Source organism: Candidatus Sungiibacteriota bacterium, assembly GCA_016432465.1.
Taxonomy (GTDB): domain Bacteria; phylum Patescibacteriota; class Minisyncoccia; order Sungbacterales; family HO2-52-23.
On record CP066690.1, the window covers coordinates 630,463 to 861,148 of the forward strand.

At 45.6% G+C, this 230,686-nt stretch carries 231 protein-coding genes, 4 tRNA genes, 1 rRNA gene and 1 other RNA gene (2 of these 237 running past the window's edge); 195 read left to right on the forward strand and 42 right to left on the reverse strand.

From position 1 onward, the window contains the following. The 18 genes from rpsQ to tpiA all read left to right on the forward strand — a co-directional run. Positions 1-69, forward strand: partial view of a 30S ribosomal protein S17 gene (gene rpsQ / locus HYW89_03450; GenBank protein QQG45032.1) — the 3' end only. The gene continues 204 nt to the left of window position 1, outside the view; only the last 69 of its 273 coding nucleotides appear in the window; its start codon lies beyond the left edge, outside the window; it ends in the stop codon at positions 67-69. Beyond that, entirely contained in the window at positions 66-431 is a 366-nt protein-coding gene (gene rplN, locus HYW89_03455; protein QQG45033.1) for a 50S ribosomal protein L14, read from the forward strand. Before rpsQ ends, rplN begins: the two co-directional genes overlap by 4 nt. Next, entirely contained in the window at positions 431-739 is a 309-nt protein-coding gene (locus tag HYW89_03460; GenBank protein QQG45768.1) for a 50S ribosomal protein L24, read from the forward strand. Before rplN ends, HYW89_03460 begins: the two co-directional genes overlap by 1 nt. Position 740: 1 nt before the next feature. Further along, positions 741-1,277, forward strand: coding sequence for a 50S ribosomal protein L5 (rplE, locus tag HYW89_03465; GenBank protein ID QQG45034.1), 537 nt, complete (start codon positions 741-743; stop codon positions 1,275-1,277). A gap of 210 nt (positions 1,278-1,487) precedes the next feature. Continuing rightward, positions 1,488-1,673 (forward strand): type Z 30S ribosomal protein S14, encoded by a 186-nt coding sequence (locus tag HYW89_03470; GenBank protein ID QQG45035.1) that lies wholly within the window; start codon positions 1,488-1,490, stop codon positions 1,671-1,673. 111 nt (positions 1,674-1,784) lie between these two features. After that, positions 1,785-2,168 (forward strand): 30S ribosomal protein S8, encoded by a 384-nt coding sequence (rpsH, locus tag HYW89_03475; GenBank protein QQG45036.1) that lies wholly within the window; start codon positions 1,785-1,787, stop codon positions 2,166-2,168. Positions 2,169-2,170: 2 nt separating this feature from the next. Then, positions 2,171-2,713, forward strand: a complete 543-nt coding sequence (gene rplF, locus HYW89_03480; protein ID QQG45037.1) for a 50S ribosomal protein L6 — start codon at positions 2,171-2,173, stop codon at positions 2,711-2,713. A gap of 4 nt (positions 2,714-2,717) precedes the next feature. Beyond that, the gene (locus tag HYW89_03485) at positions 2,718-3,071 is read left to right on the forward strand and encodes a 50S ribosomal protein L18 (GenBank protein ID QQG45038.1); all 354 of its coding nucleotides are present in this window, start codon (positions 2,718-2,720) and stop codon (positions 3,069-3,071) included. Between the two features lie 2 nt (positions 3,072-3,073). Further along, on the forward strand, positions 3,074-3,601 hold the full coding sequence (locus HYW89_03490) for a 30S ribosomal protein S5 (protein QQG45039.1): 528 nt from the start codon (positions 3,074-3,076) through the stop codon (positions 3,599-3,601). Then, on the forward strand, positions 3,570-3,977 hold the full coding sequence (locus tag HYW89_03495) for an uL15 family ribosomal protein (protein ID QQG45040.1): 408 nt from the start codon (positions 3,570-3,572) through the stop codon (positions 3,975-3,977). Before HYW89_03490 ends, HYW89_03495 begins: the two co-directional genes overlap by 32 nt. A 5-nt stretch (positions 3,978-3,982) precedes the next feature. After that, positions 3,983-5,254, forward strand: a complete 1,272-nt coding sequence (gene secY, locus HYW89_03500) for a preprotein translocase subunit SecY (GenBank protein ID QQG45041.1) — start codon at positions 3,983-3,985, stop codon at positions 5,252-5,254. A 73-nt stretch (positions 5,255-5,327) separates the two neighbouring features. After that, entirely contained in the window at positions 5,328-5,945 is a 618-nt protein-coding gene (locus HYW89_03505; protein ID QQG45042.1) for a nucleoside monophosphate kinase, read from the forward strand. After that, positions 5,942-6,721, forward strand: a complete 780-nt coding sequence (map, locus tag HYW89_03510) for a type I methionyl aminopeptidase (protein ID QQG45043.1) — start codon at positions 5,942-5,944, stop codon at positions 6,719-6,721. Before HYW89_03505 ends, map begins: the two co-directional genes overlap by 4 nt. A gap of 33 nt (positions 6,722-6,754) precedes the next feature. Next, positions 6,755-7,177: a hypothetical protein gene (locus tag HYW89_03515; GenBank protein QQG45044.1), complete on the forward strand. Its 423-nt coding sequence runs from the start codon at positions 6,755-6,757 to the stop codon at positions 7,175-7,177. A gap of 133 nt (positions 7,178-7,310) precedes the next feature. Continuing rightward, positions 7,311-7,700: a Holliday junction resolvase RuvX gene (gene ruvX / locus HYW89_03520; protein QQG45045.1), complete on the forward strand. Its 390-nt coding sequence runs from the start codon at positions 7,311-7,313 to the stop codon at positions 7,698-7,700. Continuing rightward, positions 7,700-8,431, forward strand: a complete 732-nt coding sequence (locus HYW89_03525; GenBank protein QQG45046.1) for a glycosyltransferase — start codon at positions 7,700-7,702, stop codon at positions 8,429-8,431. The genes ruvX and HYW89_03525 overlap by 1 nt, the downstream gene beginning before the upstream one ends. Further along, entirely contained in the window at positions 8,428-9,429 is a 1,002-nt protein-coding gene (locus HYW89_03530; protein ID QQG45047.1) for a DUF4921 family protein, read from the forward strand. The genes HYW89_03525 and HYW89_03530 overlap by 4 nt, the downstream gene beginning before the upstream one ends. Continuing rightward, positions 9,426-10,181, forward strand: coding sequence for a triose-phosphate isomerase (tpiA, locus tag HYW89_03535; GenBank protein QQG45048.1), 756 nt, complete (start codon positions 9,426-9,428; stop codon positions 10,179-10,181). The genes HYW89_03530 and tpiA overlap by 4 nt, the downstream gene beginning before the upstream one ends. On the opposite strand, the gene HYW89_03540 is transcribed toward tpiA, so the two are convergent. Further along, positions 10,171-11,406, reverse strand: coding sequence for an NAD(P)/FAD-dependent oxidoreductase (locus HYW89_03540; GenBank protein QQG45049.1), 1,236 nt, complete (start codon positions 11,404-11,406; stop codon positions 10,171-10,173). The two genes, tpiA and HYW89_03540, sit on opposite strands and share 11 nt — an antisense overlap. A 37-nt stretch (positions 11,407-11,443) precedes the next feature. On the opposite strand from HYW89_03540, the gene HYW89_03545 reads away from it, so the two are divergent. The 4 genes from HYW89_03545 (at position 11,444) to rnpB (ending at position 13,927) form a co-directional block, all read left to right on the forward strand. Next, on the forward strand, positions 11,444-12,232 hold the full coding sequence (locus tag HYW89_03545) for a hypothetical protein (GenBank protein ID QQG45050.1): 789 nt from the start codon (positions 11,444-11,446) through the stop codon (positions 12,230-12,232). After that, positions 12,198-12,671 (forward strand): ribonuclease HI family protein, encoded by a 474-nt coding sequence (locus HYW89_03550; protein QQG45051.1) that lies wholly within the window; start codon positions 12,198-12,200, stop codon positions 12,669-12,671. Before HYW89_03545 ends, HYW89_03550 begins: the two co-directional genes overlap by 35 nt. Before the next feature lie 51 nt (positions 12,672-12,722). Then, entirely contained in the window at positions 12,723-13,337 is a 615-nt protein-coding gene (locus tag HYW89_03555; GenBank protein QQG45052.1) for a hypothetical protein, read from the forward strand. Between the two features lie 85 nt (positions 13,338-13,422). Continuing rightward, positions 13,423-13,927: RNase P RNA component class A (gene rnpB / locus HYW89_03560), an RNA gene on the forward strand. Between the two features lie 55 nt (positions 13,928-13,982). Here the strand turns inward: rnpB and HYW89_03565 are convergent. Further along, entirely contained in the window at positions 13,983-14,204 is a 222-nt protein-coding gene (locus HYW89_03565) for a MerR family DNA-binding transcriptional regulator (protein QQG45053.1), read from the reverse strand. Between the two features lie 216 nt (positions 14,205-14,420). On the opposite strand from HYW89_03565, the gene HYW89_03570 reads away from it, so the two are divergent. The 4 genes from HYW89_03570 to lepA all read left to right on the forward strand — a co-directional run bounded on the left by HYW89_03570 (position 14,421) and on the right by lepA (position 20,756). Next, the gene (locus HYW89_03570) at positions 14,421-14,669 is read left to right on the forward strand and encodes a hypothetical protein (protein ID QQG45054.1); all 249 of its coding nucleotides are present in this window, start codon (positions 14,421-14,423) and stop codon (positions 14,667-14,669) included. A gap of 64 nt (positions 14,670-14,733) precedes the next feature. Continuing rightward, entirely contained in the window at positions 14,734-17,124 is a 2,391-nt protein-coding gene (locus HYW89_03575) for a tetratricopeptide repeat protein (GenBank protein QQG45055.1), read from the forward strand. Positions 17,125-17,168: 44 nt separating this feature from the next. Next, complete coding sequence (gene murJ / locus HYW89_03580) at positions 17,169-18,848, forward strand: murein biosynthesis integral membrane protein MurJ (protein ID QQG45056.1); 1,680 nt, start codon at positions 17,169-17,171, stop codon at positions 18,846-18,848. Positions 18,849-18,989: 141 nt separating this feature from the next. After that, the gene (gene lepA / locus HYW89_03585; protein QQG45057.1) at positions 18,990-20,756 is read left to right on the forward strand and encodes an elongation factor 4; all 1,767 of its coding nucleotides are present in this window, start codon (positions 18,990-18,992) and stop codon (positions 20,754-20,756) included. Between the two features lie 37 nt (positions 20,757-20,793). Here the strand turns inward: lepA and HYW89_03590 are convergent, their stop codons facing one another. Beyond that, complete coding sequence (locus HYW89_03590; protein QQG45058.1) at positions 20,794-22,089, reverse strand: Glu/Leu/Phe/Val dehydrogenase; 1,296 nt, start codon at positions 22,087-22,089, stop codon at positions 20,794-20,796. Between the two features lie 315 nt (positions 22,090-22,404). On the opposite strand from HYW89_03590, the gene HYW89_03595 reads away from it, so the two are divergent. Together HYW89_03595 and HYW89_03600 are read left to right on the forward strand one after the other, a co-directional pair. After that, on the forward strand, positions 22,405-22,770 hold the full coding sequence (locus tag HYW89_03595; GenBank protein ID QQG45059.1) for a septum formation initiator family protein: 366 nt from the start codon (positions 22,405-22,407) through the stop codon (positions 22,768-22,770). Next, positions 22,767-23,330 carry a hypothetical protein gene (locus HYW89_03600; protein ID QQG45060.1) on the forward strand — a complete coding sequence of 188 codons (564 nt, stop codon included), beginning with the start codon at positions 22,767-22,769 and terminating at the stop codon, positions 23,328-23,330. Before HYW89_03595 ends, HYW89_03600 begins: the two co-directional genes overlap by 4 nt. On the opposite strand, the gene miaA is transcribed toward HYW89_03600, so the two are convergent. After that, positions 23,234-24,160 (reverse strand): tRNA (adenosine(37)-N6)-dimethylallyltransferase MiaA, encoded by a 927-nt coding sequence (gene miaA, locus HYW89_03605; protein QQG45061.1) that lies wholly within the window; start codon positions 24,158-24,160, stop codon positions 23,234-23,236. The two genes, HYW89_03600 and miaA, sit on opposite strands and share 97 nt — an antisense overlap. 57 nt (positions 24,161-24,217) lie before the next feature. On the opposite strand from miaA, the gene HYW89_03610 reads away from it, so the two are divergent. Beyond that, on the forward strand, positions 24,218-24,385 hold the full coding sequence (locus HYW89_03610; protein ID QQG45062.1) for a hypothetical protein: 168 nt from the start codon (positions 24,218-24,220) through the stop codon (positions 24,383-24,385). A gap of 185 nt (positions 24,386-24,570) precedes the next feature. Here the strand turns inward: HYW89_03610 and HYW89_03615 are convergent, their stop codons facing one another. The 4 genes from HYW89_03615 to HYW89_03630 form a co-directional block, all read right to left on the reverse strand. Beyond that, entirely contained in the window at positions 24,571-25,389 is an 819-nt protein-coding gene (locus HYW89_03615; GenBank protein ID QQG45769.1) for a hypothetical protein, read from the reverse strand. Between the two features lie 593 nt (positions 25,390-25,982). Next, a complete protein-coding gene (thrS, locus tag HYW89_03620; protein QQG45063.1) occupies positions 25,983-27,182 on the reverse strand; it encodes a threonine--tRNA ligase in 1,200 nt (399 codons plus the stop codon). A 20-nt stretch (positions 27,183-27,202) separates the two neighbouring features. Next, positions 27,203-30,421, reverse strand: coding sequence for a DNA polymerase III subunit alpha (locus HYW89_03625; GenBank protein QQG45064.1), 3,219 nt, complete (start codon positions 30,419-30,421; stop codon positions 27,203-27,205). A 58-nt stretch (positions 30,422-30,479) separates the two neighbouring features. After that, positions 30,480-31,283, reverse strand: coding sequence for a trypsin-like peptidase domain-containing protein (locus HYW89_03630; protein QQG45065.1), 804 nt, complete (start codon positions 31,281-31,283; stop codon positions 30,480-30,482). 56 nt (positions 31,284-31,339) lie between these two features. On the opposite strand from HYW89_03630, the gene HYW89_03635 reads away from it, so the two are divergent. The 5 genes from HYW89_03635 (at position 31,340) to HYW89_03655 (ending at position 34,210) form a co-directional block, all read left to right on the forward strand. Then, a complete protein-coding gene (locus HYW89_03635) occupies positions 31,340-32,005 on the forward strand; it encodes a ribonuclease HII (protein QQG45066.1) in 666 nt (221 codons plus the stop codon). Positions 32,006-32,075: 70 nt separating this feature from the next. Next, positions 32,076-32,360 (forward strand): 50S ribosomal protein L32, encoded by a 285-nt coding sequence (rpmF, locus tag HYW89_03640; GenBank protein ID QQG45770.1) that lies wholly within the window; start codon positions 32,076-32,078, stop codon positions 32,358-32,360. A gap of 77 nt (positions 32,361-32,437) precedes the next feature. Then, positions 32,438-32,995: a transcription antitermination factor NusB gene (gene nusB, locus HYW89_03645; GenBank protein ID QQG45067.1), complete on the forward strand. Its 558-nt coding sequence runs from the start codon at positions 32,438-32,440 to the stop codon at positions 32,993-32,995. Positions 32,996-33,073: 78 nt separating this feature from the next. Further along, on the forward strand, positions 33,074-33,766 hold the full coding sequence (gene rnc, locus HYW89_03650; GenBank protein ID QQG45068.1) for a ribonuclease III: 693 nt from the start codon (positions 33,074-33,076) through the stop codon (positions 33,764-33,766). A gap of 129 nt (positions 33,767-33,895) precedes the next feature. Continuing rightward, positions 33,896-34,210 carry a divalent-cation tolerance protein CutA gene (locus HYW89_03655; GenBank protein QQG45069.1) on the forward strand — a complete coding sequence of 105 codons (315 nt, stop codon included), beginning with the start codon at positions 33,896-33,898 and terminating at the stop codon, positions 34,208-34,210. A gap of 385 nt (positions 34,211-34,595) precedes the next feature. Here HYW89_03655 and HYW89_03660 read toward each other — a convergent pair whose 3' ends face one another. After that, on the reverse strand, positions 34,596-34,793 hold the full coding sequence (locus tag HYW89_03660) for a hypothetical protein (protein QQG45070.1): 198 nt from the start codon (positions 34,791-34,793) through the stop codon (positions 34,596-34,598). A 377-nt stretch (positions 34,794-35,170) separates the two neighbouring features. Here HYW89_03660 and HYW89_03665 point away from each other — a divergent pair, with 377 nt between their 5' ends. From HYW89_03665 to HYW89_03685, 5 genes are all read left to right on the forward strand, one after another. After that, a complete protein-coding gene (locus HYW89_03665; protein ID QQG45071.1) occupies positions 35,171-37,375 on the forward strand; it encodes an AAA family ATPase in 2,205 nt (734 codons plus the stop codon). Between the two features lie 7 nt (positions 37,376-37,382). Beyond that, positions 37,383-38,291 carry a patatin-like phospholipase family protein gene (locus HYW89_03670; GenBank protein ID QQG45072.1) on the forward strand — a complete coding sequence of 303 codons (909 nt, stop codon included), beginning with the start codon at positions 37,383-37,385 and terminating at the stop codon, positions 38,289-38,291. Positions 38,292-38,350: 59 nt separating this feature from the next. Next, the gene (locus HYW89_03675; protein QQG45073.1) at positions 38,351-38,761 is read left to right on the forward strand and encodes a DMT family transporter; all 411 of its coding nucleotides are present in this window, start codon (positions 38,351-38,353) and stop codon (positions 38,759-38,761) included. A gap of 62 nt (positions 38,762-38,823) precedes the next feature. Beyond that, the gene (rpsP, locus tag HYW89_03680) at positions 38,824-39,201 is read left to right on the forward strand and encodes a 30S ribosomal protein S16 (GenBank protein QQG45074.1); all 378 of its coding nucleotides are present in this window, start codon (positions 38,824-38,826) and stop codon (positions 39,199-39,201) included. A 217-nt stretch (positions 39,202-39,418) separates the two neighbouring features. Beyond that, positions 39,419-39,745 carry a KH domain-containing protein gene (locus HYW89_03685; GenBank protein ID QQG45075.1) on the forward strand — a complete coding sequence of 109 codons (327 nt, stop codon included), beginning with the start codon at positions 39,419-39,421 and terminating at the stop codon, positions 39,743-39,745. A gap of 122 nt (positions 39,746-39,867) precedes the next feature. On the opposite strand, the gene HYW89_03690 is transcribed toward HYW89_03685, so the two are convergent. After that, entirely contained in the window at positions 39,868-40,137 is a 270-nt protein-coding gene (locus tag HYW89_03690) for a hypothetical protein (GenBank protein QQG45076.1), read from the reverse strand. Positions 40,138-40,206: 69 nt separating this feature from the next. Here HYW89_03690 and trmD point away from each other — a divergent pair, with 69 nt between their 5' ends. From trmD to HYW89_03730, 8 genes are all read left to right on the forward strand, one after another. After that, positions 40,207-40,875 (forward strand): tRNA (guanosine(37)-N1)-methyltransferase TrmD, encoded by a 669-nt coding sequence (gene trmD / locus HYW89_03695; protein QQG45077.1) that lies wholly within the window; start codon positions 40,207-40,209, stop codon positions 40,873-40,875. Positions 40,876-41,018: 143 nt separating this feature from the next. Next, complete coding sequence (locus HYW89_03700; protein ID QQG45078.1) at positions 41,019-41,294, forward strand: winged helix-turn-helix transcriptional regulator; 276 nt, start codon at positions 41,019-41,021, stop codon at positions 41,292-41,294. A 10-nt stretch (positions 41,295-41,304) separates the two neighbouring features. Further along, entirely contained in the window at positions 41,305-42,612 is a 1,308-nt protein-coding gene (locus HYW89_03705) for a glycoside hydrolase family 1 protein (GenBank protein ID QQG45079.1), read from the forward strand. Beyond that, positions 42,609-44,432: a DMT family transporter gene (locus tag HYW89_03710; GenBank protein QQG45080.1), complete on the forward strand. Its 1,824-nt coding sequence runs from the start codon at positions 42,609-42,611 to the stop codon at positions 44,430-44,432. The genes HYW89_03705 and HYW89_03710 overlap by 4 nt, the downstream gene beginning before the upstream one ends. Before the next feature lie 108 nt (positions 44,433-44,540). Next, the gene (locus HYW89_03715) at positions 44,541-44,813 is read left to right on the forward strand and encodes a hypothetical protein (protein QQG45081.1); all 273 of its coding nucleotides are present in this window, start codon (positions 44,541-44,543) and stop codon (positions 44,811-44,813) included. Positions 44,814-44,895: 82 nt separating this feature from the next. Next, positions 44,896-45,675 (forward strand): ROK family protein, encoded by a 780-nt coding sequence (locus tag HYW89_03720; GenBank protein QQG45082.1) that lies wholly within the window; start codon positions 44,896-44,898, stop codon positions 45,673-45,675. Between the two features lie 1,616 nt (positions 45,676-47,291). Next, positions 47,292-50,150, forward strand: a 16S ribosomal RNA gene (locus HYW89_03725). A gap of 330 nt (positions 50,151-50,480) precedes the next feature. Further along, on the forward strand, positions 50,481-51,020 hold the full coding sequence (locus tag HYW89_03730) for an LAGLIDADG family homing endonuclease (GenBank protein QQG45083.1): 540 nt from the start codon (positions 50,481-50,483) through the stop codon (positions 51,018-51,020). A 383-nt stretch (positions 51,021-51,403) separates the two neighbouring features. Here the strand turns inward: HYW89_03730 and HYW89_03735 are convergent, their stop codons facing one another. Beyond that, positions 51,404-51,598 carry a hypothetical protein gene (locus HYW89_03735; protein ID QQG45084.1) on the reverse strand — a complete coding sequence of 65 codons (195 nt, stop codon included), beginning with the start codon at positions 51,596-51,598 and terminating at the stop codon, positions 51,404-51,406. A gap of 652 nt (positions 51,599-52,250) precedes the next feature. Beyond that, the gene (gene pyrB, locus HYW89_03740) at positions 52,251-53,186 is read right to left on the reverse strand and encodes an aspartate carbamoyltransferase (protein QQG45085.1); all 936 of its coding nucleotides are present in this window, start codon (positions 53,184-53,186) and stop codon (positions 52,251-52,253) included. A gap of 280 nt (positions 53,187-53,466) precedes the next feature. Here pyrB and HYW89_03745 point away from each other — a divergent pair. From HYW89_03745 to HYW89_03760, 4 genes are all read left to right on the forward strand, one after another. Continuing rightward, positions 53,467-53,538: transfer RNA gene (locus HYW89_03745), tRNA-Ile, on the forward strand. Positions 53,539-53,816: 278 nt separating this feature from the next. Further along, positions 53,817-54,377 (forward strand): hypothetical protein, encoded by a 561-nt coding sequence (locus HYW89_03750; GenBank protein ID QQG45086.1) that lies wholly within the window; start codon positions 53,817-53,819, stop codon positions 54,375-54,377. Positions 54,378-54,602: 225 nt separating this feature from the next. Beyond that, positions 54,603-54,878, forward strand: coding sequence for a PQ-loop repeat-containing protein (locus HYW89_03755; protein QQG45087.1), 276 nt, complete (start codon positions 54,603-54,605; stop codon positions 54,876-54,878). Between the two features lie 156 nt (positions 54,879-55,034). Further along, the gene (locus HYW89_03760) at positions 55,035-55,319 is read left to right on the forward strand and encodes a hypothetical protein (GenBank protein ID QQG45779.1); all 285 of its coding nucleotides are present in this window, start codon (positions 55,035-55,037) and stop codon (positions 55,317-55,319) included. 233 nt (positions 55,320-55,552) lie between these two features. Here HYW89_03760 and HYW89_03765 read toward each other — a convergent pair whose 3' ends face one another. Then, positions 55,553-56,242, reverse strand: coding sequence for a hypothetical protein (locus HYW89_03765; protein QQG45088.1), 690 nt, complete (start codon positions 56,240-56,242; stop codon positions 55,553-55,555). A gap of 86 nt (positions 56,243-56,328) precedes the next feature. On the opposite strand from HYW89_03765, the gene mnmA reads away from it, so the two are divergent. From mnmA to HYW89_03835, 14 genes are all read left to right on the forward strand, one after another. Further along, positions 56,329-57,456 carry a tRNA 2-thiouridine(34) synthase MnmA gene (gene mnmA, locus HYW89_03770; GenBank protein ID QQG45089.1) on the forward strand — a complete coding sequence of 376 codons (1,128 nt, stop codon included), beginning with the start codon at positions 56,329-56,331 and terminating at the stop codon, positions 57,454-57,456. Positions 57,457-57,638: 182 nt separating this feature from the next. After that, positions 57,639-58,892 (forward strand): sigma-70 family RNA polymerase sigma factor, encoded by a 1,254-nt coding sequence (locus HYW89_03775; GenBank protein ID QQG45090.1) that lies wholly within the window; start codon positions 57,639-57,641, stop codon positions 58,890-58,892. Between the two features lie 266 nt (positions 58,893-59,158). Next, positions 59,159-59,536 (forward strand): hypothetical protein, encoded by a 378-nt coding sequence (locus HYW89_03780; protein ID QQG45091.1) that lies wholly within the window; start codon positions 59,159-59,161, stop codon positions 59,534-59,536. Positions 59,537-59,698: 162 nt separating this feature from the next. Then, a complete protein-coding gene (locus tag HYW89_03785) occupies positions 59,699-61,420 on the forward strand; it encodes an alanine--tRNA ligase (GenBank protein ID QQG45771.1) in 1,722 nt (573 codons plus the stop codon). 71 nt (positions 61,421-61,491) lie between these two features. After that, positions 61,492-62,124 (forward strand): hypothetical protein, encoded by a 633-nt coding sequence (locus tag HYW89_03790; protein QQG45092.1) that lies wholly within the window; start codon positions 61,492-61,494, stop codon positions 62,122-62,124. Between the two features lie 184 nt (positions 62,125-62,308). After that, positions 62,309-63,451 carry a hypothetical protein gene (locus HYW89_03795; protein QQG45093.1) on the forward strand — a complete coding sequence of 381 codons (1,143 nt, stop codon included), beginning with the start codon at positions 62,309-62,311 and terminating at the stop codon, positions 63,449-63,451. Further along, on the forward strand, positions 63,435-64,847 hold the full coding sequence (locus tag HYW89_03800; GenBank protein QQG45094.1) for a hypothetical protein: 1,413 nt from the start codon (positions 63,435-63,437) through the stop codon (positions 64,845-64,847). The genes HYW89_03795 and HYW89_03800 overlap by 17 nt, the downstream gene beginning before the upstream one ends. Before the next feature lie 119 nt (positions 64,848-64,966). Then, a complete protein-coding gene (locus HYW89_03805) occupies positions 64,967-66,103 on the forward strand; it encodes an ABC transporter substrate-binding protein (protein QQG45095.1) in 1,137 nt (378 codons plus the stop codon). 90 nt (positions 66,104-66,193) lie between these two features. Continuing rightward, positions 66,194-67,060 carry a branched-chain amino acid ABC transporter permease gene (locus HYW89_03810; GenBank protein QQG45096.1) on the forward strand — a complete coding sequence of 289 codons (867 nt, stop codon included), beginning with the start codon at positions 66,194-66,196 and terminating at the stop codon, positions 67,058-67,060. 24 nt (positions 67,061-67,084) lie between these two features. Next, positions 67,085-67,468, forward strand: coding sequence for a four helix bundle protein (locus HYW89_03815; GenBank protein ID QQG45097.1), 384 nt, complete (start codon positions 67,085-67,087; stop codon positions 67,466-67,468). A gap of 58 nt (positions 67,469-67,526) precedes the next feature. Further along, positions 67,527-68,393 (forward strand): branched-chain amino acid ABC transporter permease, encoded by an 867-nt coding sequence (locus HYW89_03820; protein QQG45098.1) that lies wholly within the window; start codon positions 67,527-67,529, stop codon positions 68,391-68,393. Then, entirely contained in the window at positions 68,390-69,121 is a 732-nt protein-coding gene (locus HYW89_03825) for an ABC transporter ATP-binding protein (protein ID QQG45772.1), read from the forward strand. The genes HYW89_03820 and HYW89_03825 overlap by 4 nt, the downstream gene beginning before the upstream one ends. Positions 69,122-69,190: 69 nt before the next feature. Beyond that, a complete protein-coding gene (locus HYW89_03830) occupies positions 69,191-70,261 on the forward strand; it encodes an ABC transporter substrate-binding protein (protein ID QQG45099.1) in 1,071 nt (356 codons plus the stop codon). A gap of 5 nt (positions 70,262-70,266) precedes the next feature. Continuing rightward, positions 70,267-70,992: an ABC transporter ATP-binding protein gene (locus HYW89_03835; protein ID QQG45100.1), complete on the forward strand. Its 726-nt coding sequence runs from the start codon at positions 70,267-70,269 to the stop codon at positions 70,990-70,992. A gap of 157 nt (positions 70,993-71,149) precedes the next feature. Here HYW89_03835 and HYW89_03840 read toward each other — a convergent pair whose 3' ends face one another. After that, on the reverse strand, positions 71,150-71,575 hold the full coding sequence (locus HYW89_03840) for a hypothetical protein (protein QQG45101.1): 426 nt from the start codon (positions 71,573-71,575) through the stop codon (positions 71,150-71,152). 146 nt (positions 71,576-71,721) lie between these two features. On the opposite strand from HYW89_03840, the gene infA reads away from it, so the two are divergent. The 10 genes from infA to rpsI all read left to right on the forward strand — a co-directional run bounded on the left by infA (position 71,722) and on the right by rpsI (position 76,329). Further along, positions 71,722-71,937 carry a translation initiation factor IF-1 gene (gene infA, locus HYW89_03845; GenBank protein ID QQG45102.1) on the forward strand — a complete coding sequence of 72 codons (216 nt, stop codon included), beginning with the start codon at positions 71,722-71,724 and terminating at the stop codon, positions 71,935-71,937. Between the two features lie 94 nt (positions 71,938-72,031). After that, positions 72,032-72,145, forward strand: coding sequence for a 50S ribosomal protein L36 (rpmJ, locus tag HYW89_03850; GenBank protein ID QQG45103.1), 114 nt, complete (start codon positions 72,032-72,034; stop codon positions 72,143-72,145). After that, the gene (gene rpsM, locus HYW89_03855) at positions 72,142-72,528 is read left to right on the forward strand and encodes a 30S ribosomal protein S13 (GenBank protein QQG45104.1); all 387 of its coding nucleotides are present in this window, start codon (positions 72,142-72,144) and stop codon (positions 72,526-72,528) included. The genes rpmJ and rpsM overlap by 4 nt, the downstream gene beginning before the upstream one ends. 24 nt (positions 72,529-72,552) lie before the next feature. Next, positions 72,553-72,990: a 30S ribosomal protein S11 gene (gene rpsK / locus HYW89_03860; GenBank protein QQG45105.1), complete on the forward strand. Its 438-nt coding sequence runs from the start codon at positions 72,553-72,555 to the stop codon at positions 72,988-72,990. A 37-nt stretch (positions 72,991-73,027) separates the two neighbouring features. Continuing rightward, positions 73,028-73,654, forward strand: a complete 627-nt coding sequence (gene rpsD / locus HYW89_03865; protein QQG45106.1) for a 30S ribosomal protein S4 — start codon at positions 73,028-73,030, stop codon at positions 73,652-73,654. Positions 73,655-73,700: 46 nt separating this feature from the next. Further along, positions 73,701-74,672 (forward strand): DNA-directed RNA polymerase subunit alpha, encoded by a 972-nt coding sequence (locus HYW89_03870; GenBank protein QQG45107.1) that lies wholly within the window; start codon positions 73,701-73,703, stop codon positions 74,670-74,672. A 104-nt stretch (positions 74,673-74,776) separates the two neighbouring features. Continuing rightward, the gene (gene rplQ, locus HYW89_03875; protein QQG45108.1) at positions 74,777-75,124 is read left to right on the forward strand and encodes a 50S ribosomal protein L17; all 348 of its coding nucleotides are present in this window, start codon (positions 74,777-74,779) and stop codon (positions 75,122-75,124) included. Further along, positions 75,124-75,396, forward strand: coding sequence for a GIY-YIG nuclease family protein (locus HYW89_03880; GenBank protein ID QQG45109.1), 273 nt, complete (start codon positions 75,124-75,126; stop codon positions 75,394-75,396). The genes rplQ and HYW89_03880 overlap by 1 nt, the downstream gene beginning before the upstream one ends. A gap of 22 nt (positions 75,397-75,418) precedes the next feature. After that, positions 75,419-75,772 (forward strand): 50S ribosomal protein L13, encoded by a 354-nt coding sequence (gene rplM, locus HYW89_03885; GenBank protein ID QQG45110.1) that lies wholly within the window; start codon positions 75,419-75,421, stop codon positions 75,770-75,772. Positions 75,773-75,774: 2 nt separating this feature from the next. Then, a complete protein-coding gene (gene rpsI / locus HYW89_03890; protein ID QQG45111.1) occupies positions 75,775-76,329 on the forward strand; it encodes a 30S ribosomal protein S9 in 555 nt (184 codons plus the stop codon). 173 nt (positions 76,330-76,502) lie between these two features. Here the strand turns inward: rpsI and HYW89_03895 are convergent, their stop codons facing one another. Next, the gene (locus tag HYW89_03895) at positions 76,503-77,588 is read right to left on the reverse strand and encodes a hypothetical protein (protein ID QQG45112.1); all 1,086 of its coding nucleotides are present in this window, start codon (positions 77,586-77,588) and stop codon (positions 76,503-76,505) included. Between the two features lie 65 nt (positions 77,589-77,653). On the opposite strand from HYW89_03895, the gene murA reads away from it, so the two are divergent. The 31 genes from murA (at position 77,654) to HYW89_04050 (ending at position 102,343) form a co-directional block, all read left to right on the forward strand. Beyond that, on the forward strand, positions 77,654-78,949 hold the full coding sequence (gene murA, locus HYW89_03900) for a UDP-N-acetylglucosamine 1-carboxyvinyltransferase (GenBank protein ID QQG45113.1): 1,296 nt from the start codon (positions 77,654-77,656) through the stop codon (positions 78,947-78,949). A gap of 184 nt (positions 78,950-79,133) precedes the next feature. After that, entirely contained in the window at positions 79,134-80,153 is a 1,020-nt protein-coding gene (locus HYW89_03905; protein ID QQG45114.1) for a rod shape-determining protein, read from the forward strand. A 7-nt stretch (positions 80,154-80,160) separates the two neighbouring features. After that, positions 80,161-80,865, forward strand: coding sequence for a nucleotidyltransferase domain-containing protein (locus HYW89_03910; GenBank protein ID QQG45115.1), 705 nt, complete (start codon positions 80,161-80,163; stop codon positions 80,863-80,865). 27 nt (positions 80,866-80,892) lie between these two features. Next, positions 80,893-81,792: an AAA family ATPase gene (locus tag HYW89_03915; GenBank protein QQG45116.1), complete on the forward strand. Its 900-nt coding sequence runs from the start codon at positions 80,893-80,895 to the stop codon at positions 81,790-81,792. Between the two features lies 1 nt (position 81,793). Next, a complete protein-coding gene (locus HYW89_03920; GenBank protein QQG45117.1) occupies positions 81,794-82,942 on the forward strand; it encodes a hypothetical protein in 1,149 nt (382 codons plus the stop codon). Further along, positions 82,943-83,491 carry a ribosome recycling factor gene (gene frr, locus HYW89_03925; GenBank protein QQG45773.1) on the forward strand — a complete coding sequence of 183 codons (549 nt, stop codon included), beginning with the start codon at positions 82,943-82,945 and terminating at the stop codon, positions 83,489-83,491. Next, positions 83,488-84,213, forward strand: a complete 726-nt coding sequence (locus HYW89_03930) for a TlyA family RNA methyltransferase (protein QQG45118.1) — start codon at positions 83,488-83,490, stop codon at positions 84,211-84,213. The genes frr and HYW89_03930 overlap by 4 nt, the downstream gene beginning before the upstream one ends. After that, positions 84,195-85,262: an RIP metalloprotease RseP gene (gene rseP, locus HYW89_03935; GenBank protein QQG45119.1), complete on the forward strand. Its 1,068-nt coding sequence runs from the start codon at positions 84,195-84,197 to the stop codon at positions 85,260-85,262. The genes HYW89_03930 and rseP overlap by 19 nt, the downstream gene beginning before the upstream one ends. A gap of 74 nt (positions 85,263-85,336) precedes the next feature. After that, positions 85,337-85,756: an ASCH domain-containing protein gene (locus HYW89_03940; GenBank protein ID QQG45120.1), complete on the forward strand. Its 420-nt coding sequence runs from the start codon at positions 85,337-85,339 to the stop codon at positions 85,754-85,756. A gap of 493 nt (positions 85,757-86,249) precedes the next feature. Continuing rightward, entirely contained in the window at positions 86,250-86,447 is a 198-nt protein-coding gene (locus tag HYW89_03945) for a hypothetical protein (GenBank protein ID QQG45121.1), read from the forward strand. A 316-nt stretch (positions 86,448-86,763) separates the two neighbouring features. Continuing rightward, complete coding sequence (locus HYW89_03950; GenBank protein QQG45122.1) at positions 86,764-88,014, forward strand: FAD-dependent oxidoreductase; 1,251 nt, start codon at positions 86,764-86,766, stop codon at positions 88,012-88,014. A gap of 10 nt (positions 88,015-88,024) precedes the next feature. After that, the gene (locus HYW89_03955; GenBank protein ID QQG45123.1) at positions 88,025-88,777 is read left to right on the forward strand and encodes a DsbA family protein; all 753 of its coding nucleotides are present in this window, start codon (positions 88,025-88,027) and stop codon (positions 88,775-88,777) included. 71 nt (positions 88,778-88,848) lie between these two features. Beyond that, on the forward strand, positions 88,849-89,154 hold the full coding sequence (locus HYW89_03960; protein ID QQG45124.1) for a winged helix-turn-helix transcriptional regulator: 306 nt from the start codon (positions 88,849-88,851) through the stop codon (positions 89,152-89,154). 53 nt (positions 89,155-89,207) lie between these two features. Then, positions 89,208-89,441, forward strand: a complete 234-nt coding sequence (locus HYW89_03965) for a glutaredoxin family protein (GenBank protein QQG45125.1) — start codon at positions 89,208-89,210, stop codon at positions 89,439-89,441. Continuing rightward, on the forward strand, positions 89,441-90,460 hold the full coding sequence (locus tag HYW89_03970; GenBank protein ID QQG45126.1) for a DUF3179 domain-containing protein: 1,020 nt from the start codon (positions 89,441-89,443) through the stop codon (positions 90,458-90,460). The genes HYW89_03965 and HYW89_03970 overlap by 1 nt, the downstream gene beginning before the upstream one ends. Positions 90,461-90,500: 40 nt before the next feature. Further along, entirely contained in the window at positions 90,501-90,677 is a 177-nt protein-coding gene (locus tag HYW89_03975) for a hypothetical protein (GenBank protein ID QQG45127.1), read from the forward strand. 23 nt (positions 90,678-90,700) lie between these two features. Further along, entirely contained in the window at positions 90,701-91,228 is a 528-nt protein-coding gene (locus tag HYW89_03980; protein ID QQG45128.1) for a TlpA family protein disulfide reductase, read from the forward strand. 8 nt (positions 91,229-91,236) lie between these two features. Next, positions 91,237-92,070, forward strand: a complete 834-nt coding sequence (locus tag HYW89_03985) for a hypothetical protein (protein QQG45129.1) — start codon at positions 91,237-91,239, stop codon at positions 92,068-92,070. A 60-nt stretch (positions 92,071-92,130) separates the two neighbouring features. Next, positions 92,131-92,721, forward strand: coding sequence for a redoxin domain-containing protein (locus HYW89_03990; protein QQG45130.1), 591 nt, complete (start codon positions 92,131-92,133; stop codon positions 92,719-92,721). A 16-nt stretch (positions 92,722-92,737) separates the two neighbouring features. Continuing rightward, on the forward strand, positions 92,738-93,127 hold the full coding sequence (locus HYW89_03995) for a hypothetical protein (protein ID QQG45131.1): 390 nt from the start codon (positions 92,738-92,740) through the stop codon (positions 93,125-93,127). Further along, positions 93,124-94,593 carry a mercury(II) reductase gene (gene merA / locus HYW89_04000; GenBank protein ID QQG45132.1) on the forward strand — a complete coding sequence of 490 codons (1,470 nt, stop codon included), beginning with the start codon at positions 93,124-93,126 and terminating at the stop codon, positions 94,591-94,593. Before HYW89_03995 ends, merA begins: the two co-directional genes overlap by 4 nt. Positions 94,594-94,677: 84 nt before the next feature. Continuing rightward, a complete protein-coding gene (locus HYW89_04005) occupies positions 94,678-95,157 on the forward strand; it encodes a redoxin domain-containing protein (protein ID QQG45133.1) in 480 nt (159 codons plus the stop codon). A gap of 4 nt (positions 95,158-95,161) precedes the next feature. Next, complete coding sequence (locus tag HYW89_04010; GenBank protein QQG45134.1) at positions 95,162-95,410, forward strand: hypothetical protein; 249 nt, start codon at positions 95,162-95,164, stop codon at positions 95,408-95,410. Between the two features lie 46 nt (positions 95,411-95,456). Continuing rightward, positions 95,457-96,071, forward strand: a complete 615-nt coding sequence (locus tag HYW89_04015; GenBank protein QQG45135.1) for an SIS domain-containing protein — start codon at positions 95,457-95,459, stop codon at positions 96,069-96,071. A gap of 81 nt (positions 96,072-96,152) precedes the next feature. Then, complete coding sequence (locus HYW89_04020) at positions 96,153-97,634, forward strand: hypothetical protein (GenBank protein QQG45136.1); 1,482 nt, start codon at positions 96,153-96,155, stop codon at positions 97,632-97,634. Positions 97,635-97,734: 100 nt separating this feature from the next. Then, the gene (locus HYW89_04025) at positions 97,735-98,706 is read left to right on the forward strand and encodes a bifunctional phosphoglucose/phosphomannose isomerase (protein QQG45137.1); all 972 of its coding nucleotides are present in this window, start codon (positions 97,735-97,737) and stop codon (positions 98,704-98,706) included. Continuing rightward, the gene (locus tag HYW89_04030; GenBank protein ID QQG45138.1) at positions 98,703-99,023 is read left to right on the forward strand and encodes a DUF2703 domain-containing protein; all 321 of its coding nucleotides are present in this window, start codon (positions 98,703-98,705) and stop codon (positions 99,021-99,023) included. Before HYW89_04025 ends, HYW89_04030 begins: the two co-directional genes overlap by 4 nt. 636 nt (positions 99,024-99,659) lie before the next feature. After that, a complete protein-coding gene (locus HYW89_04035) occupies positions 99,660-100,163 on the forward strand; it encodes a hypothetical protein (GenBank protein ID QQG45139.1) in 504 nt (167 codons plus the stop codon). Positions 100,164-100,275: 112 nt separating this feature from the next. After that, positions 100,276-100,755, forward strand: coding sequence for a dual specificity protein phosphatase family protein (locus tag HYW89_04040; protein QQG45140.1), 480 nt, complete (start codon positions 100,276-100,278; stop codon positions 100,753-100,755). Continuing rightward, a complete protein-coding gene (locus tag HYW89_04045; protein QQG45141.1) occupies positions 100,752-101,336 on the forward strand; it encodes a DUF3105 domain-containing protein in 585 nt (194 codons plus the stop codon). Before HYW89_04040 ends, HYW89_04045 begins: the two co-directional genes overlap by 4 nt. 32 nt (positions 101,337-101,368) lie before the next feature. Further along, a complete protein-coding gene (locus tag HYW89_04050; protein ID QQG45142.1) occupies positions 101,369-102,343 on the forward strand; it encodes an FAD-dependent oxidoreductase in 975 nt (324 codons plus the stop codon). A gap of 37 nt (positions 102,344-102,380) precedes the next feature. Here HYW89_04050 and HYW89_04055 read toward each other — a convergent pair whose 3' ends face one another. Then, positions 102,381-102,587: a hypothetical protein gene (locus HYW89_04055; protein QQG45143.1), complete on the reverse strand. Its 207-nt coding sequence runs from the start codon at positions 102,585-102,587 to the stop codon at positions 102,381-102,383. Positions 102,588-102,762: 175 nt separating this feature from the next. On the opposite strand from HYW89_04055, the gene HYW89_04060 reads away from it, so the two are divergent. The 3 genes from HYW89_04060 to HYW89_04070 all read left to right on the forward strand — a co-directional run bounded on the left by HYW89_04060 (position 102,763) and on the right by HYW89_04070 (position 106,370). Further along, the gene (locus HYW89_04060; GenBank protein QQG45144.1) at positions 102,763-104,010 is read left to right on the forward strand and encodes a Glu/Leu/Phe/Val dehydrogenase; all 1,248 of its coding nucleotides are present in this window, start codon (positions 102,763-102,765) and stop codon (positions 104,008-104,010) included. 15 nt (positions 104,011-104,025) lie between these two features. Next, a complete protein-coding gene (gap, locus tag HYW89_04065; GenBank protein QQG45145.1) occupies positions 104,026-105,036 on the forward strand; it encodes a type I glyceraldehyde-3-phosphate dehydrogenase in 1,011 nt (336 codons plus the stop codon). A gap of 77 nt (positions 105,037-105,113) precedes the next feature. Then, a complete protein-coding gene (locus HYW89_04070) occupies positions 105,114-106,370 on the forward strand; it encodes a hypothetical protein (GenBank protein ID QQG45146.1) in 1,257 nt (418 codons plus the stop codon). 11 nt (positions 106,371-106,381) lie between these two features. On the opposite strand, the gene HYW89_04075 is transcribed toward HYW89_04070, so the two are convergent. Further along, entirely contained in the window at positions 106,382-106,705 is a 324-nt protein-coding gene (locus tag HYW89_04075) for a hypothetical protein (protein ID QQG45147.1), read from the reverse strand. Between HYW89_04075 and HYW89_04080 the strand changes: the two genes are divergently transcribed. The 9 genes from HYW89_04080 (at position 106,682) to HYW89_04120 (ending at position 116,384) form a co-directional block, all read left to right on the forward strand. Continuing rightward, positions 106,682-107,734: a rod shape-determining protein gene (locus tag HYW89_04080; GenBank protein ID QQG45148.1), complete on the forward strand. Its 1,053-nt coding sequence runs from the start codon at positions 106,682-106,684 to the stop codon at positions 107,732-107,734. The genes HYW89_04075 and HYW89_04080 overlap by 24 nt on opposite strands. A 1-nt stretch (position 107,735) precedes the next feature. Further along, on the forward strand, positions 107,736-108,494 hold the full coding sequence (locus HYW89_04085) for a rod shape-determining protein MreC (GenBank protein ID QQG45149.1): 759 nt from the start codon (positions 107,736-107,738) through the stop codon (positions 108,492-108,494). Between the two features lie 213 nt (positions 108,495-108,707). Beyond that, positions 108,708-108,998 (forward strand): hypothetical protein, encoded by a 291-nt coding sequence (locus HYW89_04090; GenBank protein QQG45150.1) that lies wholly within the window; start codon positions 108,708-108,710, stop codon positions 108,996-108,998. Beyond that, on the forward strand, positions 108,999-110,945 hold the full coding sequence (mrdA, locus tag HYW89_04095) for a penicillin-binding protein 2 (protein QQG45151.1): 1,947 nt from the start codon (positions 108,999-109,001) through the stop codon (positions 110,943-110,945). 34 nt (positions 110,946-110,979) lie between these two features. Continuing rightward, positions 110,980-111,432, forward strand: coding sequence for a transcription elongation factor GreA (greA, locus tag HYW89_04100; GenBank protein QQG45152.1), 453 nt, complete (start codon positions 110,980-110,982; stop codon positions 111,430-111,432). A 69-nt stretch (positions 111,433-111,501) separates the two neighbouring features. Continuing rightward, positions 111,502-113,025: a lysine--tRNA ligase gene (lysS, locus tag HYW89_04105; GenBank protein QQG45153.1), complete on the forward strand. Its 1,524-nt coding sequence runs from the start codon at positions 111,502-111,504 to the stop codon at positions 113,023-113,025. 15 nt (positions 113,026-113,040) lie between these two features. Then, positions 113,041-114,357: a serine--tRNA ligase gene (gene serS / locus HYW89_04110; GenBank protein ID QQG45154.1), complete on the forward strand. Its 1,317-nt coding sequence runs from the start codon at positions 113,041-113,043 to the stop codon at positions 114,355-114,357. Between the two features lie 3 nt (positions 114,358-114,360). Further along, positions 114,361-115,554: an alanine racemase gene (locus tag HYW89_04115; GenBank protein QQG45155.1), complete on the forward strand. Its 1,194-nt coding sequence runs from the start codon at positions 114,361-114,363 to the stop codon at positions 115,552-115,554. Next, positions 115,551-116,384 (forward strand): FtsQ-type POTRA domain-containing protein, encoded by an 834-nt coding sequence (locus HYW89_04120; protein QQG45156.1) that lies wholly within the window; start codon positions 115,551-115,553, stop codon positions 116,382-116,384. The genes HYW89_04115 and HYW89_04120 overlap by 4 nt, the downstream gene beginning before the upstream one ends. Positions 116,385-117,378: 994 nt before the next feature. On the opposite strand, the gene HYW89_04125 is transcribed toward HYW89_04120, so the two are convergent. Further along, a complete protein-coding gene (locus HYW89_04125; protein QQG45157.1) occupies positions 117,379-119,184 on the reverse strand; it encodes a glycosyltransferase family 39 protein in 1,806 nt (601 codons plus the stop codon). Positions 119,185-119,280: 96 nt separating this feature from the next. Here HYW89_04125 and HYW89_04130 point away from each other — a divergent pair, with 96 nt between their 5' ends. Further along, on the forward strand, positions 119,281-119,496 hold the full coding sequence (locus HYW89_04130) for a hypothetical protein (protein ID QQG45158.1): 216 nt from the start codon (positions 119,281-119,283) through the stop codon (positions 119,494-119,496). 57 nt (positions 119,497-119,553) lie between these two features. On the opposite strand, the gene HYW89_04135 is transcribed toward HYW89_04130, so the two are convergent. Beyond that, positions 119,554-121,191 (reverse strand): hypothetical protein, encoded by a 1,638-nt coding sequence (locus HYW89_04135; protein QQG45159.1) that lies wholly within the window; start codon positions 121,189-121,191, stop codon positions 119,554-119,556. Positions 121,192-121,218: 27 nt separating this feature from the next. Between HYW89_04135 and HYW89_04140 the strand changes: the two genes are divergently transcribed. The 12 genes from HYW89_04140 to HYW89_04195 all read left to right on the forward strand — a co-directional run bounded on the left by HYW89_04140 (position 121,219) and on the right by HYW89_04195 (position 134,143). Next, positions 121,219-121,650: a hypothetical protein gene (locus HYW89_04140; GenBank protein ID QQG45160.1), complete on the forward strand. Its 432-nt coding sequence runs from the start codon at positions 121,219-121,221 to the stop codon at positions 121,648-121,650. Positions 121,651-121,661: 11 nt separating this feature from the next. Then, positions 121,662-124,103 (forward strand): type IV secretion system DNA-binding domain-containing protein, encoded by a 2,442-nt coding sequence (locus HYW89_04145; GenBank protein QQG45161.1) that lies wholly within the window; start codon positions 121,662-121,664, stop codon positions 124,101-124,103. A gap of 15 nt (positions 124,104-124,118) precedes the next feature. Then, on the forward strand, positions 124,119-124,727 hold the full coding sequence (locus HYW89_04150) for a GtrA family protein (protein QQG45162.1): 609 nt from the start codon (positions 124,119-124,121) through the stop codon (positions 124,725-124,727). A gap of 301 nt (positions 124,728-125,028) precedes the next feature. Next, positions 125,029-125,637, forward strand: coding sequence for a hypothetical protein (locus HYW89_04155; protein QQG45163.1), 609 nt, complete (start codon positions 125,029-125,031; stop codon positions 125,635-125,637). 65 nt (positions 125,638-125,702) lie between these two features. Beyond that, positions 125,703-126,812 (forward strand): DNA polymerase III subunit gamma/tau, encoded by a 1,110-nt coding sequence (gene dnaX, locus HYW89_04160; GenBank protein QQG45164.1) that lies wholly within the window; start codon positions 125,703-125,705, stop codon positions 126,810-126,812. A gap of 41 nt (positions 126,813-126,853) precedes the next feature. After that, positions 126,854-127,048: a hypothetical protein gene (locus tag HYW89_04165; protein QQG45165.1), complete on the forward strand. Its 195-nt coding sequence runs from the start codon at positions 126,854-126,856 to the stop codon at positions 127,046-127,048. A gap of 1 nt (position 127,049) precedes the next feature. Continuing rightward, entirely contained in the window at positions 127,050-127,325 is a 276-nt protein-coding gene (locus tag HYW89_04170; GenBank protein ID QQG45166.1) for a type II toxin-antitoxin system RelE/ParE family toxin, read from the forward strand. A gap of 4 nt (positions 127,326-127,329) precedes the next feature. Next, positions 127,330-127,402, forward strand: a tRNA-Gln gene (locus HYW89_04175). 99 nt (positions 127,403-127,501) lie between these two features. Further along, positions 127,502-128,404, forward strand: a complete 903-nt coding sequence (locus HYW89_04180; protein ID QQG45167.1) for a hypothetical protein — start codon at positions 127,502-127,504, stop codon at positions 128,402-128,404. Positions 128,405-128,589: 185 nt separating this feature from the next. Further along, on the forward strand, positions 128,590-129,072 hold the full coding sequence (locus HYW89_04185; protein ID QQG45168.1) for a hypothetical protein: 483 nt from the start codon (positions 128,590-128,592) through the stop codon (positions 129,070-129,072). A gap of 603 nt (positions 129,073-129,675) precedes the next feature. After that, a complete protein-coding gene (locus HYW89_04190; GenBank protein QQG45169.1) occupies positions 129,676-130,254 on the forward strand; it encodes a hypothetical protein in 579 nt (192 codons plus the stop codon). After that, entirely contained in the window at positions 130,217-134,143 is a 3,927-nt protein-coding gene (locus HYW89_04195; protein QQG45170.1) for a hypothetical protein, read from the forward strand. Before HYW89_04190 ends, HYW89_04195 begins: the two co-directional genes overlap by 38 nt. Before the next feature lie 256 nt (positions 134,144-134,399). Here HYW89_04195 and HYW89_04200 read toward each other — a convergent pair whose 3' ends face one another. Then, a complete protein-coding gene (locus HYW89_04200; protein ID QQG45171.1) occupies positions 134,400-135,374 on the reverse strand; it encodes a transporter in 975 nt (324 codons plus the stop codon). A gap of 295 nt (positions 135,375-135,669) precedes the next feature. Between HYW89_04200 and HYW89_04205 the strand changes: the two genes are divergently transcribed. Both HYW89_04205 and HYW89_04210 read left to right on the forward strand, forming a co-directional pair. Continuing rightward, the gene (locus tag HYW89_04205) at positions 135,670-136,287 is read left to right on the forward strand and encodes a hypothetical protein (protein QQG45172.1); all 618 of its coding nucleotides are present in this window, start codon (positions 135,670-135,672) and stop codon (positions 136,285-136,287) included. A 120-nt stretch (positions 136,288-136,407) separates the two neighbouring features. Continuing rightward, complete coding sequence (locus tag HYW89_04210; protein ID QQG45173.1) at positions 136,408-136,761, forward strand: hypothetical protein; 354 nt, start codon at positions 136,408-136,410, stop codon at positions 136,759-136,761. A gap of 43 nt (positions 136,762-136,804) precedes the next feature. Here the strand turns inward: HYW89_04210 and HYW89_04215 are convergent, their stop codons facing one another. Then, a complete protein-coding gene (locus HYW89_04215; GenBank protein ID QQG45174.1) occupies positions 136,805-137,191 on the reverse strand; it encodes a hypothetical protein in 387 nt (128 codons plus the stop codon). A gap of 159 nt (positions 137,192-137,350) precedes the next feature. Between HYW89_04215 and HYW89_04220 the strand changes: the two genes are divergently transcribed. From HYW89_04220 to HYW89_04230, 3 genes are all read left to right on the forward strand, one after another. Next, positions 137,351-137,581, forward strand: a complete 231-nt coding sequence (locus HYW89_04220) for a hypothetical protein (GenBank protein QQG45175.1) — start codon at positions 137,351-137,353, stop codon at positions 137,579-137,581. Positions 137,582-137,812: 231 nt separating this feature from the next. Continuing rightward, the gene (locus tag HYW89_04225; GenBank protein ID QQG45176.1) at positions 137,813-140,638 is read left to right on the forward strand and encodes a LamG domain-containing protein; all 2,826 of its coding nucleotides are present in this window, start codon (positions 137,813-137,815) and stop codon (positions 140,636-140,638) included. 130 nt (positions 140,639-140,768) lie between these two features. After that, entirely contained in the window at positions 140,769-140,984 is a 216-nt protein-coding gene (locus HYW89_04230) for a DUF167 domain-containing protein (protein ID QQG45177.1), read from the forward strand. Between the two features lie 146 nt (positions 140,985-141,130). On the opposite strand, the gene HYW89_04235 is transcribed toward HYW89_04230, so the two are convergent. Next, the gene (locus HYW89_04235; protein QQG45178.1) at positions 141,131-142,630 is read right to left on the reverse strand and encodes a hypothetical protein; all 1,500 of its coding nucleotides are present in this window, start codon (positions 142,628-142,630) and stop codon (positions 141,131-141,133) included. 157 nt (positions 142,631-142,787) lie between these two features. Between HYW89_04235 and HYW89_04240 the strand changes: the two genes are divergently transcribed. From HYW89_04240 to HYW89_04255, 4 genes are all read left to right on the forward strand, one after another. Beyond that, positions 142,788-143,846, forward strand: coding sequence for a hypothetical protein (locus HYW89_04240; GenBank protein QQG45179.1), 1,059 nt, complete (start codon positions 142,788-142,790; stop codon positions 143,844-143,846). A gap of 158 nt (positions 143,847-144,004) precedes the next feature. Further along, positions 144,005-146,068, forward strand: a complete 2,064-nt coding sequence (locus tag HYW89_04245; GenBank protein QQG45774.1) for a heavy metal translocating P-type ATPase — start codon at positions 144,005-144,007, stop codon at positions 146,066-146,068. Further along, entirely contained in the window at positions 146,065-146,445 is a 381-nt protein-coding gene (locus HYW89_04250) for a hypothetical protein (GenBank protein ID QQG45180.1), read from the forward strand. Before HYW89_04245 ends, HYW89_04250 begins: the two co-directional genes overlap by 4 nt. Positions 146,446-146,685: 240 nt before the next feature. Beyond that, the gene (locus HYW89_04255) at positions 146,686-149,802 is read left to right on the forward strand and encodes a peptidoglycan-binding protein (GenBank protein QQG45181.1); all 3,117 of its coding nucleotides are present in this window, start codon (positions 146,686-146,688) and stop codon (positions 149,800-149,802) included. Between the two features lie 122 nt (positions 149,803-149,924). On the opposite strand, the gene HYW89_04260 is transcribed toward HYW89_04255, so the two are convergent. Further along, on the reverse strand, positions 149,925-151,073 hold the full coding sequence (locus HYW89_04260; GenBank protein QQG45182.1) for a Rieske 2Fe-2S domain-containing protein: 1,149 nt from the start codon (positions 151,071-151,073) through the stop codon (positions 149,925-149,927). A 120-nt stretch (positions 151,074-151,193) separates the two neighbouring features. Here HYW89_04260 and HYW89_04265 point away from each other — a divergent pair, with 120 nt between their 5' ends. From HYW89_04265 to HYW89_04275, 3 genes are all read left to right on the forward strand, one after another. Beyond that, a complete protein-coding gene (locus HYW89_04265) occupies positions 151,194-151,637 on the forward strand; it encodes a hypothetical protein (protein ID QQG45183.1) in 444 nt (147 codons plus the stop codon). A 99-nt stretch (positions 151,638-151,736) separates the two neighbouring features. Next, positions 151,737-152,768: a hypothetical protein gene (locus HYW89_04270; GenBank protein ID QQG45184.1), complete on the forward strand. Its 1,032-nt coding sequence runs from the start codon at positions 151,737-151,739 to the stop codon at positions 152,766-152,768. Positions 152,769-152,797: 29 nt separating this feature from the next. After that, positions 152,798-156,931, forward strand: a complete 4,134-nt coding sequence (locus tag HYW89_04275; GenBank protein QQG45185.1) for an Ig-like domain-containing protein — start codon at positions 152,798-152,800, stop codon at positions 156,929-156,931. A 64-nt stretch (positions 156,932-156,995) separates the two neighbouring features. Here the strand turns inward: HYW89_04275 and HYW89_04280 are convergent, their stop codons facing one another. Then, a complete protein-coding gene (locus HYW89_04280; GenBank protein ID QQG45186.1) occupies positions 156,996-157,709 on the reverse strand; it encodes a hypothetical protein in 714 nt (237 codons plus the stop codon). Positions 157,710-157,899: 190 nt separating this feature from the next. Between HYW89_04280 and HYW89_04285 the strand changes: the two genes are divergently transcribed. The 7 genes from HYW89_04285 to HYW89_04315 all read left to right on the forward strand — a co-directional run bounded on the left by HYW89_04285 (position 157,900) and on the right by HYW89_04315 (position 164,121). Then, positions 157,900-158,283 carry a hypothetical protein gene (locus tag HYW89_04285; protein ID QQG45187.1) on the forward strand — a complete coding sequence of 128 codons (384 nt, stop codon included), beginning with the start codon at positions 157,900-157,902 and terminating at the stop codon, positions 158,281-158,283. Positions 158,284-158,294: 11 nt separating this feature from the next. Continuing rightward, on the forward strand, positions 158,295-158,594 hold the full coding sequence (locus HYW89_04290) for a hypothetical protein (protein ID QQG45188.1): 300 nt from the start codon (positions 158,295-158,297) through the stop codon (positions 158,592-158,594). A gap of 35 nt (positions 158,595-158,629) precedes the next feature. Beyond that, positions 158,630-159,220 (forward strand): bifunctional (p)ppGpp synthetase/guanosine-3',5'-bis(diphosphate) 3'-pyrophosphohydrolase, encoded by a 591-nt coding sequence (locus HYW89_04295; protein QQG45189.1) that lies wholly within the window; start codon positions 158,630-158,632, stop codon positions 159,218-159,220. Between the two features lie 154 nt (positions 159,221-159,374). Next, positions 159,375-160,520, forward strand: coding sequence for a hypothetical protein (locus HYW89_04300; GenBank protein QQG45190.1), 1,146 nt, complete (start codon positions 159,375-159,377; stop codon positions 160,518-160,520). A gap of 264 nt (positions 160,521-160,784) precedes the next feature. Beyond that, entirely contained in the window at positions 160,785-161,369 is a 585-nt protein-coding gene (gene nadD, locus HYW89_04305; GenBank protein ID QQG45191.1) for a nicotinate (nicotinamide) nucleotide adenylyltransferase, read from the forward strand. Next, entirely contained in the window at positions 161,366-162,049 is a 684-nt protein-coding gene (locus HYW89_04310; GenBank protein ID QQG45192.1) for an NUDIX hydrolase, read from the forward strand. Before nadD ends, HYW89_04310 begins: the two co-directional genes overlap by 4 nt. Before the next feature lie 14 nt (positions 162,050-162,063). Then, positions 162,064-164,121: an NAD(+) synthase gene (locus HYW89_04315; protein QQG45193.1), complete on the forward strand. Its 2,058-nt coding sequence runs from the start codon at positions 162,064-162,066 to the stop codon at positions 164,119-164,121. A gap of 457 nt (positions 164,122-164,578) precedes the next feature. Here the strand turns inward: HYW89_04315 and HYW89_04320 are convergent, their stop codons facing one another. Continuing rightward, a complete protein-coding gene (locus HYW89_04320; protein QQG45194.1) occupies positions 164,579-164,851 on the reverse strand; it encodes a hypothetical protein in 273 nt (90 codons plus the stop codon). A 152-nt stretch (positions 164,852-165,003) separates the two neighbouring features. Here HYW89_04320 and HYW89_04325 point away from each other — a divergent pair, with 152 nt between their 5' ends. Together HYW89_04325 and HYW89_04330 are read left to right on the forward strand one after the other, a co-directional pair. Next, entirely contained in the window at positions 165,004-165,597 is a 594-nt protein-coding gene (locus tag HYW89_04325) for a nicotinamidase (protein ID QQG45195.1), read from the forward strand. 149 nt (positions 165,598-165,746) lie between these two features. Further along, on the forward strand, positions 165,747-167,216 hold the full coding sequence (locus HYW89_04330) for a hypothetical protein (GenBank protein QQG45196.1): 1,470 nt from the start codon (positions 165,747-165,749) through the stop codon (positions 167,214-167,216). A 92-nt stretch (positions 167,217-167,308) separates the two neighbouring features. Here the strand turns inward: HYW89_04330 and HYW89_04335 are convergent, their stop codons facing one another. The 4 genes from HYW89_04335 to HYW89_04350 form a co-directional block, all read right to left on the reverse strand. Next, positions 167,309-168,133 (reverse strand): histidine phosphatase family protein, encoded by an 825-nt coding sequence (locus HYW89_04335; protein ID QQG45197.1) that lies wholly within the window; start codon positions 168,131-168,133, stop codon positions 167,309-167,311. An 85-nt stretch (positions 168,134-168,218) separates the two neighbouring features. Beyond that, the gene (locus HYW89_04340; protein ID QQG45198.1) at positions 168,219-169,406 is read right to left on the reverse strand and encodes a hypothetical protein; all 1,188 of its coding nucleotides are present in this window, start codon (positions 169,404-169,406) and stop codon (positions 168,219-168,221) included. 115 nt (positions 169,407-169,521) lie between these two features. Continuing rightward, the gene (locus tag HYW89_04345) at positions 169,522-170,403 is read right to left on the reverse strand and encodes a hypothetical protein (protein QQG45199.1); all 882 of its coding nucleotides are present in this window, start codon (positions 170,401-170,403) and stop codon (positions 169,522-169,524) included. Positions 170,404-170,594: 191 nt separating this feature from the next. Further along, positions 170,595-171,467, reverse strand: coding sequence for an NAD(+)/NADH kinase (locus HYW89_04350; protein ID QQG45200.1), 873 nt, complete (start codon positions 171,465-171,467; stop codon positions 170,595-170,597). A 135-nt stretch (positions 171,468-171,602) separates the two neighbouring features. Here HYW89_04350 and HYW89_04355 point away from each other — a divergent pair, with 135 nt between their 5' ends. The 11 genes from HYW89_04355 to HYW89_04405 all read left to right on the forward strand — a co-directional run bounded on the left by HYW89_04355 (position 171,603) and on the right by HYW89_04405 (position 181,941). Beyond that, complete coding sequence (locus HYW89_04355; protein QQG45201.1) at positions 171,603-172,064, forward strand: hypothetical protein; 462 nt, start codon at positions 171,603-171,605, stop codon at positions 172,062-172,064. A gap of 108 nt (positions 172,065-172,172) precedes the next feature. Next, entirely contained in the window at positions 172,173-172,979 is an 807-nt protein-coding gene (locus HYW89_04360; protein QQG45202.1) for an NUDIX domain-containing protein, read from the forward strand. A gap of 115 nt (positions 172,980-173,094) precedes the next feature. After that, positions 173,095-174,429, forward strand: coding sequence for an FAD-dependent oxidoreductase (locus HYW89_04365; protein QQG45203.1), 1,335 nt, complete (start codon positions 173,095-173,097; stop codon positions 174,427-174,429). Between the two features lie 196 nt (positions 174,430-174,625). After that, complete coding sequence (locus HYW89_04370; protein QQG45204.1) at positions 174,626-175,735, forward strand: quinolinate synthase NadA; 1,110 nt, start codon at positions 174,626-174,628, stop codon at positions 175,733-175,735. Positions 175,736-175,746: 11 nt separating this feature from the next. Further along, positions 175,747-176,583, forward strand: coding sequence for a nicotinate-nucleotide diphosphorylase (locus HYW89_04375; protein QQG45205.1), 837 nt, complete (start codon positions 175,747-175,749; stop codon positions 176,581-176,583). A gap of 59 nt (positions 176,584-176,642) precedes the next feature. After that, a complete protein-coding gene (locus HYW89_04380; GenBank protein QQG45206.1) occupies positions 176,643-178,934 on the forward strand; it encodes an amino acid permease in 2,292 nt (763 codons plus the stop codon). 77 nt (positions 178,935-179,011) lie between these two features. Then, positions 179,012-179,962: a hypothetical protein gene (locus tag HYW89_04385; GenBank protein ID QQG45207.1), complete on the forward strand. Its 951-nt coding sequence runs from the start codon at positions 179,012-179,014 to the stop codon at positions 179,960-179,962. Between the two features lie 120 nt (positions 179,963-180,082). Continuing rightward, a complete protein-coding gene (locus HYW89_04390) occupies positions 180,083-180,949 on the forward strand; it encodes a M48 family metalloprotease (protein ID QQG45775.1) in 867 nt (288 codons plus the stop codon). 3 nt (positions 180,950-180,952) lie between these two features. Continuing rightward, positions 180,953-181,546: a non-canonical purine NTP pyrophosphatase gene (locus HYW89_04395; GenBank protein QQG45208.1), complete on the forward strand. Its 594-nt coding sequence runs from the start codon at positions 180,953-180,955 to the stop codon at positions 181,544-181,546. Positions 181,547-181,550: 4 nt separating this feature from the next. Then, positions 181,551-181,823, forward strand: coding sequence for a hypothetical protein (locus HYW89_04400; protein ID QQG45209.1), 273 nt, complete (start codon positions 181,551-181,553; stop codon positions 181,821-181,823). A gap of 34 nt (positions 181,824-181,857) precedes the next feature. Next, positions 181,858-181,941: transfer RNA gene (locus HYW89_04405), tRNA-Ser, on the forward strand. A 108-nt stretch (positions 181,942-182,049) separates the two neighbouring features. Here the strand turns inward: HYW89_04405 and HYW89_04410 are convergent. Further along, positions 182,050-182,244: a hypothetical protein gene (locus HYW89_04410; GenBank protein QQG45210.1), complete on the reverse strand. Its 195-nt coding sequence runs from the start codon at positions 182,242-182,244 to the stop codon at positions 182,050-182,052. Positions 182,245-182,405: 161 nt separating this feature from the next. Here HYW89_04410 and HYW89_04415 point away from each other — a divergent pair, with 161 nt between their 5' ends. Then, positions 182,406-183,491 (forward strand): hypothetical protein, encoded by a 1,086-nt coding sequence (locus tag HYW89_04415; GenBank protein ID QQG45211.1) that lies wholly within the window; start codon positions 182,406-182,408, stop codon positions 183,489-183,491. Positions 183,492-183,542: 51 nt separating this feature from the next. Here the strand turns inward: HYW89_04415 and HYW89_04420 are convergent, their stop codons facing one another. After that, positions 183,543-184,715 carry a sodium:calcium antiporter gene (locus tag HYW89_04420; GenBank protein QQG45212.1) on the reverse strand — a complete coding sequence of 391 codons (1,173 nt, stop codon included), beginning with the start codon at positions 184,713-184,715 and terminating at the stop codon, positions 183,543-183,545. Positions 184,716-184,870: 155 nt separating this feature from the next. Here HYW89_04420 and HYW89_04425 point away from each other — a divergent pair, with 155 nt between their 5' ends. The 3 genes from HYW89_04425 to HYW89_04435 all read left to right on the forward strand — a co-directional run bounded on the left by HYW89_04425 (position 184,871) and on the right by HYW89_04435 (position 188,160). Continuing rightward, positions 184,871-186,631, forward strand: coding sequence for a DNA primase (locus HYW89_04425; protein ID QQG45213.1), 1,761 nt, complete (start codon positions 184,871-184,873; stop codon positions 186,629-186,631). 5 nt (positions 186,632-186,636) lie between these two features. Continuing rightward, complete coding sequence (locus HYW89_04430) at positions 186,637-187,860, forward strand: sigma-70 family RNA polymerase sigma factor (protein QQG45214.1); 1,224 nt, start codon at positions 186,637-186,639, stop codon at positions 187,858-187,860. Positions 187,861-188,088: 228 nt separating this feature from the next. Then, positions 188,089-188,160, forward strand: a tRNA-Asn gene (locus HYW89_04435). 407 nt (positions 188,161-188,567) lie between these two features. Here the strand turns inward: HYW89_04435 and HYW89_04440 are convergent. Then, complete coding sequence (locus tag HYW89_04440; protein QQG45215.1) at positions 188,568-189,089, reverse strand: hypothetical protein; 522 nt, start codon at positions 189,087-189,089, stop codon at positions 188,568-188,570. A 5-nt stretch (positions 189,090-189,094) separates the two neighbouring features. Beyond that, on the reverse strand, positions 189,095-190,048 hold the full coding sequence (locus HYW89_04445) for a site-specific DNA-methyltransferase (GenBank protein ID QQG45776.1): 954 nt from the start codon (positions 190,046-190,048) through the stop codon (positions 189,095-189,097). A gap of 615 nt (positions 190,049-190,663) precedes the next feature. Between HYW89_04445 and HYW89_04450 the strand changes: the two genes are divergently transcribed. The 6 genes from HYW89_04450 (at position 190,664) to HYW89_04475 (ending at position 196,407) form a co-directional block, all read left to right on the forward strand. Continuing rightward, a complete protein-coding gene (locus HYW89_04450) occupies positions 190,664-191,608 on the forward strand; it encodes a DUF4238 domain-containing protein (protein ID QQG45216.1) in 945 nt (314 codons plus the stop codon). Next, positions 191,601-193,343 (forward strand): hypothetical protein, encoded by a 1,743-nt coding sequence (locus HYW89_04455; protein QQG45217.1) that lies wholly within the window; start codon positions 191,601-191,603, stop codon positions 193,341-193,343. Before HYW89_04450 ends, HYW89_04455 begins: the two co-directional genes overlap by 8 nt. Before the next feature lie 48 nt (positions 193,344-193,391). Beyond that, positions 193,392-193,850 (forward strand): hypothetical protein, encoded by a 459-nt coding sequence (locus HYW89_04460; protein ID QQG45218.1) that lies wholly within the window; start codon positions 193,392-193,394, stop codon positions 193,848-193,850. Between the two features lie 278 nt (positions 193,851-194,128). Continuing rightward, the gene (locus tag HYW89_04465; protein ID QQG45219.1) at positions 194,129-195,361 is read left to right on the forward strand and encodes a hypothetical protein; all 1,233 of its coding nucleotides are present in this window, start codon (positions 194,129-194,131) and stop codon (positions 195,359-195,361) included. Positions 195,362-195,455: 94 nt separating this feature from the next. Continuing rightward, positions 195,456-195,836 (forward strand): hypothetical protein, encoded by a 381-nt coding sequence (locus HYW89_04470; GenBank protein ID QQG45220.1) that lies wholly within the window; start codon positions 195,456-195,458, stop codon positions 195,834-195,836. A gap of 223 nt (positions 195,837-196,059) precedes the next feature. Beyond that, entirely contained in the window at positions 196,060-196,407 is a 348-nt protein-coding gene (locus tag HYW89_04475) for a DUF3147 family protein (protein ID QQG45221.1), read from the forward strand. Positions 196,408-196,585: 178 nt separating this feature from the next. Here the strand turns inward: HYW89_04475 and HYW89_04480 are convergent, their stop codons facing one another. After that, on the reverse strand, positions 196,586-197,701 hold the full coding sequence (locus HYW89_04480) for a hypothetical protein (protein QQG45222.1): 1,116 nt from the start codon (positions 197,699-197,701) through the stop codon (positions 196,586-196,588). 10 nt (positions 197,702-197,711) lie between these two features. Further along, on the reverse strand, positions 197,712-198,677 hold the full coding sequence (locus HYW89_04485) for a hypothetical protein (GenBank protein ID QQG45223.1): 966 nt from the start codon (positions 198,675-198,677) through the stop codon (positions 197,712-197,714). Between the two features lie 164 nt (positions 198,678-198,841). On the opposite strand from HYW89_04485, the gene HYW89_04490 reads away from it, so the two are divergent. After that, complete coding sequence (locus tag HYW89_04490) at positions 198,842-199,897, forward strand: protein kinase (protein QQG45224.1); 1,056 nt, start codon at positions 198,842-198,844, stop codon at positions 199,895-199,897. A 646-nt stretch (positions 199,898-200,543) separates the two neighbouring features. Here the strand turns inward: HYW89_04490 and HYW89_04495 are convergent. Together HYW89_04495 and HYW89_04500 are read right to left on the reverse strand one after the other, a co-directional pair. Beyond that, on the reverse strand, positions 200,544-201,980 hold the full coding sequence (locus tag HYW89_04495) for a glycosyltransferase family 39 protein (GenBank protein QQG45225.1): 1,437 nt from the start codon (positions 201,978-201,980) through the stop codon (positions 200,544-200,546). Then, a complete protein-coding gene (locus HYW89_04500) occupies positions 201,977-202,603 on the reverse strand; it encodes a class I SAM-dependent methyltransferase (protein QQG45226.1) in 627 nt (208 codons plus the stop codon). Before HYW89_04500 ends, HYW89_04495 begins: the two co-directional genes overlap by 4 nt. Positions 202,604-202,676: 73 nt before the next feature. On the opposite strand from HYW89_04500, the gene HYW89_04505 reads away from it, so the two are divergent. The 8 genes from HYW89_04505 (at position 202,677) to HYW89_04540 (ending at position 212,681) form a co-directional block, all read left to right on the forward strand. Next, the gene (locus HYW89_04505) at positions 202,677-203,858 is read left to right on the forward strand and encodes a DegT/DnrJ/EryC1/StrS family aminotransferase (GenBank protein QQG45227.1); all 1,182 of its coding nucleotides are present in this window, start codon (positions 202,677-202,679) and stop codon (positions 203,856-203,858) included. A 48-nt stretch (positions 203,859-203,906) separates the two neighbouring features. Then, positions 203,907-204,812: a glycosyltransferase family 2 protein gene (locus HYW89_04510; protein ID QQG45228.1), complete on the forward strand. Its 906-nt coding sequence runs from the start codon at positions 203,907-203,909 to the stop codon at positions 204,810-204,812. Then, a complete protein-coding gene (locus tag HYW89_04515; GenBank protein ID QQG45229.1) occupies positions 204,812-205,840 on the forward strand; it encodes a Gfo/Idh/MocA family oxidoreductase in 1,029 nt (342 codons plus the stop codon). The genes HYW89_04510 and HYW89_04515 overlap by 1 nt, the downstream gene beginning before the upstream one ends. Before the next feature lie 47 nt (positions 205,841-205,887). Further along, positions 205,888-207,591, forward strand: a complete 1,704-nt coding sequence (locus HYW89_04520) for a flippase-like domain-containing protein (GenBank protein ID QQG45230.1) — start codon at positions 205,888-205,890, stop codon at positions 207,589-207,591. A gap of 98 nt (positions 207,592-207,689) precedes the next feature. Then, a complete protein-coding gene (locus tag HYW89_04525; GenBank protein ID QQG45231.1) occupies positions 207,690-209,915 on the forward strand; it encodes an O-antigen ligase family protein in 2,226 nt (741 codons plus the stop codon). Positions 209,916-209,954: 39 nt separating this feature from the next. Next, a complete protein-coding gene (locus HYW89_04530) occupies positions 209,955-210,881 on the forward strand; it encodes a UDP-glucose/GDP-mannose dehydrogenase family protein (protein ID QQG45232.1) in 927 nt (308 codons plus the stop codon). Then, on the forward strand, positions 210,859-211,773 hold the full coding sequence (locus HYW89_04535; GenBank protein QQG45233.1) for a GDP-mannose 4,6-dehydratase: 915 nt from the start codon (positions 210,859-210,861) through the stop codon (positions 211,771-211,773). Before HYW89_04530 ends, HYW89_04535 begins: the two co-directional genes overlap by 23 nt. Then, positions 211,770-212,681, forward strand: a complete 912-nt coding sequence (locus tag HYW89_04540) for an NAD-dependent epimerase/dehydratase family protein (GenBank protein QQG45234.1) — start codon at positions 211,770-211,772, stop codon at positions 212,679-212,681. Before HYW89_04535 ends, HYW89_04540 begins: the two co-directional genes overlap by 4 nt. A 34-nt stretch (positions 212,682-212,715) precedes the next feature. On the opposite strand, the gene HYW89_04545 is transcribed toward HYW89_04540, so the two are convergent. Together HYW89_04545 and HYW89_04550 are read right to left on the reverse strand one after the other, a co-directional pair. Then, positions 212,716-214,092 carry a sugar transferase gene (locus HYW89_04545; protein QQG45235.1) on the reverse strand — a complete coding sequence of 459 codons (1,377 nt, stop codon included), beginning with the start codon at positions 214,090-214,092 and terminating at the stop codon, positions 212,716-212,718. Then, positions 214,085-215,242 (reverse strand): glycosyltransferase family 4 protein, encoded by a 1,158-nt coding sequence (locus HYW89_04550; protein QQG45236.1) that lies wholly within the window; start codon positions 215,240-215,242, stop codon positions 214,085-214,087. Before HYW89_04550 ends, HYW89_04545 begins: the two co-directional genes overlap by 8 nt. 76 nt (positions 215,243-215,318) lie before the next feature. On the opposite strand from HYW89_04550, the gene HYW89_04555 reads away from it, so the two are divergent. From HYW89_04555 to secA, 13 genes are all read left to right on the forward strand, one after another. Then, the gene (locus HYW89_04555) at positions 215,319-215,780 is read left to right on the forward strand and encodes a hypothetical protein (protein ID QQG45237.1); all 462 of its coding nucleotides are present in this window, start codon (positions 215,319-215,321) and stop codon (positions 215,778-215,780) included. 604 nt (positions 215,781-216,384) lie between these two features. Next, positions 216,385-217,422, forward strand: a complete 1,038-nt coding sequence (gene murB, locus HYW89_04560) for a UDP-N-acetylmuramate dehydrogenase (protein QQG45238.1) — start codon at positions 216,385-216,387, stop codon at positions 217,420-217,422. Positions 217,423-217,842: 420 nt separating this feature from the next. Beyond that, positions 217,843-218,451: a hypothetical protein gene (locus tag HYW89_04565; GenBank protein ID QQG45239.1), complete on the forward strand. Its 609-nt coding sequence runs from the start codon at positions 217,843-217,845 to the stop codon at positions 218,449-218,451. Positions 218,452-218,565: 114 nt separating this feature from the next. Then, positions 218,566-218,718, forward strand: a complete 153-nt coding sequence (locus HYW89_04570; GenBank protein QQG45240.1) for a hypothetical protein — start codon at positions 218,566-218,568, stop codon at positions 218,716-218,718. A gap of 56 nt (positions 218,719-218,774) precedes the next feature. Continuing rightward, the gene (locus HYW89_04575) at positions 218,775-219,272 is read left to right on the forward strand and encodes a hypothetical protein (GenBank protein QQG45241.1); all 498 of its coding nucleotides are present in this window, start codon (positions 218,775-218,777) and stop codon (positions 219,270-219,272) included. Positions 219,273-219,360: 88 nt separating this feature from the next. Further along, positions 219,361-220,686 carry a phosphoribosylamine--glycine ligase gene (locus HYW89_04580; protein ID QQG45242.1) on the forward strand — a complete coding sequence of 442 codons (1,326 nt, stop codon included), beginning with the start codon at positions 219,361-219,363 and terminating at the stop codon, positions 220,684-220,686. Between the two features lie 37 nt (positions 220,687-220,723). Beyond that, positions 220,724-221,140, forward strand: coding sequence for a ribosome-associated translation inhibitor RaiA (raiA, locus tag HYW89_04585; GenBank protein QQG45243.1), 417 nt, complete (start codon positions 220,724-220,726; stop codon positions 221,138-221,140). 113 nt (positions 221,141-221,253) lie between these two features. Beyond that, positions 221,254-222,639, forward strand: a complete 1,386-nt coding sequence (speE, locus tag HYW89_04590; GenBank protein QQG45244.1) for a polyamine aminopropyltransferase — start codon at positions 221,254-221,256, stop codon at positions 222,637-222,639. A gap of 81 nt (positions 222,640-222,720) precedes the next feature. After that, on the forward strand, positions 222,721-223,194 hold the full coding sequence (locus tag HYW89_04595) for an S-adenosylmethionine decarboxylase (protein QQG45245.1): 474 nt from the start codon (positions 222,721-222,723) through the stop codon (positions 223,192-223,194). Between the two features lie 92 nt (positions 223,195-223,286). Further along, complete coding sequence (locus HYW89_04600; GenBank protein ID QQG45246.1) at positions 223,287-224,264, forward strand: hypothetical protein; 978 nt, start codon at positions 223,287-223,289, stop codon at positions 224,262-224,264. Between the two features lie 81 nt (positions 224,265-224,345). Further along, complete coding sequence (locus HYW89_04605; protein ID QQG45247.1) at positions 224,346-224,867, forward strand: hypothetical protein; 522 nt, start codon at positions 224,346-224,348, stop codon at positions 224,865-224,867. Between the two features lie 2 nt (positions 224,868-224,869). Next, positions 224,870-225,190 carry a hypothetical protein gene (locus tag HYW89_04610; GenBank protein ID QQG45248.1) on the forward strand — a complete coding sequence of 107 codons (321 nt, stop codon included), beginning with the start codon at positions 224,870-224,872 and terminating at the stop codon, positions 225,188-225,190. A gap of 99 nt (positions 225,191-225,289) precedes the next feature. After that, positions 225,290-227,944 (forward strand): preprotein translocase subunit SecA, encoded by a 2,655-nt coding sequence (secA, locus tag HYW89_04615; GenBank protein ID QQG45249.1) that lies wholly within the window; start codon positions 225,290-225,292, stop codon positions 227,942-227,944. A gap of 542 nt (positions 227,945-228,486) precedes the next feature. Here the strand turns inward: secA and HYW89_04620 are convergent. The 3 genes from HYW89_04620 to HYW89_04630 form a co-directional block, all read right to left on the reverse strand. After that, positions 228,487-228,633, reverse strand: a complete 147-nt coding sequence (locus tag HYW89_04620) for a hypothetical protein (protein ID QQG45250.1) — start codon at positions 228,631-228,633, stop codon at positions 228,487-228,489. A 672-nt stretch (positions 228,634-229,305) separates the two neighbouring features. Then, positions 229,306-229,821, reverse strand: a complete 516-nt coding sequence (locus tag HYW89_04625; protein ID QQG45777.1) for a dTDP-4-dehydrorhamnose 3,5-epimerase family protein — start codon at positions 229,819-229,821, stop codon at positions 229,306-229,308. A 39-nt stretch (positions 229,822-229,860) separates the two neighbouring features. Continuing rightward, on the reverse strand, positions 229,861-230,686 hold the 3' portion of the coding sequence (locus HYW89_04630; GenBank protein QQG45251.1) for a GDP-mannose 4,6-dehydratase. The gene runs 173 nt beyond the window's last position; only the last 826 of its 999 coding nucleotides appear in the window; the start codon falls outside the window, past its right edge; the stop codon is at positions 229,861-229,863.

The window sequence follows — 230,686 nt, forward strand, 5'->3', positions numbered from 1 at the left end:
TGGACAGTCAAAGGTCTGCTTAAACGCGAAGCGGCGGCGGAGTCTGAGTTGCCGGAGGAACAATCATGATTCAAACACGTTCCATGTTAAAAGTAGCCGATAACTCCGGGGCAAAACTTCTCCAAGTTATTAAAGTTTTAGGTGGGACAAGGCGCCGCTATGCGCGTCTTGGAGATTTGGTGGTAGCTTCGGTAAAGGTTGCCGAGCCGCGCAAGGCCGTAAAGAAAAAGGATGTGGTGCGGGCTGTTATTGTCCGGGAACGGGCCCCCTATCGTAGAAAAGACGGCTCTTACGTTCGTTTTGACGATAATGCTGCCGTGGTTGTGGATGGTTTTGATCCCAAGGGTGGTCGTATTTTTGGGCCGGTGGCGAGGGAGTTAAGAGATCGGGGATATACAAAAATTATTTCATTAGCATCCGAGGTTGTATGATGAAAATAAAAAAAGGCGACCAAGTGCAAATTATTTCCGGAAACGATAAAGGGAAAAAAGGAAAGGTTATTGCGGTTTTGCCCCAAGAAAGAAAGATAGTGGTAGAGGGGGTAAATATCAAGAAAAAACATGTAAGGCCGCGCTCTCAGGGCAAAAAGGGGGAGTTAGTCAAGGTGCCTCTCCCGTTTTCCGTATCGCGGGCAATGCTGATCTGCGGAAAGTGCGCAAAACCCACACGCGCTGGGTTAAAAATAAACGCGTCCCGTCAAAAAGCAAGAGTCTGTAAAAAATGCGGAGGCGAGTTTTGAAATGCCAACACTACAAGAAAAATACAAAAAGGAAGTAGTCCCCGCGATGCGGACCAAGTTTGGCTACAAAAACATAATGGCCGTACCCAAAATCACGAAGGTGGTGGTAAATGTAGGGGTGGGAAAATTGCACGATTCCAAAGAGCGTGAAGAGGTACAGAGATATTTAGCGTTAATCACTGGTCAGAAATCAAGTTCCCGTCCGGCTAAAAAAGCTATTGCCGCTTTTAAAACAAGAAAAGGGCTGGTTATCGGTTATCGGGTTACGCTTCGCGATAAACGGATGTATGATTTTTTGTCGCGTCTGGTCAACGTTGCTCTTCCCCGTACCCGTGACTTTCAAGGAATTGACCCAGGGTCGTTTGATCCGGCGGGCAATTTGACTATTGGTGTAAAAGAGCATATGGTATTCCCAGAGATAATCGGTGAGGACTACCGATTTTTGTTTGGGCTGGAAGTAACTGTGGTGACTACGGCAAAGAAAAAGGAGGAGGGCATAGAGTTATTGAAGTTGATAGGATTCCCCATAAGAAGTTAAAAGTATGGCATCCCCCGCCAATTTTGCGGGGTATGACACAAGCGAAACGCTTCGCCCAAAGAGGGACGGCCTATCCGGCCACGCATTTCGCGAAAGTTACACACGAGCATCAAAATTGGACAGTATACCTGATTCAACGGCAAAATTGGAGGGGGATGCTCATGATTGTAACTAAATTTTATTCGCTTATGCTCTAAAATTTAGACAATCATGGCAAAACAATCCGTTATAGCCAGAGCATTAAAACCACCAAAGTATAAGTCGCGAGTTGTGCGGCGCTGTTTTCGGTGTGGTAGAAAACGGGGCTATATCCGGGACTTTGATCTCTGCCGTATTTGTTTTAGGGAGCTGGCCAACCGAGGCGAGATACCGGGGATAAAAAAGTCATCGTGGTAAATCAGTTTAAGGTTTGGAGTTATAAGTTAAAGTTCGTAGTTATAAGTTTACGTTAAACCTTAACAAAAAACTTAAAACTAAAACTTAAAACTTTCAACTTAGAACTGGAGTATGGATCCAATATCTGACATGTTTATAAGGATTAAAAACGCTAGCCGCGCGGGACACGAGACCGTGCTTCTTCCGTATTCTAAATTTAAACATGAGCTTGCGAAGGTGCTGGAGAAGTCGGGTTTTGTTAAAGCGGTTGAGCGAAAAGGCAAGCGGGTGCGAAAATCTCTGGAAGTTGTGCTGAAGTATGAAAATGATGAGCCGGCCATCCATGAGATTAAACTTATTTCCAAGGCCAGCCGCAGGGTTTATGCGCCCTACCGTAAATTGGGCAGACAACGCCATGGCGGTATTATTATTGTTTCGACGCCTAAGGGAGTCATGATGAGTTCAGAAGCAAAGAAACAAAAGGTCGGCGGAGAGTTTATTGCGGAGGTGTGGTAAAAATGTCACGCATTGGTAAAAAACCAATACCTGTTCCGGTCGGCGTTGCGGTTTCACTTGATGGGTCCAACTTAGTAGTTAAGGGTCCCAAGGGCGAGCTTACACGACTCCTGCATCCGGATATTGCTATTGAGATAAAGGAAGGAGAAATTTCTGTTACCACACGCCGTCAGACCAAAAAAACGCCGGCCCTCTGGGGACTTTTCAGGTCGCTAATCGCCAATATGATAGTTGGGGTAACGGCAGGGTATGAAAAAAAACTTGAATTTGAAGGGGTTGGGTATCGCGCAAATTTGGAAGGCGACACGTTGATCATGCAGCTTGGTTTTTCTCACCCTGCTCGTCTGGAAGCTCCTTCCGGGATAAAATTTTCTGTTGAGAAAAACTCCATTACAATATTGGGTATAGACAAGGAATTGGTAGGCGAGACTGCGGCTCGTTTAAGGTCACTTAAACCAGTTGAACCATATAAAGGCAAGGGCATACGCTACAAGGGCGAAATTGTTCGTCGCAAGGCAGGCAAAAAAGCCGTGGCTGCGGCATAAATAAATGAAAACAAGAAAAGACAAAAGAACACAGCGCCATCGTAGAGTACGCGCAAGAATTAAGGGAACAGACGAGCGTCCGCGCCTTTCTGCATTCAAGTCAAACAGACATCTTATGCTTCAGCTTATTGACGATATTGTCGGTAAAACGTTGGTAGCCGCCAACGATACCGAAGTGTCCATAAAAAAGACAAAAGGTTCACTATTGGTACGTGCGGGAAAAGTCGGGGAGTTATTGGCCAAAAGAGCCCTGGAAAAGAAAATAAAACAGGCGGTTTTTGACCGAGGTGGTTATAAATACCATGGTATAGTCAAGGCAGCGTCCGATGGGGCGCGTAAGGGCGGACTTACTTTTTAACTATGATCAAACGCGAACGAAAATCTGGTCAGGATTTTGGACGTGAAAGATCTGAATTTGATCAGACTGTTTTGGACGTCCGCAGAACGGCGCGGGTAGTGGCCGGGGGAAGACGTTTTACTTTTCGCGCCACGGTGGTGATTGGCAATCGTAATGGAAAAGTTGGGTTGGGTATTGGTAAGGGGGCTGATGTTGCTTCAGCCGTGGAAAAGGCAGTATATCAGGCAAAGAAAAATGTAATAATAGTTCCTCTGACCAGCTCCTACTCAATTCCTCACGAAGTTTCAGCGAAATTCTCTTCGGCCCGCATTATTTTAAAGCCGTCGCGTGAGGGCAGGGGACTTGTGGCTGGCGGTCCGGTGCGAACCATTGCTGGTCTTGTGGGTATAAAAAATCTTACGTCAAAAATTATTTCCCGTACTGTTAATAAACTTAATAATGCGGGTGCGACTATGGAGGCTTTAAAAAAACTGAAACAGCCGTCTAAAAATAATCGTTATGCAACTGCATCAGTTGAGGCCGCAAAATAAAATAAGGCGTTCTCGAAGAATAGGGCGCGGCGGAAAACGCGGCACTTATTCGGGTCGCGGTATTAAGGGTCAGCGCGCCCGGGCCGGCGCCAAAATTAGGCCGGCCGAGCGCGAAATTTTGAAAAAAATCCCGAAACTCCGCGGCTATAAATTTAAGTCTTGGCGCAAAAGACCAGTTGTAGTAAATCTCGCGGCGATTAATGAAAAATTTAAGTCGGGCGACACCGTATCGCCGGAAAGTTTGTTAAAAGCCGGACTTGTGAGTAGAATAAAAGGAAGGATTCCTCCGGTCAAAATTTTAGGCAAGGGAGAACTAAAAAAGAAAATTATTTTTAAGGACGTAAATTTCTCCAAGACGGCAAAATCCAAGCTCTAATAACTATGCTGAAAAAACTGGCCCTGCTTTTCACCATTCCCGACCTGCGCAAAAAGGTATTTTTTATTTTTGCAATACTCGTGGTTTTTCGTATTGCGGCGGCAATCCCCGTGCCGGGTGTTGATCCGGTGCGTCTTAAAGCGTTTCTTGGCGGCAACCAGTTTTTTGGTCTTTTAAATATTTTTTCCGGAGGAGTGCTTGATAACTTGTCTATTGTTATGTTGGGTGTCGGGCCCTACATAACCGCAACGATCATCATGCAGCTTTTGACTATGATCGTGCCGCGCCTCAAAGAAATGTATCAGGAGGAGGGTGAGGCGGGGAGGACACGTTTTAACCAATACTCCCGTCTGCTTACTGTACCTTTAGCCTTGCTTCAGTCTTACGGGCTTCTCGTGCTTTTAATCCGTCAGCAGGTTATTCCTTCCCCCACAATTTTTGGTTATCTCTCCAACATGATTATTGCTACTGCCGGTACCATGTTTTTGATGTGGTTGGGCGAGCTGATAACGGAAAAAAATATCGGCAACGGCGTCTCCCTGATTATTTTTGCGGGTATTGTTTCGCGTCTCCCTTTTTCTATTCAGCAGGAGCTGTTTACCTTTACTCCAGACCGAGTCCCTACCTATTTTGCTTTTGCGGCGGTGGCGCTCATTGTTATTGCCGGCGTTATTATTATTTCCGAAGGACAGCGCAACGTGCCGGTCTCTTACGCTAAACGCATCCGCGGGATGCGCATGTATGGAGGGGTTTCCACCCACCTGCCCCTGCGAGTAAATCAGGCGGGGGTTATTCCTATTATTTTTGCGATTTCCATAATTCTTTTTCCGGGACTTATAGGAAGTTTTCTTGCCGGCGTGCCCAACCAGTTTGTTCAGGAGGCTTCTCGTTTTCTGATTCAGATTTTTAATAATCGCTGGTTTTACGGTATAATTTACTTTTTGCTTGTTTTTATCTTTACTTATTTTTATACCGCAGTTACTTTTGATCCCAAGGCCATTTCCGAAAATATTCAAAAGCAGGGCGGGTTTGTTTTGGGTATAAGGCCGGGCAGGCCCACGGCGGAGTTTCTCTACAACATCTTGAACCGTATCACTCTTGCCGGGGGACTTTTTTTGGGAGCAGTGGCCGTGCTTCCGCTTCTGGTACAGGGCGTTTTTGGAATACGCGCCCTGACCTTGGGAGGCACCGCGCTTTTAATAGTTGTGTCTGTGGTTCTTGAAACCGTAAAGCAGATTAACGCCCAGTTAGTTATGCGAGAATATGAAAACATATAACCCGATGCGAGTTTCTTGGTAATTCGGTCATCTCTTGACTGTTTTGGTAGCGTAAAGAAATATAAGAAACGTCATGAAAAATACGCAATTAAAAAATAAATTAGCTACGGTGATTCTGGGCCGTTCTGGTTCTGGAAAAGGGACGCAGGCCAAGTTTATTGTGCAGCGTCTAAAAAAATACGGAGTGCGGCATTTAGAGACAGGGGAACTTTTGCGGTCTATCGTTAAAACTGACAACCTTACTACACAGATAATCCGGCAGGTTATGAAAACCGGCGGTTTGGTCCCCGGTTGGGTAGCAGCATTTGCGTGGCTGCGCGAATTGATTGTATATGGACACGCAAACAAGCATTTGGTTTTTGACGGTGCCCCGCGAAGAATTTGGGAAGCAGAGCTTCTGGACGAGGTAATGCGTTGGCACGGTCGGTCCATGCCCTATTGTCTTTACATTGATGTTGGTGCAAGAGAGGCCACGCGTCGGCTTCTGGCTCGTGGCCGGAGTGACGACACGCCGTCGGCGGTTCGTAATCGTATGAAGTTTTTTCAGGACCACGTTCTTACCGTACTTAAATACTACAAGCGTCAAGGACGCCTAATACATATTAACGGAGAACAGTCCGTTAAGGCGATTTGGCGTGAGATTGATCGTACTTTGGCAAGAAAACTAGGAAGGAGGTGGCCGAGAAGATGATTACAATAAAAACTTCAGAAGAAATAAAAACTTTGCGTGAGGGCGGCCGGAGGCTCGCAGAAATTCTTCAAAGGGTTGTTGCGAATGTAAAACAAGGCATCTCGACTTTTGAACTTGATAGGCTCGCCGAGAGCCTTATTTTAGCTTCCGGTGGCGCACCCGCGTTTAAGGGCTATCGCATCAAAGAGACCCGCAAATCTTATCCCTGCAGTCTTTGTACTTCGGTTAATGACGAAGTAGTTCATGCGATTCCAAGCCAAGACAGGTTTTTAAAAGCCGGAGACATTATCGGATTAGATATCGGTATGCGGTGGGGTGGTTTATTTACAGATATGGCCGTGACCGTTGGTATTGGCAAAATTTCTCAAGAAGCAGAGCGTTTGATCCGCATTACTAAAGAGTCTCTCGGGGTTGGAATACGGGCCGTACGGCCGGGAGCGCGGACCGGAGACGTTGGTTATGCGGTTGAGCAGCACCTAAAAAAAAATAAACTCGGAGTTATTCGTGATCTTGCAGGGCATGGCGTTGGATATGCAGTTCACGAAGAGCCGTTGATACCCAATTACGGTAAACCCGGCATCGGACCAGAACTTAAAGAGGGTATGGTGCTTGCCATAGAACCCATGGCTACGCTTGGGGACTGGCGGGTAGTGTTGGCTGACGATGAATGGACATTTAAAACTATGGACGGAAGTTTAGCCGCGCATTTTGAACATACTGTGATGGTGACGAGTGGGGGAGTAGAGGTCTTGACTAAAAATAGTGGTCCATGCTAGAATAGTTACGGGCCGGAAGAGGAGTGTATAGCCATGTCCGGTGTGGGTGGGTTGGATTCGAGTAGAACAAGAATTTGCGAGAGCATCGGTGTGTTTACGGGAGCAACGCTTTTTGGTTATTTCTGGGGTCTATGGTTAGTCGGCTTTCTTTTTGGGTTTTTGTTTGTAGTACATTATTTTGTTGGAAGTGTTCTTTTGCGCGCTAAGAGCAGGTTTATACAGGAGGTCGGTAGTGCCATCGCGCTTTTCTTCCTAATTCTTCCCAACGTATCTATTTTCTTGGGTTATGGGCTAAATTTAGGCCAGCAAATCTCTTTCCTGTTGAGTCTTATGCTGGGGAGCATAGTTTTTGGGGTAACAGGCTGGTTGGTGGGGAAAGCAATAGACTGTAAGAAACAAGAAAGAGAAGCCAAAAAGAGACTTGATCTGTTGATCGGGCGTAATAAAAACGAGTAGAGGCGACCATTGGTCGCTCTTTTTTTTACTCCAACTCCGCCGCTCTCTAGTTTTCTAATGTCTTTCGGAATTTTAGTAAAATATTTTGGATATGCATTTGCGTAGAAATGCACGGGGCAGGTATACTATAGGTATGCGCCACCTTGGTATAGATTATGGGGAAAAAAGAATCGGAATCGCGGTGTCTGACCCGAACGGCCAGATTGCCTTTCCACGCAAGGTGTTTTTTAATCGGGGGAATCCCCGCTTGTTGTCGGAGCTCGTCACTCTTATTGAAGAGGAAAAAGTCTCAAAAGTTATTGTTGGGCTGCCCGTAAGTCTTGACGGGAGGGAAACGGGACAAACCAAAGTTGTACGAGAATTTGCCGAAAGTTTGGAAAAAGAAGTAGCCATACCCGTAGAATTTGAAAACGAAATGCTTACTACCCGCATGGCGGAGCAGGCCGGAATTAAAAAAGAACATACGGACGAGGCCGCAGCGGCCCTTATTTTGCAGGCGTATTTAGATAGAATAAACAAATAATGTATTTATCTTGGATCATTCCTGCTTATAACGAAGAGAAGCGGATTGAAAAAACACTGCGCGAGGTGGATTCTTATTTGCAATCTAAAGGTTTTGCTGGCGGATATGAAATAATCGTGGTTAATGCCGCTTCTCGCGACCGAACAGCTCAAATTGTAAACGGTTTGAGGCAGACAGTTCCCAATCTCCAGCTTTTTGACGTTGATAACCGCGGTAAGGGCTGGGCCGTTAAACAGGGGATGCTCACGGCCCAAGGCGACCTTAGACTTTTTTCGGACGCCGACAACTCTACTGCACCAAACTATTTTGACAAAATGGAGCCGTTCCTCCGTCAGGGCTATGATGTGGTGATTTCTTCCCGAAATTCCAAAGACGTTGTCGGCGCCTCGCGTGACGTTAAAGAGCCGTGGTATCGTGAGATTCTCGGCCTCCTGGGTAATTTAATGATCCAAGTATTTGGAGTGTGGGGCATTTGGGATACGCAAAATGGTTTTAAGGCTTGTAATGCTGGAGCCGCCAAGGAAATTTTTTCGCGCACGCTGATGTACGGATTTTCTTTTGATATTGAGATGCTGGCTTTAGCCAAACGTCTGAAGTATAAGATCGGCATTATCCCTGTGCGCTGGAGATTTGAGACGGAGAGTAAGGTGACGTTGGCCTCCTACTTAAAAGTATTTTTTGACGTATTTAGGATCCGTTGGAATTTAGTTATCAATAAGTATCACTTATGAGAAATATATCGGAACTTCGTCAGGATATTGCATCTCAAGACTGGGTAGTGATTGCTACTGGACGTGCCAAACGTCCGCATGAATTTTTGAAACAAAAACGGGCGCCTTTTGTTCAGCCGCGTAGCCTCTGTCCCTTTGAGAAGCTTCACTCCGATGCTCTGTCGGTTTATTCCAAAGATGGCGAACGGGGAAAAGAAAATTGGTGGGTGGAAGTAATCCCCAACAAATATCCGGCTTTTGGTAAGGGTCTATGCGCTGTTTTTCGTAAAGTGGGACCCTATCAACGGACCGACGGCGTGGGGTTCCACGAGGTAGTAATTACACGGGGGCACGAACGGTCTCTTGCCCAGATGTCTGACGAAGAAGCTGAACTTATGGTGCGCGCCTATCAGGACCGCTATCTTGCCCTTAAGGATGAGGAATGTGTTGAGTACATATCTATATTTCATAATCACGGCCTTCTGGCCGGGGCTACCCTTTCTCATCCTCATTCCCAGATAATTGCTATACCGGTTATACCCGGCGACGTTGAAAGAAGTTTAAGCGGATCAACCCGATACTTTCATACGCATAAGACCTGTTTGGGTTGTGTTGTTATACGCTACGAACTCAAGGCCAGGGACAGGATTATTTATGAAAATAACGACTACGTGGTTATCGCGCCCTACGCCTCCAAAACGGCTTTTGAAATACGAATTTCCCCCAAACGCCACAACCCCCATTTTGAAGTGATGACATCCCAAGAGCGTTTTGGTTTTGCCAACGCCCTGCGAGTGGTTTTGAAGAAGCTACATAAAGGACTGAGAAATCCTGACTATAATTTTTTTCTACACACCGCGCCTACGGGGGATTCCAAAGAATTTCGCCACTACCACTGGCATCTTGAGATTTTGCCCAAAACCGCGATCTGGGCGGGATTTGAAATAGGAACGGGCATTGAAATATCAACCATTACCCCTGAAACGGCGGCCCAGTTTCTCAAAAAGATAAAAGTATGAGCAAAAAAGTTATTATTGCCAACTGGAAAGTCAACCCTCCATCCGTAAAAGAGGCGGTTTTGCTTGCGCAAAAAACTGAACGAGAAATTTCTAAATCTCGAAATGTTGAGGTAATCATAGCGCCGCCTTTCCCGTTTCTCGCCGCAGTCGGGGGGGTCCTAAAAAAGTCAAAGTTGGGCGCACAGGACGCATTTTGGACAGATGGTCCTTATACCGGAGAGGTTTCTCCGACACAGCTTAAAAATATTGGCGCAAAGTATATCATTTTAGGCCACTCGGAACGAAAAATACATTTAGGCGAGACCGATAGCCTAATTAACAAAAAAGTTCACGCAGTATTGGAAAGCGGCTTGGGGGCTATTCTCTGTGTGGGTGAGCGGGAAAGAGTTGGTAGTGAAATTCCCCAGATTGTCGGGGAACAGCTTAAAAACGCCCTTAAGAACACAAAGACCGGTTTAGTAAAAAATTTGGTTGTTGTCTACGAGCCAATTTGGGCCATAAGTACTATGCCGGGCGCAAAATCCGACACCCCGGATAGTGCCTTTCGTGCCTTGCTGTATATACGCCGTGTTCTCTCTGAACTTTATGGACGCAGGACGGCGGATACGATCCGTATTCTTTATGGCGGTTCGGTTAATTCCGCTAACGCAGGAGGATTTATACACGAAGGGAAAATGCAGGGGGCGCTGGTTGGCGGAGCCAGTTTAAAGCCTAAAGAGTTTGCCTTGATAGTTCGTGAGGTTAGTCGTTAGAGCGATACAATTTTACTGCCCGTAACCAATGGGCAATGGCCTTTTTTAATGGAAGAATCTTACGAAGATAGTTAAGCTCCACAAGAATTTTTATAATCCATCCAATAAATCCGGACAGACGGAGGATAACCAGGTCCGCCACGGCATATTTTTTTCCAACGGTCAGAACAAATGGATATTTTCGTGAGGGCCGGAAGGCGGTTTTTTTTCGTCCGGATATTTCACGTATGATATTCCGGACGGCAACTTTCGCTTCCGCCTCGGCTACAGGCACGTTCCAGATAAGCAGTTTACCGGTAGCTGGGTTGATAAACCCGGCGTTATCTCCTATCGCAAACACACGCGGTTCTACCTCAAGGTATTGATTTACGGCAAGCGTTTCTTTGGGCGTGAGAGGAAGCCCGAGTGTTTTAAAAAGTGAGAGCCCGGTTACGCCACCGGTCCAGATAAAAATATCGTATGCTAACCGCGTATTGTCTTTGCCAGTAATCTCTTGGGAGGTAACGTTGGCAACAGTAAAGTTAGTTTTTGTTTCAATGCCAAGTTTAGCGAGCCTCTTTCTGACGAGACCAATGGACCAATTGTCAAATCCCGGCATAATTTCGGGTGAAGCCTCCACCACCAGAAGTCTTACTTGGCAGAGGGCGTGATTTTTAACCAGTTTTTTTTGCAGGCTGCAGATAAAATTTGAAAGTTCAGCTATAACCTCAATACCCGTTGAACCGGCGCCGCCAACAACGATAGTGATGGGGCGATTTTGTTCAAGCAGGGCCTCAATTTTATTGCGGATACGCAATGCGTCCCGAAAACCCTTCAGCGGATAGGAGTTTTCTTTAAGACCGGGAATGTTGAAGTAGTTGGTTTCGGACCCGAGCGCCACGAGCAAATATTCAAAAGGCACTGCCCCCGCGTTTTTGACAACAACGGCCCGCCGTATCTTATCCAAACCGATGATTTCTCCCTGTATAAATTTTATCTCCCGGCCGTAGATTATGTCCTCTACAGGTATCACAATGGCGGATTTTAGTTTAAAGCCGTGCGCTTCCTCTTTGGGGATTGCGGAAATCTCATAAAGCGCGGGGGTGAAAAGGTGATAGTAGTTTTTGTCTACTAGAACTACTTCATATTCCTGATATTTTTTGATGAGACGGGCTAGTTTTAGCGCGGCAGTTATTCCCCCGAATCCTGCCCCCAAAATAACTATTTTTTGTTTGTTATTTACCATTAGTGACATTATACCAAAGTTAGATTAGAATGAAAAAATGTGGTATAGCAACGCAGAACAGTTTAAGGGTTTAAACGGATACGTAATAAACGGTGTTTGGTATCCGCGTGTAACCAAAATTTTAGACGTTAAAGCCAAACCCGCCTTGGATAATTTCTTGCGTGAGATGGAAAACTACGCCTCCGCCGAGGATGTTAAGAACAGATCTGCTGCCGAGGGGTCGTTGGTGCATGATATCATTGAGAAACTGATGGTGGGCAGTATAGTAGAGGTGCCTCCTGAAATAAAGCCGGCTGTAGAGACATTTCAGCGCTTTAACGAAGAAAGAAAGATTGTTTTCCAACCGGATTTTGTGGAACGTCAAATTTTATCATTGCAACATCGTTATGCGGGTACGGTGGACGCCTTGGCCCTTGTTGACGGTAAGTTTGGTGTTTTGGACATAAAAACCTCCACGGGGTTTTATCCGGAGTACAATCTTCAGACCGCCGCTTACGTCTCGGCGCTTCAAGAGTTTGAAGTAAAGCGAAATTTCATGCTGCCTCGCGATATTGAGACACGCTGGATTTTAAGAATTAACCAGCACCGTATTTGCAACAGATGCGGCGCAACACTCCGTGAAAAAGGGGGCAGGAGCAAGGTACGGAATGGCAAAAACAGAAGCGGTTCCTGTCCAGACGAAAATCACGAGTGGGGATCCATGGTGGGAGATGTGGAGCTTCGGGAATTCCCTTATTTTTATAAGGACATTAAGGCTTTTATGGCGGCCAAAATTCTCTGGGAGTGGGAAAATGATTATTGGCTTAGACAAATTAAGTATATATAAGTCAATGGAAAAATTTATCGTTTATACTGATGGGGGAGCGAGGGGAAATCCGGGGCCAGCCGCTATTGGCGCAGTTATTAAGGATTCTTCCGGCCGGACGCTCAAGAGTTACGGCGAGGCGATTGGAAAAGCAACTAATAACGAGGCCGAGTACCGGGCGGTTATTTTTGCTCTGCAAAAAATAAAGGCCCTTATTGGTAAAGAGGGCACCAAAAAACTCACGGTTGAAGTAAATATGGATAGTGAGCTGGTGGCGCGCCAACTGGGCGGCGAATACAAGATAGAGGAGGAACGACTTTTTCCGCACTTCATCAAGGTATGGAATCTTAAAATTGATTTTGGGAAAATCATTTTTCGTCATGTTCCTCGGGAGAAAAATAAAGAAGCGGACCGATTGGTAAATGAAGCTCTAGACAGGCGACAGAGGCCACTTTTATAGCAAAACCCACTCATTGTTAACACATTATTCGATCAAACAGTATGTTAACAAATGCCCAAAACAGATATGACGTTAAAACCGAACTTTACTGAAAAAATACTGGAATTTCTGCAAGAACGGGCGGAAATTTCTGTAGACATGCTTAAAGCGATGTTTTTATCACCGCGTGAACTCTCGCGGGATACCAGACGGTTTTTGACTTATGGACCCCGGCCCTTTAAAACGAGCTGGGCTGAACAGTATCGTAAACACAGAGTTTATGCAGCTACTCTGAGCAGGCTTAAACGACAAGGTTTAGTGACAAAGAAGAGGCAAAATGGCAGCAGCATGTGGCGTATCACAAAGAAAGGGAGTACTAGGCTAGAAAAGATTAAAAAGAGACACAAAAATCCACTCTCACTTACCACGGCCCATTTTAAACCGGCCCGTGAACGTTGTTGGGTGATTATAACTTATGATATTCCCGAAAAAGAGAAGGCAAAACGAGGGTGGCTACGGGGTTGCTTAAAATCGCTTCAATTCTCTTTTCTCCAGAAAAGTGTGTGGATAGGAAACAGAATGATCCCAGAAGATTTTATCAAGGCCCTCAAAGAGCGCAACATACTTTCCGGCGTGCATATTTTTCTAATAAAGAAGGGCGGCACGATTGAACAGCTTCCTTCATAGATATTGTTAACACTACGTTCGATCGAACGTAGTGTTAACATGGGGCTGGACAAAAGATAATAGGGTTTGCTATAATACTATTGGTTCTTTCCACTGGGTGATCGCGCCGCTTAATATATTGAGTGGTGAGGAAAGTCCGAGCACCATCCCGCTTTCAGTGGGATAGAGATAGCGGCTAACAGCCGCCATGACCGGGAAACCAAGCACTCAACTTTCAGAGTTGAGTGCTCGGCCGAGCACTAAAATTTCATTTTAGTGCTTTGGGTGTCACAGAAACCATACCGCCGATCGTCACCATCTTTGGTCTAAAGCCAAAGGCGATGAAGGAGGCAAGGGTGAAAAGAGTGAGGTAAAAGCTCACAGCGCGCGTTGGCAACAATGCGCGGTGAAAAACTCCTATCCGGTGCAAGAGGATACCGTATTGTACGGTAACACTCGCTTGACCCCAAGAGTAATCAAGGGGCTAGATAGATGATCACCGCTTGCGCAATCCCCGACGACTAATTACTAATTTCCAATTTTGGGAGTTCTAAGTTAGAAATTGGCAGTTGCGTTAGCAACAGAACTCGGCTTATAGGTGGAAGGAACAAAACAAAATAACTCGCACTGCGAGTTATTTTGTTTTGTTCCTTAGTAGACTAATTATTATAGTAGTGAAATATCAATTTTTTTCCCGCCCCTTTTATTTTTTGAATTTTCAATCCTCCGCAAAAAAAGTTCTATCTGATCAAGCCGATAGACGCGGTAGTTATTTATCGGATGACGGTATGCGCTAAGATTACCTTTTTTGTCCCAGTTGCGAAGTGTCAAGGGGGTAACCCCTAAAATTTGGGCTGCTTCTTGTATTGTAAGGTATTTTCGCTCCATTTAATACTTTACTAAACCTTAATAACTTAGGCGCCTAAGTTATTAAGGTTTAGTAGCTAAGAGTAATCTTTTTTCTGTGCTTTTTTCTCTCTTTCATTTTCGTTCCCAACGAGGTTGGGGTCAATGTGGGTTATCCACAGCATGTTTAAGTAAATACTCACAAGTACTGAACCGTAATGGTTTGCCCTTGATGGCAAAACGCGCTATCATACGAGAATGAATACCATTACTATTCCCACAAAGAAAATTAAAAAAGAAGGGGGGATTGTGGTCCTTTCCTTGGAGGAGTATAGAAAGCTGTCCGAACGAGCAGTGCCGACCTATTATTTAAAAGGGAAAGCAGCTAAGAAGTTTGACAGGATGGTGGAGGCGGGACTTAAGGAGTATAGGGAAGGCAAGACAATTAGCGCCCGATCTCTTGGTGAGGCCATGAAAATCTATGCCAAGAAAAATAAGAGGAGTTAAATACTCTTTGAAAAGATGATTCCCCTGCACACCAAGGTTAAACCTTATTGTTACTATTAAATTCATGGACCAACCTATAAACCGTTTTGAGTACGCGGCTAAAATAGTACTGTATGTTGTGGCGGTGTTACTGCCGCTTTGGGTTTTTCCTATACAAATTTCGGCCGATTTTGGACGGGAGGTTGTTTTGGGAGCACTGGTTGTAGTTTCCGCAGTTCTGGGGCTAATCTCTATCCTTACTAAGGGAGAGATTTATTACCGACGCTCGCCGATTCTCTGGGCGGCAGCAGCGCTTCTTTTGGTATTTGGTATAAGCACTATTCTTTCCAGGTCCCCCATGATTTCTCTGCTTTTGGCGGACGCTTCCACCGAAAAGCTTTCCACCCTGATTTTGGGTGTCCTACTCATGATTCTTTTGGGATCGCTTTTTAGATCACGTTCCGAAGCCGGAGCATTTATACTGCTTCTTGTGTTTTCCTCCGCACTTTTGGGTGTGCTTACAGTCATTCAATTTTTGTTTGACTTTTCTCTTTACCGCTTAATGTTGCCTGCTGTAGCCAACGGTATTGGTTTTAGTCCCATAGGACCAACTAATAGTCTTGCGCTTTACTACGCCGCCTTATTTATTCTTACCGTTGTATTTTTGCTGGCCCCACCCGAAGGTTGGAAGTCATGGGTTCGTTATGTTCTTATGCTGGCTGCGGCAGTTTTTCTGTTTAATCTGTTCCTCATACACTATCGTATTGCCTGGATAGTGCTTTTGGGTTCGGGAATTTTTCTGTTTGGACTGCTGTCAAAAACTCTGGGCATGAAAGACGGGAGAGGGGAGGTTTCGTGGCGCTACTGGTTCGCTTTGGCGCTTTTGGTGCTTTCCATTGTTATGGTTATGATACGCGGTCCAGTTTTTGTTAAAGTGGGATTTCCGGCAGAAGTTGCACCTTCGCTTTCTGGAACTTGGCGCGTGGTTAGTAACGTCTTCAAAGAAGGAGTAAGGCCGCTACTGCTGGGATCAGGTCCCGGCACTTTTGCCGTAGACTGGCAATTATATAAAGACCCCGCCGTCAACCAGACTATTTTCTGGAACGTACGATTTAATCAAGGAAATTCGTTGGTTGCCACGCTTCCCGCAACTGTGGGGATTTTGGGATTGCTGGCCTTTCTCGGGTTTACGGGTGTCTCTATTTTTCTCTTTTTGCGGTACCTCCTGCTTTCCAAAACAGAAGAGGGCGCTTTACCCCGAAGCACCTTTTTAGCTTTTGTGGCCGCGGTTCTGGCTATATTTCTTTATCCCGCGAATCTAACCATTATTATTTTACTATTTGTGGCCTTGGGCCTTCTTCACGTTTTAATGAGCGGGGGCGGCAGCGGATTTTGGAGCATTCGTGAAAAAACAATTTCTTTTAAAACGCCCGGGTCTCTTTTTAGCTCTTCGCTGATTATTATCTTTTTTCTGGCCCTCGGCATTGCCGTGCTTTACATGCAGGTGGGACGCATAAGAGCGGCCGTGGCCACCCGGCAGGGCTTTGTGGAACTTAATCGTGGGTCGGTTGAGGAAGCTATTTCTAAGCTGGAGAGCGCCGTATCTTTTGACGAACGACACTACGCTTATCATCAAAATTTGGTTATTGCCCGTATGGAAAAAATACGCAGTATCATACAGCGTGCCTCTAAAGGAGAGGATGTTCAGCAGGAATTTCAAAACACGGTTTCCTCGGCAGTACAAAGTTTGCAGCGGGCCACTGACCTTAATCCGTCAGAAGCATCTCTGTGGAGACAGCAGGGTGCATTTTACGAGCTGATCATTCCTTTTATTCAAGGCGCAGAACGGTTTTCTTTTGAGGGGTATAGAAAAGCCGCAGAACTTGACCCCCTGGATCCCTCAATTTGGACCGAATGGGGACGATCCGGCATTGTTTTTGCCGATCGGATACAGATAGCTATGGATCAAGCCAAGAAAGCAGAACGGGAATCCTTGGGTCAGGCCCGCGTTTCCGTGCTTCGCGAATCGGAGCAGCTCCTTAAAAAGGCAGTCGGGGTAAAACCAGATTTTGCGCAGGCGCATTTTCTTCTGGCGCAGATCGCTTTGAGGCTCGGAGACGCCGGCTCTGCCGTAAAAAGCGTTGAAGCGGCAAAGTTAACTGCACCGTTTGATATAGGTATTGCGTTTCAGCTGGGGCTTCTTTACTATCAGAACAATGACTTTGATCGGGCCGAGGCGGAATTTAAAAGGGCTCTCTCGTTAAATCAGGATTATTCCAATGCCCGTTATTTCCTGGGCCTTATTTATGCTCGTCGCGGCAACAAAGAGGCGGCCATAAAAGAATTTGAAAGAGTGTTGACGTTTAATCCTAATAATCAGGAGGTACGCAAAATTTTGTCTAACCTGCGAGGTGGAAAGCGGGCGCTAGAGGGTATTGTGCCGCTTGAAAGTAGAAAAGAGGCGCCCGTGCGCTAGGTCTTAAGTATTTTGGAATTTTAATGCGTATACTTAACGGTGCGGTGCAATCTGTCAATGCCGCGGCGCTATTGCTTGGCGCCGCGGGTTTGTTATCTCGTCTCTTGGGGGTGTTGCGCGACAGGCTTCTCGCGGCACGGTTTGGTGCAGGTGGAGAGCTGGACGCTTACTACGCCGCATTTCAGATACCGGATTTTTTGAACGTTGTTTTTTTACTGGGTGCAGCGAGCGCCGCAGTGTTGCCTATTTTTCAGGAATATCTGGTTAAGGACCGGGAGGAAGCCCGCCGTTTGATTTCTGACCTCGTTACTATTTTTCTTGCAGGTTCCCTTTTAGTTGCGGCTCTTATTTTTTTTCTCGCCCCGCTAATAGTGCCTTTTATAGCACCGGGTTTTTCTCCAGAAAAGCGTGTTCTCACGGTAACTTTGACTCGTCTCCTGCTTCTTTCGCCGGTCATTTTTGGAATTTCCAACGTTGTATCTTCCGTCGTGCAGTCTTTTCAGCGTTTCTGGGCATATGCTATTGCACCGGTTCTTTATAATCTCGGAATTATTTTGGGAATTGTTGTTTTTGTGCCGGTGTTTGGCGTAGCGGGGTTAGCTTTTGGTGTTTTGGCGGGTGCGATTCTGCATCTGGGCACTCAACTTTTGGCAGTGAGAAGTCTTGGTTTTTCTCCGCGTCTCGGCTGGCAAGGGATAACCGAAGGAGTAAAAAAGGTACTGAAGCTTTCTTTTCCTCGGGTTCTTTCCGTTTCTCTTTCCCAGCTGACACTGCTTATACTTATTGCCATCGGCTCCACGCTGGTGGAAGGAAGCATTTCCATTTTCCAGCTGGCGCAGAATTTATACTTCGTGCCTATTGGGATTTTTGGAATAAGCTACTCCGTGGCTATTTTCCCGAGACTGTCCCGTGTTTATATTGGACGAGACGCTCGGGGGTTTTTCTATGAGTTATTTCTGGGTATTCGTTCCATTATTTTTTGGATGGCGCCGGCCACGGTTCTTTTTATCGTTTTGCGCGCCCATATTGTAAGGGTGGCGTTGGGCGCCGGAGCATTTTCCTGGGAAGATACAAGGTTAACGGCTGCGGTTCTGGCGGTGTTTTCTCTTTCTCTGTTTGCAGGCGGACTGGTTTCCCTGTTAATCAAGGGTTTCTATGCCCTAGAAAATACCTGGAGGCCTTTGATTATAAATATTTTTGCTTCGGTTTTCTCCGTCGCCCTAGCCCTTATTTTTTCTGCGGTTCTTGGAGAGGCGTCCGGTTTTACTCAAGGATTAGCAAATCTGCTTCGCATCCCCGACGTTTTGGACAAAAGGGTGGTTGGTCTTGCGCTTGGGTTTTCGCTCGGGTCGGCTGTCAATATCTGGCTTCTTTATGGGGCGTTGAAACGTCTTGCCCGGAAGAGTTTTGGTCACGACCAACCCCTTCCGTTAGGAGAATTTTTGAAAATTATATTGGCGGCATTGGTTTCCGGCCTAGCGGCTTACGGAGTGCGGTTAAGTTTTTCCGAAACTCTTCCTCTTATTACATTTGTCAGGGTTCTTGTTCAGGGAGCAACAGCCGGCGTGGTTGGTCTTGCGACATATTTTGGAATTTTACTGTTACTGAAAGAAGAAACAGTATTTTCGCTCGTAGGCACACTTAAGCGTCGTCTCTTTCGTGTTGGTGTTCTCCCGGCCCATTGGGACGGCGAGCTGCACGGTCCGCACCCGCATCAACACTAAAATTAAACCGATGGCACATGCAGAACATACGTAATTTTTGTATATTGGCGCACATTGACCCCGTTAGAGATCCGATGCCCAAGGCATCGGCAGTCCCGACGTCGCGTCGGGACTTATCTCTAACGGGGTTGACCACGGCAAGTGGATAACAATATCAGAAATTTTGTTATTATTGCTCACATAGACCACGGCAAAAGTACCCTTGCTGATCGTTTTTTGGAACTTACCGGGACAGTGGAGAAACGCAGGATGCGAGAGCAGTTTTTGGATACGATGGCCCTTGAGCGGGAACGGGGCATCACTATAAAAATGGCGCCGGTGCGGATGGGGTGGCAGGGCTACACATTTAATCTTATTGATACTCCCGGCCACGTGGACTTTACCTACGAAGTTTCCCGCGCCTTGGCCGCAGTGGAGGGCGCGATTTTGCTGGTGGATGCAACGCAGGGCATTCAGGCCCAAACCCTTGCCAATTTTCAGCTTGCGCAAAAAGAGGGGCTTGTTGTGATTCCCGCCATAAATAAAATTGATCTTCCTTCAGCAGAGATTGTGAGGACCGAAGCAGAGTTTGTTTCTTTGCTTGGTGCGTTGCCGGAAGACATTTATAAAATTTCTGCCAAAACCGGTGAGGGCGTTGAGGAACTTTTGAGGGCGGTAATAAAAAAGGTGCCGCCGCCGCAAAATAAAAACGAGGAGATGCTGCGCGCGCTTATTTTTGATTCTCACTTTGATCCTTATCAGGGTGTGATTGCTTACGTGCGGATTAGGGAAGGATTCGTCAAAAAAGGAGAACGTATTTTTTTTCTGGCAACAAATTCAACGGCAGAAATTTTGGAGACAGGTGTTTTTATGCCCGAGAGGGTCCCTAAAAATATGTTGTCCGCCGGAGAAATTGGTTTCCTAGCCACCGGAGTCAAAGAGACGGAACGGGTTAGGGTAGGAGATACGATTGCCAAAAATAAATCTGCGGACTCCTTAACCGGATATCGTGAGCCCCAAGCAGTAGTTTTTGCCTCAATTTTTCCAGAAAACCAGGACGATTATGAACCATTGCGCGAATCGTTAAAAAAATTAAAACTAAACGACGCTGCTTTGACTTTTGAGCCGGAGGAGTCAGGGGCGCTGGGACGCGGAATGCGTTCTGGGTTTTTGGGCGTACTTCATATGGAAATTGTGGCGGAGCGGTTAAGGCGAGAATACGGACTTAAGGTAGTATTTACCAATCCATCCGTTGCCTTTCGTGTTAAAACAAAAAGCAGTGAAGACTTTATTTATTCGGCGGCAAAAATGCCGCAGCCTCATGAGATTGAGTGGGTTAAAGAGCCGTGGGTTAGGGTTGAGGTGATAACACCAAAGGAATACCTTGGAACTTTTGGTTCTTTGGTAAGCGAAAAAAGCGGAAAAATTTCTGACACGTCAAATCTGGCCGGAGAACGGCTGCTGTTTAAGTTTGAGGCGCCGCTTCGTGAAATCATTGTTGATTTTTATGATAAATTAAAAAGCGTATCGCAGGGGTTCGCCTCTATGTCTTACGAGATTATTGATTATCGGCCGGCGGATTTGGTGAGAATGGAGATTTTAGTTGCCGGTCAAAATCAGCCGGCGCTTGCCGAGATTGTTCCGCGGGGAAAAGTGTATTTTACAGCACGTGAGCGTGTGCAAAAATTAAAAGAGCTTCTGCCGCGCGAACTTTTTGCCGTGGCGATTCAAGCCGAAGTTGAAGGACGGATTATTGCTCGTGAGACCGTGCCCGCGTTAAAAAAAGACGTTACTGGCTATCTTTACGGAGGCGATCGTACTAGAAAAATGAAACTTTGGAAGAAGCAACAGAAAGGGAAAAAGAAATTAAAATCTAGGGGGCGGGTAGAGATTCCACCGGAGATATTTTTGAAGTTATTAAAAAAATGAGAACCCCCAAGGGGTTCTCTAATAAGAGGTCTTTATCTTAGCGACGCAGCTTTCCGGCTTCTACCACGCGGCTTACGGCGTGAATATAGGCCGCAGTTCTCATGTTTACTTTATATTGTTCGTGTTTGGCAACTACTTGTTTGAAGGCTCGTACCATCTGTTCTTCCAGCTTTTTGAGTACTGTCCCCTCGTCCCAATAATCCTGCTCTCGGCCTTGTATCCATTCGTAGTAAGAAACTGTTACCCCGCCGGCATTGGCCAGAATATCCGGTATCACGAAAACACCGTTGGCATGAAGTATTTCGTCAGCGTCAGGAGTAGTGGGGCCGTTGGCTGCCTCGGCAATGATTTTGGCCCGGATCAAAGGCGCATTTTGGGCGGTTATAACATTTTCCAAGGCCGCTGGGACAAGAATAGCAACCGGTAGCTGCAGAAGTTCTCCGTTGGAAATTCTGTCTGCCTCCTTGTAGTTTATTACTGACCCTGTTTCTGCCTTTACTTTTTCTACATCAGATATGTTTAAACCCCGAGGATTGTAAATGCCGCCTTGAGAGTCGGATACGGCTTCTACTCTAAAGAGAGCCCTCTGAAAGAGTTTAGCCGTGATAGATCCGGCATTGCCAAATCCCTGTACAGCTACAGTAAGAGAAGAAATTGGGCGCTTTTCCCCGCAATACTTTAATGCTTCTTGTGCCGTAATGAAGGTGCCGCGGGCCGTAGCCTCATTGCGTCCCAGAGAACCCCCTAGTACTACCGGTTTTCCAGTAACAACCGCCGGGATTGTGAATCCCTTAAGGCGACTATACTCATCCATGATCCAAGCCATAACCTGCGGATTGGTATTAACGTCAGGCGCCGGGATGTCGCTATCCGGACCAATCAAGGGAGCGATTTTTTCAGTATATTTTCTGGTAAGTACCTGTAGTACGTCTCGCGACATATTTTTGGGAAAGTAATTTCTTAGGAAGGCAACGCGCTCCGGGGTCAAGTCCTCGAAATGAGGAGCGATCCCCCCCTTGCCGCCGCCGTAAGGAAGACCCATTACTGCGCATTTCCACGTCATCCACATGGAAAGCGCAATCACCTCATCTTCGGTGACATCGGGATGATAGCGGATGCCGCCCTTGGCCGGCCCAAGCCAGGTGTTGTGCTGGGAGCGAAAATAAAGAAAGCTGGCCTCTGACCCGTCATTAATGTCAATTACAATCCGCCCCTTGAGGATACGCTCCGGATAGCTTAGTTTAAGGTAAATTTTTTGAGGTATATCAATGTAGGGGCGTACTCGTTCAAGTTGTTTAAGAGCAATAAGCCGCGGATTAATGATGGTTTCCACGGAACCTCCTTATTTGGGCAACGCCCAAAGGGAAGTTAGGCTTCCCGAAGAGAACATAGCTCCGTTTAAAAAAGAAGTCAACCAGATGTGTCTTGTATTATGCAGCCATTGTCAAAAACAAACCCTCTACTACCTTCACGTTAAGGAAGAGTTTGGTGTATGGTATACTATATTTGTTTACACGTCAGTAGCCACCTATAAAAAGCGGAATAAGCAGATAAGCAACCATGGATATGACCCCAAGTAAGGTTATACCAATCCATATGATTCTAAGCTTTTTTGTGTTTCTCATCATCTTTATAAAGATACCATATAATGCCTAACATATCTAACAAGTTAAAAGGTTCTCTGCCTTTTCATCTTTTACTTTTTGTAATCGCAGGGATTATTGTTTACGGGGTCCTTAAAACGTTGGCGCACACCTTGAGTTTGCGGCAGGAAGCGAGCAATAGTCGGGCAAAAATTGAAGAACTTTTACAAAAAAAGGCAGAACTTGAAGCGTATCTGGCAGAGCTTGAAACGCCGCAAGCTTTGGAGCGGGAGGCCAAGGAACGTCTAAACCTGAAAAGACGGGGAGAAGAAGTTGTGGTGGTGGTACCCGAAAAAAAGGACGAAGATAAATCAGGGGGAAAAATGTTTTTGGAGAAAATTAAGCATCTTTTAGAGTACATATTTAAATGAAAGTAATACTTTTGGTTATCGGTATGGTCGTCGGTTTATTCCTGGTTAGTGTTATGACCGGTTTTTATCCGGTGGCCTTGGTTGACGGCGCACCGATTTTTTACAGGACGTGGAAGAAAACCGAGGAGGCGGCAAAACATTTTGCCAATACCCAGCTTGTTTCTAGGGGGTCAAAACCAATAGATTTCTCTGCGCCCCAAAACTCGGAACTCCTGCTGGCTGGCCGCAAAGACACCCTGACCTCTTTGATTGAGGATACGATTTTGCATCAAGGGGGTAAAAAGCTGCATAAAGGTTTTGAGCGTTTGGTTGCGGCAAAAGTCAGCACGGCCCTAAAAGATAACGAGGATATAGAGCAGGCGGCCAAACTGGTTTATAATCTTGATCTTGACGACTTTAAAGAGCTGGTTTTACTTCCGCAGGCGCAAGGCGAGGTTGTGGCAGAAATTTTAGAAAAGCAAAATCAGGATTTTGAGGGGTGGCTGCGCGAAGCCAAGAAGCAGAAGAGGGTTTTTTTGATGTTTGTTCCATTCAGTTGGGACGGCGAGCGGATCCAGTGAATTTTTGAATTTCTCCGGAACCAGACCATTTGTCTACGTGCATATTTAAGGGTGTAACGGACAAGATAATATAACAATTCGGAACGTGGGAGTTTTTGTTCCAGTGCAGAAAGTGCTCCGCGATATTCAAATCCCAGTTCTTGTATACGTTTTTTACTCATCCCTTGGCGGAGGAGTTTTTTTGTTTCTTTTATGAGACCCTTTTGTATCATTGTCGCCGCACGCGCCTCAATTTTTCTTCTAAGGACGGTTTTTGACGGACGAAGTCCGAGCCAAAAAACATTATAGGGGGAGTGTTTGACTAATCTGGGCACCTCACCCATTATTTTGGCAACCTCAATGGCACGAATCAGGCGGCGCGGATTTTTTTGCTCAATGGTTTTGGCCCGCCGGGGGTCAAGTTTTTGTAAAATTTTAAGAAGTTCCGCGGGGCGTTTCTTTACCAGTTTTTTTCTAAGTCTTGAGTTAGGCGGCACTGTCGGCAAGTTGATGTTATAAATAAGCGCATCAATCCAAAATCCCGTGCCACCCACGATAATAGGTATTTTCCCCCGGCTCGTGATGCCACGTACTACCTGCCCTGCAAGTCGTCTGAAGCCAACGACAGTTAGTTGTTGCTTGGGTTCCGCGACGTTAAGCAGGTGGTGCGGCACGCCGCGCATTTCTTTTTTGGAAATTTTTCCGGTTCCGATGTCCAAACCTCTATAAATCTGTCGTGAGTCAGCAGAAATTATTTCGCCATTAAATTTTTTAGCTAGCCTGACCGCTAACTCAGATTTTCCAGAAGCAGTGGGGCCCACAATAACAATGAGTTTCTGACGGCTTGACATGAGTTGATTATATTTATATACTTATTTTGGTTTACTTTTACTTTGGGGAGGCCCCTTATGTTGTTTGTGGTGAGAAATATTAATCCAGAGGAAGTAGAAAAGAAGCTACGCGCGGCTGGCTACGGCGTACTTTTCGGACATAAATTTGAGTTCAGTATGGACGCAAAAACTGGTGTTTCTGAAGCCCGCCTGTCATATTTGACTTATATGGCAAAGGCGATGTAGAAATTCATCTTGGGGTGCCCGGTGGGTTTTGTTTGACAGTCTGTGGGAAGACCCACGGAGAGATTGATAGTGCTCTTATTGATCTTGGGTTAAGACCCCAACCCACAATTTTCCAGCTTATGATTAATCCGGTTGACGCTATCTAACGAAAAAAACACGATCGCTCTTAACAAAGAGCGGTTTTTTTACTCCGTCACTTCCACCCAACCACTTTGGGATGCATTGCGATGATTGTGGTATCCCCAAGTTCCAGCTCTTTCAAAAACAAAAGAAAAGCTTTCTCCGGGACTAAACTCCTGAAAAGAATTGAACTCCGGATAAAGATTGTGGATAGGATGCGGACCTGAAGCTATCCAAGCTGGACGACTGCTTTTGTTAGCCCAAGTCACTTTGTCGCCTTTTTTGATTTTTATAGAGGCGGGTTCAAAGTCTGCGTCTCCGATCGTTACGGTAACTTCATTGTTTTCGGATTTAGTCTTTTCTTTAGGCTTTTCGCACTCCCCGCGATATTTTACATCTTTACCGGCGGCTAAAGCGTGGCAGGAATTGGAATAAGTTTTACCATCCGCGCCGCAGACGGGGCTGTATTCCTGCGTGCACAAAATTGGCTCCTTTTTTCCTTTATCAACCTTCGGGGATTCATCTTTGTCAATGTTTTCAATTTCTTTTTTAAGTCGTTTGAATTCTTCTTCCAGCGACTCCACTTTTCTCTCCGCTGATTCCAGCAGAGATTTTGCGGCGCGGGCAAGACCAAAGGCGCGGCCAAATTGTTCCTCGCGAAATGCGGCTCGCGCTTCTTCCAATTTAGAGCGTCCTCCACCAAGAAGAATTTCAATACTCTTTTTATCCTCCGCTACGGAGGTATTTTTTATTTCGGATTCAAGTTCTATGAGTTTCTTCGTCGCCTTGGCAATTTCGTCTCCGGCCCTTTCTTTGGCTTCGCGTACCGTCTCGTCAAAATCGTCTTTAATGTCATCCAAGGCCTCTCTGATGTCATTGTCCATGTCTTCAAGCTCTTCCAGCGCCTCAAGGTCCTCCAAGTCATCAGAGGGATCTTTTTTTAGATGCTCTTTTAATTTTTCTTTAAATATCTTCTTGTCAAGCTCAAGGGCATGTTTTGTTGTTTTAGCAAGGTCTTTGTTTACCTCTTTTATTTTTTCTTCTTTAATTTCTTCAAATTCGTTGAAAAGTTTTTGATGCGTAACTACCCGGTCCGCCAATTTTTCAAGTAAAGTATCAACGTTTTTATTTTTTCCGCGTAGATTCTCCAGCCGCGCCGCAAGAGCTTTTTGCGCGTCAAGATAATTTTGGAGGGCAGCCTCAATAGCTTTTTCTTCTTCGGTAGAGGCAATCTTAGTCAGTTCCGCCAGCTTTTCGTCTGCAATCCTAAGTTCTATTTCGGCTTTTTTCACCGGGTCAAAGGCGAAGAAGAGTTTTATCCCGCGCCCCAAACTTTTTATGAAATAAAAGGGACTGGTGGGAAGCGTGGCGGGTTCCTCCACGCCAAGAGTTTTAAACACGTCAACCGGAGCATGCGCCGCGGCGTAAGAGACTGTAAGTAATAACGAAAGTAGAATAAAAGCAAAAAATACTTTTTTCATATTTTTTCCTGAACCGTTTTTTTAATAAATGCATCTAGGGTCATGTTTTGAATATTTTTGTCACCGCGTCTGCGCACGGAAACTGTTTTTGACCCCGCTTCCCGTTCACCAACGACAAGAATATAGGGAATTTTTTGAAGTTCTGCCTCGCGTATTTTTTTGCCTATAGTTTCGTTGCGGTCGTCAATCCAGAAACGTATATTTTCTTCACGAAGCGACCGAGCAAGCTCAAGACAGTATTTTTTGGTTGCATCGCTTACTGAAAGTAAAGACACTTGTATTGGCGAGAGCCAAAAAGGAAGGGCCCCCTTGAAGTGCTCAAGCAGTATCCCAATAAATCGTTCAAAAGACCCGAAAATTGCGCGATGAATCATGGCTGGCCTTTCCGGTTTCCCGCGCTCATTTATATACTCAAGTTTAAATCGTTCCGGCATCTGAAAATCAAGTTGGGCTGTTGCAATGGTCCAGACCCGTCCCAAAGAGTCTTTAATATCAAAATGAATTTTGGGTCCGTAAAAAGCGCCTTCGCCCTTGAGGATTTTATAGGGCAGGCCAACTTCGTCCAATGCCTCTCCCAATATTTTTTCCGCCTCTTTCCATGCCTGAATGTCACCAAGCGCCTTTTTGGGCTTGGTAGCCAGACCGTAACTGACGGGAAGTCCAAGATTTTTATAAAACTTCTGTGTCATAGTAAGAACTGCTACTAACTCCGATTTGATTTGATCGCGGCGGCAAAAAATATGAGCATCGTCCATGGTAATTTGGCGTACCCGAAGTAGACCCCCCAGAACCCCAGAGAGCTCATTGCGGTGGAGTCGGCCAATTTCTGCCAAGCGCAGGGGCAGGTCGCGATAGCTTCTTTTGGAACTGCTGTAGACCAGAGTGCTCTCCGGGCAGTTCATGGGCTTGAGCGCATAGATTTCTTTATCCACCTTGAGCTGAAAAATGTCGTCTTTAAAAAATTTCCAATGCCCAGATTTTTCAAAAAGTCCTTTCTTAACCATAATCGGGGTGGAAATTTCATGATAGCCGTATTGGTCCTGAAGCGAGCGTATATATTTTTCTAGCTCCTTTACAACCGTCATTCCTTTGGGATGCCAAAACGGCGCCCCCGGCGCTACATCGTGGAACGAAAAAAGGTCAAGTTTCTGACCCCATTTTCTGTGGTCGTTTTCTGGTAAATCTATTTTGGTCATAGTCCTACTATAGCAATAATTTAGGAAATTTCAACCGCGTCTTCGCAGAGAATTTTCAGGGCGCCGTCTTTGTCGGAGACCCGGCCGCGGACTAATAAAACTTTTTCTTCCTGCCAAATACCGGGATTCCTTGTCAGAACCTTGGGGAAAACCAATACTTCGGTGCGCCCGGTCAAATCCTCTAATTTTATAAAAAGCATGGGTTCGCCGGACTTGGTGGTAACTCTTTGTACCCCTCCCACTACTCCGCCCACAGAAATAAGTTGGTTTCGTAGCTCGCCTGTAAGGTTTTTTATAGGTAAGGCGCGTTGAGCACCTAACTTTTCAAGGTATTCTTGAATCGGGTGCTCAGTAACATAAAGCCCAAGGAGCTCTTTTTCCCACTGCAGTCTTTCGCGTTTTGATGCTGGCGCCGCCTCTTTTAGTTTTAGCGACGCCAGTTGTGTCTTCGGGGTTAAACTAAAAAGATCAATCTGGCCGCTGGAACGTGTTTTTTGCGACTCACGGTTATACTCAAGGATAAGTTCAAGATTAGCTAGAAGCTGACCTCTTTCGCCCAAACCATCAAGGGCGCCGCACTTGATAAGCGACTCCAGCGATTTTTTATTGAAATCTTTGTGTTGGATGCGTTCGGCAAAGTCGGTAATAGAGGTAAATCTCCCTCCGTATTCGCGTGCATCCCGCCCTTCAGGGCGAGGCTCGCCCTCGCGGGCGGCAATAACGGCCTGTACAATGTTGGTGCCCACGTTTTTTATTGATTCAAGACCAAAGCGGATTTTATTTTTCTCCGTATTTTTAATAAGTGTGAAGCGCGCAAAACTTTCATTGACGTCCGGAGGAAGTACGGGTAGGTCCATACGCTGACACTCGGTAATAATATCGGCAATTTTTTCCATATCGCCGGAGTCGGCGGTAAGCACCGCGGTCATGTATTCTCCCGGGAAATTGGTTTTCATATAGGCCGTTTGATACGCTACCCGTCCATAGCTTGCGGCATGGGCCTTATTAAATCCGTAAGCGGCAAAGGGTTCAATAAGATGCCAAAGCTTTTCGGCCTTTTCCGGTACCATACCGTTTTTAATAAGTCCCTGAATAAGTTTTTCTTTTTGCGCCTGCATCTCGGCTGGTATTTTTTTGCCCATGGCCTTGCGGAGTTTATCTGCTTCCAGCCACGAATATCCGGCCAACTTAATCGCGATCATCATGACATCGTCTTGGTAGACGATCACTCCGTGTGATTGTTCAAGTATTTCTTTCATGCGCTGGTCAAGATGTTGAATAAGGGCTGGGTTATGTTTCCTGCGGATGTATTCTGGTATGGACTCAATCGGCCCGGGACGATAGAGCGCCACCATGGCATTGATATCGTGAATGGAGGTTGGTTTTAACTCTTTCAGATAGTGCGTCATACCGTCGCCGTTTAACTGAAAAAGACCCTCGGTCTCGCCCCGCGCGAGTAACCCAAAAGTTTTTTTGTTGTCCAGCGGTATATTTTCAATGTCAATGTCCACATTGTTATATTTTTTAACAAGATCCACGGCGTCTCCGAGAATTGATAGGTTGCGTATTCCCAAAAAATCAAATTTAAGAAGGCCGGCGTCCTCCACCGAATGCATATCGTACTGGGTGATAATTTTTCCGCCCTTGGGGTCAAGCTGCAGCGGTATATATTCCTGCAGGGGTTGGGGAGAAATTACCACGCCGGCCGCATGCACTGAAATGTGGCGCGCGCAGCCCTCCAATTTTCTTGCCTGATCTATTACCGTTTTTGCGTCCTCCTCGGTTTCATAAACCCCCCTAAGTTCTGGGGTGATTTTAAGCGCCTGCTCAATAGTCATAGGAAAGCCTTGAGAGCCAAAGGGTATCAGTTTGGCAATTCTGTCGCCGACAGAATAGGAGTGGCCCAAAGCCCGCGTTACATCGCGCACCGCAGCTCGCGCCATCATGGTTCCAAAAGTTCCGATCTGCGCCACGTGTTCTCTCCCGTATTTTTCTTTGGCATATTCAATTACTTCGTCCCGGCGATTGTCGGCAAAATCCATGTCAATGTCCGGAGGAAGCGGACGCTCCGGATTTAAAAATCTCTCAAAGGGCAGTTTGTATTCTAAGGGATTAATGTTGGTTATGCCGGTAAGATAAGTTACCATGGAGCCGGCAACCGAACCGCGTATGGTTGTCAGTACACTCTTTTGGTGGGCAAAGTTGAGGAGGTCGGCCACCACCAAGAAATAGGGTGAGAAACCTTTTTTGGTAATCAGGCCAAGTTCATACTCAACCCTATCTTTGACCTCGTTGGTGAATTCAATTTTTCTCTGGGCCGCGCCTTCAAAAGTGAGTCTTCTCAACTCCGTGTCATAAGTTGTGCCATCCGGCAGTTTAAGATTTGGAAAAGTCCAGGTTCCAAGAGGTATTTCTATATTTACGTGGGAAGCAATATCCTGGGTCGCAGCAATAGCTTCGGGGTGGTTTGGAAAAACGTCGGCCATCTCCTGACCCGAGCGCATAGAAAGGTTGGCTCCCTTCATGGTGAGACGATTTTCATCATCAAATTTGGCACCGGTCTGCACGGAAACCAAAATATCCTGCGCTTCCGCATCCTCCGGCTTCACGTAGTGAATATCATTGGTTGCCACAAGCCTTGCGCCTGTTTTTTGAGAGAGATACTCCAGCCCCTCGTTTATTAACTTTTGATCGGGATAGTTAAAGTGGGCCCCAAGTTCCAGAAAAAAATTTTCTTTGCCAAATATCTCTTGATATTCGCGGACAATGCGCTCGGCCGTATCGGCTTTTTTTGACGCGAGAGCCCGCGCAGTTTCACTGGCAAAACAGCCCGAAAGTGCTATAAGTCCCCCCGATAGCTGGCGTAGCAGCTCTTTATCCACGCGCGGTTTATAATAAAATCCTTCCAAGTGGGCTTTGGTAACGAGTTTAACTAGGTTTTTATAGCCTTCGTAATTGGTGGTAAGCACCGTCAGGTGATAGCGTTTGTCGTCTAGCCCCGGCCGTTTATCCTGCATACGTTCGTAAGCCACATAAAGTTCTGCGCCAAGAATGGGTTTTATGCCTGCTTTTTTTGCTGCCTTGTAAAATTCAAGCGCGCCATAAAGATTCCCGTGGTCAGTAAGCGCCAGAGAGTCCATATTAAGTTCCGCCGCGCGGTTTATAAGTTCATCTATTTTAGCCAGACCATCCAGAAGACTGTAGTGACTATGTACGTGAAGGTGGGTGAATTTAGCCATGATTTGGTTGCACTAATTATACGAAAAACTTGTCGTAAACAAAATGCCCTGATTATTTTCAGGGCATGGGCAAAACCCCCTTGGAGCGGAAATACTGGATTATGGGCTCCGCCAAAAATGCAAATCCCGGAGAGTTGGCGTTGGCAATCATGCCAAAGGCCATGGCTAGCATCTCGCCGTTCATGTTAAAAATCGGGGCGCCAGACACGCCGGGGTTAAACAGCATATCCAGATGGATTATTTTATCGCGGGCGTTTTCCGGAAAGCCGAAGTTTTTTGTGGTATTCTCGGTAGTAAAAGTTCGGCTCACAACCCCATGTATAGTGCTGAAGTAAAAAGCAAAAGGGTGTCCTATTCCAAAAACATTCTGCCCGTTTTGCAGGGTGGCGGCACTGGTAACCACAAGCGGCCTGAAAGAAATTTTTTTATCGGTCTTTATTTTTACTATAGCCGCATCCATACCGTCGTTGGCAACAAGTTCAAGCGGGAAAGTAGTGCCGTCGTAGAAAAGAGCTCTTAAGTTGAGGACGCCAACCACGGCATGGCTTACTGTAAGTATAAATCCGTCTTTGGTCTGGACGGATCCGGCAGCAACTATTCGTTTAGTGTATTCTGTGTCAGCGGATTCTTTTCTAAGAATAGGGTGGATCGTTGAGGGTTTGATAGAAAAGATGTCTGATTTCTTTTCCGAAGATGGATTGGAAGGTGGTCCCTCGGTATCCGTAATCAGGTCTCCGATAATGATCACGACCGAAGGAGTAACGTGCTTAACAAGGTCAGGCAGCGAGAATTGACTGGCCGTATTGCCGCAGGCAGTTAAAATTAATATAACAAGGCATAGGCCCCATTTTTTGGGTGACACGCCAACCCCCTTTGTGCTAAAAGATCTTAGGCTTATAGTAACTTGTCTGGAAATTTATGCAAACAAAATTTATTATTGGCATTGATGAAGCTGGCCGCTCACAGAATGAGCGAGCCTCGCCTTATCCTTATAACAAATACATTATAGGTATAGACGAGGCGGGGCGGGGTCCTCTGGCCGGTCCGGTTGTCGTTGCCGGAATCAGGGTACGTACACGCCACAAACATTCAGGTTTTTTCAGGAATATTCGCGACTCAAAAAAACTCTCTCCAAAACAGCGGGAGCAATGGTTTAGGCGACTGACCGACCATCCCAAAATTGAGTGGGCAGTAGCGCGAGTTTGGCCGAGCGTGATTGATAGAATAAATATTGCGCAGGCGGCGAATCTTGGCGCCTGCCGGGTCTATAAAAAACTTTGTCCCAGAATAAATCTAGGACAGAACACGCAGACTCTTCTTGATGGCAGTCTACATCTTTCTACAAAAACCCCGCATGAGACAATAGTCAAAGGCGACGAAAAAATTCCTGTGATCTCCGCCGCTTCTATAATTGCTAAGGTCACCCGCGATCGCATTATGCTCCGGCTTCACAAAAAATACCCGCATTATAGATTTGACGTACATAAAGGATACGGGACAAAAAAGCATAGGGAAATGCTTAAAAGGTTTGGTAGATCAAGGGTCCATAGAAAATCGTTCCGTTTGACAAAACATAAGGACTAATTATTTTTGCTTTCCGCCTTCGGGCGGACTTTTGTTTGCCAAAAAAGGTTATTTTGGTATACTACGGTGTATGGTAATCCGGATGAAACATACCAAAGGGAAGCGCAATCGCGTGAGGTCGCACCACGCCTTAAAACCCATGCGGTTTGGCAAATGCAGTCATTGCGGACAGGCCGTGCTTCCCCACATGGTTTGCCAAAACTGCGGCTATTATGCCGGCCGGCAGGTTATTGATGTTCTTGCTAAATTAGACAAAAAAGAACGCAAGAAAAAAGAAAAAGAACTTCATCAGCACGAAGAAGAAGCAGCCGTAAAAGGGGAAACGTTGAATGCGGAAGAGTTATCACACCGCTAGTTTAACGAGTTACGCTTCGCTACAGTTTAATGAGTTTAAAACCAACCAACTCATTAAACTCAGCAACTGATTAAACTATGGCTAGTCGTCATCTTGCTCGTTCCATCGTAATGCAATCTCTTTTTGAATGGGATTTTCAAGGGAAAGATCCCAAAATGCTGGAAGAGATTGTGGAACGCAATAAAAAAGAATTTGGGCCCGGACTTGATGAGGAGTACGGGTTTATTGACCGACTCATAAAAGAGACTATAGAAAATCTTCCCAAGATTGATAAAATAATTGAGAAGGCGGCGCCGGAATGGCCGATTGAGCAGATTACCTCGGTGGACCGCGCGGTATTGCGTTTGGGGCTTTACGAGTTGCTTTTTGGAAATAAAGAAGAAGTTCCGCCCAAAGTTGCCATTAACGAATCCATTGAACTGGCCAAATCTTTTGGCGGCGAATCTTCGGGTAAATTTGTAAACGGAGTATTGGGCACGGTGTATCGAGAAATCGGCGAACCCGGTAAAGAATATCCGACAAGAGAGGAGTTGGCTAAAAAACGGGAAGAGGAATCCGCCTCCGCCGAGGCTTCCGCCGACGCTAAAGCTACGGCGGACAAGGAAGAAAAAACCCAAGAGGATGATAAAAAATAATAATAATCCTACGAATCACGAATTTCCGCGAATTACGAATTAGTAATTCGTTAAGATTCGTAATTTTTAGAGAGTTTTGTGTATAATCTTTCTAAATTAGAAGATAAACTCTTATTAAAATTCAATAATCAGGACCTGTTTTTACAAGCCCTAACCCACCGCTCTTATTTAAACGAAAATCCCTCTTTCCGCGTGGGGCAAAATGAGCGTCTGGAGTTTTTGGGAGACGCGGTTTTGGAATTGGTGGTGACGGAAGAGCTTTATAACCGTTTTCCGGAAAAACCCGAAGGAGAGTTGACGAGTTACCGCGCAGCACTTGTAAATTCCAAAATGTTATCCGAAGTTTCGGTGGAAATGGGTATTAATGATTTTTTGCTGCTGTCGCGGGGTGAAGCCAAAGACGTGGGCCGCGCCCGTCAATATATCTTGGCCAATGCGTTTGAGGCGCTCACCGGCGCAATTTATCTTGACCAAGGGTATGAGGCTGCCAAGGGTTTTATAAATCGCGTTTTGCTTCCGCATATTGATGAGGTATTAGAGAAGCGGCTTTATAAAGACCCCAAGTCGCTTTTTCAGGAAGAAGCGCAGGAGCGGGTGGGGATTACTCCTAATTACGAAGTTATCCGCGAATGGGGGCCGGACCATGACAGGCATTTTGTTGTGGGAGTGTTTCTCGGGAAGGAGTTAATAGCAGAGGGCGAAGGACCGTCAAAGCAAACAGCGCAAGAGGAGGCGGCAAGAAACGCCCTGCACCTCAAGGGCTGGGTCTGAAGCCAACTGCTTGGCTTCAGACGGGCATTTTAGGGCAAGCCTGCATCGGAGCGAAGCGGAGGTGCGCGTCGAGCCCGTTAAAATGCCCGGGGGAGAGCTGAAGGAAGCTCGACTGGGCGAAGCCAATTTATGTTACTCGTTTATATCACTTGTAAAAACAAAAAAGAGGCCCAAAAAATTGGGCTCGCGCTTTTAAAGAAACGGCTGGTAGGGTGTAGCTTAGTAATTCCCCACGCGACTTCTTTTTACTGGTGGCCACCCAAGAAGAACAAAATTGAAAAAAGCCGAGAGGCGGTATTGCTGGTCAAAACCCTTGAGAAAAAATTCCCGCGACTGGAGCGAGAAGCAAAAAAACTTCATTCCTACACCGTACCCTGTATTCTCGCGCTTCCGGTTGCTAAAATAAACAAAGACTATCTTGTGTGGTTGAGGAAAGAAATATAAGTGTCATGGGGCATGAGGATAAAAATCGCCTGCTATTGCAGGCGGGTCGAGAACTATTGGTCTAATATGCGTCTGTCTCGTCCAACTCCGAGGTAGAGAAGTTGTACGATTAAAGTATTGGTTCGAATTCTACGTTTCTTGGCAGCTCTTTTGAGGACTGCATCCATATAATCGGGAATACAAATCTTTCGCAATACTCTACGATTTTGACCACTCGTTTTCGAAAGAGCTTTAGGCATTATTATCCCCCTGTTTTGATTGGGCCTATCCTTAGGCTAACAAATCCTTGCGGGGCAGTCAATAAATACCAAAAGTGTCATGGGTCATGAGGAATGGATTTTGGCAAATAAAAAAAGCAGTTTTACACCATGCTGAGGGTGGGAAGTCAGGATGACTTCCGCTTGAGCTCGATGATTTCGGCGTCGTAGCCAGAAGCAGTGATGATGAGCTGCTCGAAGGGAACTTCAGGAAATTCCTTCTTGGCAGCCTCGACCATTTCTGCGAGAGTGGGGAACTCCACCTCTCTGCCGTTGGTGTCCCATCTGACTTCTTTGGCCAGACCCGGATCCGTTGTGTATGCCATGTGGCACCTCCCTAAATGGTTGGCTGATGGACTCACTCTATATACAGTATAACATTAAATTGTATAACTTGTCAAGTTTTTGTCGGTATGGCTTGAAAAATGGCTTATCCGCCGGAGGCGGACCCGCCTCTGGCGGGAAATAAAGCCTCCTTCGCATCCTCCTTCGTCATAGACTTCGGATGGACGTAGTAAAGCTACGGAGGGCCGAGGGAAAATCCCCGCCTACGCCAAGGCTTCGGCGGGCAGGCCTGCGGTTAGTTATTGAAAGAGTAGAAGTGCCATGGGTCATGGGGCTAGGGTATGGATTTGATTTGACTTGATTGAAGTTCGACTTCAATCAAAAAGAAATAGGAATTGAATATTAAGCATCCGTTTTTATGTATCTGAAGAAGTTAGAATTAAGTGGGTTTAAGTCTTTCGCAAGGTCCACGGTTTTAGAATTTCCTTCAAAAGTTACGGCAATAGTAGGACCGAATGGCAGTGGCAAGTCCAATATAAAAGAAGGAATCCAGTGGGTTTTGGGAGAGCAATCCATGAAGTCTTTACGCGGCAAAAAGGGCGAGGACTTGATTTGGAACGGTTCGCAACAGATTCCAAGAGTGGGAAAAGCGTCGGTGACGCTTCTTTTTGATAATAAAGACGGCAAAATTCCAATTGAGTTTGATGAAGTTGCTATTTCCAGAAAAATTTTCAGGGACGGCCTAAATGAATATTATATAAATGATTCGCAAGTGCGCTTGAAAGACGTGGTAGAACTTATGGCGCGAATCGGACTTGGCGAAACAAAACACAATATTATCGGTCAAGGAGAAGTGGACAGAATTTTACTTTCTTCACCTCGCGAGAGACGCGAGATGCTGGAGGAAGCTCTGGGGCTTCGGGTGTATCAACTAAAAAAGAACGAAGCCGAGCGCAAACTGGAAGCAACCGGAAGCAACATGAAGCAAGTAGAGGCCTTGGTGCGTGAAATCGCGCCCCACCTTAAGTTTTTGAGCGCTCAAGCCAAAAAAGCCGAGGCAAGAGGAACGGTTGAGGGAGAGCTTAAACAATTCCAAAAAATTTATTTTGCCAAAGAATCAAAAGAAATTCAGGACGAGAAAAAGAGCGTAGAAGGAAGAGCGGCGCCGGTTCTTAAAAAACGGGAAGAAGCAAAAAAAGAGATGGAGCATCTCCGCAGAGAAGTTGCAGAGGCGGAGAAGTCTCTGGCCGGGGTTAGCGTAAAAAGTGAAGACGAAAAGAAGTTGATGGAACTTGAGGCGCGGCGCAGAGAATTGGAACGAGAAATCGGGAGACTGGAGGGGAAACTTGAAGTAGAGCAGGAAAAAGCTAAAAGCCCCAGACTCCGGGCGGTAGATACCCGCTATATTCAGGACGAAATTCGCGAGTTTCTGTCCGAGATCCGCGCTATTATAGAGGAGGAGGACCACATGGAGGCGGTTCGCTCCCATCTTCTGGTTTTGATTGAAGATATGGAGGGTTTGCTTAACCAGATTGAGCGCGGGACCGTGGAGGAGAAACGGGACGAGAAAGAATTTGTGATTTTGCGCGAGCTTGAAAAAACCTTGGCCCCGCTTCAGGGGGAACTTACGCGCACCACCAAAGAAATAGATAAATTGCAGTCCGTGCGCAGGGCCGAGGTTGAGAAATATCGCAATGTTCAGCAGAGCATCCGAGAACTTGACCAACAGCTTCGGGCGTATCAGGACGAGGAGCGGGATCTTGCGCTTGCCTTGGAGCGTTTTAAGTTTGACGAAGAGAGACTGCGCCTGCGCCGTGAGGTTTTTATTCGGGAACTTGAGGAATCAGAAATAAAGCGCGAGGAGTTGTCGCCGGCGATGCTGGATGGATACGAGGCCATGTCCGGAGAGGAATTGAAACGTAAAATTGAACGACTGCGCGGAAAGTTGGAAGAGATTGGCGGCATTGACCCCGCGGTGGTTAAAGAATATCAGGAAACGGAATCCCGGCACTCATTTTTAACCAAAGAACTTGAGGACCTTGAACAAGCGTCCGGCTCGCTCAAAGAACTAATCAAGGAGCTTGACCAGCACATTAAAAAAGACTTTAAAGAGGGATTTGTAAAAATTAAAGACGAATTTCATAATTATTTCCGTATTATTTTTGGCGGAGGCAAAGCATCTCTGCATTTTGTGGACGTTCCCATCCGCGCTCAACACGAGGAGGGAGAGGGGGAAGAGATGGAGGAAGAGCATGGACCCATTGAGGAAGGAATAGATATTTCAGTTGACCTCCCGCGAAAGCGTATCAAGGGTCTGGCGATGCTTTCGGGTGGGGAGCGCGCTCTTACCTCTGTCGCGCTTTTATTTGCAATTACCGCCGTAAATCCTCCGCCTTTTTTGGTTCTTGACGAAACAGACGCAGCATTGGATGAAGCCAACTCCCAGAGGTATGCAGCTATTTTGAAAGAACTTGCTAAAAAAACGCAGCTCCTTCTTGTTACTCATAATCGTGAGACTATGAAAGTGGCTGGAATCCTTTATGGGGTGACTATGGGGGACGATGGCGTATCAAAACTTCTGTCGCTGAAGTTAGAAGAGGCTGAAGTGTATACAAACCGCTAATATTTTGTTGTCTACACAAGAGAAAGTGATTTTATGTCTTTCTGGCGGCGCTATGGCCGGCGTATTTGGGGCCGGTGTTCTTAATACTCTTGAGAAAAAAAATTTTTACGAAAGGGTTGAGGCCGTCTACGCCGGCTCAGCCGGAACATTTAACGGCGCCTTTTTCCTTACACATCAAACTGATCTAGGGGCATCAATTTATTTTGAAGAAGCAACCAGGGGCTTCATTTGTCCCCGTAATTTAGTTCCAAGCTTTCTGCGGCAGTTTTATAATCGTTATATAAAAAGATTACCGGTCTCAAGTATGCGTCAGGTTCTGAATATGGACTATATTATGGAGGTGATGACCAGTAAAAAACCGCTTGATATAAAACGATTGGTTGAACAAAAGATACCTATATATGCGCGGCTTCTTAATGTTGAGACCGGAATGATTGAATATATAGATACGCGTTTACACAATCCACTTAAGATATTAAAAGCTGCTGGGAGTATTATGCCGTGGTACTCTATTCCCCAGAAAATTAACGGAAGGTTCTACATAGATGGGGCGCTTAAGGAGTCTATTGGCCTTCGCTATGTATTTGAAAAATATCCGCACCGCAAAATTATACTTATTTACAACGAACCCATGAGGCGGAAGTGGTGGTATCATCCGCACAATTTGTTGATTTATGCAATTTCCAAAGTTTTTCTTGAATTTTACACTATCCCCGCTCTTTACAAAATTTATAAAAATAAAGAAGTTCTTGTGAGGCGGGATTTGGAGCTTGCTCTGAATAATAAAAGGTTGTTGCTCATATGTCCCCCACCCGATAGTCCTACAACGCCCATTACGACCGACCCCGAAAAATTAAAAATTACTTTTGAGATGGGTAGGGGGGCTGCTGAAAAAATTTTTGACTTCATTCGGTAACTTGCGTAAACTGCATTTTTATGCTACAATTTTTTAGTTCGCGATATCGGGGGTGATTAATGCTCTTTTTGGTAGGTGCGATTCTGTTTTGGGGTTTCAGCAACTTCTTTATGAAGCTTGCCCGGGGACACCTTGATTCTGTTTCAGCCATGGGTTGGCAGGCACTTGGCGGCCTCTTTCCGCTTTTGACACTGCTGATCTATCAGGGATTAAATATATCTTTTGATAAAGTCGGCTCCACCTGGGCGTTTTTTGGGGGTCTCTTTATTGCCAGCGGCGGATACCTGTTTCTTCAGTCGCTCGGCACAGTAAAAATTTCCATTGCCATGCCTTTTTCTGCGTTGAACGTTTTAGTGACCGCATTTCTTGGAGTCTTTTTGCTTCGCGAGTCGTTGACAACAATGCAGATCGCTGGGGTAGTGCTTATGGTGGGAGGAGCAATGCTGCTTGGTGTATCAGGAGGAAAGTAGCGGGCGATTCTGGCCCGCTTTTTTGTTTGACTTATTTTAACCTTTTTGATAAGCTTGTTTCCATGTTGGTTATTCGCTTTCAGCGTATAGGAAGAAAAAACGATCCAGCGTTTCGGATTGTGGTAACCGAGAGACGTTCTAAGCCTAAATCCGGAGAGCTCGAAATTCTCGGATCGTATCAACCCAAAACAAAAGAAACCGTGTTAAAAAACGAGCGGATTTTATACTGGATTTCCAAGGGGGCCAAAGTTTCGGATACGGTCCACAATCTTTTAATTTCCAAAGGCGTGATTAAGGGCAGTAAAATTAACACCGTAAAAACCATACAAGCCACCATAAAAGAAAGCGAAGCGAAAACGCCTAACCCCGAATTAATTCCTGAGCAGGATAAAGTTACAACCCCAGATTCTCAAAAAGAAGCGACCCCTGAATCTACTTGACAAACTAGTTTAAAAAGATTATAATGAGGGTATTAATGATCACGGATTAACCGTGAGAAAGAAAGGTCGAGGTTGATATCAGCATTCAGCTATCAGCATTCAGCTATCAGCAAGATTTGCCGAAAGCAGAAAGTCCCGACGTAAGGTTGGGACCCCGACTACATTATTTATAATCTAAAATAGTACGTCGGGGCCGAGAGCCGAAAGCTGCGCAAGCATGGCTAAAATGCAATCTGACCAGGAGTTCCTTGAGTATGTTGTCAAGGCGCTCGTGGATACCCCTGATGCGGTAAAAACCGACCGTAAGGTTGACGAGATGGGTGTTTTGATCACCTTGAAAGTTGACCCCGCGGACATGGGGAAAATCATTGGCCGAGCGGGGCAAACCGCTAAAGCCATCCGCTCGCTTCTTCGGGTTGTGGGTATTAAAAATAATGCCCGCGTGAATTTGAAGATAGAAGAGCCGGAAGGCGGACGCGGTCCGCGTCCACGCGACGAAAGATCTCGAGGCGTTGATGAAGTAGTTGACGATTTGAGACTTTAATCTTATTTAGGATTCAAAACCAAAACTCCGCAGAATGCGGAGTTTTGGTTTTGAATAAATACGTGATACGATAAAAAAGCCGCGAAAGTTATTCGCGGTCACGAAATTGTAGTTTTTGGGCATCAACCGACCGTTAATCTACGCGGCTCCTCATCAGAATAGTAATAGTCTCTGCCATCCACGATCACCTTTTTTACTTGACCATCGGCGCTAAGAACCACAAGAGAGGTTTCAATATCTTTTAGCGATAAACGTGTAGGCCAGCCAACCCGTTTAACTCTTTTTAGTAACTCTTCTGGGGTGTTATCGTAGCAATGTCTATAAAATATGAGTCTATGCAGGATAGCGGAAAGGGGAATTCTCACCCTTCGTATAAGTGTCTTCTCAGTCATCTTACCCTCATTACGAAGTCCACTAATCATCCATCTTATTACAGGCTTCTATAAAAGTAAATTATCATTATGAGATTCAATATTGTTACCATCTTCCCCAATATTTTTGATTCTTACTTAAATGAGTCTATGATGAAACGGGCCCGAGCAAAAAAACTCGTGGATGTTCGCGTGCATGATTTACGGAATTTCTCGCGTGACCGCCATAGAAAAGTTGACGATCGGCCGTACGGCGGAGGACCGGGAATGGTCATTAAAATTGAGCCGCTCGCAAGGGCGCTTGGCTCAATTTTGAAATCAAAAATCAAAAATCAAAAATCAAAAATAGTTCTTTTCTCTGTGAACGGAAAACAATTTACGCAAAAAATGGCGCACGATTGGGCGAAAAAATACGATCGCCTAATTATGATATCCGGCCACTATGAAGGCGTGGACGAGCGGATTTTCAGCTTGCTAAAAGCTAAAAGCTATAAACTAGAAGCTATTTCTATTGGACCTTATGTTTTAACCGGTGGCGAGCTGCCGGCCATGGTGGTGATTGATGCGGTTTCGCGTCATATCCCCGGAGTATTGGGAAAGGAGGAATCGTTGGAAGAGAGACGATACGGAGTGGGCATTCCTGTATATACGCGTCCAGAGATTTTTAAATACAAGGAGGAAAATTATAGAGTTCCAGGTGTTCTTCTTTCCGGAGATCATAAAAATATAGAGAAATGGCGTAAGGGGCACAAGAAGTAGATTTTCCCATTTTCCATGGTGTCCTTTCTGCCAGTTTCTTGTCCATGTTTACTTTTTTACCTTCTCTAATTCGCGCGAATAGACGAATAGTGTACCGCGTGGTACTTTTGGGGGTGTAACCACTAACCATATACGTAATACGTATGAAAAAATTTGAGCGCATACTAAAGGGGCTTGCCAATCACAGGCGGCTTGCCATCTTAAAATTTTTGCATAAAACCAAAGAGGCCAATGTCTCTGAAATTGCAGGAGTAATTGGTTTATCGTTTAAAGCAACATCAAAGCACCTAAACATTCTGGCCAACCTTGATATTGTGGAAAAGCAGCAAAGAAGTTTGGAGATGTTTTATCGGCTCGCCAGAAAGTTTCCTCCCATGGCTAAAAATGTTATTACATATATCTCTAATTCGCGCGAATAAGCGAATAGTTATGAGGTTTGAATTTCCAAAAGGATTTCTATGGGGTGCGGCAACAAGTGCCCATCAAGTGGAAGGGAATAATCATAACGATTGGACGGAGTGGGAGCATGCAAATAGCGCCCGCCTTGCGGCAAAAGCCGCAAGGCGCCATTCGAACGCACCCACGCGAATACCGGATTATATTCTGAAAAATTATCCGAACCCCCTGCAGGAAGAAAATTATATTTCCGGTAGAGCATGCGACCACTATAATCGCTTCCGGGAAGATTTTGATATTGCAAAATCTTTGGGCCACAACGCGCATAGGTTTTCAATTGAGTGGTCGCGGATTGAGCCGGAAGAGGGGAAATTTGATGAAAAAGAAATTAAGCATTATAGCGAGGTTCTCCGCGCGCTTCGCGAACGGGGGATGGAGCCTTTTGTGACGCTGTGGCATTGGACGAACCCGGTCTGGTTTGCAAAACGTGGAGGATGGGTGCGTGGAGACGCTCCGTCATTTTTTGCACGGTATTGCCTGAAAGTTGCGGAATCGTTTCCGGAAGTCAAATACTGGATTACGTTAAACGAACCGGAGGCCTTTCCTCGTCACGGTTATTTGCTTAAGGACCGTCCTCCCGCTCTCGGCGACATTGTGTCTTTGCTGCGTTCGTTACGAAATTTGGCAAAGGCGCACAAAGAAGCATATCAAATTATGAAAGAATTTAAATCAACTCTTTTTATCGGCTACTCCGAGAGTTCGGTTTATTTTGAACCTTTTAACCGTATGCCCCATAATGTTTTGGCATTACAATTTTTACGGTGGTGGAAGAATAATCCCTTTTTTAAACGTATGTCGGAATACTCCGATTTTATAGGACTGCAATTCTATTTTCACACTAGAGTGCGTCTCCATCCAAAATCACAATGGGGGATTCAGTTTAATGAGAACAAGCGGGTGACCGACATGGGTTGGGAAATTTTTCCCGAGGGAATATATCACGTGCTTATGGATTTGCAAAAATACAAAAAGCCAATTTTTATTACTGAAAATGGTCTTGCCGATGCACGGGATCTCTATAGAGGCGATTTCATTCAAGAGCATATTGCCTGGACTGCAAAAGCGATTAGAGATGGCGCTGATGTACGCGGGTATTTTCACTGGTCGCTTTTGGACAACTTTGAGTGGCAGGAGGGTTTCTGGCCGCGGTTTGGACTGGTGGAAGTGGATTTTTCCGCCAGAGGCGGATCCGCCTCTGGCGGAAAAACACTGGAACGAAAAATCAGGCCAAGCGCTTGGGAATATAAAAAAATTATTGAAAAAAACGCACTAGAAATATGAGCTGGATTGTTATCGCGCTTATCGCCTATTTTCTTTACGCCGTTGTTTTTGTATTGGATAAGTTTATCCTTGCGCGGCCGATAAAAAGCCCCCTTGTTTATGCATTTTATCCGGGGGTGTTGGGGATACTTGCTGTTTTGGTAGTCCCCTTCGTAGATTTTAGCATTTTGAGCCCCTCCGGCATTGTTTATGCCCTTCTTTCCGGGGCCCTTTTTATTTGGGGTTTAATTTATTTTTACAAGACTCTTCAGGCGGGCGAGGCCTCGCGGGCCGTACCTTTTACGGGGGCGCTTACTCCGGTGGCAACTTTTGTTTTCAGTTATCTATTGGGAGTTGAAAAGTTGTCCGGCCAGCAAGCAGCCGCGTTTTTACTTCTTGTTATCGGCAGTTTTCTGATTGCGTGGGGCTACAAAAACCATGACTTTTTGACAAAGCATAACATTGGCTACGGCATTGCCGCGGCCCTGTTTTTTGGCCTGTCGCTGGCATTTACAAAACTTGTTTTTGAGCAGACCAATTTTCTTAACGGATTTATTTGGATGAGGTTTGGAGGATTTATTTTCAGCCTGTTGCTGCTTACAAAAAGAAGTTGGAGAAACGCAGTTTTTTCAACCACCGGGTCGGTTACCCTGCGCGGTGTTATTCTCTTTTTCTCCGATAAAATTATAGGGTCCGCAGCGCTTGTTCTTCAGAATTACGCGATTTCTCTCGGAAGCGTAATAATAGTTAATGCTCTCCAATCAACGCAGTATCTTTTTCTTTTTATACTGGCTTCCTTGCTCTCCATAAAAATAAAATTTAGAAAGGTGCTGCATGAGACCGTCGGTAAGGGCGCGATTATACAAAAGGTTCTAGCCATACTCGTTATTGGTTTCGGGCTTTGGCTTCTTATAAAACCGCATGTCCCACCGCAGCCCATGACTTTTGGGATCACTTTTTCTCCGAAGTTCGCCCAAGAACTTGGTCTTGATTGGCGCGAGGCGTATTTAAAAATTTTAGACGAACTCAAAGTAAAAAATGTGCGTCTTGTTGCTTATTGGGACGTGATTGAGCCGGAAAAGGGTAAATACGTTTTTGATGACGTTGATTGGCAAATTCAGGAGGCAGAAAAGAGGGGTGCCAAGGTTTTATTTGTCGTTGGCAGAAAAACACCGCGCTGGCCGGAGTGTCATAAGCCCCCTTGGGCTTATGACCTGAAGGGTAAGGAAGAAAAACAAGAAGTGCTAAAGATGTTGGCTGGCACAATTAGCCATTTCAAAAATTTTAACAATATTTACGCTTGGCAGGTTGAGAATGAGCCGCTTTTTCCGTTCGGAAAATGTAAAAGTTTGGGATTACGTTTTTTGCAAAAGGAAGTTGACCTTGTGCGCTCGCTTGATTCGCGGCCCATTGTGTTAACTGATAGCGGGGAGCTTGGTTTTGCTTGGCCAGTTTTAATATCGCGGGCCGATATTTTTGGCACAACACTTTATCGTTATATCCACAACAATACTTTTGGCTATATAAAATACTGGTGGATTCCGACAGAATATTTCAGATTCAAGGTGTGGTTCGCCACAAAAGTTTTTGGGAAAGAAATTTTAATTTCCGAACTTCAGGCAGAGCCGTGGGAGCCGGTGTCGCTCGTCAACGCCCCATTTGAAAATCAGTATAAAACTATGAATGTTGAAAAATTCCGCGAGGTCGTTGACTATGCTCGTCGCAGCGGTTTTACCAAGGCCTACTTTTGGGGGGCAGAGTGGTGGTTGTGGTTGAAGGAAAAACACGGCCAGCAAGATATGTGGAATGAAGCAAAAGCAATAATTAGCCCCCATAACTAACTTGACTAAAAAATTCATATTGCTACTATTATAGATGGTAAAGACGGCGGGGGTAACATGAGGGTTGCCTTACAGTTTAGATACCTAGGGACTTATGGACGTTTCTGCATGTTGCTTCAGGAAAATAACGTACCATTTGGCCTACATGGTTTCCATATCATTTCTTTAAACGAGAAGCATCTAGACCACCTACCCCAAAAAGCAGCTGAATATTTGGAGAAACGCAAGGCTAAGGGGACAGTGAGAATTTACGCCCTTGGTCAGCGTATTGGTATAAGGAGGGTGGTAACCGAGGAGGAGGCGGAGAAACTTCTCAAGAAATTTAGTCTACGACATTGGCGTCCGAATCCAAAGAAGGCAATAAAGTGGCCAAGTGAATAATCTCCCGTCAGTTAGTCGGTGGTATCCCCACCGACATTTCATTTGTTGAAGACAAAAGAAGAAATCGTTATTATGGGGACATATGGCTTATTATTTAGGGGTTGACATTGGTGGAACAAAAATACGTGCGGTTTTAATGCAGGGGCTGGACGATCGCAAACCGCAGTGTTTTGTGATAACCACACCCAAAAACAAAAAACGTTTTTTGGATGTGTTGTGGAAATTTCTTAGAAAAGTTGCCGGACCCAAAAAACTTACAGGAATTGGCGTAGGAGTTCCGGGGGTAGTCAATAAAAACCGCGGTACGTTAATTAAGGCACCCAATCTTTCGTTTTTAAACGGCTGGAATGCGAATAAATTTTTTGCAAGATTTAAAGTACCGGTGAGGACTGACAACGATAGCCGTTGTTTTTTACGAGCCGAAGCAATACGTGGCGCTGGCAAGGGATATAAAAATATTGTCGCGCTTACAATAGGGACAGGAATTGGCGGCGGGATAATGATTGATGGAAAAATTTATTATGGCTCACGGAGCGGGGCTGGAGAGTTTGGGCATATGATAGTCGGTAACAACAAGACTTTTGAGCAGTTGGCGGGTAAAAGAGCATTTCTGAAATATGGAGACCGAAGCAAATTAATCGGCGTGGGAGTCGCAAATTTGATAAATGCTTTTGATCCGGATATTGTTATTTTGGGTGGCGGGGGAGTAACCAGCGGGGCGGTAAAAATTGGTATGGTGCGTCGGCTTGCCAAAAAGTATACAATGTCGCCCCCTGCCCAAAAAACACCGATTGTAAGAGGCAAACTGGGGGATACGGCTGCAGCCATGGGCGCGGTTTTGTTGTGGAAGAAGGGGTATTGACAGCAATTTTGGAGGGGATATAATGCAATTACTTGTGAGACTGGCGGGGTTAACTGGAAAACCCCAAGCCCCACAATTTAACAACAGGGTTAAAGAGACCGTTGAATAGTTCTTTTTCGTAGCGAAATTTTGTGTTTTCGAGCGAGCCGAGGACGGACGACGACGGCGTATCTGGTAAGATACGCCAAGGAGGACGGACGAAAGCGTAGCCAAAAACGCAAAATTGCAGCAGAAAAGGGAACTATTCAACGGTCTCTTCAATACATCCACCACTGTTTCTTTATGGAAGCGGTGGTGGGTGTGTTTTTTATCTTTAGGCGGCTTCGCCGCCTAGGGATGGTAAATGTCCGATAGGAAAGCAGCTTGAAAATTTGATCATAGATTCGAACATATATACTTCGTATAACTGGTTCGCTCGGTCAAAGAGAAAATTGATATTTTCTCTTTTTCCTCGCTGCCAGCTATAAGTCCGGTCCTTTTTGGGTTTAAAGAAGCGCCTCACGATTGAGGGCGCCCAAAATTAAGTACTTTTAGTCTCTCGAAACGAGAACACTCTCTCCACACTCTGGACAGTTAATGAAAGCATCGCCCCCCTCATATCTGACTGAGTCACGGGTGGTGAGTTCAAACACACAATCACAATTTTTACAAGCGTGTCGGCCGATCCAGTCACGATGTTGAAAAGAGCTTCCGTGTTGTAGGATTTCCATGATTAACCCCCATTCCGTCCCAGTTAACAGTATACTATATAAATAATAATTAATCAAGAACCTAAAAAGGACCACATTGGTCCTAGCCGATATGCATTCTAAAACAACAAGCAACGAAGATAGAAGATGCAATATAGGTAAAAGTCATGATGAGCAATGAGCCCATAACTCCATATGCGAGGAATCTAATTTTTCTTACCCAGATTGTTATTACTATTCCCGTTAGAACAGGGGACAAAAAAATGTACCAAAATTTAGTAAAGAGCAGTGAAGGCCAGAAGTAGGGACCAAGCAGGAAGTTATAGATCAACTCCATTGTGTGTACTCCCAACGGTGTTCTATGGAGAGATTACGCGCTCCCGCTTTATTTGTCAAGGAACCTAAAAAGGACTGGGCTTGCCCCGTACATAACTTGTTATGTGCGCGGGTTTAGAAAATGTTCGAAGCGAATCCAATCCCGTTAGAAGTCTCGCTCGCGACTTTGTCGCGAGTCCGAAGGACCTCGGCGAGGCTACTTCTAACGGGACCAATAAAATTCCAAATAAATTCAGAGACCAAAGATCAAAAAAACAGCCAAAGTTCTAGTCGAGAGATTAGAATTCCCGCTCCAATTTTGCGACCGAAATTCAACGGCAGTGCGCTTCGCGTTTCAAGGGCAGGCCTATTCGGCCACCGCGCACTGCAAATAGACCCAGCGTTTTACTCAGTGGGCGTCAGGTAAGTTTTCTGTGGCAAAATTGGGGCGGGATTAGCGATTTTGTTCCCAAAATTTCTTAGCGTTTTTGACGCTCGAAATTTTGGACAAAATCGTAACCTTCCAGCTGTTCCGACAAAAAACGGAAGTCGGATATAGGATTTCGGAAGTCGGAATTTTTCTGACGTCTGATTTCTGATTTCTGACCTCCAATAATTGAGGATTTGATCCTGGTCCAGGATGAACGCTGGCGGCGTGGATAAGGCATGCAAGTCGAACGAACAGATATCGGAGTTCGGAGATCAGAAATCAGAACTTCTAACAAAATTATGTATACAAACTTAGAAGTTTATAATCGCTCTCAAAAACTTTATCCAAGAATAATTGCACTTACTAAGAGTTTTCCTAATAATGCAAGGCACCTAAAAGATCAACTTTGCAGATCTGCAAATTCTATTCACAGCAATATTGCAGAGGGTTACGGAAGATCTATTGCAGAGTTTAAAATGTATTTAACAAGATCATTGGGTTCTTGTAATGAAACAAGAAGTCATCTAAATGATGCAGTAAATTCAAATTTTTGTGATATAAGTTTAGCGAAAGAATTGTTAGACGAATATGAGATTGTGAGTAAGCAACTTTTTCGTTTGCGAGAGCGGTGGAAGTAGAAATCTATCCGATTTCCGACTTCCGATCTCCGATGTCTGTGAGTGGCGAACGAGTTAGTAACACCTTGGAATCTACCTCGAAGACGGGGATAACTCCGCGAAAGCGGAGCTAATACCCGATAGTCCCAGCGTTGATTTTGAAAAACAAAAAGGGGTGGACAGAACCCATCCCCATAAAGATTATTAATACCGCTATTGTGGCTTAGGCCCAAGGACGGCAAGAACAATAAAGCCTCCTACAATCAGCATGCTCCCCAATATAATCTTGATGATCACTGACTTGGTACGTTTTGGCGGTAAGACCCAACCCCCTAACATAATATCGAATACCCCCAGCCATCTGTGTATTCCGCTAGAAAGCATCCAAATTCCAGACCCAGATAACGCCATGAAGAGCAAGAAGGGCCAGTGCACTGTAATACCTCCTGCCTCAGCATGTATTATTAAGGATACTATCAAATTGTTTAGTTGTCAAGTGTTTTTCAAAATCAGCGCTGGGTAAGGCCGCAAGGCGCTTCGAGAGGAGCCTAGGTCCTATCAGCTAGTTGGTGGGGTAGTGGCCCACCAAGGCTATGACGGGTAGGGGATGTGAGAGCATGACCCCCAACGGCGACAATGAGATACGAGTCGCACACCTACGGGTGGCAGCAGTCAAGAAAATTCCACAATGGGCGAAAGCCTGATGGAGCGACGCCGCGTGCAGGAAGAAGGTCTTCGGATTGTAAACTGCTTTTTATCGGGAACAAGTCCGGCCCTTTTGGGTTACGACAAAATAAAAAAAGCTGCCAATCGGCAGCACTACCAATAACTAATTATATTTCTCTAAACAAACTCCCTTTTTGAGCTGATTCTGTGCGAGCAATTGTGCTAACCGGGGTAAGGAGCGTGAGATCAGACAAATTGGCATCCCGTGCAATTTGTTGCGCAAATCTGATTGCTTCCTGCTTATCGTCTTTTTCAAAGAAAGCAACAACCTTGGGACGGACGGTTAGAGGAAATTGCATTAGCAAATACTGAGATGGCATGCGCTTTACTCCCTAGAGGATGGCGAGCTAAGTATAAGTATATTGGGAGATTGTATTTTTGTCAAGTCGTAGTTCAAAAGGGCCGGATTGAGCGTACCGATAGAATAAGGCGCTGCAAACTCTGTGCCAGCAGCCGCGGTAATACAGAGGCGTCAAGCGTTATCCGGATTTATTGGGCGTAAAGGGTCTCCAGGCGGTTTTGTTAGTCTGGCGTTAAATCCCACTGCTTAACGGTGGGGCTGCGTTAGATACGGCAAAACTAGAGGGATGGAGAGGGAGTAGGAACTCACGGTGTAGGGGTGAAATCCGTTGATATCGTGGGGAACACCAAAGGCGAAGGCAAACTCCTGGCCATCTCCTGACGCTCATGAGACGAAAGCGTGGGGAGCAAAAAGGATTAGATACCCTTGTAGTCCACGCCCTAAACGATGCGCGCTCGCTGTTCCGAGTATCGACCCTCGGAGTGGCTTAGCTTACGCGTTAAGCGCGCCGCCTGGGAAGTACGGCCGCAAGGCTAAAACTCAAAGGAATAGACGGGGATTCGCACAAGCGGTGGACCATGTGGTTCAATTCGACGACAACCGAGGAACCTCACCAGGGCTTGAAATGTTTATGATGTTCCAGCGAAAGTTGGAATTTCTCACAAGGACATAAGCACAGGTGCTGCACGGCCCTCGTCAGTTCGTGGTGTAAATTGTTCCCTTAAGTGGGGTAACGAACGCAACCCCTATTGCCTGTTATATGTGTCAGGCAAGACCGCCCCGCTCTTTTGGCAGTATAAGATTTGTTGATATGATTGAGATATGTACTACGTTTACCTTATTAAAAGCAGGAAACGAGATTTTTTGTATGTTGGTAGCACTGATGATCTCCGGAGGAGATTTTCTGAGCACAACAACAGGAAAGAACCGTCAACAAAATTTTATGCGCCGTTTCAACTGATATATTTATGAAGCTTATAGTAGTAAGAAGGACGCACTAATTCGTGAAAATAAATTAAAGCATCACGGTGCAGTGATTGGTCATTTGAAACGGCGAGTCAAGCACAGCTTGACTGAATAGCTACGGTCCCGCTCTTTTAGCTTTGCTATAAGAGCGGGGCTGGACATAGTGCCAAAAGAGCGGGGAGGAAGGTGGGGACGACGCGAGGTCAGCGTGGCCCTCTGATGCCCTGGGCTACACACGTGGTACAATGGCGCGTACAATGGGTTGCCAAGCCGCAAGGTGGAGCTAATCCCATCAAAGCGCGCCCCAGTTCAGATTGAAGTCTGCAACTCGACTTCATGAAGTAGGAATCGCTAGTAAACGCAAATCAGCTATGTTGCGTTGAATACGTTCTCGAATCTTGTACTCGGGACGCCATGCGATCTTCTTTTTCTAGCTCGTAACCAATCGAGCAAAATTATGCACAGTAATTTTAAGTGAAATCACAGATTTGTTTCCGTGAGGGGCAAGTTGAAGGGTGAAAGTAATTTTTTGTAGTGCGAATATCAGATGTGGCATAACAAATGGGTTACTCTACGAGTACATGAGGAAGCCCCTGTGTGATTTAGATTTGTTATGTGTAGTGATATCGTGATGCAAAAGCATAGAAAAGAAGGTTACCATGGGAGGTCTTGCATAATTCTTGTGGAAAACGAAAGCTTTACAACTTTTTCGTTGTGAGCTAACTTCGAGATATGGGAGTAAGCAATTACTTTCAAATATTATGCAAGAAGTCTGCAGAGTTCGTAGTACCGACGGAAGGAGAAATTTCTTACTGAAAGCTCCAGTCGGGAAGGAACAAATCCATTGTGATAAATTAAATCCTTGGTACGTGTCTGGTTTTATAGACGGCGAAGGATCGTTTTCGGTTGGTATCGGAAAGCACAAAACCCTTAAACGGGGTACTGAAGTGCGATGCCAATTCGAGATCGAACTTCGCGCGGATGATCGGAAAATCCTTGATAGAATTTGCGCGACACTTGGTTGCGGTAAAATCTATGATTGCTCATACGAACGATATGGATGGTACCCGCACGCAAAGTATAAAATCGGAAGCACAAAAGATATGGAAGAATTCCTTTTCCCATTTCTTGATAAATATCCGCTTCAGGCAAAGAAAGCGAAAGATTATGCATTCTTTAAGGAGGTTGTTCTGATGTTTAGGAAGAAACAACATCTTACTGAAAACGGATTTAAAAAAATCATCGCTATCCGCGATCGTATCAGGGAAACAGGTAAAAAACATTACAGTGGAAACCGCTAGGGTACGGGAAAGCCGTTTGCCCAGTGGTGTGTGGCTAGCAGAAGAAAAGTACTAGACCACGAAACCGCCCGTCACATCAAGAAAGCTGGGAGTAGGTAAAATCTGTCGCAAGACAGCTCAGCCTAAGCTCAGTGATAGGGATGAAGTTAATTATGGCTTCCTATGCGGGCAACCGCATAGTCCCGACCCCCATGTCGGGATCCCGACTTCATTATTTTATATTTTAAAATAGTGCGTCGGGAAAAATCCAACTAATATCGGTGAACTCCCGTTGAAAACGGGACAATACCGAGGCAACCGAGCACATATTTTTGGAGAAAATCAAAATCACGATCGCACAAGGCAACCGTGAGTATTCTTTGCGATGGTGGTTTTCAAGTCAGCTATTCTGACTTGAACAGAACCATCGTGTGAAGGGTTAACATCTGTCCGAGACGACCCTCGATGGGAGAGACGGCTGTCATGGATACGGGCTCGCCGCATGTTTTGGCGAGTACCTTGATCCATTTGCCAGTTTTCTCCGCGAGGCCGTCCGGCGTTACGTCTTCAGCTCGGATGAGCTTGACTTCGTATTGCATGGTAACCTCCTTCCTCTTCCATGTATATTACCATTATACAGTATATGTTATATTTTGTCAAGCACAACCTTGACTCCAAAAATATGTGCTCGGAAGTCCGTAGAGACTTGGTCTGCTCAACAGACCAGATAGGGGATTCAAGGGAAGTCTGACTTCCCAAGCAATTCTCTATAATACGTTGGCCCGAGCACACAATTTGTACTGCGCTTCGCGCAAAACGAAGTAGTACAAATTGTGTGCTCGGTGAAGATATAGTCCGACACCTTTAGTGATAAAGGAAACTGTTGCGTAACAAGGCATCCGTAGCGGAAGCTGTGGATGGAACAATTCTTTTAGGAATTTTCTTGTGTTTCGAAAGAAACACGAATTCTAGGTCGGTCCCGCCCTTTGCGCGAAAGCACAAAGAGTGGGATAAGTGCTGGTCTCTAACTTCAAATGGAGACTCTGCGTTCCCGACAGCATCGGGGAGTCGCTCTTCTTCGTCCCGCTCTTTTGGCCTCGCCATAAGAACGGGACTACGGAAGAGTCCTCTGAAGCTCGCCCCGCGAGCATAGGAGGAGAACAGCTGGAAGGATAATAAGTTTCAAATGCCGCGTAATACCACGCGGCATTTGAAATACGAGTTTTTAAAGTAAAAACCAGCATTTGCTGGCTACTTTTTAATAATTAAATCAAGAAGCGCCATACGTATATAAAGGCCATTTCGCGCCTGTCTGAAGTAAGCTGCTCTTGGGTCGTCATCAACTTCAGCGGCGACTTCCTTCACTCGGGGCAAGGGGTGCATGATTATAGCGTGTCTCTTTAATCTTTTTAGTGCTACTTTATTGATTACGTAGGAGCCTTTTAGTTTTTCGTATTGCCTAAGATTTCCAAACCGCTCTTTTTGTATACGGGTTACATATAAAACGTCCATCTCATCTAAATTTTTATATAAATCACTAGTTTCTTCAAAATAAATCCCATTTTGTTTTAATTGACTTTTGTATTTTGCGGGGAGTCGTAACTGGGGAGGCGAGACAAGATAGATTTTAGTATTTTTATATAGCATCAATAAGTTTAGCAAAGAATGAATAGTTCTTCCGTATAAGAGATCGCCGATAAGAGCTATTTTAAGTTTATCGGTTCTTCCCAGTTCTTTTTTAAGAGTGTAGAGATCCAATAAGGCTTGGGTGGGATGTTCTCCCGAACCGTCACCAGCATTAATAATTGGCACCGAGGATGCCTCGGCAGCTATTTGGGCCGAACCCTCCTCATGGTGTCTTAGTACAATCACATCTACGTAGCCGCTTATTATTTTAATAGTGTCGGGTAGGGACTCTCCTTTAATCACTGATGAAAAATGAGAGGCGCTTTCGGTAGTTATTACGGTACCGCCAAGTTTTAACATAGCGGCTTCAAACGAAAAACGTGTGCGCGTACTTGGTTCGTAAAATACACTGGCTAAAATTTTGCCGGTAAGAATTTTATGTAATCTTCCTGTTTTATCTTTTCTTGCCAGTTCGTCTGCGGTCCGAAAAAGATTTGCCAGAAGCCGCTTGTTTAGAAATTGCTTTGTGCTTAGTACATGTTTTAATTGGTGATGAGCCATAGTTTCTTTTTATGCTAACAAAAAATAGCCGCAAGGGGTAGTTGTCAAAATTATATTTTTTGCTTAAAATTGTTTATACACGATCAGTCGCCTATTTAGGATTGTGTAGTTCAGCTTGCCCCGCCACCTCTGGGCGTATAGCTCAGTGGGCGAAAGACAATCCGTCTTTCGCGGGAAATTTAGTGAGCCTGCGAAGCAGTGCGAACGTAAAGAATTTCCCGGGGTTTTGCCGAGAAGGTAAAACAGCGCGTCATCCCCCACTTATTTCGGACAGTATTTCGGGTGTGTAGCTCATTGGTAGAGCACTTCACTGATAATGAAGTGGTAGAAGGTCCGATTCCTTCCACACCCATTTTTAGTCCGCAATAAGTGGGGGACAAGCTGATAATGACGAGGTCCATGGTTCGATCCCATGTACGCCCACCAGAGGTGGCGGGGTGAAGTAGAACGCTATCCTGATAAGATAGAGGTCCCAGGTTCGATCCCTGGCACACCCATTAGAACCCAAGTTTTGGTACGGGGCACAGTAAGACAGAGGCCGTAGGTTCGATTCCCACCACACCCAGTTTTAGAAAAAGGCAAAGAATTTTAGGCGAAAAAAGGTCGATAAACGGATTAAAACAAAAAATTATGAACGAAGTACCACCAGAACAAACTCTTGAACAAGAGCAAATAAGCTCCGAATACGGTATAGAATTATCGCCAGGTTTTTACCTAAAGGAGGAAGATGCCGATAATATAGAGGGCGGCGTATCTGTGCATATACATAGAAAAATTTTTACTTTATTTACAGCAGACAGTGCCCCTAAAGATTACCACGAAGAAGCACCGAGATATACAATAGGATACTATACAGCAAGCTATAAAAATGCCACGCCGGAATTCATTACTAATAAAATATTCAAAGACTCTTCACCAATCAGGGTGGAATCGAATCCACCGTTTAGTCGCGCTTATTATCCGAGAAAAGGAGAATATAAATTTGTTACTGTTGGTATATTTAAAGGCACGTTCGGTACCGGAGAGCAGTACTTAACCGGAGAGCGTGCCATAAGCGTAGGCAAATTCAAAGACACAATCGAGAAGGGAGAGAGAAAAGAGAAACTTATTGATTATATTGAGGCAATGAGAAGAATTGAAATACAAGAACGTAAAATGTATGTGGAAGCGGCTGAAACTTTTAATGGATAGATCTACCAAATACAAAGAAAGGTTAATAATTAACCACACCACTAAGTGCCGCGTTTTCCGCCGCGCCCGAGCGTTCAGTTTCGGTTCTGTCGTCCCGCAAACGGCAAGAGCAATCAGTTAGTTTCGTTCAAAACCAGAGGCCATTTTATGGGCGGTTTGTCCTCCTTCGCTCAAGCTACGGAAGGCAAGCAGTGCCACCCATGAAATTCAAGCCCAATTCATCGTATGACCTTGTTAGGGTTTCTAGGGTTTATCGGCATCATTTTGGTTACCAGTGCCTATATTCCCCAGATTGTTAAGATCTGGAAAACCAAAAATGCCGAAGGAATAAGCATTACAGCGTGGCTTACATGGCTTGTGGGTACTGTTTTCATACTTATTCACGCCTTTTCAACCAAAGACGGGGTTTTTATCGTATTTCAAACACTTAGCTTTATTTTCGTGGCAACGATTACGCTGCTTGCGATAGTTTACAGAAAACGTCCAAGCCAATCACTGTGAATAACCCCGTTAGAGATAAGGTTTCTACCCTGATAACAAAGATCACCAAAATTACAGGTGAGTATTATTCAAAGGCGCTGTGGATAACTAAATCTCTAACGGGGCTTGCCTTTTCTCGTAAATTAAGCTAAAATAAGCTAAATCTAATGTAATGCCTTGTCCCAAGCTAAACTTCTTCGTGTTGAAGGCTTGGCTTGGGACAAGAGCAAAAGCAGGGCGCCAACTATTTTATTGGTCGAGGCGGCTTGCAATATTGGCTTAGATATCAAAATTTATACAAAAATGGCAACTGAAGCTTATTGTGTAAAGTGTCGCTCCAAGCGCATGATGAAGGACGAGAAAGAGGTTTCTATGCCCGGAAAAGGGGGTCAGCGTCGGGCAATGACTGGATTTTGTACTGTCTGCGGCACAAAAATGTTCAGGATACTGGGGAAGAAATAGAACTGCTTCTATTTCTTCGGGCATTTTAGGCCGAGCCTGTCCCGACCAGTCGGGACGTGTCGAGGCCGTAAAAATGCCCAGGGCCGCGCCGAGGAGGCGCGGGAAATAACTATTTCCCGGAGTATTTTGACTTAAAACGGTAAGAACCTCTCGTTGAGAGACGGGTTTTGTTTTAATAAGTTAGACGTGTGCTAGACTAAGTCTGGTACAGCTGCAAAAAGGTAAAGCCCGCCTTACGAAGCGGGCTGGAATGGGTACGGCTGATCAAAGTCGCACTTCCTGTTTTTGCACTGGAAGCGTTTGGTTTTAGCAAAACACCGCTTTTCAGTCTGACATTTAGGACAGGCCACCATCCATGAATCAGTACCCTTGTGATCGGTCTTACGATATGGACTGGTTACCACTGGCCCAACAGCAGCATCCATCACCTCTTGTAACCACTGCTTGTGTGTTTCGTTTGTTGGTACGGGGTTGCGACCATTTGTTTTGTCTTCCTCAATCCTCCTTAGCTCATGAGTAAAAAGTCGTTTGGCGAACTCTTTGGGGAAAATATCCAAAAGCTGCATAAGGAAAAGATCCTGCCAGTCCATACCTTTTAGGGGACCCTCGCGCACCGCCGTGTCCAGAATACTTTCGGTCGTAGCCAAACGAAGAGCAAACTCAAAGTGCGGGTCAGAAAACAGGGTGTCTTTATTCACACGGGATTGTAGCTCTGTAGTAAACAGGTCAGCCATCTCTGCGGATAAACCGTCTTTCTTCAGCGAGACTATTAACGATTTCTTTCCATGGGCTACGATTAGACTTAAACAGGCTAGAGCCTGCTCCGGGGTCATGTTGTGGATTTCTCTTTGTATCTGCATTGTGGCTCTACCTATTGTTAGGATACGAGCCATACCCCGATCAAACACATCTAGTTTCAGCATATTATCCTCCCCCAGTTTAAATTAAGTATATCAAGTTTAATGTAAAAAGTCAATAACAGCCGTAAAAATTTGTAATTTCTATAAAAATGTCGTATAATTTAGATACAAACAGAAAGGATATAATTATGCCCAAGAGTGGTTCTTCAAGAGTCATTCTAGGTCTTTCCGGCGGGGTTGATTCGGCGGTGGCCGCAGCCCTTTTAAAAGACGCCGGTTTTGAAGTGATTGCACGCTACATAAAGGGGTATGCTCTTCCCGGTATAGAGTGTCCGGAGGAGCAGGATATGCGGGATGCGCGCCTGATTGCTTTGAAGCTCGGCATTGATTTTTCGGTCGTTAGCGAGGGATCGGAACTTTATCGGCGCAGTGTTTATGAGCCGTTTCTCGCCTCTTACTTTTCCGGCAAAACACCCAATCCTGATATTTGGTGCAACCAGTTTGTAAAGTTTCCTCTGCTTGGGCAGCTTAAAGAAGAATACGGCGCTGATTTTATTGCAACCGGACACTACATCCGGAGGATAGGAGATCGGTTTTACGCGGCATCGGACACAAACAAAGATCAGTCCTATTTTCTTTATGCAGTTCCCCGAGATATTCTTAAGACCTGCCTTTTCCCCATTGGTGAACTTGCAAAGAACCGCGTTAGAGAGATGGCCAGAAGTCTTGCTCTGCCTATTGCTGATAAGCGTGGAACACGGGGCGTTTGCATGGTAGGCCAGCTTCCTATTGACGAGGCGTTGGAGTGGGCAGCCGAGGAACGGAATGAGAAGTTTGGTCCCGCGCGAGCGATATTGATTGACAAGGGCCAGGAAGTTGAGCTTGGAACACTGCCCGCGTCTAAATTCTTTTCTGCGACCATTGGGCAGAGAAGTGGTTTGGGGATCAGTCATAGGTTCCCCATTTATGTAGTAGCCAAAGACCCTAAAGTCATGAATCTTTATTTCAAGATTTTGCCGGAGGGAGAGCGTAAGTTTTCTGTATCGGATGTCAATTGGGTTGTTCCCGAAGTTCCCAAACTTCCGCAGCGCGCGCTGGTTAAAATTCGCACTCCCGGTAAAATGCTGTCCTGTAAAGTTACAGAATCAGATAACCAGATGCTTGAAGTTATTCTTGATGACCCCGATACCGGTATTGCACCCGGACAGTCAGCAGTTTTTTATCAGCTTGCCAAGGGAGGTCTTATCGAACTATGGGGAGGAGGTGTAATACAGTAGCCCTGCGTAAACACGTGGGGCTACTTATTTCTGCTTGAGTATCCCTAGTCGGTTGCGGCAAGCTTTAATAATTTTTTGAAGCGACCCCTTGAACTTTTTGCTGTTTTAGTTTAAAATGTTCTCAAAGTCCACGGGAAGTCTGACTTCTCAAGGGAAGTCTGACGTCCCAAGGAGGATAGACCGTGAACCTTGATAGCTATAATCAGGAAGAAACACGCAAAGAGTACTCTGACCCCAGAGATGATGTCGGCCGCTACCTAGATGAAATCGGACTAATACCGATGCTCAAGGGTCGGGAAGCAGAAAAGGAGTTGAGTGAGGAGATCGAAAAAGCCAGGCGCAGTATTTGGCGGCTGATTCGGCATATTCCCCTTATTACCGAAACAAAAAATAACGTAGGGGTTTCAACGGGTGACCTGCCGCGTCTTGTAAAGAAGTTACATCGGCGTCTCCAAAAGATGGAACGGCTGGTAGAAGAAAGCGCCTCTTTGTCTCCGGGCCAAAAACGCAGCGCTTTAAGGCGCGAGAAACAACGTCTCGAAAAAGAAGTCGGCATCTCTCATCGGAAGTTAAGAAGTATCTTTAAAAAAATTAATGCCTTTGAAGCTCAAGCCCTTTCGGCGAGGAACAGGTTGGTAGAGGCCAACTTGCGGTTGGTGGTTTCTATTGCGCGTGGGTATAGGTCTCCCGGGCTTACTTTGGGTGACTTGATTCAAGAAGGCAACACCGGTCTTATGAGGGCTGCAGCCAAATTTGATGCCTCTATGGGGTTTAAATTTTCAACCTATGCCACGCCTTGGATAGAACAAGGCATCAGAAGGGGCATTGAAAATCAGGGACGGTTAATCCGTCTTCCGGCTTACGTACAGAGCAACTTTACGCATTTACGGAAGCTTCAGCGTTCTTTGCTGGGTAAGTACGGACGCCTACCAGATGAAGAAAAGCTTCGTGCTTTTGTCCGGGCCTCCGATCGTGGGGTTAAAGACCGAAGTTTATCCGGTCTTATTCCTTCCTTCTTTATACACGAAAACAGTCTCTTATCGCTTGATCGTGAGTTGGGGAAAGAGGGAGAAGAAAGAGTCACTAAGTTGTCTGATTTGTTTGAGGACGAATCGATCGCCTCTCCCGAAGATCAGGTTGCAGCCAAAGAATTTACGGCGAAAATGTTAACGCGGCTTGAAGGACGCGATGGTTTTTATGAACGTATGGCCGAAGTCATACGTTTGCGTTTTGGGGTTGATGGTGTGGAGCGTCCTCACACTCTTGATGAAGTTGGCAAGATTTTGGGTGTTTCCCGGGAGCGGGTAAGACAGATCGAGGAGAGGACGCTTCGTAAACTTAGCATATATGCCAAACAGCTTATGAGGATAAATCTTAGGCCGGCACAAAGTGGTGTAAACGGAAAAGTCTTTGGGTCCACAGCCCATAGAAATTAAGACCGAGCAATCGGTCTTTTTCCATTTTTGTCCAAATTTTCAAACCGAGGCGTAGAAAATTTGGAAACAAAAATGAGAACCCCGCACTAATTTTGATAATAGGTTTATGCTGGCAGGGACGGAGCCGTAGGCGACACCGCGAGATATACACCGCGAAAGAAGTAGTTTGAAGCGGATTTTAGTGCGGGTTAATTGACGAATAAATCATTTTATGGTATCCTTACAGGGGTTAGTTGAAATTTTTCGTATAGAAAAAGGAGAAGAAAATGCGTTTTACTCATGGGACACTACTTACTCTAGTAGTTTTGGCTTTGGGGGTTGTTGGATCTCTTCACGCTTTTAAATATTTCTATCCTCCAAAAACTATCTTGACTGTTGAGGTGGTTGGTTTTAGCAATATGATTGTTACTTTAGAGCGCGTCGGCGAGAACGGAAAAATGGCGCCGCCGATTTTTGCAACTACCGATGAGGGTGGCAAAACATATTTTATTGATTTACCAGTTCCTAGCAAATGGCGGGTATCTCTGGTAAGTAGTCGCAGAAAAGTAATAAATGAAATGATATTTTCAATTCCGGAGGGGACGGTAAATTCCAAAATTACATTTTCCGGTTCTTCCTCCAGTTTTGAAGTTACAAAACCGTAAGGTATTTAAGCCTCGTTTTGCGGGGCTTTTGATTTTTAGGAAAATTTGCTTTAATAGCTTTATGGAGTCGCAGGAAATCAGGAGAAAGTTTTTAATATTTTTTTCCGCCTCCACCAAGGGCGGATCCGCCTCTGGCGGAGAAGACAACAAAGATAACCCATGATCACATCAAAAGAAATAAGAGATAAATTTCTCAACTTCTTTAAACAAAGAGGACACGCCGTAGTACCTTCATCTTCGCTTATTCCCGGTGACCCGTCGGTTTTGCTTACCACCGCCGGCATGCAGCAGTTCAAGCCCTATTTTTTAGGTAAAGCAGACCCAGTGCATGATTTTGGTACAAGACGCACCGCCTCTATTCAAAAGTCATTCCGCACCTCCGACATAGACGAAGTGGGGGATGAGTCGCATCTTACTTTTTTTGAAATGCTGGGGCATTTCTCTTTCGGCGACTATTTTAAAAAAGAAACCATTGAGTGGACCTACGAGTTTCTCACGACGGTTTTAAAAATTTCTCCGGAACGTATTTGGGCATCAGTTTTTGAGGGTGATGATGCCATTCCTTTTGACCAAGAGTCTTATGATGCTTGGTTACGGTTTATCCCCGAGAAGCGCATTAAAAAAGGCGGGCGCGAAGGAAACGTGTGGGGTCCGCCCGGACCAGAAGGGCCTTGTGGGGCCGCCAACGAAGTTTATGTTGACGACTTGGAAGTCGCAACCCTTGTTTTTATGGAATACTACTGCGCCCAAGACGGCAGTTTGAGTCCGCTCGCAGATAAGGGGGTTGATGTTGGTTGGGGGTTGGAACGCGCGGCGAAGGTTATACAAAACGCGTCCACTGTTTTTGACACCGACCTTTTTCTGCCGTTTATGGAACTACTTCCGGCCGATCTAGAAATACGCATAAAACGTATCGTGACGGATCATCTGCGCGCCGTTGCTTTTTTACTTGCTGATGGTTTGCGTCCTTCCAACAAAGAAGCCGGATATATTTTGCGGCGTCTTCTGCGCAGAGCCCTTGTCTATGAACATATTTATAAAGTTCCACAGCACGTTTTTGACGCGGTTATTCACGACATAGTACATGAGTATGGGGAATTTTATCCGGAGCTTTTGCGGGAAAATGAGAATATACGGCAGGAATTTAACGCAGAGCGTCAGAAATTTGGGAGTACACTACAGCGCGGCCTAAAAGAATTAGAGAGAGTAAACACCATAGACGGCACGATTGCTTTTAATTTATATGAGACCTTCGGGCTGCCCTATGAAATTATCAAAGAGCTTGGCGGGGCGAGGGCCCAAACACTTTCGCATGAATCTTTTGACGGAGAATTTAGAAAACATCAGGAAATTTCCCGCGCCGGACAGGAAAAAAAATTCGGCGGGCATGGGTTACTGTTGGATACCGGAGAATTAAAAGCAGGCAACGAGGAGGAACTGAAAACCGTTACTCGTCTTCATACGGCCACTCATCTCTTAAACGCCGCGCTCCATAAGGTGCTGGGAAATACGGTTGAGCAGCGCGGTTCGGATATTACTCCCGAGCGCACGCGTTTTGATTTTCTTTTTCCAAGAAAACTTACAGGCGAAGAGCTCAAAAAAATTGAAGAGCTGGTGAATTACGCTATTGCCAAAGATTTTCCGGTGAGCGCAAAAGAAATGTCTCTGGAAGAGGCTAAAAAATCCGGCGCGCTTTTTTTCTACGAAGGGCATTATCCGGAAAGGGTGAAAGTTTACACTATTGGGGACGATAAGGAAATTTTTTCGCAAGAACTTTGCGGCGGGCCGCATGTGACGCACACCGGAGAAATTGGTCATTTTAAAATAGTCAAAGAGGAATCCTCCAGTTTCGGCGTAAGACGCATCCGCGGCGTCATTGACTGAAACAACACTAAGTGTTATAATGGTTTTACGGGTTAAGAAGTCCCATGTATCTAAATAGGAGGCCGCGGATAGTGGGTAGACCCGGACGAATCAAGCGTGAAGCGTGTAAGGAACGGGACGAGTTGATTGCCCGTCTTAAAGAGCAAGGTTTTGACAGGGTGATAATGATTAAGGGTCTAGCCAAGTGTAAAGAGTTTCGTGATGTTTCGAGTGATGCTATCAAGGGTTATGTAAAGCGGTATGAGGCAAGGGGCGGCAAGCTTCCGGAACTAAAAACACCTGCCCCCCCAAAAAAATTGTTTTCGGGCGTTATGGTGGCGGCGACGAACTTTCAACTTTCGATGCCCGCCAAATCATTTTTGGACGCTATATTGAATGAGATGCAACTTCGTCTTACGATTCCTGCCATGCGCGAGATAGATAGATTTCTGCGTCGTATCAGGCCGGAAGTGCGCCGGCTAGAAGCAGAGGCTTTAAGGGTTCAGGCTCTTTTAAGGGAAATAGAGGGTTTAAAAGAAAAATTAGCGGAATGGTCCAATCATTCTTGTCCAGAGGTTGACCTTGATATTCGTGATGCCAACGCGAAACTTCAGGAAAGAGTTAGTTATCTTGAAAAACGGGTTCAAGCCCTTTCCGAACTAGCGGGCCGTCACCGCCCCCTTGACGATCAACATCTGGCGGTCTCTTCAAGAGCAGGAGATTGAATATAGTCCCGGGATGCAGCGATGCATCCTTTTATGTTAGGAAGCTCTAAGCAGTAGAGTCGTGCAAGAGTTATTGCGCGTCGCTCTTGGCCTCGGATGGAATTGCGCAATTTCGCGACGAAAAGTATTTTGAGACGGGCTCTAGAGTTTTGAACGCTTATAGGTAAACAGGTATAATGAAGTCATGGCTTTCTTAGGGCTGTCCCATACAACAAAAACACCCGCAAGGGCAGTTATTGATGTTGGTTCGGACAGCATAAAAGCGGTTATTTTTGCGGCTGGCAGTGGGGAAAAACCACCCCAGATTTTTAAAAAGATGGTTGCTAAGCTTCCGGTTGCGGTCAGTCAGGAAAGGACTATTACCAAATTGCGGGAGTTTTTGTTTGTAATGGTAAAGGAGCTTGGCAGGGTTCCTCAAAAGATTACAGTGGCCCTTGGGCCGCAGATAGCAGAACACAGGCTTCTTACTTGGAGCGTTCGCCCTGCAGAAAAAGGCCCGCTCTCACGCGAAATGCTTCGTCGTTATTTCCAAAATCTTATAGAGCAAAATCGTGAGGGCACGCGTCATTTCACAGCGCACCCGGTAGCGCTTTTTGACAATGGTTATAAGGTGGACCCTTCGGATTTAGAATCAGCTAGTATCTACGATTTATGGTTTCGCACGCTTCTTCTTTATTTTCCCGGCGAGGTAGGTAGGGTGCTTGCTGATGCAAAAAAAATTCTGGGCGGCATGCCGATTGAGTTTATTCCCGCAGTTTTGGCCTACGAATATGCTATCGTACGGTCTTTAAATGTTGCCGAGGCCTTAACAGTGGTTGTGGATGGCGAGGAAACAACAATTCTGTACATTCAAGACGGTACAATCGTTGGTGTAGCAGTATTCCCCATGGGCGCACGACACTTTTTGCGAAAAATATCCCAAGTGACCAACAGTTCTTTTTTGGAGGCAGAAGATGTTAAAAGACAGTATGCCAGCAGGATGCTGGATGCGGGACGAAGTCAAAAACTTCAGGAACATCTGGGCGAGGAAGTTTCCCTGTGGAGGAAAATGTTTCTGGACGAGCTGGATGGTTTTTACCACTTAGGTCCTATACCCGAACAGATTTTTCTGACGGGCAAGGGCGCATTGCTTCCGGAACTTCAGGCGGTTTTGAGAGATGCGGAGTGGATAAAGCAGTTTTCGTACAGCGTCTCACCCCGTGTTAAAATTTTTGAGGCGCAAGGTCTTTTTCAGGGAAACACCATGAATGGACTCTTACGGGGTGTTGAGGAATCGGGTTTGGCTTCACTTATTATATACTCTCTACACCATGAACCAATTTTTTAACAAAGACCGGAAAATTACGGACGGCATAAGAAGGCGGATGGTGCATTCAGCCGGGTATCCCAAAAAAGAAATTTCGGTTTCGGCCGCACCAAAACCCCAAGCCGAAGAAATAAAGGTAAAAAGTAAAGAAGCTTTTGCAGGGACGGCCGAAGAGAACGGCATCGTTATTACAGAGCCGGCCGGAGGAGAGGAGGTAATCAGCGGCGACTACGATTATACGCCGGTTGCTGGTCGCAGGGCCGTTTCTTCGCGTTTACTTTGGCTGGGGCTTGGCGCCGGATTTTTAGCAGTTTTGGCAGGAGTTATTCTTCTCACAACCGTTTTTGCGCGCCTGACAGTTACGATAAACCCCCGTTTGGACCAGATCACTGTTGCGGATACAGTAATGGCTTTAGATACTTCTCTTTCTCGTCCCCTTATGCAGCAAAGGGTTGTGCCGGCGCAGTTTCTTGAGTTTTCCAGAAAAGAAACAGAAGAGTTTGAGGCAACAGGGAAAGAGTTTATAGAAGAACGGGCGCGGGGCAAGGTAAAAATTTATAATCGTTTCAGCTCTTCCCCGCAGACACTGGTAGCCTCAACCCGGTTTATGACCGACTCCGGTATTTTATTTCGTCTCGCTCGGAACATTGTGATTCCGGGTGCAAAAATAGAAGAAGGTAAAATAATACCAGAATCAATTGAGGCTGAGTTGATTGCGGATAAAGCCGGCGATGACTCCAATACCCCCTCCGAAGTCGTACTCAAAATTCCCGGCTTTAAGGGTACGGCCAAATACGACGGTTTTTACGCGTCAGCCCCTTCCGGATTTTCGGGAGGTTTTCGCGGAGAAGCGCGGGTGGTTTCGCAGGACGATTTAAGGCTTGCCCAAGAAGCGGTTACCAAAAATCTGCATGAAGGATTACGCCAAGAAATAGCCCGCAAAATCCCGCCGGATTTTAAACTGATTGAAGGACTTCGTGAAATCCAGATTACCAATTTAGATTCTCCGCGTCCCAAAACCCGGCGTGACCGTTTCTCCATAGAAGCAGAAGCAAGGGGGAGGGTTTTGGTGTTTCGTGAAAAAGACGTTGCCGCCGTTATTAAAGAACGATTTAAGCAGGAAGACGCGGGCCGTCTACCAATAGAAGAATCTGAAGAGTTGAACTATCAAGTTAGGGTAACCGACTTTGTTAAAAAAAGAGGTGAACTTATAGTGCGCGGAAGTTTTAAGGCAGTACCGATTATCCAACAGCAGGAACTGGCCGCTCTGATTAAAAGTAAAAAAGAGGGGTCCATCTTGGAAATCCTGAAAGGTAGAAAAGAGGTTGCGGATTTTGCAGTATCCTTCTTTCCACCGTGGCTTTTTAAGGCCCCGGGCGATACTGATAAAATTAAAGTGATTATAAAAGAACCATAAGTTGTTCTATTGACTTTTAAAATAAATTATGCTATGATTAGAATAATTAGTCCCTAACCCGGTCGATTTTTGGTGGGGGGGCTAAAGCTAACTATTAAGTAAAAATAAATAAAAACAAAATGGACAAAAAAGTAATAATTGGAATTATTGTTTTAGTGATTTTGGTGGCCGGCTACTTTATATTAAAAAGTCCGGGCGAAGTCACCACCGGACCCGTTAAAATCGGGTTTATCGGACCCCTTACCGGGGATGCAGCTACTTATGGGGAGCCATTGAAAAATATGATTGGGTTGGCAGTTGGAGAGATTAATGATCAAGGCGGGATAAACGGCCGCAAACTAGAAGTAGTTTACGAAGACGGTAAATGCAGCGGTCCTTCTGCTGCATCGGCCATGCAAAAGTTGGTCAATGTAGACAAGGTGAAAATAGTTATTGGAGGTTTTTGCTCAAGTGAGTCGCTAGCCGCCCAACCCATTGCCGCACAAAATAAGGTTTTTCTGTTTTCTGCAGGATCAAGTAGCCCGGATCTAACCAACATTAGTAAGTTTTTTGTAAGAAACTATCCGAGCGACGCTACACAAGGAACCGTTCTTGCCGATGTTGCCTACAACCAAGAAGGATGGAGGAAAACCGCCTTTATACAAGAACAGCTTGATTACCCCTTGGGTATTTATAAGACCTTTGCGGCTCAGTTTACAAAGCTGGGCGGAACTGTTGTTAAAGAAGAGTTTCCAACAGCTACAACTGATTTCCGTTCACACCTGACTAAACTGCGCGGTCAAAATCCAGATGCTTTGTTTATTGATACGCAAACTGCCGCTGCCGCTGATAGAATTATGAAGCAGGTACAGGAGTTGAAGTGGAAACCCCGTATACTTCTGTCGGATGCTGTAAGCGGTGACCCTTCAACTATAAGTAAATATGCTCAACTGTTGGAAGGAGCTCTGGCTGCAGAATTTGGTGTTGATTCCTCAAATCCGAAGTTTAAAAGCATGATAGCATCGTATAGACAAGTTTATGGGGCAGAACCTCCTTATCAAAGCTATGCGCAAACAGAGTATGATGCTGTCTATATGATACGTGACGCTATTGCTGCGGTTGGCTATGACGGAAAAAAGGTTGCAGAGTGGACGCGCAGAGTTAAGAACTGGCCCGGTGCTTCTGGAATGGTTACTATTGGAGATAATGGTGATAGGGTTGGCGGACACGTGCCTAAAATTATTAGAAACGGAAAAGTGGAGATACGTACTAAGTAGGCGAACACTAAATTTCAAAAACAAAAGAGCCCCGCTTGAAGCAGGGCTCTTTTGTTTTCTTGGGAAAGAAATTACGCTATAATTCATTTTATGAATATCCTTCCGCAACTCATCCTCAATAGTGTTATTGCCGGAGCAATTTATACCTTAGTTGCCTTAGGATTTAATTTAAGTTTTGGCGCCGCCAGATTTTTTAACCTTGCCCACGGTACGGTAGCTGTGGCCGGAGGATATGTGGTTCTTTTTTTAATGAAGTGGCTTCAGGTGGACCCTGTGCTAAGCGTTATTTCCGGCGTAGTCTCTGCCGGGTTTATTGGATACGGTCTTTTTCAGTTGGTTTATGCGCCGCTTCGCGAACACAAGGCCTCTAATCTCGTTTTGCTCGTTGCTTCTTTGGGCGCTTTTATTGCGCTTCAAGCGATACTGGCCATGCTTTTTTCCTCACAGTTTCAGACACTCTATCAGGGTTCTCTTGTCCCCACAACCTATGCAATTTTGGGAGGCGTTATCACTCAAGTTCAGCTTCTTACTTTGGGCTCGGCCTTTTTGATTACCTTGGGTCTGGCTCTTGTTTTAAACATGACGGTTTTTGGAAAAGCGGTCAGGGCAGTGAGCGACGATGAGGAGGTGGCCAAGATTGTTGGTATTAACACCCGTAAAATAATCGGCCGCGTATTTTTTATGGCTTCGGCCATCGCGGGGCTCGGCGGAATTTTAATTGGTTTTGATACGGGCCTTGAGCCCACCACCGGTCTTCCCCTGCTTCTTAAGGGGGTGATTGCATCCATTATTGGGGGTATTGGCAACGTTTACGGCGGTGTGCTTGGCGCTTTTCTTTTGGGTTTTGTGGAAAATTTTGGCATCTGGAAAATTTCCGGAGAATGGAAAGACGCTATCGCTTTTACCCTTCTGATTATTTTTCTCATATTTAGGCCGAATGGAATAATCAGAAGGTGAATTAGGATTTAAGAATTATGATTTATGAATGAGAAAATCAGGGATTTTAAGGATCTATACGCTTGGCAAGAGGCGCATAAACTTGTTGTCATGGTTTACAAAATAACGGAAAAGTTCCCGAAATCCGAGGTGTTTGGTTTGACAAATCAAATGCGGAGGTCGGCTATTTCAGTAACTTCTAATATCGCCGAGGGGTTTGGAAGGCAAGGTTACAAAGAAAAAGTTCAGTTTTATTATCTTGCGCAGGGATCTCTTATTGAACTGAAAAACCAGCTTATCGCTGCGAAGGATGTAGGTTATTTGACTGACAAAGATTTTGCAGGACTGGTAGAACAGGCAAACCTTGCTCATAAAATACTACAGGGATTGATTACTAAATCTAAACACCTCTTAAACCATGATTCCTGAATCATTCTTAATTCCTAAATCTTAAATCATAAATCTTAAGTCATAGATCATCTCTGTTATGGAATATTTAATTCATCTGGCAATTTTATTCAGCATCTACGCGATGCTTGGTATCTCCTTGAACCTTGTGGTTGGATTCACCGGCCTTTTATCGGTGGCCCAAGCCGCGTTTTTTGGCATTGGCGCCTATACCACCGCGATTTTGATGACCAGTTTGGGTGTTAATTTTTTTGTATCGGTAGCGGCAGCAGTGTTTTTGACCGCGCTTATTAGTTTTCTTATAGGGTTTGTTTTGAGTAAATTTTCCGGAGATTATTATGCCTTGGCTTCTTTGGGTTTTAACGTTATTGCAGTGAGCGTGTTTCTTAACTGGCAAAGTCTAACTCGGGGTCCCTTGGGAATTCCCGGAATTTCACGGCCTGAATTTTTGGGCTTTCCTTTTTTTTCTAATACTGCCTTTTTGGTCTTGGCGCTGGCGGGTTTATTGATTGTTTATCTTGCCTCGCGTCTTATTGTGAACTCCTCTTTTGGCCGCGTGCTAAAAGCCATACGCGAGGATGAATCAGCCATCCAAATTTTTGGATACAAGACTCTTTATTATAAACTAACGATATTTGTTATCGGCGCAATTTTTGCGGCTCTGGGCGGTTCGCTTTTTGCTTCCTACATTACTTTTATTGACCCCTCCAGCTTTGTTCTATTTGAGTCCATATTTATAATGGCGATTATAATTTTGGGAGGACTTGCCAATTTGGAAGGTTCGGTACTAGGCGCTCTTTTTTTGATTTTGCTTCCAGAAATTTTACGCTTTGTAGGGTTCCCTATTGATATCGCAGCCCAGATGCGTCAACTCGTCTATGGATTGTTGTTAATTCTTTTGATGCTTTATCGGCCGCAGGGCTTACGCGGCGAATTTAAATTATGATTCTTGAAACTAAAAACTTAACCAAAAATTTTGGAGGCGTGCGGGCGGTTGCCGGTCTCTATCTTGGTTTTGAGCGTGGTAAAATAACAGGTCTTATTGGTCCCAACGGATCAGGCAAAACAACTTTAGTTAATCTTCTTAGCGGTATGATACCGGCTGATAGGGGTCTGGTGGTTATCAGCGAAAAAGTAAAACTTAGCACCGTAAAGCCGTACGAGGTTCTGACCTATGGCCTTACCCGCACTTTTCAGGATGTGCGGCTGTTCAATCAAATGCCGGTTTTGGATAATATCCTTGTGGTGCTCACCGAGAGAAATGTTTTTGGTGCTCTTTTTGAAAAACACAGCGCATATCATTTTAAAAAAGCCGAAGAGGTTTTAAGGATGGTGGGACTTTGGGAGAAGCGGCAGGAGCTTGCGGCCAACCTATCGTATGGACAGAGAAAACTTCTTGAAATTGCGCGGGCTCTGGCTACAGATGCCGATATTCTTCTTTTAGATGAGCCATTTGCCGGTCTTTTCCCGGAAATGGTGAAGGTGGTGGTCTCGGTGGTCAAAGACCTAAGGGCTAAAGGAAAGACCGTTATCCTTATAGAGCATAATATGGAATTAATTAGGGAACTTTCCGATTTTATTGTAGTTTTGGATAGCGGTGAGTTGCTGGCCAAGGGGAAACCGGAGGACGTTTTATCACAGAAAAAAGTTATTGAGGCTTATTTGGGAGAATAAAGTTTTAGTTATAATTGACAAGTAAACATTTTTAAATTATAATATATATTATTCTGCAAATATTTTATCATGAAAAACCTATACAAACCAAATTTAAGAAAAATTATCCTAGGGTTAGTCATTCTTATAATCTTAGTTGGGGCTGCTTACCTAACTTTCATCGATAAACAATCATCGAACGCAATAACCGTCGGAGTGATCACAGATCTGACTGGACCAGCAGCTTATTGGGGTGAGTCAACACGCGAAGGTGCTCAGTTAGCGGTCAACCAACTTCAAGAGAGCGGCATTGGTGTTCAGGTCGTATTTGAAGACTATCAATTGGAGGCAGCAAGGGCGGTTGGTGCCGCCCAAAAGCTCGTTGCCGTTGACAAGGTTGATGCGGTTTATGCCGAATTTAATCCAGCGGCGATTTCAGTCGGGTCCTTTCTGAAGGACAAGAATATTTTATATGTTTACGACGCTGCAGTCGTATCACCACTTAGGGGTTTGCCCTATGCGTATAAGACTTATTTGGATTACAAGGGTGGGTGTAAGGCAATTGCCAAGAAGTTTAAGGAAACGGGAGTAAATAAAATAGGAGTCTTAAAAGTCAACCTTGAATTCGGTGAGCTTTGTCTAGAGGGAGTTAAAGAAATTTATGGGAACCCTGTAATTTCTGAGGGGTATAACTTAGGTGACACTGATTTTCGAACCCAACTTCTTAAAATAAAAGGTAATGGTGCTAATGCAGTTATAAATGTTGGGTTTGAGGGGGATACTTACAATACTCTTAAGACTATTCGGGATTTTCAATATAAAATGTTATATGGGACTGTTGATGATACCATCACCGATAAGGTTAAAAAGGATTTTACGTCTGAATTAAAAGGCGGGTTTACTTTCGGGTTTAGAGACGTTGATCCGGTCTTCAGGGCCAAGCTAAAAGCAAAACTCCAAGATAAAACGTTGGCAACCGAGTATGCGGCCGCCCTTGCTTATACCCACATTAGGCAGATAACTGAAGCACTGCATCAATGCAACAAAGACCTTTCTTGCGTAATAAAGAAACTTGATGCGGCCAGGCCGGACCCAACTATTGGTTTTGAGAGATTTGATAAACACATCGGAGTTCTTGATATGTCCATCAGGAGTTATTGACAACAATGAAAAGAGAACTACTTTTGCAGTTAGTGGGCACATCGGTTCATTACGGCGGCGTAAGGGCCCTGGATAGTGTGGATATTTTTATTGACGAAGGGGAGATTGTGGCTCTTATGGGGCCCAATGGCGCCGGCAAATCAACGGTGCTCAAAGCGATTTTTGGATTGGCCCCGATTCATTCCGGAAAAATCCTCTGGCACGAAAAAGAGTTGGCCCCGCGCTCGCACGAGGTTGTTAAATTAGGTATCGCTTTTGTACCGCAGGGAAGAAGGGTTTTTAGTCATCTGACTGTGGAGGAAAATCTTGAAATGGGCGGATTTTTGATTAGAGAAAAAGAAAGATTAAGGGCCCGTATGCAAGAGGTCATGGAAACTTTTCCGGTGTTGGCTCAAAAATGGAGTATCAAATCAGGCGCTCTCTCCGGCGGCCAGCAACAGATGCTGGCTCTAGGTCGGGGATTGATGACTGATCCCAAAGTCTTGCTTCTGGACGAGCCCTCTTTGGGCCTTGCGCCCAAAATTGTCAAAGAAGTTTTTGCTAAAATCAAAGAAATCAACGAAAAACACAAAACCGCCATTATGGTGGTGGAGCACAATATAAAATCGCTTCTTGAGATTGCAGACCGCGCTTATGTATTGGATAAAGGGAAAATTGTAGCCAAAGACACATCGCAAAAACTTTTGGAAAGTGATGTTTTGGAGAAGGTATTTATGGGGGAAACAGCTTGATGCTGTTTTCAAAAACTGCCCACCTGGGCGTTTTTGATTATTGTTTCCTGGGGGTTTCTTACTTAATCTGCCTCTTCTGAACCAACCTTATTTGGAGATTAGCTCGGAAGAGGTGGGAGGGCGCATCCCGAAGGACGTACCCTCCTCCTTTTTTGGGTCAGCCGATGACCCCCTTCGTGTCAACCTTGCCGGCCTTGACCAGTATGGCAAGGATCTTCTTGGCGGTGAGCGGACGGTCCCCGCGCAGGTGAGCCAGCCGGAGTGCTCGGCCACCCGGCAAGATGATCGGATTTCCTTGGTTCTCGTACGGGTCATACCCGTCCGTAACCAAAGTATCGCGGTAGCCGCGAAGGCCATGCGCGGCAGCGGCCTTCCGGAACTTCTGCTCCTCTCTCACTGCCTCCGCGACGGAGAGCGGCTTTGAGAAGACTTTCTCGTAGCCGCAGAAGTGCAAGCGTCGGGTCCCGTAATCCCGGCCCGACCAACCGAGCGCGTTCACGCCTTCCTCCTTACGATACCAGTCGGAAGGAGAGGAAGTTGGACGCGCGTGCTGGATAAAAAGTCCTTTCACCTTCACTTTCATCTTCCCGCTCCTTTCTCTCGGGCTTTCCCCGAGAATATAGTGATCTTCCCTATATCTACATTATACCACTATTTTGTTAAAAAGTCAATAATATTGAGTCATTGACCCGCACTGTCCTATTTGCTATGATTAAGAAGTAATTCTTTATGAAGCAGGATAAGATATATATGGAAGGGATAGTGCTGGAAAATCTTCCGAGCACTCTTTTTAAGGTCAAAATGGACGACGGGCGGGAGATTTTGGCTCATCTATCGGGAAAAATGAGGCTTCATTTTATTAAGGTTCTGCCCGGAGATAGGGTGAGAGTGGAAATGACTCCGTACGATGAGACCAAGGGGAGAATTGTGCATAGATTAAAATAATAGAAGCAAAATTAAACGCCACGCTCACGCAAAAGTAAACGCAATAGCGTATAGAGTTGCGTGATAGTTTGCGTTTAGACCTTGCTTCTACGGCATGAAGGTTCGCGCTTCTGTTAAAAAAATTTGTGCAAGGTGCAAGCTCGTCCGGCGCAAAAGACGGCTTTTTGTTATTTGTACGAGCCCAAAGCATAAACAAAGACAAGGATGAGAATCGTAGGAGTAAACATTCCTGATAATAAAAAAATAGAATACTCACTTCCATATATATATGGAATCGGTTTGCCGTCCGCAAGAAAGATAGTTCGTCAAGCCCAGGTAGATCCAAATAAATTGGCCAAAGATCTTACGCAGCAGGAGTCGGGCCGTATCCGGGAGATAATAGAAAAAAGTTACAAAACAGAAGGAGACCTGCGAAGAGAGATCATGCTTAATGTTAAAAGATTAAAGGAGGTGCAAAGTTATCGCGGTATAAGGCATAGTCGTAGTCTTCCGGTTCGTGGACAGCGCACTAAAACCAACTCACGGACCAGACGCGGTAACGTACGAAGGACTATGGGCTCGGGTAGAAAACCAGCCGCAAGTCCGACTTAAAATTAATTTGAGCGTAAGCGAAAGATGGGCAAGAAACGTATAATTAAAAAAGGGGAGGAATCGGTAGAGAAAGAGACTGCGGTTTCCAAACCGCAGTCAGTTAAGTCCCCCCAAAAGCTTACCAAGGGTATTGTGCACATTCAGGCAACTTATAACAATACCTTGATTTCTATAACAGACGAGAAGGGTAACATGATTGCTTGGTCTTCGGCTGGCTCTTTGGGTTTTTCCGGAGCAAAAAAAGCGACTCCATTTGCGGCAGCGCGGGTTGCGGAAACCGTGGTGGAAAAAGTTAGAAAGACGGGACTGCAGGAAGTTGCGGTCAGGGTAAGCGGTGTAGGTTCCGGCAGGGATTCGGCCATCAGGGCCTTAGCCAACCAGGGTCTTAGCATTGCATATATAAAGGACGTAACCCCCCTTCCGCATAATGGTCCAAGGCCGCCCAAGTTAAGGAGGGTTTAAATAACATGGTTAACATTCATTCGTAATTATCATAATAATGGTACACGTGCTTGAAAAAAAAGAACGCCGTCTTGGAGAAAAACTTCTGCTTAAAGGAGATCGTTGTTCCGGTCCCAAATGCGCCCTGATTAGGCGCGGATACCCACCCGGTATTCACGGCAAGAAAAAAGGAAGAAGGAGAGGATCTTCCGAGTACAAACAACTTCTTAATGAAAAACAAAAGATCCGATTCCTTTACGGCCTTGACGATAGGGATATGGAGCAGTATAGTAAGAAGGCTGCCTCGCGTTCCGGCATTTTTAGTTCCAATCTTACCCGTCTGCTAGAGCGCAGGCTTGATAACACCGTGTTTAGGTTGGGTTTGGCGGTATCCAGACATAACGCACGGCAGTTAGTTGGCCACGGTCATGTGTTAGTAAATAGCAAGACAGTTAACATACCCTCATTTCAGGTAAAAAAAGATGACCTTATAAGTTTAAAGGAGTCTTCTTTGAAGTCCGATCTTTTTAGGGATCTTGAGATGCGATTGAAAAAGTATGAGGCGCCGGCTTGGTTGAGTCTGGATAAAAATAAAAAGGTAGGGAAGGTCGTGGGTCTGCCGGAGAACGAAAACGTGGGGGCAGTTGCCGATATTACAAAAATTAAAGAGTTCTATTCGCGTTAAACCTAGCGGTCAACAGAGATTATAATTATAATATCTATTACCAGTTATGAACATTCCTTTACCAGCAGCCCCAAAAATCGTATTGGAGGAAGGCAAGCGCGCTGTTTTTGAAATTGAGGGGTTATATCCCGGTTATGGCCAAACCGTAGGAAACAGTCTACGCCGCATTCTCTTATCTTCTTTAGATGGGTCTGTTATTACTTCGGTAAAAATAGAAGGTGTAGGACACGAGTTTTCAACCATAGAGGGCGTTGCGGAGGACGTGGTGGATATAATTTTAAACCTAAAACAGTTAAGGTTTCGTCTACATACTGAAGAGCCGGCAGTGATTAATCTCTCGGTAAAAGGTGAGAAAGAAGTAGTAGGCAAGGATTTTAAAACTCCTTCCCAAGTAGAGCTAGTGACACCAGATGTTCATGTAGCTACCATCACCTCCAAAAAGACAAGTCTTAACATTGAAGCGGTGGTGGAGTCGGGGCGTGGTTATGTACCCGTAGAGGCGCGTACTAAAGAAAAAGTAGAGGTGGGCACTATTGCGCTTGATGCCTCTTTTTCGCCGGTGCGGCATGTTAACTATGAAGTGGAAAATATGCGGGTTGGAGATCGCACCGATTTTAATCGTGTACGATTTCATATAGAAACCGACGGTTCCATAACGCCGCAGGAAGCTTTTAAAAGCGCAGCCCGAATTTTGGTTGAACAGTTTAGCGCTTTAGCGGAAGGTTTTACAGAACAGGTAACCAAAAATAAGTACGACGAAGAAACAGAGGAAGAAAAAGTTAGGAAAGAAGAGGTTGAGGAAAAAACAGAAGACGAGCCTATTCTTAAAACAAAACTGGACGAGTTAAAATTTTCTAACCGTACTCTCAATGCGTTACGTGAGGCGGGTATTAAAACCGTAGGGGGGCTGGCACGTAAAAAAGAAGAAACGTTGAGAGAGATTGAGGGTTTGGGAGATAAAGGAATACAGGAGATAAAAAAAGCCTTGGGAAATTTTGGGATTACTTTGAAACAATAGAAGCAAAATTAAACGCTACGAAATACGCAAAACTAGACGCAAGCTTTTGAAATAATAGCGTTTAGGTTGCGTAATAACTTGCGTTTATCACTGCTTCTACGGATATGAGACATTTAAAAAAAGGCAGAAAATTTGGTCGTGAACGAAATCAACGGCGTGCTTTATTGAAGAGTCTAGCCTCTTCATTTTTTATGTTGGGGAGAATAAAAACCACCGAAGCTAAAGCTAAAGAGCTAAGGTCACACGCCGAACCCTTTATTACGCGTGCCAAAAATCCGACTTTGGTTAATCGGCGTTATCTTGCACGTTTTTTTGACGAACGCACCGCAAAGAAAGTTTTTGAACGGGCGAACGAGTTTAAGAATCGTCAAGGCGGCTATACCCGGATTATAAAATCTGGTCGGCGTACAAGTGATGGCGCGAGGATGGCTATAATTGAGTTTGTTAAATAATGAATCCCGATAGTGTTCCTAAATTTTACTATGTCTATGTATTACGCAGCCAAAGAAATAGCAGATGGTATGTCGGTTTTACGATGGATTTACGGAAGCGCTTTAAAGAACACAATGAGGGTAAATATAATTCTTGGACACTACGGCGTCCATTCATCCCCGCAGCAAGCTACGGGGTACTCTGGGAAGGTGGGGGGATAAAGCCGATGCTCAGTCAAGAGAAAAACAGCTTAAATCAGGTCAAGGAAGGGCTTATCTTAAACAAAGAGTAAAGCGCTTCCTAACACTATCGGGATGGAGTACAAAATTGACGCAGCCAATAAAATATTGGGACGGCTCGCTACTGAAGTAGTGGTTCTTTTGCGCGGCAAAAATAGTCCGAGTTTTGATCCCGCGCGTATGAGCGGGAACAAAGTTATTGTTTTTAACACCGACAAGATACGCGTAAGCGGTAAGAAACTTGGCCAGAAACTATATCGTCGCCACTCCGGTTACCATGGGGGTTTAAAGGAAGAAAAATTGCGCGAGGTTCTCGCCCGAGATTCACGTCTTGTATTGCGGCGCGCGGTAATGGGTATGTTGCCCAAAAACAGACTTAGAAAAAAAATGATAAAAGATCTTATTTTGGTTAAAGAAGAAACTTCTTAAAAATGCCTGCCAAAAAGAAAACAGTTAAAAAAAAGATAAGTCTTAAGCCCCAAAAGATTAAAGAAGAGAAAAAGGCAGCGCTTAAAGCGCCGACCCCGGAGATTATAGCAGAAGTAAAACCAGATTTGACCGGGCAGGAGGAATTTTTAAAAGAAACCGCCAAAAAACCCGAACGGTATTTTGAGGCTGTGGGACGGCGTAAAACCGCTGTGGCGCGGGTACGCCTTTTTACGCGCGCCGGAGACTTTTCAGTAAATGGCAAAATTTATAGTGAGTATTTCCCCACTTTTGATTTGCAAAAAATTGCGGAAGAGGCGCTTCAAAAAATGAAGCTTTTGGGGCGATTCAGGGTTTCCGTAAAAATTTATGGAGGTGGAATCCATGCCCAAGCCGAAGCAATACGTCACGGCTTGGCGCGTTGTCTTGAAAAGTTCAACCCCGATTTTAGAAAACGTCTCAAACGCGCCGGATTTCTGCGTCGTGATCCCCGCATGAAAGAGCGTAAAAAATTCGGACTCAAGAAGGCAAGAAGGGCCCCGCAATGGGCGAAGAGATAGGCCTTGGCAAGAAGTCGGGAATCTCTTCTGAGACTGTCATGCGTCAGCCCGACGCAGTCCCGAACTCAATGCGAAGCATTGTAGTGTCGGGACAAGGAGGGCACCACAGTGGGCGAAGAGATAACTTAATTTTCAAATCAAAATCCCGGCAGTTACCGGGATTTTGATTGATTTTATATTTCAATCTTGTACCAAGTTTTGCCGCGTTTGAAAAAAATGGCGTTGGGAAGTTCATATGCGGTTAAAACCTCGTCAGTTCTTCCGGAAAGGATTTTTAGTGTATTTTTTCCTCCCCGGCCGTCAACCTCGGTAAAAAAAATTCCTTCACCTGTTTTAAACGCCACATGCGCACCGTCTTCGTAAAACCAGGCAGCGTTTTGTACCTCGTCTGTATTCTCAAGTATTATTTCCACTGTTCCTTTTTTTTGGAAAGGTTGATAAGTATTGTCAGCAAGCCATAAAATTTCAAGACCCCGTTCTTTTATAAGAAGTAACTTCTCCCCCTTTTGGTCAAAGACGACTTTTTTAAGACCACCTTTTATGGGCGTTATTTTATTATTTGAGGCGTCAAGTATAAATAATCCGCCTGAAGGGTCCAGAATTGCTACATCTCCTTTTACCGACTCAACAAAGATAAGCGGTCGTTCGTCAAGGAAAAACCCCGGACGCTCAATAGTTTCAGTGATTTTTGTGCCGGGATCAAAACGCGCCAAAAATCCGTTTTTGTCCACAAAAAGCACTCCTGATCCGACTAGGGCAAAAGAGTTCACATTTTTGGCGAGAACAGCCTTAGTTTTAGTTTCCACCAAAGACCCCTTTTTGTTTTTTTGTAGAGAAAGCGTTGGTTTGGGGGCGGGCAAAAACAATTTTTGTTCCGCCGCAGTTGAGGTTGCCGCTATAATATTCAGCGGGACTAAATAAATATTTCGCAGCTCCGTCACGATTTCCGGTTTAACCTCCACTTTTTTGGACCAGGGGTGGAATCCTGTTTTTTCAAGACGCACAAAATGGTTTGCGGGTTTAAGGTCAATCAACAGAGCCCCCCCAGAAATAAGGGAGTTTTCTTTAGCAAAATTTCCGTCAAGAAAAAGGGCAAGCCCCCTTGTTTTTGATTTAATAAAAATGCCGCCGGTCTTTTGGACGGCGCCCTTAATTAAGTCAAACTTGTAGCCCAGAGAGTATACAATCAGGACCGGAGAGGCTGCGAGAAAAATAGACACCAAGAAGTAAAATAAAAAGCGCCTCGTTCTTTTTTGCATGCGTTTAATTTAGCACTCTTTTTACATCTTGTAAATTTGTTCGGGGCGGGCATAAGATGGAAACAATGGAAAGGTTAGTTATAAAGGGCGGACGCCCCTTGGTGGGCGAAGTTGAAGTACGGGGCTCAAAGAATGCCGCGTCAAAGTTGATAGTGGCCTCGCTTCTTACTAAGGAGCCGTGCGTTATAGAAAACGTCCCTCTCTCTGCCGAGATTGATATCACGCGGGAACTTTGCGAGTACGTAGGAAGTGACATACACGTTGAGGGCCGTAAGATGACAATTCAGACGAGGGCGATTAAAAATTTTTCCGTATCAGAACTTTCCCGCAAAAATCGTATTCCAATTTTGGCTATAGGCCCGCTGTTGCATCGCAGTGGCAGGGCCGAAGTTCCTGTTTTGGGTGGGTGTCCTATAGGCCACCGCCCGGTTAATTTTCACATTGAGGCCTTAAATAAATTGGGGGCAAGAATTGAACGAAGGGAGCGTTCTTACTTTGCTCAAGCTTCAGAACTTCAGGGAGCAGAAATTTATTTTCCTTACCCATCGGTGGGAGCCACGGAAAATGTTTTATTAAGTGCCGTTCTCGCCCAAGGTAAAACGATTGTTGTCAATGCTGCGATAGAGCCGGAAATTATGAATTTGGTGGACATGCTTGTTAAGATGGGTGCGCGGATAAGTGTTGATGAAATGTCTCGTCGGGTGGAAATTGAGGGTGTGAGTAGGCTCGGCGGTGTTGCCATAAGCGTAATGCCTGACCGCAATGAGGCTGTTTCTTTTGTTACGGCCGCGCTAGCCACCGACGGCGACATTTTTATAAAAAATATAGAAACCCGGTACCTGCATTCTTTTATGGAAAAGGTAGCGGCCTTGGGCGCCTATTATGAAGTTCAGGAAGGGGGCATAAGATTTTTTGGAGAAAAACCATATCGTGCGGTTTCCTTGGATACAGCACCTCACCCCGCATTTATGACCGATTGGCAGCAGCCCTTTTTGGTGCTATTGACGCAGGCGCGCGGTAAGTCAATAATACACGAGACAGTATATGAGGATCGGTTCGGGTATACGAAAGATTTACAGAGGATGGGTGCAGATATTATGGTTTCTGACGAGTGTCCGGAGGGGAGCAAATGCAGATTTTATGGCCAGACATTTAACCACGTCGCTCATGTCTTTGGACCTACAAAGTTGCGCGGCGGAGAAATTACCATGACAGATATACGCGCAGGAATGGCGCATATTGTAGCGGCGCTGGCGGCCGAAGGGGAATCTGTTATCTCCGGCGTAGAACATGTGGATAGGGGATACGAGAGGATTGATGAGAGGTTGAGGGAATTGGGAGCGGACATAAAAAGAGTTTAGGCGGTTCCCTCGGCAATATGTTTTCTCGACACGACTCGCTCGTTCCAGCGACTCGCTCGCTAATGGTCGTCGCGATTTGTCCGACCTCGGTCGAACACCAAGCAAATCGCTCCTCCCATTGTCTCAAAAACATATTGCCTCGACCGCCCATCCCTCAACCACTAAAGGGAGGTTGGTGAGGGGAATGTATACTATGTTCATAAGAAAAATAGGAATTGATCTCGGTACCGCCAACACCCTTGTTTTTGTTCCCAAAAAAGGGGTGGTGGTAAATGAGCCTTCGGTGGTTGCGGTCTCGCGTGACGAGAACCGGGTTTTAGCTGTGGGAAATGAAGCTCGGAACATGATCGGGCGCACGCCCGAAACTATTGTTGCTTATCGTCCGCTTCGGGATGGAGTTATTGCCGACTATCGGGTCACGGAGGCTATGCTGCGTTATTTTATAAATAAAGCCGGCGGCCGCGTACGCCTCTTTCGTCCCGAAGTTATGGTTTCAGTTCCGGCTGGCGTAACTTCTACAGAACGAAGAGCGGTGATTGAAGCCACCGTAAATGCTGGGGCAAAAGCTGCTTATGTGGTAAAAGAGCCGGTGCTCGCCGCCATCGGCGCTGGTATTCCTATAAATGAGCCGGCAGGACACATGGTGGTTGATATTGGCGGCGGGACTACGGATATTGCCGTAATTTCTCTGGGCGGAATTGTGGCTTCAACCTCGGTAAAAGTTGCCGGCAACAAACTGGATCAGGCAATTTCGGACTATATAAAAAAACATTACAATCTCGCGATTGGGGATCGTACTGCCGAAGATATAAAAATCAAAATTGGTTCGGCGGTCCCGGTTGATGACGAAAAGTTAAAAATGGAAATTAAGGGACGCGATTTAATGTCAGGACTCCCGAAAACTATTGAAATTCATTCTCCGGAAGTTACGGATGCTATTTCGGATGAGCTGGACGAAATTATCCGTGCCGTAAAAGCAGTAATGCATGATACGCCGCCGGAGCTTGCGGCGGATATCATGGATAAAGGGATTGTGATGACCGGCGGAGGAGCGTTACTGCGGAATATTGATGAACTTGTGTTTCAGGAGACCGGCGTTCCTGCGCATATTGCCGAGGACGCGCTTTTGTGTGTAGCGAAAGGCACGGGGATTGCGCTGGAACATTTGGATGTATATAAACGCTCAATTATGAGTAAGCGATAGTTTATTTATGCCGCGATACGAATACCAACCGTATATAGGTAAACCCAAAGAGGAGAGGCGCGAGATGGCTAGCGCCAGCGGCTGGGTTGAGCGTAAACGATTCCTTTTCTCTTCTCATCCGGAACTTAAAGAACGCCTGGCCGGCCTTCAGGAGATCGTACGCGACTTTCAGAAACAATATCCGGAGCTTATTTCACTATCCATCTACGGATCACTTATCAAAGGATACGCTACGCCGGAATCAGACATAGACGGAGTTATTATCTTGGACGAGGAGGTTCAAAGAGAGCTGCAAAAGAAAAATCCACAATACAGTCCTTTTTCAATGAGCAATTTCTATAAAGCGCTTAAAGAAAAGTTATCGCTCACCTACGCACAAATGAGCATTCAATTGTCACTAATAGACAAAAAGGATCTTTTATTATTTGTACAGCGTGGTGACATTCCTCGCGAACTTTTTTTCTTATCTATAGGAGGACGGAAAATAAGTCAATACCGTAAAGTTATTCTTGACCAACTGGAAGCTATGGGTGAACAAGGGGAGGAAACATGGAGGAACTTTGGTCTTAGTCTTTTAAAGTGGGAATGGGGATCATATAACTGGGGGTCGGGTGGAAATCGGGAAATGGGTGAAAAACGAAAGAAACTTTATCCTTGGACAATTGCCGAAGCCAAGAAGTATTTTTTACATGGAGGCGATGATCTCCATTAAGGTTTGGTTTGATAAATTTCTTGAGATATGGTTCTCGGACATGAGCGACAAATTGATTATTTAAATAAAGTATTAAAACGTGGGCGTATGGCGCACGCCTATTTATTTTCCGGGCCGGAGGGTATAGGGAAATTTGAAGTGGCCAAGGCGATCGCTAAATCTTTTTATTGCGAAGGAGCAAAAAAGTCGCTCCACGATGTTTGCGGCGAATGTGTCCAATGCCGGCTTATTGACTCCGCTGCCCATCCGCACGTCGTAATACTGGATCCGAAACACACGTTAGTTTCTAAAAAAGTTCCTAGATCCGACCACGGTCGGACCGGGATGGCGGTCTCTAGGCCAGAAGGCCGTGATGGCCTAGCCACTGAAAGCCTAGCCAAAAAACGAAAAGAAATTCCTATACAAGACGTCCGCGAGCTAAAACGGGTTTTTTCTTTAGCCCCACAGGGTAACAACTGGAGGATTGCAATTATTAATAATGCTGATAAAATGAGTCAAGAAGCGGCTAACTCTTTCTTGAAGCTTTTGGAAGAGCCTGGTCAGCAAACCTTGATTATACTCCTTAGTGCCTATCCGGAGATGTTGCCTCAAACCGTTGTCTCACGCACCCAAGTGATTAAATTTTTTGGAGGGCGTGCGGGTTTCTCCCAAGAGGATAAAGAACTTAGACAGGAATTGGCTTTACTGGTTAGACAGCGGGATTTACCCCGTGCCTTTAAATTTTTTGAGAAAGCAGTCGACAATGACGAGCTTCGCAAAAAAACTATTTTTTTACTTTTGGCCACGGCGCGTAATAAGTTGCTCGCCACGCCCCAAAGAGAAAGCGTGATGACTATCAAGGAGATGCTGCGTATCGCCGAAATTATGGAAACCACAAATGTTAATTCACGCCTAGCGTTGGACGTTTTATTTTTAAAACTGGTTTGAGATGGTCTCCCGACTGCTTATTTTAATTCTTGTTCTGTTTCTGGGGGCCGTAGTGATTATCCCCTTTGTTTTGAATATCGCCGGTGTTACCAGTTTTCAGTTTGGTTCCCTAAGCGGCGGTCCGCAAGCCGGCAGTGGTATACTTCTGCGTTCTGGTGACGGAGGAATGGGCTGGGAAAATACGGTATTTTCCGGTGCAAGACGTATCCGTGCTCCTGATAAAATTTTGGATATCGCATTCCATCCGCAAAATGCTGATATTGTTTTTGCAGGAACCAAGTCATCAGGACTCTGGAAGAGCGATGATGGTGGAAAATCATGGGGGAAAATTACTGATCAGTCACGAGCCCTTGAATCTAATGCCGACGTATACAGGATTGAAGTGAGCAGGAGCAATCCCCAAATAATTTATCTTGCAGTTTTTCAAAACAGTCGCGGTCGGGTATTTAAAAGCGAAAACAGTGGTCTGTCTTTCCGCGAAATATATTTTGTGACCGCCAATCGTTTTGGCGTTTTTGACTTATACGTCAATCCCCAAGATTCCAACCACGTCATTGTTGTTACGGGTCAGGGCGGGATCCTTGAATCCAGAAATGGCGGCAAAACCTGGCACGTTATTAAATGGTTCAGCGAGGCCCTGACAAGAATTTTAGTAAACCCGGCTTTTTACGGAGAGATTTTTGTAGTTATTTCATCGGGCAAACTTTTTAAAACATTTGATGGCGGAGAAAATTGGGCCGATTTGCAGGAACCCGGCATTAAGACGGGGACCTTTCCTCCACCCAACGCAACCCTAAACCCTTTTGTCGGTCTTACATCAAAACGTTCTATTGAAGCGCTGGTGGCCGATCCCAATAATTTTACAACCCTTTTCATCGGCTCCAAAGAGGGCCTTGTACGCTCTACCGATGGCGGTTTTTCGTGGGATCGGGTGAACTTGTTGATCCCGCCGGAAGATTTACCGGTAAGCGCTGTTGCCGTTTCTTACTCCGATTCCAATAAAATTTTTGCAACAGCATCAACCCAGTTTCATAAGACGACGGATGGGGGAGAAAATTGGACGGTAAGTGCGCTTCCGACTAGATTTAGAACTAATAAGATTTTGGTTCATCCCCTGCGTTCAGATACAATGTTTGCGGTGCTTAAATAGATTTTTATGGAGGAATTTAAGCAAAAACTGGAGAAGATTTTAAAGAGATTTAAAAACGAACTCTTATCTCTTCGTACCGGTCGTGCCACGCCGGCCCTGGTTGAAGATTTAGAAGTTGATTATTACGGTTCTAAAACTCCGCTTAAAGCCGTTGCTTCTATCTCCAGTCCCGGGCCGCGTGAGCTTCTTATTCAGCCTTGGGATAAAAATGTGATTCCGGCAGTTGAAAAGGCCCTACAGGGTTCTTCTCTGGGATTAAATCCGATTACGGATCGTGATGCTATACGTCTTACTATCCCCGCGCTTACGGAGGAACGAAGAAAGGAGTTGGTAAAAATGCTGGGGCGCTACAGTGAAGATGCGCGGATTCAGGTGCGTAGAGAACGCGAAGAGGTGTTGAAAGAGGTGGAGAGGAAAGAAAAAAACGGGGAGGTATCTGAAGACGAAAAATTCCGGCAGAAAAACGAAGTACAAAAAATTATTGACGAGACTAATAAAAAAATTGAAGAGACAGGTCTGACAAAAGAAAAAGAAATTATGACTATATGAGCAAGCGGCGGCTGGATGAAGCAATTATTCGGTTGGGTTTATCTAAAGATAAACAGGAAGCTTTTATCACAGTCACAGAAGGACGAGTATTGGTTGACGGTCAAAAAGCAGTCTCACCGGCGCAGCTTGTAAGCCCGCAAGCAAAGATAGAGATTCGCGAAGAGCCGCTTTACGTAGGCAGGGGGGCGTATAAACTTGAAGCCGCTCTTAAAAAATTTGGAATAAACGTAAAAGATAAAATTTGTGCAGATATCGGCGCGGCTACGGGCGGATTTACACAGGTTCTGCTTTTGTACGGCGCCAAAAGAGTTTATGCGATTGATACTGCCCGTGGAAAAATCGCCTTGAAAATTCGTAGGGAGCCCCACGTGGTAGTTATGGAAAGCGTTGATGCGCGGGACATTAAAAAATTACCGGAGAGCGTGGATATTGTTACTATGGACGTCTCACTTATACCGCTTCGTGAGTTATTGCCCCATACGAGGCGTTTTTTAAAACCCAAAGGCGAAGTTATCGCGCTTTTCAAACCCCAGTACGAAACGCGGGACCCAAAAATTTTGAGACATGGTGTAGTGCAAGACGACGTAGCGCGCGGAAAATTGCTCCAAGATTTTATTGACTGGACTGAAAAGAGCGGATGGCGGATAATGGACCAGATGGAGTCACCAATTAAAGGAGATAAGGGAAACATAGAGTATATGCTATGGTTACACTTGTCTTAGTTTTAGTTGTTATTAGTCTTTTGATCCTCGTTCACGAATGGGGACATTTTTATTCGGCAAGAAAACTGGGTGTAAAGGTTGAAGAATTTGGGTTTGGTTTTCCGCCCAAAGTTTATTCGCGCATCAAAAACGGAGTGAGGTATTCTTTTAACTTGCTGCCTTTTGGGGGGTTTGTAAAAATTTTTGGGGAACACGGAGAAGGCGAAGGAGATAAACAAAGTTTTATTTCGCGTCCCCCGTGGCAGCGATTTACCATACTGGTTGCCGGAGTTGCTATGAATTTTATCCTTGCTTGGGTTTTTTTCAGCGTTGGCTCCGCAATTGGCGTACCGCAGATGCTGGATGAAAAACGGGATGGAATTCCTGTCTCAATAATTTCCGTGCTTCCCGGATCTCCGGCGGAACAGGCCGGTCTTAAATTTGGCGATCAGATCTTGGAAATGCGTTCTCCCGATGTTTCTTTGAGAATTGAAACGGAAAAAGATGTACGCGACTTTGTGGATGCTTATCGCGGGGAAGAAATAACATTAGTTGTTAAACGCAGCAAAGATGTTATTGAAGTTAAAGCAACGCCACGCGCTCATATAGCCGAGGGTGAGGGACCTTTGGGTATCGGTCTTGCGCGAATTATAGTTAAACGCGCCCCTTGGTATCTTGCTCCGTTGGAGGGAGCAAAGACGCTTGTAAGAAGCGTATCTGCGATTATTTTGGGCCTTTACACAGTTGTGAGGGAACTCTTGGTTAGGGGTGGGGCCCCGATTGCAGTTTCTGGTCCAGTGGGAATATTCTTTTTTGCACAAGATACTCGTGCGTTGGGCATCTCATATTTCTTGCAGTTTGTGGGTCTCCTGTCCGTAAATCTGGCTATACTTAATTTTCTGCCCATTCCTGCGTTAGACGGCGGACGCGCCCTTTTTCTTATCATTGAAAAAATTAGGGGACGACGCATTAACGTAAATATTGAAAATTTTATTCATACCCTTGGTTTTGCTTTTCTTATTTTAATTATGGTGCTCGTGACCTATCGGGATATTGTGAGGATTTTGTAGCTGTTGATAACTATGTTTGACTCTTAAGATTTGTTTGGTTAGAATCTTAACGGCACACTTTTTTGAGGCGGATCATGAAGCATCCCCTTCAAGCGTTACTCATCGCACCTATTCGTAAAATGCGAGAAGATGTTCTTGCCGGAAGCAAACAAATTACGATTCGGGATGGACACAGAGATTATAGACTCGGGGGAGTTATGCTTTGCTGTCCTGATAAGCCATGGTGTGTTGCCGCTGACATTACGGTCGTACGTCACACCACCTACGGTGAGATTGTTGAGGAAGAATACAAAGCTGATGGATTTTTGAGTCCTCAGGAGATGATTGAGGGGATGCGGAGGTTCTATCCCTATGCCGATTTTGACAAGCCGGCAACAGTGATTAGGTGGAATAACGTTCACGGCAAACTCGTGGATCAATATCATAAGAGGCAGGCTAAGAAATTAAGTAAGCATCAAAAAGCCTGCTGTGGTAAAGGTCCTTATAAAGGTTGATGTAGTCCGTCAACCTTTTAAGTTGTTGTTTGCATTATTTTCTCCGGCATGCTATACTGTATATATAGCTTAGTATTAAAACATATTTAGGTCTTAGATATCTACTTTTCGTTGATGTTGAAAGGCCATTCATCCCACACATAACTTGCACAGGGCATTTGTGCAAAGCACGGTGCAAGTTATGTGTGGGATTCATCCTCCCAACTTTTTGCATCGATAGTTTCGGCTTATTTGCAAGCGGGCGAGTGAAAAGCAAACTTGTTTGCTTTTCCGAGCGAGTGCTGCAAATATAGGAGAAATTACCCTATATTTTTAAGATAAGACGCCAGAGGTATACGAAATCCTACGGCACGTAGATACTTCGCTGCAAAAAGTTGGGAGGACAAGGTTTTAAGAAGAGCAAGGTCGTTACATAATTAGCTTTTAGCTTACAGCTTATAGCTTTCAGGATAATCCTAGAAGCTAATTCCTAAAAGCTAGAAGCTCGTCGAAAGTGGCTTTTCAAGATCAAAGAGGTGGATTTCAGGATGATCGTCCTAAGTACGACATCACCTGTTCCAAGTGCGGAGCAGCCTCTACAGTACCCTTCCCGCCAACTGCGGGACGCGATGTCTACTGTAAGGACTGTTTCCGTGAGATGAGACCGCCCCGTCGTGACTTTCACGGCGGTGGAGGATTCCGACCTCGATAAATTAAACCAAAATCCCCTGAACAATGTTCAGGGGATTTTGGTTTAATATACGGACGTAGTATAATTTCCGCATGGTAAATTCACTTGTAAGCTGCAAAAAATGCGGCCATACTCTCTATACAAATCGGGAAAAAGAGCAAGGCCTTTGTGAAAACTGTTCACGTCAGACTGCGGGAAAATGTGTGAGGTGCGGCGTACCGTTAGTAACAACCGGCAGGTCTGGAGGAGAATTTTGTAGTCGTTGTCGGACTCTAGAAGCAAACTGTATGAAATGCGGTTTAAGGTTATATACTCCGCAGGAGCGAAAAAGCGGAGTATGTGTACGTTGCAGCAGAAAATAAATATGCAAAAATATGACTATTTAATTATTGGTGGCGGGATTGCGGGTGTGACTGCTGCAGAGACTATCCGGGAACGCGCGCCTGATTCTTCCATCGGACTGATTTGCGATGAGTCGTATCCTTTGTATTCACGAGTAATGCTCCCGGGGTATCTCAAAAAAAAGATCTCGCGCGAGCAGCTTTTTTTGCGGCAGGTGGACGATTTTACTTCCAAGCGCATTGACCTTCGTCTTAAAGAAGAAGCAGCCTATGTTGATGTAAAAAGAAAGGAGGTGGGTCTGGCTAATCGTATAGTTCTTAGCTACGAGAAACTGCTTATTGCGAGCGGCGGCAATACACTGGACTGGGGAAGGCCGGAAGAACAAGGGTTTATTTATCGTCTGCAGACCCTGGATGATGCGGATAAACTATTTCAAAAACTTGAGACTATCCGTCAGCCAATAGTGATAGGAGCCTCGTTTATCAGTTTGGAATTTCTTGAAATTTTTGTAACCAACAGTATCCAGCCCCTGCTTCTTGTACGTACCCCACACTTTTTTTCGCGTATTTTTGATTATACCGGAGGAGAAATACTGCATGACAATTTTGAACGCCACGGCATAAAAATACAATTTAATGACGAGATTGCGGAAATAACAAAACACAACACCGCGTTTTCGGTTCAAACCAAGGGTCTACGCATATTGGAGAGCGACGCCCTAGCGCTTGGATTAGGAATTAAACGCAATATGGAGTTTATCCGTGGCTCCGGAGTGGAGCTAGGAGAGCAGGGGGTACGCACCAATGAGTATTTGGAGACAAGTATAACTGATGTTTGGGCAGCAGGAGATGTAGCCGAATTTTACGATGTTATTTTAGGGGAGCACCACGCTATGGGTAATTGGACTAACGCTTTTTTGCAGGGGCAAAGAGTGGGACTCAATATGACTGGAGAGCGTGAGCCTTTTAAAAAAGTTTCCAGTTATTCCATAACCAATTTGGGATTTCAGATAACGGCATTAGGCAATTGCAACGATGGCCGCGATACTATTGTGCGTGTGGATAAAATTAAAAATCAATATGAAAGGTTTTTCCTGCGTGACGGCATTTTGGTTGGGGCGGCGCTTATTAATCGTTTTCAGGACAAATCTCACCTGGCTAAATTCATTGAGGCCAAAGTATCTATGGAGTCGTATCGCGATAAGCTGACCGATTTTGGATTTGACATAACGGCAATACCAGCCTAATATAGTCTTTATGGAGGAAGATACTAAAATAGAAACCGAGGATATCAAAAACGCCGGAGCGCATTCGGCACCAAATCCATATCTAGTTCCTGCCGCGATCGTCATTGCCGGACTTTTAATAGCCGGAGCAGTATTTTACACCAACTCTCCAAAAACTCCGGCAGCCAATCGTCAAACAGCAGCAGCGGGGGAGCCGGCCATATCAGCGACCGGAGATCTAGCGGATGACGATCCGGTATTAGGCAACCCGGAAGCTTTGGTTACCGTGATAGAATTTAGTGACTTTCAATGCCCTTTTTGTCGGCGTTTTTTCCGCGATACTTTATCCCAGCTTAAGGACAAATACATAAAAACCGGCAAAGTGCGTTTTGTTTATAGGGACTTTCCTCTTACGGGGATTCACGACATGGCCCAAAAATACGCGGAAGCGGCAGAGTGCGCGGATGAACAGGGGAAATTCTGGCAGATGCATGACAAAATTTTTGAGGAGCAGGATAAACGCGGGGTGGCAACGGTGTTTGATATTACCGTGGCTGACATTAAGCAGTGGGCTCGTGGGGTCGGTCTTAACGGCGCGGCGTTTGATGGTTGTCTTGACTCGGATAAATATTTTGAAGAAGTGCAAAAAGATTTTCGCGATGGTCAGGCGAATGGCGTAAACGGCACTCCGGGCACATTTGTCAACGGCCGCCTGATTCAGGGCGCAGTGCCTTTTGAGCAGTTTGCATCCGTGATTGAACAGGAACTTGGGCGGGCAAAATAGTATTTAGCTGTGGAAAAGCGGCTCTTGACAAGCCGTTTTCTCGGGAGTATACTTATTATTATTGAACAACTATGACAACAAAAGAAGTTAAAGTAACCGATTTGTCAAGAAGACTGGCTCTTTTTAGCGATCCGGTCAGGTTACGGCTTTTCTTGTTCTTGTTTTCCTCTGGCGAGAAGGATCTTTGCGTCTCGGATATTGCGGCCTACCTTAAGAGTTCGCTTTCCAATACCTCGCACCAGCTAAGAAAACTGGAACTGGCCGGTTTTGCAAGACCAGTGCGCCATGGCCGTATGATATGCTATCAGTCCATCAAGACGGATACCAATAAATTATTATATACTTATCTTACACGTTTAATGAGGCGCGGATTGTAGCGGATAGAGGAACAACCCTGTTAGTCTATTCGTTTACTATGCGTGCGTTATCTATGGCCCAAGTAAAAATATACACAACTCCCACTTGCGTTTATTGCAAGATGACCAAGGAGTTTTTTAAGCAAAACAATATACAGTATGAGGAGAAAAACGTAGCTACTGACGCTGTGGCTCGCGATGAGATGATTCAAAAATCCGGCCAGATGGGAGTGCCGGTGGTTGAAATTGATGGAAAAATTATCATTGGTTTTGACCAGCCGCATCTTAAAGAGGCCCTTGGTATTTAATGAACAAGGTCACGTTTATTGCTATATTTTTGGCCGCATTGTTGGTGGGATTTTTAGGATATCAATTATTTTTTAGACCACAGGTTAAATTACCCAAAGGGGAGCCGCGTGAAGAAAAAATTATGATCGAAGAAGGCAAGGAACAAAACATTTTAGTTACCGACGGAGTTAAGCATTCTATTCCGCTAAACGAAATTATTTCTGGCGGCCCGCCCAAAGACGGCATCCCTTCCGTTGATAACCCCAAGTTTATGGCCGTTTCAGAAGCCAATGGCTGGCTTAAAGATGCAGAACCCGGTCTTGCTTTTTCGCGCGGTAACACGCACCGGTTCTATCCGTATCAAATTTTGGTGTGGCATGAGATTGTTAACGATTCAATCGAAGGTGAACGTATTTTGGTGACATACTGCCCCCTTTGTCTAAGCGGATTTGTCTTTGACCCGGTAGTGAAGGGCGAGCGGGTTGAGTTTGGAACTTCGGGCAAACTCTGGAAATCTAACCTCGTTATGTACGACAGGAAAACCGATTCGCTTTGGTCGCAAATTTTGGGCGAAGCAATTGTGGGCGAGATGACCGGCATCAAGCTAAAACTGCTTGAGTCCGATTTACTGCGCTATGGGGATTGGAAAAAGAAATTTCCCCAAGGACAGGTGATGTCGCGCGATACCGGCGCCACAAGATTTTACGGGTCCAGTCCTTATGGCGACTATTTTTCCCCGGTTGATTTTGCTATCGGCCTTACCGGTTCCCGCGATGCCCGTCTCTCACCCGAAGCATTTATCTTTGGGATTGTGATAAATGAAAAAGCAAAGGCCTATCTGGTTGATGCCGTTAAAAGTAAAGGCGAGGTTGAGGACGATTTTCAGGGGGTAAAAATTATTTTACGCCACGATAAAGAGTTAGACGTGGTACGAATGTTTAAAAAAACACCAGACGGCCGGGAAGAGCGTATAAATCCTTTCAGCGCTTTCTGGTTTTCCTGGTCAGCCGTCCACCCGGCGACTGACTTATATAAATAAGGGTTGGTCGTTATTATTAAAATAAATTTATATTACAATTATGGATGATCACCATCAAAATAAATGTATGGCTTGTTCTTGTCCTTGCGACATGCATAAAGAGCATACCCACCACGAAGAGGATCACAATATGGACCACGAAGAAGGCCACGAGAAAGGAGGGTGTATGGCTTGTTCTTGTCCTTGCGACGAGCACAAAGAGCATAACCACGAATAGTTCGTGGTTATGCTTGCCCGAACATGAGCACTAAAAACATTATTTTTCTGGTAGTTGTTATTTTGGCGGCTGCGGGACTCGCGGGTTTATTTCTGGTACAGCGGGGCGTAATCAATCCGCCCTCTCCGCAAACCAATAAGGCCGCCCCTGAATTTAGTTTTAACGATTACAACGGAAAGGAAGTAAAGCTTTCCGATTTTCGCGGAAAGCCGATATTGGTAAATGCTTGGGCCGCTTGGTGCCCGTTTTGTCGCGAGGAGCTGTCTGATTTTGCCAAAGTTAAAGAAGAGTTTGGCGGTAAATTTGAAGTTATTGCTATTGACCGCGCCGAACCGCTTGAGGTTGCCAAACGCTACTCGGACCAGCTCGGAGTTACGGAAAAGTTCGTTTTTCTTCTTGATCCGGCGGACTCCTTTTATCAGTCCATAGGCGGTTTTTCTATGCCCGAGACGATTTTTGTGGATAAAGACGGCAAAACTGTTTTTCACAAGCGGGGTCCTATGAAGCAAGAAGAAATACGACGCAGAATACAGGAAAATTTTAATTTATAGTTATATTTATGGATTTATCTCTCGTTATTCCGGCATTTATTGCTGGTATCCTGACATTTTTAGCTCCCTGCACCTTGCCTTTGGTGCCGGGTTATTTGGGCTTTATCAGCGGGGCCTCGCTGGAGGACTTAAAAGACCCGATGAAGGCGTCCACGGCCCGTCGTAAAATTTTTCGGAACGGTTTATTTTTTATTCTTGGATTTAGCGCCGTCTTTATTATTATGGGTACGTTAGTTGGATTTGTCGGAGCCTCTCTGCTTGCCCCTTACAGATTTTGGTTATCAAGAATTGGCGGCGTATTTGTTATTCTTTTCGGTCTTTTTATGCTTCACCCCGTTAGAAATCCGCCCCGCTTCTTAAGCGCGGCGGCAGCCGTCTTGGGGCGGCTTATTTCTAACGGGGTGAATGTTTTAAAAATTTCGTTTCTTGTTCGGGAAAAACAACTTAAGGCGCCGGGCGCATTGGAAAGAGGAAAGTCGCTAACTTCTTTTATATTAGGTTCGGCTTTTGCTTTTGGTTGGACTCCTTGCGTGGGGCCCATTCTTGGGTCCATTCTTCTTCTTGCTTCAACTTCAACCACTGCGTTTCAGGGGTCTTTGCTTTTGGCTGTTTTTTCCGCAGGTCTTGCGGTTCCGTTTCTTCTGGTGGCACTGGGTATTGGTTCGGCCGCGAAATTCATTTCCAAAATTTCTAAGTTTTTGAGCGTGGTATCTGTTATCGGCGGCCTTCTGCTTATTTTCTTGGGTATATTATTGCTTACGGGCAATATGGCCCTTCTGATTTCTTGGGGCTACCGTCTATTTCAATTCATCAACTATGAAAGGTTATTGGATTACTTATGATAAAACCTTAGCCGTATAATCTTACGAGGCGACGCCTCATAAGATCTCCGGATAAATTTTATGGCAAAAAGATACGGACAATCGGTGAGCAATAAGACCTTGATTATAGGAGCGGTGATCATTTTCGCCGGACTTATGATTTTTGTTGGTTTTTATAACAGGAATTCCCCTGCGGCTTCCGGAGGAGGCGTTCGTGGCAGTCAAAGTTCGCCCGGAAGTTATCAGGCGGCCGCGAGCGGCGGTGTTACATCAAAAAATCTTGCCCCCGATTTCACTTTATCAAAACTTGACGGGGGAACGATAAGTCTTGCCGAATTTCGCGGGAAAAAGCCGGTAGTTGTTGATTTTTGGGCTTCGTGGTGCCCCAATTGCCGCCGCGATATGTCAAATCTCAACCGCTTTTATGAAAACTATAAAGACCGGCTGGAGGTTATCGCCGTAAATTTGCAGGAGTCTGAAGGAACGGTAAGGAATTTTATTGAGTCGCGCGGGTTTTCCTTTCCCGTAGCGCTTGACCCCTACGGCGGAGCTGGTCAGGCCTTTGGCATCCGCTACACCAATACCCACTTTCTTATTGATAAAAACGGGAAAATAGTTCGCGAAATACCGGGCGACATACGCGAAGCGGACTTTTTGTCGCTCCTGCAGTAACTTTTTAAATTCTTATATGAATCAAGTCGCCAAAAATATACTGACAAGATTAACCCCGGTCTTGGGGGCTGGTGCGGTCGGTGCGTGCCCGCTCTGTTGGATTGGTTCCGCGTCCCTCCTTACCTATCTTGGACTGGGCGCGCTAATTTCGGTGTGGCGATTGATGGCTTTTGTTTTACTTGGTATGAGCCTCATTGGTTTTATGTTTGATTATCGCTCCCATAAAAATCTGTCTCCCCTGCTATTTCTTGTGGTAGGCGGCATATTACTTTATCTCGGTCGGTACGTTTTTGGCGGAGCAGGCTTTGGCGGCTGGCAGATTTGGGGTCCGGGAGCAGTCCTTGTGCTTGCCGCGGTTATTTATAACAGACAACAATTTTATAAAAAAAGGACACGAATATTATGAACAAGTTTGATTACCAATTCATTATCATCGGAGGCGGCGCGGCTGGTTTTGCGGCAGCCATTAAGGCAGATTCTCTGAAGATTAAAACTTTAATGATATCGGGCGGCAAAGTGCCCTTGGGCGGCACCTGTATTAATGTCGGCTGTATGCCGTCAAAACGATTGCTTACCGCCGCAGAAGCCTATTGGAATGCCAAAAACAGCAAATTTGATGGAGTAAAAAGCGCCGCGCCGGAATTAAGTTTTGAAGAAGTCATAAAGTCAAAAGACGCTCTTATCAACAAACTTCAGAGCAAGGCATATGCCGGCACTCTCAAATTTTTGGTTTATGTCACTCTCAAAGAGGGAGACCCCGAAGGAGTCGCTCCGCGACCCTACGGGGCAGGCGCGAAATTTATTGATGAACACACAATCGAAGTAAATGGCGAGAAAATAACCGGAGAAAAGTTCCTTATCTCAACTGGTTCTTCCACATTCATCCCGCCGATTTCTGGATTAATTAATGTAGATTATTTAACCAACATAGAAGCCTTGAGCTTAAAAGAATTGCCTAAATCAATGGTTATTTTAGGCGGCGGTCCTTTGGGGCTTGAATTCTCCCAGATTTACAATCGTTTCGGCACAAAAGTGACCGTTTTGCAGTCAGCGGACAGAATCGCTGATCGCGAAGAGCCGGAGTTATCAAACTTTCTGCAAAAGAAATTAGAAGAGGAGGGAATTACAATTCACACTTCCGCCCAAACAAAAAGCGTTAGTCGGCATGACGGTCTTATCGAGGTTCAAGCAGATGTGCGCGGTAAAGAAGTAATAATCAAGGCGGAAAAAATATTGGTAGCAACCGGAGTAAGAGCTAATACCCAACCTTTGAACCTCGAAAGCATCGGCGTCGGCATCGGTAAAAAAGGAGGAGTAGTAACCAACGAATTTTTGCAGACAGACCTTCCCCACGTATTCGCGGCCGGTGATGTTGTAGATCAGTATGGGGACGAAATTAATCCCAAATTAGAGACAACTGCCGGAAGAGAGGGTTTTGTTGCCGCGTCCAACCTTCTTGAAAATAAGGGTCTCAAAATGGATTTTCGCTCAACTCCGCATGCTATTTTCACTGACCCGCCGCTCGTCAGCGTCGGCCTTACCGATGCCCAAGTCGTCAAGCAAAGCGGGCTTACCTGCAGCTGCCGCACCCTGAGCCTGGAGCTTGTTCCAAAAGCGCACATTTTGGAAGCGGCAGACGGCTTAATTAAAATGGCAATAGACGCCAAAACAGAGGAAGTTGTCGGTATTCACATGGCGGGAGCAAGAGCGGAAGAAGTTATTTCAATGGCAAGTTTTATCATCAAAAACAGAATGAAGCTGGACGATATTATTGAGAATACTTTTATTTTCCCGACTATGGCCGAATCAATTAAATGGGTCGCCCAATCCTTCAGGAAAGATGTCAGCAAGCTTTCCTGCTGTACGGAATAAATATGAACCCCGTTAGAAGTCTTGGGCAGAAAAATTTTATGAAAATTTTTCTGCGTGTATATCGCGGGAATTATCAAAATAACCATGAAAAACAACAACATAACACAAAGTGAGGACGCTCCGACTTCTAACGGGGTGAAAGCCCCGGAATTTATAACCGAAAATGAACAATGGCTCAATTCAGAGCCGCCGAAGATCGCTGATTTAAAAGGCAAGGTGGTTTTAATTAAATTTTGGACTTTTATGTGCTCTTGGTGCCAGCAGGATTTGCCGGGCATTATGGAGATTGAAAAGAAATACAAAGACAAGGGGTTGGTGGTAATCGGCATCCATTCCCCGGAAACAACTTTTGAGCGCGACGTAGAAGCATTAAAGAAACAAATGAAAGTTTTGAAAGTGGACTTTCCGGTTCTTACCGATAACGCAAGACAAAATTGGAAAGCATACAAAGTAGAAAACTGGCCGGCGTATTATTTAATTGACCGTGAAGGAAACATTGCTTTTAGCATTCTTGGTCCGGGAGTCGAGGACCAATTAGAAAATAAAATTAAAAATTTAATATAAATTTATGGAACAAACGAATCACAAAATAACAATTTACGGTACATCCACTTGTCAGTCATGCGCTCTCGCGAAAGAATATCTTCATTCTAAGAATTTTGAGTATGAATTTAAAAATGTCGGCGAGGACGCCGTGGCGCGGGAGGAGATGATCGCCAAAAACGGCGGCATGCTTAGCACGCCAACAATTGAAATAGACGACAAAATTATTGTTGGTTTTGACAAGGGAAAAATAGACGCTCTTTTGGGAAATTAATTCTCCAAAGTCGAACTATAGAGTAAAAAGCTGCTGTTAATTTACAATGCCCAAAATCAATATTTTACAAATTGGAAAAGAGGTTCTAAAAAACGAAGCAGACGCAATCCAAACCGTTGGAAAAAATCTTGACTCGTCTTTTATTAAAACAATTGAATTGTTGTACCACGCGAAAGGAAAAATCGTTCTTGCGGGAATCGGTAAATCCGGAATAGTGGCGCGGAAAATTGCCGCGACGCTTTCCAGCACCGGCACTTTCAGTCTATTTGTCCATCCGGTGGAAGCACTGCATGGAGATTTTGGTATGGTCCAGAAGGATGACGTCATTATAGTTATCTCTCACAGCGGGGAGACGCCGGAGGTAGTAAATTTTATAAATATTCTAAAGAGTCACGGAAATAAAATTATCGCTATTACCGCGAATAAAACATCAACCATAGCTAAGCTCTCCGATATAATTCTTTTAACCCATGTAAAAGAAGAGGCTTGTAAAATTTGTACCACTTTTAACTTAGCCCCAACGACAAGCGCGTTGGCGGAGTTGGCCTTGGGTGATGCAATGTCAAGCGCGCTTCAGGAGATGAAAGGGTTTAAACGAGAACATTTTATGAAATTTCACCCCGGAGGTACGCTTGGAAAATCAAAGATATTTAAAAAATAGATTAAAATCCTTTTTCGTATTATGATTTCTAACGGGTCAAGTTGTTGCGAAACACCACAATTTAATAAAGGGGGTGAGGATATGGAAGAGAATAAAACTGAAACACATGAAAAATCCGTGATCGCGCGGGAGCTTTGGTTTCAAGAAAACGAAAAAGAATTTATCGCAGAACACAGTATTGGCGCAACCATAAGAGCCGGCGACCGAACAGCGGAAACGACCGACCCCAAGGGCGGATATCGAGAAGGAGGATTTGTTACCTTGAAAATTCAAAAAGCTGACGGTAGCTTTGATCCCTTGGAGACAACGGTAGTGGTATACTCAGCTAAAAAAAAGGTGTTGGGAGAAATTAAGCCGGAAGATTTAGAAGGAACGCCATTGTCCCAGAAAACCAAAACAGCGCTCATTGAAAAATTAACGCGTCTTTACGGGAGAGATTTTACCGACAACGACACTGTTACGATTGTGCGGTTTGAATACGCAGATGATCTAAAGGAAGCTGGTAAGAAGATACTTGCATCTCTTCAGACCTTTGCTCAAAATGATTTACTCGAATTAAAAAACGGGCCTTTTCGTTTGGCCCCTGAATACAAGCCATCTGGTCTTACCCCTGAAAATATCAAAGGCCGGCCACTTTCATTTATTATCGGTGAACAGCCCTCCGAGTATGCCGTCAGCCCCCTGATGTGGAATGCAGAATTCAAAATGAGGGGTTCAAATGGACTTTTTTTGCCCGTTGATATCGCCCCGGATAAAAAGGGTAATCTGAAAGAGTTTATTGATAAAATCGTTGAGATCGGAAATTTGGTTTTTCGTGTTTTGACTATTACCAACCCCTACAAAATCGATGCCTTGCAGTACTTCAAAAATCTGCAAGAGAGATATCCTGATCGAGTGGATTTGAGCGAGGATGCTTTGCGTATTGGCGCTACCAATCAAATACTAATCGGGCCTGATAACAAGTTTTACGTTATTAACTCCGATGGTCGCGGCATGGCAAATAGTATTGAGGAATTTCTTAGTGGTAAAAACCGGGGAAATTTGGAGGCAAAACACGTTGGTCTGGTCGGCGCCGGCGGCGCTGCTCGGGGTATCGCTTATGAGGTTGCCAAGCGAATGGGTCCTCATGGTTTGCTGACAATATTTAACCGAACGCAGGAAAAGGCCGTAGCTCTGAAAGCGGAACTATCTAGCTATTTACCACAAACACCGATAGAAGCCCGGGGCCTCAATGAACTGCCCGGTCAGGCGAAAGAACAGGAAATAATTATTTCGTCCATTACTGAGGGTGACCCTCTTTCCGATTCTGGTGTATATAAAACCCTTCCCCGGGGAATTTTGATTGTCGATGCTAATTATGGTCCTAAATCTATTATTGAACAAAAGGCGCATGAGGCAGGACGTGACGATCTTGACATTCATGATGGTGCCGGTATGGTCGTTGAGGGCTATATTATTGCATCACAAGAACTTTCGCGATTGTGGAAATATGAAGTTTCCAGGGAAGTGTATCGGGAGATCGGATTTGTGTTTGGTTATAGGAAGCGGGCTGCGAGTTCGTAAGTTTAAGAGCACTCTTTTTCAGTGCTCTTTTTAACTTGCTAATTCCGCAGCAGCTCTGCTGCGCGGTTATTATGTAGGTATGGTATGATTAAGCAAACATATGATGTATGAGACAATAAAAAATTTATATTCCCAGTTTGAGTTTGAGCCGGTGGTTGAAAACCAAGACCGGTTGAAGAAGTTTGATAAATTTATTGTAGTTGGTATGGGCGGCTCGCACTTGGCGGCGGATTTGATTAAAACTTGGAGGCCGTCTACGGCAATGATAACCCATGAAGATTACGGCTTGCCGGGTATGGCAGAAAACGTTTTTCAAAACGCTTTGGTTATTCTTAGTTCTTATTCCGGCAATACGGAAGAGGTGCTGGCGTCTTACGAGATGGCTGGTGAAAGAGGATTTGCGCGCGCCGCGATTTCCATAGGCGGCAAGCTGCTTAAGCGAGCAAAAGAAGACGGAGTGCCGTATGTGCAGATTCCCGATACCGGGATTCAGCCGCGTTCTGCTCTCGGCTTTATGTTTAAGGGTCTGCTGAAGTTAATGGGTGAAGAAGAAGCGGTGCGGGAAGTAGGGGAACTTCATAAATCGTTTCATCCCGAAGAGTACGAGGAAAAAGGGAAGAAACTGGCTGAGAAAATTAAAGGGTATGTTCCTTTGATTTACGCATCTACTAAAAATGAAGGTATTGCCAAAAATTGGCGAGTACGATTTCATGAGACCGCAAAAATACCTTCCTACTATGATGTGTTCCCGGAACTTAACCATAACGAGATGACCAGTTTTGATGTGGTTGATTCAACGCGCCTCTTGGCTGAAAAATTTCATTTTATATTTCTCAAGGATTTAGAGGATCAGCCGCAGACTTTAAAACGTATGGAAATTACGGAAAAATTGTACCGCGAGCGCGGTTTGCCGGTAGAAATTGTTGAGCTTGGCGGTCAAAGCGAGCTTCACAAAATTTTCGGGGCGATTTCGCTGGCCGACTGGACTGCATATTATCTTGCCAAACATTACGGCACTGACCCCGAAGAGGTTCCGATGGTGGAGGAATTCAAGGGCTTGGTCCAAAAATGAAAATACAAATCCTACATAATAAATCATGTAATTTTTGGTTGATTGCCAAAAAAGAACTCGAAGAAATCCTCAAAGAAAAAGGAATTAGCGTTCCGATTGAAGAGGTTTTAATATCTAATGATGAAGAAGCGGTCCAGTATCACTTTGCCGGCTCGCCGCAGATTATGATTAACGGAAAAGATATTGATCCTATGGCCGAGAAAATTACCAATTTTCACGAATCCGGCTGTCGTTTTTATCTTTGGAAAGATAAAGCGTACGAATATCCTCCGCGGGAGATGGTGGAGGAAGCAATAAAAACATCCCAACATACTTGAGAATGTCAGGGTGTTGTGTGGAAGAAATATAAGAGATGTCACGGGAAGTGATATCTCGCAATCCCGTACCGTGTCGCCGAAGGCGACTCTGGTACCGGGATAAAAGGTGTCATGGGGGGTGGTTGCAAAGAAAAAGGCCCGTGTGACAGGCCTTGCGCGTTAGGAGGATTTAGGTTTCCAGAGAGGACAGCGAGTTACGGCGAGAGCCACGTTGTCTTCAACACAGACTTGGTAGAGCGCTTGAGCGATGCGACAGTTGTCTGGTTGGCCAGGCTTCAAATTACCGCAGTTTAAGCAGAGACATTCGGATCGACGCAGTGATTCAGTGGTCGGGTTTATCCAAACATCATGACCATAGTGCGTTTCCTGCCTCGGCTGTTCTTTCATTGGAAACCTCCCTGTAGATCGGTTTTGGTTTAAAGATAACAGAGGGGGTATTGAATTGCAAGGCCCGCATGACATTTTCTATAATCCGACTAGCTTGAAAGGCTTATAACTGAAAATGTGGCTTAAAATATAGAAAATCCGTGCGTGACAGTATTTAAAAAGTAAAGGTGTCACATGACGCAGACCAGATACTCTTCTCTAATTCGCGCGAATAAGCGAATAGTGTAAAAGAAATATAAAAGAGATGTCATGGGGCATGAGGATATGAAATACTTAACTGGACAACAAGAAAAAGAAGCGATTCGATGGATGAATAAAGCGGCAGAAGTTGCCAAAAAGGCTTTATGCCTGAAGGCAAAATGTGGAAGCGTAATTGTAAATGACGGAGAAATTATCGGAGAAGGTTATAACGCACCGCCATTAGATAGGGAAGAAAATCGGATGTGCGATAAAGAAGTTGGTGTGGGTAAGGATAAATATGATCGAACATGCTGTATGCATGCTGAATGGCGAGCGATAATGGATGCGTTGAAAAGAAGCCCAGAAAAGTTGGAAAGATCAAAGTTGTATTTCACGAGAGTAGATGAAAACGGTCAGATTAAGAAATCAGGGAAGCCATATTGTACGACATGTAGTCGAATGGCGCTTGATTCAGAAATAGAGAAATTTGTTTTATGGCACGAAGATGGCATCTGCGAATATCCGACTGACGAATACGATAGATTATCTTATCAATATAATCCCGTGGGTTAGGTAATAAGCAGTAAAGGTGTCACATGACGCAGACCAGATACTCTTCTCTAATTCGCGCGAATAAGCGAATAGGGAATAGGCGAATAGTGGGAAAAATGTATAAAAAGAGGGTATGTCCAATAAAAATCAGATCTCCAAAGAAAAACTTCGTTATTCCAAAATTACGCCCTATATTTATATTGGGACGAATATGCTGCAGTATTCCCATTTTGAGCGTCTGAAAAAACTTGGTATTTCGGTGGATATTGACTTGGAGGCGGGACATATAGAAAAAATCCCCATGCGGGGTTTGGATACATTTTTATGGCTTCCCACCAAAGACGGTCATGCGCCAACGCATAATCAAATGGCCGCAGGTGTTGCCTTTTTAGACCAGATGGTAAAACACAAGAAAAAGGTATATGTTCACTGCAAAAACGGCCATGGACGCGCGCCAACATTGGTGATTGCTTATCTTGCGGCACGGGGTATGATGTCAAAGGCCGCGTACGAATTTGTCAAAAAAAGACGGCCCGTGGTACATTTGAATAAAGAACAAATGTCTGCAGTTGAGAAATTTGCGCGTTTATACAAAAATCACGATTCAAAATGAACGGTTCAAGTCAAGAACAATTTTCCAGGGCCGACTTAAAAAGAGTGAGAGTGGACGAGGCATTAAAACGAAAAAATAAAAGGCGTCTCTTGTGGACGATTTTGGTTTTGGCCGTACTTATTGTTTTGGTGGGTGGCGGAATACTATTAAGCAGGTCTCGTTCTAAAAATCTTCCCGGTGTTTTTGTTTCCGATGAGGGACGCGAGCATGTTTCGCCCGGACACCCGCATACCTATAATTCCAACCCGCCAACTTCCGGGCCGCATTTTGCCCAGCCGGCTGAATGGGGCATTTATAAGGAAGAGCTTCCGGACGAGAACCTGATTCATAACCTGGAACACGGCGGAGTCTGGATTTCTTATAAACCCGGAATCTCTGAAGAAATTCGCAAAAAACTTGAGGGGTTTTTTGAGAAATACGGACGCAAAATAATTGTAGAGCCGCGTTCTAAAAATGATTTGGATATCGCGCTTGTTGCTTGGAACCGTCTGGACAAATTTAACGCCAGTGATTTTTCTGAAGAACGGGTGGATAGATTTATAAAGGCGTTTAGAAATAAGGGACCGGAATTTGTGCCTTGATTGTCCAAATTTAGGAGCCTTTTTTTATTCTTATGCTCTACGACATTGTTGTTATAGGCGGTGGACCGGCTGGTACGGCTGCTGCGGTCTATGCCGCCCGCAAAAAATTAAAAACCCTTCTTATTACCGAGTCTTTTGGAGGGCAGTCTATAGTTTCGGACGACATTCAAAACTGGATCGGAGAAAAACATATCTCCGGTTTTGATTTGGCTAAAAAACTTGAAGAACATGTACGCGCTTATCCCGACATGGTGGACGTAAAAGTGCCGGAGAAAGTGCTGGAGGTTAAAACTTCCCGGTGTATAAACGGAACTAGGGTTTGTGATTTTTCAATAAAAACGGAACAAGGAAACGTGTACGAGGGAAAGACTGTAATTCTTGCGGCAGGCGCGCGTAGAAGGAAATTGGGTGTTCCGGGGGAGGAGAAATTAAACGGCAAAGGCGTGGCCTATTGCAGCACCTGCGATGCGCCATTATTCAGCGGCAAAAAAGTCGCAGTTATTGGCGGAGGTAACGCGGGGCTTGAAGCCGCGCAGGACCTTTTCTCTTACGCGAGTGAGGTTTATTTGTTCCACCGGGGCGAGGCCCTGAAGGGTGACCCCGTGGAACAGGAGGAAATAAAAAAGAACCCGAAACTTAGGGAGATTATTTTAAATGCTGAAACTCTTGAGATTTTAGGAGATAAATTTGTGACCGGACTTAAATATAAAAATCTTAAGACCGGCGAGGAGAAAACGCTTGAAGTGGACGGTGTGTTTGTAGAAATAGGTTCGGTGCCTAACTCCGAAATAGTAAAAGATTTGGTGGAACTTGACCAGTGGGGGCAGGTGAAAATTGATGCCAAACACGCTTCCACATCACAGCCCGGAATTTTTGCTGCCGGAGACATTACGGACGATCCTTATAAACAAAATAATATCTCGGCCGGGGACGCAGTAAAAGCGGCTTTGGCGGCGTATGCGTATTTGCAGAAAAGAGAAAAGCAATCACCGGCTGCAGAGAATTAAAATTGCCGTGGGTGGAAACCACACGGCTGCTAAAAGTTTATCTAGACTCGGGTTTCTGTTTAGCCATGTTTTGCGTAATACGGAATTTGGCCGTCTCAAGGATGACGGGTGTTACAATATCCTCAATATGCTCTTCTTCCATAGGGTTGAGCTCGCCTTTTAAAAAAGCTTCTGCGACTTTTAGTGGGGTCCCGTATTTAGTCAATAGTCCCCACGCACCGATACTCATTCTCGTCTTTCTCATCTGATGCCTCCTGCACTCGGATTCCCGAAGTGCAAATAGTATAATAACAAACTACTAAAAAAGTGTCAACCTTCTTCGAAAACACTCAAAAACTTGTTGAAGAAGTCTCTAGGCTTTTAGCCGGGATCCCGGCCCCGACGTTATGTCAGGGCTTAGGGGCCCCAAAATTATTCATATGTCAACTTTTTTTGAGAATACTTCTAAGATAGTCAACAAGGCAGCTGGTGTCGCCCATATTTCGGACGATATTTTGGCGCGTCTGCAAAAACCGGACAAGATTTTAGAATTTGAAATTCCGGTAAAGATGGATGACGGTTCCGAGAAAAAATTTCAAGCTTGGCGCGTACAGCATAATAACGCCCTTGGCCCGTACAAAGGCGGTATTCGCTATCATCCCGAGTCAAACCTTGATGAGGTGAGGGCTCTGGCTTCTTTAATGACTTGGAAAACCTCACTTATGGGTTTGCCTTATGGCGGAGCAAAGGGCGTGGTAAAAGTAGATTCACGAGCATTAAGTTTGAGGGAGCTTGAGGAGCTTTCCCGAGGATATGTCCGCGCTATTTGGAAAGAAATTGGTCCGCAAAAAGATGTTCCTGCGCCGGACGTAGGCACCAACCCGCAAATAATGGATTGGATGACTGATGAGTATTCAAAACTTGTTGGCCAGTGGAGCCCAGCCGCTTTCACTGGAAAGTCGGTTGAAAAAGGTGGCTCGTATGGACGAGAAATTGCGACAGGATTTGGGGGATATGTGGTCTTGCGTGAATTTTTAAATCTTTCAGGCCCCAAAATCGGAACAAGCGTGGCCATTCAGGGGTTTGGTAACGTCGGCTCCAATATCGCCAAACTTCTTGCGCAAAACAATTTTAAAATTATTGCCATTTCCGATTCTAAGGGTGGGCTTTATGAGGAAGCAGGCATTGATATTAAAAAAGTTGCTGATACTAAAGAACGAACCGGCACTATTGATAGAAAAACCTGCTATGCTCTGGAGCCGCATGGAGAGGCGTGTCGGGAATTAACCAATGAAGAGCTGCTTACTTTGCCTGTTGATATTTTGATTCCCGCTGCTTTGGAAAATCAAATCACGGCCGACAACGCAGCACATATAAAAGCCCACGCTATTTTAGAAATGGCCAACGGGCCAACAACTCCGGAAGCGGAGGCAATCATGACAGAACGCGGGATTGAAATTATACCCGATATTTTAGCTAACGGAGGAGGGGTTGTCGGCTCATATTTTGAATGGGTGCAGTCACTTGATAAAAAATATTGGACCGAAAAGGAGGTTTTGGATAAAATTGACGAGAAGATGAAAGAGGCGTTCGGTGCAGTTGTAGAAATGAAAAATAAATATAACACCACATGGCGTCTGGCCTCATATTTGCGAGCCATTACGCGAGTTGCGGAAGCTTTAAAATAAACTTATTATTAAACTATGGCATTGGCTAAAATAGCTATAAATGGTTTTGGCAGGATAGGCCGCTCCTTTTTCCGGGGAGCTTTTGGCTTGCCTGAATTTGATATCGTTGCGGTTAACGATCTGACCGATGCTAAAACCCTTGCCTATCTTCTTAAATACGATTCGGTTTATGGCCGTTACCCCAAGATCGTGGAGGGGGCGGATAGTTATTTAAAAGTGGACGGCGAAAAAATACAGGTATTGGCAGAAAAAGACCCCGCTCAACTTCCCTGGAAGGATTTAAAAATAGATATTGTTATTGAGTCAACCGGCTTTTTTGCCTCTGGGGAAAAAGCTAAACCGCATATTGATGCCGGAGCCAAGCGTGTGGTAATCACTGCTCCCGCTTCCGACGGCGTAACAACAGCGCTGATTGGCGTAAATGATGATCGGTTTGCAAAAGCAGGGCCTATTACCTGCAATGCTTCCTGCACTACCAATTCGGTTGCGCCGATTATGGCCATAATGCTTGAGAATTTCGGCATACAAAAAGCCGTGATGGTTACTGTGCACGGCTACACCGCCACCCAGAAACTTGTTGACGGGCCGGACGCAAAAGATCCTCGCAGGGGTAGGGCAGCGGCAGTAAATATTGTGCCTTCCACCACCGGCGCGGCAGGGGCAGTGATTCAAGCCATACCAGAACTGCAGGGCAAGTTTGACGCCGTATCAATGCGAGTCCCCACCATTAGCGGATCGTTGAGCGCAAACACCGTGCTCACCGCTAAACCTGTTACGCGTGAAAGTATAAATGATATTTTCAAAAAAGCTGCCGCAGAAACCCGCTGGTCAAAAATTTTAAAAGTAACCGAGGATCCGATTGTATCAAGCGACATTCTGGGCGAGCCATACGGCGCTATTGTTGATTTATCCCTCACCAAAGTAATTGACGGTAATCTTGCTACTGTATATTCGTGGTATGACAACGAGGCGGGGTATACGGCGACACTCATAGAACACGTCCGCAGAATTACTGAGAATCTTTAGTTGTAAAAACACTTAATATCAAAACGGCCTTAGGCCGTTTTGACTTTTAAGGGGACTCAGCTACAATCTAAAGTATTATGCGTCAATCACAACTTTTCGGGAAAACCCTGCGTGAGGCGCCCAAAGATGAAGTATCGGCCAATGCAAAGCTTCTGGAACGGGGCGGTTTTATTTATAAAACCATGGCCGGAGTTTATGACTACTTGCCTCTTGGGTATAGGGTACTGGGGAAAATAAATCAGGTGGTAAGAGAAGAAATGGATACTATTGGCGGGCAGGAGATTTTGCTGTCGGCCCTGCAGCCCAAGGAGCGTTGGCAAAAAACCGGACGCTGGGAGGGCATGAAAGATATAATGTATCAATTTAAAGATCACTCCGGGCGCGAGATGGGGTTGGCAACAACCCACGAGGAGGCGTTGGCCGAAATTGCGCTCCGAACCGTTCACTCCTATAAAGACCTTCCGCTTTTTGTTTATCAAATTCAGACTAAATTCCGCGATGAGCCGCGCGCAAAATCGGGCCTTATCCGCGGCCGTGAATTTTTAATGAAAGATTTCTATAGTTTCCACCGCGATTATGACGACCTTGGGAGATTTTATGAAATTGCCGATACTGCATACCGCAAACTTTTTAAAAGACTTAATCTTGATTTTTATGTGACCGAGGCATCGGGCGGAACTTTTACTAAAGAATTTACACACGAATATCAGGTGCTGTCGGAGGCGGGCGAGGACTGGATTTTGTACTGCAGCAGATGTCGTTTTGCGCAAAATAAAGAAGTTAGTCAGATGAGAGACGGCGGGAAGTGTATTAAATGCAACGGAGCGGTAAAACTTGGCAGAAGTATAGAGGTAGGCAACATATTTAAGTTAGGCACTAAGTTCTCTGAAGCCTTTGGGCTCTATTATTCGGACGAGAAAGGCGCTAAAAAGCCCGTGGTAATGGGAAGTTACGGCATTGGGCCGGGGCGTTTGCTTGCGACCATCGTTGAGGTGCACCACGATGAGCAGGGAATTATCTGGCCGGATACAGTAGCGCCCTTTCGCGTGCATCTTATTGAAATAATTCCAAAATCTAAGAATTTAAAAGTTAAAAAAGCCGCAGGACGGTTTTATAAAGACCTCCTTGCCAAAGGGATAGAAGTCTTGTACGATGATCGCGATGATAAAACCGCAGGAGAGAAATTTGCAGATGCGGATTTGATTGGGATACCGTGGAGAGTGGTGGTGAGCGAGAAAACGCTCCAAAAGAAGGGAGCGATAGAAATAAAAAGAAGGTCAGAAAAAAAAGAAATGGTCGTAGACAAAAAAGAACTTTTCAAGAGATTAAAATAAGCCTACTCGCTTTAAGCTTTCGGCTCGTACTCTACGCGTCTTGTGAAGACACCGTGTTTTTCCCTAAATGTTGCAGGTGATCCATAACCACGGTTCTCTTGCCATTCCTTTGTATTGGTAACAAAGAACTGGTCTGTAATCGACAAAATCCTCGCGCCTCCTTTTATAGAACCGATAAAATCGTTGATTTTTTCATCCAATCTATGAAACGCATCATGGATACCACCACTAGCAACAAAGGTTTTTACCATCTCTTCCTCCAAAGAACCGATCCAGTTTAGTCTATAATAATTCAATATTTTTGTCAATACATGCTCAACAAACTCTTCGGACACTTTTCGCATGATATAGGAATTGATTTGGGTACGGCCAATACCCTTGTTTATGTTCGGGGGCGGGGAATTGTGATAAATGAGCCGTCGGTGGTGGCGGTAAATCAAAAAACCGGACAGATTGTGGCGATTGGCTCCGAAGCCAAACGAATGGTCGGGCGGACACCGGCCTATATTACTGCTTCGCGTCCGCTGGTTGCGGGCGTGGTTTCTGATTTTGAAGTTACTGAGGAGATGCTTAAGTTTTTTATCCGCAAGGTTCACGAAGAGGCTTTTTCTTTTTTTGCGCGGCCGCGAGTTGTCATCGGAATTCCCTCCGGCGTAACAGAGGTTGAAAAACGCGCCGTGGAGGATGCGGCCAAAAATGCCGGAGCACGCGAGGTTTATCTGGTGGAAGAACCAATGGCGGCAGCCATAGGAGTGCGGATGCCGGTGCAGGAGGCAGTTGGTTCCATGGTAGTAGACATTGGCGGCGGCACTGCAGATATTGCCATGATTTCTTTGGGCGGCATTGTGGTTTCTAAGGCCCTGCGCATTGCCGGAGACAAATTAAATGAAGATATTATACGTTTTGCCCGGGACGAGTTTAAACTTCTGCTGGGTGAGCGTACAGCAGAAGATATTAAGATCGCGATTGGTTCGGCTTACGAACTATCAGAGCCGCTTGAGGCCACCATGCGAGGACGCGATTTGGTGACCGGGCTGCCCAAGGAACTCGTAGTGGACGATGCTGATATTCGCCGCGCCATGCGACATTCCATAAATACTTTAGTAAACGCCATTAAAGCTACGGTGGAGGCAACCCCGCCGGAATTAGTGGCAGACATTATGCACCGCGGAATTGTAATGGTTGGTGGAGGATCGCTCCTGCGGGGACTGGACCGTTTAATTCAAGAGGAGACAAAAATTCCGGTAAAAGTGGCCGAAGATCCTCTGACTGCCGTGGTGCGGGGCACAGGAATTATTTTGGAAGACATTGACTCTTTACGGGATGTTCTGGTGAGCACGGGTTATGAGAAAGTCCCAACCTAACATGATGCGACGTGGTCAAATAATTAAGGTGGTAGCGGCAGTGATTCTTCTCGGGCTGCTTATTTTTTTTAGTAACGCCGGTTTTGCCAAAAGTATACGCATGGGAATAGTTTTGATTTTCCGGCCCCTGATGAAGATTTCACAAGCTGTCCGAGGAACCTCACTAAAATTGTCAGATAAAGAGGTTTTGGATCTTGTCAAAGAAAACCAGCGCCTTAAAGCGTCTCTTTTTGATGCGGAAAAATTAAAACTTGAAAATGAATCCCTGAAAAAAGCCCTCGGGTTTAAAGAAACTGTCGCGCCGCGCCTTCGGGGTGCAAGAGTTTTGCTTCATGCCCGGGAACTCGGCAAAGAACTTTTAGTGGTTGATCATGGTGAAAACTCCGGAATCAAAAAGGGCATGTTGGTTACAGATTCTAACCGGATGTTGGTTGGAAGGGTGTTTGAAGCAGGACCGAACATCGCCAAGATTTCTGTTGCCTCCAATCCGGAGGAGGCTTTTGAAGCAGATATCATACCGCTACGCGTCAGAACTTTAATCAAAGGTATCGGCGGCAAGACCTTTTCGCTGGAGTTAATTTCAGCCGATGCCGCACTGCGTCAGGGGGATTTTGTTATGCTTTCCGGTAAAATGCCCCTTTTGGCGGGCGAGATAACATCCATCGGGCAAACTTCCGGCAGCGCTTTTAAAGAAGTGCGGGCCTCATTGCTTTCTCGTCCGGAAACGCTTCAGGAGGTATTTATTATTTCTTCGCCTTAGGACCTCTTACACAATAACAATTCTACTGCAACTCCAGAATTTTGGCTGCAAATCGTTCAGGCTTCGTCGTCTTATATGCACCATATAGGCCTCCTCATCCTTCACGATTTTCGCTCAAAATTCTGGAATTTCGGAGACGGGGCGATTTCGCTGCTGTGAAATGCGCCTCGCGTCTTGACACGAATGCTTATTGTGTAAAAGGTCTTTAGAATTATGCGCAATCTTGTTGTCGTGGTAACATTGCTATTTGTGTTTTTTTTGGAGTTGACGTGGGGATCGCGTATTAGCTTTTTTGGTATTCAGTTGCCGCTGACACTGCTAACTATATTTTTTTGGTTCTGGACCACGCATTTATATTCTCGTCTTTGGATGGCGGCGTTCGGCGGACTTATTTTGGGCAGTTTTTCGCTCTACCCCCCTGCTCTTTACGTTGGTATTTTAGCATTTGCCTCTTTTTTAGTTGAGTTTTTGCGCGAGTTCTTCCTCCTTAAACTAAAGGCCTAAATGTCCACTTTCCGCTTTTTTAAAAAAAATAGTCATGGAATACAACTTGATCCGGATGAGGTGCTGGCGGATTCGGCCAGCGCCTTACGGCCCTTTACCGTAACTGAAGGTAAAATGGAGCGTCCTATTGGCCGGGTTGCGGCTGTCTTTTTTTTACTGGTAGCTGTTGGCGGCATGCTTTATCTTTCCGGCCGCGCGTTGTCGCTCCAGATAAAATCAGGGTCATCTTTTTTCGCAAAATCCCAGGAAAACAGGTTTTTGGAGAGACCCATTTTACCGCCGCGCGGCGTACTTTATGATCGTTTCAAAGAGCCTCTGGTTGAAAATGTGCCCTTACTCGGACTTTTATTTGACCGAAGAATGTTTTTTAAGGAGAAAGGCGCGCTTTCGCTCTTGAGAGAACGTCTGCAGGAACGGTTGGGGTTTTCAAACGAGTTTTTGTTGTCTTTTGGATTTCCAGAGGAAGACGATCCGTCAAAACTACCGCCCAAAATAATTCTTTCGGATGAGTTATCGCTTGAGAGATTGGTAAAGATCGCGCCCCATCTTGATGAATTGCCCGGAGTCCAGATCTTTGAGAGTTACCGTCGTGTCTACCAAGACCCCATGGCCAATGCTCATCTTTTGGGATTTGTCGGCAAGGTGTCGGAAGAAGACTTGGCGCGCGAGCCGCAGCTTGAACTGGAAGCAGTGGTTGGAAAAAGTGGCTTGGAGGCATTTTACGATTCAGAAGTTCGCGGCAGGAGCGGCAGGAAAATCGTGGAAGTTGACTCAAGCGGACGCGAAACCAGATTTCGTATGACGCAGGAGTCGGCTCCGGGATCAGGACTTATTCTTACGGTTGAAGGGGGCCTGCAAAAAATCGCCTATGAGGTATTAACGCGTTATATCGGAGGAAAGAAGGGGGCAAGCGTTATAGCGGTTGATCCCAGGGACGGTGCTGTGCGTGCGCTGCTAAGTTCCCCCTCTTTTAATATCACTAATTTTGGGCAAGCTCTTTCTCCAAAAGAATTTGAGGCGCGGCTGAAAGATCCGCTCAAGCCCTTTTTTAATCGTGCGATTTCGGGAGAGTTTCCTTCGGGATCAACCATAAAGCCGATTTTAGCCGCCGCTATACTTGAGGAGAGTTTGATTGATCCGGACAAAAAAATTTATACCGAGGGGTTTATTGAAATCCCTAATCCGTACAAACCGGGTGAAAAATCAGTTTTTTTGGACTGGAAGAATCATGGTTGGGTAAATTTTTATGATGCGATTGCCCAGTCAGTAAACGTTTATTTCTATACTTTGGGCGGCGGATACAAAGGGCAAAAGGGTCTCGGAATTGAAAAAATTAAAAAATATGCCCTTGCTTTTGGTTTTGGTTCAAAACTTGGTATTGATCTTCCGGGAGAAAGGACCGGTTTTTTACCTGACCCGGAAACTAAAAAAATCACCGAGCCCGATAACCCTGTCTGGCGGGTCGGCGATACTTACAATGTTTCCATTGGTCAGGGCGGGGTAAAAGTAACGCCGCTTCAGATGACTATGGCCACAGCCGCAATTGCCAACGGCGGCAAAATTTGGCAGCCGCATATTATGGACGCGGTGCTGGATGAGGGCGGCAACATTAAGGAGCGTTACCAGCCGCGTCTTATCCGGGAAAATTTTGTAAGCAAAGAAAATTTATCACGTGTTGTTCGGGGAATGCGTCAGACTGTGACTTCAGGCACGGCGCGTCTATTGGCTGGTCTTCCCGTGTCTGCGGCCGCCAAGACCGGTACGGCGCAGGCGGGGTCCGGCCTGCCCCACGCTTGGGTAACTGTGTTTGCGCCGGTGGAAAAGCCGGAGATTGCCATAACCGTGATGGTGGAGCACGCCGGAGAGGGAGCCACAGTGGCTGTGCCCATAACCCGCGATATTCTTCAGTGGTATTTCCAGAGCCGTAAGTTATCAACAGTTGACTAATTTTATTAATTTTAATAAAGTAGGTATCACTTTTATGGAATATGTATCTCAAGAAGGTTTAGAAAAACTCAAGCAGGAACTTGAGCATTTAAAGACTACCAGACGAAAAGAAATTGCAGCTCGCCTGGAACACGCCAAAACCTTAGGCGATCTTTCCGAAAACGCCGAATATCAGGAGGCCAAGGAGGAACAATCGTTGATAGAGTCGCAGATTACCGAGCTTGAGGAGACAATCCGTAATGCCGTTCTGATAAAAAAGGATCGTATCAGCGATACGGTTGACGTTGGTTCAACCATTCGTGTTCGGTCAGGGGAAGGCGAAGAAACATATACTATTGTGGGTTCGGAGGAAGCCAGTCCCGCACAGGGCAAGATTTCCAACGAGTCTCCCTTGGGAAAGGCGTTTTTAGGCCATCGTGCGGGGGATACGGTTGAGGTAAAAACTCCCGGAGGCATGACGACTTACGAAATTCTTGGAATACAATAGGGTTCTGTTGATGATGTAGATGTTAAAGCAGGGGTTGATGTCCCTGTTTTTTCTTTTTATACTGGGCTTATGGCTTTAGAAGATATTCGTAAGGAACGGCTCAAAAAATTAGAAAAGCTGCAAAGTACTGGTAGTGACCCCTATCCGGCCGAGTCGGGCCGGACGCATTTGATTGGGGAAGTTTTAAAGAAATTCTCGGCATTGGCTAAGTCCAAAAAAGCGGTGGCCGTGGCGGGGCGCATAATGGCTAAGCGCGAGCATGGGGGATCAACATTTATTGATATTCAAGACGCAGGCGGTCCGCCCCTTCGGGGTGAGGCTCGCCCAGCTTCGCTGGGCGGCAAAATTCAAGCCTATTTCAAGAATAACGTGTTGGGGGAGAAGTACGGGATGTTTATGGAGACCGTTGATATTGGCGATTTTCTCGGTATAGAGGGGAAGCTTTTTAAAACCAAAAAAGGCGAGGAGACGATTGAGGTTTCTGGCTGGCAGATGCTGGCAAAATCGCTCCGGCCCCTGCCCGAGAAATGGCATGGTTTGCAGGATGTGGAGGAGCGTTTCCGAAAACGATACTTGGATATTTTGATGAACCCGGAAGTTCGCGAGCGATTTGAGACGCGCTCCAAAATCATCAGGGTCCTGCGCGATTTTTTTGAGAAAAACGGCTTTTTAGAAGTAGAAACACCCATGCTTCATCCAATTCCCGGAGGGGCGCTCGCCAAGCCCTTTGTAACGCATCATAATGCTTTGGATATTGATTTATATTTGCGGATTGCGCCCGAACTTTATTTGAAGCGTTTACTCATAGCCGGCTGGGAGAAGATATTTGAAATTGGCAAAAGTTTCCGTAACGAGGGAATTGACGCATCGCATAATCCTGAATTCACAGAACCCGAATGCTACGCTGCTTACTGGGATGAAGAAGATATGATGAAGTTTGTTGAAGATTTATTTTTATCGCTATTGAGGTCGGACCTCGATAGAAGCTATCGAGGTCCGACCTCCAGACATCAAGTTGAATTTGAAGGTAAAAAAATTATTTTCAAAAAACCATTTCCGCGGATCGCTTTTAAAGAGCTTCTCAAGCGCTACGCCTTAGTTATTGACTACGACAGTGAGTCGCGGGATTCTTTGGCTACCCGTGCGCGGCAATTTGGAATTGAAGTAGGTCGGCATGAAACAAAAGGGAAAATTGCGGATGAGATTTATAAAAAAATCTGCCGGCCGCACTTGGTACAGCCGACGTTTGTGGTAAATCACCCGTTGGATATATCGCCTTTGGCCAAAAGGGCAAAGCATGCAGGAGAAGTTAGGCGTTTCCAGCTTGTCGCAGGCGGTATGGAGCTCACCAACGGTTTTGCGGAACTAAATGACCCCTTGGATCAGCGAAAACGATTTGAAGAACAAGAAAATCTTCGCGGCGGAGGTGAAGAAGAGGCGCATCGGATTGACGAAGATTATATGGAAGCCATGGAATACGGAATGCCCCCTGCTGCCGGTCTTGGAATCGGTCTTGATAGAGTGGTGATGCTATTTACCAATACCAAAAACATTCGTGAGGTAGTATTGTTCCCCACAATGAGGCAGAAATAACTAAGGTATTATTTTATGCTTGATATCAAGTGGGTTCGTGAAAACTCTAAAGAGCTTAAAAAATCCCTCAAAAATAGGGGAGTGGAGTTTGGTGTGGAGCATTTACTTGAGGTGGACGAAAAACACCGGGCAAAAATTAAAGAGGTGGACGACTTGCGCGCCGAGCAGAATAAACTATCGGAGGAAATTGCGCGTTCCAAAGACCAAGCCAAAATTGAATCGTCCAAAGAACTAAAAAGACGGCTGGGCGATATTGAGTTTGAGTTGAAGAGTTTGGAAAAAGAATTTACTGATTTAATGTATAAAATTCCCAATATACCAGACCCGGATGTGCCGGTGGGAAAAGATGAAAGCGATAATAAAGTCCTGCGAGAAGTTGGTGAGAAGCCAAAGTTTAAATTTAAGCCGCGAGATTATATTGAACTTGGCACTAAACTTGATCTTATAGATACGGAACGCGCGGCCAAAGTTTCCGGCACGCGTTTTGGATATTTAAAACACGAGGCCCCGCTTCTTGAATTCGCGTTGATTCAGTACGTGATGGATTTTCTGCGCCAGGAAGAAAATATCGCCCAAGTTATAAAAGAAGAAAACCTTAATCTTCTCCTCAAGTCTTTTATCCCCGTTATTCCGCCTGTTTTAATAAAACCCGAAGCCATGCGGGCCATGGGTTATATGGAGCGCGGCGGAGACGAGATTTATCATCTGGAAAAAGACAACCTTTATTTGGTAGGGACAGCGGAACAATCAGTGGGCCCGATGCATACGGATGAAGTATTTGGGGAAGAAAAACTTCCTCATCGCCACATTGCTTTCTCAACTTGTTTTCGGAGGGAAGCCGGCTCCTACGGCAAAGATACGCGAGGAATTTTGAGGGTACATCAGTTTGATAAAACAGAGATGTTTATTTTTGCAACACCGGAAACATCACATGATGAGCATAAATTATTGCTGGCGCTTGAGGAACGTTTTTGGCGGGCGCTGAAGATTCCTTACCGTGTGGTTCAAATTTCCACAGGAGATCTGGGTGACCCAGCAGCCGCAACATACGACCTTGAGGCCTGGCTTCCCGGACAAAATGAAGGAAGGGGTGAGTATCGTGAAGTTACTTCTGCTTCTAACACTACTGATTTTCAGGCGCGGCGCCTTAATATTAAAGTCCGCCGCAAAGACGGTTCGCTTGAATTTGTCCATATGTTAAATGGTACGGCGTTTGTCATCGGCCGCACCTTGATTGCGATTTTAGAAAATTATCAGCAGGAGGATGGGTCGGTTTTGATCCCAGAAGTTTTGCGTCAGTACATGGGCGGAATTGGTGTGATTAAACGCTAATTTATGACAAGAGATGTAAGAACATGGATTGAGATAAATCAAAGATCGCTCCACCACAATGTGGAGCAATTTTTGAAGTTGATCCCAAAGAAGACTTGTCTTATGGCGGTAGTAAAATCTAACGCTTATGGTCACGGTCTCGTACAAGTTGCAAAATCTTTGCTTGCCCTCCGTAGCTTTAGCGAAGGAGGGTGGTTCGGAGTGGATTCCATTGTTGAGGGTCTGCGGCTTCGCAAAGAAGGCGTTAAAAATCCAATTTTTGTTCTGGGCGCCACACTTCCCTCACGCCTTGAGGAAGCAGCCAAAGAAAACATAATCATTACTGTTTCCAATTTTGAGATTCTAAAAGAGTTAAACAGAATAAAAAAACCTCCGGTCTTTCACGTAAAAATGGACACCGGCATGCATCGTCAGGGCTTTTTATCTACTGATATTCCCAAGGTTTTAAAATTATTGAAATCGTATCGTTTAAGGCCTCAAGGTATTTACACCCATTTTGCCGCAGCCAAAGATGCTGCCTATCCAACTTATACGTTGGAACAACTTAAAAAGTTTAATAGAGTGGTTTCCGATTTTAGAAAGGCCGGATTTTCCGCCAAAGGCGGATCCCCGTCTTCGCCCGGCTACGGACGGGCAGGCGCCTCGGGCGGAAAGAATTTAATACGGCATGCCGCGGCCAGCGGCGGTGCTCTTCTTTTCCCGGAGGCACATTTAGATATGGTGCGGATCGGCATGGGTTTGTACGGCTATTGGCCGTCGCCAGAAGCACAAATTGCAAAGCGCAATGCGCCGATCACCCTAAGGCCGGTATTGACGTGGAAAACAGTTGTGAGCGAGACCAAGGAGATACCGCGGGACTCGTTTGTGGGCTATGATCTTACAGAACGAGTACCTCAAGATACAAAAATTGCCGTCCTACCGGTTGGGTATTGGCACGGTTACGATAGAGGCCTTTCGGGCCTAAGTGATGTATTGGTACGCGGCAGGAGGGTTAGGGTGCTTGGTCGTGTCAGTATGGATATGATAGTGGTTGACGTGACAAAAGTTTCTAAAGTTAAGGCGGGCGACGAGGTTACGCTTGTTGGACGAAGCGGTAAAGAGGTAATCTGGGCGGACGAACTTGCACTTAAAATCGGCACAAGTCAGTATGAATTTTTAACTCGTATTAACCCCTTGATTAAAAGATTTATAGTATGAACACCAGCCGTATTGTTTATACATCCAAAGAGACTAAGGGCCCGGGGATTTTATCAAAAAAAGCGCCGAAGATAGCTGGAGTCTCTGTGCTTTTTATACTGCTGGTCAGCAGTCTTTTTTATTTAGCGCGGTTGCCCAATTGGCAGGTTGCTAACTTTAGTTTCTCCGGCCTGAAAACGCTTGATCAAAATATGCTGCAGAAAAAGGTTATGAAAATACTTGAGGGTAACTATGCGCTTATTATTCCAAAAAGATCTTTCTTTTTCGTTAATTCTGATAAATTATCTAAGGCAGTTTTAAATGATTTCCCCAACATTCAGTCCGTTTCCGTCACTAAAAAATTTCCAGATTCCGTTAAAATTGCGGTTGAGGAACGTGAGCTTTGGGGGATTTTTTGCGCTAAAGCGGTCAAAAAAGACGTTGCGGCGCAATGCGTTTACGTTGACAAAACCGGTTTTGCCTACGAGCAGGCGCCGGATTCTGCAGGATTTCTTATAACCAGAATAAACACTGAAGGATTTTCTCCGGAAGTGCCGTCCCAAATTCTTGAGCCGCCCCTTACAGAACGGATGCTGTTTTTAGCCGAAGAACTTAGGAAAAACTTGGGCTTGGAAGTTATAGGATATGAACTTTCTAAAAAAGTACCGCGCGAAATTTGGGTTGTGACCAGCGAAGGTTTTAAAATTTACTTTAATAAAGATGATGATTGGGTTAATGCTTTTAGGGTCTTAAAAACAGTTTTGGATGAAGAAATAAAAGATAAACGGCCGCAACTGGATTATATTGATCTTAGGTTTGGAAATAAAGTGTTTTACAAGCTACTGCCATAAAACTTAACTCTTGGTGGAAGATAAACATGGTGTATAAAAATGTTTAGGGTTCCCATTGCTGGGAACCCTTTGGTACTGTGATGACCCATCCCTAACGGACGGGAGCTTACCTTACACGAAGCCGGACACTCCTTCTACTCCTTTCTGCCCGTTTTATGTACGGGCGGGCCGTATGGAGTGGGCGCCGTTAGACATATGGGGCGGGGAGGTGCCAGCAGTAGCCCCGGCCTGGATCACGAACAAACGTATGGCTCGAGGACTCCTTACTGGGCCTTGCCCGCCCCCCCAGGAGTGGTGTTGCCCGCCCCCAAAATAGTGTGGCAGGCCACCCTCCCCCAACGGAGCGGCGGTACGGCGGGCTCAAACTGCCATTCCCCGCCGTTATACCGCTGCCCCTCCCGCAAGGTTCCCACGCGGTCGCCAGTTAAGAGCGATTTTCAGCCTTGTGCTGGGTGGCCTCTCGTAAGGTAGGCCCACTGCCCAGCGGCCTAGCGCGGGGGAACCTTGTTAAAGGAATTATGTTAAATGGGCTTTCCCTGACTACTACTACCCCGTCGGGCAGCAGCTCAAGGAGGACGCGCCGTCATGGCCGCTTTAGCCCCCATACCCCGAAGAGACGGTTACCTCGGCCGAGGTCCTCTCCTGCTGCCCCATAGATCGGGGGCTCGGGATACTTCGAACCCGGCCAACCACTGAACTGGCGCCAGCTCAATGGTTGGGCTTGCAAACGCCAGTTCTGGTGAAGAAAGCTGGCGTACCGAGCCTGGTTCCCGCCCTGCATGCAATCAGAGGCAGGGAAGGGACTCGGGTAGGTTGAGCAGGAGGCGATAAACGCTCTCCGGCCCTTAGGTGCGCCAGCGCACCCGCTATCTTTCAAGTATAGCAAATCCCAAGTAATCTGTCAAGCGGCCTAATTTTTGTATTGTGCACTTAAAACCGATCGGTTTTAAGTGCACAATACAGTAAACCAAACTTAAATTATTAGTTTAGAGAACTATGGCAATTTGTATATAAAAATTGAGCCAATTTGGGCAACTGGGGGATAGGGTTTTAACCACTCATAAGAGTCTTCGGGTTTACGGATAAATCCCGGCGCGGGAGTTCCAAATGCGCTTTGTCTGAAAGTTGCGGAGATGGCAAACCAGTCATGCGCTGGTCCCCGGCCTGACCACCAGCCCTCAAATTTATCATCTAAATAATATTTCGGATCTCCGCCGCCAAAATAATCCACGGCAATTTTTTCTATTTTATTTTTCTCAACATATTGCGCAAGGCGTTTTAAATCTTGTCCCCAGTCATAATTGGAATCAACTGCGATTTTCCATCCGGAACGCGAACCGCCGGCAAATTCATTATAGTAGGTCATAAAATGCGGATATGCGCTTACGGTTCCCAAGGTGAGCCATAAAATCATAAGCGCCACAAAAATATACTTGGGCACCGATTTTACAAAAATTTGATAAATTATTTTCAGCCACTCAATCCAATTTTGTGGCGTAGAAATTTTGTGAAAACGCAGCCATTCTGTAATTTGTTTCGCCACCAGTAAATAGATAAAAGGAAAAGTTGGCAGTACGTGGCGCACGCCGATATTTAACGGCGATTTTATGGAGATTAACCAGTAAAATGCTATAAAAACAAGCGCGGAAAATTCAATAAAATGATTTTCAATCCACCCCCGTCCTCCTCCGAAGTCGAACTTCCTTAGGAAGTTCGACTTCTTTATGCTAAACCAAACGGCAACTAACGTTAAAACATGCAGTGCCAGCGGTTCTTTTAAAAGATAAAGGAGTGGAAAGTAGCTCCGCGAGCCGGTATTTGATACCTCGCCTAAGAAAAATTGGGTGTTTCCGCCGAGCGCCCGTTGATTAACCATCAAAACCCCAAGCAAATACTGTCCCAAGGGCCGTGTAATTTTATTTTTAACAAGCGCAATATCAAAATCCACCGGCGGCCGGAAACCGTAGGACGAAAGAAGAAATTCAGTGTCGCGGAGTTGACGCGCTTGAGGATAGTTCCAAGTGAACGGCACATATACGAGCCAGACGAGCAGCATTCCCAAAACTCCGACCATTGCTATTTTCCAAAGATACCGCAGGCCAACACGTACTCGTTCGTGAAAATGCAGGTTGGGTTGCGAAAAGACCCAGAAAATCCAGAGCAGGCCGTAGAGCGGGATAAGAAGAATGAGTGAAAATTTAATTAACTGCGCAACCCCAAAGGCAAGGGCCGAGACCAGCAGATTTTTCCAGGTTGGAGCTTCAAGAAATTTAAGAAAAGTAATTATACCGATAAAAAATCCAAAAGCCGCGCCCAAATCGGTAGTAACGTAGCGCGAATGTGTGAGAAAAGTAGGAGAGAAAGCAAAAAACGTAAGTGCGAGCAAGGCTACCGTATTTCCAAACCGCTTTTTGGTCCAGTCAAAAAATAGCCAGCCAAAAAGAATAGCAAGAAGAATAAGCGGAAAGCGCGACCAGAAAATTATTTTGTCAGCATTGTTGCCGGAATTGTATAAAAATTTTGTTCCTTGTGCCCATTGGCCATTGATATCGTCTTGCCAGTAAGGAGTATCGGTTGGGAAATGGGGTTTTGTAAAGATTTGTCCGGATAGTGCGGCCAGCGCCTTCAAAAGCGGCGGGTGCTCGGGATTTAGACGATAGTCAAGTTGAGTGACATATCCAAACCCTGCCGGAATGTGCGCTAGTTCATCCATAATGGCTGAATCATTACGAATTGAATCAAGCATGAGAAAAAGCATTACGAGGAGTATGGTAGCTGCCCCTATGTTGACTTTTTTCATAGAATAGAGTATAATTAGAATATACAGTTTAGATTTTAATCTCGGCTTTATTATAGCAAAAATCAGGCCATTCCACGAGAAGAAAGGGGGAGTCAAATGGCCAAGAAGGTGCAGGCGGCCCAGTCAAAGCCAGTCGTCAAGCCGTCGCAGCAGGTTTCTGCGGGCGGCGGCCCCATGGGGAAGTTCGCCATGAAGGGCGCTGTTGTATTCGGTGGTGCCCTCAACCCCACGCATTGGAGGGAGGAAATCCTCCGACGGGGGGCGACCATTCTCGAGGAGGGCGAAGGCTGGTTGAGCTACGGCATAGCGTAGGCCGTGGCCCAGCCGAGGAGTCAGGAGCGGTGTATGGGTTTTGCCCAGCCGCTCCTTTCAATTTACCAAAATTACGAAATCTCCCGGGACTTTAATCTTTAGACCCTCAAATTTTTCTTGAATGTTTTTTATAAGTTTTCTATCACCGCCGTTGAGAAATGCGATCACCGTCTTTTGTTGAGGCAAAACCTCTATAGCAGAGACCATAGAGGTTTCGTCTCTATAGGGTATATATGTAATATTTTTTTCCATGCGCTCTTTTTTTCTAAATGTATTCGTGGCGAACATTACGGTTTGGGTCGGAGCAGGGATGCCACGGATATCAACTCCGAGCATATTTACCACTACATATTTTTTTACATCATTCGGCAATCCATTTAGATACTGCCCCAAGTGCCAGATATCCGTAGAGAAAGCAAAATAAGAGTTGGGATTATAGGCCCACTGAACGAAATACTGTTGGAATGTGTACAACGGAATAAAAAGCAGGGTCAGCATTCCAAGTATAAAGACCTCTTTTTTAATACGCTCCAGCTGGCCTGTATACTGCGGCCATTTTATCTTCTGCTTTTCAAGCCAGTCTTTGACTTTGTGATAAATCCACCAAGACCCAAAACCCGAAAGAATCATAATCGGCGGAATCATGCCAATAGAGCGAAGGGCGTGCGGTAGTCCTTCGCGGGTAAGGGTGGCAGGAAGCGACATAAAGAAAAGCCATGCTATCAAGGTTAAACCTTGGTAACCAGGGGCTAACCTTGATAGCGCTAAGATGCCGATAGTGGCAAGTATTCCGTACGGCAGAAATGGTTGACAATCAAAATTGTGCCGCCAGTTACAGTCTCCGCCGCCGGGTACAAAAAACATACCTAAGGTTTTGGCATTGGATTTAACAAATTCTAAAGCCTGATTTTTTGCCGAAAAAACAGATACCTCACCTGCCCGTCCTATAAAATCCTGGGGATTTTCAAAAAAATAAAGTGCGAGCGGCAGACCCACCAAGATGTTTACTAAAAGAAAAAGTGCCACTAGGCATGGTATACAGTTTGTTTCTTTGTTTTTCCACCAACGAATAAGATAGATAATAATTGGTACTGCCAAAACAAAAGGCATAAACCTGAAAGCAATATAGGTATGGAATCCAAGGCCGGTAAATATACCGGCTGCGATTATGCTCCACAATTTCCCCGTACGCAGGCCTTTGAGTAAAAAATATAGAGCAAAACTGGCAAAAAATGGCACCATAATTGCGCGAAATCCAATGCGGGAAAAATTGATGTGCCAGAAACTCACGGCAAGAAAGAAACTGGTAAGGAGAGCGATTGAAGTCGAACTTCGCTCACTTCGCTCATGATTGAAGTTCGACTTCAATCGCAAGAGTTCGCGCGTCAAGAGGAATATCCCCAATATCGTCAAAGTCCCAAAAAAGGCGCTTACTATCCGCAACGCCCAAGGCACGTTTCCGAAAAGCCCCAACGCTATTGCCTGCAAATTAATAAAAAGACCCTCACGGCCGTTGTTTTCTGGATAAAATGTTTTGAAGTCACCCGTGGCAAGCGCCTCTAGGGCATTATTGCCGTTCATGGCTTCATCCGGATAAAGTCCCAACGGGATTTCGGTGATAAGATAAAAACGGAAAAATGCACCAAGGGCCAGAATACCTAATAAAATTAACAAGACACCGGTTCGTTTACTCATTGTGTTTACTATACTATAATAGACTATATGGTTGAAGATCAGGAGAAACCCTCAGCCGAGGAAGAAATCCGGCAATTGGAGCAAAAACTTGAAGAAAAAAAGCGCGAGTTTGCCCTGCGCGGTGTTGAGGTGCCCGAAGAAAAAGAGCTGTTGCGTGAAGTTCTGCGAAAACAGGTTGAAGAGGTTCGTCCTCCGCTCTCCACCCCGGCCGTAACCCCTCCTGCCGGAGCGCACTTACTAACGGATGACCTGAAGAAAAAAGCCGACGAAGTTAAAAATCAGGAGGAGCGGGAAACGCAGGTTCGTACCTTGATTGAGATTGCCTTAACACGCGGTATAAATAATGCCGTTAAGGTCGCCGAGTCTGCCACGCCCTATCTTTTAGACGAGCTGCATGATCACTTGGTGGACGACTACTACGATAAACTTGTCCAACTTAGAAAGATAAAGAAGTTATAAATTTTATTTCTGTGGACGAGCTTACTATTTTTTATACGTATCTACTATTGCTTTTTATCATTGTACTTGGCGTTATCTTTGTTTTGGTTCTTAGAACATCGGTGCGCCGCGGACTTATAAGCCGCTCACTTAACCTCGGTCTGCTTTTGGTACGTTTCAGTATTTCTCCGCCAGCGCAGGAGTCAACTCTACAGCAGATTCGGGAAAAAATTGCGCTTATGGAGCAATTTTACAACCATTTGGTTTTGGTTCGCGACAAATGGTGGAAGACCCTACTTTACGGAAAACCGGTTTTTGCGTTGGAGCTAACTGTTCCTTCCGTGGGCGAGGAGATTTCTTTTTATGTTGCCGTACCCCGCCGTCTTACCGGATCGGTAGAAAAAATTATTCAGGGTATTTTCCCCGATGCCAACGTGGAAGAGTCGCGCGACTACAATATTTTTAATCCCGGAGGAGCGGTTTCTGCTTCTTATATCAGGCTAAAAGAAAATAAATATCTGCCAGTGCGAACTTATCAAAAAATTGAGGGAGACCCCATGAAGGAACTTACCAATGTTTTCACCAAACTCGCTAAAAGTGGGGAAGGGGCGGCGCTCCAGATTGTGGCGCGTCCGGCCCGGAAAAAATGGCGCAAGATTTTAAAGGATCACGCCAAACGTGTTTTTCACGGCAAAAAAGAAAAAAGCGATGTTTTGCTTGGTGCGGTTAGCGCGGCCGGAGAAGTTTTCTCCGCCTCTCCCAAAGAGACCCCGGCCGCAAAAGCACAGGAAGGGCCTAAGCGCCTGACGCCTCTGGAGGAAGATTTTGTACGTTCTCTTGAAGCTAAGGCGTCCAAGGCGCTTTTTGAATCAAATATCCGCGTGCTTGCTTCTGCTCCGACTGAGGAACGGGCTCGCGTCATTGCCGCCGGACTTGAAGCCGCGTTTATGCAGTTTAGCGACCCCAACGCCAATAGTTTCAAGGTGGAGCAGAGTCGCGGGCACGCGCAAAAAGGAATTATTTTTAACTTTTCTTTCCGGGGATTTGATGAGCGCAAAAAAATAATTTTGGGGAGTGAGGAGTTAACGTCCATCTTCCATTTCCCGAATGTTTTTCTGGAAACCCCGCATATAAAAATTGTGAAAGCGCGTGAAGCCGTACCGCCTGTCAGTCTCCCGCGTGAGGGATTGCTTTTGGGATACAATGTTTTTCGGGGCGAGACCACCGAGGTTCGGATGCTGGAAGAAGACCGCAGACGGCATCTTTATACAATAGGGCAAACAGGCACAGGAAAATCAGTATTTCTGGAAAATATGATTATTCAGGATATTGAAGCAGGAAAGGGTGTGGGCGTAATTGATCCGCACGGAGATTTGGTGGAGCGTATTCTTGGGTTTATACCCCGTCATCGCTTGCAGGACGTTATTTATTTCAATCCCGGGGACGTGGCGCGGCCCATGGGATTAAATATGTTGGAGTATGATCCTAATTATCCGGAGCAGAAGACTTTTATCGTCAATGAACTTCTATCCATTTTTGACAAACTTTATAATATGTCCATTGCCGGAGGGCCGATGTTTGAGCAGTATTTCCGTAATGCCACGCTGCTTGTAATGGACGATCCAAAGTCAGGAAATACGCTGTTAGAAATTGAGCGCGTACTTACTGATAAAACATTCCGGGATCTTAAACTTTCACGCACTTCAAACATTGTTGTAAAAAACTTCTGGACGCAGATTGCGGAGAAAGCCGGAGGGGAAGCGGCTTTGCAGAACATGGTTCCTTATGTGGCTTCCAAGTTTGATAATTTCGTGGCCAACGAAATTATGCGGCCTATTATTGCGCAGGAAAAATCCGCTTTTAATTTCCGCGAAGTGATGGATAGCCAAAAGATTCTTCTGGTAAATCTTTCCAAGGGCCGCTTGGGCGATTTAAACTCTTCATTGATCGGACTCATCATGGTGGGCAAGATGTTGATGGCTTCACTTTCGCGCGTCGATTTGCCCGAGGAGAGGCGTCGTGACTTTTATCTTTATATTGATGAGTTTCAAAACGTAACCACAGATTCCATTGCAACCATACTTTCCGAGGCGCGCAAATACCGGCTTGACCTTACAATTACCCATCAATTTATTGGACAACTTAAAGAAGAGATTAAAAAAGCAGTTTTTGGAAACGTGGGGTCAATGGTTTCGTTTAGAATCGGTTCAGATGATGCTGAATTTGTTGCCAAACAATACAAGCCAATGTTCGGCGAGCAGGACCTTCTTAATATTGACAATTACAATTGTTACGTGAAGCTGCTTATCAACGGGCAAACCACACCGCCCTTTAGTATGAAGACTTATTCTTCGCAGAAAGGGGATAGAGAGACTGCCGAAACAGTAAAGGAAATTTCACGCACTAAATACGGCCGGCCGCGCGAGGAAGTGGAACGCGAGATTATAGAAAGACATGAGAGGCCGGCGGTTTAACATAGATCATCTCATATGACTAACAGCAAAGTTGATTATTATATCGCTATTTTAGTTGGGTTTCTAACCGGCGTATTTGTCCTGCCCACGCTTTTTAATCTTGGCCTTCGCGAGCGGATAATTTTTTTGGCGCTTCCTCTGGCAGTACCCGTTATTTTTGTTGCGGGTATATGGGTGGGCGGTTTTGTGTCGCGCTGGTTTGGTTTTTTTTCGCAACTTTCCAAGTTTGCCGCTGTGGGATTTTTAAATACGGCTATTGATTTTGGAGTGCTTAATGTTTTGAGTATTCTAACCGGAGTTACCGGAGGATTTATTTTGGGCGGGGTCAATGTGCCCGGATTTTCTTTGGCTGTTATTAATAGTTATTTTTGGAATAAATTTTGGGTTTTCAGAGACAGAACCGAGAAGGGCGTTTTTGAAGATTTTCCCAAGTTTCTTGCCGTGACTCTCTTGGGACTCCTTTTGAATAGCGGAATTGTGGTATTTATTACCACTTATGTTCCGCCGATTCTGCCTGTGGGCCAGGATGTTTGGCTTAATATAGCCAAAGCCGCGGCCACGGCCGTTGCCTTGGTCTGGAATTTTGTGGGATATAAATTTTTGGTGTTTCGTACGAAGGTTTAGCGGGTGCCCTCGGGGTTCTCTTTTCGCGACACGTCTCGGCGGCTCCAGTGCCTAGGCCCTTCGGGCCGGCATCCCGGCGCTTCGCCGCCTAGGGACGGCCGCCTCGCTAAGGGTCGTCGCGATTTTCCTCGCTATCGCTCGGAGCCAAGCAAATCGCTCCTCCCATTGTCGCAAGAAAGAGAACCCCTCGGCCCGCTAAAATTCATATGGGGTTGGGTTTGGAGTAGTAGTTGACAACAGCAAGGTGGGGTGGTAAACTATTCTTTAGTTTCTACCTTGTTACGACGGAAAGGGGATAAGGATGAAAAGACGCTTTTGGGTCTGTGCGGTTTTGATTGCTCTGATATTTTTCACAGGGGGATTGGTGTACGCGGAAAATAACTATAGTGGTGATCTAGGACTACAACAGCAGGAGGTCGGTTTTCCAAAGCTGATTATTATTCTGCGCCACTCAACCCAAGAAGGGAAAGAACTAGTCCATCAATATTTTAAGGCGGCAATAGAGCCACAACAACTCCCCAAGGTTTCCGATCTTGATGTCCATTATCGTTACGAATGGGAATGTATGAAGGAGTTTTCTATCACCCTAGGGGGCCAACCGGCGGATTTGTGGTATTTTATTGCACTCAGAAGAGTTGGTGAGGGTTTTAATCTCTCCATCAAACAAGCCTTTAGAAGTAGCGTGTATGGTGAGGGAATAAACACCAAAGTTAGTGTGCCATATACTTTTTTATCAGAAGGCAGGAGATTTGAGATTTTTATGTGGTCCGTACAACCGTCCGATTTCAGCTTAGATGGGTATACTGTTTTTAATCAGAAGGAGCTGGAGTCCGTCTTGGGGAAAGAGGTCTATGAACCTTTTTCATGCCGGACTCAGAGACGAGAAATGAGGACAATAGAAATTAAATAAAGTGCTTAGTCGCCTCGGGACGAGGCGTCTTTTTATTTTAGAGATAATATGATACAGTATTCTTTATGAGCGAGCTGGTACTCTATCGTAAACATCGCCCCAAAAGTTTTGAAGAAGTTATCGGGCAGGAGCATGTGGTGGGCGCACTTACTAACGCGATTAAAATGGGCAAAGTTGCTCATGCTTATTTATTTTCCGGACCGCGGGGGGTGGGGAAAACAACTATTGCGCGTCTGATTGCCAAAGCTCTCAACTGCGAAGAGAATAAAAAACCGTGTAATTCCTGCGATTCCTGCAATTCTTTTAATCAGGGCCGTGCTATGGATTTAATAGAGATTGATGCCGCTTCCAATCGGGGGATTGACGAGGTGCGGCAACTTCGGGAAGGAGTGCGTTCTGTCCCTGCGCAGGGAAAATATAAAGTGTATGTTATTGATGAATGCCATCAACTAACAAAAGAGGCATTCAACGCCCTTTTAAAAACATTGGAGGAGCCGCCAGCTCATGCGGTTTTTATTCTTGCTACTACAGAACTTGAAAAAGTTCCGGCAACGATAGTATCGCGTACCCAGCATTATGATTTTAGGCGACCCAATGTAAAGCAAATCGCAGAACGTTTGTCGCTTATTGCAAAAAAAGAGGGGGTAAAACTTGCTGATGATGGCGGCCGTTTGATTGCGCTGGCAGCCGAGGGCTCTATGCGTGACGGCGAATCTATCTTGGGGCAGATTATGGCCGTGGAGGATAAAGAAATCACGCGAAAAGAAGTGGAAGAAATTTTGGGATTTCCGAGGCGCGAGGCAGCCAAGAAAATGTTTGAGCTGATTGCCCAAAAAAATACTCCGGAGGCTCTTGCCTTGGTTCAGGAACTTCATGATTCCGGATACGACCTCGTGTATTTTTCCAAACTTCTTATGCAGTATTTCCGAAACGCGCTTTTTCTAAAAATAGAGTCAAACTCGACTGCGGCCGACTCCGCTCTCAAAAAATTTGTGGAGCTGGAGATACTGCCGGATGAGTTGGAGTGTATTGGCGCTAATATTCACGCGTTTTCAGACGCAGAGCTTTCACGAGGGGTAAATATTATTTTCCAAAATCTTCAGCAGTTCCGTAAAACGCCCATTCCCCAACTTCCGTTGGAGCTTACAGTAATCGAGCTTATCCAGACCCATTGACGTCTTGTTATAACAGGTGGTATTATGTTATTATTATGGGTATGCAAACAGAAAAATTTACTCAAATAGCACGTCGAGAAGTGCTCGGAGCATTGCGGGAGATATTCAGTGATCCTGATTTCGGTTTACCGTTGCGGACTAGTGTGGTACGGCGTTTGAGAAAATCGATACAATCAAAAAAAGAAGGCAGAACAAAAAACCTGGAGGAAGTGCTTGCAAAGCTCTCGCGATCTTAACATGGGGCAGTGGCATTTTGAAATTACTGATATTGCTGAAACCGACCTGAAACGTCTCGACCCGCAGATTCAAAGACGAATCAAAGAGAAGCTTTATTTGTTTATAGAAAATTTTGATTCGGTGGCCCCTCTTCCTTTACATGATCCTTGGAGGGGATTTTTTAAATTGAGGGTCGGTGACTGGCGTATAGTTTATGAAGTAGAGCCGGATAAAAAACTTATAACTATTCATGTCATTGATAATCGAGATTCCGTTTATCGGCGGCGAAAAGGATAAATATTGGGGAGTGGTGTAACTGGTAACACGTCGGCCTTTGAAGCCGAAGACTTCAGGTTCGAGACCTGACTCCCCAGATTTCTAGCGGTCCCTATCGAGAGGGGTTGGGCGTCATAGTGTGGCGTGAAATAAGCCCCCTTAACATTGTCTCAATGAGTAATTAACAACGATCAAAAATGTCATCAATAATACAAGAGCTACAAATTGAAGCTACAGAGACAAAAAACTCAGTCTCTGACTTATTGAGAAAAGCAAAAATTGTTGCAATAAAACTTGATTTAAAAGAATTTGGTGAGTGGATAGACAAAGAACTAAATGGATATGGCGGAGGTCATAAAAAAGATTTCCCAAAGTATAGGATTGTTAGAGGTGAACCAAAAGCATGGAACCTATTCCATGGCTGGCAACCAATTGGATTTACTGATGCTAAAGTTGGTGACAGTATGCGAGAAAGGGTTGTAACGCAAGCAATAGGTGAATTAGATGATTTGGCAAAAAATGATTCAGGAACTTTTATGATTGATTACAATACCGAAGCTGCAAATAGTATTAGAAAATCAATTGGCTTCGATACTGATGTAAAATTTATGTTGAGCAGAGTTGGTGTTATCGGAATTCTTGATGCAGTTAGAAATTCAATTCTTGACTGGGCATTAAGGCTCGAAAAGGCGGGTGTTAAAGGAGAAGGTATTTCTTTCTCGAAAGAGGACAGGGAAAGGGCTAAAAAGGCTGGTGATACTTATAGTATCGGGCATATTGAAAATTTTGCGGGTGCCTTAGGCCCTGTTTCAGATAATGCAACGGTCAAGGTTTATCAAATTAACAATGAGTCCAAAGAGGAGTTAAAAAAACTAATTGAACAAATTGAAAAATATATTCCTGAGATAGAACTTACTGAAGAAAAAAAGAAAGAGGTTACAAAAATGAATTTAGTTGTGAAAGAGGAAATTGATAAAAAAGAACCACAGCAGTCAAAAATAAAATCCGCATTATACTCCTTAAAGAGTATTTTTGAGGGTGCTGCGGGGAGTATAATTGCCCAAGGCATTATTGTTGAAATTAGTAAGTTCTTACATTAGGAAGCAGTCAATGTCTGGCTTCTATTAATTTAGTCCCTACCGAGACCCCTCAATAGGAAGAGGGAAGTTGCCCCTCAAAAAGCCTTTTCCGCCAGAGGCGGATCCGCCTTCGGAGGAAGGTACTTGATTCCTACAAATCCGATACCGGGGATTAGTTTCGGAAAATAAAAACTTTGTAACTTATTATGGGAAAATTCAATTTAAACGAGGAAGATTTTGATGCGGTAAAGAAAAAGGCCGAAGAATTTTATGCTAATGTCGGTGAGATTTATTGTCCCTATCTTAAAGAAAAAATCCCATTCAACGCTAAGGGGTTAAGACATCTAAAATTTAAGATAGATCAACAAGCGCGGCCAAGGAACGATCAATACGCTAGATTGAAGCTTCTCCACCTTGCTCCGCAGATATTAAAAGAGTCGCACACCCTTCAGGGAATTTGGAAAACGAGGCAACTCGAAGCGCAGAAAACAAATAGTCGTTGGGAACACACTGTTAAGGAGGTTACTTTTTGTGAATTTATCGCTGTCTTGGATAGAGTACGCGCGAAGGTTATTGTTAAAGAAGTCCATGGTGGGGAAAAACACTTCTGGAGCATTATTCCTTACTGGGGGATAGATAAAAATAACAGCAAAAGAATTTTATATAGCGGCGATCCGGAACATGATTAAACTAAAAAACGCCGCAAAACGGCATCCTTTAGTAGTACTTGGTTACAGCTTGGATAGCCGTGACAGGGCCAAGGCCCTCCAAGTACTAATCTCAATATAGCATATTTCTAGAAAAGTTGTCCACACCCCCTACCGAGACCCCTCAATGGGAGAAGGGGAACAACCCTCAAAGAAGCCCTTAGGCACTTGATTCCTAGTTAATCGATACCAAGGAGGCCAGGATCTTTGAGCACCTCGCCCGATGGCGAAGCTCGCCCATGGCGGCCGACCCGCTCCGCTGAAGCTTGGCGAAGCGGGTCGTATTCAAGAACAAAAAGTCCGCTGAGTAATAAGCGATTTTTTGTTGGAATATATTTTCTGTGGATAATTCCCAATAACCCCTATTTAAAAAATCTTTACCCATGCTATCCTTAAAAAGGGATTGTTGCCGAATATGCTTTCGTGACGAGATTTTCAGATTTCGAGCGAAGCAAAACAAAAATGGTGAGGCATATATCCCGTATCTGTCGAACAATTTTTGCAAAGCGGTATCCGAAATCTGGAAATTGCAGTAGAAATGATATTCGGCGACAGTCCCTAAAAATATAAAAACAGTTTATTTTTATGAAAAATCAAAAATTAATTATTTGGGGAAGTTTTTTCGGGGGGATAGCTGTAGCCTTAATAATCGCCGGCGTATTTTACTTAAAAGACGCCAACATGATGGCCAAGCTCGGAGAGGTATATGCCGATTGGCAGACCGTAACCGGACAGATCAGCGCCCTTACGGCGCGCCTCCCCGGGGAACTGGAGTATATCACCCAGGATCTCCCGATTCCTGATTCAGTTCAAGTCATGCGGCAGGAGGTTTATGTAGGCAGCGACGGCGTTATGTCCTATTTTGTGTCTGCAACTTTGTATCCATCTGAAGTCACCGGCGACGAAGAAGAAAATTTGCGACAAGCTCTTGGCGGTATAGTTAAGGCCGTCCCCGATGGCGTGGAAGTATTTTCGAACTACAAGGCTCCTTTTTCGGGAGCTAATTTCCTTGAGTATAAAATCTACGCTCCTCCGACCAATAATGCCTATCAAGGGAGGCTTTTCCTTACCTCCAACGTGCTCTACCAGGTCTATACATCTTATGCCGAGGAAAACTATAACGACGATGCTTACACATACTTTACGAATTCGTTTTCTTTCTAGTATTTTACTTGCTGTTCTTGTTTTTTCCGGAGCGTTTTTTGTTTTACCAAAAGAGAGTTTTGCGAGGCATCACTGTACTCCCACGCAGCCGTCTGAATGTTATAATCACCCTCCCGCGCCGCCTGAACAAAAAGAAATCAGGATTTTATGCGACGGCAGGAGAAATCCTAATTTTTGGGCCGATAGTCCCACTTGCACTGATGTAAATCAATTGAGGGGCGGCGAACTTATGACAATTGAAGGCTATGATTTTATTTTCAACGGCACACTGAGTCAATACGGTTTTCGCCTCCCAAACGGCAGTAGGTCCGGAGGCACTATTGTTTCAGCTTATCCCGGGGCTCCCAATAAAGATCCAAAAGGAGTATTTGTAAAGCCAGATTCCAACGGCCGTTTTACCGCCATATATAAAATTGACGAATCCGCGGGCGATGTCTCTTGGTTTAAGCCCGGGGCGTATCCGTTTTTTTTGGAATTTAGAAAAAATGATCCTAAAGACAAAGGACTGGTGCATCAAATTGGAGAAAAGAATTTGAATATTGCTGCTCCCAAGCCAAGCAGAATTCAAGGTTACAAAGTTGGAGCGCCAGGGCAAACTGTTCGTGTTGATGGCACAAATCCCACCACCGCCGATCCTTACTTATTTGAGGTTTCCAGGGGGTCTCATTCAGTTTCGGTTGATGTTCCAAGTGAATGGAGTGTTGGCTATACTCTTTGTTACAACAAAACTGATTGTCACAATAACAACCCTCTCAGGACTCATACCGCTTATATCAATGTTCCAAAAGGAGGGTTTGCCGATCTTTGGTGGCATTTTACTCCTCCGCCGCCAAAACCGCCGGAGCCTCCCAAACCGCCGCCGGAGCCTCCAAAACCTCAACCGCCCAAACCCCCTCTGCCTTCAGGCGGATCTTGCGATGTTTCTTTTCCAGAAAAAAAATTACATGTGTGTTTTTTTGACGGCACAGGGGCGCCCATAGGATCGGAACCAGCATTACAACAATTGAATGTAGATGCGAATGACGGTTCTTTTGTCGGCAAATCTCGTCGGTTTGAATTTGATTGGGGCAACAGTTTTTTGGCCAACAATTGGGAGAAAAAAGAGCGGGTGTCGGCGGTATGGAGAGGAAAATTGAGGTTTGGAGAAGGGGTATATGATTTTTATACGATATCCGATGACGGCATTGAGTTGAGATTTGATGATGAGATATTGATAAGTAATTGGAGCGATCATTCTTCTGTTCACGACGAGTCCAAAGATATGAAAGTCGTTGGAGGGTGGCACAATGTTCAGGTGCGATGGTATCAGAATGTCGGGAGTGACAAGTTTGAATTTGGATGGAAGTGGAAAGGAGATCTTCCATTGCCTAAACCGGAAGCGCCCGGAGTTGACTCCAAAAGAGTACGGCCGCAGGGCGTGGTTAATTTAACAAGTTGGGTTGGGTTCAAGAACGAATACCCCGCTTTTATTTATTTTGACAATACTCGCGTGAAAACAGCCACTTTGAGTTTTGATCCAAACGCAAAATACTGGCCGGGAGGCCCATGGTTTTTGGTTCCCTTGGACACGCTTAACGGAGAGCATCAAATAAAACTAACTTCAATTGATGGATTTGTTGTTTCTCCTCCAACCACCATAGAAATTTATGGCGGAAAAGACAAAATTGATCCAACCCTTGCCGTAGAGCCAAAAACCGCGCTTGTTGGAGATTTAATCAAAATAAGGGGCAAGGGGTGGACAAACGCAGAAAAAACGATTCTTTTGGTAGCGCCGGATGAAAAGAAATATGAACTTTTGAATGTTGAAAATAAATGCCCCAAAACAGGAGCGTGTTATCCTGGTGAAATTTTTTATTCTGCCAAAATTCCAGAAAATTTAGCGACAAGCGTTTATTATGTTATGGTTTTTGGCGCGGAAGGCGAAAAGGCCGCAGCCGAATTGCAAATACTTGATATAAAAAAGCCGGAAAGTGAAAAACCTATTATTATTTTAAACCCAACTTCTGGTATGGCTGGAATGACAGTAGCGGTTGCTGGAAGCGGATTTCAGCCAAAATCGGAACTTACAGCGAAATTTGATTCCGAAAAACTTGTTTTGGGACAAGGAGCCGTATTTATCTCGGATGAAAAAGGATCATTTTCAACGATAATACAAATTCCTCCCGCGACAAACTCCGGAAAACACATCATTAGCTTTTCTAGTGGAATTGGTGTTCCCACAAAAACCATTTCCGGCAGTTACAGATGCGCAAACTCAAACACAATGCCCAATTGCCGCACCCTGCCGCCAATTATTTTAAAGGCGGACGGAACTTATTCCATTTCTTCGGAAAAAGGCACATATCGGATTGAAGAAGGCGGTCTTTTTCTTTCGGAATCCAAAATTCGCGGAGTAGGAGCTTTTTTAGACAACTATTTGCAAGTCGGGTTTGAATATACATACAATAACAAAAAGCAAACACTTATTTATCTTTGGGAAGATCTCAATAATCCTCCGAAATTGCAGGAAAATCAAACCAAAAGCGATTATGCTGAAGCTGAATTTACGGTTATTGAAAAACCCATAGAGAAGCCAATAGAAAAGCCCATTGAGGAACCGGTCAATAAACCTCCGCCAGCTGACGGGGAAAAACCAGAAGATAAACCACCAGAAAAACCGATAGAAAAGCCAGCGCAAAAACCAATTACCCCTAATCCAGAAAAAACTGATGGCGTTCCAGCTAAAACCTATGGAGATATTAAATCTCCAACCTATGGTGATGTCCCAACAAAGACATATGGTAGTGTCCCCATAAAAACATATGGCGGCATTGAAACAAAAACATATGGAGATACGCCAACCAAATCCTATGGCGATATACCCACTAAAAGCTATGGCGATATCCCAACAAAGACATATGGCGATGTGGAGGCTCCTAAATACGAGGATCCTAAAACCGCTCCGGGAGAATGCAATCCCAATATTCCTCTTTATTCCCAGCCGGGATGCCGTCAACCCGGAAGTTATCTTGAAAACAGGTCTTCTTATTTTGCAGGATTTTTTGACTTTTTTCGGAATCTCTTCAAAGGTAAACCGAAACCAGAAGCAAAACCCGTCCAGGAATCAACGCGGTTTATTCCGCCTGCTTCGGTAAACCAAACGGAGAGCGAAAAGTCCGCAGACATAAAGCCGTCGCGTCCGAGCAAAGAATCTTTGCAGAAAATTCCAAAAGTGGAGACAAAAGAAATTCCTAAAGTAGCTTCTCCAAAAATTTCACCGAAGCCGTCACAAAAACTTTCCGGTAGCTATCGTTGTTGGCAGTATAATGTTAGCGGCGGAGGAGGAAGTTGCCGCATCTCACCTCCGTTAGTTCTGAAATCAGACGGTACATACTCGATGTCTTCAGAGGGGGGCACATATTCTATTGAAGGAGATCAAATCGTCCTTTCCGAGTCAAAAATAAGGGGCTCTGGAAAACTTCTTGAGGACAATATGCAGATTCGATTTGAATATGATTATAACGGGTGGCACCATACAATTACCTACCTTCGGGAAAATGTCGATGCGGAGTCTGTACCTGCCGAGGCAGCTATTCCCAAAGAAAAATATGTAGAAGTCACCCTGCACATCGTGTATCCAGAAGGAGATTATTCCGCAGACAGCGTGAATACCGTAACTCTTTATCCAAAAGAAGGTGGGTCGCAAGTGGCGCAGTCCCTCGCCTATGCCATAGATCGCTCTACAACGGAAGTTTGGTTTAGCAAGCGTTACCCGAAACAAGGATTATTGACTGGCAAAGGTTACAAGGTGATGGTCTCAAGTGGTTTTGGGGAATGGCAAGTAGGCGAGCTTGATCTTAGTAAAGTAACTGCAGATATAACGATAACTATCAATGCCTCCTCGCAGTAATCCGAAGTTGGCTTGTTGATAGTTAAGAAACCTGGGTTTATCAATAGCCCCTACCGAGATCCCTCAATATAGAGAAGGGAACCAGCCCTAAAGAAGGCCTAATGTGTCCCACTAGGCGGGGTTCCAGACCGAGGTACTCAGGATCTTTGCGACCCCAACCCGCTCCGCTGAAGCTAGAGCGAGGCGAGCCGAGATGGGTAAGTGCGTCGTTCTTTCTAAATATGTCAAAACTAAAAGGCCTTATTAGGGCCCATACTTACTGTGGTTGAAATCTGTTGAGATTAGCCTCAAATTCGTGTAACCGCATCCAGATACTGCGCAGTCTGGTGATTACTTTCCAGTTACTAATGAAAATAGCCAGACTTGAACGTACTTCTCCGAAGGCATTAGATACCTGAACAACCACTCCCAGTGTTGCTAGTCCTGCCATTAAACTTGTACCCATGACAACATATGGCAGAATAACCAAGACTTGGCCATACAGATTAAGCCATAGGTCTACATAGCCTTTATGAAAATATAAGCGACGGTAATTACGTTTGACCCCCGAGAACAGATTGAACAGTACTGTTAAGTCTGAGTGGCTGGCTTTATATTCTTCGGCTAAAGCTAAATATTTTCTGAATTCTGCTTCTACAACCTGGTTATTATATTCCAGCTTCGGAAGTTTTTGGGCAACGAACCATGTTATGGTCATGCCGCCAATGGTTATCACGAGCGCTACCCAGACCAGTGATCCGGGGATGTCAGTCAAAAACAAGTATTTAACTTCTTTGCTTAATACCCATAGGACCGGTATAAACGCTATGAGCGTCATTACGGCATTAACTGCCTGAAGGCCCAGCGACTCAACGATCTCGGCAAAAAGCGCGGGATCTTCCTGCATTCGCTGGCTTTCGCCTTCGATCTTTACTGGTACAAGTTGCCAGCGCGGAAGATAATCGTTTGTTATGGCCTCACGCCACCGGAGTCCGTAATGGCTGGTTACAAAAGTCATAATCGCGCCCAAAACTATCCAGATTGCGGCGAGTACTAAAAATCTTTCTAATCCGGCATTAAACTCTTGAATGGTATGCTCTGCCGGTTTTTGCATGATGGTGTAAAACATGCCATACCATGTGTTGAATAATACAGCCAGACGCACCTGTCCGTAAGAAAGAAGAATTAAGACAGATCCGACTCCATATGCCCACCAAAACCACTTCCTGTTCCAGAAAAATGACTTTATCATTTACCGTCCCTCTTATTCGTTTTTCAGGTAACTGTATTCATTGTATCATGGATATATAAACTAATCAATTTTTAATCCCTACCGAGTCCCCTCACTAAGGAGAAGGAAATGACCCCCAAAGGAGCCCTTGGGTACTTGATTTAGGGATAATCGATACCGGAGAGGTCAGCAATGAGCAGAAGAGGTTCGGCGGGGTGAAGTAGGACACGGGATTTTGGATCTCGGTACGAAGGTCCGAATCTTTCCCCCGCAGTGAGGCTATGCTAAGTCAGGTGACTGAGACATATGTATAAATATGAATACCGAGAAAATAATTGATATTAGATTCATTGCCCCAGTGGGCATAATGGTTTTCTTTGTTTTTATTTTTTCGCCTGCAAATTTTGTTGAAATCACCAGTTCCTTTTTAAGTATAAATTGGATAGCGAGTATAGTTGGTGTGTTAGGTGTCGGTTTTATAATTTCAAGTATCACTCATTTTTTAACAAGAATTTTCTTAGGCGAACCCATTGGCAAATATCCTCACGACCTTGAAAAGATATTTAAATTAAAACAAGAAGACCCACCTAAAACAAAAAATCCTATTGCAGCTACAGAACTTGCTATCTGGATAAACTTAGGTTTGGAAGAGAAAGAAAGTGGGAAAGGCGTCGCAGATCAAATTCATAAGCGATGGAATATGGCCGAAGCCAACTTCAATGCAGCCATGGCAGTATTCGGAGGAGTAGCTATAGCCATTATTCTGACTTTAATGAATGGAGGCAGGTTGCATTTCCCGTCTTGTTATTGGTTTATTGCGTACTTTATTTTTGCTTTTTTTCTCTTCTGTATTTTTATATTTAATGGCAAAAAAGCAAGAAAATCAGTGCTGGACATGGGTGATCTACTTGCTACAAGAAACCATCAATCATAGACCGACCGATAGCCCTAAAGTTGATACACAAAAAGCGCTCAAAGAGCCCTTATGGTGTCTCAATTTGTGGGGTTCGCGACCGAGCCAGTCAGCCCCCGACAGTCCTCCATAGAGTTATTTATGGAAAAGTTTACAGAAAGAGATTCATACAAAAAAGCGGCCGAAAAATTTGAACGACTTGGTCTTCTGGGAGTAACCGCTGAAGACCACAGAGAAATAAAAAGTACGCCGCCGGAGGAGTTAGAGAAAAATCCGGGAAAAACTCGGGCAGAGTTGATGTCCGATGAAGAAATAACCCAATGGCTCAAAAAGCAACGAGACCTGATAGAGGAGTTTTCGCAGGAAAAATACAAAGATAATTCCTTTGCGCAAAGTTACTTACCGGATCTTAGAAAAAAATTAGAACTCTCCATTCGGTACTTGAAAGAGATCGGCCGACTTCCTAGGAATTTTGAGGAGGAGAGACCTAGTTAAGAAAATAGAATAAGAAAAAGCGCCAGTTTGCTGACGCGTTGTTTCAAGACAGTTTTTGTAATGTTTTTTCAAGAGCAGCGATGAGTCCATGAGTAAGGGATTCTCGGTGCTCTAACAGATAAGCAGTTTGCTGCGTTTCGTCGAGCATGCAGAAAGATGGATCTGCGATACTTGCGAGTATTTCAAAGAGCTCAGTGAGGGGAGGGTTATCATCTAATGAATAACCGCTCATTGCAAATTTCACGCTCCACGATCCATCGACGTGAAGCATGAGAGCATCCCAGCCGCCAATATCTTCGTTGCTGCAGATGCGGATTGCTTCGTAACCAACCCGTTGAAGTTGAATCGCGGGATCGCCGCCTATTTCCTTAAGTTTCGTGATGATTGCTGCTTTAAGATTCTGGATGCGTTCTTCCGTATGTATCGTCATTTGTAACCTCCCTTGGGAATGTCCCGAAGCCCAGCATAGCAGACAGAGTAAAATTTGCAAATATACTCGGTTGCTGACAAATAGCCAAATCCCAATTTGGGGACTGTGGATATCTCAATCTGGCTGTATGCGGTATTATAGATATTATAGAAGTATTGTATGGAGTTTAAGTCAAAATCAATAATTCTCGTCTCTATCGTTGTTGTGGTTGTTATTGCGGCCGCCGGTTTTTGGTATTGGTCGCAAAAAAAATCCGCGGTTCCGGAAGAACCAGCAGCGGAAGTAAAAGACGGCTTGGGCGCGGAGGTATTTAAAAAAAGTAATAATCCCTTATCCAACGAACTCCCCGAAACAAACCCCTTTAATGTCGACACCAACCCTTTTAGATAGATGAGTCCCGCTAGAGATGAAACCCCATCTTTAATATAGCGTATGATGAGCGATTTATCCCCCCACCTTCCCAGAATACCCTGCAGTTTAGGAAGTCAGACTTCCATTGCTGCGGGGATGAATGGGCGCCGTAGAAGTCCTCCCCGCGGGGTCCAATACCCCGCTAGGAAGGTGGGGGGATTTATTTCAGAACAAAATAAGTGTTAAAATTAGCCCCAAATCTCTAACGGGATGAACACTCTTTTTCAAAAAAACATTTTAATCTCTGGCGCTATCCTGGTTTTTTCTTTGCTCGTCGGCTCTTACATCATTTTTGCCCCGGGGAAGAACGTTTTCGCGCAGAAGTTCACGGAAGAACGCCGTGTCCCTCTTCAATTTGATTTTGTCAGCCAGTGGAATGGGGGCGAAGAGTCGGGGGGAACCGCGATAGATATCGGCAGGGGAAACAACGGAACTATCCGCAAGGGGGTAGCCGTTGCTCCTGGAAGATTTGGGCAGGCATTTAAGTTTAGAGTTGGCTCTTCTATTAGCATGGGCAACCCCGAGAGTTTAAACTTTGGTACCGGCCCATTTTCATTGAATGCCTGGTTTAAGTGGGATGGCGGGGGATCCATAAATAACATCATCAGAAAGTCAAATTATCCGACGAAGGGTCCCGGAGCAGGATATTGGTTGAGAATAGGCACCAGTGAAGGCAAATCAACTTTGGAGTTTTCCGTAGGAGCAACTACCGGTCCCGAGGGTCAAAGTCTCATTACTACACCCGTTAGTTCCGGAGTCTGGCATTATGTTGTAGCCACAAGGGATAGTTCTGACGCTATAAAATTATATGTTGATGGCGAGTCAAAAGGAACTGTCATCCGGAAGGCCTCAAAAGCCGAGACAACGAGCGAGGCACAATTCACGCTCGGGGCATGGGACGACCGATTCGGCAGGAGAGAGTTTTTCTCCGGACTCATAGAAGAGGTTGCGGTATATAATAGAGCCCTGACTTCTTCGGAGGTCCAATCTGCGTACAAAGAATTGCGCCAAATCCTTGCCGCAAAAGATTCTGGTGTACCGTTTCCGGGCAATTGCAATACTAGGTACAGATGTCTGCGGTATTGTGAAGCGCCGGCCAACGCATTGGCGTGCGTTGATTTTGCCGAGGCCGCGGGATTTATCAGCAAGGATGAAGCGCAACAGGCCAGAAAATACATTCCTCTAATCCTTCAAGGAGTAACGCCCGGCAAGTGCGACACCAAAGAACGGTGCGAGGCCTACTGTCAAGATCCGGCTCATACGCTGGAGTGTATGGAATTTGCGGTCAAGTACGAGGTGCTCCCGAAGAATGAGCTTGAAGTATTAAAGAAAATCCTGCCATTCATGAGAGCAGGAAAAATGCCCGGCGGGTGCAGGAGTAAGGCCGAATGCGAAAGCTATTGCACCGATACGGCTCATTTTGAAGAGTGCCTGGATCTTGGTTTGGCGCTTGGAGTCATCAAGCCGGAAGAAGTTGAACTGATCAGAAAATCAGGCGGCAAAGGGCCGGGCAACTGCCGTTCCAAAGAGGCCTGCGAAACTTATTGCACAAAACCCGAAAACCAAAAAGCATGCATGGATTTTGCGGTTAAAATCGGATTGATGACTCAAGAAGAAGTGGATCAGGCCCAAGCAGCCGGAGACGTAAGACAGTGTTTTGAAGAAGCTGATGAGAAGATAGTCTCTTGTTTTGTCACTAATTTGGGAACTGACCTTTTTGAACAAATGAGGGCCGGAAAAATGCCGTACGATATTGCCATCATTGAAAAGATCAGAAAAGCCAAATCCTGCGTGAAGCAGTATTCCGATCAGGCCACGGATGTCTTGGGAGATTTTCTTAAGGCGCTGCCTGCGGCCGATTCCTGTGTTGCGGCGGAATTCGGACCGGACTTTATCGGACGCTTGAGACGAATGGCCGTTCCGTGTTCACAGATGAAGGGCATAAGGGGGAAAATGGAGGCCTGCTTTCTGCAAGGAACCAATGCTTTATTTGAACCGTGCGCCCAAAAAGAATGCGGCCAGGTCCAAAGCTGTATGTTAGAGGTAGCGAAGCCGTTAATGAGCATTGCCAAACGGGTTGAGGCTAGCGATCCGGCAAGGTCCCAAAAGCGGGAACTTCCCAAAGTAATGCAGGACAAACTACTCTCGTGCGGCATAGACCCTAATTTTGATCCCAATACCTGCATAAGCAAGTCAACCTGCACGGAGTTCTTTTCTTGTCTTAATCCAAGCGGAAGTCAACAGCAAGGCGATCAGCCGGGCGAGATGCCCCCGGAACTTAAAACCCGGGTGGATTCCTGCATGAAGGAAATAGTTGATATTAAAATGCGCGAATGCACCAGTAAGCCGACCTGCAGCGAAGTAAACATTTGTCTGAAAGCCCAAATGTCAGAAGGCGCTTCAAAAGGCGATAAAGACATGGGTAAAAAGATTGAGCTCCCGTTGGATGTTGAGTCAAGACTAATGGTTTGTCAACAGGAAGAAATTCAAGCCAAGCTTGATGTTTGTGTCGCTAAGTCATGTTCCGAATTTGACGCCTGTATAAATTCTCTACAAGAGGGCGGCGAGAAACAGGATGGACAGCAGCAGAAGCAGGGCGAGTCGGACCCAAAAATTAAGGCAAAAGTTCAGGCCTGTGTGGATGAAAAAATTAACGCGTGTATTGCCAAACCGTGCGGTGAGTTCACTGCCTGTGTTAGCGCTTTACAAGGAAGCGCAGGCGGTGGGGAGCAACAACAGCAACAACAGCAAGGACAGTCCAACCCCGCTATTGAAGCCAAAATGAAGTCATGCCAATCCAAAGGTGGAAGCGGCGGCGCGCCTCCGGATGGTAGGGGACAGCAGCCTCCTCAAGGATTTCAACCGCCATCAGGCTTTTCCCAGCCTCCGGCGTCATACCCTAGCGGATCATCGTCTGAAATTCCAATAACGCCGGAGCTATGCGCTAACTTCACCAACATTCCAGCTTGCTCCTACGTCGGCTCGCCGGATTCTCAAAACTACCAACTTTGTAAGAAGTGCTACCCGGACAAGTAGTTGCAAAATTGCAGTTTTAACAAAAACAAAACATTGGTCTAATTAGACCAATGTTTTGTTTTTAAGTTCATTTTTATTTCTGCACATGTTATCGTGTAAGTATTTAGTTGAAGGCCCAGCGGTTTGCCAGATGAAATTTTTTGTAAAAGTGAAAACGGGAGCAAAACGGGAACGAGTTGAAAAAATTGACGCGGTTCATTTTGTTGTATCCGTAAAAGAACGCGCCAAAGAGGGCGAGGCCAATCGGGCGGTGGAAAAGGCATTGTCAAAACATTTTGATGTGCCAAAAACAAATGTTAACATTGTGAAAGGCCGCTCCAGTCGCAATAAAATTATTGAGGTCTGATAATAAAACCTTCAGACGCCTGTCCGGGTAGCGCCCCAGCAACCAGTCGCGCCAGCACAATAACGATAGGATTTCGCAAACTAAAATGTCCCGACTAGTCGGGACGTTTTAGTTTGGGGTTGATGCACTTTTTGTATCTTCATTTCTTAACCCTCGGTGCCGCTGTCCCCGGCAAAGGTCTCTACTTTGAAAGTCGGCGTTTTTCCCAGAAACGTATTTCCATCGGCGTCAATATAGGTTGCGGTTACAATTCCCGAGCCCTCGCCGTATTCGGCAATAGCGTCGTCAAGTTTGGCAACGAATACTCCGGCAGGAGTAATGTTTCCAACCTGTCCGATGAGTGTCCACTTAACATTTTCTTTGATGATCTGCGTGGAGCCATCGGACATCACAAGTTTGGCCGTAAAGGTTACTTGGTCCCACTCTTTTAATCCTTCAAGAGTCCGATTTTGAGTGACGATAAGATTTTTTGCGAATATTTTCTGGGTTTTTGTCTCAGGCGATGAAGTCGGTTTTGGAGCCGGCGTAGTTGGCGCTGTAGTTTTTGGTTGCGGCTCGGATTTTTTCTGGATCGCTGTGTCGTATACGACCGGGAAGGTAAATTTAGAAGAGTCAGGCAGTTTCGCGGATTTGGCAGGATCAACTAAGTAGTCCTCCCCGCAGGAATTTTTCAAACTCAACTCCAGTAGTTGTACCGGATCCGTTCCAAGCGGCTGTATTTTCCAGGTGATAGTCTCGTCGGCCTTGGCTTCCTGCCGGGCGCCATTGAGAATTTTGGCATTTTTTACGTTAAGAGTAATCGTCCCCGGCTGGCCCAAGGATTTGGTTTGGATTTCAAAATAGCCGTTCGGAGCCACGGTAAAGGGTTTTAAGGGGGGAGTACCAGATAGGAAAGTATCCTTAAAACTATCTTTTCCTATCATCATAATTAAACTGGGACTTTGCTTCTTGCCGACATAAAATCCTTTGGAGCCCTTCGCCTCCGCTCTTACGAGTCCAGGTCTTAGGCCGCTAGTGGTATATGAGACTTTCTGCCAGCTTTCGATACTGCCAGCGCGGGCATATTTAGCTTGTTTGGGGGTGCTCGTGTCCCGTATCCGTACTTTGATCCAATAATTTTTGGGTTTAGGGATTGTTTTATTTCCCGGGAGGTAGGATGATATATCCCAGGTAAATTTTCCCCCTAACGATGTGTAGTTTGTTCGACCAAAGCTTACGCCAGGCTCGGTATCTTTTGGAGACCAGTCGATAATATCGTCGTTTAGGTAGGCAGGGAAAGGGGTGTACATATCTATGGAATTTTCATTGAGGCTCGGGTTTAGGGATAATGATACAGCAACTATGTTATCGGGACCGGCAATGGAAATTTCCGGAGTAATGTTGAGCACCCCGTAAGGCGAGACCAAATCTATACCCGCGGGCTTGGGCGGAACCGGAGGAGTGCAATTGGCCTGAATAATACCGGATGACTTATCGGAGGTACCTTCTTTTACCAGAAAGGACTTGATTTTAGAGAAAATGGAGAAAACCGCAGCAAATGGTTTTTCTCCGAACCATCCGGCCTGGGCATAGACTGGCGTTATTAGTAAAAGCGAGATAAGTGCGACAGGGGCTAGGATAGAGAATAAAAAAGATTTTTTTATCACGAGTTTGGAAGATTATTACGCAAGAAGTCTCAGGGTCGAGTATATAATAGAATGGAGAAGATTTTCAACGCCAGTTATCCACTTAGTCGCTTTAGATGACTCAAAAACCCGTACAGTATAACTCCTGTGTGTAATGTTTAAGTATGTTATAATAACTATGATGAAGCTAAAACGTATTATTTTAATTGGGATAGGTATCTTTTTCCTTCTTGTTATAGCCGGTGTTATTTACGGAGTAAGCCGTGTTAGCAGTGTTACTGACGGGGAAGGGGCACTCAAAGGAACAAGTCTACCCGAGACTAATCCTTTTGAAATTAAGTCAAACCCCTTTGAGTTTTTTAAAAACCCCTTTGATGATACCTCCAGCATTACCGGGTCGCGTCTTAGGGCACAGGTATCCGCTGGGAAGATTACTTTTTCTATAACGGAGCTCGGAGGGTGTTCCAATCCGGAGGAGTGCCGCGCCTTTTGCAATCAAATTAAAAATCTTGCCATCTGTATTGATTTTGCCGAAAAAAACAGCATGATGTCTTCGGAAGATTTGGCACAGGCGCGCAGATTTGCAAAAGCCGGGGGAGTGGGACCGGGGGGATGCGCCAATAAAAACGATTGCGAAAATTACTGCAGCAACTTAGACCACATTGAAGAGTGCGTGGCCTTTGCGGAAAAATACGGCATTCTTCCAGCAAAAGATCTGCAGGAGGCGCAAAATATCAGACGCTACCTTAAAGAAGGCGGCGTTATGCCCGGCGGATGCAAAAGCAAGGAAAACTGTATGGACTATTGTAAGGCGCCTCTGCACATGAGAATATGTCTTGATTTTGCAGAACGCGCGAATCTTATTCCTCCACAGGAACTTGCCGAGGCGCGCAAAGTTATGCCGTTTTTGGAAAGAGGCGAGACTCCGGGTGGATGTCTTTCCAAAAAGGAGTGTGATTCTTACTGTTCGCAATTAAATAATATGCAGGAGTGTCTTTCCTTTGCGGAAAAAGCAGGAGTTATTCCGGCGGAGGAGCTCTATCTTGCCAAAAAAATATTGCCTTTTATGCTTCGCGGGGAAACCCCCGGCAAGTGTCTGTCACAGAAAGAATGCGAGAGTTATTGCCGCCAGCCACCGCACTTTCGTGAATGTCTTGATTTTGCCGAAAAAGCTGGATTTTTAAACCGTATTGAGCGTATGATGCTAAATCAGGCCGTTAAGTTAATACCGCAGTAGTTAAGCCCGAAGCTATTAAGCTATAACGGTTCATTAATTTTTCGGCACTACTTGTGTATCTTTAAGGCCCTGTGCTCTACATTTTAACTGGATAATTCCGCGCCAGCTCTGCTGCACGGAGCGTCATTATGAATACAGAAGCAAACTATACTTGTCCCATGCATCCCGAAATTATGCGGGATAGTATTGGTATTTGTCCGGACTGCGGGATGAATTTAATTCCGGTAAAGAACAACAAAAAACATAAACTGGCAGAACACGATAAGCACAAAGGGCATTCTACGGAGATGTTTCTTAGAAAATTCTTGGTAAGTTTGATTCTTACCGTACCGGTTGTTCTTTATGCGGACGTTGTTCAGAAAATTTTCGGATGGTCGCCACCCAATTTCCCTGGCTCGGCGTATTTGCCATTGGTTTTGGGTTCAGTTGTTTTTTTCTATGGAGGGTGGGCGTTTTTAATAGGCGCCTATCGCGAGCTCAAAGCCTGGCTTCCTGGCATGATGACGCTTATTGGTATTGCTGTTTCTGCGGCCTATTTTTACAGCGTTTTTTCCGTGATTACTGGTAGGGGACACGACCTTTTTTGGGAACTGACTACTTTGATAACGGTTATGCTTCTTGGTCATTGGTTGGAGATGCGGGCGGTCTCGGGAGCGCAAGGGGCATTACGAGAACTCTCAAAGTTGTTGCCGGACACCGCAGAAATTATTCGTGATGGAAAAACTGAAACAATTCCGCTCTCTGGGCTCCGCGAAGGAGATATGGTTTTTGTCCGCCCCGGCGCACGAATTCCCTCGGACGGAGTTGTGGTTGAGGGAAAATCTGAAGTGAATGAATCCATGGTCACGGGCGAGTCCGCGCCAGTTGCCAAAAACGCCAACAGTGAAGTTATTGCAGGGACTGTAAATGGCGACGGCTCCTTAAAAATTAAAGTGACAAAAGTCGGCGAGCATACTTTTCTTGCCGGGGTAATGCGTTTGGTTAAAGAGGCGCAGGCGTCAAAATCGCGATTGCAAATTCTTTCGGATAAGGCCGCATTTTATCTCACAGTTATAGCTATTGGCACAGGCGGTTTAACTTTTGTGTTGTGGCTTTTTGCAAAAGCGGGTTTTGGATTCGCACTGGAGCGATTAGTGGCGGTTCTCGTAATCGCTTGTCCTCATGCTTTGGGTCTTGCGGTGCCGTTAGTTGCTTCTATTTCTACGACCTTGGCCGCGCGGCATGGTTTTTTGGTAAAACAGCGCTTGTCGCTTGAGGCCGCGCGCAATGTTGATGTTGTGCTTTTTGATAAAACAGGGACTTTAACTCGCGGAGAATATGGCGTAACCGATATTTGGCCGGTCAAAATAAGCGAGGAAGAGCTGCTTCAAGTTGCCGCGTCGGTTGACATGCATTCCGAACACTTCATTTCTAAAGCCATTGTGAAAAAAGCAGAGGATGCTGATATAACAATCGTGGAAGCGCGGGACTTCGTTCGTATTCCCGGAAAAGGAGTAAAAGGAACAGTTAATGGCGGGGTTATTTTTGTCGGCGGGCAAGCGATTTTAGAAGATCTTGATGTTATGCCGCCCGATGAACTCAAAGAAACTGTTGAAGAAGAAAATAAAAAAGGGAAAACTATTATTTATGTAGCGTCGGAGAAAGAACTTCTCGGTATTTTTGCTCTTGCCGACCTCATCAGAAAAGAATCACGCGAGGCGATTCAAGCACTGAAAGCAATAGGCGTAAAAATTGCGATGATCACCGGCGACTCGGAAGGCGTAGCCAAGTGGGTCTCGCAGGAACTTGGCATTGACGAATACTTTGCAAGAGTTTTGCCGCATCAAAAATCGGAAAAAGTAAAACTACTTCAAGGCAAGGGTCAAAAGGTTGCCATGGTAGGGGACGGGATTAACGATGCTCCGGCATTAACACAGGCGGACTTAGGTATTGCGATTGGCGCAGGCACTAATATCGCCATAGAATCAGCCGGCATAATTTTAGTGCGCAACGACCCCCGCGACATTGTAAAAATAATAAAACTTTCGCGTCTTACCTACTCCAAAATGATACAAAATTTATTTTGGGCAACGGGCTACAATGTCGTTGCGCTTCCATTGGCTGCGGGCGTGCTGGCCTCTAAGGGAATTTTATTGCAACCGGCGCTTGCCGCGCTCTTTATGTCACTCTCCACTGTTATTGTTGCGGTAAATGCGGTATTCTTAAGAAAGAGAATTTTATGAATACCAAAATCATTCAATGGGTTTTAAGGGTGGCGGTTGCTGGTGAATTCGTAGGCCATGGCGCTTTTGCCCTGCAAGGCAAGCAAGCTTGGATTGGCTGGATTCAGCAGTTTGGTTTTGCCGACGCTGCTTTGGCTGCAAAATTACTTTTTCTTGTGGGTTTACTGGATTTATTAGTGGCTTTGGTTGTGCTGATTAAGCCGGTGAAAATCGTACTCCTTTGGGCGGTTTTTTGGGGCTTTTGGACCGCGCTTCTGCGCCCTCTGGTTGGTGAACCAATCTGGGACTTTGTTGAGAGGTGGGCCAATTGGGGCGCGCCCTTAGCATTGCTTCTTTTGCTTTGGCCTTCGCCATTTAAACAAGTTAAACAAATATGATGTGGAATTGGGGACAAAATATTATGACAGGCGGATTTGGCGGGTTTTTTACTCTGACTTGGCTGGTATGGCTGGTGGTTGGTATTTTTGCGGCCATCTGGCTTTGGCAGCAGATTACTAAAAAATAGTTCCAACAAACTGACTCTTTTCAGTTGCCAAGAATAGCCACCTGTGGATATCCTGCAGTGACTTTAGTTTAGGCTTGCCCTACTCTTAGTATAGTATTCTAAACTCATTTTTATGAAAAAGTACACCCATTTTTTGGCGGCTGTTTTATTTTTCCTAGTGCTGTTATCGCCCTACTTTTCTTTGGCACAGACATCTTCCGTAGCCGATTTGAACGCCTTAGTGAAGCAGCTGCAGCAGCAAATAGAATTTCTCCAAAAGCAGGTTATTAGTTTGCAGGCCCAAGCGGAAACCTCCAAAAAAGAAGCCGCCACAACCAAGGAAGAACTTAAAACCACCAAGTCAGACTTGGTTGCTACCAAAGAAGAGGTAAAAGCCATTAGAGAGGAACTTCAGTTCACCAAAACACTGGCCCGCGGCTCTTCCGGAGACGAGGTTAAAAAACTCCAGGAGTTTCTCGCCAAAGACAAGGAAATTTACCCGGATGGTTTAATCACGGGCTTTTTTGGTTCCAAAACCGAAGCCGCCGTTAAAAAATGGCAGGAAAAACACAACATTGAATCAGTAGGAATTGTCGGCCCTAAAACACTTGCGCAGATAAATAAACTTTTTGAGACCGGGGCAATTTCTCCTACGGCCGCCCCCGAAGTTCTTCCGGCTGTTGCTTCCTCTGCCGCCACGCCTGCGCAACCAGCCACACCCGCAACGCCTCAAGGTATTGCTGCAACCACCACCGTTCCTGCAACCCCAGCTACCCCGGCTGTTCCGGCCACTACAGCTGTTGCCGCGATTACTCCTTCTGCCGCAACCACTTCGGCAGTTTCTTCGGCTCCAACCACCCCTTCCTATATTACAACTCAAATAGGAATCAGCGCTTACCCTACCTGCGGAGAGAGAGTGCTTAGCGTTCCGGATAAGTATTTAAATATTAATCAAGCTCTGGCTGCGGCCAAACCGGGCGATACCATACGTTTGGGTGCCCAGACTTTTACCGAAACAGAACCAGTCAAATTAAAAAGCGGGATTTGTCTTGAAGGCGCGGGTATTGATAAGACCAACATTGTAGTACCCAGCAGTTGGGGAATACAAATCAATAATGCTTCTTATGTTATTGTGAAGAATTTAACTGTAAAGCAAAGCGGACATCTGAAAAATACGAGTCCGGCAGGCGGAGGAGAGGGCGGTGGAATTTCAGTTCTTTACTCCAACAACGTTAAACTAGAGTGGTGCCGTCTTACCCAAAATGCGGAGATTAACGGCGGGGGGCTGGCTATTGCGGGGAGTAAGAACATTGATGTCTCACGATGTCTTATTGATAATAATTACGCCAAAGATTTCGGAGGCGGAGTATCTTCAGCCTGGTCCACTGTTACTTTTAATAATGTCACCGTTGCTCACAATCGCGCCTCTTACGTCGGCGGTAGTATTGATAGGACAGTGGGCGGTATTTATGTAGTTGGCGGGGATGTAACTGTTAACAGTTCTATTGTTTGGGGTAATTCCGGCCATGATCTATTTTCGCTTCCAGAGTATAAAACAAGCTCCAGAATGGCGGTACTCTACGTTCTTCTCGGCGAGTCCTTTATTGGTCATAGTCTCCTTTTGCAGGATCCTCTATTTATATCCACCACTACTTATAAGCTGACACTGTACTCCCCGGCCATAAATGCCGGCAACCCGGATTCAAACTATAACGATCCGGACGGAACAAGAAACGATTTGGGTATTTACTATTATCCCTTGGCTGCTGTTCCTGTTTCTGCTGCTACTACCGCCGCCACTACTGCCGGAACCGGAACCACTGGGGGGGGAGGAACTGGCACCACGCAGACGACCACCACCACAACCACTACTAGTTCTACGGCCACTACAACTACTTCTACAACAGCCACCTCAACCACGGCTACGACTACTACCACAACCACCGTACCTCTTGCTAATACGGGTGCCTGTAGTTTGGCCAACACCTATTATGTCAATAAAACCGGTGTCAACGATCTTAACCTGTTAAAATCTGTCTGCACCAGCGATGATTACAAATCGCTCCTAAACCAAGCTTGTCAGCAGAACTCTAGTTTTACTGGTCAGGAAGGGGTGATGACTCGCGACGCCAACGGCAATTTAGTTAGTTCAACTTGCGGGCCTTTTGGCTGCGGGACCAGAAAATGCTCACAGCTAGCGGCCTACGACACCAATGTCACTGCCGGCGCATGTTACTTAACCACCGGATCGTTAAGTTTTGTTTATCAGGATCCTGACTCCGGGTCAGGATATGCGAGGCTGAATGTTATTGGCAGCAGTGACTACAATACTGTCAAATCAATTTGCGCCAACAACCGGGATTATTATGATCGTCTAACCACCACTATCTGCACGGATAACCCCAGTGCCTCCGGCATGCAGGAGGCAGTAACTGTTTATGATATGAAGGGAAGTCCTGTTACATCCGGATGCGCCAGTTCGGGCAGCTGTGCAACTCGTTCTTGTCCTCCTCCGTCTACTCCCGGTTCTCAAACGCCGATTGGTCACTGGAAGTTTGACGGAAATGGCAATAACGAAGTTTCCGGGGGGCCAACGGCTGTTACCGTAGGAAGTGCCGTCTTTAATTCCAGCGGAGGCAAATACGGAGGGTATGCGTATCTTCCCTCCACCAGCGACTACGTAAAAATTCCTTATAGCAGCACTTTTGACTTTGCCAGTGCCTTCACGGTTGAATTCTGGTTTCGTCAACGCTCCAACCAAAGCACTACTCAAGATCTGGTTTATAAGGGAACTTCACCCAACAATTATAACTTCAGAGTTTTAAGACGGTTGTGGGATCAATATAACTTCGGAGAGATTATAGCAGGCTATACGAGCGCAACTACCGGCTATTGGACACAAACCAGCAATCCCAACCAACTGGCCCACAACGTTTGGCACCACGTGGTGTTTACCAAGGACTCCTCGCATAGCGTTTATTATCTGGACGGTTCGTTAATCTACTCCAGCCCTGATAGTCCGCAAGCCAAAACACCGGCAAGCGACATTATTGTTGGTAATCCGGCCATAGACACCGATATAGATAACCTTAAAATATATAACCGCGCTTTGAGTTCCAGCGAAGCATCGCAAAATTATGCGGCCGCCACGGCCGGCAGGAAATTAAGCGGCCTTGAAGAACAACTGGCCAATATTGGGGTGTCGCTTTCTAAGATCAGCGAAGAAATTAAAAAGTTACTAAAGAGATAGGCATCCCTGAAAAAGGCAGCACTGTTGGGGTCACCGCGATCTTCACTTCAGCGCCCTTAAGGAGACTGCGCTAAGATGCAATTATATGAATATTAAAATTTCCCCCACAGGGGAAATTTTAGTTAGCGCGGGATGACGGTTTTTCTTTCCTCAAAAAGCAGCTCATATAGACGGCGGTGGAACCAGTGAGGAGCTTGTTCTTTATCCGGTAGGAACTTATTTTGTCTCAAAAAACTTGGATTTTTTATGCTCCGCGTAGTTTCCTGAATAGCCGCAAGGTCTTCTTCGTTGACCGCACTGTCCGCCCAAAATTCGTTGCGTCCCGCATATTTATCGTTATCCCAGATATAATGGTGGCGATAGAAAATTGTTGTTTCTGGATTTCTGTCCGTAGGCAGCCACATATTTACCGACAGCCCCCAAGGATAAAAATTAAAAGCCATATTGGGGAAAATAAACCACCAGAGCGCAAAGACTCGTTTGGCGGCGTCTCGGAATCTTTCCGGAAGCAGTTGTGGATCAAAACCGTACTGTGGGTTTTCGGCAAATACCCACTGTAGCACTGACCACGGGTAAATTTCTGTCCGATACGATTTCATGTCTACGGCCTTGGCAAGCGATCTTCCGTGGATATAAGTTATATGCAGTTCGTCAAGATAGTTGAGTATATGCAGAAACGGACTGCCCGGAACCCTTTCCATCTCTTTTATTTCTCCGGAGCGGCGGAAGCGGTTTAGTGCCAAAAGACCGATAACATTATGCATGTCTTTTATAAAATCCCAAAGTTTGGGCGGCGCCGTAGAAGCATTTACAAAGAAGAACTGATTCCACAGTCCAAGATTCAGTTCATACAGGCCAGCTGACTTTTTCTCATTTGCAGTCATTTTTTCTTCAAGGCCGGTATGACTTGCAAACTCTCCGGTAAGTTTATACTTTCTTCCGTGCTGCGGGCATTCAAAATGAGTTCCACAACCCGAAAAAAGTACGGCTGGAAATCCGGCGTGAGAACAGGTGTTATAGAAACAATGCAGTGTTCCGTAGGAGTCCCGGGTAATAATTAGTTTTCGGTCCCGAGACGGCGCCCAGGAGCCGCGGGCAGCCAGCAATTCGGGGAAGGTTCGCAGATCGGTTTCGGGCGGCGGAATAAATTGCCAGCTTATTTTAAAAATTTCTTGGGTACGTAGGTGAAATTCAGGGTCAAGAAATAGTGCCTTGGGAAGGCCTTGGGCCCGGATGATGTCCTGATCAACAAAAAATTTTCGTGGATCCAAGAAAACCCCTTTTTCAAATAGCCAAGGTGTATTTTATATGTAATCAGCCTCCGCCACAAGTGCCCGAGAGTGGGGATAAAAAAGTATCGGGGTTTGCTTTTTCATGCTAAAATTTTATATATGAATATTTTGCAGAAAATTCATCCAGTTTGGGCACTGCGTCTTGGTCTTGGTTTAATGTATCTTTATTCCGGTTCGGGTTTGTTTTATAACCCGTCTGACTGGTATGGTTTTGCCCCACAGTGGTTTACGGCCCTCGTCACTCCCTTTGTTTCCATTGATACCTATCTCCGAATGCAGGGGGTGGGGGAGTTTATACTCGGACTTCTCTTTCTTGCATGGTTCTCCGGCAAATGGGGCGTAAGGGTTGCCTCGGCAATTGCAACGGTTGAGCTTGCGGCTATTTTGATTTTTGTCGGCGTTGATCTTATTACGTTTCGTGATATCGGCCTTTTGGGGGCGGCTCTGGCCCTTTTAATAATTTCGTTAAAGAGCCCGCCTGGGGAGCAGTTTGTCGCCGAGCATAAAAAGGTATCTTCCATAACCCAAAACCACCCCGATTAGTCGGGATGGTCTTGGGTTATCCACAGCTCCGTTGGCAAACCTTTTTACGATAAAGTAGGATAAAGTTATTATAAATAATGCTTAATTATAATAAATAATATGTTCTATTCCAACATATCAAGGTTTCTTATTGGCTATTTTTTGGTAGCCGTATTTTTGTTAGTTATTTTTGCACCCAGCGTTGATGCCGCAGTTTTGACTCTTAACGAAGCTCACAATGTTGCCGCGCTGTCCCTCAAACTAAACGCTCTTAGAAATCTGCTTGATTTTTTGAAGATGGCGCTTCGTCCGGTAGGCTTGGCCCAAGTCTCATCCGCCTGTACCGCTAGTCTTATTACTCTTTTGGGCGACGGCTGCCACTGGATGTCCACCGACTCCGCGGGTAATGCTGTTTACTGTGACGGCCCCATGACCAAATCTGCCAAAGCCGGAGATACCGTAACTACAACCGGCTGTGGAGCTTATTCAGGAACAGGAACCGGAGGAACAACAACCACCACTACTTCTTCTTGCTCGGCTTCTTTAACCGCCCTTCTTGGAACCGGCTGTCATTATATGTTTAATAATTCGTCCGGCCAAGCGGTTTACTGCGACGGCCCCATGACTAAATCAGCCAAAGAAGGGGATACTGCCACTACCTCCGGATGTTCTTCAACTACAACCACAACTACAACTTCCTCCTGCAGTTCTTCTCTCACTGCCCTTCTTGGAACCGGCTGTCATTATATGTTTAATAATTCGTCCGGCCAAGCGGTTTACTGCGACGGCCCCATGACTAAATCAGCCAAAGAAGGGGATACTGCCACTACCTCCGGATGGCCACCTACCGTTCAACCACCAATGATGTGGAACTTGCTTGGAATGAGAACTCTATTGGTGAGGATCAGTATAAAGTTTGGAGAAGGACCTCCGGGGGCAGTTGGACAGAGCTTAACCCTAAATCAAGGCCATATAACGACGACAGCACTATTTACTATTATGACACCAGTTTTGCTGTCAATACCTCTTATGAATATATGGTCAAGGCCTGTACTTTTTCCGGAAGTTGCGCATCATCTGATTCCAATATTGCGTATGTCACAACTGGCAGTGGGGGTACGACAACTACCAGTAGTTGTAGTTCCTCCTTAACCGCCCTTCTTGGAACCGGCTGTCATTATATGTTTAATAATTCGTCCGGCCAAGCGGTTTACTGCGACGGCCCCATGACTAAATCAGCCAAAGAAGGGGATACTGCCACTACCTCCGGATGTTCTTTAACTACAACTACAACCTCCTCTTGCAGCTCTTCCTTAATAGCGCTTCTTGGCGACGGCTGTCACTACATGTATAACGATTCTGCCGGCAACCAAATTTACTGCGATGGTCCCATGACCAAATCTGCCAAAGCCGGAGATACTGTAACCATACAGGGCTGTTCTTCTTATACAACCACAACAACAACCACAACTACAACTTCCTCCTGCAGCTCTTCTTTAATAGCGCTTCTTGGGACCGGCTGTCATTATATGTATAGCGGGTTGGGAGACGGCAGGGGGCCAATTTATTGCAATACCGAGATGAATAAATCAGCCCGAGAAGGGGATACGGTTACGACGACCGGGTGTTCTTCTTCCACCTCTACCACTCCATCTGGGCAGAAAGAACAGATCTGGAATGTTCTAGGCTTGAGATCTTGGATTAGAACCGATGCCGATGCGACACGGATAGATTCGTTAAAGCAGGCCTGTGCCAATGTGCCCAGTGGGGCTAATGTTTGGCTGCCGGGCTCCGGTGACTCTACAAGTGTTGATTTCGGCATGCCTAGTGCTGATAAGTGCCGTCTTGCTGCAGCTTGCGCCTCCGGTCAATATTTTGATGGAGCTTCGTGCGTCACCACTACAACTACTGGCGGTACTGTGCCAGTTGCTCCTACCAACCTTACTGCCGTGCAATCCCAGGCCGACGCGCTCCTTAACTGGTATGACAATTCAACCAATGAGAATGAATATAAAATTGAAAGAAGAATTACCGGAAGCGCTACCTGGACATATGTTGGAGGCGCCGGAATTGTGTATGGAGGTTCAGGAACGTATAGGGATTATTATCCGCCGGCAGGAAGCTATGATTATAAGGTAAGGGCCTGTAACAGCGCCGGGTGTTCCGAGTCCAATGTAGTGTTGCTCGTTATAAGCCCTACATCCACTGTCGCGCAGTGTTCAGACGGCCGCGATAACGACGGAGACGGACTGATTGATTATCCCTCTGATACCGGATGCTACAGCCGCGATGATAATGATGAAGCTGTGTCACCACCAGTTGGTGGAGGAGTTCCTCTACCCCCATCCGGCCTTACGGCCGTTGTTGCCGCAAATGGCTACGACCTTATTCTTCGCTGGAATGATAATTCAACCAACGAATCCGAATACAAGATTTGGAGACGGCTAGGCACTAGCTGGTCATTTCTCGTATCAATAGGAATTGCTTATGGGGGGACCGTGACCCACACAGACTTGAGTATGCCCGCCGGCTATACGGGTGTAATTGACTATAAAGTACAGGCCTGTAATTCTTCAGGCTGTTCTCCGGACTCCAATACGGCTTCAGTTACTGTAGTAGGCACTCCCCCCCAGCCAACTGGTTGCGACAGCGCTCTTATAGCGCTTCTGGGTCAAGGGTGTCATTATATGTACAATGATTACTCTGCCAATCCGGTTTTTTGCAACGGCAATATGACGATTTCTGCCAAGCGAGGCGACACTGCCATTACTCAAGGATGTCAATATGGCGGCCCGCCGGTTCCCACCACGTTTAGCGTTGACCCTTATAGCACTTACCCGAAAGATCAGGAAAGCGGGGTAAATACCCTTATGCGGATCCGTGTTAACTTCACCAGAGAGATTGATCTTGCTTCAACCATTTCCCAGTTTTTCTCCTTAGCGCTTGCATCGTCTCCCAGCGCCGTGCTAAATGGAACATTCCAATTTTTCGGCAACGGATTTGAGTTTGTCCCAGCTTCACCCCTTAACTCCAACACCACTTACATCTATAAAGTGTTTACAACCCTTAAAGACAAAAGCGGGACCAATCTTTCCGCCCCCCTAACCAGAACTTTTACCACGGTGGGGGGGGTTAGCGCGAATGCGACCATTGAAGGAACAGTACTGGACGCCGCAGACAAAATATTATCCGGAGTGTCAATAAATGTCTACAAAGAAAACTTTACGTCCAATATCTCAGCCGTAAGCGCTGCGGACGGCTCGTTCCGGGTGATTGTATCCGCGGGAAATTATTGGATTGAGGCTTATCCCCCTTCGGGAAGAGCCGACCTACTGCGTCCTAACCCGATAAAAGTTTCGGTTGTTTCGGGCGCGATAGAGAAAGTAACGGTTAAATTTAACACCGTAAGCACGGCCGCGAAAGCCGTTACCGGCAGTGTAAAGTTTAGCAGTGGTGGCGCTGTTACTGATGCCGAGGTGGGCGCTTTTTCTCTGGAAACTTATCAGTGGGTTAGCACCTCGCCAGACGCTACTGGCAACTACACGCTTAGGGTGACAGGCGGCAAATGGACAGTAGGAGTTCGTCCCAAAAATCCGGCAACTGCCAGCTGGTCGTATTCCGGCCCGTTCCCAGAAGTTTCTTTTACTAAAGACAGTGCGTCTGATTTGCAAATTGTTAATTTTCTCATTCCCTCGGCCGATGCCACCCTAAATGTTAAGACTGTTGATGCGCAGGATAAGCCCCTGTCTGGAGTAGGAGTAGTTGTGGATACGATTAGCGCTGGAGGCAGCGAGAGTTCTTCTATCGTTGAGAACCGTTCTTCGCCCAAGTTTCGCACCAGCGATGCCAACGGAGTTGCTAAATTTAATTTAGTTTCGGGAAGGTATCATGTTCGCGGCTTTCTTCCTTCGGAAAAAGGATACCTGAATTCCCCGGAGCAGGAAGTAACGGCAGTGGGAAGCAAGATTGTTGAAATCAGTATGGTATTTTTGAAACGCAATGCCGTGATTACTATTCCCTTCAAGGGCATAATAAAGCTTGAAGACGGCATACCCACTGATGCGTTTATCTGGGCTTGGTCAGAAAAAGGAGGATACTTGTCAACCTTTTCAGCGGCATCTGGCCTCTTTGAATTTAAAGTAGGCCAGAATGAGCGCTGGCACATTGGCGCAGGCAAAGTGGTTAACAACATCCCATATAAGGCTCCAGAAGTGGTTGTTGACGTAAAAGAAGTAGGTGTGAATGTGGAGTTGATTTTGGTGAAATTGGATAAAGATGCCCTGCCTCCTCCGGTGGTGATAAAAGAATCCACCACCAAACAAATCGTGGCTCAGACCGAAGATGGCGCTAAAGCCGTTGTTCCTCCGAATGCCGCAGGGTCAAGCGGTAATATAAGCGTGGAAGTCAAACCCACGGTAGAGGCACCTTCACAGGCGGCAGCGCAGGTGGTAGGCACGGTTTATGATGTTTCCATCCGTGATTCGGCAGGAAAAGATATTACCACTCTTAATTCCGATGTAGAGATTATAATTCCTTATGACGAGGCCGAGCTTAAATCCAAAGGGGTTGACGAGGATGGAGTTATACCAAGTTTCTTTGATGAGAAAACAGGCACTTGGGTAAAAGTTGATAACTACACTATTGATAAAGAGAAAAACATCGTTATATTGCGGGTAAAGCACTTGACGCGCTTCAGTCTGGTTGCCCCTGCGGATACTACTCCTCCTGCTCCTCCAACCAAAGCCGTAGCTTCTGCTCTGGGAGAAGGAAAGGTGAAAGTAAGCTGGCAGAATCCCGTTTCCGATTTTGCTTACGCCAAAGTATACCGGAGCGACAAACTGGGCGAGCTTGGCAAGCTCGTTGCGCCGCAGCTGAAAGGCAGTCAATATATTGACGGTTCAATAGCCGATGGCGTGACTTACTACTATGCCGTACGCTCGGTTGATCCGGCAGGGAATGAATCCAATAACCAAGATCAGGTAAATGTTAAGGCCATAGGGACGTCAGCCCAAGTGTCAGCGCCCGTAAAGCCGGCTTCCGCCGCAGTATCGGTAAAAAAAGGCGGACTCTCGCGAAACCTAAGTCAGGGTGCAAAGGGTGATGATGTAAAAACACTGCAGGAATTGTTAATCAAAGAAGGATTTTTGTCCGCGGGTTCCTCAACCGGATTCTTTGGTAACCTGACTAAACAAGCGGTAATACGTTTTCAGGAAAAATACGCCTCCGAAGTTCTTACTCCGGTAGGACTTACCAAGGGTTCAGGATTTGTAGGAACAGGAACGCGAAAGAAAATCAACGAGCTGCTTGCAAAATAAACAAAATCCCCGCCGAACGGCGGGGATTTTGTTTATAAAGAGTTTGGAGATGACCCCAAAGAAATTAGGCAGCAACGTTTCCCCACAAAGTTATAAAGATGGATTTCATCATGGTGGCGTAAGGACGATCGGTAATAAGCATACCCCGCACTGGTTTCTCAAACGGAATAATACCCACCGAATTACCAAAGATAAAAACATAACCCGGAAAGTTGAAGGATTCGGGAAGGATTCTGTTTTCGTGCAGCTTAATGCCGGAGTCGCTTTTCTCGTCATCAGGAAAACGGAGAGAATTGAGAAAAATACCCCTTTCTCGTCTTCGTTCCCCAAAACCATATTTTCCACCGATAAGCTCCAGCAGTTTTTTAGTTGATCCGATTGATTGTATCAGCTTTTCTTTAGACCTTAGGGCTTCTTCGGTCATGCTTCTTACTGCATCCTGTCCTTCAAAAAAGCGGATGTGGGGAGTGGTGGGAAGTCTGCGCAGTTCTTTCTCCAGTTCCGGTATTAGTCTTTCTGCTAAAATGGCTTGACGTTCAAAAAAGGTTTTAAGCTTGGTCGGGTGTTCAGCCACAAATCGTCTTACCCCTCGCTCTTGGTAGGAACTCACCAGCCCCATAGAAATCAAATTCTCCAGGATATGATAGGCGCTGGTCCGTTTAATTCCGGCTCTACGCGCAATATGGCCGGCCGGAGCGTCAGCCAAACTCAAGAGGGCCCTGTACAGAGCTTCTGTTTTTTTATCTAAACCAAGAGGTTGCAATAGTATTTTTCGCATAAGTGACGATTACTTTCGTCAACTCTATCTTAGCACACCCCACCAGAAATTACAAGCATCTAAGCCAAATTATAGAGGAAAGGTTTTTGTCAGGCATATTATGCCCTGATTTTATGACAATATTATGTCAATAATATACAGTGAAGGTGCGGAATGGTTCCGTGGCTGTTCTTTGAGAAAGGAGATCAAGATGGCGGAGAACAAGGTTTATAGAGTAGTGTGTCAGAAGTGGCTGGAATCTGAACGAGGTTGGGGTACACGTCCTGATGGGTACTCACTGCATCTCACCGATAAGGAAAGAGAGCAATTTATTAAGGAATATTGGGATCGGATGCCTGATCAGGCCCCTGACGAGTATTCTCGAGATGACGGTGATCCGTATGTGTGTGAGGTAAGCGAAGCAATTTTTAAGAAAATTAAGGAAAGTAGGAACGGAATCCGTTGTTGGGGGACAGCCCCTTATCCGGGGGGAACTGATGGGTGGATCCCGCTTCCGTCTACATCTACAAAATTAGATCGGGCCACAATAGAAGATCTTAATAAAAAAACAACCGGCCGTCATGGTCTAAAATAAGCGGGTTGCCAGTGGAGAACTACAAAGTTATATATTACGACAAACCCATCAGTGAAGGACGGTTTGGTCGTATAATAGAAGGTGAAAAGTTAAGCGTACCCTTTAAGGCATCCGATTTCAACTATCTGGCAAAGGCAGCTGAAATATTAGCTGAAATAGCAACTAGAAAGAAAATTCACTTCCATGATGTGTTGGTAGAAGAAGATGGTGAATATCCTCATGGTCGTGGATGGTCTGGATTAGTTGACGTGGGCACGCAGGATGCAATTAACGTACTATTGAAGAAGATTTCTGCTTTAGCTATCAGTTGACCCCGCTAGAGACTACTTAAAAACGGAGGTAAACAGTGAATCGTCACGAATTTTTCCAGAAACTCAATGGTGTGGTTAAGCAGCAGGATGACGGCACTAAAATTTCTTGGGCCTACTGGTTGGCTAAATCTACACATCGTACACAATTGCGTATTAACGGTGAAAGATATTTTGAACATTGCCGTAGGGTAGCCTTAAACCTTGTGCATTATGGGCCAACGGACGCGGATGAAATTATAACGGCACTTTTGCACGATTGTCTGGAGGATGGATTTTTACCGCAGGATTTCATCAAAGCTCTTTTTGGAGACTTTATCGCTAAAGGCGTGGAGGTCTTGAGTAAGTATCGGCCCAGGTTCAATGGAGCAGGTATAATTACAGAAAAAATAAGAATAAGCGACGATGATTATTACCGGGATATTTCCTGCGCTCCGTCTTGGATACGACGAATCAAACTTGCTGACCGTCTGGATAACATAAGAGATTTGGGGGTTCGTACTCCGGAACGACGACAACAATACATCCAAGAAACGAAAACATATCTCATGCCTCTGGCGCGTATAACTGATGAGCGATTCCTTAAGGCACTGGAAGAACGCTGTGAAATTCATGCCGGTAAAGTTTAAGGGGCTATTCTGCTTGAGCAGCCCCTTTTTGATTCATAAATTTTTGCTTGACTTTTCATGTTGGTTATGCTATCATATAATTAAAGTTCGGGGATACGGCATAGTGCCGTTTTCCTTTTGAAATCAAACATAAGAGAAAGAAAGGAGTAAGACAGTGGAATTCAAGTATCCCACATCAAGGCAGTTCCCCTTTGACGAGGTGTGCGAGAAGATCGTGCACGCTCTCGAGGTGAGAAACTGGAAAGTTCCGGGCATCAAGATTGAGTTCAACCAGTGGGGGACCGGCGAGGAGAAGTATCGCTTCGTATCAGTGATCGAAGGAGCGAACTTCCAACTCCAGTTCAGTCTCATCAGAATCGAGAGCGTTTCCCAGATCAACATTCCGGGGATGGAGCTCAACGTCTATTCCGACGAATCAGGTCCTGGCTTCTATCTCTACGTCGGCGACGACTGGAATCGTGATCGTAAGATGTTCGAGCTGGGCAGCAAGTGCAACAGTAAGCTAAGGGGTGAGCCGCGGATTTACCTTAGGTATGAAGGTATCTGTCATTGCGATAACACGATGAACCTCCCGCAGAGCCTCCCGCACCTTCATCGGGGCAAGCGGTCACCACTGCTCAGGCACACGAACGACCTGGATCGTGAGTACGATCCGGTCGGTCACGAACCGAAGGAGTTCGTGACAAGCGAGATTTTTACCAAGTTCACCGACTGGCTTTCGGAAAATGTGCTTCGAGTCATCGAAGTGCAACCTCTGCCCGAGAGACGGATCGACATCTTCCACGAGGAAGTGATTCCGTTTCCGGTTTCGATCGGCCCGCTCTTCACGTTCGGAACACTGGACGAGGTTGAGCGGATCACACAGGGCAAGCAGGATCCAAGCAAGCTCGAGCCAAGGCGCCGTTACGGGCTCCGGGGAAATGAGTTCGGAGTGGGAGAAGTGACGCAACACACTCCGATCGATGCCCTGCGGATTCCGGGGTATTACCGGCGCACTGGCAGTTTTTCGTACAACGAGGAGTTCGTGATCCGTGTGGCGCCGAGGTCAGCCAATCATATCTTCGTCGTTGATCACGGAGCTTTCGAGAGAGCGGCGGAGAAAACCCTTTCTCGGCATCACAGGGGGTATTGGGTGACAGACAAGGATTTGGACGGGTGGAGGCAGGCCAAGCAGCACACGCGAATCCCGATCGCACAGTATGACGGCAAGTTCAAGCAGCCGGTCGTCCTGATCGATCGGGAACTCTCCTTCGACGAGGTCGAGGTCGTGAGCGGTCCCCACAAGGATCGTTCCGCCTGATCCCCAAGTAGTACAAAGGGGGTGTGCGTGAGGCAACTTGCGTACACCCTGTTTTTTTCGGCGCAACGAACTTTACTATTTATCCCCCCACCCTCCCAGAATACCCCGCAGCTTGCTGCGGGGATGAATGGGCGCCGTAGAAATCCTTCCCGCGGGGTCCACTACCCCGCTGGGAAGGTGGGGGGATTTATTCAAACCTTTAAGTGTGCTATAGTAATAGTGTATACAATACACTATATTTGCGTTATACTATTAAATACCAACATGAAGATTGGAATTTTGGGCGGGACGTTTGACCCGCCTCATAAGGGCCATAAATTAGTCGCGGGAATAGTTAAAAAAGAACTGGGGCTAGACCGGATTATTTTTATTCCCACCAAAGATCCGCCCCATAAAGTAAGGCCCAAAGTATCGCCGCAACATCGCTTTTTTCTGACCCGTCTTTTGGTAAGGGGTAAAAAGGGGTTCCTTGTTTCTGACTTGGAATTTAAACGTCCCGGGAAATCGTATACCGCCGACACCGTTCAGGAGCTTAGAAAACTCTACCCCCAAGATAAGCTTTTTTGGATTATTGGCGCCGACGCCCTGCTTTATATGCCGCGCGGCTGGAAAGAGGGCTACAAGATTTTAGATAAGTGCCAATTTGTAGTAGTAGTAAGGCCCGGCTATTCTTTGAAAAGCGTGCCCGGCCGCATCCTTCAGAAAGTTATTATTGTAAAAAATAGGGCGCGAGACGATATTTCAAGTACCGAGATACGCAGATACCTTAAGAGTGGGAAGAGTATTAAGGGTCTTCTCACGCCCCAACAAGAAATTTATATAAAACGTAAGCATCTGTATAAAACATGATAAAACGACAATTTCTCAAAAAATTTGAAAAACCCATGATGACAGTTGATGTTGTCTTTTTTACTATTGATCAAAATAAGTTAAAAGTTCTTCTCGTAAAAAGGAAATACGATCCCTATGGGGGTTTCTGGGCCCTGCCCGGGGGGTTTATTAGAAAAAACGAAGAGATGTATGAAGCGGCCGCAAGAGAGTTAAAAGAGGAAACAGGGGTGCGTGGAGTGTATTTGGAGCAGCTTTATACCCTTGGAGCTTTAGGCCGTGATCCTCGGGGCCGGGTGGTTACCGTGGCCTATTTTGCGCTGGCACCGCGCCCGACTAAGAAACTTAAGCCCTCTTATGATGCGGCAGAAGCCGGATGGTTTTTGGTGGACAAATTGCCGAGGCTCGCCTTTGATCATAAGAAAATTATTGTTTATGCTTTGAGACGGGTGCGTAATAAAATTCAATATACCAATGCGGCTTGGAGTTTGCTTCCCGCAACTTTTAGTCTGGGTGAGGGTCAAAAAGTTTACGAAAGTATCTTGGGCCACCGGCTGGATAAAAGAAATTTTCGCAAAAAGTTTCTATCCCTCGGATTGCTGCAAAAAATATCTAAGGTTCGCCGCGGGCTTCGTCAGCGTCCGGCCCAACTATATAAATTTAAAACAAAAAAATACGTGGAACTTAAAAGGTTTTTCTAACCCTCAATATAAATATGGCAGTCAAAAATAAATCCCCCCACCTTCCCAGTGGGGTAGTGGACCCCGCGGGAAGGATTTCTACGGCGTCTATTCATCCTCGCAGCAAGCTACGGGGTATTCTAGGAAGGTGGGGGGATAAACAATATCTTGGGTTTTTGCGCCTAGCAGCAGCGTCACCTCCTCTTAGAATTGGTGACGTAGACTATAATGTTAAAAAAATTTTGGAATTTGCCAAACGCGCTGATAAAGAGTCGGTTGATATCCTCGTATTTCCCGAGCTTTCCATTACTGCCTATACTGCGTCGGATTTATTCTTTAACCGCACACTTCTTGCGCAGGCCCTTAACGGCCTTGCTAGAATTCGTCTGGCTTCCCGCGCTCTGGGCAGCGTACTTGTTGTGGGCGTTCCTATTGCGCAGGAAGGAAAGCTTTTTAACACCGCGGCCGTGGTTTTTAAAGGAAAAGTTTATGGTCTCGTTCCGAAAACCTACGTTCCCGGATACAAAGAGTTTTATGAAGAGCGCTGGTTTGCTTCGGCCCGGGATTTGGTAGTCAAAGAAATTATGCTGGGTGGCCAGATGATTCCCTTTGGCACTGATATTTTGTTTCGTATGCCCAAAATTTCCGGCGCGGTTCTGGGCGTGGAAATCTGCGAAGATCTTTGGATGCCTATGCCTCCCAGCTCTTTTCAGGTCCTCCGCGGCGCAACTATTATTGCCAATCTTTCTGCATCCAACGATTTGGTGGGAAAGGCGGACTATCGCAGAGCGCTTGTTACCCAGCAGTCTGCCCGTGGAGTTTGTGCCTATGTTTATAGTTCCTGCGGCGTGCATGAATCAACTACGGATGTTGTTTTTGGGGGACATGCCTTGATTGCCGAAAACGGTGCGCTTCTTGCCGAGTCCAAACGATTTATAAGAGAGGGCGAGATGACCCTCGCCGATATTGATGTAGAACATATGCTAGTGGATCGCGAACGCATGACGAGTTTCGGCGAATCAATACACGAGTCGCCGCAAAAAGAATTTCGTATAATTGATATTCCTTTACCAATACCTTTTCATCCGATTCCCAGACGTTTTATTGACCCTAATCCCTTTGTTCCTTCCAATCCGGAGGAACGAGACCTTCGCGCCAAAGAAATTTTCTCCATTCAGGTGGCGGGGCTGGCCAAGCGTCTGGAGGCGGCCAAAATAAATAAAATGATTTTGGGTCTTTCTGGGGGACTGGATTCTACTTTGGCGCTGCTTGTAGCAGTTAAGACAGCCGAAACCCTTAACCTGCCTCATAAAAATATTTTTACCTATACCATGCCCGGATTCGGAACTTCGCATCGTACTAAAAATAATGCTGTAAAACTGGCTCGGGCTTTAGGGGTAAACATAGAAACTATTGATATAATCAAAGGCGTACTTCAGCAGTTCAAAGACATTAAACATAGTCCTAACGAAGAGAATACTGTCTTTGAAAATGCGCAGGCAAGATACCGCACCTATACTCTTATGGATAAGGCCAATCAAATTCATGGCTTGGTGATTGGCACCGGCGATCTTTCGGAAATTGCTCTGGGCTGGAATACTTACACCGGAGATCATATTGCGCATTACAACGTAAACTGCAGTGTACCTAAAACTTTGGTAAGATATCTGGTGCAATGGGCGGCTGAAACCCAAGTGGATAAAAAAACGCGGCGCATTCTTGAGGATATTTTGGCCACACCCATCTCACCCGAGCTTAGGAAAAATCATAAACCCGGCGAAATTTCTCATCGGACCGAAAAGCTTATCGGGCCTTACGAGTTGCATGACTTTTTCCTGTATCACTTTATCCGTTGGGTCTCTTCTCCTAAAAAGATTCTTTTCTTGGCGGAGCACTCATGGGGCAAAAAATACAAAACCCCAGAACTTAAAAAATGGCTTAAGGTATTTTTGCAAAGATTTTTTGGCTCTCAATGGAAAAGGTCTGTGGCCACTGACGGCCCCAAGGTTGGATCGGTTTCTCTCTCTCCCCGCGGGGACTGGCGAATGCCGTCCGATGCCGAGGTTAAAATGTGGAGTGAGGAATTAAAATGATACCCGAAGCAGAGCCTAAAGAATTTAAAAAGTGGAGCCCCACGCGCAGAGCGCGTGGCACCCTGTGTTGCGGGGTTCCTCCCACGCTCGCGCGTGGGGCGGAACCCCGCACCGAGGGTCATTTCATCCACGGGAAGTAAGACTTCCCACGGGCAAAGCCCGTGGCCCTCTGGTGCGCGGGTAGCTATGGGGTGGCCACCCGCCGGAGGATTTATATGATGACGACTACAATACTGCTAAGAAAGCTTTAAGATATTTAGTGGAGTCAATAAACAGGAATTTTAAGGCTGCTTTATCTTTGGAAGAAATAGTCAAGCTATATCAAAAGTCCTATGAAGATGTTTTGAGTAAAAAAAGACAGCGTAGGACAAGGTGATTAAATTTTATACCTGCTCGGTTAGGTGGTCTTCTCATCTTAATCATAACAACAGGCGGCCTTAAGGCCGCCTTGCTGGGTTTACTGGGCTTTGGTTTTTGCTTCTTGTTTTGCCCGGGCTCGGGCCAAAGCTATAGGAAGGAAGTATTTTTGCCAAATATTATTGGCAACATTTAGCAGTGTCGCGCCTACCATCCAACAGCCAAAATATAATCCTATTCCAAATACTACTCCCTTAGAATTCCCACTCTCGAAATATCCATCCGGCCCAATAACTCCTAAAAGGTAAAATAGGTTCCACGCCAGAGGTGTAAGCATAAAAACAGTTCCCAAAAGCGCATAAAAAATATACATTTTCTCTCCTTTCGGGTCGGCCCTAGGTTACCCTAAGCCAGCCACCTTTTCTATTATAGAATTTATAATGATATACGTCAAGTACAAAAGCTTGACAATTACGCTAGAGTTTGTTATTCTTTATAGAGGGCCTACAAAGGGAGGCTAGAACAATGTCTAAAGATGCGCTGATTATTGTTGATGTTCAGAACGATTTTTGTCTGGGTGGATCCTTGCCTGTGCCGAACGGCGATAAAGTGGTAGAGCCGTTGAACAGAATGATTGGTAAGGCGGCAAAAAAAGATGGAGGGCTTATAATCGCTTCGCGCGATTGGCATCCAAGAGAAACAAACCATTTTGCCGAGTTTGGGGGACGCTGGCCCGTACATTGCGTACAGGGAACCAAGGGTGCTGAATTTCACCCCGGACTTTTACTGCCAGCCGACAAAGCCATTATAGTTTCCAAGGGCATGGCAAAAGATGAAGATGCCTACTCTGCTTTTCAGGGTTCCGCAGTGCTTACGACCGCAGATGATATAACTACTGTAACTATGTATTTGCGCGATATTCTGGGCGGCTGCGGGGTTGATACTCTTTATATCGGGGGTCTAGCCACTGATTATTGTGTAAAAGCAACTGCGCTTGATGCGCGCAGATTCGGATACGAAGTATATTTGCTGATTGATGCTTGCCGGGGGGTGGCCGCAGAAACCACCTCGGACGCCTTGATAGAAATGGCCCGGGCAGGGGTGAAGTTTATTTTATAGATGACATCATAATTAAGTTTTTGGAGCCGCCTGTTGGCGGCCTTTAGATTATACATTTTAGATCGTTAGATTTGCCTTTAAAACATAAATCTTGTATAATAAATTTAGAGTTTCCAAGGGGTCTTTGACTGCCAGCGGAGGATACAACAATGCTGGAGGCGCAGCTTATTTTTGACCGTTACCATGCAACAATGGATCAGTTTGCTTCGGGAGAGCACGCCCTGATTGGTGGTAAACCTTTAGCCGACCTGCCGGCCACATTTTACGTATCGCAGCGCAAACTTTCTTTTGCTCCTTGTGTTGGTCATGAGCGTCTGCTGGAGGGTTTGATGAGACGAAACATTGATGTACCCAGAGCGCGGTTTCTTCGTGAGGATAAGGCAGGACTTTCTCGAACCGCCGAGCGTCTTGCTTCAACCTCTAACCCTTTCTTGATTCGTTGTGTAAAGCCCGGAACTATTATGTTCGCCCGGGAGCCTTTTGCAGATATCACAGGTCCTTTTGCCGAGACGCAGATGATGGAAGTAAGGTTTGAGCACGCATTTGACGAACCCATGACGGTTGCGGGCAGGGCTTTAGCCATACGGCTTGATGCGGGAGAACGCTGGATTTCTGATTTTTCCTTACGTCGGGATGGAAGTCTTGGTAGAGCGGTGGACATTGCCAAGTACTCTTATATCGGAGGTTTTGACGATACCTCCAACATGGAAGCCGCGTTTCTTTTGGACATTAATGCCGTGGGCACCATGGCTCATTATCTGGTGCAGGCGTTTCTGGTGTCTAGTCGCTATCCCCAGCGTTCGGAAAAAGGAGTACGCAAACACTTTCAACAAGCATGTTTTGAACAATGGTTAGATGCGCACCCCAAAGGCACAACCCTGCTGTTGGACACTATTACCTTAAGGCTTGGAGTAATCCACACTATTCGTGCTGCTAAAAGTTCGGAAGGCAGACGCGGGGCTTTAAGGGCAGTACGTATTGACTCTGGTAATTTGATTAAAAACGCGCTTTGGGTGCGTGCGATGCTGGATGCCAATGCCCTTGAAGACGTTAAGATTATTCTCACATCTGACCTTGACAGGAATCTGATTGCCGAGATTGTTAAACGCTGTCCGGCAGTATACGGATTTGGCGTAGGCACAAAACTTGCCGCCGAGGTGGAAAACGTCGCCGGTGTTATATTTAAGCTTTCCCAGATTGATGACCTGCCGACCCTCAAGTGTTCCGAAACTCCCGGGAAAGAAACTCTCCCCGGTCGCCTGCAGGTATGGCGGTGTATTGATCATGAGGGATTTTTCGTCAAAGATGTAATTGGTACTGATGGTTGGGCGGCAAGCGAACAAGATAGAAAAGAATTTTCTTCTGCCTTTCCGCTGTTGCAGCCGTGGTGGGGCAATGCTTTCAAGACTGACTTTCTGCCTTATGAACAGCCGCGTATGCCGACCATTCAGGAACAGCGCGTGTTTGTACAGCAACAGGTTAAAAGATTTCGTGATATCCATAACTATCCGGTAGAACTCTCCAGTCTGACCAAAGAACGGATTAGGTATCTTACAGAAATGATGACCCGTGATGAGATGGGAGAGAGTGGGGTCGTCATGGTTGACTATCCATCGTAGTTTTTGAAGCCGAAACGCAACCGCGTTTCGGATTTTAGTTTTTTGAAAATGATAAAGCCGAGAGTTCACGCTCTCGGTCTTTGACTTAACTGTTAACTGCAGGGCAAGGCGTTTAAGGTTTGTAGCATCAACTTGCCTTCGCCGGACTCGCCCTGCTCCGGATCGCCAACAAAAATAGTATAAGAGCAGTTTTTGATGGGGTTTTCGTCATCTTTTCTGGTGAAGTCTTGAGACTCCCAACGTTCTTGTGTGGAAATAAAGGCGGTGATAGTTATATGGTGGCTCACCAAAAGAACTTCTCTTTCGGAGAACTCACGGATAAGTTTTCCCGAAAGAAGCCGCATCCGTCCCTCTACCCCCAGAACATTTTCTCCCTGCGGATAGCAATAGTCATATTTGCCGTCTCTCAAGTAAATGTACCTTTGTTCTGGGTGGAAGGTTTCCATTACTCTCCAGTTATTGTAGAGACCGGCAAGCCCGATGTCTATTTCTCTAATAAGCGGTTCAGTCTCCTGTTTTATTCCAGCAAGTTCCGGCCATCCGCGGGTCATTCCTTCCAGTGTCTGTTTGGTGCGAAGATACGGCGAGACCAGAATAACGTCGGGAAGCCGTGCATCAGGAAGAATTTTCAGGGTTCGCCCCAGACGTTCTGCCTGCAGCCAGCCGGTATCAGTTAGGGGTGTTAGTCGGTTACTGTAAGGCAGGAAATACTTTCTATACATTTTTACTGCCAACCCACGCAGTTCCTTTGAGGCTTTTACATACGGCCAATGTCTTTGGAACTTATCTAGATTAAATTCCTGCTCAAAGAGCTTTACAAAACGCTGATATTCCGGATCTTTCCTTTGCTGTTCTTTGACTCTGTTAAATTCTGATTCTCCGTGGCGCACTAAGATGACTTTACGCGGCCATTTCATTCGTTAGTCCCCCCGCAAGGTTTCTTTAATCGTACCACGATTTCTCTGATTTTGCAAACTAAAACCGAAGCATGAGCTTCGGTTGCTATCTTCCCTCCAAAATGGTCTGCATAATCATTCCGACAGTTGACCAGTCAAGCAGTCGTGTCTCAATAATTTCGCCCAATGTTTTTACTTCAAGTGAGGTTTGTTCTCCTTCAGCGATATTTCCAAAGACCGTGCGGTTTCGAGCATTAGTCTCAAAATACTCAATTTCTTCGGGTTTAAGTCGGATAGAAAAAAGGTGGGTGTGATGCGCAGAAAAAGTTCCGGCAACCTGACGCGAACCATGGGCAACCAGGCGGCATTTTTCAAATTCTTTTCCGGTTTCTTCCTTAATCTCCTCCAGGGCAATTTCTTCCGGTGTCAGCCACCATTGGGGTGAGGAGCCGCTGGGCAGCTCGTGGATAAATCCATCCGGAGTTCTCCCCGAAGGCCGGAACTCTTTTACCAAAACAATTTTTGTATTCAGCGGGTTGAAAGCTTCCTGCCATAGCACTGTGGCCGAGGTATCGGTTCTGGACAGGGCAAAATCAAACTCGCTTGTTTTGAATCTATTTTCCGAGGCAATAAAGATCCGTGCCTGTAGTATCCATCTGTAAACAAATGACCCCTTAGCATTCTTGCGGGAGCACCAAAGTACCTCGGCCCCTTCCAGTATATTTCCTGCTGTCTTTAGACCTTCATACCACAATTGGAATGATTTCGCGTTCCAGATGTGAAGCGGTATGTCGCATTCACCGCCATTTCTCTCGGCGCCGCCTCCAATGTAGGAGACCGCAAAATCAAGGGTGTCTTTCAGCGTTTGAAAGCGCGGGACGTCTTGCCTGTCTGCCGTCAGTTCAAGATATTTATTTCTAGGAAGATCAGGTGGAGCGCCATAAACTATTTTGCCCGAGCGTACCCAAAGACCAAATTCCACGTTGGTGGTAAAGGCAGGCATGGTAGTAAGGTTTCTTGGCACCCAAAACACAATAAGATCCGCCCTGTTAAGGCCTATTCGCTCCCAAGCAATCTGGTGTTTGTATTCTTGATTGTTTATATCTTCTTCTCTTGGTCCGTCGCGATTTTCCGGTATAAATACATGCCCGTCATAGCCAAGTTCCTCCAGAATTTTGATTGCCCCGGGAATGCGCCAAGAGGGAGTAGTGCGTTTCCTCGGCGTCGGCCCTGCAAGAAATATAGATTTTTTAACGTGCGTAGGAAAAGGTTCTCTGGTATAAATCAGTTCCATGACGTCCTCCCCCTGCTGGCAATGTTTAAAGTTTAAACTTTTTTGTTAAAAAAAACAAGCGAAAACCCACACCGAATTTTGGTGTGGGAAGTCTGACTTTCTGTGGGTGATTGGGCTATAGTATTACTGCTCCTTCATATTGCCAGTAGGGCCGGATACGTCCGTTAGGAGAAAAAATTATATTTCTCAATTCTTCCGAGTCTGGCTGGATAGAAAGACAGTTATTAAGACAGAAATTCTGGCCGTTGACGTCAAAAACTACTGCACCATGGGTTAGGGTATACAGTCTCCTTCCTTGTGTAAAAAGAAATTGCTGGATATCCCCAAACTGTTCAGTGGTTAGCTGGTGCTCACTGGTCCACTCCCATACTTTTTTGTCTCTGGCCAGTCTTTCCTCTGGTTTTTCGACCGGCGTTCCGGTAAGTTGTTCCACCCTGTTTGTTTTGGCAAATTCAATAAGACGTGTCAGCTCTTTGCTGTTATCAATAAACCCCCCGGTCAGAACGCAAGTTAGTCGCACCGAGAAAAGCATGTCGTGCAATGTTTGGATAAGACGCGGCAGGTCAAAATAACTTTTGGGAGAGTGAAAAAAGAATTCTCCATTTTTCCCCGGATCGTAGTGGGCAATAGATATGGCAATAGTAGTCATACCAAGTTCGTACCACATTTTGAGGTGGGAAGCGTATACTTCCGGTTTTCGAGCAAGCAGACTGCCGTTGGTTTGCAGTTCAATAAGAGGAAATTCAAAGGGCTCAAGCTCTTGTAGAAATCGCGTAATTTGTTTTGGAAAGATCGTAGGTTCACCCTTGCCGGTCAGCATGACTGTGGTACATCCGCATTGTTTGGCTAGTCGGCAGGCAATTTTGAAGTTCCGCCAATTTACCTCCGGCTCCTTAGTCTCTATCCCCTCAGGTAGTGTCATTTTGGAAACACAGGGCGAGCAACAGGCATTACAGGCCTCACTTCCGGCGATAATGCTGAAGGTCTGGATGCGCATCTTCTACCCTCCGGTCCTGCGGTCTCTTTAAGGGTAACATAGAAATATTACTTTGTCCAGCCAAAAAGGAAGCCGCCCGCGGGGTTTCATCCCCCCACCCAGGGAACCGCGGCTGGAAGGCCGCGGAGGAATGGCATAGTCTCTCGCGAAACGAGAAACACAAGATAACCCACCCGGGAGGGTGGGGGGACTCATCTAAACGCGAATTTTTCCTGCAGGCTTTTGAAAAAATAGTTTTTTTCAAGTTCCAAAAAGCGCACCAATCTCTCGGATTTTTTAATAATTATGCGGTCTCCCGGGCGCAGCGCGAGAGCCCGTTCCGTGTCAGTCGAGAGCATGACGTCCACCGGCTCTTTTGTATCCTGCAGTAGAAATCGGCCACTTTTTCTAAAACCCCCAATCTTCACGGTGATGGTTCTGTCCCTTTTAATAACGAGGCTCGGCGTAGGCAGACTATGGTCCATTAATTCTGTGATGATAAAACATTTGATGTCGGGCATAACAATGGGGCCGTGGGCGGATAGATTGTAGGCAGTAGAGCCGGTTGCCGTAGAAACCAAAACCCCGCTGCCGTGGATTTTTTGTACACAATGCTCGTCCACATACACTTCAATATCAACAACCCCCGAAAGATTCTGGACCGCAATCTCATTCAAGGCGTATCCGGACAAAATTCTTTTGCCTCTACGTTCAACCACTGCTCGCATCATCATATGCGGTACCACGCGGTATTTACGGCGCAAAACACTAAAGAGTCCCGCTACGAAGTTTTTGGGGTTTCTGACGGAGGCAAGAAATCCTACATGACCAAGGTTCAGGCCCAAAATACGCGGATTCCAACGCTGAAATTTTTGAGCAGCTTCCAGTATGGTTCCATCCCCGCCCAGTACAATCAAAAGTTCCGGGGCTGATTTTTTTTGCCGCGGAACCGCATTGGATGCCAGAATTTGAATTTTGGTAAAACGTTTTTTTAGGAGTCGGGCAAGTTTGTTTTCCCAAAATTTGGCAGCTTTAACTTCCGTCCGAAAATAAAAAGCTACTTTTTTAAATGCTAAGCCGGACATGCGGTAATTTTATCACGTTTAGCCCTTTTTTGCCAAGTAGACTCCGGTTAACACCTTGACTTATTTTCACCGGCGTACTATACTAATACTGGTAGTGTAGCGTGTACACTATTTGGTTCTTTTGGGGAGGATGTTGTGAGGACGGTTGAGATTGTGGTACGCAACAAAGACGGGAAATTATTTTTCTACGGTGATGGGATTTATTTTAATTTTCTTAGTGCCTTTCCTTTTTGGGGAGGAGAGCTGTGTTTACTACGAGATGGCAAGATCATTGATCGCGCTCGCATTGATGAACACGGCACACATGCGCCTACTGTATGCTTTTTGGGGCTAAAGAGTGTGGGCACGTATGCAACAACAGATCTTTTTGTCGTTCAGTTCCAAGAGGGTGATCTGCTAAAAATTGAGTTTCTGGACACGGTCGGCGAATTACGGCAATGGGTTATTAATGACTTTATTGATACGGAGGTTTGGAAGCGGGTAAAAGAGAGTGGTCATACCACCCCATCCTATGCGGTTCTGGAGTTATATGCGGAAGAATGGGAGCGTTTATGTAAAGAGATTAAGGATAAAAACATAGATACATTTGAAATTTAAGAAACAAGGCACCCGTCTAAGGGTGCTTTAATGCAAAATTTTTTGATTGACTGTTGTATTTAAAGGGGGTACTATTGTTTAGGTTTGGATACAAGGGACTCTTAAATAATGCGGCAGCCGCTTCATAAAAAGGCGCGTCTGGAAAAGCCGTCTGTATATCCCGAAAGATTTTCTGTCCCCGACGACAAAGTAGACTGGTGTAGCTATTTTGGAGAATACCGCCCGCCTTATTTTGTGGCACCAGAAATTTTGGAGCGGTTTTATCAAAATCCGTCAGAAGTAGATCCAGAAGATTGCTGTAAGATTAAAAGGCCGTTTTACAGTTTTGAAAATAAGGTGGAGCTTGATAGTTCTAATCGGCCGAGAAATCCCAGAGGCAGAACCGGTCTTGCGGGTAGGGGCATACTTTGGAGGTGGGGAGCTAACCTAGCAGTTGATACGGTTTTAAGCAGGCTTAATGCAGAAACGGACGAGTTGGAGTTGCTTCTTATAAATAGAAAAGACACCGGAGAGCTCGCTCTTCCTGGGGGTATGGTGAATAAAGGTGAAAAGATTCGGGAGGCACAAGAGCGGGAATTTGAAGAAGAAACAGGTCTCAAGATTTCTATGGAAGACTCCGAAACGGTTTATTGCGGTTATGTGGATGATCAAAGAAACACAGATAACGCTTGGATGGAAACCGTGGCCTCGCATAAGCACATGGGTAGTAATCAGGCAAGTACTTTAAGTTTTCGGGCTGGCGATGACGCCGAGAATGTTCTTTGGCATTCTTTGAAACCCGAGCTCATCACTAATCTTTATGCCAGTCATGACGAAATTGTTAGGCTGGCTATGTATAGGTTTTACGATCGCTGTGGCGGTTGGTTGACTGCAAAAACAAAGGAACAAATTGAGGCAGTGATAGTCCGTCAGTAGTACGGACTTTTTTCATTGACATATTGGCTATTACAGGCTATAATTTAAATAGCAGTAGTGTGCTATGCACACTATTTGATCCTTGAGTAATTGGTGCCTGTAGAGGAGAAAGAAAATGTATGAGAAAGTCTACGACGTCGCCATTATTGGCGGAGGGGTTACTGGCACAGCCCAAGCGTATATCTTTTCTTATTTTGTGGAGGGGGTTTCCCGGATTTTGCTCGTTGAGAAAAATAATAATGTGGCGCTGGTAAATTCGCACACAGTCAGCAACGCCCAAACACTGCATGGCGGCGATACAGAAACAAATTTTGGTTTAGAGAAGGCGTTGAAGATGAGAGACGCGGAGCGAATGCTCTCGGCGTTTCTTGAGAAATTTAGTCACGGTCAGGGCGCATTCCGCCGGCTCTATAAAATGGCTTTTGGAGTAGGGGAGAAAGAGGTTCGGATTCTCTCCGAGCGCTTTGCCATGATTAGGAGCTATTATCCTACTTTGCAGTTTCTGGGACGCGAGGAGCTGGTGCGCATTGAACCGAAGCTCTTGGAAGGACGTGATCCCAGCATACCCGTAGCAGCGCTTTATCGTCCCAATGGTTATGCGGTGGATTATCGAAAACTGGCAGAGTGTTTTGTGGCTGAAGCCAAAAAAACAGGCAAAGTGGAAATTTTACTTGGCACAAAAACGAATGAGATCATAAGGCGGGGCAATCTCTTTGAGATACGCACATCCAAAGGCAATTATCTTGCTAAAGCCGTGATGGTGGCAGCAGGACCCTATAGTCTTCTTTTTGCTCACGCCTTGGGTTATGCCGGGGATTATACAATTCTTCCGGTTGCCGGAAATTTCTACCACACTAAGGCTGTCTGTTTTCCTGGAAAGGTATATGGTGTTCAAGATCCTGTATTACAGTTTACCGCAGCGCATATTGATTCTTCCGTGGATAATCCTGGAAAGATGCGTCTTGGTCCTACGGCTGACGTTGTTCCTCTTCTTGAAAAACACCACTGGATGACTTTTATAGACTTCTTGCGTACGGGGATCATTGGGTTACGCGGTGCCCGCGCTATTGCCAAGATTTTTTGCAACTGGAAGGTTGTGAAATTTGCAGCGCGTAACATCGTCTACAAGCTTCCTGTTGTTGGTAAATGGTACTTTTTGAAAAAGGCAGCGCAGAAACTCGTACCCACCCTTCGTTATCGTGATATCCAGTTTGCCAAAGGAGAGGGTGGTATCAGGCCGCAGTTGGTGAACGTAGAAGAGGGGCGACTGGAAATGGGTACAGGGAAGATTTTGGGCGATAGTATTATTTTTGATATCACCCCTTCGCCCGGGGCTTCGGACTGTTTGAGGAATGCTGTGGTAAACGCTAAGCACGTCGTCCAACTTTCAGGCGGTGCATACGTTTTTGACGAAGAAAGTTTTCAGAAGGAGTTCGGCCTCCACACCTAGCGGTGGAGGTTTTTCTTTTATCTTTCGTCCTCCAGAAAACGCGGCAGCTTGGGAAGTCAGACTTCCCTTGCTGCCGAGTAGTTCATCACCTTTATCATTGAGCGGTTGATGCCCTCTTGACTTTTTTTGAAGAGCGCGTTACACCTTACTTAGTGTACAGGTTACACTAATTGGACCCTTGAAAAAGGAGATGGCCGTGCAAGAAATAGTATCCGGCGATATCCTACCGGCGCGGGAGGCCATTGAAGCCATTGATGAGACTGACCTTGGGCCGCCGATTGAAATACCAGCAATATCCCCGGACGCTTTCCCGGAAAATATCACGGATGAGGAGCGGAAGTTTTTAAGATCCGAAATTCAACGCCTCAAAGAGGAGCGTAATGCCCTAATTTTGGCCCACAATTATATGCCCAAAGACGTGCAGGATATTGCCGATGTGGTGGGGGACTCGCTTTATCTTGCCCAGCGGGGTACGGCATCCAATGCGGATATTCTTTGTGAGGCCGCAGTGCTTTTTATGAATCAGATTTTGGCAATCATGAAAAAGCCGCACCAGAGGGTTTTGGCGCCGAGTATGTCGGCCTTATGTTCTTTGGCAGCGCATGCGGACGCGGAAAAAATCCGGGCGTGGAGGCAAGAGCATCCGGACGGCATTGTCATAAGTTATGTAAATACCTACGTGGACGTAAAAGCCGAAAGTGATTATTGCTGTGCGTCCGCGAACTCCCCCAGGGTTATTCTTCATGTTCTCGCGCATCATCCCGGAAAACCTATTCTTTTTCTCCCCGATGTTTATCTTGGTTTTTATGCGGCAAAACTTCTGCAGCAGCAAGGCGAGTCTTTGGATCGGCTGTGGCTTATGATGGGCGTATGTCACGTGCACGATCGCATACGGCCTCATCATGTAGAAGCGGCACGCAAACTCTATCCCGGAGCGGCAGCCGTGGTGCATCCGGAATGCGGTTGCACCAGCGCCTGTATGCGTCAGATCAGTGATGGTTTGGTGCCTTCCAGCATGATGCAGTTTCGTTCCACTCAAGGCATGATTGATTTTGTAAAACAATCACCCCAAAGGGTTGTGATTGTGGCGACGGAAGTCGGGAACCTAGTTCCTATGTCCAAGGCCGCACCAGATAAAGTTCTGATTCCTGCCAACCGCGAGGCAGTCTGCGCTTTCATGAAGCAAAATACACTGCGCGGCGTTTATGGGTCGTTGCGCGATCTCAAATATGAAATTTCGATTGATGATCCGGAACTTGCTAAGCGCGCCCGCATCCCCATTGAGCGGATGCTCGCGATTGTGTAAGGAGACAAGAGATGAATGAACTCTGGCTTGAACCGGAACTTAAGCGTTTTTTGCTGGAGGATATAGGGTATCTAGAAATTGATTTTGGGGTTCCAGCGCGTTACATTACTGCCGAAATTGTTGCTGGAGGCGAAGGAGTATTTTGCGGTGGTCGTTTTATAGCAAAACTTTTTAATCTTTTGGTTCCGCCGGAGATTAGACCGCTGCAGATGATTCATTGCGAACCGGAAGGCGCAGAATTTAAAAAAGGAACAATACTGGCCAGTTTCAGAGTCAACGCCGAAGCCCTGCGGCACGGCACTCGTACGGTACTCAACCTACTGACGCACCTTACGGCGATTGCCACGCGTACTCGCGAAGTAGTAAAAGAGCTGCAGAATTTTTCAGTTACCTTGCTTGATACTAGAAAAACAACTCCGGGATTGAGGATTTTTGAGAAATATGCAGTTCGCGTGGGCGGCGCATCCAACCATCGCATGGGCAGGTTTGACGGCATACTTATTAAAAAAGAAGACATTAAAATTGATGGCGGGATCAGGAATGCCGTGGAGAAGGCATGCCGCAAGAAAGCGTACCTTGTCGCTGTGTCGGTGGAAATAGAAACACTGGAGGAATTGGGGGAGGCGCTGGGAGACAAGCGCGTGACGCATCTTTTGGTTGATAACCCCAGTATTGAACTTCTCCAAAGAACAGTAGAGCGTTGCGCCAGCACCCATATAATAGAAGCATCAGGGGTGGGAAAGTTGGACCTTCGCGAGGTAGCGGCCACCGGTGTGCATTATATCTCTCTAAGTTCGTTGATTCTCGGCGCAAAAACAATTAAGATGAAGATGAGAATAGTCTCCTAAAAAGGCGGCCTCGGCCGCCTTTTAAAATTGATAACTTTGGTATAAAATACGTTTTAGACATGGCAACTAACGATAAAAAAAGGCAAATTCCCATTACCCTAAGTCGCACCTTGGGCGTCTGGGAAGTAACTCTTCTTGGGGTGGGGGCGCTTTTAGGTGGCGGGATTTTCACCCTTTTAGGGCATGCGGCTGGACTGGCCGGAGGCGGTCTTATTTTTGCCATGATGCTGGGTGCGGCGATTTCTTTTTTAAACCTTAATTCTTATGTTTCGCTTGCCACTACCTTTCCCGAAGCTGGCGGAGGGTATCTTTGGGTTAAGGAAGGATTAGGGGACTTGCAAGGATTTATGTCCGGCTGGATTTCTTGGATGGCGCACTCGGTTGCCTGTTCTCTTTATGCCGTAAGCTTTGGTATTTTTGCCGCAGAATTTGCTTTTTCGCTTCTTGGTGTACCCATGTTTGGAATTTCGCTTTTTACTTGGAGGCTGCTTTTTACAACTGCAGTGGTGGTTTTTTTCGGATTGGTTAACTATCGCGGTGTAGCCCTTACGGGTAAAGCGGGCGGCTACATTTCACTTACGCTTATTGCTATACTACTTTTTTATATCTTTTTTGGAGTGAAGCGGATGACTGGTCTCCCCGATCTTTTAAATATTAATTTCTTGCCCTTGCTTCCTTTTGGACTTGTGGGGGTACTGCAGGCAGCATCGCTTTTTTATATTGCTTTTGAGGGGTCCGAAATTCAGGCGCAAACCGGCGAGGAAGCCAAAGACCCCGCACGGACGCTAAAAATTTCGCTTTTTTCTTCTTGGGCTATTATTTCAGTCCTCTATCTTTTAATTGCGTTTGTCATTGTCGGCGCGACCAGTAATTTGGGCGAACCTTCCTGGAAAGTTCTTATGGGACATTCGGACCGCGCCATTATTGAGTCAGCCAAACAGTTTATGCCTGTGGGCTATATTCTTATGGTGTTGGGGGGGTTGCTAGCCAACATTGCTGCGCTCAATGCCACTATTTATTCTTCTTCACGGGTCCTTTTTGCTATGGCGCGGGACAAATTTGTCTGGCCCAAACTCGCCGATATGCATGAACTTAATCTCACGCCCTACCGCGCTGTACTGCTTTCGGTGGCCGCAATTATTTTTGTGGCCGTTTTCCTGCCCCTGAAAGATATCGCGGGGGCTGCTGACATTCTATTTATACTGCTTTTCTCACAGCTTAATCTTGCCTACATAGAACTTCGGCGCAAAAAGCCGGAAGCGCGCTGGTATTACGTGGTTCCTTTTGGGCCGGTGCTGCCGCTTACGGCAGTAGTGCTTTACTTCGTCCTCGGAGTTTCGCTTTTTCACGTAAGTCCTATTGCTATTTATTTTACTGCCATCTGGTTTCTTTTGGGCCTCGTGAATTATTTTGCTTTTACCAAAACACAGGAGCGCGAGGATCTGGAACGGGAAGTTATGTATGAGCATACTACGCGATTCCGTGAGAAGTTAGGATATCGCATAATTCTGCCGGTAGCTAATGAAGAACACTGGAATATGTTTTCGCAGATCGCCCTTGCTGTGGCGCGCGAGGAACAGGGAGAACTTTTGGTCTTGAGAATTCACGAGGTTCCTCCAACTCTTCCCTTGGCTGCGGGTTTTAACACCGACCACGAAAGAAGGGTGCTGGACAAAATAGAAAAATCGTCTATTGAGAAAAAAACGAATATAGATACGAGATTGCTTGCGGCGCGCTCCGTCCCGGAGACTATTTTAGAAACAGTAGCGGTGGAGAATGGAGACCTGCTGATTATGGGTTGGGACGGCTATGTTGATACCAAGGGTTTTATCTTTGGCCGCAAGGTAGATACGGTATTGCATCGCGCCAAAAGCGACTTGCTAGTGGTTAAATTGCAGGACCCGGAACACATAAAAAGAATCTTGGTTCCGGTGCCCTTAGATGAAAATCCCAATCTTCGTTTTGCCGGAAAGGTTGCAACCGCTTTGGCCAACTGGTTTGACGGGGAAGTTACTGTGGTTATGATCATACCGGATTACACCTCAAACATCAGTTATGCTCGTTATCACGTGTTGTTGGAGGATAGGATTCGAGAACTAAAGTTTAAAACTACCAAAGAAATAAAATTAAAACTAATTCGTTCCAACCATATTGCCTCTGCTATTATCAAGGAGGCTAATCATCACGATGTGGTGCTTTTGCCAGCGGCCCGCGGCCGCATTACCAAGGTTATTGGGATGGGATCAATTCCGGAACAAATCGCTAAGCATTGCCGCAAAACTATAATCATGGCCAAGGGGCATCGTGGTATTATTCAGCCGTTTTTTGACTACGTCAAATCGCGCTTTTGAAATTTTTTGTTAGTTGTGGTATACTTAAAATATGAGGTTCTTCGAAAATCTTTGAGGCTGGAAAAAGGAGGGAGTCGGTGGTCAGGAAGCCATTATCTTTGGGGCTTTTTCTACTGCTTTGGGTAGCATTTGTGACGGCCTGCGGATCTTCCGGAGGCGGGGGTTCTGGCAGTCAGGGGGGCGGACCATCTTTTAATCTGCCTTCGGATCTATCTGCGTTTTTGGTTAAAAAAGTATGTATTGATAATCCACAGCAGGATCCTTACACCTGTACGAACCGCAGGGAATTAATGCCCGGGGAGTCGCTTCATATAAGTAATGTTGATATGGAAGATAGTCAGGTAAGTGACGCCCTGCCGTTAGCAGACGGTCGAGTGGTGGCTACATTTGATTTTCCGCCTTTTCATATATTTAATAATGATATTGACGGGTATGATTTGGCCGGAAAGTCCTTGCTTTTCTACGGCATCCAGGTCACGCGTGATCCGGTCAGTAAGGGAGTGACTTGGTTTAGGCGTGAAAACGGCGTCTGTAGCCAGTTTGATAGCTGGATTCTTTTCCCAAGATTTCATTCAGGAAATGGTATGTTGTCCGGACACATTGTTGCGTTATTGCACGGCGAACCTTGGGAGAAAAAGGGTCTGCCTTATCCAGGACTATGCACGGGCACAGATGTGCCGGCGCTTACCAAGTGGAGTTCACAGATTGTAGTGTATACGTCACACGGCACTCCACCGGTTGCCAAAGTGATGCTGACCATTGTTTCGGAACACTACAATAGCGCTTCGGAAGAGACCGCGACCATGATTGAAATTTTCTATTCAACCGATGTCTATGGTTTCCGAACCCGTTGGGAGCTTTGGGTGAGACAAGAAATCGGCGAGTCCCCGGTTTCCGACCAAAAGTGTAATGGCCCCAAGAGAAAAGGCCCTTGGCTTATGGTAGACTGCCGTGATTTTTCAAAAGTTCGTGTAAATTCTCCGCCTTTTGATTCAGTGGTCTGGCTTGTGCATGTGCCCGTGCCCTAATTGGGACGGGCTTTTACATTAAGGTTGCCGTTATAACCTAAAATAGTATATAATAAAGGCCATCTGATTATGAGTGTCTGGACCGAGAAAACAAAAAATATCAGAAAAACTTGGCTTCTTATGTCCGTATTTTTTGGCGTGGTTATTGCGATTGGCTGGCTATTCAGCCGTCTTTACGGAAACTCCAGTATTCTTTATATTGCCGTATTTTTTAGCATCTTTATGAATGTGTTGAGTTATTGGTTTTCGGATAAAATCGTGCTGATGTTGCATCGGGCGCGCCCCCTAGACGCCAAATCTCACCCGGAACTTTACCAAATAGTGGCCAGACTTGTTTCTTTGGCTGGTTTGCCCATGCCCAAACTTTATATTATTGATGATCCGGCTCCGAATGCTTTTGCAACCGGCCGTAATTCCAAACACGCCGTAGTGGCTGTAACCTCCGGGATTTTGGAGCGTTTGAGCCCTGCGGAACTGGAAGGGGTCCTAAGCCACGAGCTCTCCCACATTGGTAATCGCGATATGCTGGTGTCCACGGTTGCTGTAGTACTCGTAGGATTTGTTTCTATACTCTCTGATATTTTTATGCGATCTATGCTTTTTGGGGGTTGGGCTGGTAGAGATGATGATCGAGACAGGGGAGCGGGCGGGTTTATACTTGTTATCGGTATTATTTTTTCTATTCTTGCGTCCCTGATTGCTTCTTTGATTCATCTTGCTATTTCGCGTAGGCGCGAGCTTTTGGCGGATTCTTCCGGGGCGCTGCTTACTCGTGCTCCGCAGAATTTGGCTTCTGCTCTTGGAAAAATTGCATCGTATTCGCGGCCGCTATCAAGCGCCAAAAACGCTACGGCCCACCTTTTTTTCGGCAACCCGTTTGGTGCGGACCGAAGTGGTTTGCACAAAACATCTTGGATTATAAAGATGTTTTCCACACACCCGCCAATTGAGGAACGGATTGCGGCGCTTGAACAAATAAAAGTATAAGCCATGCGTATAGTTGTTGCTACCACTAACCCTGCGAAGTTTAAAGAAGCCAAAGAGGTACTGCAGGGAGAAGACTTAGAAATTTTGAGTCTGGGTGATTTTCCAAATATAAATCCGGTGGAAGAGTCCGGCGATACATTTGAAGAAAATGCGGTTTTAAAAGCCAAAGGGTATTTTTTACAGACTCAAATTTCATGTATTGCTGATGATGGGGGATTGGAGGTAGAGTACTTAGGCGGCGCGCCGGGGGTGCATAGTAAACGTTGGCTGGGATATGAAGCAACTGATTGGGAGCTGGCGCAGGCCATACTTAAGAAACTTGAGGGTGTATCGTGGGAGCAGAGAAAAGCGCGCCTCGGCGGATTTATTTCTTTTTTTGACGGCAAAAATCTTTTAACCCGTGAGGATTGGATTGATGGGTACATAATGGACGAGTTAAAAGAAGAAATTTGTCCCGGATTTCCGTACCGCCCCCTTCTTTATATTCCGCAATTTCGTAAAACCTACGCCGAGCTTACAGAAGAAGAGCACAATAAAGTAAATTTCCGAAGAAAAAATTTAAGGGCATTAAAATCAAAAATTTTGGAATTATTATAATATCATGGAGTCACCAGAAATTACGCCCAAAAAAGAAGAGTCGCCACAACGCAGAAGGTCTCCGGAAGAACCGGGCGAAGTTAAATATGCCCCCAAAGATTACAATATTCCGGAAGGAGAACGAAAGAGACAAAAATCAATCGTAGAACGTAAAGTGGACGGCCAAACCCACCGCATAGAAATTTGGTATGAAGAAATACGGTCTGGCGATTGGCAGAAACTTCCCGGAGAAAAAGATTTGGGCATAGCGGAGCAAGAGTTTAAAAATGCGGCATAGGGAGGCGTCGCAAATCGCAATCCCATTTATAAATGGAGGGTTGGCCGAGCGGTTTAAGGCGCACGCTTGGAAAGCGTGTGGGAGAAATCCCTCACAGGTTCGAATCCTGTACCCTCCGATAGATTGTGCGCCCGTTCGAGAGACCGGGCGCCCTTTTTATAAAAAAACAACCTACTCGGCTAAAAGCCTTTCGGTTGGTGATCTTTGTGGGATACGGTTATCCCTATTACTCCTCGCGTGAATACGATTGAGCTTGCCACATACTAACGCGCCGACCGCTCTCGGTTACAACTCCGAACCCACCCTCTGATGGTTTCGCAAGCTGACCCTTATCATTGATGCCCCATTTGGAGACAATCTTTTCAAGCTGGCCGTTTACCTTGACGTGTGTAGCTTCTGTCACATCGACTCCGTGCTTCATTTTGTTCCCTCCTTAAGACTGCGGTTGAAAGAACTCTTAAAGATTATCAAAGATAGGTTCTGTTTGTCAACCAACAGACTTAGAATACCCCCCCGAGGAAGGTTGACGAAATGTAATAAAAAATGTTATTCTAGAGTTATGCCTTTTGAAAGGATACTACTATGGAAACAGGTGCGACTCAAAAAATTCGACAGGCCGTAGGGGTTATTGAAACTTGCATCGGCCTCAAGGGCGTATGGGCAAGCCCTATTCGTTACAAATATCAGTGCTGGACACGTGATTTTGCTCTAGCCACTGAAGAAGCGCTTCTGGACCTTGGTAGACCAGAAGTTGTTAAACTTCATTTAAACGAACTTTCTAGGCGCCAATACAGTGATGGGCGTATACCCATTATGTTTCTGGACAAGCCGTTGCGATGGCTTCTGCTCAAGGCGTGGCACGCCATTAAGAATCGACGAATGTCATTTCTTCTTCGCCAATATTTCAGTAAAGATGGCATCGGCCAGCTTTCGCCCTGGACGCGGGATTCAGAACTGCTTTATGCGCTTGCTGTCGCCAGCTTTGTACGTCGAACACACGATGACACTTTTCTTATGAGGCATACTTCGCACATTCGGGCGGCTCTTGGTTACGTCGAGTCATCACTTATGAAGGGCGGACTTATTTTCGGAGGCGACTGGCGAGACACACGCCCCGACCTTACTGATAAATTTCTTCTGACAAACAACTGCTTGCTATATCAGGCATATGCGCTACTGGGCGAGACAAAAAAGGCAGAAGCCATCAAGGCCGCTATCAACGAGCGATTTTGGACCGGTTCTTATTATCGTGACTATATCGGTATTGATGATTTTGATACCTTGGGCAATTCCCTGGCCATTCTTTTTGATGTAGCGCCACAGGATCGTTGGCCATCCATTATTGAGAGCGCAGAGGCGCTGGATACACCATACGGATATAAAATAAATAAGGTGACCTTGCCCCCAAAGTCGAAAGAAGAAACCGCAGTCATGTTGAGAACAAATCAGTTCGGCGTGATCTGGCCATTCATTCATGGGTTTATGATCTTGGCCGCCCTGAAAGGAGGCAGGACCGATATAGCAAAAAGACAGCTCCAAAAGTGGACTACACTTGACGGGTTCTATGAGTTTTATGATCCAACCACTGGAAGGGGTTATGGTAGCGTTGATCAGGTTTGGAGTGCCGCACTCTATTTCCGGACTGCGCATGCGTTAGGTGTAACGTAAGACATACACGGAGAATGTACAAAAATGTAACGCCGCTTTTTGAGCGGCGCTTTAATGTTTAAGGGCGCGCAGGACCGCCCTCCAAGAGTGTAAAGAAGTCCGTGGAGTGGCAAGAAACACAATCACTGCGAGTCCAAGGTATATATATGTAAAGACGTTTCGTGCCTCGCTCCAGGGCATGACAAGCTGGGTGCAAAATAAAATGGCAAGCGCAAAGGCCTCCTTGAGAGAAAGACTTAAATTGGCAAGCAGTACTACTGCGAATAGTGACTGTGCGGCGGTAAGAAAAATTTCCTGACTCTGGCGTGCGTCCAGAGGAAAATAGGTAAGTCCGGCCGAACCGTGCCACTTTTCCGAAAGCCAAAAGACGAGAGGAAGAGTGCCGATAAGAAGCGTCCATTGGTTTATTTTGGAGGAAACAAGAACCCCGAGGCCCTTGGTAGCTTTTAGTCTCCAGGCAAAAAGGAGTGCTATGACAAATTCCGGAGTTTCGGAAGCAAGTGGGGCAAGCCATTGTACCAAGATGAACTCGTCAATTTGCAGCGCTTTCCCTGTCGTAATCAGACTATGGGCGAATGGTTCTGCGGAGATGGCAATAGCCAAAGCCGCATAGGCCATGAGGCCCACCCAGACAGCTACCCGACACTTTTTGGGTTCAATTTCAGAAATTGCCTTGGCCGGTCCAATGATTTCAAGTTCCACTCTGGGGAAACGCAGAATCTTAACAAGATAAAATATAAACAACCCGCCAAGAAGCAATCCGTCAAACCAGGCCAGAAACCCTTTCAGCGGTATGGTAAAAGCATAAAGAGTCGCAATAGCAAGAATTCCGCAATCCAGACGCTGGATGGGATGAATCTGCACACTGGTTTTATGGCCTTTGGTTTTTAGGGCCGACAAAAAGACCAGCGAGGCCCAGCCGATGCCAATCAGCAGACGGTTGGCGCCGGTCATATTGGCAATGGCATAAGGCGCAAACGATATGTCTTTTCCTGCGGACCAAGCCAGAGTACTATCCACTGCATATTCGGGGAGAACGGCGATCAAAGCAATTAAGGCGATAATCAAAGATCCGGTAACGTCACGTTCCGCAGCTTCCGAAGCCCAAGTTAGCAGAAAAGCTGCTGCAAATATAGTTAACCCAGTAATTAGAGAAATAAGAATGGGACTCGGTTCGGCACCGAAAATTTTCAGTGCAATCCAGGGGATTGGCACAAGACTCATAGAGATAGCCCATCCGAATTTCCCAGCCATTTATCCTCCAGTTTTTCCGTTGCGGCGCAAATTTTTTCAGTGAACTATTAGTCAAATTGTAACATTTCATTAGATTTAAGTCAAGCCAATTTGCAATTCGTTTATTTACCCCATATCATTTAATTATGACTCTTACCCCGATTGACGATATTAAAGGGCGTTTGGATATCGTGGATGTAATCCAGGGCTATGTCCGGCTTCAGAAGGCCGGGATAAACTATAAGGCCCTGTGCCCATTTCACATGGAGAAGACACCGTCATTTTTTGTATCGCCTTCTCGTCAAATCTGGCACTGTTTTGGCGGATGCGGCAAAGGGGGGGACATTTTTAAATTTATAATGGAGATTGAAGGACTGGAATTTCCGGAGGCATTGCGGACGCTGGCGACTCGCGCGGGCGTGGTTTTAAAACGGGAAGACCCAGCCATACGCTCGGAGAAAAATAGATTACACGATCTCAACGAAGAAGCAACTAAAATTTTTGAAAGGAACCTTGTTCTTACTCCGGCAGTAAAGTTGTATCTCAAAAAGCGAGGGGTTGCCGACGAGACAATTCAAGGATTTCGTATTGGATTTGCGCCGCAGAGTTGGGATTTTTTACTGAAAGCCTTAACCGTTGGGGGATTTAAAAAAGAAGAAATTGAAAAAGCGGGCCTCGCCATAAGGTCAGAAGATGGGACTTCGTGGTACGACCGTTTTCGCTCACGGGTCATGTTTCCGATTAGTGATGCCAATGGCCGTGTGGTAGGTTTTAGCGGGAGAGTGTTTTCCGCCGAAGGCGGATCCGCCTCTGGCGGAGAGGCATCCAAAGCCGCGCAGATAGAGGCCAAATACGTAAACACGCCGCAAACCCTTCTTTACGATAAATCTCGTGTCCTCTATGGCTTTGAAAAGGCCAAAAACGAAATCCGCGCTAAAAATCAGGTGATCGTAGTTGAGGGCCAGATGGACTGTATCATGTCGCATCAGGCTGGAGTTAAAAACACTGTGGCTGTTTCCGGCACCGCCCTTACTCCTTACCAGTTAAAAATTTTACGTAGGCTTTGTGAGACCCTGATTAGCTCTTTTGACACAGATGCCGCGGGCGAGTCCGCTACTAAACGGTCGCTGGCTCTGGCTTCGCAATTTGAATTTGAAAGGAAAATTGCAGTGATACCTTCGGGCAAGGACCCGGCCGACACGGTGGCAGAAGATGCGGCCCTATGGAGAAGCGCCGTGGATGGGGCACGACCGGTAGTAGACTTTTATTTTGATAAAATGTTGCGGGAGCACGATCCTCGCACGGTTGACGGAAAAAAGAAAATTTCGGCGACGCTTCTGCCGTTGCTCTCGGAACTTGCTGGCGAAATAGAAAAAGCACATTGGGTAGGAGAACTTGCTAAACGCTTTGGGATCCGTGACGATGCTGTCTGGAACGAATTAAATAGGGTAAAAAGCGGACCACAGGAATACAGTGTTGATACCGCTCCCCGCAGTCGTATTCCAACGAGACGTGAACTTCTGGAGGAGAGATTGCTTACTCTTCTGACGCTTGTTAGTCAGGAGGTCCGCGATCGGGAATTGAGCGGCGGGAATGATTTCGTCTTTACCTCCGCTTTAAACGAGAGATTATTTGAAAACCTTAAGGAGAAGGCGACGGCCGTCAGCGATCTCTCCGGGCACCTAAACCTCTTACGGTTTAAGGGAGAAGTACTTGTCCAGATGACAAGCAATATTGAGGAAGAATTTGTGGTTTGCAAAAGAGAACTTGAAAAAGAGTGCATTAAGGAAAAACTCCTTAAGATAGGAGAGGAAATTGAGCGAAGTGAAAAAAGGGGGGATCACGTTGATGTTGTCTCGCTTCTGCAGGACTTTCAGGCCCTTTCCGGAAAGCTCAAAACTTTATAATTTCTATGAATACAAAAAAATCAATAAAAAAGAAAGCAGCAGTTAAGGGTTATGAAAGAAAAAAGAACCGCGCTTCTATTTTGGTTAAGCAGGCGAAGATTAAAAGTCCGATTCCAACAAAAATCCAGCCAGGCCTAAAAAAAGTTGCCAAGGAGGTTGAGCAGAAAATCAAGGCGTTAATGGAACGGGGCAGGGGGCGCGGCTTCGTGACTTATGCTGAAATTCTTTACTATTTCCCTACGATTGAGGAAGATATTTTGCTGCTGGAAGATCTTTATCAAAGGCTGGAACAGGGAAATATTGAAATTCTGGAGTCGCGGGAACTTCTGGGAGAAGCGGGTGAAGAAAAAGCCGTCGCTAAAAAAAGAAAGCGGGAGGAGGCCATTGACTTTGAGCAGTTATCGCAGGACTCGGTGCAGATGTATCTGCGCGAAATCGGCCGGATCACCCTACTTACCGGTGACGAGGAAAAAGACCTTGCCAAGCGTATTGAAAGGGGAGATGAGGAAGCGCGAAAAAAACTCACTCAAGCCAATTTGAGGTTGGTGGTTTCTATTGCCAAGCGCTACGTTGGCCGCTCGCCTCACCTGACGCTGCTTGATTTGATTCAGGAGGGAAATATCGGCCTTTTCAAGGCAGTAGAAAAATTTGATTACCGCCGCGGCTATAAGTTTTCTACTTATGCTACGTGGTGGATTAGACAGGCAATTACGCGTGCCTTGGCGGATCAGGCGCGAACCATACGGATCCCGGTGCACATGGTGGAAACAATTTCTAAATACCAGCAGGTCAAGCGCCGCCTTATTCAGGATTTGGGACGCGAGCCTTTACCGGAAGAAATTGCGGCGGAGATGGGACTGGAATTGGAAAAGGTGCACCACATTGAAAGGATTGCGCAGGAAACGGTGTCTTTGGAAGCTCCGGTGGGAGACGACGAGGAAGACTCGGTCTTGGGAGAGTTTATTGTTGATGAAAAAACGCTTTCCCCCGCGCAGTTTGCCGCGCGTCGTCTCCTTAAAGACCAGCTGATTACGATTATCAAAGAGTTGACCCCACGCGAGCAGAAAATTTTGAGTATGCGTTTTGGTTTGGAGGATGGCATCACGCATACCCTTGAGGAAGTCGGTAGTGAGTTTGGTGTAACCCGCGAGCGCATCCGCCAAATTGAGGCCAAGTCCCTGGAGCGTATCAGACTACACGAGGCCTCCAGAAAACTTGAAGAATATTAAAATTTTGTATAGAATTTAAAACATTCCGGCGTAGCCCCGACGTTAAGGTTGGGGCCCCGCACCAAATTCTCTCTCTGCAGTAGTTCAACGGTAGAGCGGCGCGCTGTTTCAGCCTGAGGCTGATCCGCCTCTGGCGGAAAGGAGACGGTCGCAGGTTCTCAGCCAAAGGCTGATTCGCCTCGGGCGAAGAATCCTGCAGCAAATATATTTACAAATAAAATCCTCTGCTCCGGTGTAGCTCAGTGGTAGAGCGGCTCCCTGTTAAGGAGACGGTCGCAGGTTCGAATCCTGCCACCGGAGCAAAGGGCGTGATTTGGGGTAGAAATCCCCGAATCGTGCCTTCACTGGGGGCTTTTCCGAGGTTCGAATATTATTTCGAGGTTCGGAGAGCTCCAACGCATGATGAGAAAGTGTCATGAGCAATGCACCGCTAGGAATGGCGGTGTTTTGCTTTTGTTCGAATTTTTTCCATGCGGGGGTAAACTTTGCGAGTATTTCGAAGGCTTTGCTGTACTACAGTTCACAGTATTACGATGGCATAAACCTCACGCAGTTGAGGCCGCGAGTTGTTGCTTTCAAAACATATAAAACACACGACGGCACTCTAATAGAGTTGTTTCAAGGAAACCGTGGGATGAGACCGGATCTCGATTTTGTTATAAAGATTTTTATCCCCGGGATATGGGAATAGATGAAAATTAGCAACCTTATCGAGGCACCGGTAATCCTATTTTTTGCAGCGGTAAGTAATTGAAGTAATATTGACACCCAACTGAAATAACATAATCGAGCGTATCTTTATATGCGGGATTTTTGAACCAATCGTTGAGAATATAGACATATTCAACCTCGATATTCAGCGGTGCCATAAGTTTGCGATATTGTTTTTTCTTAAAGTCGCAAGTTTGTAGCTTCTCATCAACCGATCCCGCGACTTTCTGAAATTTCATCTCAATAATAAAGAGTGTGTTATTTACGATTACATATAAGGCCTCGTCTGGAAAAAGACGCTTCGAAACTAATTTATGCCAATTGATCTTCCTTTCCAATAACAACTTATATAGCCCCTGCTTGCGGTAACTGCGAGCTACTTCTTTGCCACGATAATAAATTACACTGCCTTTCACAGAATAATCCTTAGCCTTTTTGAGAATTTCTAAAATATCGCGCTCTTTCTCAAAATTTAATCCCGTAATTGTATTTCCCCCTCCTACACCTTTTGCCTTCATAATTTTTATATTTTATTAAATTTTAGTGATAGATTTCGATTCAATTCTTCAAAGCGTTTAACGGATAAATCTAAAAATTTTGGTTCGGTATCGATGCCTATAAATTTTCTACCATGAAGATAGGCCGCGATGCCAGTAGTGGAACTCCCGGTGAATGGGTCAATAACTAAATCACCTTTATTTGTGCTTGCGAGTACTATTCTTTTTAACAAATCTTCTGGTTTTTGTGTAGGATGTTTCCCAAACCTTTTTTCTATCGGTCTTGGCGTGCCCATTGACCAAACCGAGCGCATTTGGAGACCTGGTTTTTTTAAATTATCCTCTGCCCAATGGCCATTTTTCATTAGATCATAATTGAATGTATGTTTCGCCTTTCTTTCTTTTCTCGCCCAAATTAAGGTTTCGTGACTTGCGGTAAAATATCGGCAACTAAGATTCGGTGACGCGTTTGGTTTAAACCACGCAATATCGTTTAAGATATGATAACCGAGGGCCTGTAGGGCGTGACCACACTGATAAATTGAATGGTAAGTACCACTGACCCAAAGAGTGCCGTGCGGCTTCAAAACTCTCCGACACGCCTCCATCCATTTGTAATGAAAATCATAGTCATCTTTGAACCCCTTGCTTTTGTCCCAATCTCCCTTATTCACGCTAACCATTCGCCCTGCGTGAACCGTAAAGCCGCCATTGGAAAGGTTGTAAGGTGGATCGGCAAAAATCATATCAACTGAGTTTTCTGGAAGTTTTGCCAGTACATTGAGACAATTCGCTTGGTAAAGTTTAAACCCTGGCTTTTCATAATATGGTTTTGATGTAGTTACTTTCTGTTCTCTGTTGTAGAATTTTATTTCTGGAGAAATTTCTAATGGGGTAGTGTTGATGTTCTCACGAATAACATCGAGAACTATTCCTTGTATTGAAACATCCCGGCCATTTCTAAAAATAAGCGGCTCCATGCTTCTATTTGCTGGCTGTAAACGGATATGACCGCGCTCTCTATAAAATTTCTTTAGCGTCGCTTCGTGATTGTCTATAAGCGCAACTACTTTTTGGCCATTGTCAGCAACGGCTTGTTGTTTCACTAAAACGACATCGCCGTCGTTAATATTCTCGTCAATCATACTGTTGCCAACTACGCGGAGGGCATAGAATTCACCACCTCGAGGCAACTTACTTTGAGGGACCGCGATGGTTTCCTTTTCTTGTATCGCTTCAATCGGCTGGCCCGCGGCAATAGTCCCGAGTAGCGGGATTTTCACCAGCCTGGCGGCTTTTTCCACTAAACTAATACCACGCGTCGAATTATCATCTTTAGTAATAAATCCCTTATCTGCCAAAGTTCCGATATGCTGGTGGATCGTAGAAAGTGATGCGAGTCGGAAGTGTTTTTTAATTTCTTCCAAAATTGGTGAAAGGCCCTTCTTGTTGATATAGGACTTGGTATAGTCGTAGATTTGTTTTTGTCGCTTGGTTAGAGTAGCCATAAACGATTGACTCAGCGTACTTATTTTCTTACACTATCAGTATACCGAAGATTTGCCGAAGATGTAACAAGTGAGTTATCCACAGACATGGGAACAAAAACATCAAATCCAAAAAGACAGCATTATGTACCGGCCTGCTATTTAAGAGAATTTACTGATCCGCGAGACGGATTGCTTTGGATATTTAATAAAGACGGGAAAAATGTTCGTAGACAGAAACCAGAAAAAACTTTTACATCAAATCATCTCTACACGATAAAAATAAGTGGCACCAAGGACTACCGCATCGAACAAACACTTTCGAATATTGAAGGTAACTACGCCGGTATATTTCAAAGTAAAATCAAGAAGAAACTCCTTCTAACAGACTACGAACACATTATTTTATGTGTTTTTGTTGCAGCCCAACTTCAAAGGACATTGCGCATGAAGAAGAATCATGAAAATTTCATCCAACAGATTATAGATCACGGCAAACAGCTATTAATGGTTCACGGTAAGAATACTAATTCTAAGCAAATACAAGAATGGGAATCGTATAAAAATGACATCCATAAACTTCAGTTGTTAGATGGGTTGCCCTTTTTAACTAAAATTTTGCATCAGATGAGTGTTGCGTTTGTATGCTCGGCAAATCCTCAAAAACACTGGTTCATTACATCTGATGATCCATGCACTCTTTTCAACCCAGATTTACAATGGCAGCGTTTTTATGGCCCGGGTTTTGGACAGAAGAATGTGCAACTAACGATGCCTCTATCGCCGGAAATAACTGTTTTCTTTTGCTGGGCTAATTATCATGGCTATTCACTTGCTGACGGCTATACGGTGGAAGAAATGATGAATAGGATGACGCGCGGGCACTGTCACAAAGAATTTGTATCTCCATTTGGCAATAAAAAATGGATATGGTTTAGTAGGATTCCTTTGGACCCGATATTTCTAATCAAAGTGTTAAAAACACGGCTTCGCTTTTTCTTGCATGATGTAAAAATAAAGTGGAGGCGGCGTAAGTGCAAACGATATGAATGATCTAGTCGAAAAAATTAAAGAAGTAGAGGCATCTTCGTTATCTGACGCAGAAAAGCTACAGCAGTTTGTAAATTTCATGGTCTCGCTTAAACCCGTTGATAATTCAGCGGCTTTAGTATTAGCTTGCACCTACGGAATATCTTCTGCGCAGAGATTAGGTAGGTCAGAGATGGAAGCGCAATTTTATATAACTAGGGCTAAAGTATTCATTATGCAAACTGGTACTCTGATCCATGAGATGAAAAATATTACTTTAGCACCGCACTGGTTTCAGTTTGCTCTTGAGTCAGAAAAGAAAAGGTATGCCGAACTGGATATGCAAGTCAAAAAAATCTGGAGCGATGTTCAAGCTGATATAGAAAAAGCATTTGAGGCGATCAATAAAAATCGTATCGCTGGTGCCGTTGCCTTCGTCTTAAAAACTACTGGTGAAGTTTATGGTCAATACTATTTACAACTCAGGTTGTACTGTTTTAAATCAAAGTCGCCGTTTCATGCTCGGTTAGCAAACATGAAAATTTTTCGATGGATTGGGGCCGATGATTTTTTCGTTCTCAGTAAGGAGGCTAGAGGTAAACTTAAAACTGTGAAAAATGATTGTTTAACAAACCTATATAAAGCGATTGCTCTTTTTAAGCAACATAAGAATTACGACTACCTGGCTGACGCCCTGCTTGCTCTTTCAACAGAATATCGTTCTTTCCAAAGTCCAATAAGGTCAAGATTTTATCTTACTCAAGCGGAAAGACTGATAAAAAAGCATAAACTAACAGAACTTGAAGGCAACTTAGCTCTTATGAAGCGATGGGAGCCATTTAGTAACTATAATCCTAAAAATTTTATGGACATTAACAGACTTGTAGAAGCTAATACTGCGTTTAGGAGGTTTGAAAAGGAGCTCTCTGGGTTTAGCGTCTCCGACAATAAAGCAAATAAATTTATGTCTTTGCTGTTAAGCTCTCTTGAATCTTTTGAGCTTGTTTCTACCCGTTACGCAAATATTAGAAACAAAATACAAGATATACACAAAGAAGAATGGGCGCAGAGAAAAGCAAATCCAGAAAGAAAATCATGGCCCGCACATCCTGATGAAAAATACTCCTACGCCGCCGTACGAGTAGATGCTGAATCTCTTTTTATATTTGGAATAATCATGGTTCGCAGGACCCTCCCATTGATAGAATTGTTTATTCTCGATAAGCCACCGGCTAAAACATTCGAAGATTTGAGCAATTTCTATAGTTGGATTTCAACTACCCCGAACCCATCAAAACTAACTGCTGATTTAAGAAATGATTTCGGTCATCATTTCAGATGGCTTTATGCGGTACTAAGATTTTACAGAAATAGATTTGTTGAGCATCTCAGTGAACCGCGACAACAAGGAATGAACTTTGATTTGGGAGGGAAAAAATTTGCATTACACTCCTATAAGTGGAATTTTAATGCGAATGACGAAAAAGCTATTTTGGATTTTAAGAATAAACTGGAAAAAAGAGGTATAACGATACCAAATGAACATAATCCACGACATTATGTACAACTGGTTTTTGATAACTTGGATCAGGTTCCCGAAGATTTTCTGCAGGACGCACTAAGATTAATTGATGATATCGGGATAGATTCGCCGTCACCAACAACTTTAATAAATCACATTGAGGCGTATCTTCGGGATTTATTTAATTTTATGAGTGATCGTATTGGAGACAGCCACTTGGCTCAATACCGCAAATAATCTTTTTTAATTACAAATATTATGGCCGCAGGATGGGTACATGCATCGATGGATTTAATGGCGTTTGGACGCAGTTATTTTGATTTGCATAAATACAAAGATCATCCTTGGAGAGAGTTGGGATATAAGCATAGGCAAATAAATCACGATTGGTATAAAGAATTCGGTAAAAGCTGGAATTTCAATGAACCATTCCCCCCAATAATTCACATGAGAACTGATGCTATAGAGAATCCAGATGAGGCGGAACAATTTCAATCGTGGACTTCACACGATTATTTGGATCGTATCTGGGATACTCTTGATTTTGAACGGCGGAGAAGTTTTGAGCTGGCTTGCAAATGGTTTTTGGAAAACCCCGAAGAACTGAATCGAGTTTACGAAATCGATGTTTTTAGAGGTTTAATTTTCCGTGTTATTGACGGAAAAGAAGTAACTGAGAATTGTCCTGAACTCGTCAAAGAATATCAGCGTCTCCGTAGCTATGTGGCAAGGATTAATTTGTAAACTTCTTAAGCTCGTCTAATTCGGGTCAATCTGGTGCCAGTGGTACAAAGCTCTGACCCGGGGTTAATCGCTCGCCACAGGGGCACACAGCTCGTAATTCGCGGTGTTTCTACCAGTAGTTCACGATCTTAAACGGAGAAATGTTGCCGGGAATCTGCCAAATAGCGGTTCTAAATGCGTGAAGCGCGCGGAGCAAGATATAGGTAGCGGATGGCAAATAAATCTGTTTCTGTGTACAACTCTGGATTTTTCTTGGGATAATTGATATGGTAACAGTAATGAGGTTTACGCCTAAAAAAATTACACTATTGATTGCGGGAGCAGTGTTTACTGCCGGACTTGCAGTGGGCTTTGTTATTCCTGTTTTTGCGGCTGATGATTACAACAGCTCAAGGTCAAATACCTCAATATCAGTAGTAAACATACCAATAGCAAACAAACACGTTGGAGATATTCTTTTGCGCTACGGCGCGGGCGGCGCGGAGATCAACGAGGTGACGGACGCTCTTGCTCGAGGTATTAGCACAGCTGACCTCAAGGCAATGCTGGTTAAGTTTGGTGTAAGCGATACGGGCATTGAGGCGGTCTTTACAAAACTTGATGAGCTTGGGGCTGGAGCTGATTCTCCCGAAAAAGAATTTACAACAGGAGGGGCGGTTTCTGCTCCTGCCGCGGGGAAAACACCGCAACCAGCAGCAGTAAATCGAGAAGTTAAGCGAATGAGTGGCAAAGTTTCTGCTCCTAATACACAAGACGATCCAAGACGAGGCAAGGGAAGCGTCAATTTTATAAATAAACCAGACAGAGGCGCATTTCACGATACGCAGCAGGAAATTCTTGCAGAGTTTGATAGGTACGAAGAAGGCAAAAGCGTAAGAGAAAAAACAGATAAAATAGAAAAACTCCGAGCCAACCGCGAAGCATTTCAAACAGAAATAATATCTGTGAATTTAACTATTCGCGAAAACGCAAAAGCGCTTCGCGATAATTTCCGAGAAAATGTAAAAACAACAATAGGCCACGTGGACCACGGAAAGACGGCGCGCATTGCCGTTGCCCACGGCAAAGGACTGCGCATGCTCAATCGTTACCGTTCAGCCATGGTCCGGTTTGACCATATTTTAAGCCGGCTGGAATCGCGTATTGAAAAAATGAGAATTGAATTTGAAGCTGAAGAGCGAGCAAAAACCGGCTCTGTAAATAATACATTTCCGCCACGCAACATGGCTATTCTTATTGAGAAAGCCAAAAATATGAGCGTTGAAAACGAGGCAAAGATGGAAGAACTTAAGGCAAAATATGAATCCCTGCTTTTGGGCGAAAATGCAAAGGGAGTCTTAGCCAAATTGACCATCGTTCCTGAAAAAGGGGAGGAAGCCCGCGCGCTCGCCGCAGAACTGAAAACAGACATAGAAAACCTCCGCGCCATAATTATTGAGATATATACGCAAGGAGCCGGCTACCGCGGCGGCGTCGATTTCAACAGTTCCAGATCAAATACCAGTATATAATCATGGCTATTTACCCCGTTAGAAGTTCTTGGCAGAAAAATTTTTATAAAAATTTTTCTGCGCTGAATTAACGGGGATATAGTAAAAACAAAGTATGTCAGAAACAAATTATAATAATCGCATGGAGCAGACTTATAACGGGGCAAGAAAAAACACACTTATCATTGCAATTATTATTCTCGCTGTTGTCGCGGGAGGAGTATTATTTTTCTTGAATCGGGGCCCTTCGTATCAAAAAGAGTCGCTTACGATTGAGCAGGGTTTGACGCCTATTGAACTTTCTCCAGAAGAACAGCAGGCGCTTCAAGCCGAAGGACTCGCCATTCCTTCTGGAGAAGACACAGCCGCAAAAAATTTGCAAACCGTGCGAACTTCCGACGAACTTGACGCTATTGGATCCGATCTCAACGAAACCAATCTATCAGGACTTGATGCCGAATCAGAAGCAATAGAAAGCGACCTCTCTGGGCTATAAACCTTGATAGGAGTAAAACAGAGGGCCGAGGGGCGCAACGGGGATTTATTCTTTCCCGCTCGCCACGTTAGAGATCCGCATTGTAAATGCGGCAGATACCATTGGCATCTCATCTCTAACGGGGCGAGCTGTTCCCGCAAAAAACTCCCGTGCTGGGAGTTTTTTGTTTCCAAACAATAGTGGGTTGAGGCGTGGGGGTAAAATGTTGTAAGATATAAAAAATATGCAATTTTTAATTAAAGTCCTAATCTCGGCGTTGATAATTGCTCTGGTGTCTGAGGCGGCACGACGGTTTACTTTGGTCGCCGCTCTTATTGCCTCGTTGCCTCTTACATCAATTTTGGCTATCATGTGGCTTTATCGTGATACAAATGATGCACAAAAGATTATAGATTTATCATCAAATATCTTTTGGGCAGTATTACCCTCGTTGCTATTCTTTATTGTCCTACCAACACTTTTAAAAATGGGGTTTAAGTTTGGTTCGGCTATGGTTATATCATCAATAGTCATGTTCTTTGGGTATACCATCTATGCCGTTTTACTCAATAAGCTTGGAATAAAGATATAGAAATAGCGGTGGGGGTAAGTTTATAAGTTCGCATATTCCCTCAAATCTGGGATGTAAATATATTCATTTTGTCTCTTAAAAATGGTTCTAACATTGTTCACGGTGCGGAGCATCTCCGAAAGGCCAGATAAAACTGGCTTCATGGTTAGTAATAAAAAAGATGCCCAAGATACGGGCATCAGCTTTTGATTCGCTCTCTGTCTTTGCGGAATGCGTCAAATGCGCCTATGGCAATATCAAGAAGATCTTCGCGAAGGCACAGTTCATCGCAGAGCATCATGGTGCGGTAGCCTATGTCGTACAACCACGTTAGATCGCAGAAGTCTGCACAGGAGGGAATATCCCTATTGATAAGTGATAGAAGCGTCGTCTCTACCAGTCTCGCTGGATCCTGTTTGTTTAAGTCAAGGGCACGAACCAGTTTAATTGCTTCAGAGATTTTGCGGTTTCTAATATCGTTGACTACCGAAAGAAGAATTCTTGAGCCAACACACGCTTCGGGGTCTTTTCCAACAATCAGTCTTAGGGCGTCCACTATCATGTGTGGCCACTCCAATTCTATAAAAAGATCGCCGCGGGCAGCCACCAGAATAAGGTTGTCTGATTTTCGGAATCCTCGCGCCACGAAATTAAGACCGCGCCGGTTTTCTATTTTGAGCATTACGACTGTATCTCTGCCAATCAATTCTTGAAACTCGTCAATATCTCTTTGGTCTTCCACGTAGGACAGGAAGTAGTTCTTAAATCCTGCCCTTTGAACTTTTTCCAGTTTGCTTTTCTCTTCATCGGTAAACAGTGGGCCGCTGGTTTTTAAGGATGGGTCTAGGATGTGAATAGACTCTCCGGGGTAAACCATGTACGCAGGTCCACCGCGAAAAACAAGACGCCGGCCGTCCTCCTCAAGTTTTTCCAACATGGCGCTATCGGCGCCGGCCTTGAATAAAACCATCACCGGCGTTTTTACAGAAATTGGGTGATTGAGTCTCAAGTCTAAGTGGGTGGTGTTTTCCTTGTCTACCCACGCAACACGCAATTGTCTGCCCTTGGCGTCAAAGTACAGAGGCACTGCGGGCTTAAGGTCGTGCAGGGCTGTAAGTTCTTTTTCCAGTTCCGGATTATTTATCATGGCGCTATTCAGTCGTATTCCTGCAATTCTTTTGTCATCCATAAATTTAGTGAAATGCGGGAAGCTTGACCACAGTGTTACCATAAGCTTGAGGGGTTTAAATAAAAGAGCCTCTGGAGACTTGACTCGCGAGAGGCTCGGGAAAAATCTACGCAGTCCTGTGACCATCTCTGACTCCTTAGTTTTTTCTGATCGTTACAGATCGTCCTTCGCCCAAAGACTTCTTTGACTGTTCGCCGCTCGGCAAAGCATGTATGGTGTGCAAAGACGTCATTACAGTTTTGACCTGCTCCGGTGTTTGACGACCACTAAGCTCTTTCCGGAAATAACCTATTTTCCCGGCTTCTCGGGCCATGATGCCGAAAATTACGTCAACCACGCGGCCGGGGTCAGCCAGAAGTGCAATGTGGTCTTCACCGACCAAAGCAGCCCAATTTTCATGAACTCTCTTGGTAGTGCCGGTTAGCGGACCATCAGAAAGCACCTCGCGGCCATAGGGCTTTTGAATAAAGTAGACCGAGAATTTCTGTTTCAATTCGTCAAAGATCTGACTGGTTCTTACCTTCTGGGGAAGCTTTACACGAGCGATCAATTCTGCTTCTTCCGGATCAACGAAGTCATAGGGCGATTCGTCGCCAATGACGATCAGAAGCGGCCTCACGGCATTGGGCATAACAACGTTTCGTGCACAATAGAGAGCCGCAAGTTCATAGCTCTCCTGGGTTGTGCCGCCGCCTTCACCCTCAATCACCAGTTCCTTAAGTCTTTGAGCGTGGTCTGTTCCTTTGGCAAAGGGTCGCATCTGGAGCGGATACTTCTCGTTGTTGCGGGCATCGCCTATAGCACCCCAGCTAATTTCTACGTCTGTCCCCATGTATTCTGTCTTTGCCTCGTGTTCCAGATATGGCATTTTTGAGAACATGGTTGCTGGCCACTCACCCATTGAGCCTGACTGATCCGTAACAATAGCCATTGGGTTTTCGCTTTCAGTAGAGATACTTGCTGGAACCAAATCTTTAACGGTAGTCCCGCGGCTGAGGGCCTTATCCATGCTAGTTGCGGCAAAGTCTCGGTAATTCCTGCGTGCGCTCGCAAAGTCGTGACCAGCCCAGACGCCCGGACTATAATCGCCAGCCTCTGACATACTGCCTCCTGTTGTTTTGGGATTTTCGGAGTGGTACCCATCCTGTCCACTCCGACCCACCAGTGATTGTACAGCTAAGTCACCTATTCTGTCAATGGCTTGACAAAAATGACACTTCTGGGTAGCATATAAGCAGCTCCCCAATTTTTATTATAGGTGGTTTGATGGCTCACGCTAGGTCCATTGAAGAACTTTACGAAGTGCTGGAAGTTAGTCTAAAGGCTTCTCCGGAGGTTTTGCATGCAGCCTTCAGGGCTCTTATGGCTAAACATCATCCAGATCCGCCCAACAGAACGGAAGCAGATGAGGAGCGTGCTAAAGAAGTCAGCGAGGCGTATGCCGTTCTTTCCGATCCCAGGGCCCGAGCGAGGTATGAACATAGGTTTAGAGACTTGACCGGCAAGATTGTTGGAGAATACCGCATACTGGCAAAAATTGCCGAGGGCGGATTTGGATGCACTTACAAGGCCGAGCACATGACTATTGGCGAACCGGTGTGTATTAAGCACTGTCATAATCTGGATCCTTTTGATGAAGCAATTCTGATTGAGGAAGCTAAGGCCATGTGGGATCTTAGACATTATTCAGTTCCGGCAGTTCGTGGTTTGTTAAGAATGCCGGACGGAAAGCTGGCTTTAGTGATGAGTTATATTCCCGGTCCAACGCTGACTCAACTCGTTGAGAAGTTATCAGAAAACAGCAGGAGATTGGATCCGGAACATGTAGCTTGGGTCACGGAGAGGGTTTTAAATGCTTTGCGTTACATCCACTATCAAGGTATAGTGCACGGTGATTTAAAACCGCACAATATCATTGTTGAGCCGGACAAACATTTAGCCTCTGTTGTTGACTTTGGGCTGTCCAAGATTAAACCTAAAGCCAAGTCCGGAAGTAAGGGTTACACTGAGTTTTTTTCGGCCCCCGAAGTTATAGCCGGCGGAACGATATTGCCGGAGGCTGACATGTATAGTTTGGGCATGACAATGATTTATGCCTTATCCGGCGATCCGGACTGTTTGTTACGAAAAGAGGTACCAACCAATACACCCCTGCCCATGCAGAAGTTCATCAAGAAATTGATTGTCCGTGATCCTTTGTCTAGACCAAAATGGCCGAGTAGCCCGAATGAGATGGATCTTTGGGACGAGTTTTTGGAGATTCGCAGAGAATCTTTTGGCAGGAGTCGTTCTAGTCTGAAACCAATTCCGGGATTTAACTAATCTGTTTTGGGGTTTCCCCGCACGGAATAAACCGTGCGGTGTTTTTATCTGGCCTTTTGGAGATGCTCCAAAAGGCCAGATAAAACTGGCTTCATTTGTTTCCAAACAATAGTGAGTTGAGGCGTAGTGAAAACAGGATTATCCACAATTTGAATTTTGTATAATTAAAAACGCCCTTCTCTTGGCGAGTTGGGCGAGGATGTAACTCGTAGCGTTGTGGACCGATATACGTCGGGAGCAGGGCCGCCAGCGCGGTGACCTTCCGATTTCATCGGGCAACTGCTACGGGGCTAAAACTCTCTGCGTTGTTGACTGGGTCAGCCGCTGGCACTGCCCAGGCAACGCAGAGGGATTATAACAACCTAAGCATAGCATAATCAGTCATGACCTGTCAACCACAAGTAACCCCTCATAAAAAGCATCGGTGTCTGTTACGGAGGCGTGTCAAGCGCAATAAATCCCCCCACCTTCCCAGCGTGGTATTGGACCCCGTGGGAAGGATTTCTACAGCGCCCATTCATCCCCGCAGTCCAGCCTTCGTCCCGCTTCTAGCGGGACTACAGTCGCACGCCGCCATAGCTTTGGCGACGGCGCGCGGAGTAGGCCAAGCTACGAGGTATTCTGGGAAGGTGGGGGGATAAAAGCGTTATGGGGTTGGGTGCTTCTTTAGAAATTTAACCCTGCCCAGCGAAAAGAGGCCGTAGCTTGCCAGCAAAAATATAAAGGTATTGACCGGATAGCGGTGCCGGCCGTAGTCGCTGAAGCCCGCAACAATGGAGGTGGTTGCGTAATATATAATAAGTAGAGCAAGGAGGAGAGCAATCACTCTCCCAGCGCCCCCCCTTTTAACTGCCAAAAAAGCGCCGAGAGCCCCCAAGATGGTCAGAAATATCCAGAAAATTCTACCCGCTAATGGTATTAAAAAAAGTACTCCGAGTCTTTGCCAGACGAGCTTGGCAAGCGCCCCGGGCCCTTCTTTGATAAGCGTCACGGATGGGGAAAAGTCCATGGCAAAGCGCGGAATTACCCTGTATTGCCGTAAATAAGTGGCATATAAATCTTGGGTAAAGAAAGAATTTATGCTTATCGCAAAAACAGCCAGCGTTTCTTTGGGATTTTCAAGCATAATTTTAATTCCTTCACGCGCCAACAAAGATCCGTAAGCCGGATTTTCTTTTAAATCCTTAATAGTAAGGCCTTCCCGTAAAGCCAGGGTTTTATAAAGTTTTTCCTGCACTTCGCCATAAGGCTGGTCTGTTTTATAGTTCATTACCGAGGTGCCAAGAGACGAATAAATGTTGCGAACTCCGGTGGTGGACACGCTTATTGTGCCAAAGCGAATGTAGTTGCGGAGCAGCCAAGGCGAGAGGGTGAGGAGAAAGAAGACGGTAAACACTAACAGGATTAAGGCCCTCTGTTTAGCCGCCAGCACGATTCTTTCTTCGGGGGCGGGATCCGACCGCACTCTTTTTAGGGATCCTTTAAGAAGAAGAATGAAAAGAAAAACGGCGGCCGGTATAAAAAGAAATTGAGCGTGAGGGCGAGTAAGAGTAGAAAGGCCAAGAAGTAAACCGGAAAAGAGAGCCGAACGGACTGAAAAATCTCCCAGCAGTTTTATAAAGAAAAAAACAGCCAGAAGCAAAAAGAAAACAGCAACCACGTCGCTCATTACGGTAATACTCCATAAAACCCCCAAGGGCTCAAACGCCGTGAGTCCGGCGGCCACTCCGGAGACGAAAGGGCGTACAGATAAACGCTCGCCAATTCGGAAGACCACCAACGGCATTAACGAAGCAAGAATAATTTGTAAAATCAAAACCGGAAGTATGGAACTGGCTATAAGTTTTGATCCGGCAATTAAAAGCGGATAAAGAGGCGGGAAAAAGGCGGTCGGTAAAAAAGGCGGTTCGGGTTCCCGGGAGAATCCGTGTCCTGCCAGAAGATTATTGGCAGTTCGCAAAAATATTCTGGAGTCAGTAAGTTCCAGCCCCGTTTCTCCAAAATTGAGAAGCAGCGCAGAAAGGAGCAGCAAGCGAACAACCAAAGCAAGAAGGATAATTATAATAAGTTTTTTTGGAATCACAGCGATTCTTTTTTTGCGACAACGATAAAAGTTGGTGATAAGTAATGCGTCAAAAGCGGATGTGAAAGGGTAAACTTTAGAAGTGCGTAAGGGAAGAACCCAAAAATTTTGGCGTGAGGGAAAAGTTGCATGACATCTTTAAGACTAAAAAACTTTTTGTGGTCAGGATTTTGCAGATCCTTAGGAGTATAGCCGAAAATTTTAAAAAAGGTATAAAGCCAAAAATAGGAATTAGGCGTAGTAAGCAGCAGTAGGCCGCCTGGCCCCAAAACCCGTTTGATCTCCCGGATCAGATGATTGGGCGTATATAAATGTTCCAGCACGTCACTTGACCAAACAAGGTCAAATGACAGATCAGGGAAGGGGAGTCCTTTTTCCAGATCCACAATTCTAGTTTTGGAGTACTGCATTTCATGATCAACCGAAGTTACGTTATAGCCAAGACCGGTCAACTTCTGTGACCAAAAGCCGTCTCCGCAACCCATGTCCAGCGCTGTTTTTCCGGTAACAGCAAATTTCTTAGCAAATCGGAAACAAACCTTTTTGCTTTTAGCCCAGTGCCGCGCGTGTCCGGTGCCAAGGTCAATCAAGGGTAAATTTTTAAGAAATTGTAAAAAGCCCATTTTAATGATTTTACTAATGAAACTAGCAGTAGACCTGTTAGGTTATATATACAGTGTATACTAGGGAAAATTTATGGTCTCGACAAGTAAGGCACCAGAAAAATGGGCCGCCAAAGTTCCGCAGCTTGATTTGGGGCGCTACGCCAGATTAGTAAGTGAGAAATGGCTGCGGTGTCTGAAAAACATTACCGACTCCGGGAAAGTTCTTAACGGACCGCATAAAAAAGCATTTGAGGAGGAGTGGGCGGCGTATCTCGGAGTAAAACACGTATTGGGGGTTGCTTCGGGTACCGATGCCCTTGTTCTTTCTTTGGAAGCGTTGGGTGTTGGTCGGGGGGATGAAGTAATTATTCATGCTAACGCCTTTATTGCGGACGTAGAGGCCATCATTGCTTTAGGGGCACAGCCGGTATTGGTTGATATGTCTTCTGAAGATTTGGGGCCGGACTATGAGGCGTTACCCAATGTTGTTTCCGAAAGGACCAAAACCATAATTGCTGTTCATATGCTTGGTTTGCCATGCAATGTCGGAAAGTTAATAAGATTTTCCGAAAAGTACAACATTCCCCTGATTGAAGATGCTTCCCATGCTCACGGGGCCGCGGTTCAAGAATTGCACGGAGTTGAAGGGACGGGCGGCAGAGGAAAAAAAGTCGGAAGTTTCGGCAAAATTAATGCCTTTAGCTGCGGTCCTGTAAAAAATCTTGCCGCTTTGGGTGATGCTGGTTGTATTGCTACTGACGATACCGCTCTTTATGAAAAAGTAAAACTCTTAGCGGACCACGGACAGGCGAAAAAATATGAGCATGTGGTTTACGGATGGAATAGCCGGCTGGATGAGGTGCAGGCAGCTTGGTTAAGACTGGGGCTTACCACTCTTGATGAACGAAATCTCCGGCGGGCCGCAATTTACTTGCGCTACGTTAAGGCCTTACGCGACCTTGAACCAATGATAGATCGCAAAGAAGGTCCTCCCAGCGATAAGTTTCCTGTTTTTCACCGCGCCGTATTTTTTAGCAAAAGACGGGATGAACTGCAGGGGTTCCTGCGCGCGCGCGGAGTTGAGACCGGAATTTACTATCCCCATGCTTTGCATGAGCAGGAAGCGTGGAAGAGAGCAGGGCTTCCCGCGGGATCTTTTCCTGTCGCCGAGAGATATGCGCGTCAAAACATTGCCCTACCGCTTTTCCCCGAGATGACCGAGGAGGAAATAGAGTATGTCATAAGTTCCGTACGCGAGTTTTTCAGACGGTAGAAATTTTTAACTTTTGCCCGAGGAGGTTTTGATTCCCGGGCTTTTCTTATGCCGCCAGAAATTTCCATTGTTGCTCCGATGCATAATGAAGAGGGTAATGCCCGGCCGCTTTACAATGCAATTAAGCAGACTATGGATAATCTTGGCCGCAGTTACGAGATAATTTTTGTTAATGATTTTTCCCGAGACAACACATTAAATATTTTTAAAGAGATAAAGTCTCGTGATCCCAACTTTCATTACTGCGATCTTGAAGAAAATGCAGGAGAAAATTGGGCCATGCTGGCCGGTGTTTCCCGGGCGCAGGGAAAGATGGTAGTTACGATTGACGGCGATTTTCAAAATGATCCGCGCTACATACCTCTACTTTTAGATAAATTGAGTCAGGGCTACCGCGTAGTGAGCGGTTGGCGCAGAAATAGAATAGGAGGATTTTTTAGCAGAATCGCGCCTTCCGTAGCGGCCAACTTTCTTATTTCACTTATTTCCGGGGTGAGGGTGCATGACTGCGGCTGTGGTCTTAAGGTCTATCGTAGGGAGGTTCTGGCGGGAAAGTTTGTGCCCAAGGGCTTTATGAATCGTTTTTCACCCGTTGTTTTCGGAGTAAAAAATCAGGAGTTTGCGGAGGTTGAAATTGAGGATCGGGTCAGGATCTATGGCCGGTCGCATTACGGCGCCAAGAGGATCTTGATAGTCTTTAACGATCTTTTTGCCCTTCTTTTTATACTCCGCGGCTTCCGCAAGATGCGTCCTGTGGTTCTGACTCTGGCGTTGATATTTCCTGTTTTGGGACTTTTGGCCGCAACTTTGCTGCCTCCGCGTTCGTTACAATTTATAGTTCTTGTAGGCGCGGTCTTGCTCATGGAGACGGTTTTGGTAAGTATCTACTGGAATCTGGGCCGTTTTCTTGAAGCCGAAGTCCGCCCTCGTTTTAAAATTAAGGAGTTTGTATAATGTCCGATCCACGGCATAAAATACGGCTGGGTCTGGTGGGACTTGGGTATTGGGGGCCAAAACTTCTGCAGAAATTTTCCCGAATTGAGGCAGCGGAAGTAGTGCGGTTTTGCGAGAAGTCAGAAGATCTGCTGCGCGATTTTGCGGAGCGCTACCCCCTGCGCTACCCGCCCACCGTCTCTTTTGAGGAGTTAATTTCTAACGAATCATACCCGCTCGATGCCGTTATTGTTGTAACCCCGCCGGAAACCCATGCTGCGCTTGTAGCACAGGCAATGCTACGGGGCTTGGACGTATTTGTGGAAAAGCCGCTGGCCACTAATTTGCAGGACGCGTTGTATCTCGCCAAGTTGGCACGGGAAAAGAACCGGGTACTTATGGTTGATCATACTTTTTGTTACGACCACGCCCTTCTTTATGTAAGAAATTTATTGTCAGATCGGAAGTTTGGTACTGCCGACTTTCAAGGAAGCGCGTTTGAATGGCTGGGCGCGCGGAAAAAGCCTCAAGGCCCCAGTATTCTTTGGGACTCCGGACCTCACGCCGTTGCCGCCATGTTATTTTTACTGAAGAAAACACCAGAGCGGATTAGCATGCGTGTCGTAGAAAATCTCTCCGAAAACATACCAGCAACGATGACCGGATATGCAGAGTTTACCGACGGGCATAAGGCAGAAATTCGTCTTGCTTGGCAAGACGGTGTATTGGATGGCAAGATCGTAGAAAAAGCAGCTCGGGTTGCCATTTTTGGGGATAGAAGAAAGGTTTTGTACGAAGGCACTTTTGGAAAGCGGGAGGTGCTGCTGCATCATGATTGGGACGGAGCAATACTCGCACCCGGACTCACCTATGAGGATGAACCACTGCAGACCGTATGTGAAGAGTTTATTCGCGCCGTGGCTGAGGGCGGCTCCGCTTTTACGGACGGAGACTTTGGTGCCAAGGTCGTGGCCATTCTTGAGGCGGCAGAACGTTCCTGTATGCGGGAAGGAGAACCGATACCAATAGTTTTGCCCCAACTTTCTTAAGCTACCGCCAGAAAAATTTTGGCGGTATTCTTTAAATGATTCCTTTGTTGCGTAACAACTATATCCGATTTTTTATTTCCGCCGCTGTTGCAGCGGGCGTCTTTTATTTTTTATGGAAAGTGGTTTTACGTGAAGATTTATCGCTCCTTTCTTTTAATTTTGCTGTACGTTGGGGAATGGCGGCGCTGGTTCTAAACTTTGTACCGCTTCTGGTAAAAAGTATACGATTTCATTATTTTTTACGCGGTCAAGTTCCCAAGGGGACAATTTTAGGCACGGCCGCGATCCATAGTTTTTGGAACTATCTGCTTCCCTTCCGGGTAGGTGAACTTTCCTACGTTTATCTCATAAAAAAAACCGGTAGAGTCAGTACCGCAGAAACCATAACTTCTCTGGTGGCCGGACGCATTTTTGATGTTTTTGTGGTCATGCTTTTATTAAGTATCGCATCTTTTTTACTGTTCACGCCGAACGTAGTAGGATCTTTAGCTATCCAGTTTTTGTGGGGAGGAGTTTTGGTTGGTCTGGTGGGAGCCCTGATTTTGGGTAAACAGGCGGATAAGCTGACGGCTTTTTTGGGGCGTAGATCCTTAAGGTTTCAGGAGAAAGGATTAAAAGTTTTTGCTAAAATTTTTACCAACTTCCGGGGGATAGTTACGGCCTTGGGAAGGCTCAATACTACCTCAAGCCTTGCCGTCTTTTTTATCCTTTCTATTTTTGTTTGGGTTAGCGACTTTATTTTTGTTTGGACGGCTTTGCGCGCTGCCGGGCTTGTACTGTCTCCCGCGTCAGCGATTTTTATTGCGGCTTTTCCGGTGATTGCCGGTCTTCTGCCCCTGCAAACACCCGTGGGAATTGGTACTTTTGAAGGAACAATGCTCGCGGGGTTTGCGCTACTGGGCATTACCGGCCCCCAAGCAGTTTCCGCCAGCATTATTCTGCACGCCGAGTTGGTTTTTTTCTCTTTTATTTATGCATTGCTGGGTTACTGGTTTTATGTGCGTCCGATACTGGCAAAAAAAATAAGCGATTCTCCTGAAAGCCACACCGAGTTTTATCAGGCCCTCCAGAGTCCGGCTGGTGATTTTAGAAACCGCAATTTAGCAGAGCTTCTTGTTTCTTATGCCAAAGGAAGTTCTTTGCTTGACGTCGGGTGCGGCTATGGACTTTTGTTGTTGTTGGCCAAGCAGCGTGGTTATCAGGCCGTAGGAATTGAGCCTGATCCGAAAATACGGTTAGTAGGGGAAGAGGCGTTTGGTCGGTTAGAAATTTACCCGTCTGCTATTCGTGATTTTAATCCGCCCAAACTTTTTGATACGGTAACAATGATTGACGTTTTGGAGTGTTTGGAGCAGGACAAAGAAGCGCTGGCGCGCGTTGTTTCCTGGGTGAGTCCGGGGGGGCGTCTTGTCCTAGCCGTACCCGCGCACCCCTTGCTTTTCGGGACACGGGATAAGATGTTGAAATATTTCAGACGTTATAGCAAAAAAGACCTCGTGCCAGTTTTGCAAAACCTCGGTTTTAATAAAATTTATACACGCCACTGGAACGTACTGGGAGTGTTACCCTACGCCGTTCTTTATAAATTGTTATCTTTTCGCTCGCACTTTGAAGGTTGGCGCGGAGGCGGCGCCAACGGCGTAGTCAGGACTCGGCTCTCGTCACTTCTGAACTTCTGGTTCAGACACGTAGAAAATCGTCTTAATGCGGGATTGGGCCTGACGCTGATTGTGGTGGCAGAGAAGGAATAGACGTATTCCGGATTTATCCCCCCACCTTCCCAGAATACTCCGCTGGGAAGGTGAGGGGATTCATTGTCACAGAACTACCGTCGTGTTAATCTTTAAAAATGCAGCGAAACACTCTTGAGCGTACCGTAGTTTGGGTAGTCAAAATCGGGCTTTGGTTATTGCCGTTTTTGCCTCTTTATATTTCTTCAACCATGCTCTTCCCGTTTATTACCGGGAAGAATTTTGCTTTCAGGATTTTGGTTGAGGTCCTTTTTGCTTTTTGGGTTGGGCTGATGGTTGCCTGGCCTAAGTATCGTCCTCGGCTCACCCCGCTTTTAAAAGCGTCCACCATTTTTATTCTGATTGTTTTTTTAGCCGATCTTTTCAGCCCCAGCCCCTACCGAGCTTTCTTTTCTAACTACGAAAGGATGGAAGGGTTTATGATGGTTTTTCATCTCTGGCTTTATTTCCTGATGCTCTCCAACGTCTTTCGGACAAAGAAGGATTGGTTAGTTTTTTGGCACTCAACACTGGCCGCAAGCATTGTAGTCGGTTTTGTCGCGCTTATGCAAAAACTGGGATATCGCGTCTCTATCCAAGGGGGTTATCGCGTGGATTCCACCATTGGTAACCCGGCCTATCTTGCGGCGTATCTCTCCTTGAATGTCTGGATTATTTTTATGATGCTCCGGAGATTTTGGAGCAGGTGGTGGCTTCGTATTGTCTACACCGCGGCTTTGCTTTTTGAACTCATCATAATTTATTTCACCGCCACTCGCGGGGCGGCCGTTGCTTTTGCGCTAATAACGCCGTTGATGGCGCTGGCGGTAGTTATTTTCTGGCCGCGGCTTTTTCCTAATCGTATTTCTTGGCGTCCCTTGGCCGTTGCTGCTGTCCTGGTTTTCTTTGCTATTCCCGTTATATTCTGGCAGCTGCGTAACACCCACCTTATCCGTTCCAACCAAATTCTTAACCGCTTTGGTTCGATTTCCCTGCAGGATACAACTACGCAGGCCCGTTTTTCTATCTGGAAGATGTCACTTAGAGGAGTATTAGAGAGGCCGCTTTTTGGTTGGGGACAGGAAAATTATTATCTTGTGTTTCAGAAATATTTTGATCCCAAGCTTTATTCCAGCGAGCCCTGGTTTGATCGTTCGCACAATGTGGTGCTGGATTGGCTAGTACATACAGGCGTCTTTGGTTTTGTTGCATTTTTTTCAATGCTGGGCGCGGCTTTCTGGGGTGTGGGGAGAGCTATACGAAGAGGCAGGATTGATGCCGGAGAAGGGATATTTTTGGGGGCTGCCTTGGGGAGTTACTTTATCCAAAACCTATTTGTTTTTGACAACCTAAATACCTATCTTCTTCTTTTCGCATTTTTTGCCTACACCAACTCTTTATATGAAGGTGAGCCAGAAGGGCGCCCCTCTTCTATACCCAACCCAAATTATGGACTGGCTATGGGCGGGGCGGCTTTGCTGCTGGTGTTACTGCTTTTTTACCCGCTTCACTTCAAGCCCATTCGTCAGGCGCAGGCCCTCATTAGTGCCTTGAGGCTAAGTTACAGTAACGGCAATGCCGTTCAAATCAGGACCGCTTTTGAACAGGCGCTTTCCTATCAATCTTTTGGCACCACCGAGGTCAGGGAGCAGTTGGGAACTTTTGCGCGCGGAGTCCCCAATATCCAGCGTTTTACCGAGGATGAACAAAGAGGGTTTGTTAATTTTGCCGTGGAGGAACTTAAAAAAGAAATTTTAAAACCCAGCCGCGATGCTAAACACATGATTTTTATCGCCTCTATACTAAATCAGGCGGCCCGCCTTAACCCCGCTTACGTTGATGAGGCAGTAACGATTATGCGGGAGGCCATCCGTCTTGCGCCCGCCAAACAAATTTTTTACTTTGAACTGGCCCAAGCGTATATTCTGCGCAAGGAATATGATCAAGCAATTGAAGTATTGCGTCAGGCCGTTCAGCTGGAACCCAATTACGGGAAAGCAACCGGTAATCTCTTTGTTGTTGGTGCTCTGGCCGGACGTGCAGATATAATGAATGAGGCCTTCGGCAAGATTAATTTAAAAACTGCAGGAGAAGAAACGCTTAATACGGTTGGAAAAATTTATCGGAATTCCGGGGCGTATGAGCAGGCGAGGAAAGTTTATGAGCAGTTGGTAGAAATATCACCCGAAAAAGCTTCGTATCACGCAACACTGGCAGCTCTTTTGGGGGAGTTGGGAGAATATGAGTTGGCGAAAAAAGAAATTGGGCAGACCGTAGCGCTTGATCCCGCCGCCGGGGAAGAGGCCCGGGTGTTTCTCGAAATGTTGAAACAAAAAATGAGATAATTGGTAACCACCAGCGCCCCTAGCTCGTTTTATTATGTGATGGCACAGGAAAGACTTAAAATTGGGATTATAGGGGTGGGAATGGTGGGGACACCGCTTAAACGCTATTTTGAAGAACGACAGGGTTACCAGAGGGGCGAGACCATTTTTCTTTACGACATAGACCCCAAGAAGGGCTATTTTGATGACATCAACAGGGCTGATGTTATTTTTATTTCTGTTCCTACACCCCGTTCCCCGGATGGATCGGCCAATGTTTCGGCCGTTGCCTCTGCCTTGGAGATGATTCAGGGAAATAAAATCGCAGTGATTAAATCAACGGTGCCTCCCGGCACCACCGAGTTTTTTCAAAAAAAATATCCACAGCACAAAGTTTTATTTAACCCGGAATTTCTTACCGAGAAGCACGCTTGGGAAGATTTTATAAAACCGGATCGCCAGATTGTGGGTTTTACGGATCAGAGTCTTGATGCCGCGCATTTTGTGCTTTCGCTTCTCCCCAAGGCCCCTTTTATGTCGCCGTGGGGCCTTAATACTTACCGCCCCATCAAGATTACCGCCACCGAAGCGGAGATTATTAAATACGGCGGCAACATTCATTTTGCCCGCAAGGTCAATTTGGCTAACGTCCTGGCTTTGTTTACCGAAAAACTCGGAGCAAATTATGAAAATGTGCGGGTGGGGTTGGCTGCAGATTTTAGAATAGGGGATTCGCATCTTGACGTGATCCATGGCGGCTATAAGGGGTTCGGGGGTTTTTGTTTCCCAAAGGATCTAGATGCTTTTGTGGCGCATTTGGGATCTCATGGTCTTAAGGAAGCGGCGGAACTTTTGCGTAGTGATCGCGCCTTTAACGAAAAACTTTTGGCGGGGCAGGGGCTGACACTGGAAGATGTATCAGTGCACGACCATGAATGGATACATAACAAATTAAAAACGAAAAGTGAAAAAGGCAAAACGGAGTAGTAAGCCTAGAATACTTCTGACCGGGGGTTCGGGCTACATTGGATCAGAAATTAGAAAGCGCTTGGGTGAGCGTTTTCATTTTATCAATATGGATATTAAGTCAGGCCGCCGGGATGACGTACGAAATTTTAAACGTCTTCGGCGTGCCGTACGCAGTGTAGACGGTGTTTTGCACTTGGCGGCCGTTTCCCGCCCCAAATGGGGGTACCAGGATCCCTACCATTGTCTTATCACCAACGTGGTGGGCACCATTAATGTTTTGGAAGCAGTACGGTTGATAAACCCCCGTGCTTGGATCATTTTAGCTTCCAGTCGGGAGGTTTTTGGAAATTTGGCCAAATTTCCCGCAACCGAAAAAAGCCCGCGCAACCCTCTTAATGCTTATGCTGTCTCTAAAGTTTGCGGTGAAGACCTGCAGCGGCAATACGCAAAAAATTATGGACTGCGGTGCCTTACGCTGCGTTTTTGCGGAGTATATACCGGACGCAGAGATATTCTGGACCGCGTTATCCCGCACTTTATTTTGCAGGCGTTAAAGAGTCGTCCCCTTATTATTGAAGGCAGCGGCAGACAAAAGGGTGACTATGTTTATATAGATGATGCCGTAGAAGGAGTGAGACGCGCGATTCACCACGTTTCTTCCAAGCGGACCGGATTTTATGATCATATTACTCTAGCCGCCCAAAACCCGATTACTCTCACCGATCTTGCCCGGATGATCATAAAGCTCGCGGGCAGCAAAAGTTCTGTTATCCATGCTCCACCCAGAAGTTATGATCAGCAGGGATTTTGGGGCACGTTCAAAAAAGCATATCGTCTTCTGGGCTGGAGGCCGCGGGTTTCTCTCCCTGCGGGATTGCGCCGCTCTATTAAGGAACTACGAAAATTATGAGTACAATAAAAGTAATAGTAACCGGAGGGGCGGGCTTTATTGGTTCGCATCTGGTTGATGCTCTGATTGAGAAAGGATATGAAGTTTATGCTCTGGACACGTTTCTAGCGGGGAAACGTGAACACTTAAATCCGGCTGCGATATTGCACGAGGCCGATATTCGTGATTTTGATAATTTGGTAAAAATTTTTCAGGGCGCGCGCTATGTTTTTCATACTGCAGCTCTGCCTCGGGTACAGCCTTCAATTCAGGATCCGCGCACCACCCATGATATAAATGTAAACGGGACCTTAAATGTTTTGGTGGCAGCGCGGGATGCGGGGATAAAGAGGGTGATTTATTCTGCTTCTTCTTCCGCCTACGGCAATCAGGAAAAACTTCCGCTGCGGGAAGACATGGGGGCCTGTCCCTTAAGTCCTTACGGAATGCAAAAATATATAGGGGAGCTTTATTGTAGGCTTTTTTCGGAAATCTATGCTTTGGAGACTGTGGCTCTTCGTTATTTTAATGTTTATGGTCCTCGTGCTTCCACCCAAGGGGCTTATGCCTTAGTGATTGGAAGATTTTTGGAGCAAAGAAAACAGGGAGAGTCCCTGACTATAGTTCCAGATGGCATGCAGTCGCGAGATTTTACACATGTACGGGATGTGGTGCGTGCGAATATCTTGGCTGCCGAATCCCCAAAGGTCGGCAGGGGCGAAACCATTAACATTGGGGGAGGAAAAGATCGAACAGTACTTGAGATCGCAGACCTCATAGGGGGTCCGAGAGTTTTTATTGAGCCCCGGCTTGAGCCCAAACACACGTTAGCAGATATTACTAAAGCCCGGGAACTTCTGGGTTGGAGTCCGGAGGTAAACTTTGAAGATGGAATTCAGGAGCTGAAGAATTTATACGGCATTAGATAACTAAAATCCCCCGATGGTAATCGGGGGATTTTAGTTATCTTCCCGTCCGATGCAGAAGGGCAAATAGAGTTTTTATAATTATAAGAAAATCAAGCAGAGCCGATCGATTTTTAGTATAATAAAGGTCATACTGCATCTTTTCCGGCGCATCTTCCACCGAAGCGTCATTCTCCATATTAACCTGCGCCCAGCCGGTAAGCCCCGGTGGGATCAGAAGTCTCATCTCGTAGAATGGGATTTTTTGTTTAAGCTCGGCAACGTAATGGGGGCGTTCCGGCCGCGGCCCCACAAAGGACATCTCACCCTTTAGGATATTTATAATTTGGGGAAGTTCATCCAGATAACTTTTTCTAAGAAACCTGCCGGTACGGGTGTGGCGCGGGTCACGACCGGCCTCTTTTTGACCGCTAAGGTTTTCCGCGTCTTTTACCATAGAGCGGTATTTTATCAGCCAGAAGTCTTTTCCGTGCCGTCCCACCCTCTTTTGACGGTAAAAAGTCGGTCCCTCCGAATCAAGCTTTATGGCCAGGGCAATAAATGGTAAGAGGAGTAGAGTCGGAATGCCGAGCAGAGTGGCCAGCGCCACGTCCCCGATTCTTTTGAAAAATTCGTAAAACTTTTTTCGGATGCCGATAAGGTTTTCCAAAAACCAAACCTCTCCGATTAAGGAAAGAGGAATTTTCCCGGTAAGCATTTCATGATACTGGGGAAATTCAGCCACCGATATCCCCAGCGGTATTACCTGAAAGAGAAGTCTAACCAAGGTTTTATTTCCTTTAAGATCGCTGGTTATGACAATGGTATCAGCGCCGGTATCACGCAGAATATGATCCAGATTTTGATTAAATTGATAGTGGGGAAGGGGAAGGATATCTGGATCGTTTCGGGACTCACCGTTAGAGACAAAAGCCACTGGCCGCTGTCCCAATTGAGGGTTTTTAAGAAGGAAGTCCGCCAGTTCCACCATTTCCCGGTTTACTCCAAAAAAAATAACGCGCGGAGCATGGGTACGGATGATGATGAGATTAAAAAGATAGCGCCAAAGGAAAATATAGATGGTGGCAATTCCCGTGATAAGAAAGAGATTACGCCGCGGTTCTATTTCAAATATGGGGATAAGATAAAGCACTAGAATCGTGACTACGGCGTTGGTGGCCATGACGCGCAGCAGCCGGTACAAAAAGACCTTACTATTTTTCATAAAGCGCAGGTCATAGAATCCGAATGCCCCGAATATTACGAGCCAGAGGAGAAAAATTATAGAGAAGGGAAGGAGATGTCGCTTAACCAATAGGGTATCAAGTTCATAATATTGCCGTAAAAAAAGAGCGCCGAACAGCGCGGCATAAAAAAGGATCAGGTCGCCCAAGATGAGTAAGGAGACTTTTAAAGAGTGTCCCCGTTTAAGCATAAATTTTAATCATGTTCTCAATCATATCACGGAGCCGAAACCTTGTCTCGGATTTTTTTCTGGCATTTTCGCCAAGGGTTTTGCGTAGTCGGACATCTCTCAAGAGAAGGTCTAGGGTCTGGGTAAGCCTTAGGGGGTCTTGGGGCGGTATCAGGAGACCGTCGTGCTGGTGCGTAATCATATCCGGTATGCCGCCTACGGAAGTTGCGACAATCGGCAGACCCGCTTGCATAGCTTCCATTATGGTGTAGGGTAGTCCCTCTTTGAGCGAAGGCAAAATAAAAATATCAAAGCCCTTAAGATAGTGCGCCGCTTCAGGAAGAAAATCAACAAGAAATACTGAACCATGCAGTCCAAATTCCTGAATAAGGTTTTGAAGTTTGGAACGTTCTTCCCCCCAGCCAATGAGCAATGTCAAACATCGAATGTTTGACATTGCGTAGTTGGGGTTGTGCAGGGCCTGTAGGAGACCGGTTAGTCCTTTATTAGGAGTAAACTCGGCTATAGTTCCTATGATAATAGTGTCAGTTTCAAGTTTTTTGGATAATTTTTCCGCAAAAAAATTACGGGCAGCGGCGCGTTCCATAAAATTAACCGGCCCGATTCCGTTATAGATTAAGGCGAGTTTTCTGCTGGGTATAAATTGTTTTGCCGCGTTAAGGTCGGCGGTATTTATTAGAATTATTTTGTCCTGAAATAGCGCCCCCAACCAACTTAAAAATCTGATAAATTTTTTCTGCCACCACGGGCGTTTCTCGTTAAAGGGCCAGCCGTGGACGGTGAAAATAGTTGTAAGTTGTAAGTTGTAAGTTGTAAGTTTGGCGGCGAAAGCCGCAATAGCGCCGAGGCCGCCGACTTTGCTGCTGTTTAAATGTATAATATCCGGTTTCTCGCGCACAAAAATTTTAAAGAGGTACCAAAGAGACACCAACTCTTTCCATAAATTTATGTCGCGCTGGAGTCCGGGAATAGTAATGGTGCGGACTCCCGCTTTTTGTAATTTATCAAAAAGCGGACCGGAACCACCGGTTGCTACCACCACCTCGAATTGACCCCCGGGGAGATTTGTCGCCAAGTCAAAAATGTACCGCTGGGCTCCTCCCCAAACGGATTTGGTGATTACATATAATACTTTTTGGTGGTAGGCCATACAGGTAATATAACGTAATTTGACTTTATTTGGTCAACATGATAAATTGTCGTAAGAGCATTGCGGAGGCTAAAACATGAGGATTTTCTTTATCTGCAAGGTGAGGGGAGTAACTGAAGATAGTGAAGAGTATCAAAGGCAAAAGGCATATGTTGAGGAATGGGAACGCCAAGGGCATGAAGTGCATTGGCCGCATCGAAACACAGAGCAGAAGGATCCTAAACACGGCACTGGAATATGCCGCACGACCTTTTGGGCTATTTTTTGGTCAGATGAGGTGCGCGTGTTATTTGATCCTACAAGTGAAGGTTTTATTGCGGATATGATGATGACTTTTGCTCTGAAAGAGCTGGGTAACAATAACCTCTTTAAACGGTTTGTTGGGAGGAGAAAAGTTGTTGTCATGAATCCAGAGGCGCTGGAGAGAAAAATCGCAGAAGAAATAGAACAACAGATTATAAAAGGAGCAGATCCGCTTTTTGTAAAAAGTTATGCTATGGTTCTTCAGGATTTTGCCCGTGAGACGGCGAGTTTCTAGTTATGTCCAACGCGGTCCAACATTTAACGTTGGACATTTTTTATAATCCGGCAGACTAATTATTGTGGATAAATCCCCTTGACTTTTTAAATAGGAGGATTATAATATAGGTGTGAGTGTCTTTTAGGAGGTGTTCCGCTTACAGCGGAGTATTCCTAAAACTCCAATTTGTCCGCGTAAAACCCCCTTTCGGGGGTTTTACGTTTTGGATGGGTCTCATCCACACCAAGCAGATAAAATATGAAGCTCCACGGGCAAGCCTGTGGTATCCACGGTTTCATGGTTAAGCCTGTGGTCTTCTGGTGCGTGGATAAAAGTCTAGGGGGGTCACAGAGGGTTTAACTCCAATACACTTGTCCTTCGTCCCCCACCCAACTTTGACCGGAGATTTACTTACAAGGCGCCAGAAGGGTTTAACTCCAAAACTTTGTCCTTATGTGAGTGCCGGCTTCTGACGCCGTGAAAATAAAATGTCAAAGTTGGGTGGGGAATAAATGAGTGCCTGCTCCATAGCCCATCAAGAAAAAGGTGGGAGGATGAATGAGTGTCTCTAGTAAACCTTCTTGCTTAAACCCCTCATTATTATATAACATAGATCTGTAGCATGCCAGTAACTATAAAAGAAAATATCTCCCTCGCGCCCCACACTATATATAAAATAGGGGGGCCTGCGCGATATTTTGTGGAGACGAAAAATTCAGATGAGCTTAAACAGGCGCTTGATTTTGTAGCAACAAAAAAAGTTCCTATTTTTGTTTTGGGAGCAGGCTCAAATATATTAGTGAGCGATAAGGGGTTTGATGGTTTGGTAATTCGTATGGCCGGCGGGGAAGTTAAGGTTGAGGGCGAGAGATTGACTGCGGATGCCGGAGTTATGATGGCGCAAGCGGTATTGAAATCAGCGCAGGCTGCTTTAAGCGGTTTTGAATGGGCCATCGGAGTTCCCGGAACTATTGGCGGATCGGTGCGGGGCAATGCCGGGTGTTTCGGCGCAGAGATGAAAGATGTCGTTGAATCGGTGAAAATTCTTGACTTGGGGAAGTCGGACTTCCCAAGGAAGTCCGACTTCCTGATATTGAAAAATACACAGTGTGAGTTCTCGTATCGCGATTCAATTTTCAAAAAACATCCGGAGTGGATTATTCTTTCCGCGACCCTAAAACTTCAAAAAGGAGATCCTGCTAAAATTCAGGAGAAAATAAAACGCATTACTGCCGAGCGCGCACAAAAACAGGACATTGGCACCAAATCCTGCGGGTGTATTTTTAAAAATATTTCTTGGGCCCCGTTAGAGGTAAGCCGCCCCTTGGCGGCTGCCGCCGTGCCGTCCGGGCAGGGCGGACCTCTAACGGGGTGGGCAAGAAAAGATATAAATAAGGAAAAGATTCTTTCACAATTTCCCGAGCTTGAACAATTTAAGGATCAACCCAATGTCCCGGCCTCGTTTCTTATTGATAGGGCAGGACTTAAAGGAAAAAGTGTTGGACATGTTTTTATCTCCCCAAAACACGCCAATTATTTTGTAAATGAGGGCGGTGCAACGGCTGAAGGGGTTGTCACGCTTATTGGGATTGCCAAAGACACCGTGCGACATAAGTATGAATTGTCGCTTGAGGAAGAAATACAGTATGTGGGATTTTAAGGGCTTGGCCTAAATTTTCAATCCCGACTGGTCGGGAGAAGAAAATTTAGCTGCCAAACCTTAACCCCGCACTAATTTTGCCGCGTAAATCTGGGCAGTGCACCATTGAAACCTGAAATGGAATACATTTGCAGCCCGCGCGTGCCGAATAGGCACACACCGTTATGGGTGAGGCGGGCTGCCCCGTTTCATGTTGCAAAATTAGTGCGGGGTTGATGACTATTGCAAGATTTAAATGGATATGGTATTATGAAATTATAAAAAAGCTAAGCTCTTTTGATTAAGTTTGCGAGTTCGCCATAGCGTTTGGCGTGTTTGGAAAGCACTTCAAACGCTGTGGCGAATGGGAGGGTTAAATCGGTGCTCGCATGGTGCGACTGCCGACAAAACCGCGCTACGGCTCGTGCAAGGAGGCCCATCATGGGCGACCATACCAATCTCATCATTACTGCAGTGAACACGCTGACTGCGAACGCGGACCTGGGGTCATTAGATCCCGAACGGTTCCAGGTCCAGGACCGGATCATTCGCGATGGGCAGCGCGCCGGTCGCGAGTTCCGGAAGTTTCTCGAGCTCGGCGCCGAAATCCAAATTGTGGTGCCTGAGCTCCATGTCATCGACTGTCGTATCGCCTCGATGCCACGAGAGTGGCGAGAGACTGGGTGGAAAGTCGAGTGGCACCGCAACCTCGGGCATCAGGTCTTCACGCCTGATGCCATCCGTCTGCACCTCGCCGAGGAGCAGAAGGATGGCAGGATCGTGCGCGGCGACAAGCTGCGCAAGATCATCGAGACCGAGCCGGTCCTCACGGACAACTGGCTTGACTTTCTCCTCGAGCATCCGGAGTTCATACCGGAGTCGTGGAAGGGGAAGGCCATCTTCTTCTGGGGGACTGGCTACCGCCACCCCGACGGCGGCCTCTACGTCCGTTTCCTCTCTTTTAGTGTTGGGCTGTGGTACTGGCGCTGCTACTGGCTCGGCATCGACTGGTCTCAGTCGTACCCGGCTGCGGTGCTCGCAAGCTCCTGATCGCTTGGTCGCTGGGTCACTTGTGCGCAAGGCACTTTGACCCTCTGACCCTTACCTGCCATCAGGCAGGCAAAGAGTCGGTTCACCCCTGGTGGACCGACTCTTAAATTAACTATGATTGAAGTCGAACTTCAATCATTAAAACTTCAATCATTAACTGCCACGGCGGAGGAAGTGGCGACTCTTGTTGAAACTGCAAAAGATACTGTGCGGAGAAAGTACGGCTTGCTACTTGAGGAGGAGATACAGTATGTTGGGTTCGTTTGATACCCCTAAAAAGCTATGCTAAACTGTTTTTGTGGTTCTTTTTGGGGGCGTAAATAATGCGGAAACTAGGCAAGTTCTTTCGTGCTGGTATTATTTTAGTGGCTATTTGGGTTTTTGGATTCTATGCGGGGTATCAGTACAGCTGGCGAGAGAGTGCTTGGCTCAAGGCAGGAGATTTTTATATGGCAGATTTTGATTTACACGGTTGGACAATAGCCGAGGTTAATACCGCAGGACGTCTGAGAGCTATCTTATGGGAAGAGATGCGGAAATTGGAAGAGGGCAAAAAACTGCCATATGCGAAGTGGGAAGTCAAACTCGGAACTCACAAGAAGACAAAGAGGCCGGCACTTCTTGTTATTAAACATCGTACTCTTTATTGGTCACCTGTCGTTATATATTCAGTAAATATGAAAGATATGGATTTGGTGAATGGCCCGAGGTTGCGTCCCATAATGGAGTCTGTGAAGAGTAGTAACCCAGAAGTTGTATACAAAGAATTTATAAGATCGGATGTCGTACCGGTAGTTTATCGACGACTTTATCAAGATTGAGACAGTGGTGCACCGCACCACTTTTATTTATAAAAGAAAGTTATCCACACTTGATTATAAATAAATTTTTGTTGATTATTAAACTATAATGACTAACGGAAACGGAGCATCAAGCGAAATAAAAACTCCATTAAAATTTTTATTTGTGTCGCTGGAAAGTCTAAGCGGTGATTTGGCTTGGACCCTGAAAAAAGAAGGACATGAAGTTAAAGCATACATCAAAGCTAAAGGCGACCAAGATGTCTACAACGGATTTATTGATAAAATAGATAGATGGGAAGACCATACGGATTGGGCAGACATTATTTTATTTGATGACGTATCGTTTGGTGAGACCGCGGAAAAACTGCGTAAAAAGGGTAAGCTGGTGATTGGAGGGTCGGTGTACACCGACCGGCTTGAGATTGACCGCGAATTTGGCCAGCAGGAGCTGAAAAAGCACGGCATCAGTATTCTTCATAGCTGGAACTTCAATGGTTACGATGATGCGATTGCTTTTCTAAAGGCCAACCCGGACCGCTATGTATTTAAACCGAGCGGCAATACACCTTCGGTCGGCAAAGGGCTTTTATTTATTGCTCAAGAAGAAGACGGAAAAGATCTTCTGGAGCTTCTGGAGAGGAACAAAAATGTGTGGCAGAAAAAAGCGCCGTGGTTTCAGCTGCAGAAGTATGTTTCGGGTGTGGAGATTGCAGTGGGCGCCTTTTTCAATGGCCACGAATTTATTTATCCGATTAATGTAAATTTTGAACACAAGCGTGTATTCCCGGGAGACATCGGTCCCTTCACCGGTGACATGGGTGCATTGATGTTTTGGGATACGCCCAATGTTCTTTTTAACGCTACACTGGGTAAAATGCTGCCCGCCCTGCAGACTTCGGGCTACATTGGGTATATTGACATTAATTGTATTGTTAACGGACGCGGTATTTATCCTTTGGAGTGGACTTGTAGATTCGGGTTTCCCACGATTTACGTACAACTTGAAGGGATTTTAACACCGACGGCGGAGTGGATTTACAAATTGGCAAAGGGCGAGAACTTTGAGTTGAAGACAAAAAAAGGATTTCAAATAGGGATTCGGATTAATGCGCCTACCCTTTTTGCTAAGGATAAAGATCATGAGACGGTTGAGATGTATAGAGACTTGCCAGTTCTTTTTAAAAAACCGGAGAATCTTGAGGGAATTCATGCCGAAGACGTAAAAATTGAAGAGGGCACCTGGAGGATTGCAGGAGAATCCGGAGTGTTAATGACCGTGACCGGCTCGGGAACGACCGTGGTTGAAGCTCAAAGACAGGCCTATTTGCGAATCCAAAATGTTATGGTGCAGACCATGTTTTATCGCACCGATATTGGAGCACGGTGGGTTGAGGACAGCGATAAACTTCATACTTGGGGATACCTGGATTAATGACAAATTATAAATGATGAGTGACAAATAGTTTAGTATGAGGGTGGCGGTTCGACAAAAAAACCTAACGATTACGCCGGCCTTGCGGGTTTATATTGAAACCAAGATACTCAAGCCACTAGGAAGACTTTTGCAAAAAGTTGCGCCCACCGAGTTGCCGATTTTAGATTTGGAATTTGGGCGCAGGAGTCGTCATCACCGAAAAGGTGCGGTGTACCACGCAGAAGCAAATTTATCGTTGGGAAGTAGGATGATTCGGGCCGTGGTGGATGACGAGGATATAAGGGTTGCAGTGGATTTATTGGAAGAAGAATTGGAGCGGGGGATACTTGGATGGAAAGGCAAGGCCCGGGCCAAATATCTTCGTGGCGCTCGGCGCGCTAAAAAAGATTTAAGTTTAGATCAGGCAGCACGACTTTATCGTAAGGGCCGCATTCGTAACGAGGGTAATTAATTTGTACACTTAAAACCGATCGATTTTAAGTGTACAAAACGGGCAGAGAGGAGGGGTTGCAGAGAACTAGCCCTTATGCTAGGTTTTTTTTAGTTATTTTGAAAGGGATAAAAATGCCACTAGTAAAACAGCACGGAAGAACCTGGTTCCGAGAGACGCTTTTTCCGGACATAGCCCAATCATTCGCAGTAAATCGTGTACTTCATGAAGAGATCACCACAGATGCTAATGGTTGTACAATCCACGTGCTTCTGGTGTTGGAGACGCCGCGTCTGGGCCGCGTCTTAATATTGGATGGAGTGGTGCAAACAACCGAACGTGATGAGTATCTTTATCACGAACCGTTGGTGCACTGCGCCGCTCACTCGCTTCTTAAACCACCCCAAAGAGTACTTCTTATTGGTTGCGACGGCGGTACGCTCCGGGAGGTAGTAAAATATCAATCGGTTGAAAAGATAGAGGTGGTTGATATTGACAAACGAGTAATTGAGCTGACCAAAGAGTATATGCCGTTTCTTGCTCAAGGCGCATTTGATGACCAAAGGGTAGAGCTTACCATTATGGACGGTGCAGAGTTTGTAAAGTCGAAGCGTCAAGAGGCAGTTAAATACGATCTTATTATAGTTGATTCTCCCGACCCCATTGGTCCTGCCCGTTCACTTTTTACCACGCCATTTTATCTTGATGTAGCTTCTATTTTGGCCAACGATGGAATCGTTATCCGTCAAACCGGGGTTACTATGTATCAGCCGGAAGAGATGCTCGCGCATGTGGTGCAGATGCTTGAAGTTTTTCCGGAAGGCGATGTGCAAATCTTCATGACTGCGGTGCCTACTTATATTGGCGGTTATTTTACCTTTGTTGCCGCATCTCCCCGGAAAGGAATTTTTAAAGAAGCCCCGTCTCTGCTGGATGAGCGCTGCGCCATATTTCCGACAGGTACTTTTCGTTGGTTCAGCCCCCAGATGCATCGTGCAGCCATGGCTGTTCCTCCGACAATTCAGCAGGCAGTAGAGCAGAGCGAATACGGTCGGGAGCTCATTTTAAATCTCTACGGATGCGATCATGATGCTCTTACCAATCGCAATAAGTGGAAGGAGTATCTGCACCAACTTTGTTGTGAAATTGAGATGAAGCAATATGGAGCACCGATTATTACTCCAGATTTTGGGCTTGGTAAGTCTCATACGGCCGGGCTCTCAGCGGTTCAATTCATTGAGACGAGTTCCATAACCATGCATGCCTCTCCTCACTGGCGAAGGATGAATATCAACATCTTTACCTGCAGCAGTCTCGATGCTGACCGAGCGGTAAACTTAAGTATGCGTTTCTTTGGGGCCAAGAGTGCTAAGTGGAAAGTAGAAATCCGCTGTGACATGCTCCCGAGATTGGAAGATGAGATTGTGCTCTGTACCACGCAACGTTCGGATGATCACCTTATGACCGAAAAATATCTATACAGACGTCAGCCAGAAAAAATAGACTCCGCCACGGTTTAATAGCCGTGGTTTTATCTCTTGTATAATTTTTCAAACTTTGTATAATTGATAATTAGCACTCTAGTTAGGTATGGGGGGCCCATGGTAAACCTCCACATACGTCTTGACCTGCATAACTGTCGCGCTGATCCAACCTACCTTACTCATGCGGAAATGGAGGTAGTAATTCTGGAATTAGTTCGGGCTGCCGGTCTTACGGTAAGACGATCGCTGTTGGATCAGTTTGGAGGAGATGGGTATAATCATCTTATTTCCATCTCCGAATCGCATGTGGTGATTGATACCTCGCCCGAGGAGCGCTTTGTGTTGATTGACATTGTTACCTGCAATTTTACTCGTGATAACTTTGAGAAAGCGCGCGATCTTGCTAAAAGACTAGTGGCGCTTTTCCGTCCAGACCCGAAAGAGAGTACGGTTGAGGAAAAAATTCGGGGTCTGACCCCAGATAAAACCCCGCCTTGCAGAACAGTATCGCTTGAAAAGTGGCTAGCCGAAAACGCTCCGTCTACTGTTTCTACTTCAATAACTGTCCCCAGTTACGACTGTTACGATTAAATCTTTCCAGTCCTTCGACAAGCTCAGGACTGGATTTTTTATGGGAGCGTGGTAAGCTCGTTAGAGCTTTTTAAGTGTGAGGCCTAACGAAGATGGGTTTTCTATATCGTGAACAAAAGATTGGAAGCACCCAGGTGTATCATGATATGGAGGGAGAAGGCTGGATGTTTAATAAAGTTGAAAGAGTCTGTGGTAAGAGGCAGCGGATTAGAATAGGGAGACATAAGGAGTACGGGACAATGTTAGATATTGATGGTTTGCCACAAATGGTAGAGCGAGATGACCAGTACACGCCGCTTTTTCTTCTGCCCTCGCTTTTTTCACTTTTTTATCCTAAAAGGCCAACGCAGGGGATACGGGTACTACTTTTGGGCAGCGGGGATGGAGCGGCAGCAAGGCTTCTATTAAAGTTTTCAGAAGTAAAAAGTGTGCTCTTGATAGATATATCGCAGACAGTATGCGAAAGTACACAAAAATTTACTCCTTTTTGGGGCGGATGCGAACGGGACCCGCGGCTCACCGTGATTTATGATGACGCATTTCGTTTAGTGCCAAAACTGGGTATGAAATATGATTTTGTAGGCATTGATCTTACTGACCCCGAAGATGGAGCCATGCCAGGATACTATAGCGCTGCTGCTGATCTTTATTCTAAGGGATTAGCATTGATTTCTCCACTTATTGCGGCCGGCGGCGTATTGGTGATGCAGGCAGGAGAGCTTTCTACGAGGCGTTGGCAGGGTCATGTGCGACTTCGTACTGTCCTTCAGGATTTTTTCCCTTCGGTGTACTCCTATTCCGGTTTTGTAGACTGGATTGGTTACCCACAGTCTTTTATTAAATGTTTTCCGGAAAGTGATCGTCTACCTTTTATCCCATCAAACTATTGTGACGTGACCCCGCATGTTATGAAATCAATTTTTCAGGATGCCTTCCATCTTGACTGTAGTATTAACCCCGATGCTGATCATACAGTATGCAACGCCTTCCAACTTCTGCCTCCAGTGTACTCACTCTATACGTTTGCACCCCTGATAGAGGCACGCATATACCCCACAACCGCACGCTAAGCCGTGCGGATTTTATATTGTCCTTGTCTAGTAATCTATTCTATGTTATAATTAAAGCAGCCCAAAAAGGAGGAGGCGGCGGTGATCTTTAAAAAAGCCTGGACATTATACAGAAAATCTGATGAGTGGGTATTAAAACGGTGCGAGCGACTCGCTCATATGGCAGAAAAACATTTTGGTATCGGTTGTTTCGGGATCGCAAAGGTGAATCTTGTCCTTTTTACTGGATGCGTATTAACGTATCTCGGTTTGGGTATTTTATATGGGCCGCTTAATAGTCCCCTGTGGCATGTGGCGTTTTTGCTTTTTTCTTTAGGATGGGGTTTGCCGTCTTTTATACACGCCTACCTTATGATACATGACATGGAAAGACTTAGTCTTACCAACTTTTCAGGTGTTAACCCGCTGAAGCAGTATTTTTTTCCGATTCGGAGCCTGCAGCGCACTTTTGCGTTTATTGCCACAACCATACTTGATATTTTTCTGCTGAAGGATGCAGAAGGCACGTCCATGATACTTTTTGTTTTTGCCGGAAGCGCGCCGATTTGGATTGGCTTTGTGTTTTATTTCATCGTCTGCGATCAGAAACCCAAGGAGGCCTGAAAATGTGGCAGGTAAAACCCGCATCTACAGGAAAAGTGAAGGAGGCACTTGTTACCTTGGATTCAAAAGCATACGGTTGCGGACTACCTTCCGGTCATCTGGGAGACGAACACGACGGCTATAGTTTTTTTGTCTTGGTTCCTAAAGAAATTGGCGGCAAAAAACTTACGGCTATAGAAGATATAACGTCCCAGATGACCGGAGATCCAGTTTTGACGGCTGTTACAGAAAAGCAGCATCAATGCTGGAAAGCCAGAGATATAATTGCCGTGCCAATAAAATTTGTTTGGGCACATAAAGAGATCGGCCCGTCCGCTTTTTAGCAGGCGGGATTTCCTTTTTGTTTGAGGCCCGCTTTGTATCGGACAAGTTTCTTTCTTGACCCTAGGCCCTTTTAGGGATACTTTAGATTATAAACAACCATGTTTTTGCTTGGAAAATTTTTTGGAGACGCAAATGAAAGGTATATAAAATCGCTGGAACCGCTGGTACACAAGATCAACGCCCTTGAGCGCGGTTACGAAAAGCTTACTGACGAGGAATTAAAAAACCTTACTCAAGAATTTAGGGCGCGATTTATCAAAGGCGAAACCATTGATAATTTCTTGCCCGAAGCTTTTGCGGCGGTTCGAGAAGCGGCAAAACGCGTTTTGGGCCAGCGCCACTTTGACGTTCAGTTAGTTGGAGGTATTGTGCTTCATCAGGGTAAGATTGCCGAGATGAAAACTGGTGAGGGGAAGACGCTTGTTGCCACTCTGCCTCTTTATTTAAACTCTCTTACAGGCAAGGGGACGCATTTGGTTACACCCAATGACTACCTCTCGCGAATAGGCGCTGGCTGGATGGGTCCGGTATATGATGCGCTCGGCGTAAAAGTTGGTGTTTTGGCGCATGAATTTTCCGGAATTTATGATCTCGGACATCAAGACCCGCAGTCGCACGGGGACGACAGGCTTGGTCATTTCAGGCCCGTGAGCCGCCGCGAGGCTTACGGGGCAGATGTTACTTACGGAACCAATAATGAGTTTGGATTTGATTATTTGCGGGATAATTTGGAATATCTGCCAAGTGAACTTAGGCAGGGGGAGCACTATTATGCAATAGTGGACGAGGTGGATTCAATTTTGATTGACGAAGCCAGAACCCCGCTTATTATTTCCATGCCCGATGAGGAGTCAGCAGAACTTTATCAGGTTTTTTCACGCATAACACCGCAACTTAAAGAAAATGTTGATTATAACGTGGATGAGAAATTGAAAGCGGTTGCGATAACCGAAGAGGGGATTGATAAAATTGAGAAAATTTTAGGAGTTGGAAATATCTACGAAGAAAAGGGTATTAGATTTGTGCGCCACCTTGAACAGGCTTTGCGCGCGCAGGCGCTTTTTCAAAAAGACCGTGATTACGTGGTTAAAGACGGTGAAGTAATTATTGTGGATGAGTTTACCGGGAGACTCATGCCCGGACGCCGTTGGTCAGAGGGCTTGCATCAGGCGGTGGAAGCCAAAGAGGGAGTTGAGGTTCAGAAAGAGTCGCGGACTCTGGCCACTATAACTTTTCAAAACTACTTTCGTATGTACGAGAAACTTGCTGGTATGACCGGAACCGCGCAAACATCCGCCGAAGAATTTCATAAGGTTTATAAACTTGACGTCATAACAGTTCCTACGCATAAGCCCATGATTCGGGATGACAGATCGGACTTGGTTTTTAGAACTGAACGAGGAAAATTTCAGGCGGTGGTGCGCGAGATTAAAGAAAGGCACGGCCGCGGACAACCGGTTTTAGTGGGTACGGTTTCCATAGAAAAGAATGAACGCCTGGCTAAATCTCTCCAAGTGGAAGGAATTCCGCACGAGGTATTAAACGCCAAAAACCATGAGCGCGAGGCTTTAATTATTGCTCAAGCCGGACGCCGGGGCGCAGTAACCGTTGCTACCAACATGGCCGGACGCGGTGTGGATATAATTTTGGGAGGTACTTCGGCCTTGCCCGACGAAGCGCATGAAGTGCGCGAAGTCGGAGGCCTTTATGTTATCGGCACTGAACGTCATGAAGCGCGGCGCATTGATAATCAGCTCCGCGGCCGCTCCGGCCGACAAGGTGATTCGGGTTCTTCACAATTTTTTGTGTCATTGGAGGATGATGTGATGCGTATTTTTGGCTCGGAGAAAATCAAGCGGATGATGGAGTCTTTCGGTATTCCGGAAGATCAGCCCATTGAAAATAAAATGGTTTCCAAGGCCATTGAGGCGGCGCAGGCCAAAATTGAGGGTTTTCATTTTGACGCGCGAAAGCACATTTTGGAGTTTGACGATGTTTTAAATAAACAGCGCGATGCAATTTATAAAATGCGGCGCGAGATTCTCTTTGCGACAAACGACATGCGACAAGCGACAAGTTTGAAGGAACAGATTTTTAAAATGATTAAAGAAGAGATCATACGCCTCGTACAATTTCATGCGGTAAGCGATTCGGAGTCAGACTGGAACATTGAGGAAATTTTTGAAAACGTAAGGGCAATAGCAGGAGTTTCTGACGAAGTGCATAAAGAACTCCAAGCAGTTGTTGCCTCTGAAGTGAATAGAGACGATAAGAGGGAAAAAATTATTGAACACCTGCTTACTGCTCTGCAAAAAGTATATGATATCCGTGAACAAACTATTGGTTCAGAAGGCATGCGCAATATTGAGCGCGCGGTTATGCTCCGTTCTATTGATATGCTCTGGATGGATCACCTTGATCAGATGGAGCATTTGCGCGATTCCGTGCGCCTTCGTGCTTATGGTCAGCGCGACCCCCTAGTGGAATATAAAAACGAAGGCTCGCGGCTTTATCGGGAGCTTCAGGCCGCCATTCGAGCGCAGATGGTAAATACTATATTTAAGGTTGGTGGCGCGCCACAAGAGGAGCGGTCTAGGGTAGTGGAGCGAAGGCCAGATATTGCTATTTCTGCGGAGCAGAGCCCTCTAGCCTCAGCCGGTGTCACCCACGCGCCGTCAGGAAAAAAAGAACCAGGCAGGAATAATCCCTGCTGGTGTGGATCAGGAAAGAAATATAAAAGATGTCACGGATAGTGACATCTCGCAATCCTGTACCGTGTCGCCGAAGGCGACTCTGGTACTGGGATAAAAAGTGTCATGGTTCGTAGGGATGAAAACGCCCTTCGTTTTAAGAAGGGCTATGAGAAAAGATTAGTTTCCACGTCTTTGAATAAACCACATTAGGCCGTTATGGACTGCAAGCAGTACACCGATAAGAACGATAAAACCCTTGCCTTCGATTGGAAGTAGCAGTCCCAATACGATAGCAGCGATACCGACCCACATACGACCTTGATAGTTAGGGTAGTTCCGTGGCATGACACAACCTCCAGTTGAGGTGAAGTATGCTGGTTTCAACAGTAATAGGTAAGGAAGAAAAAGTCAAGGGGTTACCGCGGAACACCGCTGAAGTAACAAAAGTGTCATGGGTCATGGGGCTAGAGTATGGATTTGATTGACCTGATTGAAGTTCGACTTCAATCAAAAAGAACTAAAGGTGTCATGGGTAGTAGAGATAAAAAAGGCCCTTCTCCGAAGAGTTGGGCCCGAGGATGGTTGGTGGTAGTCGGGAACGATTAGTGTGTTTTTGTAAAAAGGGCAAGAATGGGAGAAATCGCTACCTCGAAGACTACGTCAGCAAGAAAAATTCCGATGCCGATAGCTGCAAAAACGAACGGCTCAGGGTACAGAGCAACTAGTTGGGCAAGATATTCGGTTGTCATCTCTTCCTCCTTCTATCGGTTGTACTGCAGACATCTTTACATGATTAAGATTAGTTGTCAAGTTTTTGTCGGTATGGCTTGAAAAACGGCTTATCCGCCGGAGGCGGACCCGCCTCTGGCGGGAAATAAAGCCCCCTTCGCATCCTCCTTCGTCATAGACTTCGGATGGACGCAGTAAAGCTTCGGAGGGCCGAGGGAAAATCCCCGCCTACGCCAAGGCTTCGGCGGGCAGGCCTGTAGTTGGTTATTGAAAAAGTAAAGGTGTCACGGACCAGGAGAAATTAAAAATGGGGTTTCTACGTTGTAAAAACCCCGAGTCTATTCGACGATGGTGATAGTGCGCACCGTTTTTGTTCGAAAGATGGCTTCTGCCTGACACCTGTAGCATCTTACGGGAGTGGCTGCAGAAAAACGAAAACGTTCCTCTTCCATTATTTCTCCCTCTGCTGTTAACTTGCGGGTGACATTAGAAGTACCGTTTTGAAAGAACCATGTATCTAGACAACCATTTGGACATTCATAAAAAGTGCTATGTTTGACCGACTCACTCATGTTTTCCTCCCGGAATCCGCACGGAGATTATACTAATTATAGCAAATCCACAGAAATTGTCAATAACGCAAAAAGGGTTTGACTATGGCCATAGAGATAAAAATAAGTCCCCTAAGGGACTTACTCAACAAAATATCCGGTTTCGTCACGCTGGGAAAGAATAGGGTTTTTCACCGGCCACCAGATGTTAAGCCGTGGGTCGTTCCAGCAGTAAGTAAACTGGCTTTTGGGATCGTAGTAGGTTGATTGTTTATAGTGAAAGATCGCTACCTCGCTCAAAACTACATGGCCGTTTCCGTGTTTGGGCGGAATCAGCACCTGATGATGGTTTCTGTCAGAAAGAACAAAAGGAACCCACTGGCCCAAATTTGGAGATTCGGGATCGCAGTTTAACACCACCAGATAAAATCTTCCGTAGTGGCAGGAGACCAGTTTCCAAGTATCGCTGTTGCCGTGAATGCCGCGCAGAACGTGATGGCTGGATACGGAAATGTCATCCGTTACAAAATGAATATCAATGCCGTGTTTCCGATACAGCTCCTCGTTATAAGTTTCCACATAAAAACCGCGATAGTCTTCAAAAATATGTGGTTCTATTAATAAAACCCCGTCCAGCTTGGTTTTACTGACCTTTATCACCGGCCATCCCCCCGCAGTTTTGTGTAAGTTTTTAGCTTAGTGTATTTTATAGAACTCACGCCAAAAGTCAAGAGTATCGCGGAGGGTGGTTTCAAATTTTATTTTTGGTTTCCACCCGGTTGCTTGCGTAAATTTTTCAATAGACGGAATCTGTAAAGTTACGTCAGACGGACGCAGGCGCTTTGGGTCAACCTCTACCCGAATGTCTTTTCTTTCCGAAAGTGAAAGAAGTTTGTTCAGCATTTCTCCGACTTTCATGGTTTCGGTCCCGCCTATATTGTATACCTCTCCGGGAGGGCATTTAGTGATCAGCAGCCAGTAAGCCTCAACCGCGTCGCGCGCGTCCATCCAAGTACGAACGCTTTCCAGATTTCCCACTTTTACCACCGGTTCTTTTTTCTTTCCTGCCTCTATGGCCGCAATCTGTTTGGCAAAATTAGACAATACAAATACGTCCCCGCGTCTTGGACCGGTGTGTGTAAACATTCTGGTACGAATGGTTTTAATTTTCCAAGAGAGCCAGTACTGAAAGGCAAGCGTGTCTTCTCCAACCTTGCTCACGGCATAAGGGGAAGCAGGACGGAAAGGGTTGGATTCTTTTATGGGGACCTCGTCTTCTTCAACCTGACCGTAGACCTCCGAAGAGCTGCAGATGTGAATTACGGGATCGTAGCCGGAAGATTGCTTTAATTCCCTGACACACTCCAGTAGATTACAGGTGCCGATTATGTTAGTATTAAGTGTTATTATCGGAGCCACGAAAGCAAAATCAACGTAGGACTGCGCAGCCAAATGGAAAATAACATCCGGTCGGTGGTTGTTGAGTACGCGGTTTAAGGAGAAAGGATCAAGCAAGTCGCCG

Bases quoted from the DNA above. Each gene is read 5' to 3' on its own strand.
- HYW89_04400 (QQG45209.1), top strand. From the start codon at position 181,551: ATGGAGTCACCAGAAATTACGCCCAAAAAAGAAGAGTCGCCACAACGC.
- HYW89_04055 (QQG45143.1), bottom strand. From the start codon at position 102,587: ATGAGAAAGACGAGAATGAGTATCGGTGCGTGGGGACTATTGACTAAA.
- pyrB (QQG45085.1), bottom strand. From the start codon at position 53,186: ATGGCTCATCACCAATTAAAACATGTACTAAGCACAAAGCAATTTCTA.
- HYW89_04430 (QQG45214.1), top strand. From the start codon at position 186,637: ATGAATACAAAAAAATCAATAAAAAAGAAAGCAGCAGTTAAGGGTTAT.
- HYW89_04155 (QQG45163.1), top strand. From the start codon at position 125,029: ATGAAAAGACGCTTTTGGGTCTGTGCGGTTTTGATTGCTCTGATATTT.
- HYW89_03635 (QQG45066.1), top strand. From the start codon at position 31,340: ATGCAAACAAAATTTATTATTGGCATTGATGAAGCTGGCCGCTCACAG.
- HYW89_03470 (QQG45035.1), top strand. From the start codon at position 1,488: ATGGCAAAACAATCCGTTATAGCCAGAGCATTAAAACCACCAAAGTAT.
- thrS (QQG45063.1), bottom strand. From the start codon at position 27,182: ATGACCAAAATAGATTTACCAGAAAACGACCACAGAAAATGGGGTCAG.
- mnmA (QQG45089.1), top strand. From the start codon at position 56,329: ATGTCGTATAATTTAGATACAAACAGAAAGGATATAATTATGCCCAAG.
- HYW89_04360 (QQG45202.1), top strand. From the start codon at position 172,173: ATGCGGCAGCCGCTTCATAAAAAGGCGCGTCTGGAAAAGCCGTCTGTA.
- HYW89_04060 (QQG45144.1), top strand. From the start codon at position 102,763: ATGTCAACTTTTTTTGAGAATACTTCTAAGATAGTCAACAAGGCAGCT.
- HYW89_03525 (QQG45046.1), top strand. From the start codon at position 7,700: ATGTATTTATCTTGGATCATTCCTGCTTATAACGAAGAGAAGCGGATT.
- HYW89_03950 (QQG45122.1), top strand. From the start codon at position 86,764: ATGTGTACGTTGCAGCAGAAAATAAATATGCAAAAATATGACTATTTA.
- HYW89_04450 (QQG45216.1), top strand. From the start codon at position 190,664: ATGGGAACAAAAACATCAAATCCAAAAAGACAGCATTATGTACCGGCC.
- HYW89_04200 (QQG45171.1), bottom strand. From the start codon at position 135,374: ATGATAAAGTCATTTTTCTGGAACAGGAAGTGGTTTTGGTGGGCATAT.
- HYW89_04390 (QQG45775.1), top strand. From the start codon at position 180,083: ATGTCCGTATTTTTTGGCGTGGTTATTGCGATTGGCTGGCTATTCAGC.
- dnaX (QQG45164.1), top strand. From the start codon at position 125,703: ATGAGCGAGCTGGTACTCTATCGTAAACATCGCCCCAAAAGTTTTGAA.
- HYW89_04415 (QQG45211.1), top strand. From the start codon at position 182,406: ATGGAAACAGGTGCGACTCAAAAAATTCGACAGGCCGTAGGGGTTATT.
- HYW89_03575 (QQG45055.1), top strand. From the start codon at position 14,734: ATGGACCAACCTATAAACCGTTTTGAGTACGCGGCTAAAATAGTACTG.
- murB (QQG45238.1), top strand. From the start codon at position 216,385: ATGCCAGTAACTATAAAAGAAAATATCTCCCTCGCGCCCCACACTATA.
- HYW89_04185 (QQG45168.1), top strand. From the start codon at position 128,590: ATGGGAAAATTCAATTTAAACGAGGAAGATTTTGATGCGGTAAAGAAA.
- HYW89_04150 (QQG45162.1), top strand. From the start codon at position 124,119: ATGACTAACAGCAAAGTTGATTATTATATCGCTATTTTAGTTGGGTTT.
- rplQ (QQG45108.1), top strand. From the start codon at position 74,777: ATGAGACATTTAAAAAAAGGCAGAAAATTTGGTCGTGAACGAAATCAA.
- HYW89_04540 (QQG45234.1), top strand. From the start codon at position 211,770: ATGAGTACAATAAAAGTAATAGTAACCGGAGGGGCGGGCTTTATTGGT.
- HYW89_04085 (QQG45149.1), top strand. From the start codon at position 107,736: ATGATGCGACGTGGTCAAATAATTAAGGTGGTAGCGGCAGTGATTCTT.
- HYW89_04265 (QQG45183.1), top strand. From the start codon at position 151,194: ATGAATATTTTGCAGAAAATTCATCCAGTTTGGGCACTGCGTCTTGGT.
- HYW89_04090 (QQG45150.1), top strand. From the start codon at position 108,708: ATGCGCAATCTTGTTGTCGTGGTAACATTGCTATTTGTGTTTTTTTTG.
- HYW89_04485 (QQG45223.1), bottom strand. From the start codon at position 198,677: ATGTCAGAGGCTGGCGATTATAGTCCGGGCGTCTGGGCTGGTCACGAC.
- HYW89_04445 (QQG45776.1), bottom strand. From the start codon at position 190,048: ATGGAGCCGCTTATTTTTAGAAATGGCCGGGATGTTTCAATACAAGGA.
- rpsI (QQG45111.1), top strand. From the start codon at position 75,775: ATGCCTGCCAAAAAGAAAACAGTTAAAAAAAAGATAAGTCTTAAGCCC.
- HYW89_03990 (QQG45130.1), top strand. From the start codon at position 92,131: ATGGCAAAAAGATACGGACAATCGGTGAGCAATAAGACCTTGATTATA.
- HYW89_04515 (QQG45229.1), top strand. From the start codon at position 204,812: ATGTCCGATCCACGGCATAAAATACGGCTGGGTCTGGTGGGACTTGGG.
- HYW89_04205 (QQG45172.1), top strand. From the start codon at position 135,670: ATGAATACCGAGAAAATAATTGATATTAGATTCATTGCCCCAGTGGGC.
- HYW89_04250 (QQG45180.1), top strand. From the start codon at position 146,065: ATGAATACCAAAATCATTCAATGGGTTTTAAGGGTGGCGGTTGCTGGT.
- HYW89_04040 (QQG45140.1), top strand. From the start codon at position 100,276: ATGTCCAATAAAAATCAGATCTCCAAAGAAAAACTTCGTTATTCCAAA.
- rplN (QQG45033.1), top strand. From the start codon at position 66: ATGATTCAAACACGTTCCATGTTAAAAGTAGCCGATAACTCCGGGGCA.
- rpsM (QQG45104.1), top strand. From the start codon at position 72,142: ATGAGAATCGTAGGAGTAAACATTCCTGATAATAAAAAAATAGAATAC.
- rplE (QQG45034.1), top strand. From the start codon at position 741: ATGCCAACACTACAAGAAAAATACAAAAAGGAAGTAGTCCCCGCGATG.
- HYW89_03825 (QQG45772.1), top strand. From the start codon at position 68,390: ATGATTCTTGAAACTAAAAACTTAACCAAAAATTTTGGAGGCGTGCGG.
- HYW89_04460 (QQG45218.1), top strand. From the start codon at position 193,392: ATGGATTTAATGGCGTTTGGACGCAGTTATTTTGATTTGCATAAATAC.
- HYW89_04480 (QQG45222.1), bottom strand. From the start codon at position 197,701: ATGGTCACAGGACTGCGTAGATTTTTCCCGAGCCTCTCGCGAGTCAAG.
- HYW89_04030 (QQG45138.1), top strand. From the start codon at position 98,703: ATGAAAATACAAATCCTACATAATAAATCATGTAATTTTTGGTTGATT.
- speE (QQG45244.1), top strand. From the start codon at position 221,254: ATGCCACTAGTAAAACAGCACGGAAGAACCTGGTTCCGAGAGACGCTT.
- HYW89_04240 (QQG45179.1), top strand. From the start codon at position 142,788: ATGATGAAGCTAAAACGTATTATTTTAATTGGGATAGGTATCTTTTTC.
- HYW89_03810 (QQG45096.1), top strand. From the start codon at position 66,194: ATGAATATCCTTCCGCAACTCATCCTCAATAGTGTTATTGCCGGAGCA.
- HYW89_04070 (QQG45146.1), top strand. From the start codon at position 105,114: ATGCGTCAATCACAACTTTTCGGGAAAACCCTGCGTGAGGCGCCCAAA.
- secA (QQG45249.1), top strand. From the start codon at position 225,290: ATGTTTTTGCTTGGAAAATTTTTTGGAGACGCAAATGAAAGGTATATA.
- HYW89_04580 (QQG45242.1), top strand. From the start codon at position 219,361: ATGACTAACGGAAACGGAGCATCAAGCGAAATAAAAACTCCATTAAAA.
- raiA (QQG45243.1), top strand. From the start codon at position 220,724: ATGAGGGTGGCGGTTCGACAAAAAAACCTAACGATTACGCCGGCCTTG.
- HYW89_04245 (QQG45774.1), top strand. From the start codon at position 144,005: ATGCATCCCGAAATTATGCGGGATAGTATTGGTATTTGTCCGGACTGC.
- HYW89_03965 (QQG45125.1), top strand. From the start codon at position 89,208: ATGGCCCAAGTAAAAATATACACAACTCCCACTTGCGTTTATTGCAAG.
- HYW89_04275 (QQG45185.1), top strand. From the start codon at position 152,798: ATGTTTAATAATTCGTCCGGCCAAGCGGTTTACTGCGACGGCCCCATG.
- HYW89_03955 (QQG45123.1), top strand. From the start codon at position 88,025: ATGGAGGAAGATACTAAAATAGAAACCGAGGATATCAAAAACGCCGGA.
- HYW89_04335 (QQG45197.1), bottom strand. From the start codon at position 168,133: ATGAAATGGCCGCGTAAAGTCATCTTAGTGCGCCACGGAGAATCAGAA.
- HYW89_04525 (QQG45231.1), top strand. From the start codon at position 207,690: ATGCAGCGAAACACTCTTGAGCGTACCGTAGTTTGGGTAGTCAAAATC.
- HYW89_04210 (QQG45173.1), top strand. From the start codon at position 136,408: ATGGAAAAGTTTACAGAAAGAGATTCATACAAAAAAGCGGCCGAAAAA.
- HYW89_04225 (QQG45176.1), top strand. From the start codon at position 137,813: ATGAACACTCTTTTTCAAAAAAACATTTTAATCTCTGGCGCTATCCTG.
- HYW89_04570 (QQG45240.1), top strand. From the start codon at position 218,566: ATGATTGAAGTCGAACTTCAATCATTAAAACTTCAATCATTAACTGCC.
- HYW89_03985 (QQG45129.1), top strand. From the start codon at position 91,237: ATGGATTTATCTCTCGTTATTCCGGCATTTATTGCTGGTATCCTGACA.
- HYW89_04500 (QQG45226.1), bottom strand. From the start codon at position 202,603: ATGGGCTTTTTACAATTTCTTAAAAATTTACCCTTGATTGACCTTGGC.
- HYW89_04440 (QQG45215.1), bottom strand. From the start codon at position 189,089: ATGAAGGCAAAAGGTGTAGGAGGGGGAAATACAATTACGGGATTAAAT.
- HYW89_03555 (QQG45052.1), top strand. From the start codon at position 12,723: ATGCCCAAAACAGATATGACGTTAAAACCGAACTTTACTGAAAAAATA.
- HYW89_03720 (QQG45082.1), top strand. From the start codon at position 44,896: ATGGCTTATTATTTAGGGGTTGACATTGGTGGAACAAAAATACGTGCG.
- HYW89_04510 (QQG45228.1), top strand. From the start codon at position 203,907: ATGCCGCCAGAAATTTCCATTGTTGCTCCGATGCATAATGAAGAGGGT.
- HYW89_04180 (QQG45167.1), top strand. From the start codon at position 127,502: ATGTCATCAATAATACAAGAGCTACAAATTGAAGCTACAGAGACAAAA.
- HYW89_03600 (QQG45060.1), top strand. From the start codon at position 22,767: ATGAAAGTAATACTTTTGGTTATCGGTATGGTCGTCGGTTTATTCCTG.
- rpmJ (QQG45103.1), top strand. From the start codon at position 72,032: ATGAAGGTTCGCGCTTCTGTTAAAAAAATTTGTGCAAGGTGCAAGCTC.
- HYW89_03920 (QQG45117.1), top strand. From the start codon at position 81,794: ATGGTCTCCCGACTGCTTATTTTAATTCTTGTTCTGTTTCTGGGGGCC.
- HYW89_03730 (QQG45083.1), top strand. From the start codon at position 50,481: ATGCAAGAAGTCTGCAGAGTTCGTAGTACCGACGGAAGGAGAAATTTC.
- HYW89_03970 (QQG45126.1), top strand. From the start codon at position 89,441: ATGAACAAGGTCACGTTTATTGCTATATTTTTGGCCGCATTGTTGGTG.
- rpsP (QQG45074.1), top strand. From the start codon at position 38,824: ATGTTGGTTATTCGCTTTCAGCGTATAGGAAGAAAAAACGATCCAGCG.
- HYW89_04340 (QQG45198.1), bottom strand. From the start codon at position 169,406: ATGGAACTGATTTATACCAGAGAACCTTTTCCTACGCACGTTAAAAAA.
- HYW89_04345 (QQG45199.1), bottom strand. From the start codon at position 170,403: ATGCGCATCCAGACCTTCAGCATTATCGCCGGAAGTGAGGCCTGTAAT.
- HYW89_03530 (QQG45047.1), top strand. From the start codon at position 8,428: ATGAGAAATATATCGGAACTTCGTCAGGATATTGCATCTCAAGACTGG.
- HYW89_03805 (QQG45095.1), top strand. From the start codon at position 64,967: ATGGACAAAAAAGTAATAATTGGAATTATTGTTTTAGTGATTTTGGTG.
- HYW89_03705 (QQG45079.1), top strand. From the start codon at position 41,305: ATGAGGTTTGAATTTCCAAAAGGATTTCTATGGGGTGCGGCAACAAGT.
- HYW89_04320 (QQG45194.1), bottom strand. From the start codon at position 164,851: ATGTATATTTTTTATGCGCTTTTGGGAACTGTTTTTATGCTTACACCT.
- HYW89_04530 (QQG45232.1), top strand. From the start codon at position 209,955: ATGGCACAGGAAAGACTTAAAATTGGGATTATAGGGGTGGGAATGGTG.
- HYW89_04595 (QQG45245.1), top strand. From the start codon at position 222,721: ATGGTAAACCTCCACATACGTCTTGACCTGCATAACTGTCGCGCTGAT.
- HYW89_04310 (QQG45192.1), top strand. From the start codon at position 161,366: ATGATAAAACGACAATTTCTCAAAAAATTTGAAAAACCCATGATGACA.
- tpiA (QQG45048.1), top strand. From the start codon at position 9,426: ATGAGCAAAAAAGTTATTATTGCCAACTGGAAAGTCAACCCTCCATCC.
- HYW89_04315 (QQG45193.1), top strand. From the start codon at position 162,064: ATGGCAGTCAAAAATAAATCCCCCCACCTTCCCAGTGGGGTAGTGGAC.
- secY (QQG45041.1), top strand. From the start codon at position 3,983: ATGCTGAAAAAACTGGCCCTGCTTTTCACCATTCCCGACCTGCGCAAA.
- HYW89_03750 (QQG45086.1), top strand. From the start codon at position 53,817: ATGAACGAAGTACCACCAGAACAAACTCTTGAACAAGAGCAAATAAGC.
- HYW89_04115 (QQG45155.1), top strand. From the start codon at position 114,361: ATGACAAGAGATGTAAGAACATGGATTGAGATAAATCAAAGATCGCTC.
- HYW89_04140 (QQG45160.1), top strand. From the start codon at position 121,219: ATGGTTGAAGATCAGGAGAAACCCTCAGCCGAGGAAGAAATCCGGCAA.
- rpsH (QQG45036.1), top strand. From the start codon at position 1,785: ATGGATCCAATATCTGACATGTTTATAAGGATTAAAAACGCTAGCCGC.
- rplM (QQG45110.1), top strand. From the start codon at position 75,419: ATGGAGTACAAAATTGACGCAGCCAATAAAATATTGGGACGGCTCGCT.
- HYW89_03880 (QQG45109.1), top strand. From the start codon at position 75,124: ATGAATCCCGATAGTGTTCCTAAATTTTACTATGTCTATGTATTACGC.
- HYW89_03830 (QQG45099.1), top strand. From the start codon at position 69,191: ATGAAAAACCTATACAAACCAAATTTAAGAAAAATTATCCTAGGGTTA.
- HYW89_04080 (QQG45148.1), top strand. From the start codon at position 106,682: ATGCTCAACAAACTCTTCGGACACTTTTCGCATGATATAGGAATTGAT.
- HYW89_03765 (QQG45088.1), bottom strand. From the start codon at position 56,242: ATGCTGAAACTAGATGTGTTTGATCGGGGTATGGCTCGTATCCTAACA.
- gap (QQG45145.1), top strand. From the start codon at position 104,026: ATGGCATTGGCTAAAATAGCTATAAATGGTTTTGGCAGGATAGGCCGC.
- HYW89_04470 (QQG45220.1), top strand. From the start codon at position 195,456: ATGTCAGAAACAAATTATAATAATCGCATGGAGCAGACTTATAACGGG.
- trmD (QQG45077.1), top strand. From the start codon at position 40,207: ATGAGATTCAATATTGTTACCATCTTCCCCAATATTTTTGATTCTTAC.
- HYW89_04600 (QQG45246.1), top strand. From the start codon at position 223,287: ATGGGTTTTCTATATCGTGAACAAAAGATTGGAAGCACCCAGGTGTAT.
- HYW89_03595 (QQG45059.1), top strand. From the start codon at position 22,405: ATGCCTAACATATCTAACAAGTTAAAAGGTTCTCTGCCTTTTCATCTT.
- HYW89_03615 (QQG45769.1), bottom strand. From the start codon at position 25,389: ATGGACAATGACATCAGAGAGGCCTTGGATGACATTAAAGACGATTTT.
- HYW89_04330 (QQG45196.1), top strand. From the start codon at position 165,747: ATGCTGGAGGCGCAGCTTATTTTTGACCGTTACCATGCAACAATGGAT.
- HYW89_03660 (QQG45070.1), bottom strand. From the start codon at position 34,793: ATGGCATACACAACGGATCCGGGTCTGGCCAAAGAAGTCAGATGGGAC.
- HYW89_03625 (QQG45064.1), bottom strand. From the start codon at position 30,421: ATGGCTAAATTCACCCACCTTCACGTACATAGTCACTACAGTCTTCTG.
- HYW89_04125 (QQG45157.1), bottom strand. From the start codon at position 119,184: ATGAAAAAAGTCAACATAGGGGCAGCTACCATACTCCTCGTAATGCTT.
- HYW89_03870 (QQG45107.1), top strand. From the start codon at position 73,701: ATGAACATTCCTTTACCAGCAGCCCCAAAAATCGTATTGGAGGAAGGC.
- HYW89_04025 (QQG45137.1), top strand. From the start codon at position 97,735: ATGATGTATGAGACAATAAAAAATTTATATTCCCAGTTTGAGTTTGAG.
- HYW89_04270 (QQG45184.1), top strand. From the start codon at position 151,737: ATGTTCTATTCCAACATATCAAGGTTTCTTATTGGCTATTTTTTGGTA.
- HYW89_04135 (QQG45159.1), bottom strand. From the start codon at position 121,191: ATGAGTAAACGAACCGGTGTCTTGTTAATTTTATTAGGTATTCTGGCC.
- HYW89_03655 (QQG45069.1), top strand. From the start codon at position 33,896: ATGTTACTCGTTTATATCACTTGTAAAAACAAAAAAGAGGCCCAAAAA.
- HYW89_03815 (QQG45097.1), top strand. From the start codon at position 67,085: ATGAATGAGAAAATCAGGGATTTTAAGGATCTATACGCTTGGCAAGAG.
- HYW89_03690 (QQG45076.1), bottom strand. From the start codon at position 40,137: ATGACTGAGAAGACACTTATACGAAGGGTGAGAATTCCCCTTTCCGCT.
- mrdA (QQG45151.1), top strand. From the start codon at position 108,999: ATGTCCACTTTCCGCTTTTTTAAAAAAAATAGTCATGGAATACAACTT.
- HYW89_03715 (QQG45081.1), top strand. From the start codon at position 44,541: ATGTTGCTTCAGGAAAATAACGTACCATTTGGCCTACATGGTTTCCAT.
- HYW89_03675 (QQG45073.1), top strand. From the start codon at position 38,351: ATGCTCTTTTTGGTAGGTGCGATTCTGTTTTGGGGTTTCAGCAACTTC.
- HYW89_03800 (QQG45094.1), top strand. From the start codon at position 63,435: ATGAACCAATTTTTTAACAAAGACCGGAAAATTACGGACGGCATAAGA.
- HYW89_04015 (QQG45135.1), top strand. From the start codon at position 95,457: ATGCCCAAAATCAATATTTTACAAATTGGAAAAGAGGTTCTAAAAAAC.
- HYW89_04170 (QQG45166.1), top strand. From the start codon at position 127,050: ATGGGGCAGTGGCATTTTGAAATTACTGATATTGCTGAAACCGACCTG.
- HYW89_04545 (QQG45235.1), bottom strand. From the start codon at position 214,092: ATGCTTAAACGGGGACACTCTTTAAAAGTCTCCTTACTCATCTTGGGC.
- HYW89_03515 (QQG45044.1), top strand. From the start codon at position 6,755: ATGTCCGGTGTGGGTGGGTTGGATTCGAGTAGAACAAGAATTTGCGAG.
- HYW89_03495 (QQG45040.1), top strand. From the start codon at position 3,570: ATGCAACTGCATCAGTTGAGGCCGCAAAATAAAATAAGGCGTTCTCGA.
- HYW89_04190 (QQG45169.1), top strand. From the start codon at position 129,676: ATGAAAAATCAAAAATTAATTATTTGGGGAAGTTTTTTCGGGGGGATA.
- rpsD (QQG45106.1), top strand. From the start codon at position 73,028: ATGGTACACGTGCTTGAAAAAAAAGAACGCCGTCTTGGAGAAAAACTT.
- greA (QQG45152.1), top strand. From the start codon at position 110,980: ATGGAATATGTATCTCAAGAAGGTTTAGAAAAACTCAAGCAGGAACTT.
- HYW89_03685 (QQG45075.1), top strand. From the start codon at position 39,419: ATGGCTAAAATGCAATCTGACCAGGAGTTCCTTGAGTATGTTGTCAAG.
- rpmF (QQG45770.1), top strand. From the start codon at position 32,076: ATGGTAATCCGGATGAAACATACCAAAGGGAAGCGCAATCGCGTGAGG.
- HYW89_04050 (QQG45142.1), top strand. From the start codon at position 101,369: ATGCTCTACGACATTGTTGTTATAGGCGGTGGACCGGCTGGTACGGCT.
- HYW89_04220 (QQG45175.1), top strand. From the start codon at position 137,351: ATGGAGTTTAAGTCAAAATCAATAATTCTCGTCTCTATCGTTGTTGTG.
- HYW89_04380 (QQG45206.1), top strand. From the start codon at position 176,643: ATGGCAACTAACGATAAAAAAAGGCAAATTCCCATTACCCTAAGTCGC.
- HYW89_04020 (QQG45136.1), top strand. From the start codon at position 96,153: ATGGAAGAGAATAAAACTGAAACACATGAAAAATCCGTGATCGCGCGG.
- HYW89_04575 (QQG45241.1), top strand. From the start codon at position 218,775: ATGCGGAAACTAGGCAAGTTCTTTCGTGCTGGTATTATTTTAGTGGCT.
- HYW89_03980 (QQG45128.1), top strand. From the start codon at position 90,701: ATGAGCACTAAAAACATTATTTTTCTGGTAGTTGTTATTTTGGCGGCT.
- HYW89_04420 (QQG45212.1), bottom strand. From the start codon at position 184,715: ATGAGTCTTGTGCCAATCCCCTGGATTGCACTGAAAATTTTCGGTGCC.
- HYW89_04130 (QQG45158.1), top strand. From the start codon at position 119,281: ATGGCCAAGAAGGTGCAGGCGGCCCAGTCAAAGCCAGTCGTCAAGCCG.
- HYW89_03930 (QQG45118.1), top strand. From the start codon at position 83,488: ATGAGCAAGCGGCGGCTGGATGAAGCAATTATTCGGTTGGGTTTATCT.
- HYW89_03975 (QQG45127.1), top strand. From the start codon at position 90,501: ATGGATGATCACCATCAAAATAAATGTATGGCTTGTTCTTGTCCTTGC.
- HYW89_03840 (QQG45101.1), bottom strand. From the start codon at position 71,575: ATGAAAGTGAAGGTGAAAGGACTTTTTATCCAGCACGCGCGTCCAACT.
- HYW89_03540 (QQG45049.1), bottom strand. From the start codon at position 11,406: ATGGTAAATAACAAACAAAAAATAGTTATTTTGGGGGCAGGATTCGGG.
- murA (QQG45113.1), top strand. From the start codon at position 77,654: ATGGAAAGGTTAGTTATAAAGGGCGGACGCCCCTTGGTGGGCGAAGTT.
- merA (QQG45132.1), top strand. From the start codon at position 93,124: ATGAACAAGTTTGATTACCAATTCATTATCATCGGAGGCGGCGCGGCT.
- HYW89_04455 (QQG45217.1), top strand. From the start codon at position 191,601: ATGAATGATCTAGTCGAAAAAATTAAAGAAGTAGAGGCATCTTCGTTA.
- HYW89_04610 (QQG45248.1), top strand. From the start codon at position 224,870: ATGTGGCAGGTAAAACCCGCATCTACAGGAAAAGTGAAGGAGGCACTT.
- HYW89_03565 (QQG45053.1), bottom strand. From the start codon at position 14,204: ATGGAGCGAAAATACCTTACAATACAAGAAGCAGCCCAAATTTTAGGG.
- HYW89_03940 (QQG45120.1), top strand. From the start codon at position 85,337: ATGAAGCATCCCCTTCAAGCGTTACTCATCGCACCTATTCGTAAAATG.
- HYW89_03550 (QQG45051.1), top strand. From the start codon at position 12,198: ATGATTATTGGCTTAGACAAATTAAGTATATATAAGTCAATGGAAAAA.
- HYW89_03665 (QQG45071.1), top strand. From the start codon at position 35,171: ATGTATCTGAAGAAGTTAGAATTAAGTGGGTTTAAGTCTTTCGCAAGG.
- HYW89_04465 (QQG45219.1), top strand. From the start codon at position 194,129: ATGAGGTTTACGCCTAAAAAAATTACACTATTGATTGCGGGAGCAGTG.
- nadD (QQG45191.1), top strand. From the start codon at position 160,785: ATGAAGATTGGAATTTTGGGCGGGACGTTTGACCCGCCTCATAAGGGC.
- HYW89_03570 (QQG45054.1), top strand. From the start codon at position 14,421: ATGAATACCATTACTATTCCCACAAAGAAAATTAAAAAAGAAGGGGGG.
- HYW89_04325 (QQG45195.1), top strand. From the start codon at position 165,004: ATGTCTAAAGATGCGCTGATTATTGTTGATGTTCAGAACGATTTTTGT.
- HYW89_04475 (QQG45221.1), top strand. From the start codon at position 196,060: ATGCAATTTTTAATTAAAGTCCTAATCTCGGCGTTGATAATTGCTCTG.
- HYW89_04555 (QQG45237.1), top strand. From the start codon at position 215,319: ATGAGGATTTTCTTTATCTGCAAGGTGAGGGGAGTAACTGAAGATAGT.
- HYW89_04620 (QQG45250.1), bottom strand. From the start codon at position 228,633: ATGACAACCGAATATCTTGCCCAACTAGTTGCTCTGTACCCTGAGCCG.
- HYW89_03490 (QQG45039.1), top strand. From the start codon at position 3,074: ATGATCAAACGCGAACGAAAATCTGGTCAGGATTTTGGACGTGAAAGA.
- HYW89_03710 (QQG45080.1), top strand. From the start codon at position 42,609: ATGAGCTGGATTGTTATCGCGCTTATCGCCTATTTTCTTTACGCCGTT.
- rpsK (QQG45105.1), top strand. From the start codon at position 72,553: ATGGGCAAGAAACGTATAATTAAAAAAGGGGAGGAATCGGTAGAGAAA.
- miaA (QQG45061.1), bottom strand. From the start codon at position 24,160: ATGTCAAGCCGTCAGAAACTCATTGTTATTGTGGGCCCCACTGCTTCT.
- HYW89_04365 (QQG45203.1), top strand. From the start codon at position 173,095: ATGTATGAGAAAGTCTACGACGTCGCCATTATTGGCGGAGGGGTTACT.
- HYW89_04255 (QQG45181.1), top strand. From the start codon at position 146,686: ATGAAAAAGTACACCCATTTTTTGGCGGCTGTTTTATTTTTCCTAGTG.
- HYW89_03755 (QQG45087.1), top strand. From the start codon at position 54,603: ATGACCTTGTTAGGGTTTCTAGGGTTTATCGGCATCATTTTGGTTACC.
- serS (QQG45154.1), top strand. From the start codon at position 113,041: ATGCTTGATATCAAGTGGGTTCGTGAAAACTCTAAAGAGCTTAAAAAA.
- HYW89_04395 (QQG45208.1), top strand. From the start codon at position 180,953: ATGCGTATAGTTGTTGCTACCACTAACCCTGCGAAGTTTAAAGAAGCC.
- HYW89_04425 (QQG45213.1), top strand. From the start codon at position 184,871: ATGACTCTTACCCCGATTGACGATATTAAAGGGCGTTTGGATATCGTG.
- lysS (QQG45153.1), top strand. From the start codon at position 111,502: ATGGCTTTAGAAGATATTCGTAAGGAACGGCTCAAAAAATTAGAAAAG.
- HYW89_03610 (QQG45062.1), top strand. From the start codon at position 24,218: ATGTTGTTTGTGGTGAGAAATATTAATCCAGAGGAAGTAGAAAAGAAG.
- rseP (QQG45119.1), top strand. From the start codon at position 84,195: ATGGTTACACTTGTCTTAGTTTTAGTTGTTATTAGTCTTTTGATCCTC.
- HYW89_03960 (QQG45124.1), top strand. From the start codon at position 88,849: ATGACAACAAAAGAAGTTAAAGTAACCGATTTGTCAAGAAGACTGGCT.
- HYW89_03915 (QQG45116.1), top strand. From the start codon at position 80,893: ATGGTTCTCGGACATGAGCGACAAATTGATTATTTAAATAAAGTATTA.
- HYW89_03795 (QQG45093.1), top strand. From the start codon at position 62,309: ATGGCTTTCTTAGGGCTGTCCCATACAACAAAAACACCCGCAAGGGCA.
- rplF (QQG45037.1), top strand. From the start codon at position 2,171: ATGTCACGCATTGGTAAAAAACCAATACCTGTTCCGGTCGGCGTTGCG.
- HYW89_03835 (QQG45100.1), top strand. From the start codon at position 70,267: ATGAAAAGAGAACTACTTTTGCAGTTAGTGGGCACATCGGTTCATTAC.
- HYW89_04375 (QQG45205.1), top strand. From the start codon at position 175,747: ATGAATGAACTCTGGCTTGAACCGGAACTTAAGCGTTTTTTGCTGGAG.
- HYW89_03735 (QQG45084.1), bottom strand. From the start codon at position 51,598: ATGCAATACGAAGTCAAGCTCATCCGAGCTGAAGACGTAACGCCGGAC.
- HYW89_04010 (QQG45134.1), top strand. From the start codon at position 95,162: ATGGAACAAACGAATCACAAAATAACAATTTACGGTACATCCACTTGT.
- HYW89_04195 (QQG45170.1), top strand. From the start codon at position 130,217: ATGCTTACACATACTTTACGAATTCGTTTTCTTTCTAGTATTTTACTT.
- HYW89_03780 (QQG45091.1), top strand. From the start codon at position 59,159: ATGCGTTTTACTCATGGGACACTACTTACTCTAGTAGTTTTGGCTTTG.
- HYW89_04350 (QQG45200.1), bottom strand. From the start codon at position 171,467: ATGTCCGGCTTAGCATTTAAAAAAGTAGCTTTTTATTTTCGGACGGAA.
- HYW89_03905 (QQG45114.1), top strand. From the start codon at position 79,134: ATGTATACTATGTTCATAAGAAAAATAGGAATTGATCTCGGTACCGCC.
- HYW89_04565 (QQG45239.1), top strand. From the start codon at position 217,843: ATGGGCGACCATACCAATCTCATCATTACTGCAGTGAACACGCTGACT.
- HYW89_04230 (QQG45177.1), top strand. From the start codon at position 140,769: ATGAAATTTTTTGTAAAAGTGAAAACGGGAGCAAAACGGGAACGAGTT.
- HYW89_04035 (QQG45139.1), top strand. From the start codon at position 99,660: ATGGGGCATGAGGATATGAAATACTTAACTGGACAACAAGAAAAAGAA.
- map (QQG45043.1), top strand. From the start codon at position 5,942: ATGATTACAATAAAAACTTCAGAAGAAATAAAAACTTTGCGTGAGGGC.
- HYW89_04410 (QQG45210.1), bottom strand. From the start codon at position 182,244: ATGAAGCACGGAGTCGATGTGACAGAAGCTACACACGTCAAGGTAAAC.
- HYW89_04505 (QQG45227.1), top strand. From the start codon at position 202,677: ATGGTCTCGACAAGTAAGGCACCAGAAAAATGGGCCGCCAAAGTTCCG.
- HYW89_04215 (QQG45174.1), bottom strand. From the start codon at position 137,191: ATGACGATACATACGGAAGAACGCATCCAGAATCTTAAAGCAGCAATC.
- HYW89_04550 (QQG45236.1), bottom strand. From the start codon at position 215,242: ATGGCCTACCACCAAAAAGTATTATATGTAATCACCAAATCCGTTTGG.
- HYW89_03995 (QQG45131.1), top strand. From the start codon at position 92,738: ATGAATCAAGTCGCCAAAAATATACTGACAAGATTAACCCCGGTCTTG.
- HYW89_03700 (QQG45078.1), top strand. From the start codon at position 41,019: ATGAAAAAATTTGAGCGCATACTAAAGGGGCTTGCCAATCACAGGCGG.
- HYW89_04165 (QQG45165.1), top strand. From the start codon at position 126,854: ATGCAAACAGAAAAATTTACTCAAATAGCACGTCGAGAAGTGCTCGGA.
- HYW89_03505 (QQG45042.1), top strand. From the start codon at position 5,328: ATGAAAAATACGCAATTAAAAAATAAATTAGCTACGGTGATTCTGGGC.
- HYW89_03485 (QQG45038.1), top strand. From the start codon at position 2,718: ATGAAAACAAGAAAAGACAAAAGAACACAGCGCCATCGTAGAGTACGC.
- HYW89_04120 (QQG45156.1), top strand. From the start codon at position 115,551: ATGAACACCAGCCGTATTGTTTATACATCCAAAGAGACTAAGGGCCCG.
- HYW89_04045 (QQG45141.1), top strand. From the start codon at position 100,752: ATGAACGGTTCAAGTCAAGAACAATTTTCCAGGGCCGACTTAAAAAGA.
- HYW89_04005 (QQG45133.1), top strand. From the start codon at position 94,678: ATGAAAAACAACAACATAACACAAAGTGAGGACGCTCCGACTTCTAAC.
- HYW89_04490 (QQG45224.1), top strand. From the start codon at position 198,842: ATGGCTCACGCTAGGTCCATTGAAGAACTTTACGAAGTGCTGGAAGTT.
- ruvX (QQG45045.1), top strand. From the start codon at position 7,311: ATGCGCCACCTTGGTATAGATTATGGGGAAAAAAGAATCGGAATCGCG.
- infA (QQG45102.1), top strand. From the start codon at position 71,722: ATGAAGCAGGATAAGATATATATGGAAGGGATAGTGCTGGAAAATCTT.
- HYW89_04285 (QQG45187.1), top strand. From the start codon at position 157,900: ATGGCGGAGAACAAGGTTTATAGAGTAGTGTGTCAGAAGTGGCTGGAA.
- HYW89_03820 (QQG45098.1), top strand. From the start codon at position 67,527: ATGGAATATTTAATTCATCTGGCAATTTTATTCAGCATCTACGCGATG.
- HYW89_03910 (QQG45115.1), top strand. From the start codon at position 80,161: ATGCCGCGATACGAATACCAACCGTATATAGGTAAACCCAAAGAGGAG.
- HYW89_04280 (QQG45186.1), bottom strand. From the start codon at position 157,709: ATGCGAAAAATACTATTGCAACCTCTTGGTTTAGATAAAAAAACAGAA.
- HYW89_03460 (QQG45768.1), top strand. From the start codon at position 431: ATGAAAATAAAAAAAGGCGACCAAGTGCAAATTATTTCCGGAAACGAT.
- HYW89_03895 (QQG45112.1), bottom strand. From the start codon at position 77,588: ATGCAAAAAAGAACGAGGCGCTTTTTATTTTACTTCTTGGTGTCTATT.
- nusB (QQG45067.1), top strand. From the start codon at position 32,438: ATGGCTAGTCGTCATCTTGCTCGTTCCATCGTAATGCAATCTCTTTTT.
- HYW89_03545 (QQG45050.1), top strand. From the start codon at position 11,444: ATGTGGTATAGCAACGCAGAACAGTTTAAGGGTTTAAACGGATACGTA.